Genomic DNA, 230,686 nt, shown 5'->3' with positions numbered 1-230,686 from the left:
AGGCGATCGAAATATTCCGGGTGCAGCGTAGCCGCAAGCGCGCCGATCATGCTGCTGACCGAATGACCTACAAATATGATATCGGTTGTATCCAGCGTTTCGATCACGTCCAGAAGATCCCGGGCATAGCCCTTTAGACTCGAATATTTGGCCGGATCGTATTGATCCAACTGGGATAGACCCGAGCCGACGTAATCAAACAAAACAACGCGGTAGCGATCGGCAAAACGCGGAGCGACAAGCCTCCACATTTCTTGGTCGCAGCCGAAGCCATGCCCGAATATAATCGTTTGGCTCCCGCTGCCCAATACGGTTACATGATTGCGTTTCAGAATATCCATCGCCATTCATCCCTTCTTTCGTTCCGTCTATCTTTGGAATCCATATCGCTTCCCATCCTGTAAGTGTCCCATAATTCTGTAGAAGGGTTAAGTGACTTTTTACTCATTATTATAATGAAAAATGTCGGATATTGGTGGGCGGATCAATAAAAAAGAAGACCGCGCGGCTGCGATCTTCAGGCTGTTGAGAAAGTCACTTCGGCTGGGGAAGCGAGAAGACTCCGAGAAAGATTCGTTTCGGTCGCGTGTTGAAATCGGGAAAAAGGATTGAATTTCTAGCTGAATTTTCCCGATTTCAAAGGCGAACGCTATCGCTCCTACACTGAACCTTTCTCTACGTCTCCTCGCTTCCTGGCACATTGGACTTTTTCGACACATCGAAGATCGCAAAGCTGCGATCTTCTTTTCTATTTGCTTTGTAGAGGAGGGAGTTTCAATTGCATTTCATCGGCGTATTCAGAGGCTACGGTTTCCAGGGGAGCGGTGGTGTCGTCTCGTAAGTGATGATCGAAGAACGCATTGAGCAGGTCGGTCGTGAGACGTGAAACGACGGGGCCGTCGATAGAGATGGTGGGTTCGACGGCTTTCAGCACTTCGTTCGCGACCACGGCCATATCGCAAAAGAACCAGTGGGTGCTGCCCGGGATGATGGCGTGGGTCAGGTTGGGGTCATCGGTTCGGAAATTACCGGGCAGATGGCTGTCCGAAGTCGAGATCACAAGACCGGGTACCGGGATGTGACGATCAAGCAGACCCGCGCCGTATTGCCAGCCGTCCAGGTTGACCGCCGCGAGAACTCTTGGGTCGAGCAATGCGGTATGAAGGGACGACGCTCCGCCAAGCGAATGGCCGAACAAACCGAACCCGTGCGTATGTAGTCGTTGATGTAGCCAAGATTGCGGATCGTCTGCGATTCGTTCGATTTCATCGAAGGCCGCTACCGTATGCCGAGCCCAGGCTTCGACGCATTCGCGCATCGTATGGGCTTCGCGCAAATAGCCGGAAATTTCGTCCAGCGTAAGCGAGCCGGGATCGGTTTTGCCGATTTTTTGCATGTAACGCACATTGTCTTCCGTGGCGCGGGCGATAGTCCCGTTGTTGATGCCGACCTTGCTGCCATCGCTGAGAATCGTACAGAACGCATCGCCGGGATGGGACAGCGCGAAAACGACATAACCCCGGCTGGCCAGTTCTTCGTGCTGGATCAGATTCGACAGGTGAAAAGACATATAGCCGTGCGAATAGACGACGACAGGGAAAGGCGCATCCTGCTCCGCGACCGGTGCGTTCGCGTAACTGTGCGTCGACATCTCGGCAACCGCGCCCAGCAGAGGCTCGAACGATTGGTATAAAGGCATGGCGAGCTGCATCTCCACCATTTGCGGATCGGGATAATACGGTGCCGGTGCGTCCGTTATATGCCGTGCCGGATAGAAGCAGCGAAAAGCAATCTCTTCCGAACCTTCAGGTCCGTCGCAGGCAAAGGTCCCGTCATAAAAACCAACAGCATAAGAGCCGGAAGGCTCCGGTAATTGAGGTACAAGCAAAGTCATGAAGTCCCTTCTTTCCGGTGGTATGAGCTTTATTATATCGAATTCCCACGCAACTTGCCCAACCGGAAAAACCGCTAGAATTTACTTTTCCATTATTCATACCCCCACTCACCGAAAACCCAAGCGGAGAGCGAAATTCAGTTCAAAACGCCTTTGAACCCGGAAAGTTGAGGATGGCATATATGCCATCCTCAACTTTCCGGGTGAGACAGCGTTTTGAACGGATTTCTCCCGCAGCGCCTTTTTCGCCATCCCCCTCTAACAAGTTAGCAGGATTCTGGCGATAAAAATAAAGGATGTCCAGACAACAGATAGGGGTGTACACATGCTAAAAAGAAAAAAATTCAAAAGCCTTGTCGGGATTTCTGCGTTGATTGCTCTGCTGTCGTTGACGGCTTGCGCAACTCGCGAAGAAGCCACGATGGCAAGCGCGCAAGAACGTCCGGAGATCGGAGTCGTGTTGTCCGATGTAGGGCTTGGAGACCAGTCGTATAGCGACGCCGCTTTCCGCGGACTGGCCAAAGCGCGCGACGAGGAAGGCATTTTATTCGACTATAGAGAAATCGCGCAGACAGATACCTACGACGAAGCGTTCAAGCAACTCGTTGAAGGAGATAACGATCTGATCATCGGCCTGGGTTACATGGTCAAAGACAGCCTGGAGAAGATCGCCAAAGAAAATCCCGACCAACAGTTTCTAATCGTAGACGACTCGTCGGAACTGCCGAACGTCGCTTCGATTACTTTTAAAGAAGAAGAAGGCAGTTATATGGCAGGCGTTGTCGCCGGACTGTCCACGAAAAGCGGTCATGTCGGCTTTCTCGGCGGCGTCGAATCCGATCTGCTGAAAAAGTTCCAGTTCGGCTACGAGCAGGGCGTCAAAGCGGCGAATCCGCAGGCTGACGTCAAATCCGTATACGCGGGCGACTTCGGCGATTCCGATCTGGGCACGTCGATCGCGACTTCGATGATCCAAGACGACGATATCGATGTGATCTACACGGCTGCCGGACTGACGGGGGTCGGGGCTCTTCAGGAAGCGCAAAAGCAGGGGACCTATGCGATCGGCGTCGATGCGGACCAATTTTTTATTGCCGAAAAAGCCGTAGTCACCTCGATGATCAAAAACGTGGATAACGCGATCTTCAGCGCGGTACGGACTTTTAATGAAAACGGCGGCAAATTCCCACAAAAGGATATGGTATTCGGTCTCAAGGAAGAGGGCGTAGGTCTGGCTCCGATTCGCGTGGTCGAGTTGACGCCGGAGCAGCAAAGCCTGATCGACAAGCTGACGCAGGACCTGATCTCGGGCAATATCACCATTCAGCTTCCCTAAAACCGGACAGAGGAGTTTTTAACGATGAAATTACAGGGTAAACTGCTTCTGAATGCCATGATCTCGCTGATCGCTTCGTTGGTGCTGGTCGGCTATATCATTTTTCAATTGCTGCAAATCAATTCGCAAAACCAGACGCTCGTGCCGGACATGATGAACGTGCAACAGTTGAACGCGGATCTGAGCGGCTTGGGCCAATCGCTCGACAGTTACTCGTTCTCGATGACGGAGAGCAACAAGGCCGATGTGACAAGTCAGATCGAGACGGTAAGCGCAACATTGGCTTTGCTGACGAGTTCGGAAGAAACCAGCCTGGATACGGAAGAGCAGCGCTATTGGTTGGCGTCTCTTTCGACGAAGTTTACCGAGCTGTCCGAAGGGGCGCTTCAGGCACTGAACAGTCAGGATAGTCCGGAAGCGAAGCGTCAAGCCACACGTATCCAGGGCATTCAAAACGATGCGTATCGCCTTGACCTTCTGACGAAGGAACGTTACGACATCTACACATCGAAGCTGACGGCGGATATCGAGCTGACCTGGCATATTGCATTGGGCGGAGCGGTGGTGCTGCTGATCGCGCTTGGCTGGTTTAACGCAAGTTTTGCGCGCAAACTGGCTCGTCGTACACGCACGATGAAAGACGCGGCGGTACGGCTTGCGGACGGGGATTTGAGTCTGCATCTGGCGAAGTCCAAAGGGCGCGACGAACTGGACGAACTGAACGATGCTTTTGCGACCATGATCGACAATCTGCGCGGCATCGTGCGTTCGATCGAGTCGAGCGGCGGCGTGCTGGATCGCGTAGCTAGCGAACTGGACGGTCAAAACGACAAGATGCAGGAGATCGTTTCCCAAGTGGCGACCTCGACGGAGGAGCTTGCGATCGGCAGTCAGCGCATTGCGGAAGATCTGGGCCAGACTGTGGAAACGGTGGACGGCATGCAGCGCAATTTTGAAGTGAACTTGTCCGAGACCGAGCAATCGTCGTCGGCAACGGAAGAAGCGCTGCGTTTTGTCGAGCATGGTGAATCCGTAATGCGCGAACAACTGCGAATCACCAGCGAGAACCGCGCTGCGATGTCCGAGGTGGAGCAGACCGTCAACGAATTGGAAGCCAGCGCGAAGCGGATTGCGGCGATGACCGAGCATGTGGCGCAGATCGCGAAGCAAACGACGCTGCTGTCACTCAATGCCTCTATTGAAGCGGCTCGCGCCGGGGACGCAGGCAAAGGCTTTGCCGTGGTGGCGGGCGAAGTGAACAAGTTGGCGGATCAATCCGATTCGGCAGCGCGTGAGATTTTTGCCACAGTAGAAGAAATCGCCGCCGCTATGACCCGCGTAAAAGGTTCCGTTGAACAGAGTCTCGGTCTGTTCCAGCGTCAGGAGGAGGCTTCGACGACGACCGAGCAATCTTTTGCCGCAATCAGCTCGCAGGTGCGCCGTATTTCCGGCAGCGTCGGCAAACTGTCGCAGGATATGGAAGAATCGCGCCGTCTGAATATGCAGGTGCAGGCCGCGATCGAGAATATCAGCGCCGTGACCGAGCAATCTGCGGCGGGCAGCGAAGAAATCACGGCTTCCACGGATGAGCAAAAACGTTCGTTCGAAGAAATCGGCGGCAAAGTTAAAGAATTGTTGCAAGTGCGCGAAGAGATGCAGCGTGAGCTGGCAAGATTTAAGTTGGACGCGTAATCAATCTTATAACCCTATACAAATGTATCTCAAAAAGACCCAAACCTTTTCCATCCCGAAAGCGTTTGGGTCTTTTACATACAAAAAATATTTTTCTATAAAAAAGTAAGCGAAAAGTGTTGCGCATCGAAAAAAGTCGTGCTATGATTCATTCATAACAAAAAGTTAGTAACATTTAAAAATTAACCTAAAGAGAAAAAGAATGCGAATGGTGAAGTCGACCTTTGCCCATGCGCTTTCCGATCTCACCCAAAAACAAATTACTGGAGGAATTAATCATGGAAAAGTTGAACATCGGTATCATTCTCGGAAGCACGCGCGAAGGTCGTCTGAGCCCGCAGGTAGGCGAATGGGTACAACGCATCGCAAACGAACGCGGCGACGCCAACTACCAAATCGTCGACATCGCCGACTACAAGCTGCCGCTGCTCGGCGAAGCCGATGCCACCGCACAAGCTACCGCTTGGAACACCAAGCTGGCCGAACTGGACGGATTCGTATTCATCGTTCAAGAATATAACCATAGCATCTCCGCTTCCCTGAAAAACGCTCTCGACTATGCGCGCGAAGCTTGGAACAACAAAGCAGCCGGCATTGTCAGCTACGGCTCCGTCGGCGGCGCCCGCGCAGCCGAACATCTTCGCGGCATCCTGGGCGAACTGTCCGTAGCCGACGTCCGCGTACATCCGGCTCTGTCTCTGTTCACCGACTTCGAAAACGGCGCGACTTTCAAACCGGCCGACCTGCACCTCGTGAACCTGAACGGCATGCTCGACCAAGTCCTCGCGTGGAGCGGCGCCCTGAAAACCCTTCGCGCATAAGCCTTTAAGCTGCCTTCGAAAGTCACGTGTGCGTGGGAAGCGAGAAGACTGCGAGAGAAATTGCCAGCATACGCTTCCGAAGTGCTTTTCTTCGAAATGCTTCACAATTCGCTGTCTCACTTGGAAAAGTCGATTGAAATTTTGAGTTGAAGTTTTCCAAGTTCAAAGGCGTCTCGAACTGAATTTCTCTCTCCGTCTTCTCGCTTCCAGCTACGTTGGACTTTCGAGAGACATTAAAGGCGTACACGCTCAAGCTTAGTCAGTTCTTTTAATAGTTTTAAATTTTGCAATACCGTAAAGCTAAACCCTCTGTTAGCTTGCGATTTGATAGATTGGACTCCGAACCTGCGAAATGCAGGGGCGGAGTCTTTTTTTGTTTGATGGGGAACCGAGCGAAGCTATGGAGCATGTTTTTGAAATCGTGTTTTAGTTTTGACAATCCAGCTAGGAATTATGGAGCACGGAGAGCTTTTGAATCGCAACAGATCAGGAAGCGTTGAAGTTCCAGAAGTACTCATATAACGTAGTGAAAGAGATGGGATATGAGACGACCGAGGAAGTATACGATAACGGTTTGTGGAAAGAGTACCGGGACAACTCAAAAGAAGAGATGAAGCGGGATTTGGGGATTGATTACGTAGGCAAGATCTACATTTTTGGATTCAGTTATGATTACGTAAGAAACGTACTTGTTCATTTAGAAGAAATCGAAGCAAAGCAGCTCGACTAATACATATGAAAGATAGAGGCTGTTCGAGATAATCGAGCAGCTTTTTTGTTTTAACTTAAAATTTTGTGAGTTTTACTTCTTGTAATAAAGTATTTTTTTATTCTATCGAGATAAAAATCAGACAGAGTAAAAGTAGGCAGAAAGAAAGATCTACATATAGTAAGATTTATACTTAGGATTAATATTGTATCAAAAAAACAGCCCTTCTCCAATTAAACGCAAATACGCGTTATCAAGAATAAGAGCTGTTTTGTGAGATTTAAATACTAATCTCATTGGTTTCTTGAGGCCTAATTTAAAATATCAATTTCTTTAGCAGCTGCCTGTGCAGGGAAAGAAGTATTTACTCCTCCACGTATCGTCACTTTGATTCTATCGCCAACGTTATAATCTTCAGTATTTAATGGAGTGTCTACACTAATCCAAGTTGCATTCGGATCTGCTTTTTCTAAAATTTGATTTTCAGTATATCTACTCGTATCCGCCTCTTCTTTTGAAAGATTTTCTACCACTAAGATTTTGCTATTTTTTATAGAAATGATGTAGCCTTCGATTAGCATTACGTCTGACGGAGTATCGTCTGCGCTATCATTGTTGGTTTGGGATTTATTTGTACAGCCCAACAGAAGCACAACCATAGATGCGATTAAAAATAAGGTAATTAGTTTATAGGAGCGAATAAGAATTCTCCTTTCTATTTAATTAGTAACGCTCTCAGGAAGTAATACTTTTATCAATACTCTATAGATTACTACCTTACCAACTCTTAATCATAGGATTATGTTCGCCTGGAATCCGCACGCTTCAGGTGGGTCCAGGCGGGCATAACCTTACTTTTAGTATTGATGAGGTACTACCAGGTTATTGGTGTTACATTTAACCTGGCCATTACATGTGTTACATGTGAATACGTTCCTAAGTTTCTACCATTGACTGTAGTGTTTCCTTTATTAACACCCTTTAAAATACCATCGGCAAAGACAGTTCCTCCGCTATCTCCAGGAGTAGATGTATAGCTTGCTGCTCGAAGGTTATTGAAATAAATATCAGCATAGTAGGCTGAATGTTGTTTAGCCATTAGTATGCCTGAAGTATTTATTTCTCCCCTATTTCTGCCTGACATCCATACCATTTCACCCAAAATATCATTTCCAGCCGTTTGTATGTTGTTTAAGCCATAAACTTCGCCATATACATAATTACTAACCCATGAACTAGAGTTTAACGCAATAGCAACTGCATCTACTTCGTTTCCACGATGATATAATGTAGAAGTAGATCCAATATTTTGATTTCCTTGGTAAATCGTTACTCCCGGTCCCCAACAATGTGCTGCCGTAATAAAGTAACGACTACCGTTTGAACCCAACGCTGCAAACCCCAAAGAACAATTCCCTGATGTGTTAGGGGAAGAATCAATTGTTAATCCGCCCTCCAAGGGACTGTGATTTGTGGTTCTTGAAGTATTAAAAGTTACAGCTTCATCCAAAGTTTCTATAGAAAATAACGAAGCGCTATGACCAGTTAATTTAGTTAAATACCCAATCAATTTCTCTTTATCGTTTGATCCGCCAACAATACCGATTTGAATTTTTTGGTTTATAAAATCATCTTGTACATAATCTAAATTTACAATAGATGAAATATCCTCATGATGGTTTGCGATTAATTCAGCTAAGCTTTCAATCTCTTTCTGTGAATACCTCACATTAACAAACTCAATAGGAATTTCTGAATACAAGTTTTCTATAGAGGCCATTGATTTTGAAATTGTATTATCAGTAACATTTTTCAATGTATTAATCTTTGGAGTTTCTTCTTTCAGTGCGATTACCGCAACGCCACCTTTGGATTGGTCAAGATATATTCCTTGAAATTCTTCTTTTAAAACCAAGTCTTGCTCAATATAAGATAGAATTTCAGGCATTATTTCCGTTTGCAAATCTAATCTTTCGTCTAATGCTTTTTCCTCTTCTTGAGTCATATAAAAGCCATATTTTTGAGAAAGACTATAACTATCTGTTAGTGAAGATGTTCTGGCTTGTGGTGTCTCAAGACCAAATTCTTCTCTTTTTGACATGCTTTCACCTAGTTTGTTAAAACTCTCAATAGGCTCCGAAGTCGATGCGCTTAATTCACTTACATTAGTTCCCATTAAAATAAACGATAAAAATAATGAGAAAATCCAAATTGTTTTCTTTTTCATGGGTAACCTTCTAATAGTTTTGTTATACTATATTAAAAATATGGTATATTGTAAATTTAAGGATAAGTATTTCTCTTAGTGGATACGTATATAGGCTTTAGAAGAGCATTTAGCCAACAAGTCATTAATTGAGTATTGGACTTATTAAGATTTCCATCATATCTATCAACTGTAGAGGGACTTAAAACTGAGTGGACGTTGCGGGAAAAAAATCGATTCTTCTTGGCTAAACTGTACCCTATTTTTCTGTCCAACTAAGTGTAGTCGATGCACCTCCCCATCCAACTTAACAACACAACTAAAAAAGCCCGCCTCCCTTTTTACAAGGAAAGCGGGCCGTACTTTCTTTTACTGCGCAGCATTCTTCCGAACGCGAATCCGGTTGATCAGGAAAGTAATTGCGAACACCGCAACCAGAATAACGAAGAACACTCCGTGTTCCATGTGATAAATATCGGCTGTTTCGAGAATCATCTTCAACCCGATGATGAAAATCAACACGAACGCCGCATTTTCCAGTTCCGGAATTTTGTCCATCAGCTTAAGAATAACGGTAGCGACGAGACGCATCATCAGGATACCGAGCAGGCCGCCTGTGATCAGAATCCACGGGTTCGGCGAGATCGCGAACGCCGCAAGGATCGAGTCGATCGAGAAGGCGATGTCCATCATTTCGACGGTAATGATTGTACGAACGAACAGGCTAAGTCCGGTTTTGGCCAGCAGTTTTTGCAGCCCCGATTCTTCTTCTCCTTCTTCGTCATCTCCGCCTTTTCTGGCTTTATCCCAGAAGTGCTTGATGGCGATCCAGAGCAGGTACGCGGCGCCGATGTACTTGACCCATGCGATCTGAACGAGATAGATCCCGACGCCGATCGCGATGATCCGGAAAATATAAGCTCCCCATAATCCGTAAAGCAAAGCTTTCTTTCTTTGTTTTTCCGGGAGCTTGTTGACGATTGCGGCGAGAACGAGTGCGTTGTCCGCCGACAACAGTCCTTCGATGATAATCAGCGACAAAATGAATCCCCAGCCCGCAGGCGTAGCAAACGCTTCGAGGAAGGTGCTCATTTCGAACAAATGGCTGTAGCCCATTTCCATTCCGTTACAATCCTTTCCTGGTTATATGTTTTTAGTTACAGTTGCACGTTTGTTATACGTGCGAAGTTGCATTGCGTTTCAAAGAATTTTAGAAAATTTTTGACTGGAAACTGACGTTGCAAGCTCCTTTCCCGTTAGAGGTTATGAATGAAAGTGTAGCATAATCGCCGCAGATGCGCAGGACAAAGTTCGATTCGCAGGGGAGCAAGGACGGGTAACGGGTAGAAAGACATTTATTAGGCGCAGAAGGGCGGCGTATTATTCATGAACCGAACGGCAATCCATACGATCGGCAACGCAAAATTCAACGTATCCGTGCAAGGTCAGGGAAGCCCGTTGGTTCTGCTGCACGGCGCGTACTGCAATCTCGATGTATGGAACGAACATGTCGAGCTGCTGGCGCGAAGCTTTACGGTCATTCGTTACGATCAACGGGGGTACGGCCGCAGCGACGCGATTACCGGTCCTTTTTCCCATCACGTCGACCTTAAACATATTCTCGATTACTTCAACCTGCCCCGCGTATCGATTATCGGCTCATGCACGGGCGGGGCGACAGCAATCGATTTCACGCTGGCTTATCCCGAATATGTCGAGCAACTGGTGTTGGTGGCGCCTTCGCTGAACGGAACGCCGCCGCCGCTGCGGCTGATCTGGGAACGGCTGCTTGATCATCGGCGGGTAAAAAGCGAGGGTATCGAGCGAGCGGCAGCCCGGTTCATGCGCAGTCGCTACTGGCGACACGTCGTCCCGAGAGAACGCAGAGGGCGCACGCGTCTCAAAGAGATGTATTTGGCAAACGGTGTCCACTATCGTTCGCGGCTGAGCATGCAGCGTCCGCTGATGCCGCTCGCCCGCAAACGTCTGCATAAGATCGAATGTCCGGTGCTGATCGTCGAAGGGGAATGGGATTCGCCTTTCAACCGGAAAGTGGGACGTTATCTGCGCGAGGAGATCATGCATGCTTCCTTGATCCGTATGGAAGGCTGCGGCCATTTTCCTCAATTGGAGCAACCGCTGGAGTTTTCGGCGATTGCGATGAGCGCGTTAAAAGCGGTTCCGGCGGGACGTTTTCGTTAATTCAGGACTATAGAACGGAATAAAGATTCATAGAAATTTGACAAACTCGATACAATTGTAATTTTTTGATTTGATCTCCTCTAAATGTTTCTTAACTTGTATAATGGTAAGTAAATGAGTATAAGAAACAGGAGGTCGGTTATGAAAAAAGGATCTTTCGTATCGCTTGTCTTGGTATTGATCATGCTTGTAGGAGGATTTGTTCCATTGACGGAAAAGGTAGCTTCGGCTACTAACGTATCGAACAAGCAATGGCTACAATTACCGTCCGGCGTCAAATACTACGGGGAAGTGGCTAATGGGAAGCCGCATGGACGCGGAACGTTGACGTGGAGCGAGAACAAAAAGTATTCGGGAGACTTCGTAAACGGGAAAAGAAGCGGCACCGGAACCTACACAAATACATATGTTGATTTCGATAGTTCTCGGTTGCACGAAATTATCTATACCGGAAGCTGGAAAAACGATAAAATGAACGGCGAAGGCACGCAAACGGAAAAAGTTAAAGAGAATGATTTTGATCAGACAGTTACATTGAACGAAATTAAAAAAGGTACCTTTAAAGATAATGTTTTCGTCAGTGGGTATGATGTAGCTCATGGGCTTTACGATCCTGATTTTAATTTTATTTATAAAGATCAGAAAAAGTATTTAGAAATCATGCATGGTAATAAAAATTTAATTTACAACTGGAAAAGCGGCGATCTTATGGGCGTAACCTATAAAAGAAATGCAGTCATTTATGATTATGGAGCCATACCTTATGAGAATAATGAAATTGCAGAAAAACAACGTCGTGTCACTCTCATGCACCTTCGTACTTTTACCAAAGAAGTTACACCTTATCTGAATCAATTTGAATACCTATCTAAACTGATTCCTCTTGAATAAATGTATTTCAGCTTTTCATACGAAAGGAATGTTGGGTCCATGAAAAAGAAATTCGCGTGCTCGCTGATGTTGGCGTTGATTCTTCCGTTCGGCGCGTTCGCTCCGGTCGGAGCCGGCACGTCTTCGGTTCAAGCCGCTTCGGCGAAGCAATGGCTGCAAATTTCTGCGCGCACGACGTATTACGGCGAAGTCGCGAACGGTCAGCCGCACGGGCGCGGAACGATCAAGTGGGGCGAGGGCAAGCAGTATTCCGGCACGTTCGTGAACGGCAAACGCAGCGGAACCGGCAAATACGTCAACACGTATACCGACGACCAAACAGGGCGCGAGCATACCGTCGTGTATAACGGGACATGGAGCGGCGACGCCATGCACGGACGCGGCACGAGAACGGAAAAGGTGACCGAACCGGGCGGCATGATTTTCTCGGACGGCATTCAGATCGGCGTATTTCAAAAAAACGCGTTAAGCAAAGGTTACGAGGTCATTCACGCGATGGCGGACCCCGATTACAGCTTCTCCTACCGCGCGGCGGATTATCGGCTCGATATTTTGGGCAGCAATATGAGCCTGGTGCAGGATTGGAAAACGGGAACGCTGTTCGACGTGCAATACCGCAAAGGTTCTGTCCGCAAAAGCTATTCGCTGTTCCAGGGACAGACGTCCGCGGAAGAAAAAGCGCGGTTGTCCTCGTTGAAATACCTGCAAAGCGTAACCGGCGAAGTGACTCCGATCCTGTGGCAGTTCAAAGCGCTGTCGGAGCGGGTCACGTTGAAAAAACCGCAGTAAACACATTGTGTCTCGCGGAAGTCGCGGTACCCCGTATCGCGCATCCGGCCGTTTTCCCCGCATATCGGCGGAAAACGGCTTTTTCGCGCGCAAAAAAATTCCCTGGACGCGGTCCGGGAACGCTTCTTGATCTTGCTATTCGCGCCGGGCGCCTTACTGGGCCAGCGCTTCTTCGGTAATGCGTTTGATATCGACCGGCGACAGCGACTCTTCGTTGACCATTTCCGGCAGGATATGTTCCAGGAAATAATCGACGCAGGCGAGCTTGATCCGCTTGATCTTGACGAGCGCGTTGCGGTACATCACGACGAACTCTTTTTCCGTATTGCCTTTTTGCAGCTCGGAGAACGCTTCGTACACCTGATCCATCTTGTCGGCGACTTCGAGAATCAAGCCTTCGATCGAATCGTCTTTGCCTTCGCGCAGTTGGTTGCGGAACGTCGGCTTGAACTCTTCCGGAATATTTTCCTCGATAAAATGCGCGATCATGCCTTCTTCGACCTGTTGGATCAAATGGCGCAGCTCGGGCGAAGAGTGTTTGACGGGCGTTTTGATGTCTCCGATAAAAATTTCCCCGTAATCGTGGCTGCTGGTGATCTCGTAAAGCTTTTTCCAATCAATGACGGCGCCGTGCTGTTCCTCGATATCGGCCAGCGTTTTGGCGTATTGCACGACTTTCCAGGAATGCGCGGCCACGCTGTGTTCTTCGAACTTGAATTTGCCCGGGCAGCGAATGATGCGTTCAAGCCCGGTGAGCGAGCTGAAATAACGGTGGATTCCCATGGCTGTTCCTTCTTTCCGTAGTGTGTGGAGTATGGCGTATAGAGGAAGACCTTTTCAGTATAAGCAGGCGATATTCGGAGAATATTAACGAGGGGTTAAAAAAAGGTCAAATTTCCGGAGTTGTCAGGTAAGGCGATAACGCGTATGATATATCTAATAGATACATATATTTTAGATATATGGAGGTGCGCATGGGGAAAATCAATACGACGCAGTATGCGGTACTGGGCGTGCTGACCCTGGGGGAAAGCTCGGGCTACGAGGTGCGCAAGCATTTCGAGACGGCGGTCAGTCATTTCTGGAGCGAAAGTTACGGGCAGATCTATCCGGCGCTCAAAAAGCTGACGGAAGAAGGGTACGCCGAAGAGGTAGAGGGCGGCGAGCGTTCGCGGGGACAAAAACGCTACCGCATCACGGACGAGGGAGAGCGGCGGTTTCGCGACTGGCTGGGCGGCCCGATCGACCCGGTGAGCTATCGGGACGAGTTGTTGCTGCGTACTTTTTTTGCCCGGAAAAAGGACATTCCCGCCGTGCGCTTTTTGTTCGAACGCGAGTTGGCCGGGATGCAGCAGGCGCGCGAAGCGTATTTGAAGCAGCAAACCGCGTTGGTACAGCATGAAGGCGGCGAGGAGCATCCATTTCTGGCGCTGACGTTGCGTTACGGAGAATTGTTCGTCGAAGCGCGCTACGCCTGGTGCACGGAAGCGCTGGCGCTGTTGGATCGGCTGGAAGGAGAGAACGAATCATGAAGGAATCATCATATATACAAAAGCTGCAACCGCATAACAATGCCTGGTATCTGGCGGAAAGCTTCCAAGTTCCGAAGAACCAAAGCAGAGACTTTAAAACCTATTACAAAAATACGCTGTCGCCACTGCTCGATTCCTACCAACGAACAGGCGATGTAGGCGCTCATGCCCTGCATCGTTTGCGATTCAAAGCAGAAAAGCATGGCGAATTCGAAGCCTGGAGCTTTTTGCTTCTCATCGAAGTACGAGACGCGGAAGTCGCGAAGACGTATTTGGCGAAAGCCCAAACCTTGCCCGCGTTCGAACAAGCATCCGTTGTCCGTCGCGAGCTTCTGGTGTCTACACCGGAATCCAACTACCCCAATCCTACGGCCCAGGTACGCGAGCGCAACAGAAAACCGTTCTTCGCCGTGGAATACGTAGACGTACAGCAGCCTTATTTAAACGAGTTCCGCGAGATCATGATCCGCCGCAACGGCCCGGCAATGCGTCATATCATGGAACACACCCGCTGGTGCCACAGCATGGTCGCATTAGAAACCGTCGAAGTCTGGGAAAGCGTCCCCCAAGCGCCTTCCTGGAACCAAATCCACGTTATCGGACTCTACCCCGAATCCTTCCTTCGCTATAAAAAAGACTTTGCCTCCGGCCTTGCAGCCAGCGGAAGCGACATCACTTTCGAAGAAAACTTCGGACAACTGAAAAAAATCCGCACCATGCTCTACAAAACCGTAGGCAGCCGGATCGGCGGGGATTGAGACGTATATGAATAAAAAGAAGCCTTCTTTATTAGATGAAGAAGGCTTCTTAGCATGTTGCGATCTGTTAAATCTTCATTTGAGCTGCTTTAACGAGCAGGATCTACCTGCCTTTTTTCTTCATATAATAAAACACCGGCAGCCCGACCAACGTGATTCCGATGCCGATCAACGAACGTCCCGGACTGTCCGTCAACGTGCTGCCCAAAATATACAATCCGCCCGCGATGCCGATGATCGGCGTGACCGGATATAGCGGCACGCGGTAACGGCCTGCCGACGGAGCTACGGTGCGACGCAGAATGAAGACCCCGAATACCCCGGCCGTGAAGAAGATCCATAGCACGAAAACGAGCAGATCGGTCAATGTATTGAACGTGCCGGAAAAAATATAGATGACGGCGAGCGCGGCCTGAAACATCAACGCGTTCGCAGGCGTGCCGAATCTCGGATGGATACGCCGCAAAAAGCCGGAGAACGGCGCAATGCCGCGTTCGCCCATTGCTTGCGGCACCCGCGCGGCGGTCATCAGATACCCGTTCAACGCGCCCAAGACCGAAACGATGATGCCCGCCGTAATAAACGCGCCGCCTCCGCTGCCGAGCAGAGCCTGAGCGGCGTCCGCTCCCGGCGTCGGCGACGAGACGATCTGCTCGAACGGCAGCGCGCGGAAAATAGCCAGATTGAATAGCACATACACCGCGATCACGAACGAAACGCCGATCAGAATGACTTTAGGCAACGTTTTGGCCGGGTTTTTCATCTCGCCCGCCATATTGGTTACGCCGATCCAACCGTCATAGGCCCATAGCGTACCGAGGATCGCCGCGCCGAAGCCTGCCGCTCCGGCGGTTAAGCCGGATACGCCGGCGAAGCCCGGCTGCGTGCCGGAGATCAGGCCGAATGCCACGATGCCGACGACCGGAATCAGTTTGCCCGCCGTGGCGACCAATTGAATGATGCCGCCGTACTTGGTCGAGATCACATTCATGAGCAAAATGAACAGCAGAATGCCGATCGCGAGCAACTTTTGCTGCAAGCCGTTCATCGGTAAAAAGTAGCCCGAGTACGAAGCGAAAGCGATCGCCAGCGCGGCTACGGATGCGGGATAGGAGATGACCGCTTGCACCCAGCCGAGCAGGAAGCCGACGACTTCGCCGTACAAATCTTCGAGGTAAGCGTACAAACCGCCTGCTTTCGGAATCGTGGCGGCGATTTCCGCGACCGACAAAGCGGAAGCCAGCGTAATGATGCCGCCCGCGACCCAGGCCAGAATGCTCATCCACGGCGAGCCTGCGCTGGCAAGCACGATGCCGGGTTTCAGAAAAATGCCGGAGCCGATAATCATGCCGACCACGATCGCCATGGCTTCGAGGAAGGTCACCGATTTTTTGAGTCCGTTGCCCGATGGGCGGGAAGAGGCTTTGGATAGGTTGGACAAGACGTTCACGTTTCCTTTCGGGTACTGCCGAGACGGCATCGTTGAAATAAACACTTTTTCGGATTGGTCCGTTAATGGAACAAAGCATAAGCAAAGTCTCATTTTAGCATGTTTTCCCGCAAACGAATATGACATCTTTGGTTTGCTTTTTCCGAAACGGTTCGACGGCCCTACCTCGAAAAAACAAACATCTTCCCTGAATAATTTCCATTGTATGCGTTTACAGTAAAAGCCATAATGACTCTAGTAAGAAGAACCAAACCATGAATCAAGGGGAGGAAATACAGTGACAAAGAGAAAAATGAAATGGTTCGGCATGGCGATGACAGGGGTGCTCGCATTCAGCCTTAGCGCGTGCGGCGGAGGCGGCTCGACCGCGAACAACGCGAGCGACGGCGGAGGCACGACGGATTCCGGCACCGCTGCCGGCACGACGGAACCCGCTGCGGAGAACATCACGATCACGTTCCAGAACATCTATCCGGACGCCAGCGATCCGAAAAACCAGATGATGAAAAAAATCGTCGACCAGTATGAAAAAGACAATCCGAACGTGACCATCGAATTGGATTCGCTGAATACCGACCAACAAAAGCTGAAGCTGAAAACGCAGGCTGCTTCGAAAGAAGTTCCGGATATTACGGTAGTAAACCCGGCCGCGCAAATGCAGCCGTTCGTGGACGCCGACCTGTTCGCGCCGCTGAACGACATGGTCGAAGAAAACGGTCTGAAAGACACGTTCCAATCGGGCATTCTGGATTACTACACGTTCGACAACAATCTTTACGCGCTGCCGGACGGCAACAATATCGGCGTCGTATTTTATAACAAAAAGCTGATGGAACAAGGCGGCGTGGAAGTGCCGACGACGTTCGAAGAAATGATCGAAGCGATCAAAACGCTGAAATCCAAAGGCATCCAGCCGATGGTTCTGGGCGAAAAAGACACGTGGACCGGTTCGTTCCTGTTCATGAATATCCTGCTTCGCACCAACGGCGGCCCTGGCTTCCTGCAAGACGTGCTGGACGGCAAAAAGACGTTCGAAGATCCGGCTTACGTCGACGCGATTACGGCGTTCCAACAACTGGTTGACGCGGGGGCGTTCCAGGACGGCGCGACTTCGTTCGACTACAACGCAGGCGAAAACCTGTTCAAAACAGGCACGGCAGCCATGTACTACATGGGTAGCTGGGCAACAGGCGGGATCGAGACGGCTGAAGTCAGCAAAGACGGCAACGTCGGCGTGTTCCAATTCCCGACCGTGAACGGCAAAGGCAATCCGGACGAATTCATGCTGGCGCCGGGCAGCGCGTTCGCGATCTCCAAAGACAGCAAGCACCTGGAAGAAACGAAAGCGTTCCTGAACTACTTCATGCTGAACTTCCCGAAAGAAGCGTTCGAAGCCAAAGGCGCAGTCGGCATCGCGCAGAACGTCGACGGCGACTTCAAAGCGGCGGGTTACTCGGAAATGGCGATGAACGTGCTGGATCTGTTCAAGAAAGTTCAAGGCGGCGACCTGGCGTTCGACAACACGATGAATCCGGCGGTCACGCAGGTTCACCTGTCGGGCACGCAAAGTCTGTTCGTCGAGAAGAAAGACCCTGCTGCGGTGGCGAAAGAACTGCAAACCGCATACGAAGAAAACAAATAATAACGTGAAGCCGGACGGAAACAAAAGAAGGGGACCACAGGTCCCCTTCTCTTCGTCGGCGGCTCACTGAAGGAGGCGGACTTTCGCGTGAACGTATTGAAAGTATCCCGTTGGACGATCGCGGCGTTTATTCTGCCCTGCCTGATCGTGTATGTCGGTCTCGTCTTTATCCCGATTCTCGTTTCCCTGTACAGCGGATTGCTCGATTGGAACGGGATTGGTCAATCCACCTTTGTCGGCCTTGATAACTACGTGAAAATGTTTACCCGCGACGCCGTGTTTTGGCCGGCCGTGCGCCGCACCTTTACGCTGGCCGGATTTTCGATGCTGGTGCAGGTTCCGATCGCTTTGCTGGTCGCGGTCCTGATCACACGGTTCGTTCGTCGGCCCAACTTCCTGGTATCGAGTTATTTCCTGCCGGTCATCTTGTCCGTCGCGATTATCGGGCAACTGTGGAAAACGATCTACAACCCGGCTTCGATGGGCGGAATGATTAACCAAATCCTTACCAGCGTCGGTTTGGAATCATGGACGCATTCCTGGCTGACCGAGCCGAAAATCGCGATCTACGCGATCATACTCGTCTCGCTCTGGCAATATCTCGGCTACCATATTCTGATCCAATTCACCGGCATCCAGAACATTCCGAGCGAAATCTACGAAGCGGCCAAGATCGACGGAGCCGACGGCTTCAAAGCCGACCGTTACATCACGCTGCCGATGGTTCTGCCGATCCTCAAAATCTCGATCGTGTTGTCTTTTATCGGTTCGCTGCAATCGTTCGACCTGATCATGGTCATGACGGGCGGCGGCCCGGCCCATGCGACCGAAGTGCTGGCAAGCCATATGTACAATATGTCGTTCCTCACCATGCAGTACGGCTACGGCAGCGCGATCGCCAACGTGCTGATCACGATCTGCCTGATCGCGACCGTATTGATCAACCTATTGTTCAACCGTCTGGAAAAAAGATATTCGTGATTATTGCCGCTTGACGCATCTTCTCATTATATAAGGAAAGGGGGCTCCGCCCATGAGTCAGTTCGCAAGTTCCGCGGGATCGAAGCCCGCGCTTAAAATTTTGGGCCGTCGCTTCTCGTTCAAAACGGCTATCGCTTTTGTGTTGTTCGGCATCCTGCTGCTTACCCAATTGTATCCGCTGGTATGGCTGCTGATCTACTCGCTCAAAACGAACGAGGAAATTTTGTCGGGCAGTTTTTTCGCCCTGCCTGCCGAGTGGCAGTGGAGCAATTATCAGGGAGCGATCGAAGGCGGGAACTATCTTCGTTATCTCGGGAACAGCTTGTTCGTCACCGCAACCACGATGGCGGGGGTTATTTTGCTAGCGTCGCTGGCGGCTTTCGCGATTGCCCGCTTCCGCTGGAAGTACGGCCAACTCGTGATGCTGCTGTTTTTGCTCGGCATGATGATTCCGATGCAGGGCACGCTGCTGCCGCTGATGATCATTTTCAAAAACCTGCATATCCTCAACACGCATCTGGCGTTGATTTTGCCTTACATGGCGTTTCAAATGCCGATCGCGGTCTTCATCCTCAGCGGATTCCTGCGTTCGATTCCGCACGAGATCGAAGAATCGGCGATCATGGACGGAGCCGGGCCGTTCCGCATTTTCCGCAGCGTGATCCTGCCCGTATCCATTCCGCCGATGATGACCGTATGTATCCTGACTTTTATCAATGTGTGGAACGAGTACATTTTGGCCGCGACGTTCATCTCGTCCGAAAAGCTCAAAACGTTGCCGTTCGGCGTGTACAGCTTCGTCAGTCAGTATTCGGTCAACTACGGCGCGATCGGGGCGTTCCTCGTGCTTGCCGCGCTGCCTGTTATCCTGGTGTACTTCCTGTTGGCAGAAAAAATTACCAAAGGCATGGTGGCGGGTGCCGTTAAAGGTTAAGATGAGTCTATGAGACGCTTAACGAAACGCCTAAACACGATTTACGGCCGGCTGTTTCCGGTGTTCCTGTTCAGCCTGCTCGGGCTTCTGCTGATCGTCAGTCTCGTCTATTATCAACGGGCGACCGAGCAGGTTCGGGATCAAGTGGGAGCCCTGGCCGAAAAAAACATGTCCCAGACGGTGGCGCTGTTCGGGCAACTGTTGGACGGTTACGACAGCGTGACCAAAACGTTGAACAGCAACGGCGAATTGATGCGGCTGCTCGGTCGTTCGTACCCGCCGGCCGGGACCAGCGCGCAAATTCAGGACGAGCGCCGGATCACCGATATTTTGGGCGCTATTTTTTATTCGAGAAGCGATATCGTGGGCATCCATATGCTGACGAACGGAGGCAAGGTGTACAGTTTCGTCCGGTCGACCGGAGCGGTAGTGCAGTCGTATCCGCAGCAACCGTGGTTCGCCGAGCTGAAACGGTCGGAAGGCGATATCCGCTGGCTCGGCGTGTATCCGGAATCGCTGATGAGCGGCTGGACCGGGCAGTCCGTTTTCGCGTTCGGCCGGCAGGTATTCGAATTGGAAGGGTTGAAATCGGTCGGTTATGTGCTGATCGAGGTCGAAGCCGACGCGATCATCTCCGCCGTATCGAACGTCAGTCTCGGGCAAAGCACGCAGATCGCGATCCGCGACGGTTCCGGCCGCGACATCGTTCGAACCGGGAGCGACGCCAGCGCCTGGGCGACCGTGCCGGACGGTTGGCCGGGCCAACTGCTTCCCGACGAGATCCGTTCGTACGAAGGCGGCGACTGGATGCTGACGGCCGCGCAGGTGGAAAAAAACGGCTGGACCATCCTGCGGGCTTCCCCGCAAAGCGATCTGAAGCTGGAGCTGCGCGAAACGCAACAGTTTTTGCTCACCGTCATCGTGGCGCTTATCGTCGCGGCGACGATTCTGTCGACGATCGTCTCGCGTTCGTTTTCCTTGCCGTTCAAGCGTCTGGTTCAGCAGATGAAGCAGGTCGAGACCGGCAACTTCAAAGGCCAGGTGCATATCCAGTCTTATCAGGAAATCAATGTGCTGGTCGGCTCGTTCAACCGCATGGTGCGCGAGATGGACGGACTGGTCGAAGGCATCAAGCAAGCTTCGATCAGCGAAAAAAACGCGCAACTGCAAGCTTTGCAATCGCAGATCAACCCGCATTTTTTGTTCAATACGCTGGATATGATCTACTGGATGCTGGACGAACGCGAAGACGACCGGCTCGAAGGCGTGATTTTGGCCTTGTCCAAAATGTTCCGGTACAGCAGCGATTGGGAAGAAGGCGCGAGGGTGCGTTTGCGGCTTGAATTGGAGCAGTTGAAGTCATATCTCACGATCATCGAGACGCGGCTCGGGCGACGCGTGCTGACGCGGATCGATGTCGAAGAACGCTGGCTGGACGCGCCCGTGCCGAAAATGATTTTGCAGCCGATCGTGGAAAACGCGGTCAAGTACGGACTGGAACCGTTGCGCGAAGGCGGCACGTTGCGGATTTATTCCGAAGCGGACGAGCGGTATTTGCATATCATCGTCGAAGATAACGGAGCCGGAATCGACGCGGTCACGCTTCGGCGGCTGGAGATTCTGCTGGATTATCCGCCGGCGGCCGCGAGACACGTCGAAGGCGGGCGGATCGGCATCGGCTTGCTGAACGTGCAGCGCCGCATCCGTCTGACGTACGGCGACGCTTACGGACTCACGATCCACAGCATACCGGGAACGGGGACGAAGGTAAGAGTGACGTTTCCGCTGCCCGAGGAGGAGGACTTTGCGTGAATATACTCGTCGTGGACGACGAACCGATTATTCGCAGCGGGATTCAACGTACAATTGAGCGAGCTTTTCCGCAGCATCGGGTGGTTCTCGCCGAAGGGCCGGAGGAAGCGGTGCAGCGGCTGAAGAACGAGCTGATCGATCTGGTGCTAACAGACGTTCTGATGCCCGGCATGAATGGACTCGAATTGATGGAAGTATCCCGAACCCTGCATCCGGAGGCCAAGTGGGTCGTGATCTCCGCGTATTCCGAATTCGAATATGCCAAAAAGGCCGTTCGACTCGGGGCCAGAGATTACCTGCTTAAGCCGATCGGCAAAGACATTTTGGTCGAACTTGTTAAAAAAATGAGCGATGAAATCGCCGAGCGCAACGTGCGGGCGAAGGAAAGCCTGTTACTCAAGCAAAATTTACGTTTTCTGCGCGAGGCTGTTTTTGCCAGATGGGCGTCAGGACTGGATCTCGGAGGAATCGATCTGGCATCTTTTACCGAATCGTACCCGGACTTTTATCTATTGATGGTCCATGTAGAGAGCGATACGGATACGAAGCTGGAGCATTTTATTGTAGAAAACGTCATGAACGAGCTGATCGCCTCTTTCGGTCGCGGCTTTGTCGCAAGCATCGACGCCAAAAGCCTGCTCGGGCTGGTCAAACTTGAGCGTGGAAGCATGGCGGGATTAAACGAGGAGCTGCGGAGCTGCTTGAAGCGCTATCTTAAAAAGCCGTTCCAATTGTTGATGTCGAGCCAGATCGAAGATCCTTCCCGAGTGCCCGAGGAGGTACGGCGTATGCGTGAATCGTCGGAATACCAAGTGTACGATCACTACGCCAGCGGAGGAGAGCAGGCTGTCGAAGTGGCGCTTCAGTACATCAAGGCTCGCTATGGCGCCGAGTTGTCGTTGGAAAAGGTGGCGTCCGTCGTTTATCTCAATCCAGCCTACTTCAGCCAGCTTTTCAAGCAGAAGACCGGACAAGGGTTCAAAGAGTATATCACTCAGCTTCGTCTGGAGCACGCCATGGAGATGCTGGGCGAATCCGAGTTGAAGGTCGGCGATATAGCGGAACGTGTGGGCTACCCGGATGTACGCCACTTTTCGCAGGTATTTCGGAAAAAGATCGGAAGCACGCCGTCGGAATATCGGGAGCAAGTGAGAAGCAAATGTTGAATTCGAAAAGGCCGAAAGGCCTTTTTTTGATAGGGAAGGAGTAAAAGCTATAACACCGATTTTTATATAGATTTTTTATTTATTTTTGGTTTTTTATGTTACATTTTGTCGGGGGATGGATAATGTAAAGGGTAGACCTAAAAATTACATAACCGGAAGGGGAAGTGAACGGGTGGAAAACAAAGTTCGGACTTCGCTGCTTCGTCGGATCTTCATGGTGGTATTGGGAGTGATTTTGGTAGCCTCGTCGGCGGTATGGCCGAGCGGGGTTAATCGTGCGTCTGCGGATATTCCTACGAAAGAATGGGCTGACCTGTCTTCGCTCGATTACGGCGATTTGCAAGACGTGGCTTACGGCAACGGCGTATGGATCGCAGTAGGAAGCGGCGGGACGATCTTAAGGTCGACCGATACCGAGAACTGGACTCGCATTCCGAATCCGGAAAGCGGAACGTTGTATGGCGTGAATTATTTGAACGGAACTTGGTTCGCTGTCGGCGACTCGTCCGTCATTTATACGTCGACGGACGGAGTGACTTGGCAGAATCGGCAATCGGTGATCGGAGGGTATTCGCTCTATTCGATCAGCACGGGAGTCGACGAACAAAGCAATCCGGTATACGTAGTCGCAGGCGAAGGGACGCATACTTTCACTTCAAGCGACGGAGCGATATGGACAGCGGGCAACGTGGCTTTGGCCGATAATTACCCGCTGGACGTCGCGTACGGCAACGGACGCTTTTTGGCGGCTTCGAAAACGGCGGGATCGGGTTCCGCTACCGTATCGGAATCGACATACGGAACTACTTGGACAACGATAACTTCCCCTTCTAATTCGGTAACGGGCATCGTGTACGGAGAAGACCGGTTTGTCGCCGGCAGTACCTATTACGGCGAAGTCTATTACTCGCCTGACGGAAGCTCCTGGAGTACAAGTCTTCTTGGCTCGGGCAAAGATACAGCGGTTGTGGATTTGTCTTATAACACGGAGTACCAAAATCTTAGCGTGCTCGTAAGAGACTATAATACGAATTCAATTTCCGCGTATATCGGCTATGCGGATTCGAACAATGAGTGGCTGAAAGAACCTATTCTCCAATCGTCTAACGTAGCGGCCTACTTCAGATCGATTGCCGTGCATGACCAAAACGGCGTGGCCGTAGGCGATAACGGCACGCTGTTCGCCAGAGGCATCGAACTCTCGACGGACAATACGTTGTCATCCCTATCCGTATCGGGAACTCAACTGAACGTGCCTTTCTCGCCGACGACTTTGAACTATACGGCGACGGTCGAAAGCAACGTTACCGAAGTCGAAGTAACGGCCGCCACCACGAGCGACAAAGCGAAATTGTCGATCAACGGTTCGCCTGCGACGAGCGGGCAGGCTTTCAAAGTGCCGTTGAAAGGACCGGGACAAGAAACGCTCGTAACGATCCAGGTCGTGCCTCAATCACCTTCGGCGTCTTCCCAATCCTATACGGTGACGATCAAGCAAAAAAGGGACACCGAACTCAGCTCCCTTGTGATCAGCGAAGGTACGCTTTATCCGGTTTTCGAGCCTCAGCGCTACGAATATTGGACGGAAGCGGCGACCCAGGCTCAAAGTATCAGCGTGACGCCTACGGCGATCAACGCGGGAACGAACGATATCGAGATCTGGATCAACGATTCGCAACCGGTCAAAGCGACTTCCGGCACGGCGACTACTTTGAATCTGCGCGAAGGCAGCAATCATATTCAAATCAAAGTCACGTCGACGTCGTCGTCGCAATCGGTTCCGACCACGTATTCGATTTATCTGTTCCGCGAATACAGCTCTTATTTGAATAATCTGACGGTCAGCGAAGGCACGCTGACGCCAGAGTTCAAACCGCTCGTCAACGACTATGAAGTGTATGTCGGCAATGCGACGCAGCAAATCGGCATCACGCCGACAGCCGCCAGCGAAAGCGCCTCGATCACCGTGAACGGACAACCGACCGTAAGCGGAAGCGTGTATACGGCGCCGCTGGCGGAAGGCTGGAACACGTTCAAGGTCGTAGTCACGAACCAAGGCTATTATCCGAAATCGACCGGCGATATTCAGATCATGGCGCCGATCCCTGTCAATACCGAAACGTATACCGTCTCGGTTTACCGTGCCGGAAAAGAACCGAATCCGTTCCTGGAAAGTTTGTCGATCAGCCCGGGCACGCTGACGCCGTCGTTTGCGCCGTCGCAAACGAATTACTCGGCTACGGTCAGCAATTCCGTATACAATCTGGACGTTTCGGCGATTCCGTTCGACGATAACGTCAAAGTGTCGATTCAAGGCAATCTGGTCAAAGCAGGTCAAACGCAAACCGTGCCGCTTGGAGTCGGTTTGAACGTCATTAATGTGGTCGTGCAAGCCAACAGCGAGATTTCCAAAACGTATACGATTAACGTGACCCGCCAATCCGCGCCGGGAACAACCAATCCCGATCCGGGAACGACAACACCTGTGACGCCGACTACTCCAACGCCAACCACGCCGACACCGACAACTCCCGCCAACGGCTTGGAAGTATTGGTGAACGGTCAACCGACGTTGGTAGTGGCTACAGGTGGTCCCGCGCAAGTCAACGGACAAACCGTCTTTACCGCCACGATCGACACGGCACGCCTGACTACGTTCCTTAACGGAACGACAGGCAGTCCAATCGTCACGATTCCGGTTCGCACGGAAGCCGACCGCGTTATTGCCGTGCTGACGGGAGAAGCCGCGAATCTGCTGAGTTCGCGCAACGCGACGCTTCGCATCGAATCGCTGCTCGGCAATTACACCATTCCGTCTTCGCAGATTCGTCTCGGAACGGCTGCGAATTCTCTGGGGGTGACGGCAGGTTCATCGAACCTGAACGTTAATGTCGTGATCGAGAAAAGCGGAACGAATGTGCAAAACCGCTTGTCCCAAGCCGCGGCAAACGGAGGATTTACCGCCGCGTCCGCGCCTATCGACTTTATGATCACCGCTTCGGCAGGCGACCGCACGGTCGAATTGAACAGCTTTACCGAATACGTGGAACGCGAGATTCCGCTGCCGACAGGCACGAATTCGAATCAGATCACGACCGCCGTCGTGATCGAAGCCGACGGAACCGTGCGTCATGTTCCGACAGCCGTTACGCGTACGGGAACCAACGATTACGCTCGCGTCAACAGTCTGACCAACAGCAGTTACGCGCTGATCTGGAATCCGAAGCAGTTCTCCGACGTGGCCGGCAAATGGTCGCAAGCTTCGGTCAACGATATGGCTTCCCGATTGGTCGTCAACGGGATCGGCAACGACCGTTACAATCCGGAAGGCGCCGTTACGCGCGCCGAGTTCGCAGCGATTCTGGTCCGTGCGCTAGGCCTTCCAACGACCGCTCAAACGACCGGATTCAGCGATGTCGCGTCCACGGAATGGTACGCCGGAGCTGCGTCTACGGCTAACGCTTACGGATTGATTACCGGTTATCCGAACGGTACGTTCCGTCCGAACGCCACGATCACCCGTCAGGAAGCATTCGCGATCCTCGATCGCGCAACGCAGATCGTGCCGCTTCAACCGGCGGACGCTTCCAGCGAACTGAGCAGCTACCGCGATCGCGCGGAGGTGGCAAGTTGGGCCAGAACGTCCACGCAAGCGATCCTCGCTTCGGGACTTGTGCAAGGTAGCGGCGGATGGCTCCGTCCGGAAGCTACATTGTCCCGTGCCGAGTCCGCAGCCGTCGCGCAGCGACTGCTTCAGCAAGGCGGATTGATCGACTAAAGCTAGAAGCTTCGATTCGTGATTATAGGTTCGACCGAAAACTCCGCTTCCTTTTTAAACCGAGGGAAGCGGAGTTTTTTCTGCTTTTGAAACAGAAAACTACCGAAATCAAGAACGAGTACCATGACCGCTTAAGAGGTTAGGTTACGCCCTTCGAACCCCCGCTTAACCCGTGCGTGTTTTCGATGAACGTAAACCTTAGATTTGATGCGGTCAAGCTATTGGATACTTGGATTACACTCAAACTTCAGTATGTTAAAATGGGGATATAAGGAGGAGATGGAATGAGAATCGAGCAAAAACGCGAGATGCTTTGGACGATTGGCGCTTATTTGTTTATAATAGTCTTCTTTATCCTTTTGGCACCCGCTCCGAAAGATATACTGGGAATCATCATTGCCGGCAACGTGATCGGGCTGATTATTTCCCTGCTCAAAATACGCGGGGAAGAAACGAGCAATGAGCGTTTTGTACGCAAACGTGAAGAAAACGGACCTCTGGGTTTTTGGAAGAGTAGTCTATCGGAAAGCATGCGAGCATTCGCTTACTTGTTTATGGGATTAATGATCCTTGCGGTTGTTGTGTATCTGACCGAAGGCGCGAATCTGTTACAAATGCTAATTGAACAGCCTTTGGATACAATAGGCATCCTGACGTTGATTCTGGTTATCGTATCTTTTTTGATGGGAATGGTTTTTCACGCCGGAAGCGAGGATCGTTACGAGAGGCTGAAGCGAAAATTAGAGCGCCAACAATAGGCGTTCTTTTTGTTTTCTCTTCATTTTCAACTCGTAAGAGCCGATGAATAGAACAAATACACTTGGAATAAAATGGAGGTTACCCTATGTCCGGAAATCGCAGAAAGTCGCCGTTTCGCTATGTATTGGAAGAGCCGATCGTATTCGAGCTGTACATCGTGAGTCTGAATTTTACGCCTGCTCCGCGCAAACCCGTCTCGGCGCACATGCATGACATCAGTCGCTCGGGCTGCTTGATCTCGCTGCCGCTTGAGATTCCTGTAGGGAAAAACCGAATCCGTGTGGCTTTGGATTTCGTGTTGAATGAAGATCCGATGCACTTCGAAGGACATTTGCGTTGGAACAAAGAAGAGAATAATCGGCATTACTACGGGGTCGAGATGGATGTACCGGAAGATCAGAAAGACCGTTTACAATTAGAGCTTCGGGGACTGGCAGGGGCAAATCGTATTCGCGTGATGTAAAGCAGAGGATAGAAACGCGGAAGTGAGGGAGAATCAGTCGTTTTCACCATAGAACTTACATTGCGTATTACATCGGACTCTCTCCTTTCTTTTTATTGATCAGGTTAATAGGTTAAAGAATTCGCATGAGCTTGCTTTCTGGCTGCGGCTTATTTGCGTTGCTTACGAAAGTTCGTTCGGTTCTACCGGTTGGCTGAGCCAATGATCGTCCGTTTGAACATGATTTTTACGTACGAATTTGGCTAAACTTTGCTTGAAGCCGTCATAGGCAAAAGGATCAACCAGACGCACCACGTAACCTTCCTGCTCCCCGCCATATTTCGATATACGGGTGTAGCAGTCTTTAACGGCTTGTTCGTCCCAGACTCCCCGATACAGTACCGGAACCGTCGGAATATGCAGCTCGCGCGCCAGACGCTCCGTCTCGTCCCATGACAGGCAGACATTGCGGTCGTCCCAGACCGAGAACAGCATGAAATACCCCGGCAAAGCCTCGTATTTGATCGAATGCTTCGCGTACACATTTTCCCCGCATAACCGCCAGCCTTCCGGAATCAGATAGCGAATGCCTCCGTGCAGCGTTTTGACGTAATGCCGAGAAATATGGTCTTTGCTGTCGAGCGATCGTGCATGGATATGGTCCGGGTACATCGTCGTGTTTTCCCCGTCCATTTTCTCCGTTACGACCACTTCTTTTCCGATAAAATGCGCCGTGTCCCGTAAAATCTTGTCGTCGTCCGTATAGCTTCTGGACCAGGGCAGGTGCATCGTTTTCGGATATTTGATTTTCATGGAATCACCTCTTGAATTCGTTCATGAATCGATACGGCTTGTCAGGCTCATTTTCCATAGGTGTCGGCTTCCGCAAAAAAGTACATTTTCGCCAGCAGTTCGCCGCCCAGCAGATGGTAGACGTTGGACGCTCCAGCGTCTCCGCCGTGCATAATCTCCATGTGCATTTCTGTCCGGCTTGCCACGTCCAGCACGAAATCGTCGTCGTAGCCCAGGCTTTTCAGCAGATTGCAAGACATCGAAGCCGAGACATGCTCGTGGCCGAAGTACGAATAGTAGCCCCGGTTTTCTTTCCACACTTTGCAGAACGGTTTGCCTATATCGTGCAGCAGCGCCGTCCATTGCATCGCGAGCCGGTCTTCCTCTTCGTAAAAAGCGTTCACGTATTCCAACACGGCGTACGTATGCAGAGACAGCGTGCGGCTGTGATGCGGATTGCCCTGGTCATACCCGGGCATCTGCGCGAACAAGGGATGGCGGGACAAATGCGCGAACAGCTCGTCGTGACTCGCTTGCCGAGCCAGCAGTTCTTCGATCTCCGCGCGGTCTAGCGCAAGCTTCGAGCCGTCGGATGCTTCGTCTGCTTGCTCATGCACCAGATGCACATTTTCAAATCCTTCGCCCAGCAGCGGGAACTGAAGATTTTTGGCGTATTTCGTCAAAATCTTGTCGTCCAGCTTGCGTTTGCGCGAAGCGATGCGTCGCTGCGCCGTTTCGTAAAACGTATCGAAAAAGTAGCACTCCACCGGCGTATCGGAGAAACGTTTCAAAAACTTCGCTCGCTTCGCCCGATCTACGTTCGTCGCGTCGAAAATCACGTTCCGTCCGTCCGCCAAAGCCTGCCCGATTTCCCGGAACGCTTCGTCGAAAATGATATAGGTGTTTTTTTGCTTGGATTCGCCGCCGAACAACCGCAGCCGGATACCATCCGTCGAGACGATCACGCCTCGCGTCGATTTTTCCAACTGCCGAGCATAGACGCTTTTGCCGCTGCCGGGAATGCCGACCAGCATATGAATCGTATTCATAAGGAATTCACCTCCTTTCGGCGGTGGTCCCGTCTTTTAGTATACCCCGAATCCAATCTGATGCGAATACCGCGATGGTCCCGGGACTATTGTGGCATTGGCATAGATACAGAATCTGCTTTACGGTCACGGCGACCGAATCGCGTCCGAACGTCTCAATCTCGCTATCGTGTTCGAAAAACCCGTCCTGAATGCCGTTGATCGCGATGGTTACCCGTCAAGCGAACGAAAGCGTTAACCTTGCCTGGTTACGTTCGCTTCGCGGATCAGTTGAAACAGATTGGCGGCGGCTGGCGATAGCGCTTCTCCGCGACGCGTACACATCGCGATGACGTTCTCCAGCGAAAAATCTTTGACGTGAACGCGGCATAACACGCCTCGCTGCACGTCGTCGCGAACGACGAGCGAGGAGACAAAATTGGCGCCGTAACCCGCAATAACGGCTCGGGTCGCTTCATGCAAACCGCTGAACTGTAAAGCCACGCGGGGAGCGGGAAGATTGTGCGTACGGCACAGCGCGAACAACCGCTCCCGGGTCGAGCTGCCTTCGGCGCGCATAACGAAAGGTTCGCGCATTATATCGGCCAAGTCGACACTTCGATTCGCATACGGATGTTCAGGAGCGACGACAAACCATAACTCGTCGCGAAACAACTCCTCGGCTTCGATATCGTCCGAATAGTGTTCGGGCGATCCTCCGTATATGGCGATGTCTGCTTGTAGATCAAGCAGTCGCCGGAGCGCGCCGCCCGAGTGGGTCGTCGTGATCGATAACTCGACTTGTTCGTATCGTTGCTTGAACGCCGCAATCCAGCCAGGAAGCAGAAAATGGGCAGGCAGATAGGTTGCCGCAATCGCTATGCTGCCGACATCGCCATGATTGTACTGCTCGGCGAATTGTTCGATGCGGTATTCAGCGGCAAATAGTCGATTCGCGAGTCGATACACTTCTTGCCCGGCTTCGGTTAACGCAATGCCTCTACCTTCGCGCCGCAGCAGAACCAGCGATAACTCTTGCTCGAACTTTTTGATCTGTGCGGTAATGGCGGGTTGGCTGATGCTTAACTTTTCCGAGGCTCGGGTGACGCTCCCCAGGGAAGCTGTCTCGTAAAACAAACGCAGCGCATGTAGATTCATAGAACCCCCTTTTTTAAGTCGGCATTGCAGACGATGATCTATTTATACATTTTATATATGAATATCGAATAAAGATATATTATATTTATTTCTTTTTCCCATCTACAATTAGGGTGTAAAGACAACCATTCCCGAAAGGAACGTGATTTTGATGAATATGCCAACTCAACCGCAAGACCGTTCGCACACCTGGGCCAAAGTGGATCGTTATCTGGAGCGGAAACTGCTTGTACATGACGCTACGCTAGAAGATGCTTTATATGCGAATGAAGTCGCCGGACTTCCGAATTACGATGTCTCTCCGCTTCAAGGAAAGCTGCTTCATCTGCTTATTCGGATGAGCGGCGCAAAACGTATACTGGAAATCGGCACATTGGGAGGATATAGCGCGATTTGGATCGCAAGAGCTTTGCCTGAAAACGGACATTTGACAACGCTGGAGTTGGACGCCCGACATGCAGAGGTGGCTCGAAATAATCTGCGCCATGCGGGTGTTCCTGATGAACAGGTTCAAATTCGGGTAGGGGATGCACGCGTGCATCTTGCGCAGTTGGAGGAAGAAGGCGCAGAAGCTTTTGACTTTATCTTCATTGACGCGGATAAGCCGAGCAATCCTGCCTACTTGGAAGCGGCGCTTCGATTGTCGAAGCCGGGAACGGTTATTTTGGCGGACAATGTGGTGCGAAACGGCGAGGTGATTGAAGAAACGAGTGCAGATGCGAGAGTGCAAGGGATTCGCGAGTTTTTCGAACGGCTGGAAGGAGACGGACGGATTCAATCGACAGCGTTGCAGACGGTAGGGGTCAAAGGATACGATGGCTTTATGATCGGGATCGTATGCTGAGAAAGCAAAAAGCAGCTGCTCCGTTTAAGGGATGCAGCTGCTTTTTGCCGAGGTCTAAGGCAAGATCGCGAACGACCGTACCGGGAATCCGGACGCTTTTTCCGCTTTCGGTACGATATTGAAGATCACGGCGCCTTTCGGCGGAAGCAGATCCAGGTTTGTGAGCAGCTCCACCTGGTAGGCATCCTGCTCCAATACATAATATTCCCCGATCAGCGCACCGTTTTTCGTATAATCGGCGGCGGAATCGGTATCGAACGTTTCATGGCCAACCGCCGCGATTTTGCGCTGACGGAACAAAAATTCCAACGCTTCTAGCGACCAGCCGGGCGCATGGTTGTTGCCGTCCGCGTCTTGGTTTTCGAACCGCTCCTGACTCGGCCAGCGTTTGCTCCAATCGGTGCGCAGCGCAACGAAGCTTCCGGCTTCGATCGCTCCATGCCGCGCTTCGAAGTCTTCGATGTCGGCTACGCTCAGGGAAAAGTCGGCATCGGCGGCAGCTTGTTCGGATTTGTCGATCACGACCAGCGGCAGTACCAATTCTTTTAACTCCAGCTCATCCAGATAACGCGTGTCGCGCACGAAATGGATCGGAGCGTCCAAATGCGTTCCGTATTGTCCGGCGAAGCTAAAGCGCTGGGCGAAAAATCCGTCATCGTGATTGAACAGCGTTTCGAACTCGGCAGGCGCGAACGCGGCAAAATGCGGGGAGTCCGGTCCGAAGGTGTGGGTCAGATCGATCCATTGTTTTTGTTTGAGTAGCTTAAGCGCGTCGAGCAGTTCGTTTGTCATGAATACCCACCTCTTTTTTCCTTTTTTAATCATTCATTATAGGTGAAAACGTTTCGTGAACACAAGTTTGAAAAGTTTGCGGCTCAGGGAGCAGCTTGACCAAGTTAAATGTAAGGTTACGCTCACCTGAAACTCACCTAAAGCATGTGTGTTTCAGCCGAACGTAAACCTTTAATTAAGTTTGGTTAAGCGTTAGTATAGAAATTAATGTACAGGAAGTAAGAAAGGAGGCATGGACAAATGGAATTCGACAAAACAACTCGCGCCGTTCTGGCTTTCGGCTTATTGGCGATTTTGATTTTTATTCCTTTGCGCGTCGAAATCGGATACCCGGCGATCTACTATACGATTGTCGCCTTGATCGGAATACGAGTCGCTTTTTTACTGATCAACGACAAGAAGAACGAAGAGCGTTTTTTCAGAAGCTGGGAACGCAAAAAGTCTTGGCCCAAGCTGTTGGTCGTATTGTTCGAAGCGCTGAAATCATTGATTTTGATACTGTCTATTGTGGCTTTCGGACAAATCGTCGTCGACGGCTATGATTTTATCGAATTGCTAAGCAACCAGCCGTTAGGCATTCGAATCGTTCTTCCCGCTATGGTGGTGGGGTTCAGCGTGATCCTGGGCTTCGTGAATTTGTATGAAAAAAACCGGAAATACGATCGATTGTATGCGCAGTACCGTCCGTAACCGAAAGCACAGGCAGCATAGCGGATTCCGCAAAGCTGCCCGTGCTTTTTGGTTTATCCGTTTTTCCAGTACGATCGGTAAACGCGCGGTGCATCCAACTCTGCATTCAACTCTTTTGCCGCTTCTGCGGTCCAGAACGGATTGCGCAGGAAAGGCCGTCCGATCGCGATCAGATCAGCCCGTCCGTTGCGCAAAATTTCCTCGGCTTGCTTGCCCGTCTCGATCAGGCCGACCGCTGCCGTAGGCATATTCGCGGCCAGGCGAATGCGTTCGGCGTAAGGAACCTGATAACCCGGATAGACAGGAGGCGCTTCCGGTAACAGGCCGCCGCTGCTGCAATGGATCAGGTCGACGCCTTGCGCTTTCATCCATCTTGCGTATTGCACATGGTCTTCGACGTGATTGCCTTCCGGATGGTATTCTTCAGCCGAGATGCGCACGAAAAGCGGCCCTGTCCACACTGCCTTAACCGCGTCAATGATCTCGCCCAGCAGCCGATAACGGTTGCGGCGTCCGCCGCCATACTGGTCTTCTCGCCGATTGGTGAGCGGGGACAAAAACTCGTTGATCAAAAAACCGTGTGCCGCATGGATTTCGATCACGTCGAAACCGGCATGTTTGGCTCGCTGCGCGGCTTCCCTGAATTGCGTGACGACCTCGGCGATCTGCTTCGTGTTCATGGCTTGCCGGGCTTTTCCTTCAAACGGCACGTCCGACGCGGACAAAGCCGGTTCTGCCGAAGTCTCGTTTTCTTTTTTTCGGCCGGCATGCCAAAGCTGGATTCCGATTTTGGAGCCGAGCCGGTGCAGCGTGTGATTCATGCGTCGAAGCCCTTCCGTTTGAGCTTCGTTCCATAGACCGAGATTGACAGGCACGCTTCGGCCGGAAGGCGATACGGCGGTCGATTCCAACATGATCAAGCCCGCTTGCCCCAATGCGCGGGAAGCGTAATGGATCAGATGCTCCGGTTGGACTATTCCGTCATCCTGTGCAAACGAGGTCGCCATAGGAGCCATCATGATTCGGTTTTTTAAACAAAGAGTTCCGAGATGCAGCGGCGAAAACAACATTGTGATTTCCTCCTTTTGTCAGCGGCTCGCGAGTCCGGTACAATCGATTATAAAGACACCGTTTCTCGGCGAACAGTATGCACTTTTTTGTAGGATACGCACCAAAAGGAGAGTAAAGGAGTGTCGAACGACGTGGAAAAAACTTCAGAACAAACGGCGGAGAACAACCCGTTCGAATATACGTTATCGCTGATCGGCGGCAAGTGGAAAATGAGGATCATCTACCGCCTGTCGCGTCAGCAGACCCAACGCTACGGCGAACTGAAGCAGCATATTACGGGCATCACGCACAAAATGTTGACCAGCCAACTCAAAGAACTGGAATGCTCCGGCATCGTGCACCGTAAATCGTTCAACGAGGTCCCGCCCCGGGTCGAATACACGCTGACGGAAAAAGGAAAAACGTTGATGCCGGTGCTGGATCTGATGTGCAACTGGGGCGTCGAACACCAAAACTGACTTGCCGCGTCATTTTGCGTTTTTGCAGCCTCGCTTGTATGATAAAAAGAAATTAATTCGCTCATTAACGCGTCACCAGAGCAATCCTGTACATTCATGCTTACCGAAAAAGCGGACATTGCCCGCGAACACTGCACCTCAATGAATATTGTTCAGGCCGAAACCCTTTCGCCGATAATCTTTTTAGCCCTTAGCACTTTACCGATTCCCACCCAGCTCGTAGTAAGCGGAGGACAAAGGGAGACGAAGAAGCGCCAGCGTTCGCCTTAAAGACTTTCGGAAGGAAAGTCACATCGAAAGCATATGCTAAAACCGATTCCCACCCTCCAGCCCTGTTTTATACAATCAGAGGGAATCGGTTTTCGACAGCGATCGAAGTCCCCTTTGTCCGCAGCGCCTCACGAGCTCAAACCAGGAGGCCCACATGATGCCCGATTCCCAAAAAACAGCCATATCCGAAGAAACCACGCAAGCTTTCGATACCCTGAAAAACCACGACGCCGTCCGCCGTGCTTTCGATTTCCTTCAAGCCGACAACGACCGTACGACCGAAGAACAGATCGAGCTGACCGAGGTTGAAGCGCCGACCTTCGAGGAAGCGGAAAAAGGCGAATTGTTCGCCCGTAAATTAGCGGCACTCGGTATCGAAGACATCCAGACCGACGAGGTCGGCAATGTGTTCGGCGTACGCCGGGGAAGCGGAAACGGCCCCAAGCTGGTCGTTTGCGCGCATCTCGACACGGTTTTCCCGCGCGGCACCGAAGTCAAAGCCCGCCGCGAAGGCAGCCGTGTCTATGCACCTGGGATTTCCGACGACGGCCGAGGCTTGGCTTCCGTACTCACGATCGTGCGGGCGCTGAACGAAGCCAAGATCGAAACGGTCGGCGATCTGATCATAGGCGCGACGGTCGGCGAGGAAGGGCTCGGCGATCTGCGCGGGGTCAAAACGTTGTTCGCCAACCGCAGCGATATCGACGGCTTTATCTCGATCGAGCCGGGGACGCCGGATCGGATCACTTATCTGGGAGCGGGAAGCAAGCGTTACAAAGTGACTTTCCGAGGACCGGGCGGACATAGCTTCGGCAACTTCGGCACGCCGAGCCCGATTCATGCGCTAGGGCGCGCGATTGCCAAAATTTCGGACCTCGAAGTCCCTCGCAATCCGAAAACCACCTTTAACGTAGGGTTGATCAGCGGAGGGACTTCCGTCAATACGATCTCGGAAACGGCGGAAGCCGTTATCGATATGCGCTCGACCTCGCAAGCCGAACTGGAGAGTTTGGAAACGAAAGTGCTCACCCTGATTCGCGAAGCGGCGGAGACGGAAAATCGTCGTTGGAGAAAACAGGGCGCGATCACGGTTATATTGGAGCGCGTCGGCGATCGTCCGGCAGGTTCGCAATCGCCGGATAGCGAGATCGTGCAGACCGCCGCCGCTGCGGGCCTTGCTATGGGGTTCCGGCCGATCTTGGAAGGGGCAAGCAGCACCGATTCCAATATCCCGATCCATCTGGGTATTCCGGCGGTTACGCTTGGAGGCGGCGGAGATTTCGGCGGCGCGCACACGCTGAATGAATATTATGATCCGACGGATGCCCATCTCGGCGTGCAGAAGATTTTGCTGACGATGCTGGGTTTGACGGGACTGACTGCTGCCACGAAGCCGCTGCTGCCCAAACGAATTTAATGCAAAGCCCGACCCCACACCTTTTTATGGCGTCGGTCGGGCTTTTTCAAAATCGAAAGGGGATAAGGATGATGCGCACCGTAGGCATTTTGATGTTCGACGAAGTGGAGGTGCTGGACTTTGCCGGCCCGTTCGAAGTGTTCGCGCTGGCTTCGATTCGGCAGCCGGACGCTACGGAAGAAAAAGCGTTCCGCGTCGTTACCCTTTCCGAAAAAAAGGGACAGGTCGCCGCTCGCAACGGACTCAAAGTTTCGACCGATTACGGCTTCGACGACCACCCGGCGCTTGACGTGCTGATCGTGCCGGGCGGTTACGGAGCCGAAGAAATCGCGATTCGCAGCGAGGCTACGCTGGCCTGGATCAAGCAGCAGGCCGAATTGTCCGAATTGACCGCATCCGTTTGCACCGGCGCGCTGTTGTTGGCGGAAGCCGGCTTGTTGAACGGGCTTGAAGCGACGACGCACTGGATGGATCTCGACCGTTTGGAGCACGACTATCCCGCAGTCCGCGTACGCCGCGAGATACGGTATGTCGACCAGGGACGTATCGTGACTTCGGGCGGGATTTCGGCCGGAATCGACATGTCGCTGCATCTGGTCGGGCGGCTGTGCGGAACGGACGTCGCGCGAAATACGGCCTTGCGAATGGAGTATGAATGGAGAGCCGTTCCCGAGCCAAATTGAGTTTAGCCTTATGAATCGTGTATAAGTAGAAAAAAGGCCGCGGCGGTGTATATCCACCTTTTCCGCGGCCTACAGGGCTTGACGCTTGAACAGCAACGCGGCTATGCAGATATTCAACGCGCTCCACAATAACGAAATCCCGATCGCGATCGCATATTCGGATAACCGTCCGGTTCCCTGAATCAGCGTCGAAGCCTCCAGCAAGCGTGTCGGCAGATATTTCGCAGCTTCGGGAAGCAAGCCGATGACATAGACGACCGCGAATAACCCGCCTACGCCCAACATAACCCCCGACCCGCTAGCCAAAAAGATCGACAGAGGAAGAATCAACGAAATCAACCAGACGCCCAACACATACACGCAAAAAGCAGAAAATAGCAGATGGGAAGCCGCGCCGTTATCCCAAAAGTATGCCGTGTATCCGTACGTGATCCCGTAACACACCCAGTAGCCGATACTCCAAGACGCGACAAGCACGATCCCTTTCGACGCGATAATCGCCCATCGGTTTAACCCTTTTGTCACGAGAGGGACCAGCGTTCCTTTCGAGCGTTCACGGGTCAAGATTCCGGCAAACAGCAGCAGGAAAACGATCAACACGAGCGGAGCGTTTTTGTAAAACTGCGCCCATGAAGTCAACGCATTTACTTCAATCGCCGAAGCGGACAATCCCATCCCGGCCATGCTCTCCGACATCAAAGCAAACATCCAGGGCGTTAGCTTGGCGATCGCGGGATTCAGGATGCCGAACAGGATGAACACCAGAGCCAGAATCGTCGCTTTCCCTGTACGAATGACTTCCAACCCTTCTTTGCCGATAAAAGCGGTCAATTGTCTCATTCGCGCACCAGCTCCGTAAACAAGTCTTCCAGACTGTGTTCGAGCTTTTCGATTCGCCGCACAGGCAGTTGATGCTCCGTCAGTACGCGCAGTATATCCAGCATGTCCGCCTCCATTCGTTGATCCAGACGGAGAGTTCGTGGCGCTGTGAACAGACTGTCGGGAAAAAGAGCTTTGAACCGGTCCCGATCGTTCTCGGAATCGAATTCAAGTTCAAGCTTCAAGCCGCTGTGTTGAGGCGATTCTTTGATTTGTCGCAGCGTGCCGCTACTTACGATTCGCCCTTTGTGCAGAAAAGCCAGCTCGTCGCATATTCGCTCTACGTCGGATAAAATATGCGTAGAAAAAACGACGGTTGTATGGTTTTTCACAAGTAGCAGCAGCTCTAACACTTCTTTCCGTCCTACAGGATCGAGTGCGGAAGTCGGTTCGTCGCAGATCAGGAGCAGAGGATCGTTGAGCAGAGCTTGTGCAATCCCGAGCCGCTGCTTCATCCCGCGAGAGAATCCCTGGATACGTTGGTCGATTTTCTTCAAACCGACCAACTCCAGCAGCTCGGCACTTTTTCGTTTATACGCCGCTGGTGTCATCCCGGTTATTTTGCCGCACAAGGCCAGATACTCGATCGCAGTCATAAAGCCGTAAAACTCGGGCACGTCCGACAGATAGCCGATATGCCGGTTGGTCGGCGTTTGCCCGAATAAAACACGCTCGCCGTTGACCTTGATTTCTCCTTGATCCGCCGGCAGCAAACCCAAAATCATTTTCATCGTGGTCGTTTTTCCTGCGCCGTTTTGCCCGATAAAACCGAAGATGCTACGTTCGCGCACGGAGAAGCTGAGATCGTGGACCACCGGATGCCCGCCGAACGATTTGGACACCTGGGAAAGGGTCAATATGCTCATCAGACGTCCTCCTTACCCAGCAGGAAATACAGAACGGGGCCGATAAAGTTGATGCCGATCACGATCACGACGATCCATAACGTTCGGCTGCCTCGCTGATACGTCTTGTGCGTGAGGATATGTCTGAGCGTAATTCCGAACAGAATCAGCTCCACTGCGATCAGAGGAACCAGAAAAGGAACAAAATCATGAAGACTCATCAGGTTCGCCCCTTTTCCGATAATGTCTGTTTCAGTCGTTCGTATCCCGCCATGCCCTGCAAATTCTGAAAAGCCGGATGGGCAAAGATCTGCATAGCACTTTCCAGAACCACTTTTTTGTCGCGCGGAGCCGCGCTGCCCAGATCAAGCTGTTCGAACCAAGGCTCGATCGTATCGAAATACCGGTCACCTTTCAACACCATTCCTTGTTCGAGCAGATTCGATATGCAGGACGCGTAGCGCTCCAGGCGTTTGATCGCTTCCTGATTTTTGCCGTGCATCGCATAGACGATCGCCGCTTGATAATGGAACAAAGCCGCCGTGTTCGCATGCAGGCTTTCCAAGCGATACGCGCCGAATACCTGATCCATCCGCTGCATCGTTTCCTCGCACACCGCGAAATCGGCGGCATGGATTCCCATATACTGAGCGGCGCTGCCGATCAACGAAAGCAGATGCGAGAACATGCTGATCTGCGTAAAGCTGTTTGCTTTTTGCGCTTCGTTCGTGATCCGATAGGCTTGGATCAGCAGCGAATCGCTTTGATTGGACAGCCGCATTGGATTCAGCACTTCTTCCAACGTTTCGATGACCTCCGTCATTTTGCCGAGCTGGAGATCGACCGAAGCTTTGAGAATGACGGCATCGTTGACCAATCGAACGTCCCGGCAATCGGCAACGATACGTCCGGCCAGCTCCGAAAGGTCAGTCAATATTTCCTGTTGGCGCGCTTGCCCGTCAGCCAGCATGAAATGATTCAACCAGAGCGTGCACATTTGGAACAGAAACGGATAACAGGAATAATATTTTTTGATCAACGCTTGGCTTTGCCGTATCACATCTTCGAACGGGCGCTCCGCAAAATCGGCTGCCAGGTCGCGATAAATCTTTTGAATCTGTTCTTTGCTCAACTGGGGTTCGTAGCCAAGCAAATCATCAATCGTAACGTCGAAAAAAGCAGCCAACACCGGCAAAATCAAAATATCGGGCATGCTTTGTTTGTTTTCCCATTTGGATACGGATGCTTTCGTCACCCCGATAAATTCGGCCAATTGCTCCTGGGTAATCTTTTTGCGGTGTCTCAGTCTGATGATATTGGTAGAAAAGTTCAGTGTGTCCATCGCGCTCGCCTCCTATATCCATTATCTCTGCGGGGCCACGTGCGCTCAATGGATTGTCGCGATACTTTACGGGAAAAAGTCAACTGCCGGGAAACTTCGTATGCCGCAAGAACGGTTCATTTTACCCGGCTCTGTTCCCGTAAACTGTCCGTATAGGTTGGGCTGACGGACGGGACGGCTGGTTAGAGGGAAGGAAAGAGAGGGAACGCACAGATGAATTCGACGAGCGAAAAAATGGAGCAAGTCGTTCGTGCATACAACGAGAACGAAAAGCATGGCGTGCCGTTTTCCGGCGTAATCGGAGTTAGCGGCGCGTATGCTCAATCGGCAGAAGCCGCGTACGGATATGCCAATCGCAGCGAAAAGATTCCGAATCAAGCAGCTACCCGATTCGGAATCGCGTCAGGCTGCAAAGTATTCACTGCCGTCGCGATTTGCCAATTGGTCGAGCAGGGCAAGCTGGATTTCGATACGAAGCTGAGCGAATGCACGGATACTGCTTTTCCGAATTTCGATCCGGGAATCAACGTGCATCATCTGCTGACGCACAGCTCGGGTGTACCCGATTATTTCGATGAAGAAGCAATGGACGATTTCGAAGAACTGTGGCGCGAGCGGCCGACGTACGGGATGACCGAAGTGTCGCATTTTTTGCCGCTGTTTGCGGAACAACCGATGAAGTTTGCGCCGGGGAAGCGGTTTGCCTACAATAACTCGGGCTATATCCTGCTGGGGCTGATCGTGGAAAAAGTATCGGGGATGAAATTTCGGGACTATGTGCAGACGCATATTTTCGATAGCTGCGGTATGAACGATTCGGGTTACTTCCGCATGGACCGATTGCCGGAACGCACGGCGCTGGGCTACATGGATAGCGAAAAGGATTGGAAAACGAACATTTTCTCCCTGCCCGCGATCGGCGGACCGGACGGCGGAGCGTTCACGACGACAGGCGATCTGGACAAGTTCTGGGACGCGCTGCTGAATTACAAGTTGCTGTCGGAAAAGGTAACGCAAAAGCTATTGTCGCCGCAGATCGCGGAAGACGAAGATACGGCTTACGGCTACGGCATTTGGATCGGAATGGACGGCAAGCAGGTACGCTGCCGCTACATCATGGGCTTCGATCCCGGCGTGTCGATGGTTTCCCGCATATATGCGCAGTCCGGACTGCGGGTGCATGTGCTGGCAAACGTTGACGGCGCGGCTTGGCAGGTAGCCGCGGACGTAGGAGCGAGCACGCGCGAATCAGAGTGTCGAAAAAGCCCAACGTAACTGGAAGCGAGAAGACGGAGAGAAAATTCAGTTCAATACAGGATTTCGAAGAAAACCTGCGGTAACATCCAGCGCTATGTTGACGCCTTTGAACTTGGAAAACTTCAACTAAAATTTTTAATCGACTTTTCCAAGTGAGACAGCGAATTGTGAAGCATTTCGAAGAAATGCACTTCGGAAGCCTATGCTGGCAATTTTTCTCGCAGTCTTCTCGCTTCCCGCACGTGCTTTAACCCTCTAACCCTCGACCTCCACAAACCGCGCTTCGTGCCGCAACAGCCACTCTTTGCGCCAAAGTCCCCCGGCATATCCGGTTAGCTTGCCGCTGGAACCGATGATCCGGTGACAAGGCAAAACGATGCTGAGCTTGTTGCGTCCGTTGGCCGAGCCGACCGCCCGGACAGCGCGTTCGCTGCCGACCGCAATCGCCAAGTCTTTATACGAGCTTGAAGCGGCGTAAGGAACAGCGGCAAGCTCGGTCCATACCGACTGCTGAAAGGTTGTGCCGTGGAAAGCGTAAGGAAAATCGAAGCTGCGACGCTCGCCGCGGAAATATTCGGCAAGCTGAAGCCGGCATGTGCGCAGCGCTTCGGGAATATCCGATGCCGATTCGCTGTTATCGTTCTCGAACGCAAACGCGTCGGGAAAAGGATTGACCGCAGGCCAGCCTTCCGGCATGGCCGTGTCGCTGAACAAGATGGATAACACAGTCGTTTCCGTTCCTTCGATCACAAGCTCGCCCAACGGAGACGGGTAGAGCAGGCGATAGAGCGCGGAGTCGTTCGGCGACGTCGTCGATAAGGCAGGTTGCGGGATGGATAAAGTGTTCATGGCGAAATTCCTCCTGTTAAGTCAAAATGGAAGCTTGCCGCTTTGGAGCCAATAGCGAATGCCACAAGTAAAAGGTTGCGTACGCTTCCCAGCCGTGCCAGCTTGCGGAAGCTTCAATCATCTCGGAAAGAAGCGGCTTGCGATCAAGCTGAAGCCCGCGTTTCAACGCCTGTTGCAACCCGGCATCGCCGACGGGGAACGCGGTAGAGTGCCTGAGGCATTTTAACCCTACGTAATCCGTTGTCCAGGCTCCGATGCCGCGAATCGCAAGCAACGTTTCGCGCGCTTCCGCCGGTTCCATATGCAGCAGCGTTTGTTTATCCAGTTTGCCTTGCTCCATTAGCTGCGCGATGCCGATGATATATTCCGCTTTGCGTCCGGAGAATTGCAGCGGCTTCAGATCGTCCGGCGAGAGGTCGGCAAGGCGTGCGGGTCGGGGGAACAGCAGAAAAGGCTTGTCCGCGGGAAGCGTTGCGTCGGTGGCTGCAAGCGGTTCGCCGTATTGCTCGACCAGCCGCTTTTTCATCGTGTAGGCGAAGCCCAAACTGATCTGCTGACCCGTAATCGACCAGACCAGCGCTTCGAACAGTTCCGGAATCCCGATCAGCCGCAAGCCCGCATGGGCGGATACGACCGGAGCGAGGATCGGATCTTGCTCGGCCAGTGCGTAGAACGGAAGCAGATCTTTGTCAAGACCGAACCATTCCCGCACGTAAACAGCCGCAGCGTCGCGTATTTCGGGGGCGACTTCCCCTTGCGGAAAGTTGATCTCAAGAGAAGCCGAAGCGGCTGCATAACTTAGCTCCAGCAGCACGGGATTTCCGCCAAGTTCGACCGGTTTATACACCCGATTTTCTTCGATCCGGTGCATGATTTCCACATCCGATCGACCCAGATAAGCCAGGCATTCGCTCCAGCTAAAAGGCTCGGACACACGAAGCAGCAGCGGCGATGAGTGGGAGTGTTCGGATGTTGCGTAAAAAGAATCGGATGGGTTCATGGTAAGGGAAGTTCTCCTTTCGTACGAAATGAAAATCGGTATTTGCAAAGGATCGGCGCATCGGTTATTTGCCGGCGGAAGATGAAGACGATTGGCGTTGCGCTGCGTGCGTTTGCTGTCTCGGAATTTTGCGTCGGGCCGCTTCCCGTACAATGGGCGCACCTTGCTCCCGGTATTCGCCCGGCGAACAGCCGTGGTGACGTTTGAACGCTTTATAGAAATTCGAAGGGGTATGGAAGCCCGATTCGTAACAGATATCGAGATTGGATTTGTCGCTGCATCGCAGTAAGTGTGCGGCACGGTCCACGCGGACTTTTTCCAAAACCATGCGCGGCGTCTCGTTCGTCTCCTGCTTGAACAGCCGTTCCAGATAATACGTGCTGAGTTTGACGTGATCCGCGATATCTTTGAGCAGCAGGTTTTCCCGATAATGTTCCACGATAAAGGAGCGGGCTTGGAGCACGAATCCATTCCACGGCGAATGCTCGAATTCCGGCTGGCATCTTTTGCACGGGCGATACCCTGCGGCTTCCGCTTCGTTCAGACGGACATAGAATTCCACGTTTTGCTTTTTCGGCTTGCGGGATCGGCAGGACGGGCGGCAGTAGATGCGGGTTGTTTTGACAGCGGTGAAAAAGAGTCCGTCATACCTCGCGTCGCAGGCCATGATGCGCTCCCACATTTCTTCGAAGGACAGTCGGATCGTTCCGATGGTTGTGTTCATGCGTGCGGCTCCTTTCCGGTTCGGCGGTGACTTCTGAGTTCATTGTAACAGGATGCGGGGGAAAAGGACTCCTCATTATTGCGGTTAAGGTCGGGAAGCTGCTTTTCGAAAACGTGGGGGAGGACGCCTTGAGAGGGCGTCTATAAAGAAGTCTAAGATCCTGTTCGTAAAAGAAGAATGGGCTGCGAGAGAAATTCAGTTCAATTCGCTGTCTCACTCGGAAAAGGGATAGGATTTGAATAAGGAGTTTTCCGAGTTCAAAGGCGTATTTCGCTGAATTTCTTTCTCCGCCTAAGGACATGTTTTAAAAGGCCAGGATCGTTTGAAAAGAGTATAGGGCAGCCTCAAGGGTGCTTGGGTAGAGCGGTTTTCGAAAAGAGCTTTTTGAGGTAGGGTAGATGGAGAGCTTGCTAAGAGGTTCTGATCTGAAGATTCGGTCGGATAACGTATCGTCATTGGGTACAGGGCCTTGAGTGGAAAAGATCGAGTTGCGCGGTGGATCTGGCGGAATAAGGAAAAGGGAATGCGCGCGGGCGCATTCCCTTTTTCTATTGCGTATATGCAGCTTCGTTAGATCTATGTGTCAATGGGTTTTTAAGTATTCTTTGATTCCCGCTACGATCGCGACGGCTACTTTTTGTTGAAAAGCATCCTGCATCATCAGCTTTTCTTCGTTGGCGTTGGTCAGGAAGCCGATTTCGAGCAGGGCGGCGGGCATGGTGGTTTTGCGGATGACTAAGTAGTTGGCCTGCTTCGAACCGCGGTCGCGGAAGCCGGTGGCGGCCAGGACGTGCTTTTGAATGATATCCGACAACGCTTTGCTGCGTTTGGCGTCGGCGTAGAATGTCTCGGTGCCGCCCGCGTTGGACGATGCGGCATTGCCGTGGATCGACAGGAACACGTCGGCTTTGGCGTCTTGGGCGATTTTTACCCGTCCGTCCAGCGGGATAAAGGTGTCGTCGGTTCGCGTCATAATCAGGTCGATATTCGGTTCTTGCTTGAGCAGCGCGGCGACTTTCAAGCTGACGCTCAGCACCATGTGTTTTTCCAGTTTGCCCGTGATTCCGACGCCGCCGGAGTCTTGGTCGCCGTGTCCGGGGTCGATCACGACGACTTTTTTGCCGTCCGTGCCGATCGGCGCGGCTGCGCCGTCGTCATTCAGATCGACGATCACCAGATTGCCTTGCGTGTACAGGTTGTGACCCGTCGCGCGGTTCAGGTCAATCACGACCCGTACCGTAGATGGGCTTTGGCTGAACAGCGAGTACCGGATTTGCTTGACTGTTGAAGAATCCGTTACAGGCAGAGTCACGATTTGTCCGGCCGATGCCGTTTGATTTTGAAGCAGTCCCGGTCCGAACGAGCTGCTCGGAAGATCGACGACGATTCGGTCCGGGCTTTTGAGTACCGAACCTTGAGGTTTCACGGCGCCGTCCGCCGAGAGGGTCAGACGGTTGTCGCTAAAGCTGATGCTGTTGATCGCGGTGACTGTCGAATCTGTAGGCGGTGCGACCGGTACGGTTGGAAGGGAAGGCTCTTCAAGCTCGGATTGCAGATACACCGTACCTGAAGACTGTTCCCATCGAACCGCTACGCCCATTTGCGAGCTGACCAGACGAAGCGGCACATAAGTCGTATTCGAACGAACAAAAGGCGCCTGTTGCATGGCAATACGGGTTGAGCCTGAAGTTGCCGTCAGACTGCCCAGCGTCAGGATCAGCGAACTCGGCGCACTTCCGATTTCGATCCGTCCTGTTGCCTGGTTCCAGTTCACCGAATATCCGAGTTGTTCGGATACGGTTCGAATCGGTACCATCGTTGTTCCTTTGATCGTCATCGCCTGGGCATTGTCCAATTTTTTGCCATTCAGCATGATGCCGGGTTCCGCCGTTGCCGCCAAAGCCTGTCCGGTTGTACCGGGCAATGCTAACGTAACCGCAAGCACAAAGGCCAGAATAATAGCGGCAGCTTTCTTGCATACTTTTCGCTCGAATCTCATGATCACTGCTCCCTTCATGTTAATAGACGTCATTACGATTAAAAAGTTTCTCTGGGGAAAAATAAATTCATGCGGGAAAAATAAGTTGCCGAGTAAAAAATAATGGCGGGGGAGACAAAAAAAGAACCCGCAATTGTGGGTTCTCAGGTTGCCGATGAAGTTACGTAGGCGCGGGGAGACAGAAGGCTCCGAGAAAAATTCGTTCCGGTCGCGTGTTGAAATCGGGAAAACAGATTGAATTTTTAGCGGAATTTTCCCGATTTCAAAGGCGAACACTATCGTTCCTTCACTGAATTTTTCTCTCCGTCTTCTGTCTTCCAGCTACGTTGAACTTTTCGGCATCTGGGAACATGCAATTGAGGGTTCTGTTTTTAGAAAGAAAAGAAGAGAAGAAAGAAAAAAGGATTGGTTCACACGCCTAAATATTCTTTCAAGCCCGCAACGATCGCCAGGGCTACTTTTTGTTGGAAGTCTTCTTGCATCATCAAGGTTTCTTCTTCGCTGTTGCTCAAAAACCCGATTTCGACAAGAGCACCCGGCATGGTCGTTTTGCGGATGACTACATAGTTGGCCTGTTTGGAGCCGCGGTCGCGGAAGCCTGTGGCGGCCTGAACATGCTTTTGAATCGTATCGGACAAGGTCTTGCTGCGTGAGGCATCGGCATAATAGGTTTCGGTGCCGACGGCGCTACTCGTATTGGCTTTGTTGCCGTGGATCGACAAGAATACATCGGCTCCGGCATCGTTGGCGATCTTGGCTCTGTCGTCCAGCGCCACAAAGGTATCGTCGCTGCGCGTCATGATCACATCAATGTTCGGCTCTTGCTTAAGCAGCGCCGCTACTTTCAAACCGACTTGAAGGACCATGTCTTTTTCTTTGACGCCTGTAATCCCGACGCCGCCGGAGTCATGGTCGCCGTGTCCCGGATCGATAACGACGACCTTTTTGCCGTCTGTGCCAACAGGCGGAGCGGTTCCGTCGTCGTTCAGATCAACGAAGATCAGATTCCCTTCCGTGTACAGGTTGTATCCGACAGCTCGATTCAAGTCGATGACGACTCGAATGGTCGAGGGGCTTTCGCTGAACAGCGAGTACCGAACCTGCTTGACCAGCGAAGAGTTTTCCACGGCCAGCGTGCCGACTTTTCCCAGTCCGAGGCTACCGTTAGCCAGCAGGCCGGGGCCGAAAGCGCTGTTTGGCAGATCGACAACGATTCGGTCTGGACCGGCCAGCGTTGAGCTTTTTGGCGTAACCGCGGCTCCGGCCGAGATGGTCAGGCGGTTATCGCTGAAGCTGATTGCATCGATCGACGCGTTGTTCGAAGGAGCGACAGGCGTTGGCGTTGTCGTGCCTGGCGTCTCCGGAACCGTCGGAACGGAAGGCGCGGGCACGGGGGATTGCAGATACACGGTGCGGGACGCCTGCTCCCATTTCACGCCGAGTCCCATTTGCGAACCGACAAAGCGCAGCGGCACATACGTGGTGCTTGAACGGACAAACGGCGCTTGTTCAAGCTGGACGTTGCCGGAAGCGGAACCTGCCGTCGCGCTTCCGATGGTCAACACAAGAGGGGAGGCTTCTCCTCCAATGGTTACGCGTCCTTCGGACTGGTTCCAGTTAACCGAATAACCCAGTTGCTCGGACACGACACGGATCGGCACCATGGTGGTCTGGTTGACGATAACCGGCTCCGCGCCGTTGATCGTTTGGCCATCCAACACGATGCTCGCCTCGGCCGTAGCGGCTGCGGACGCATGCCGTACTGTACCCGGCAGTGCGAAAAGAGCCAGAAGCAGGACGGCGGCAAAGAGGAGAGCTGTTTTTTTCCAGGCAAGATTTCCGAATTTCATTCTCACTTCTCCTTTGGGTTATGTATGAACGCGATGGCACGACGATGAACCTCTAGGAATTTGGACGCCCAAGGCGGAACTAAAGTTTCACTTGTGCAAAAATACAACTTCTACAACCAAAATAGAGCATGATCCGGCAAAATTCAAGAGGTTTTGATTTGACAGAAAAGCAGGAACGCCGTATGCTCTGGTTAAATCGTAATTATTACTATTAAAGTTTTGAGGTGAACAAAGTGGAAGAGTTCGATTGTCTGGTCGTGGGCGCAGGTGCCGCAGGGCTTGGTATAGGATGTGTGTTGCAAGATTTGAAAATCGACCGTTTCGCCGTGTTGGATCGGGGCGGAATCGGCTCTTCTTTTCGACTTTGGCCGAAAGAAACGCGCATGATTACGCCTTCGTTTACGGGCAACGCGTATGGCCTGCTTGATTTGAATTCGATATCGCTGCGCACGTCTCCTGCTTTTACGCTGGGCACGGAGCATCCTTCCGGTGACGAGTATGCGGATTATCTGGAGGCATTGGCCGCTTATCGCAAACTGCCTGTTTATCCAAACACGGATGTTGCGGCTATTCGTCCGTTGGACGGAGGCGGATTTGAGCTGGATACGAGCCGTGGCCCTATGCGAAGCCGTTATGTGATCTGGGCAGCCGGTGAATTCCAATATCCGAATACCGACGCTTTTCCCGGATCTGAGTATGCGACGCACAGCAGTCTTGTTCGTGAGTGGACAGAGCTTCCCGGTGACGAATATATCGTAATCGGCGGGTATGAGAGCGGCGCGGACGCGGCCATTCATTTGGCTCGGCAGGGGAAAAGGGTCACCGTCATCGACCATAGCGGCCGTTGGACAGCAAAAGGGAGCAGCGATCCCAGCTTGACGCTATCGCCGTTTACGAAGGACCGTCTGAAAGATGTTGAAGACGGAAAAATCAAGCTGTTGGCCGGTCACGAGGTACATTGGATCGAGCCCAAGGAGGATGGAGGCTACTTGCTCTACAGCGAGAACGCCAATGGAGAGGAAAGCTTTTTACATACGCCTTATCCCCCGATTTTGGCAAATGGCTTTGCAGGCAGCTTGCGGATGGTGGACGAGCATTTTGCGAAAAAAGAAGACGGCGCCGTGCTGCTGAACGAATACGACGAATCCACGGTTACACCGGGTTTCTTTTTGGCCGGGCCTGGCGTGGTGCATGACGATCTGATTTTTTGCTTCATTTACAAGTTCCGGCAGCGCTTCGGGGTCGTCGGTGGAGAGATCGCCAGACGCCTGGGGCTCGACCTGTCTCCGCTGAACGAATATCGGCGCGAAGGGATGCTGCTGATCGACCTGTCCTGCTGCGAAGAAGATTGCACGTGTTAGGGCGTGTACGCCAATCGGACCCGGATACCGCTTTGCGTTCGACCGTGCCGGTCGGCTTCGAATCGGCAGGCAAGCAGGAGGCGACGTCGCTCGCGACCACAGCGGGGCTTGTATGGTTGTTCTTTTTTTAAAAACGAAAACGATAAAGGTAGGGATCGAATATGGATGCGCTCGATGCGAAAAGATTGGAAGCTTTGCTTCGCGGTTATATTTCGGAAAAAATTCCGCCGAGCATGCGCAGGGCGGTACGAATCGTTTACCGGATGGAGGAGGATTGCGTCACTTTGACCGAAGAACGCCCGGAGCCGCCGCGTTACGGTTGGCAAGGCAAAGACCTGGCGCAGTTCCGTTTGGAACAGGGTGCCTGGAGCCTGTATGCCAAAACGGAAGACGGAAAATGGGCCGAGGCGCCATCGCTGACGCCGCAGCCGCATTTTGAGGATCAGCTTGAGCAGTTCGAGCTTGATCCGGAGGGATTGTTTTGGAAGTGAAGACACGCAGCGTATTGCTCACGGAAACAAGATTTGTCCGGATTGCGGCCGACGATAACGAATTCGCTGATCTTGGCTATTCCTTCAAACGTGCAAGCCGGAAGTCGGAAAAGGAGGAATCGTTACGTCCGTACGCAGAGGAATAACCCGTTTGGTAAATCTGCTGGTTGTACTGTTGGGCGTGTCTTTGATTACGTTCAGCCTGATGCATCTGGCTCCGGGCGATCCGGCCGAAATCATGCTGCGTGCGGACGGCGTGCAGCCGACGCGCGAAGCCGTTGAAGCCCTCAGGCAATCGCTAGGTCTGGACGCGCCGCTGCATATCCAGTACGTCGAATGGCTGGGACGGGTGCTGCGACTGGATCTCGGCTTATCGCTGACCACAGGCAAACCTGTAGCCCAAGAGTTATTAAGCCGCTTGCCCGCTACGGCTTGGCTTGCCTTATGTGCCGTCGTGTTCGCGGCGCTGCTGTCGCTGCCGCTCGGAATCGCGGCGGCCCTTTTCCAGGCGAGCTGGTGGGACCGGATCAGCAAGCTGATCTCGTTGGCGAGCGTGTCCGTGCCGGCCTACTGGTTGGGTCTGCTGTTGTTATTTTACGGGGCGGTTCGGTTGAAAATGTTCCCTGTCGCCGGGATGGATAGTCCTGTTAGCGTCGTGCTGCCTGCATTGACTTTAGGCTTCGGCATTGCCGGCGTATATATCAGGTTGATCCGGACAGGCATGCTGGAAGTGCTTGAACGGCCTTATGTCCGGGCGGCCCGGGCAAGAGGATTACGCGAAGGCGCGGTGATCGCGGGTCATGCGCTGCGCAACGCCCTGCTGCCGAGCATTACGCTGCTCGGCATGCAGATCGGCGCGCTGCTCGGAGGGGCGGTCATTGTAGAGACGCTGTTCGCCTGGCCGGGAATCGGCAAATTCGCGGTCGAAGCGATCTATGCCAAAGACTATGTCGTCATTCAAGGGTATGTGCTGCTGACAGCGCTGATTGTCGTCTTGACTAACAGGGCAGTGGACGGCTTCTACAAGCTGCTTGATCCCAGAATGAAGTGAAAAGGGAAGGATGAACGGCTTGATTATGCCAAAAAATGTTCCGGCCTATCTCGGCGGCTTTATCGTGCTGGGAGTTCTGAGCGTGGGCCTGCTTGCGCCTCTGATAGCTCCTTCGAATCCGCTGGACGTGCATATGACGCATCGATTGGCCGGACCGTCGATGGATTATCCGCTCGGAACCGATCATCTGGGTCGCTGCGTATTGTCCCGTTTGATCTACGGCACCCGGCAGTCTTTGTTCTGCGCGCTGGCCGTCTTGGTCACCGTGCTGGCAATCAGTGTGCCGGTCGGCGTTTTGTCCGGCTATGTCGGAGGGACAATTGATCGTTTTGTGATGCGGATTGTCGATATTTTGCTTGCTTTTCCAAGTCTGATTCTGGCTCTGGCTATTGCCGCGATGCTCGGTCCGGGCCAAGCCCATCTGCTGCTGGCGTTCGCTTCGGTCTGGTGGGCAGGCTACGCCAGATTGATCCGGGGCATGGTTTTGCAGCTGAAAGCGAATGATTATGTGCTCGCTGCCCGCGCTTCCGGTTCTTCGCATTTGCGAATCGCGTTCGACCATGTTTTGCGCGGCGCGGCACGTCCGATTCTGGTACTGGCTTCGATGGAGGTGGGAACGATCATGCTGGCACTGGCCGGTTTGTCGTTTCTCGGTCTGGGATCGCAGCCGCCTGCTCCGGAATGGGGCGTGATGCTGAGCGACAGTAGGCCTTATATCCAGACGGTGCCGAATTTGATGATATTTCCGGGCTTGGCTATTGCGCTATGCGTGTTGGGCTTCAATTTGCTGGCGGAAGGACTGCGCGAACAAAGGAGGGTCGCCAAATGAGCGCTTCTGCTGAAGCTTCTACCGAATTGCTTTGTATCCGGCATTTGACCTTGCGTTACGGCTTCGGGCCTACGGCTGTAACGGCCGCGAACGATGTCAGCTTGTCGGTTAAAGCTGGCCGCATTACGGCGCTGGTCGGCGAAAGCGGCAGCGGCAAAAGCGCCATAGCTTTGGCGGCGATGGGATTGCTGGGTTCGTCCGGACATGTGGAACAGGGCGAAATCCGGTTGAACGGCATCGAGCTTCAAAGCCTTCCGCCGCACAAGCGGAAAGCGTTTCGCGGTCGCGATATAGCGATGGTTTTTCAAGATCCCGCGAACGCGCTCAATCCGGTCCTGCCGATCGGGCGGCAGTTGATTGAGACGATCCGCCGTCATCGACCTGTGGGCCGGACCGAAGCCAGACGGATCGCCGTCGCCCAACTGAAGCGCGCCGGTCTGCCGAATGCCGAATCGCTATTGTCTAAACACGCGTTTCAGCTTAGCGGCGGCATGTGCCAACGGATTATGATCGCGCTGGCGCTTGTGTCGGGAGCCAAGCTGTTGATCGCCGACGAACCGACGACCGCGCTCGACGTCAGCGTGCAGTCGCAAATTTTGCGCGAGCTGCGCCGGGTGAGCCGGGAAGAAGATGTAGGTATTTTGCTTATTACACACGATTTGGGCGTTGTCGCCGAGCTGGCGGAAGATATGTATGTGATGCAGGCGGGGCGGATCGTGGAGTATGGCGACGTTTATTCGGTGTTTGATCATCCTCGGCATGCGTATACACGTGAACTGCTGAATAGCCGGTTATAGCGAAAAGGAGTGAGGTCTTGAAGCTGCTGGAAGCGGTCGAACTGACGAAAATATACGACGGGCAAAAAGGCGGTCTGTTTGCGAAGCGCAATCCGCGACAGTCGCTCCCTGCCGTGAATAGCGTGTCTTTTGAACTCCGGCAAAACGAAACGCTTGGATTGGTCGGCGAAAGCGGCTGCGGGAAAAGCACGCTGGCACGCATGCTGCTGCGCCTGGAACAGCCGAGCGCCGGCCGTGTACGGTACCGGGGAACGGATATCACGGATTGGAGCTTCGGCCGGATGCGAGAAGTGCGAAGTCGGATGCAGCTTGTTTTTCAAAACAGTCTGTCTTCGTTCAATCCTGCTTTTACCGTTGAGCGAATCATAGCCGAACCGCTGCGTAACGCGGGCATCCGCAACGCGGCAGAAAGGCGTGCACGTATTTTGCATACGCTGGAGTCTGTCGGGCTTGGCGCTTCGCATCTCGGCCGTCTCCCAGCCGAATTGAGCGGAGGCCAGCAGCAGCGGGTCGGTATCGCGCGGGCGCTCGTGCGGAAGCCGGAGATTCTGATTTTGGACGAACCTTTTTCCAGCCTGGATTTCGGTCTGCGCCGACAGGCAATGGATTTGCTTGACGAATTGAAAAAAAGTCTCGGCTTGTCCTACTTGTTCATCACGCATGATCTATCGATCGTGGGCCGTTTTTGCGATCGAGCGATCGTCATGCGTCACGGCGGGATCGTAGAGGAGCTGCCTTATGCCGATTCGCTAGAGCAAGCGACTCACGCCTACACGCGGATGCTGCTGGATTCGATTCCGGCGCGACATCCCCGAGAACGCAAAATCGACAGTCGCCTATCCAATCCATCCTTTTAATAGACATAGAGAAGAGGGCTTATCCATGCAAAAATCAACTTTTTGGAAAAAAGCAATAACGGCGGCGACCCTGCTGTCCGTATTGCTGGCAGGATGCTCGGGAGCCGGAAGTTCGTCGCCGGGCGATCCGACAGCCAATACGGATACCGATAAGGTTCAACCTGCCGCGCAGCAGGAAATCACGGTGGCCGTGTCGGGCGACGTGGGGCTGGACCGTCTGGATGCGGGCGCCTACGACGGTTCGATGAACGTACATGCGATGATCTACGATGGTTTGGTGCAATACGGTGAAAAAGGACAAATCGAGCCGGCGTTGGCAGAGTCTTGGGAGATCTCGGAAGACGGCAAAACGTACACCTTTCATTTGCGGCAAGGGGTAAAGTTTTCGGACGGATCGGATTTTAACGCGGAAGCCGTAAAATTCTCATTCGAACGCTGGATACATGATCCTTCCAATTCGCTGACTGTCGCTACCGCGATGCAATCGCTGGAGATTGTAGACGATCATACGGTGCAGATGACGTTCGACCGCGCTTATTATCCGCTATTGACCGAGCTGACCTTCGCGCGTCCGGTACGGATCATCAGTCCGAACGCGGTCGAACCGGCAGGCGATAGCCAAGGAACATTCGTTAAACCGATCGGCACCGGCGCATGGATGGCGGACAGCTATAAGACCGATCAGGAAGCGGTGCTGGTGCGAAATCCGAATTATTGGGGCGATGCGCCTAAGCTGTCGAAGATCACGTTAAAAGTCATTCCCGATCCGCAATCCCGCGTATTGGCTTTGCAAAGCGGGGAAGTCGATTTGGCCGGAGGACAGATGAGCCGCTTGCCGCTGGAAAGCCTGCCGGTGATCGAAAACGAAGCTTCGTTGGAAAGGCTGAGATCGCCGGGCACCAGCTCGCATTTTCTCGTCTACAACGGCAGCAATCCCGATCTGCAAGACGTGAACGTGCGAAAAGCGATTAATCTGGCGATCGACAAGTCAAGCATCGTGAACGATCTGATGGGCGGTATCGGCAGCGAAGCCAAAGGGCTGTTCCCGTCGACCGTGCCTTACGTGACGGAGTCGAACAGCAAAGGTTACGGTTATGATCCGGAAGCTGCCCGATCGCGGCTCGCCGAGAGCGGCTACACCGATACGGACGGAGACGGCCTCGTCGAAAAAAACGGCACGCCGCTTAAGCTGAGTCTGGTGTTGCAGCAGGTCGATTTTCCCGAATGGAAGCCGATGGCGGAACTGATTCAGGCCGAGCTGCAAAACGTAGGCATTAGCGTCGAGTTGCAGGTGCTGGAACCCAATGCCTATTACGACGCGCTGTGGACGACCAAAGCGTACGACATGATCGTGTATCGCACCTATGACGACGCCTACAATCCGCATTCGTTTCTAAGCTCGTTGTTCCATCGGACCGGAGATACTGCGGCCGTGGCTTGGTCGGACGCCGAATTGGAGCAGCTTATCGATACGGCGCTGGCCTCGACGGAGGAAAAGAAGCGTCAGGGCACGTACGATCAGATTTTTGCCCGGATGGACGGGCAGGCGATGTTCGCGTCGCTTTATTACCCGGATGATTTGTTCGTTTTCAATAAAAGGCTGCGAGGCGTGGAAGCCGGCTATACGACATTCGAGCCGATCTTATGGAACCGTCTGGAGGTCATGGAATGAGCAAGCTGGAAGATGTATCGAATTATTGGAATTCGGGTGCGGACGGCTATGACAAAGTGATCCATACCCAGTTTCGCAGCCGGACGGAAGTCTCTTTTTGGGAAAAAAGATTAACGGAAGGGTTGGGCGACGCTCCTTCCCAACAGGTTCTCGACGTAGGCACGGGGCCGGGTTTCTTTTCTATTTTGCTGTCACGGCTCGGTCACCGTCCCGAGGCGGTGGACGCTTCGCCCGGGATGGTCGAACGTGCCGGGAAAAATGTGCGGGAGTTCGGTTTTCCCGATGTTCCGGTGAGTCTGGCGGATGCTTCGGATTTGCGAATATTCCAAAACAATCGCTTCGATGCGATCGTGTGCCGGGATGTGGTATGGACGCTGCCCGATCCGGTTCGCGCTTATGCGGAGTGGCATCGCGTATTGAAGCCGGGCGGTCGGCTGATCGTGTTCGACGGGAATTATTTATATGAAGAAAATCGATCGTTCGCGAACCGGATTCGTTACGGGTTCTCTTGGCTGTTGATTTTGCTGACCGAGCGCCGGATGCGTAAAAAGGAAAGCCGCAAGCTCGGCGTGTTGGATGATTTGCCGTTCGTCCAGGTGCCGCGGCCGGAGGAAGACGAGCGGGTATTGAAAGAAGTCGGGTTTGAAAAGCTTGAGGTACGGCGGGACCATATGTCCGCGAAGGAGCTACCGATGCATCATTTGAAGTACGGGTTTATGAATGGAGCGCGGTTCATGATCGTGGCGGAGAAACCCTTCTCGGGCATGCAAAAAGCGGATAACGAATAGTTTCGTCATCCGTGTTTTTGGATTACGTTGTGCTGCGCTGAACCAGATGGAACTTCAGCGGGCGCAGCGGCAGTTCGATCTCTTCGATGCGGCTGCGGATGATCGAGAACGCGTTGCCGGCCTGCTCGTTGACGGGATAATGAATCGTCGTCAAGTCGAGCATATCCGCGAAGTCCAGATTGTCGAAGCCGCAGACGGCGAAATCTTCGGGAATCCGCAAACCGAGCCTGCGCGCTTCCGCGACCATGCCTGCCGCGACGCGGTCGTTGGTCGTGGCAAACGCGTCGGGAATCTGTCCGTTTTCCAGCCACCAACGGACCATCTGCTCTCCGTGCGAAGGGTTGCCCATATCGTCAAAAGACGGACAGGCAAGGGGGTCGAGTTCATATTTGGCGCAAAAATCCCGAAACGCGTCGATACGGCTTTGTGTGTTCAATCGCGTCGGTGATCCATAAATGTTGCAAATCCGACGATAGCCACGCGCGTACAAATGTTCAAGGGCGATCGTATAGCCGTCGTACTGATTCATGAATACAGATGGAATGTTAGGATGGATAATCCGCTGCCATGACACGATCGGACCGTATTTCGTATAGCTTGCAATCAGCGACAAATCGCTTTTGAACATAACGAACACAAGCGCGTCCACCTGTTTGCGTCGAAGCGCTTCGAGCGCTTCGACCTCTTTGGATACATCGCTGCCTGTCATAAATAAGGTCACGGTATATCCGTTCTCCTCGGCGGCCCGCACGAATCCGCCCGTGAACAGGCTGACGGATTCGATAAAAGCAGGCGCCACGAGCCCGAGCCTGCGCGTTATTCCCGTTTTGAGCGAAAGAGCGTTCAGGTTGGGCGCGTAATCGAATTCTTCGGCTACGGCCAGCACCCTTCGTTTCTTTTCTTCGCTGACATAGCCTTTTCCGCTGAGCGCGCGAGAAACCGTGGAGGGCGATACGCCAGCACGTTTTGCAATTTCTTTGATATTCGTCATCCCCGTCGCCCCCTTTGCCCAAAAGTATATCAAAAAACCGCTTTTTTCGCTGCGAACGAAAAAAGGGGTTGACCTGAAATCGATGTCACAAATTATGCTGGTATCAACGGGAGAGAACGAAAGGGAGGCGACAAGAATGAGAATCACGCAAATCATTAACGAACATATGGTAATCGCGGAAGAAGAACAGATGAACGAAGCGATCTATTGGCAGAAACAGGCGACGGGCGGAGAAGGTGAGCTTTTGTTTGCCACACTCGAAAACGCATTCGACATCATCGAACGACGTTTTGGCATAGCAAGCTCTGACGTATCGGTTTTGACTTATCGGCGGTTTGCCGAGCATATGCGCACTTCGGTGCGCCGTGCACTGCGTACGGAAGACCGCAGCGCCGCGACCGACGGCACGCTCGGTCGGCTGATCCGCGAACATATGCCGGAATGTTACGCATGCGCCGGAGAAATCCGGACCGATCTGGAACGCCGTTGCGGCACGCGTTTGCCGGAAGACGAATTGCTCGACCTGATGCTGCATGTGCATAAAGTGGTTTCGGGCAGCGTGAAAAAAGGAGCTTGATTGTTATAGCGGAATAAGCTTCAACGTTCGCTTGCCGTACGGTTTTCGGGCAGCTTTTTCAATCGGCGGATATCGGCAAGCGGCGGCCGCCCGAACAAGCGGACGTATTCGCGGTTGAACTGCGAAGGGCTTTCGTAGCCGACGCGAAAAGCGGCTTCGGCAGCCTGGACAGGCTCGCTGAGCAGCATCCGCCGCGCTTCTTGAAGCCGGATTTGCTTTTGGAATTGCAGCGGGCTCATCGCCGTCACTTCGCGGAAGCGCCGATGCAGCGAAGACGGGCTCATGCCGACGTTTTCCGCCAATTCGTCGATCCGAAGATTCTCGTTGTAGCGCTCGCGAATCCGGCGAATCGCTTCGGCGACGGAAGCGGCATGTCCGGCGCCCGGCGCCATCTGCCGGATCGCTTGTCCCTGGCTGTCGCGTAGCGCGCGGTACACAATTTCGCGGGCGGCCATCGGGGCTAGCACGTCAAGATCGTCCGGCGTTTCAAGCAAACGTACCAATCGCAAAAAAGCGTCGAGCATGCCCGAAGCGGCTTCGCTGACATAAAGGCCGCGGGAAGTCGCGCCGCGAGGCGTCGGACCGCTTTCGCGGATCAACTCCAGCACCTGCTGCGGGTCGATCCGCAAACGCACCGCCAGATACGGGAGTTCGTTCGACGCTTCCGTCACTTCGCCGGAGATCGGCAGCTCGACCGACACGGCGAAATATTGCGAAGGCCCGTAACGGTAAGTTTCGTCGCCGAGCAGCACCCGTTTGCTTCCCTGGGCGACGAGGCAGATCGACGGTTCGTACACGGTGTACACCGGAACGGCGTCCTCTGCGCTCCGAATGAGCGACAAGGGAGGGAAGTCGGTCGGGTGCGTGCCGTCGCTCGTGGAGAATCGGGCAATAGAAGCGGCAAGCTGGCGAAGCTTTTCTTTTTGGCCGGTATCGGGAAAAGAAGTTGAATACAAGGGGAATCCTCCTCTGCTTGCTTGCGGATGAGTATTCTTCGATTATACATTGCCGGTTTGCGCAAACGAAAGACATTGCGCGGATTAGGCAATTTTTTGCGTCGATCGTTCTATCTCCCCGCGTTCCGCATCCTTCATACTGAACACGAGCACCAGCCAAAGGAGGGATAAACATGAACACGGGCAGTCTCGATAACAGTCTCCATAACGGAAGCGAAAAGCCGCATTCCTACGCCGGGATGTGGGTAACGGCGGACGGGGTGATCCGTCAGGAACTGCTGCCGAACGGACGGTACGACGAAGCGCGCGGCAGCCGGATCAGTGCGTACACCGGCCGTTATACGATTCAAGGCCGGCATATCGATTACGTCGACGACACCGGTTTTACCGCGGACGGCGAATTCCGCGACGGCGTGCTGTATCACGGAGGCATGGTTTTTTACCGCGAAAAATAAAATAAGCGTTCGGCGATAGCCGGACATGACAGGGAGGAATCACTATGAACGCGGATAAAAAGACGACCAACGAACAGCAAACGCACGGCGTGGCAGGCAAGGTCATTCTGATCACGGGCGCGAGCAGCGGGATCGGCGAAGCGGCGGCAACGCTGCTGGCCGAACGCGGAGCCAAAGTCGTGCTCGGCGCGCGTCGCGTCGAACGGCTGGAACGGTTGACGCGGCAGATTCGTTCGGCGGGCGGCACGGCGGAGTACCGCAAGCTCGACGTGACCGATCACGAAGACATGGAAAAGTTCGTGCGGCACGCCGCAGAAACATTCGGGCGCGTCGACGTGATCGTGAACAATGCAGGCGTGATGCCGCTGTCCAATCTGCAAGAACGCAAAATCGACGAATGGAACCGCATGATCGACGTCAATATCCGCGGCGTGCTGCACGGGATTGCGGCGGGACTTCCGATCATGCAGCGTCAGCGTGGGGGACACTTCGTGAACGTCGCGTCGATCGGCGCTTACGAAGTGACGCCGACCGCGTCCGTGTACTGCGCGACCAAATACGCGGTGCGGGCGATTTCGGACGGGCTGCGAATGGAAACGGACCGCGAGATCCGCGTGACGTTGATTTCGCCGGGCGTCACGGAATCGGAGCTGGCGGACAGCATCTCCGACGAGCACGCCCGCGCGGCAATGCGCGAATTCCGGCGCGTGGCGCTGCCCGCGCAGGCGATCGCCGAAGCGATCGCGTACGCCGTCGCCCAGCCGGAAGGCGTGGACGTGAACGAACTGCTCGTCCGGCCGTCGAAAAACGCGGGCTGATCGGCCTGGAGCCGCAGGCACGAACAAAGCAGACACATGCGGCGGCGAGTCCGGCAAGCGTCAGGAGCCGAAACGTCAAAAGCCGACTTCCCGAAAAGGAGGTCGGCTTTTTGCGGATTGAAACTGTGATTTCGAAGAGATTCCGGATGCGGTTCCGAGCGCGGTTCAATCTTCCGATGAAACGCTTTGATCCTGATCGTTCCCGTTCTGCGCATGTTGGTCTTGCCGGGTGCGAAACTGCCGCGCCACGGTTTGCATGCCGTCGGCCACTTCGGACAGCCGCCGCGCGATAGTGTCCAGTTCGAGCGCGGAACGCTGTTGTTCTTCGGCGCTCGCGGAGACTTGTTCGGTCATGGCCGACGTCTGTTCGGTCGCCGCGGCGATATCGTTCATATGCTGCTCGACTTCGCGGCGCGCGCTTTGCATATCGCCCGCTCTGCCGTCGAGCCGCTCGGCCAGCGTTTCGATCTGTTTGGACAAATCGGAGACTTCGCCGAACGTCCGCAGGCATTGGGCGATCTGCATTTCTTGCTCTTGCGCGCTGACGCGATTCGCTTCGAAATGTTCGTTCATCCGGTCGACCTGCTCGACGAAAGAACCGAGAATGGTTTCGATCTCCCGAATCGAGTCTTTCGACTGCTGGGCAAGCAAACCCATCTCCCCGGCGACGACCGCGAAGCCTTTGCCCGCTTCGCCGGCCCGCGACGCTTCGATCGTGGCGTTCAGCGACAAAATCTGCGTTTGCTTGACGATCGTGTTCAGACGTTCGCTGACCGAAGCGGCCAACTTGGATTTGCGGTCCAGTTCGGCGGACATCCCGGTCAGATCGGCGGTGCGCCGCATATTGTCGCGGCTTTTGCCGAGCAGCGCTTCATGCTCGCGGCTGACTTCCGCCTGCACGGAGCCGAGTTTCTCCGAGACGTCGGTGAAATGCCGGACGTAAGACGCGACTTCGTCCATCATGCCGCCGAGCCGATCGGTCAGCTGCGCGGCGCGTTCCGTTTCTTCGGCTTGCTGCATCGAGCCGGAAGCGATCTCGCGGATCGCTCTTGCCAGTTCTTCGGCTTGCTGATTGTTGGTACCCGCCGTCTTTCCGACATGTCCGGCCGACAAGACCAGCGTGTCGGAGCCGCTTTTGATCTGCCCGATCATGTCCGTGATCCGCGCGGTCATATGTCCGGTCAGCACGGCGATATCGCCAAGCTGGTCGCCGGTGATTTTTTCGACGGACGCGTCCAGATTGCCTTCGGCTACGCGTTCCAGTCCTTTTTTGATCCCGTCCACCTGTTTGAGCAGACGGTTCACCACCAGCAGCATAATCAGCATCGACAGCAGCAAGGTCGCGGCGAACAGCGGAACGATAAGCCGGTACGAATCGGCCAGCGTATTCGCCGCGACTTGCCGAAGCGTATTCGCGTCGACGTCGATGCCCAGATAACCGATCACGCTGCCGCTTTCGTCGCGGATCGGCGTGAAGGAAGAGAACAGATCGCCATATTCGGCGCTGTGCACGACAGGCGTATTGACCGTTTCGCCTTGCAGCAGACCCGTATCGACGTCCGCGTCGAACGACGCTTCCGAGCCGAACGGGCTGTAGTCGTCATCGCCCCAGTCGGCTCCGTCCACGGTATAGGTCCAACCTGCCTCCGTATGATTCAGCATATATACGTACAGAACCCCGGCCTGTTGACGGAGCGTACTCAATTCGTCCCGGAGCGTGCGGTAAGCAGGAGCTTTTTCGCCGTCCGCGTACACGCTTTGAATCGCGCTTGCTTGTTGGCCGAGATGGATCGCCGTATTTTCCGCTAAACGGCGCGTATCCTCCTGCATCGTCGTCAACGCGGCCTGCTTAATGGCCGAACGTGTCGTTAGCATGACAAGTATGCCGATCACCACAAGCGGAACCAAGATGATCAGATACAGCTTTGTTCGCAAGCCCAATGTTTTCCGTTTACCTGCTTTCAATCCGATACACCTCCTTGATGAATACCCGTTGTTCATTATCGTCGAAAAAACGCGAAACTTGAAGAGGTTTCATGCTCCGGCCGTACAAAATGTTTACGTCACGGATACAATTCATTGGCTTTTTCGAGATATTGCTTCGGTATATTTAGGGCATCGCAACAGCAAAGGCTTCAAAAAAACGATACCCCAGGGAGGCAATCAATCATGAAATCGAAAAAATGGATCGCAGCAGCAATGGTAGCGGGCATGACCCTTTCCGCTTCGGTAGGCGCGTACGCCGCGTCGAATGTCGAAAGCATCAAAGCGCAGCTGAATCACGAATTGGGCTTCGTCGTCAACGGACAGGCGTATACGCCGAAAGACGCGGCAGGCAAAAGTCTCGATCCGATCGTGTACAACAATACGACGTATCTGCCCGTACGCGCATTGGGCGAAGCGTTGAACGTTCCGGTCACGTACGACGCGGCCGGGAAAAAAGTGGTTGTCGGAACCCAAAGCGCCGGAAACCATTCGGGCACGCCGACAGGGCAAACGCAATCCGGCTTGACGGCTATCACGTATACGGCCGCTCAAAAAGCGGCGGCGAAACAAGCTTTTGCCGCTTTCGAAGGCTTCGAAACGGCGTACGCGCCGATGCAGGCCGCGACCGGAGACACATTCCGCAGCGTAGGCGCCGGGGGCGACTCGGTCACGTACGTTTTCGATAACATGAAGGTAGCGATCGCGCCGCGCGACGATTCGTTCGGTTACGACTTCACCCCGGTCACGCTGTCCAACGGCGTCAAAGGCAACTGGTACAAACCGTCCGACCGCGACATGCTTACATTCCCGGTCGGCGACCGTTTCGTGACGATCTGGTCCGACAACGGCAGCTTGAGCAAAGCCCAAATCCAGGCGGTAGCCGTGCATGTGGAAAAAGCTTCGTTCTGATTCCGGCGGTGGGATAACAAAACGAGAAGCGTAAAACGAACACCCGAAACCAAAACAAAGGCGAAAAATGCACACGACAAAGCAGCTCAAAAGCTTGAATTCGGGCTTTTGGGCTGCTTTTTTTGTGCGGAGTATCGAGTATGGAGTGCGGAGTCCGGTGTTCGGCACGGAGAGCAAAATGATCCAATCCGATGCCGAGGTATTCGCTTATCCGTCCAAAAAGCGCGTCAACGCGGCAGATGCGAATATAGCGATTCCGTGTTTTGATCGTGCAGCAATTCGTTCGCGGCTTTTTGGATAAAAGCGAGCGACAGATCGGCCAGCGCGTTGCCGAAGCTGAAGCGCCGGACGCCGAGTTTTTGCAAATGCCGCGTCGAGGTCAAACCCGGCAGCGACATAACGTTCAACGGGATCGCCGAAGCCGAAGCGACGGCGGCGATATCGGCGTCTGCCGACAAGCCGGGAACGAAAATGCCGTCCGCGCCGCTCGAAGCATAGGCTTGCGCGCGAAGCAGCGTTTCGGCCAACGGGTCGCTTACGCTCGGCGTCAGGTACGTATCGGTACGCGCGTTAACGAAAAAGCCTTCGAAGCCGCGCGCGTCCAGCGCGCTGCGCAGCTTCGATAGCAACCGGGCTTGTTCGGCGGCGTCCCGCAACGTTTTCAGATTTTTGGGCGAATCTTCGATATTGAGCCCGGCCGCGCCCGCGTCCGCGATCCGCAGCGCGTTGTCCACGATATCCGCGTCGCTCGAAGCATACCCCGCTTCGATATCGGCCGATACCGGAATGCCGACGCGCGCGACGATATCGCGAACGATCGAGACATGGCGTTCGAACGGCACGTTCTCGCCGTCGCGCATGCCGAGCGCTTCGGCGATGCCGTAGCTGGTCGTGCCGATCGCCGCAAAGCCGGCTTGTTCCAACGCGATCGCCGAAGCGACATCCCAGGCGTTGCCGAGAAACAGCAGCCCGCCTGCGCGATGCAGATTGCGAAACTCGGCTATGGATTCGGCGGAGCGGTTGTCGTTTGGAGAGAAAGCGGCGGCCGGGTTTGCACAATTGTCGGTATTCATAAAAATGCCTCCTGTTGGATAAGGTAGTCCCGTCCGGCGGACGGAATAAAATGCCGATTCGCGCAATCGGCTGGCGAATTTGACGCTACCGACGCGATCGAACGTTGTAAGTGTACCCGCAGACCGAAGCGTGCCGCATCCTGATTCTTGCGCTCAGTATCGGTATCTTTCGCCTCTTTGCGGGATCGTGTACACTTTGGCTATGCGGTTCGAGGAGGATGGAAGATGAAATCGGATGATCGCAACAAAGCTTCGGAGGGTGCCGGCCCCGTTTTTTATTTGCCGAAAAAAATCACGGCGCTCGAACGCGAGCGTCTGTTATTCGCGGTTCGCGGCACCACGCTGTCCAGCGCGATCTTGGTGGTCACGGAAGGCGTAGGCCGTCTTCGATTCGAAGGCGCGGAACGGAACGTCAGTCGCGGCAGCGTGATTTTATGCGAAAAAGAAGCACGGATTCGTCTGAGCGGCTTTATACGCGGATTGGTGATCGAATATGCCGCTTACGGGGAAGCTGCGGAAACAAACCCAAAACTGCCGGCGCTGTTCGAAACCCGGTATATGGATATCGGGTCTTCGCGGATCGTTCGGGTCGCGGAAGAATTGGCCGGAAGCTGGCATTCGCGATTGGCCCAAACGTTTTTTCGGACGCAGCGATTGTTTTTGGAACTGGTCGAACTGCTGAACGCGGAATGCCGCTTGTCGGAAGGCGCGGACGCCGAAGACTGGATGCCGCGCGTTCTGGATATTTTGCACGACCGATATGCCGAAGAATGGACCAGGCAGCGGATCGCCGAACTTGCCGGAGTCAGCGAAGAACATTTTTCCCGCAGTTTCCGTCGCCGAACCGGCTATACGTTCGTCGGATATTTGACGTTGCTGCGTATCCGGTCCGTTCAGCGTTCGTTGCTGTTGCAGGAAGGAAGCGTTCAGGATCTGGCGACCCGCTCGGGCTATCGGGATGGCAGCGACTTAAGTCGCGCGTTCAAACGCCTGGTCGGCCAGTCTCCGCTGTCGTACAAGCAAAGCGAGAAACGTATCGTTTCCTACAATTTCAACTACACGGCCTGTCTGCTCGCGCTCGGTATCCGTCCCGTGCTGGGCGCCTATTCCGGCTGGATGTTCCGTACACATGACGGTCTTCCGCCGGACCAGCGCTCCGAGCTTAGCGTATACGGGATCGAAGAATGCCGGCGCATGGTGCAAGCGTTGGAGCCGGACGTCGTGTTGGGGTACGACCATCTCGATGAGGAAAGGGAATGGTTGAGCGTCGCGCCCGTGGTCGGCATTCCCTTCATGGATATGGATTGGCGCGAGCAGTTTCGTCAGGTCGCCAAGGTGGCGGGGCGCGCGGAAGAAGCGGAAAAGCTGTTGTCCATATACGAGCGAAAAGTCCGTCAGGCCAACAAAAAGCTGGATACCGTTTATGCGGAACGCGGAACGGCGATCATCTGGGAAGTGGGGCGGAACTGCGCCTATACGTTCGGCACCCGTTTCGGCCGGGCCGGGCATGTTTTGTACGGAGACTTGGGTTTTCGTTTCCCGCACCATTTTCCCGAAAACGAGATCGTGCAGTATGGCTATGCCGAGATGCCGTTCGAGCGTTTGCAAGAATTCGCCGCGGATCGGATCTTCGTGATCGCGGACAGCAAAACCGATCGCGAAAACGTGCGCAACCTGTTTGTTCGAACGGATGGATCGTTATGCGGGGAAGTCCATATCGTCGGTTCGTCGGATTTGTTTTACGGTTTCGATCCGTTATCCACGCTGCGGCAGTTGGAAGCGATTCAAGAGTCCCTTGCTCATAAAATGTAAGACGAAAGATCATTTTGTGCTATGGATTTCCTGCAAACGAACCCGTAAAGTTATTGATTGAGAATGATAATCAGTAACAGAAACAAGGGGGAGTATTTATGTTTAACCGTTCGGAACGTCCGGCATGGGGACGGCTGACAGGATGGATCGGGCTGGCGTTGATTCTGTTGATGCTGGCCGCTTGCGGATCGCCAAGCAACGACGAAGCGGCGGCCGATCCGGCTCCGGCTTCCACTACAGAACAAACGGCGACTGCCGATACCGCTTCGGAAACGGCGACCGAGCCGACCGAACAAGCGGAGTCGGCGACACGCATTGTCAAAACGGATAACGGCGATATCGAGATACCGTCTTCGCCGCAACGCCTGGTCGTAGACGAATATTATCCGTCGCTTTTGGCGCTCGGCGTGCAGCCGATCGGCGCGCCGGGATTGTTGACCAAAAATCCGTATACGGAAGGTCTGGCCGGAACCGTCGAAGATATCGGCGATTACGGCAGCGTATCGTTGGAAAAGGTGCTCTCGCTGAAACCGGATATGATCGTGACGAGCAATCAGGATAACTACGAAGCGTTCAGCAAAATCGCGCCGACCGTGGTTATCCCTTACGGCGAGTTGAAAAACGCGCACGAAGAGTTGACGTATCTGGGCGAGCTGTTCGGCATCGAAGAAAAAGCCGCGGCATGGCTGGACGAGTACGACAAGCGTATCGCCGCAGCCAAAGCGAAAGTGGATGCGGCGATTCCGGCAGACGCCACATTCTCGATCATAGAAGACATCGACAAGATTCCGTACGCTTACGGCGATAACTTCGGCCGGGGCGGACAGCCGGTGTACCAGGCGCTCGGTCGCAAACCGCCCGAAGACATCGCCGAGCAGATCATGGATAAGCAGTGGATGGAACTGAGCGCGGAACTGCTGCCGGATTACGCGGGCGATTACATCATTCTCACGTCGAACAAACGAACGCTGGAAGACTTGAAAGCCGATCCGATCTGGAACTCGCTGGATGCGGTGAAAAACGATCATGTGTATGTATGGAAAGAAGAAAGATCCTGGTATTACGATCCGCTGGCGGTGCTATCGCAGACCGAAGAATTGGCGGATTGGTTGGTCAAAACGGCAAAGTAAAGTGTAAACGGGCCGTAACGTTATCGTTTCGATCGGCAGATTGGCCGCTGCCGAATCGAAACGAAACGGAGCTTGCCGCTTTGACGATATGAAGCCCGTATATTTACGCCAAACGAAATCCCGCTGCGCTCAGGAAACAGTTTCCGAAGCAGCGGGATTTTTTGCATGCGGCTGCTGTTATTTTTCGGTTTCGGAATCAGGAATGCGGCTGTCCGCCAGCAGATGCTTCAGCGCGCGGCGATGGCGCTTCAGCAGTTCGGTCTGAATCGCGAACGGTTCGATAACCGTCACGTCTCCGCCGAACGACATCAGAAACGAATAGATCCGTTCATCGACTTCCAAGTGCAGCGTTACTCTCAGACGTCCGTCTTCTTCGTATTGAATCAGCGACGGATCGGCAAAGTCTCGAACCCGGTAAGCGACCGCCTCTGAAAAAAGAACGACCAGCCGAGGCGGCTTGGGCGCGTCATGGTGATGATCGTCGGCGGCGGGAATCGCCGGATCGTTGTCGAAAAAGCCGGGAATAAAATCGAGCTGCGAAATGCGTTTGATTTTGAACGTTTTGAAGCCGTGCTGCTCAGGCTCGTTTTTTTGCCAGCCTTTGAAGTACCAGGTGTTGTTTTTGAAAATCAGTTTGACCGGCTGCGTCGTTTCCGTGCTGGCTTCCCCGTTGGAATTCACGTAATGAAAAGAAAGAGGATGCCGCGCGAAGATCGCTTGCTTCACCTGATTGAACATTTCCATCTCTTGCGCCGGGATGCTTTCCCAGGGGGAATGCTCGAATTCGATCCAGTCCAGTTTGTGATCGAACAGCGTGGTCAGCCGCGTCAGCATCCGGTTGCCGTTCAGATGGGGAATCGAGCTAACGCTGTACAAGCCGAGCAAAATCTCGTTTTGTTCTTCTTCGCTGAGCAGCGATTTGTCCATGACATAGTTGTCCATCAGATGAATGCCGCCGTATTTTCCGGTCGTGGTATAGACCGGAATGCCTGCCGAACTAAGCCGATCGATATCCCGATAAACGGTGCGTACCGAGACTTCGAACAGCTTGGCGAGTTCCGGGGCGGTCGTTTTCTTTTTCTCCAACAGCAGCAGCAAAATCTTGAATAATCGATTATGTTCCATGTTGGAATTATACCATGACAAGTCCTGTCAGGGTATGGATGATAAACTACGGTTACAGACTTCACCCAATCATGGAGGAGGAACAAAAGAATGAAAATGAGAGACGGATTTTTCTGGGGTGGCGCTACGGCAGCCAACCAATTTGAAGGCGGCTGGAATCAGGGCGGCAAAGGCCCAAGCACGTCTGATATGATGACCGGAGGCACACATACGACACCGCGCCGGATTACGCCGGTACTGGAAGAAGGCACTTACTATCCAAGCCACGAGGCTGTTGATTTCTATGGTCATTATAAGGAAGACATCACGTTGATGGCCGAAATGGGCTTCAAAATGTTCCGTATGTCGATCAACTGGTCGCGGATCTACCCAAGCGGTTACGATCAGGAGCCGAACGAAGAAGGGTTGAAATTCTATGACGACGTATTCGCGGAATTGAAAAAGCATAACATCGAGCCGCTCGTCACGATCTCCCACTACGAAACGCCGTTCGGCCTGACCGAGAAATACAACGGCTGGGCTTCGCGCGACGTGATCGACCATTTCCTGCGGTATTGCGACACGATCTTCAACCGGTATAAAAACCAGGTCAAATACTGGCTGACTTTCAACGAAATTAACTGTTTGACGATGCCGCTTGGCGCTTATATGGCGGCAGGTATCCTGTTCGAAGGCAAAACGGAACTGACGGACGGCGTGGATAGCCCGCAAACCCGCTTCCAGGCACTGCACCATCAATTCGTAGCCAGCGCCAAAGCCGTTAAGCTGGGCCATTCGATCAACCCGGACTTCCAAATCGGCTGTATGATCGCGTTCATGACGACTTACCCGAATACCTGTAACCCGAACGATATCGTTCTGGCGCAGAAGAAAGACCAAATCTCCAACATGATCTGCGGCGACGTACAGGTTCGCGGCGCATACCCGGGATTTGCGAAGCGCTTCTTCGAAGAGCAGGGCATCAAGCTTGAACTGCACCCGGAAGACGAGCAAACACTCAAAGAAGGCACGGTTGACTTCTATTCGTTCAGCTACTACATGTCGATCGTGGAAAGTGCCGATCCGGCAGTCGAAAAAGTCGGAGGCAATCTGCTCGGCGGCGTGAAGAATCCTTATCTGGAAGCATCCGACTGGGGTTGGCAGATCGACCCGCAGGGTCTGCGCTACACGCTGAACCACTTGTATGACCGTTACCAACTTCCGCTTATGGTCGTAGAGAACGGCCTTGGAGCAGTCGACGTTGTAGAAGAAGACGGCTCGATCAACGACGATTACCGCATCAATTACCTGCGCGACCATATCGTTCAGATGAAAGAAGCGGTCGCCGACGGCGTCGATCTGATTGCCTACACCATGTGGGGCTGTATCGACTTGGTCAGCGCTTCGACCGGCGAAATGAAAAAACGTTACGGCTTTATTCACGTCAATAAAGACAACGACGGCAACGGCGACCTGAGCCGTACGCCGAAAAAAAGCTTCTATTGGTACAAAGACGTGATCGCTTCGAACGGCGAGCAACTCTAAATCCATCTAACGGAACGCATCCGGCGATAACGCCGGGTGCGTTTTTTCGGTGCGCGACCTCATGCCGGGGCGAATGTTTGCCGGAGTGTTCATTTTGCGGGCAGCTTGGCTGCCGCCGATTTGATCGCGGCCGAAATCTGCTTTTCCCAACCGTAAATTTTTTGTTGGGAAGCGTGGATTTTGCCGAGCTGGGTATACATCATCGTGATTTCGGCGGCCGCCGTGATCGCATTGCCGGATTTGATCGCGGCGCGGTAGCGTTTGTAGGAAGCGGCACGCGTTTTGTTGAATGCGGTGATAGACTTATTTTCGGCCGTCACCTGTTTTTTGAGCGAAGACACCGGGAGCAGCGCGTCTTTGACGATCTGGGCTTTGGTTTTGGCTTGTTTTTTGGCGGCTACCAATGCTTCGTTAGCCTGCTTGATCTCCAGCTTGGCCGCCTCGACCGACGGCTTCAGCTTATTGCGTTGCAGATCGAGCAGATCGGCGTTCTTTTTGTCTTTGCGTTTACGGGCATCGCCGGCTTGTTTGCCCAGATCGCTGTATTGCTGAAGCAACGGCGCATAGCGGGTTTTGAGAGCGGCCGCCGTAGCGGTCAACGTGTCGATTTTGGATTTGTCGATTGCTTTGATCGCCGAATTAACGTTTTGCAAGCGGGCAGAGCTGTCTTTGCGCAGCAGTTGAATCTCTTGTTTTTCGAGTTTGTTGGCGGTCTCAAGCGCGGTATACCCGTCGTACAAAGAGTCTACAGCGGATAGAGATACCGCCCAATTGTTGCCCGAAGCTTCGGCTTGAGCGGGAAGCGAGACCGTGCAGATCAATACGGCAACCAGACAAACAGACGCTAGGCGCAACCCATATTCTTTTGCGGATTTCAAAAACATACATTCAGCTCCTTTTTTTGGCGAACGACAAAAAGCACCCTGCGGAAAAGGTTGAATCAACCTGATCCGCAGGGTGCTTCCCTGCGCCGTCCGTATGCGATTGGTTTGACTATACCATCGGAACAAGACGCTGTCAATAAAAAGGCGAACGAACGTTTGTGTGGAAAAGCGGAAATGCCGACATTCAGGTTTTATCGTTTCAGCCCAAATATCCGGCGGGTACAAAACAGACAGTGAGCAGGGAGGAAAAAAGATGAGTGACAACAGAATGATTTCGGACGAAAACCAATCAGCCTACCGGGAAGGCGAACCGAACTCCGAACCTTCCGTAAGAATCGTGCCGCTGACGTTTTGTTTCGTGCTTGCGGCCGCGGCGCTGGTCGGCCTGGGAGCGGCGGTTTATCTGGGAGTGCGCGGGCTTTGGCTTTCGGTGTACCTGGTGCTGCTGGGCGCGGCGCTTGCGGCGTTTTTCGCAAAGATGCTATGGAATTCAGCGTTCTTTTTCGTACGCATGTACAGAAACGCCCAGCATGACCGTCAAGCGCAGCCGCATTTGGATTTTGTACTGCACGAAGAGCTGCTGAACCGCTGGTCGGTCGACGATCGCATAAGCGAAGCGCTGGTCAGTCTGGACGGCTGGACGACTTCAAATCCGCAGACGCCGGGATTTTCGTATTGGCTCGGCGCGAACCTGGTGTTGCGCCGGCTCGACGAACACGGGCGGCTTCTGTATATTCGAACGTTTCCGTTTCGGCGCGAGGAAGACGCTGCTTTGCTGAGCGAAGTACTGCTTCGGCTTCAATCTTCCGGCGCTGCCGTTTACCGGACCGATCTGAACCTGAACGAATTGAACGTGCGCGATCTTGCGGAAGCGTACGAATCGTTGCCCAAATCGGCCTACGATTTTCAACAGCCGTTCGAGATCGGCAAGCAGGTTCGGGAACCCCAATTTTCTTATCCGTATCGAACGCCGGAGATGTTGGCACGCAAGCAAAATCAGCGTCGGCGCAACGATACCCGGTTTTTCCGTCCGGTATATATCGTCGGTCTTGTCGTCAATTTGCTGCTTGCGCTGATCTGGATTCCATTTTGGATACCTCAAAATCAAGGAAAAGGTTTCGTCTGGGAAACCGATTGGCATTCGGGTGCGCTTGCGCTGCAACTGTTGAATATTACGGTGTTTATCGTAGCGGGACGGTACTGGCGCGATACATCGAAGCGGGCTTGGCGGCCGTTGCGGGACGCGGCATGCGTGTTGGCGATACATATGGCCGGCTTGATGCTGGCAGGATCTTATCAAGCAGGCACCTGGGGGAAAATGAAGCCTTTGGCGATACTCGATTTGCTGCTGGCGGTATGCTTGATAATCGCGTATGCGTTCATTCGCACGATCACGCGCAAACAGCGTTTGCATGCGACGTCCGCTTCCGTGGACGCGAACGGGCAAAAAGCGAAAGCGCCGCAGCCTCGCAAATATTCGAGCGACCGCGTGCTGCGGCCTTTGTTCGTGGCGGTGCTCGCCGCGAATTTCCTGATGGCCTGGTTGCTGATGCCGAATTGGCGCTACGACGCCGATGCGGGCGGGTACGAGCCGCTTGGCATGTATATGCTGGCGACGGCCGCGTTGCTTACGATCGCAGGCGCTTACTGGCGTAAAGAAACCAAAGGCCTGACCCCGTTTTACGCGGCGGCTTCGGTATTTATCGTCCAGTTCATCGGCGCGATGCTGGGATTGCCGCAGGAAGTGGTATGGGGACAAGCGCGCGACTCCCTGTTCATGAACCTATTGTCGCTGTTGATCGTGCTGTACGTTATATTCGCCGTATTAAAAGGCATCGGCTTCCTGGTTCGCAAATCCAAAGCGGACGGCCGGGACTGAGTTTCGTTTTCGCGAACGAACCGGTTAACCGAAAGACGCAAGCTATGGTACACTGGCTGTTGGAGAACGCGCAGACGTTCGTCCGACAGCTTTTTTTATAGAGGAGAAATGTATGTTGAAACTGATTTCATGGAACGTGAACGGCCTGCGGGCCGCTGTCAATAAAGGGTTTCTCGATTATTTCGAACGCGAAAACGCCGATATCTTCTGTTTGCAGGAAACCAAGCTTCAGGAAGGGCAGATCACGGTCGAGCCGACTCGCGAGTACTACCAATATTGGAATTACGCGTTGAAAAAAGGCTACTCCGGAACCGCCGTTTTCACTAAAATCCGTCCGTTGTCCGTGCGTTACGGCATGGAAACCGATTCGGAAGACGAAGGCCGGATTTTGACGCTGGAATACGAAAGTTTTTATCTGGTCAACGTGTATACGCCGAACGCCAAACGCGATCTTACCCGTTTGCCGTACCGCTTGGAATGGGAAGACCGTTTTCGCGAATATTTGACGGGGCTCGACGCCGTGAAGCCGGTTATCGCGTGCGGGGATCTCAACGTGGCGCACCAGGAGATCGATCTGAAAAACGCGCGCCCGAATATCGGCAACTCCGGCTTCACGGACGAAGAGCGCGGCAAAATGACCGAACTGCTGAACTCCGGTTTTGTCGACACGTTCCGCTACTTTTACCCGGATACGGAAGGCGTCTATAGCTGGTGGTCGTACATGGCAAAAGTGAGAGAACGGAATATCGGGTGGCGGATCGACTATTTCCTGGCTTCCGAGCGTCTGGCGCCCAAGTTGCAAAACGCGCGGATCGACAGCGGGATTATGGGGAGCGATCATTGTCCGGTGGTGCTGGAGACGGAAGGATTATAATTTTCTTTAATAAAATGATCTATTTTGCAAACTTTCTTTAAAAAAATCGTCTCTTGATGTAAAATCGTGATGGATAACAATCGACGAGGAGGTTTACGGGAATGGATTACGTTTTGAGTGCAGAATTAAATAAGCATTTGGTTCGAGGGATCGAAAGCGGTTATAATCTTTACGCGTTGGAAAGAAGCGAAAAGCGACAAACGATGCGTGTAAGTGCCGCTTATGCTTGGGTAAAAGGAAATCATATCGATGACCAAGTCTCCAGGGAACTTGAGAATCTAGGAGTCAATTATCAGGACGATAAAGCCGGATATACTTGGTCTTACTTGCAATTTTCTATTCCTGAATCCAAATCGCTTTTGCTGATCAAAAACGCAACCATCATCAAAAGTTCAAGCAAACAGCCTGAACTGGATGTCAAAAATCCTGATAATTATTTGGTCGAGTTGTCCCGGATCAATTCCAAAGTCGATTTTGAAGAATTGAAACCCGAATATCAAGGCACCATGAAATTTAACGAACTTATGCAAGATTCGCTGAAAGAAGTGCAAAACCAAATTGCCGTTTCGGAATTCGACCGTTTTTATATCGTGACTTATGCGATCGAACCGAATAGCCGCATGTTGTCGAACGTCTCTTTATGGATGCCGGAGTTTAAGCAAGGAAGTAAAGTCGAGATGGTTCGCATCGACGACCTTTCACCTTACCTCGGCAATACAGGCATTGAGATGAACATGGAAGCCATCGGTGCGCTTGCCAATACGCCGGATAGCGAATTTTCCGGCGAAGCCGAAGAGTATGGGTATTCCGTCGCTGCCAAAAAGGCCGAAGAAAACGCGTAAATACATTCAGTTAACGTTTTGAGAAAGAGGGCTGCATATGTTTATTGGGGAAAAACTGAAAGATATTCGTTTTTTGCACGGATATTCTCGCAGCGATCTGGCCCAAATTCTTGGTGTAACCGAACAGTCGATCTGGCAATATGAAAATGATTATAACGGGCCCGGTTTGGATGTCGTGAATAAAATGAAAGAATTATTCAACGTCAAAGCCAAATATTTTTATGATCCCAAATCGATAAAAAAACCGATTCATGCAAGTCTGATCGCTTATCGTTCCAAAGAAATTAACAGCGTGACCCGTACGAACTATGAAGCTGCGCATATTGCGCATATCGAAGGGGTGCTTGACCTGTTCGAGAACTATATCGAGCATCCCGAAAATAAGCTTTTGAGCATTCGCAATTACGCGATCGATTTCATGTTCCGGAATGAGCATCGTTTGACGCGTACGGAAATCATTGATGATCTGGCCGATTATGCGCGAACAGCGCTCGGCCTGGAGCATCAAAACGACCGGTTGCTTTTCATTCTCGAAAAAAACGGAGCTTTCGTATTCGAAAAATCGTTGGGCAATTCTATTGGCGCTTACAGTGTATGGAGCGAGCAGCAGCGACCGATCATCATGTTAGGGACCGAAAAAAAATCGGCTGTACGCAGAAATTTCGATCTGGCGCATGAGTTAGGTCATCTGCTTCTGCATAATCAGATCGACATGAGCGAATTGAATAAAGCCAAGCATCAAAGTATCGAGCAAGAAGCGAACGAGTTTGCTGCCGCTTTTTTGCTGCCTGCCCATGAATTCGCGAGTGATTTGCTTTCGATCCGCAAAGTTTCGAATCCCAACTCTTATATCGAATTGAAGCAAAAATGGCAGGTTTCGATTCAGGTTATGGTCAATCGCGCGTATCGGTTAAATCATATTACGTACGACCAACAGCGTTATTTTTATGCTTCCATGAACCGAATGAAGTACACGCATAGCGAACCGTTGGACAATGAACTGAAATTGATCAGACCCGGTAAAATCAGAAGCTGTCTACAATTTTTGTTTGAACAACATTTGATTTCTTTTGAAGAACTGTCGGATGCGACATGGTTCAACGAACATCTATTGTCGAAAATTTTAGGATTGGAAGAAGGTTTTTTTGTACCCTATAAAAAACAAAACGATTTCTGCTTCAATGTAACGCCTTTACGAATACGCTCGAACAGCAACTGATTTCGCAAAAATTCATATATCGTTCTGAACGAATATCCGCTGAGCGACTGCCCCTTCCCCGGAGCGGCCGCTTCTTTAATTTGAACCCTACTTCTTTATTTTCACCTCTTATTGAAAGGGGTTACATCCGCTAAGGTAAAAAGATAAGCTTAAACACGCATGGGAGATTGATGTCCGGTACGAATGGACAGATGTCGCAGGGAGTGCGAAAATATCGTCAAGACGGTCGGGAAGGAGCGAAGTATGGATATCCTGGGGTTTTACCGAAGAACCGTGAAAAATAATTTGTTTACCAAGGCTGTGCTGCTTTTCTCCTTCATTACCATCGTGACGATTATCGCTTTTTCCTACTTCATGTTCACCTCGATGTCCCAATCGGCCGTACGCCGCGAGCTGGACAATCAAAAAGCGGCCATGTCGGCGATCGATCGCTATATCAATCTGCGCGTCGCGGAAGCGGATTCCATCATGCCGGACATTTACCGGGACGACGCATTGTCGATGGATTTGTCTTATTTCATGTTAAACCCGTACTCCGACTATATTCGTTACCGGCTCGACCGTTACGCGGAGACGGGGATCGACTCGGCCAACGCCAAAGCGCATATGGAAAACGTGCTGAATACGCGGCCGGACATTCAAGCGCTTATTCTGTATAGCAGCGAGCAGCAGGTGTTGTATTCGTACGGCAACGACGGGGAATTCCGCGCGGTCGCCGTCAACGCTTCGCAGTCGTACGTACCGGACGCGATGGCGATCGAGAACGCGAACGTATCTCAGCCGAATGCCTGGGTCAGCCGCGCGCTGGGCAAAGCCGATCAAGCGATGTATTCGGTCACGACGCCGGTTAACGACAAACAAACGCTCAAAAATCTCGGGCAACTGACCGTCTGGTTCGACTCTTCCCGGTTATGGAACGCGTTGACGGCTTACGAAAAAGAATTCAAAGGCGATATTTTCGTGCTGTCGGCGGACGGCCGGGTGCTGTTTGATACGTCGGGCCATTATTATGGGGAGCGCTTTCCTTACGCGGAGCGGCTGGATTCGGTGTATGACGTCAATACGTCGGGACCTTCCGAAGAAGACGGCATGTACCTCAACAAGCTGGCTTCGACGTCCGGCGGATATACGGTAGCGGGGCTGATGAGCCGGGCCGACGCGGCGGAATCGTATCGCAGTTTGCAGCGGACGATCGTGACGATCAGCATCGTATGTATCGCGTTCGCGATTCTCGTGCCGTCGCTGTTCATTTTCAGTTTCGCCAAACGGACGAACCGCATCATCCGTTTGACCCAGCAGGTAAAGCGCGGCGATCTGACCACGCGTTTGCGGGATCAAAAAGAAGACGAGTTGGGCCAGATCTCCAGCGGTTTCGACGATATGCTGGACGAACTGAATTTATATATCGACCGGGTGTACAAAGCGGACATCAAGCAAAAACATACCGAGCTGGCCGCGCTGCAAGCGAGGGTCAATCCGCATTTTCTGTACAATACGCTGGAAGTGATCCGCATGCGCGCCGTGTCGCAAGGAGCGAAAGACGTGGGCGAGATGATCTACAGTCTGTCCATGCTGTTCAAAAGCTTCGTGCAGCAAAAAGAACGGCATACGCTGAAAGAAGAACTGGAAGCGTGCCGGTTGTATCTGGAATTGTTCCGTATCCGGTACAAAGACCGTTTGGCTTATGATATTCAAGCGGACCCGGAGCTGTTGGATACGGAAGTGCCGCGTCTGTCCGTTCAGCCGATCGTGGAGAACTATATCGTGCACGGGATACGCAACCGCGATGCCGATAACCGGATCGTGATTTTCGCGGACCGCGAGCACGGCGATATTGCGGTGCGGGTACGCGATAACGGCCGGGGCATTCCGACGGAAAAGCTGCGGGAACTTCAGATTGCGCTGCACAACGCGGGCGAAGAAGCGGACAGCGAAGGCGGGTTCGGAATGCGCAGCGTGCATGAGCGGTTGCGGTTATTGTACGGACCGGATTACGGCATTTCGCTGCATAGCGGAGGAACCGGTCAAGGAACGCTGGTGGAAATCCGGTATCCGGTTTCGGAAAAGGGGGAGCGGCATGTACAAAGTATTTCTGGTGGATGACGAACCGTTCATTACTGAAGGTTTGGCCGATATTATCGATTGGGCTTCTTTCGACTTGGAGATCGTCGGCAGCGCGCAGGATGGCCGCGAAGCGTTGGAAGCGTTGCGGGAACAACAAGTCGATTTGCTGATCACGGACATTTCCATGCCGGAGATGAACGGGCTGCAGTTGATCGGCCGTATTCGCGAATCCCGGCCCGAACTGAAAGTCATGATCTTGAGCGGCTTCAACGAATTCGATTATCTCAAAGAAGGCATGAAGCTGGGAATCGAAAATTATTTGCTGAAACCGATCAACGTCGAGGAGCTGGAAGCGTCGCTCGTTAACGTAACGGAGAAGCTGCGCCGCGCCGAGCGCGAAGAAAAGTTTGGGGCGTTCGGGGCGCGAATCATTCGCGACAATGTTCTCCATCGTTGGTTGACGGGAGAAATTTCGCAGGCTGAGTTTGCCGAACGGGCCGGCTTGATGGGCATCTCATTGCGGCATCCGCAACTCGGCGTGTTGATTTTGCGTGCGGTCGAAGAAAACCAGGCGCTGTCTTTGCAAGCGGAAGAAGCGCTGCATGACGAACCGGAATGCGTCGTGTTTCGGGATATGGACGGCGACGCAGCGGTGATCGTGCCTGTAACGGCGAACGAGTGCAAAGAACGGTTGCTTGCGGCGTCTTCGAAGCTTGCACAGCGACTCGGGGGCGAAGGATTGCGGATCGGCGTGGGCAGCGTCGGTCCGATGCCTCAGCATGGTTCGGTCAGCCGGGCCGAAGCGAAAAAGGCGCTGGAGTACGCGCTCGTCGATTCCCAGCGTCAAATCTTCGAATACGCGCCGCCGACCGCCGTGGGAGCCGGATCGGGCGACGAAGCCTTGGGCGCATTGAAAGCGGATCTGGGCCGGGAGTACACCCGTCTTGTGCTGGCGCGTGACCACGAGGAGCTGAAACGCAGAATCGGCAAGGATTTTGTCGCGCTTAGCAAAACGGAAGGCATGACTCCGGAAGAGCTGCAAAATATCGCGCTCGGCGTCTGTACGGATTTTCGCGCTACATTGCGTGAGGTGAAGCGCGAGGAGGATGGTGAGCCGTTTCTTCAGGTACTTGAACGGATTCGCGGCGCTTCTCATATGGAGGAACTGATCGAAGCTGTTCGGCGCGCGGCTGAGGAGACGGTCGGCCTGCTGACGCGCGATACGCGAAGTCCGGTGGTGCAGCAGGTGCTTGGGCATGTGGTCGCTCATTACGGCGAAGAATTGTCTTTGAAAATGCTTGGCTCGCAGTATCATATTCACCCGGTCTATCTGGGACAGCTTTTCCATAAAGAAACGGGCGAGACGTTTACCGACTATCTGAACAAATACCGGATCGAGCGAGCCAAAGAAAAACTGCGCACCACGACGCATAAAGTGCAGGATATTTCCCGCAGCGTCGGCTATTGGGAAACGGGCTACTTTTACAAACAGTTTCGCAAATACGTAGGAATTTCCCCAACGGAGTATAAAGCGCTTCAGTAGGCGTATGAAAGCGGCGAATACGCGTAATGAAGCAATAACAGATTCGATTTTTGCCTGCTCCGAACTTACATTGCCGAAAAATCAATGTACGGCGCTTAAATCTTTTTATTTTTATACTACGTTGCCAATTATGCAAGGTGGAACTCATTTCTATACGAATTAGATAGAAAATCTGTTTTTACGTTGTCGTTTTAACAATGAAGCTTTCGAAAAGGCTTGAAATAAAGCTGTACATTGCTTAAAAAGCAACCTGGCATACTATTTTGATCCGCTTGACTCCAACAGATCGCTAAAGTACCGAATGCCCGACCAACTCGTTTGGGAAGCCATCTTTACCGCATAAAAACATTCAAACCGAAATTCATGAAAATCAAAGTCACGTTCATGTTATTTTCATGTAAATAAATCTTTCTAATTCATGGAAGAGATCGCCCTTTAGGCGGTCTTTTTCTTTATTTTGTACCCTGACATCTTAGTTTTCACTTCTTTTTGAAAGTGCTTTCATCATTTAGAGTGAAGATAGTTCTTATCGCAAGACACAAACAGACAGCAATTCAAAAGAGGAGGTCTATTTCATGCAAAAAGGCAAGAAGAGATTTTCGCTCGCAATTACCGCACTGACGGCGCTTAGCGTCGCACTCTCTGGGTGTGGCGGAGGCGGAAGCGCGGCTTCGGGCGGCGAAGGCACTTCGGAGAAACCCGTTGAGTTGATCTGGTATACCATCGGTACTCCGCAAAAAGACGTCGACACGGTTATGGCCGAAGTCAGCAAGTACACAACGGAGAAGATCGGTGCAACGGTAACGATGAAAATGATCGACTGGGGCGATTACCAGCAGAAGATGCAGGTTATGGTCGCTTCCGGCGAGCCGATGGACATTATCTTTACCTCGTCCGGCGGTTTCGATTATGTACAAAATGCCCGCAAAGGCGCGTTCATGGAACTGGATTCGCTGATCGAAGAATACGGTCAGGATCTGAAAAACACCATCGATCCGGCCTTCCTGGAAGGTTCGAAGGTTGACGGACACAACTACGCGATTCCGGCAAATAAAGAGCTTCCGCAACAGGAAGTCTGGCGTTTCAACCAAAACCTGATCGACGAATACAAAATGGACACAAGCGGCGTTCGTACCCTGGACAGCCTGGAGCCACTGCTGAAAACGATCAAGGAAAACGCGCCTGACGTGACGCCTTTTGCGATGGATAAAAACTATATTCCTTACGTGCCTTACGACTATGTGATCCAGAATCTGCCGATGGCCGTGAAGCTGGATACAACAGACTACAAAGTCGTGAACATTCTGGAAACGCCTGAAATGAAAGAAGCACTGACGACGATGCGCAAGTATTATCAAGCCGGTTATATCGCTCCGGAAGCGGCAACGACAGGCTCCACTTCGGACTTGGGTACTTCGGGCAAATGGCTGCTGGACCGTGCGCAAACGCAACCTTTCGCGGATAACGTCTGGTCGACAAGCAACGGTTACCCCATCACGTCGACACCAGCCAGCGATGCAATCATCACGAACAATTCCGTACAAGGTTCCATGATGGCGATCTCCGCCAACTCGGAATACCCGGAAAAAGCGATGCAATTCCTGAACCTTCTGAATACCGATGCGACGCTGCGCAATATGGTGGACTCCGGTATCGAAGGCACGCATTACAAAAAAACAGCCGACAACCGGATGGAAAACCTGCCGGAGTCGAAAAACTACGATATGCCGTCGTACTCGCTGGGCAACAACATGCTGCTCAACTTGAACCCGAACGACCCGGACAACAAATGGGACGAGTTCAAAACGTTCAACGAATCGGGCGTGGATTCCCCGATCCTGAGCTTCAACTTCGATCCGAAAAACGTATCGAGCGAACTGGCTGCGGTACAAAACGTGAAGGAGCAATTCTGGTCCTCGCTGATGACCGGTACCGTCGATCCTGAAACGTATCTGCCGCAAGCGATCGAGAAGTTCAACCAAGCCGGCCTGGAAAAAGTCATGGCTGAAGCGCAAACTCAGCTCGACGCCTGGAAAGCGGAAAACGGCAAGTAACAGCTGACCGAAACATAGTAGGGAGGAGGTCGGGCGGTGAAGGATCGCCCGGCCTTTTTTTAAAAGGAGGAGAGCATACGCATGGCAAACTTTTTGAAAAATTTGAGTCGAAATAAAGCACTGCTCTTCATGGTGCTGCCGGGGACGATTTGGTTTTTCTTCTTCTCGTATCTGCCTCTGGCGGGCACGATCGTAGCATTCAAAGAATACCGCTTCAGCCGTGACGGGTTCTGGGCCAGCATTTTCCGGAGCGAATGGGTCGGCTGGGACAACTTCAAATTTCTGTTCAGTACCGACGATGCTTTTACGATTACGCGGAATACGCTGCTGTACAATCTCGCGTTTATCCTTTTAGGCTTGGTGTTCTCGGTATTGTTGGCGATTATTTTGTCCGAGCTGGTCAACCGTAAGCTGTCGAAAATTTATCAAACCGGGATGTTCCTGCCTTACTTCCTGTCCTGGGTTATCGTCGGTTACTTCGTATTCAGCTTCCTGAGCATGGACCGCGGCTTGCTGAATCAGATTCTGGGTTGGTTCGGAGTAGGTCCGATCCAGTGGTATTCGGAAGCTGCTTACTGGCCGTATATTCTGATTATCGTCAATCTGTGGAAATCGATCGGGTACAGCAGCGTCGTCTATCTGGCGGCTATCCTGGGCATCGACAAATCGCTGTACGAAGCGGCAATGATCGACGGAGCCAACAAATGGCAGCAGATCCGCCGAATCACGATTCCGATGCTGACGCCGATCATCACCATCATGACGCTGCTTGCCGTCGGCAAAATTTTCTACGCGGACTTCGGTCTGTTCTATCAGGTGCCAAGAGATTCCGGTACGTTGTACGCGGTGACGAACGTAATCGACACCTATGTTTATCGCGGTCTGATGACGACAGGCGAAATCGGAATGAGCGCGGCCGCAGGTCTGTACCAGTCGGTCGTGGGCTTCGTGCTTGTTATTCTTTCCAACTATGTCGTTCGCCGCATGGATAAAGACAGCGCCTTGTTCTAGGACTCGAAACAAGCAGCCAAACCTTGTCGTTATCCGTTAACCCAGAAAGGAAGGTGCCGTTATGCAACTGGCGCGTAAAGCCGAGAAAACCGGCAAAGCCGAAAGAACCCGTAAACCCCGCGACTTCCACCGGATCACGCCGGGCTGGAATATCGTGTTCAATTTAATCGCCGGACTGTTTGCTCTGGCTTGTGTTTTTCCGTTCGTTTTCGTAGTCATCATCTCTTTGACGGACGAAAGCGTATTGGCCAGCGAAGGCTACCGCTTGATTCCGTCACAATGGAGCCTGGACGCTTACCGTTACATTTTCGAAAGCGGCGATACGCTGCTGAGAGCGTACGGCGTAACAATTGCGGTAACGCTGATCGGTACCGTGGTCAGCCTGATCATGATCTCGCTCTATGCGTATGCCGTATCGAGAAAAAGTTTCCGTTACCGTCGCTTCTTTTCGATCTTCGCGATCTTGACGATGCTGTTCAACGGCGGCATGATCCCGACCTATATGATCGTGGCGCAATTGCTCGGCCTTAAAAACAGCATCTGGGCGCTGATTCTGCCGCTGGCGATGAACGCGTTCTACGTCATGATCCTGCGTACGTTCTATAGCACCAGCGTGCCGGACGCCCTGGTCGAGTCCGGCAAGATCGACGGCGCAGGCGAGTTCCGAATTTTCCTGAAAATCATCGTCCCCCTGTCGCTACCGGGCCTAGCCACCATCGGATTATTCAGCACATTGGGCTACTGGAACGACTGGTTCAATGCCCTGCTGTACATCGACAACCCGAATCTCGTTCCGCTCCAGTCCATGCTCATGCGGATCGAATCCAGTATGCAATTTATCCAACAAAACTCCGCCAACGCCAATATCAGCATGGCCGCTCTCCAATCGCTGCCACAAGATACCGCCCGTATGGCCATGGTCGTTCTGGCAACCCTGCCAATTATTTTTGCTTATCCGTTCTTCCAACGCTATTTCGTGCAGGGCTTGACCGTAGGCGCGGTGAAAGAATAAAGGGAGCCGAAAACGGGTTCGAAAAAAGATATACCCTTTAAAATAAAAAAATGCCTGTCTAGGGTACTCAAAGTGTCAAAAAAGTCCAACGTAGCTGGAAGCGAGAAGACGGAGAGAGAAATTCAGTGAAGGAATGAAATGTTCGCCTTTGAAATCGGGAAAATTCCACTAAAAATTCAATCCTTTTTCCCGATTTCAACACGCGACCTAAAGCATTTCGAAGAAATGCACTTCGGAAGCATATGCTGGCAATTTCTCTCGGAGTCTTTTCGTTTCCATCACCTACGTAACTTTCTCGACAGACTGTCTACCTTAAAACAAGGCGAAGGAGGAAGCCCGTAATGACGGAACGGACAACGACGACGAATACAAACACGGCAAAACCTTGGCTGGACGCGGCGCTGCCCGCCGAAGAGCGGGCGAAGCTCCTGCTCGCGGCGATGACGCCGCGCGAAAAAGTGGGACAGTTGGTTCAGCCGTTCGGCTGGATGACATACTCGCGTCACGAAGGGAAAGCCGAACTGACGGAGAACTTTAAAGAGCAGGTGCGTCAGGGCGACGTCGGTTCGCTGTACGGAACCCTGCGCGCCGATCCGTGGACAGGCGTGACGCTGGAAACCGGATTGTCTCCGGCGGAAGGCGCCGAAGCGGTCAACGAAATCCAGCGTTACGCGGTCGAACATTCGCGGCTTGGCATTCCGCTGCTGGTCGGCGAAGAATGCTCCCACGGGCACATGGCGATCGGGGCGACGGTGTACCCGGTGCCGCTGGCGATCGGCAGCACCTGGAACGTCGATCTGTACCGGGAGATGTGCCGGGCGGTCGCTGCGGAGACGCGGGCGCAAGGCGGAGCGGCGACGTATTCGCCGGTGCTGGACGTGGTGCGCGATCCGCGCTGGGGCCGGACCGAAGAATGCTTCGGCGAAGATCCGTTCCTGATCGGGGAAATGGCGGTTGCTTCGGTCGAAGGATTGCAAGGCGAGAGTCTGAACTCGGCAGACAGCGTAGCCGCGACGCTGAAGCACTTTGTCGGCTACGGCAGTTCCGAAGGCGGCCGCAACGCGGGGCCGGTATCGATGGGCTGGCGCGAACTGATCGAAACGGACCTGTATCCGTTCGAACGGGCGGTCAAAGCCGGGGCCGCCTCCGTCATGCCGGCTTACAACGAGATCGACGGCGTGCCGTGCACGACGAACGAACGCCTGCTCGGCGGCATCCTGCGTAACGAATGGGGCTTTGACGGTCCGGTCATCACGGACTGCGGCGCGATCGATATGCTCGCCAGCGGCCATGATACGGCAGACGGCGGCGAAGATGCCGCGCTGCAATCGCTGCGCGCGGGCATCGACATGGAGATGTCGGGCGTCATGTTCGGCCAGCATTTGCTGGCGGCGTTCGAGGGCGGACGGTTGGAGCCGGACGTGCTGGATCTGGCGGCTTTGCGCGTGCTTAAGCTGAAATTCCGGCTCGGGCTGTTCGAACGCCCGTACGCGGACGCGCAGCGGGCAGCCGAGATCATCGGCTGCGACAAGCATGTGCGGCTTACCCGGCAGCTCGCTGCCGAAAGCGTCGTTCTGTTGAAGAACGACGGGGGTGTGCTGCCGCTGCCGGACACGGTCGGCAAGGTGGCCGTGATCGGTCCGAACGCGGACCGGGGGTATAACCAGCTCGGCGATTATACGTCGCCGCAGCCGGAAGGCAGCGTGACGACGGTGCTGCGGGGATTGAGCGAGCGGCTGGGGCAAGAGCGCGTGTTATACGCGCCGGGCTGCCGGATACGCGGCGAATCGCGCGAAGGGTTCGCGCGAGCGACGGAAATCGCGGCGCAGGCCGATGCCGTGGTGCTGGTCATGGGCGGATCGAGCGCCCGGGACTTCGGCGAAGGCACGATCGACTTGCGGACCGGAGCTTCGATGGTCACGGGCGAAGCGGTCAGCGATATGGATTGCGGCGAAGGGATTGACCGTATTACGCTGGAGCTGTCCGGCGTACAGCTCGATCTGATCCGCGAAGTTCATGCCGCCGCCGTCGGCAAACCGGTGATCGTGGTCTACATCGGCGGGCGTCCGGTCGCCGAGCCGTGGGTGGAAGAACATATTCCGGGGCTGCTGCAAGCCTGGTATCCGGGTCAGGAAGGCGGTCATGCCATCGCCGATATTCTGCTTGGCGACGTGAATCCTTCCGGACGCTTGACGATCTCGATTCCGAAGCATGTCGGCCAGTTGCCGGTACATTATCGGGGCAAGCGTTCGCGCGGTAAACGGTATTTGGAAGACAATTCGAAGCCGCGATACCCGTTCGGGTATGGGCTGAGTTATACGTCTTTCGATTACTCGGAACTGACGCTGTCGGCAACCGAATTATCGCTGGAAAAAGTGACGGCAGGAGAAAACGTTACGGTATCGGTGAACGTCACGAATTCGGGGCAGTACGCCGGAGCGGAAACGGTGCAATTGTATATCTCTGACGTCGTCAGCGCAGCGACTCGCCCGGCGAGCGAACTCAAAGGCTTCCAAAAGATAGCTTTGGAGCCCGGAGAAACGAAGACTGTTGAGTTTCAGATTGGCGCGGAGCAGCTCCGCTATATCGGACCGGACTATACGCCGGTCGTGGAACCTGGATTATTCAGGGTGAAGGTTGGACGGAACGTTGAGGATACGCACAGTACAGATTTGATTGTTGGAGAGGAATGAGACAACGATGCAACGTTTGAGACGTTTTATCCGGGAGTTGTCCCAGCAGCAGTGGCTGAAGCAGATGGAGTGGAAGAACTGGGACATTACCCGTTCCACCTACGGGCTTCCCGGCGAGTACACCGATATCGAGCCTTATCCGCAAGGCAAGGAACTGAACCCTTTTCCGAGCAAAAACGGCACGACGTACTTCTTCCGTTCGAAGCTTGAGGTTCCGGCGGATTGGAACGCGGATTCGGTAGGCCTGATCTTCGACTGCGGCGGCGAAGGGCTGCTGCGGGTGAACGGCAATTCCTATCAAGGTATCGACGACAACCATACGTACGCCACGCTTGATCTGGAGCGGGTCGGCCGCGAGCCGGAGCTTGAGATCGAGATGTTCGATATTATTCCCGAGCCTTACGATCCGCTGAACGAGCAGGCGACGATCAAGCCTCCGATCCGCGCCGTACGCAGCTTGATCGTACTGCCGAACAAGCCGGTACGCAGCCTGATGTATACGGTGACGGTCGTACGCGATTCGCTGGCGCTGCTGCCGGAGACGGATTTCCGCCGCGTCCGTTTGCTGGAGGCCTTACATAGCGCGATGGATGCTTTTACCGGACTTGGCCCGGACGAAGTTCAGGAAGCTTCTGCCGTAGCCGCGATCGAACAGCAATTGCGGGACCGCGTGCGGAAGATCGGCGGCAACAACGCGGAAGGGCAAGAGATCATGGTCGGCCAATCGCATATCGATATCGCCTGGCTGTGGCCGGTGCGGGAAACCGTGCGCAAAACGAGCCGTACGTTCTCCAGCGTCGACACGCTCATGAACGAATATCCGGGCTACCTCTATACGCAAAGCCAGCCGATCCTGTTCGATTTCCTGAAGCAAAACGATCCCGAGCTGTACGAGCGCGTCAAGGCACGGATCAAAGAAGGACGTTGGGAACTGGTCGGCGGGATGTGGGTCGAGCCCGACCTGAATATTCCGAGCGGCGAATCGCTGATGCGGCAGATGCTGTACGGACAACGCTTTTACCAAGAAGAGTTCGGCAAAATCTCGCATATCGAATGGCTGCCGGACACGTTCGGGTACTGCGCTTCGCTGCCGCAAATCCTGAAGCATGGCGGCGTGGACTACTTCATGACGACCAAGCTGAACTGGAACGATACGAACACTTTCCCGTACGATCTGTTCCATTGGGTCGGCATCGACGGCACGCCGATTCTGTCGTACCTGAACCATGGGGTCAACGAACATACGCATCCGAAAGACATTCACGAACACTGGCAGTCTTACCGTCAAAAAGACAAGCACACCGAGCAAATGCTGCTGTACGGACACGGCGACGGCGGAGGCGGCGTGACGCGGGAAATGCTGGAGTATATCGACCGCGCCGATCTAATGGTCGGACAACCGGTCAGCCGTTACGGCACGGCGGCGGAGTTTTTCGACGGTATCACCCAGGCGGACCCGGATCTTCCGATCTGGCGCGGCGACCTGTATCTGGAACTGCATCGCGGCACGTATACGACGCATGCCTACAACAAGCGCGCCAACCGCAAAGCGGAAATTCTGTACCGCGAAGCGGAACTGTGGAACGTGCTGGCCGCCGGGGCGGCAGGTTCGGCCTCGCCGTCCGGCGCGCAGCCGCATGAAAAATACAGCGAAGCGCTGGAATCGCTGCACAAAGGCTGGAAGCTGATCTTGCTCAACCAGTTCCACGATATCATTCCGGGCTCGGCGATTACGGAAACGTATCAAACTTCGGATGCGGAATATGCGGAAGTGTTTGTAGAGGGAGAACGCGGGCTGACGATCGGCGCAGAAGCGCTTGCCGGGCAGATCGATACGCAAGGCGAAGGTACGCCTTACGTCATTTTCAACAGTCAGGGTTGGAGTCATTCGGCAGTCGTACGGATCGAGGGAGCAGCCGGACAAGCCGCCTACGATTCGGAAGGCAAGTCACTGGAAGCCGATACGGAAGCCGGCGACCTGTTCGTTCACGTGAATGATATTCCGGCACTGGGGTACGTAACCGTTTGGCTGCGTCCGATCGCAGACACTCCGGCAAAGACAGTGTCTGCGGACGCGTTACCGGATGTTTGGGAAACGGCGCATTATACGGTTCGTTTCAATGAAAACGGAGAAATCGGTTCGTTGCTCGACAAAGCCGCAAATCGCGAGATCGTTCAGGCGGGCGAAGCGGCGAACGCATTCCAATTCTTCCACGACCGTCCGACCGAATGGGATGCTTGGGACATCGATCCTCGCTTCGAGCAACAACCTGCGGGCAAAGCGGAACTGTTGGAAAAAACGATCGTGACTTCAGGCGGCGTGCGCGACGTATTGCGTTTCCGTTGGAAGCTGAACGAATCGACGATCGAACAGGACGTTATTTTTTACAAGCATGATCGTCGCATCGACTTCAAAACGCATGTCTCGTGGCATGAAGCGCACAAGCTGCTGAAGGTTGCGTTCCCGGTCGACGTGCTGGCGGAAAAAGCGACGTACGAAATTCCGTTCGGTTCGCTGGAGCGTCCGACGCATCGCAATACGAGCTGGGAGCAGGCGCAGTTCGAAGTGTGCGGACATCGGTTTGCCGACGTGTCCGAGCGCGGTTACGGCGTGAGCCTATTGAACGATTGCAAATACGGCTACGACATTCAAGGCAGCAATATCCGGTTGTCCCTGCTGAGAGCGCCGAAGTGGCCGGATACGCAAGCGGATCTGGGCGAGCACGACTTCACGTATTCGCTGTATCCGCATGAAGGAGACTGGAGAAACGCAAACACGGTAAAAGCTGCGGCTGCACTGAACCAAGAGCTTCCGGTAATCCGCACCGAAGCTCGCGCTGGCAGCCTGCCGTCGAATTCCTCGCTCATCGGTTTCGATGGCGTGCATGTGATTCTCGATACGGTCAAACCGGCCGAGGACGGAAGCGGCGTCATCGTGCGTTTGTACGAATCGGCAGGAGGTCGCGAGACCGTCAAGCTTGGCTGGAAAACGCCGATCGAACGTGTCGTATCGTCCGGCGCGCTTGAAGAAGACGGCGAAGCACTCGAACTTATCGAAGGGTCTGCGGTGTCGCTTGTTTTCAAACCCTACGAGATCAAAACGATCAAATTGATTCTGGCCTAACGGTTTCTGATTAACGATTCCGATCCGCTTTTCGCGCCGACGTCTTTCGCTCAACCATCCAAACGACGGCTTTCGCTGCCGAGACGGTGATTGGCGGGGCGTCGGCTTTTCTTTTCAGCGTTACGCATCAAGGTACATCCACTTACAAAGGAGCGATCCACTTGGAACAATTCCGCCTTCCAAAAATCCCGATGCCCAAATTCGAACTTCCGCAAGCCGTACAGGACGTGCTGGCCGAAGCTGACGTCGCGCTCGCGCATCGCCCCAAGCTGCTGAAGCTGTTCAAAAACTGTTTTCCCAACACGCTGGAAACGACGACCAAGCTGATGGACGACGGCACGACTTTCGTGATTACGGGCGATATTCCGGCAAGCTGGCTGCGCGATTCGGTCGAGCAAGTGATCCATTATGTGCCTTTCGCCAAAGAAGATAAAGACCTGCAACGCATTATCGGCGGATTGGTCAAGCGTCACGTCAAATACGTCCTGATCGACCCTTACGCCAACGCGTTTAACGAAACGGCCAACGATTGGCACTGGAACAAAGGCGACGGCACCGACATGTCCCCGTGGGTGTGGGAGCGCAAATTCGAGATCGACTCGCTGTGCTTCGTGGTGCGTTTGGCGTATCTGTATTGGAAAGAAACGGAGCAGACCGATATTTTCGACGAAAGTTTCCGCGAAGCGATGGAAGCGATCGTGAACGTGTTCCGCACCGAGCAATACCATTTCGAACAATCGCCGTACCGTTTCACCCGCGACAACGGCATCGAGCACGATTCTTTGCAAAACAAAGGGATGGGCATGCCGGTCAACTATACGGGGATGGTCTGGTCGGGCTTCCGCTCCAGCGACGACGCGTGCGATTTCCATTACAATATTCCGGGCAATATGTTCGCGGTCGTGGCTTTGCGCCAGATGGGCGAGTTTTTCGAATGGATTTTCCGGGATCAGGATTACGTGCGCGAGCTGAAAAAGCTGGAGCAGGAAATTGATCGAGGCATCCGCTTGTACGGCACTTACCGCCACCCGGAATTCGGCCCGATCTACGCGTACGAAACAGACGGCTTCGGCAATTACTGTCTGATGGACGACGCCGGCACGCCGGGTCTGATGTCGATTCCTTATCTGGGCTACGTCGGCGCGGACGATCCGGTGTACCAAAATACGAGACGCTTCGCGCTTAGCAAAGAAAATCCGTTCTATTACGAAGGCACCGCGGCAAAAGGCATCGGCAGCCCGCACACTCCGCCGGATTACGTTTGGCATATGGCACTTTCCATGCAAGGCTTGACGGCTTCGTCGAAAGAGGAGAAGCTGGAGTTGATTCAGATGCTGGAGAACACGGACGCGGACACCGGCTTTATGCACGAAGGGTTCCATGTGGACGACCCGACGATTTTTACGCGAAAATGGTTTGCCTGGTCCAACAGCCTGTTCTCGCAGCTTGTGTATAAGGCGATGAAGGAGGATATTTTGTGAGCGAGACTTATTTGAAAAAAGCGATAGAGCCGACTAATCAAAAGGTGATCTTTTTCCGCGACCCGAGCTTTCCGGCTTCAGGTCCGCTGCCGGGCCTGAAAGAACTGGGTGCTTACGGTTTGGTGACCAGCGCGGCCGATCTGGGAGATGCGTTAAACGATCGCTTCGGCGACGGGGAAGGGGTATTGGTCAATCTGCATGCGCCGTATTTCCCGGAGAGCGCATGGACAGCCATTCTGAACTTTTTGAAAAAAGGCGGCGGATTGCTTAGCGTGGGCGGCGCGCCGTTTAAACGTCCGGTGCGTCAGGAAGGCGGGCGCTGGCGGATCGGGCCGGAGCAAACGGGGTACCACCAACAGCTCTTTATCCACGAAACGCTATCGGTCGAAGCCAAACAGGCGGTTCGTTTGGAAGCTTCGCCGGAGCTGCCGTTGCTCGGCGGCGACGAAGCCTTATTCGCGGCAGCCGACGAAAGCGACGGAGCGGCGGGCGGCATGACGGTCGGCGCGACGTGGAACCTGGTTCCGCATACGACCCGCGACGCCGACTTGCCGGAACAAATGGGTTCGGCCGGAACGATGAGCACCAAGATCACGCCGCTTTTGCGCGCCTACGATGCGGCGGATCGCCCGATTGCGGCGCCCGTCGTGCTGTGGGAGCAGGTGCGGGGTCCGTTTGCGGGTTCGCGCTGGGTGTTCGTGAACCGGCCGCTAACGTCCGCACTGGCGGAAGGTCAAGGGCTTGAAGCGTTGGCGCGTTGGGCGGCGTTTGCCGCGCGCGAAGCCGTCGAACTGTCGCTGGCGCCGGATAGCGCCGTATACGAACCGGGCGAACGCGCACGTTTGAAGTTGCGCGTGCAGCGGATTCGGCGCGCGGGAGTTCCGGCCAATCTGCCTGCATTCGTCGGGCAGCAAGACGCCGATTCGCTGATTTCCGGCGGCAAAGTTTCGCGTATTGCGAAAAGCAACAGCGGACAAAGCGAAGGAAGCGGAGCAAGCAAAAACGGAAAAGCTTCGCAGACTGCTGCGGGCGGCGGGAACGAAGCCCAGCAGCCTGACGCAGCCGGAGCCTGGACGTTCCGGTTGTTGGTGACTGCGCCCGACGGCTCCGAAGCCTACGCTCAGACCATCGAGACAGCGGTAGCTTACGATTGGAACGTGTCCAATATCGTGCTGCCTTTCGATATTCATCCGGGCCTGCATAACGTCACTTGCTATGCGCAATCGCCCGAAGGCGAAGTCCGCGTGCTGAGCCAGGGCTTCTGGGGACAAGATCAGGAATTGCTGGCTTCCGGCAGCCCGATCTCGTCGAACCGCGATTATTTTGTCCAGGACGGACGGCCTCTGCCGATCGTCGGCATGACGTATATGACGTCCGACGTGGCGCGCAAATTCCTGTTCCTGCCTAACGCGGCGGTGTGGGACCGCGATATGGCGGCGATGGCGAAAGCCGGGATCAATTGGATTCGTACCGGAATCTGGACGGCTTATCGCAATATTATGCAGGTGGACGGCCATGCGTCGGAAGAAGTATTACGCGCGATCGACGCGTTCTTCCTGACTGCTGCCAAGCATAAGCTGCATGTAACCTTCACCTTCTTCTCCTTTACTCCGGAGACATGGGAAGGGCAAAATCCGTATCTCGACCCGCAAAGCGTCGAAGCACAGAAACGCTTTATCCGCTCGATCGTCAGCCGTCATACGCAAACGACGCATGTCGATTGGGATCTGATCAACGAGCCGTCGATGTTCGATCCGGCGAAAATCTTCTCGGCCGGACCGCGTTCGCTGCGCGATCAGTTCGAACGTGCGGCTTTCGTAACCTGGCTCAAAAAACGCCATGCTTCGATCCACGAGCTGCGCGAACACTGGAACATGACGCCGGCCGAGCTGCCTTCGTTCGAAGCGGCCGCGATTCCGGAACCGGAAGAGATCAACTTCGACGTGCAGGATATGCACAGGGGCAAAAAAGGCACCCGCTGGCTGGATTACAGCCTGTTCTCGGTCGAAATGCACAGCGCTTGGGCGGCCGAACTGATTTCTTCGATCAAGCAGCTTGTTCCGCATCACCTGGTTACGGTCGGCCAGGACGAAGCACAGGGCGCGCAGCGTCCGTCGCCGCTGTTCTATGAAGACGCCGTTGATTACACCACCGTGCATTCGTGGTGGCTGAACGACAGCTTGGTCTGGGACGGCGTTTTCGCGAAAACGCCGGATAAGCCGAACGTCATTCAGGAGACGGGCATCATGTACGTCGAGACGCCGGACGGCCGGGCCAAACGCAGCGAGTACGAGCTGCGCAACTTCCTGGAACGCAAATACGCGTATGCGTTCTCCACAGGCGGAGCGGGCGCGATCCAATGGATCTGGAACACCAACTTCTATATGGACAACGCCAACGAATCGCATATCGGGGCTTTGCGCGCCGACGGCACGGAAAAGCCGGAAGCGGACGTCTCGTACGACTTCGGCCGTTTTATGGCGGAGATCCGCGATCTGTTCACAGGGCGCAAGTTGGAAGAAGTGGCGGCGGTCTATCCGTATTCCAACGACTTCTCGAACCGTTCGTTCGCGGTCGAGACGACGAATCGACTGACGCGCGTGCTGACATACGATCTGAAGCTGCCGTTCCGCGCCGTGTCCGAATACCGTCTGGATTCGCTTAAATCAAACCCGGCCAAGCTGATCTTCGTGCCGAGTCCGCATAATATGGACGACGATTCCATGAAGACGCTGCTGCGGATCGCCAAATCGACGCAAGCGACGTTGGTCATCACCGGTCCGGTCGGGCTCGATGCGTACTGGCACGAATCGGATCGCGCCGACAAACTGCTCGGCATTCGCACGCTGAACAACGTTCGCCGCGAAGAAATGCTGGAGCTGGACGGCAAACGGTTGCCTGTCTCGTTCGGCGGGCGCCGGATCGCGGAGACGCTCAAAGAAACCCCAGCCGACGCAGAAGGCCGCGCGGATCAGGTATTGGATGTGCCGAACGGCAAAGGACGCCTGGTCTGGAGTCCGCTGCCGATCGAATTGGGCATGGGCGACGCGCCGATCGCCGAATTGTATCGGTATGCCGCGGAAAAAGCGGGTGTCGTCGACGATCTGGAATGGTTGGCGGGCGGCGAGCTGGCGGGTATTTACGGCCGCAAGCTGAAGTTTGCCGAAGGCAGCCTGTATGTATTCGTATCCGAATACGCATGGGATACGGAAGTGAAGGTTCGCGACCGGGCGACCGGTCAGGTCTATGGCTTCACGCTGGAAAGCGAGCGTTCGGTGCTGTTCGCGACAGATTCGCAAGGTAAAATCACGGCGGTCTATCGGCCGGAAGAAGTGGAGATCGAGATCGGCGAATAAACTGCCGAATCAGGATCTACGCCAAGAAAATACGCAGCGGGAGAGACTTTTTCTCTTCCGCTTTTTGCGTTGAATTTAGCTATGCCCGATGCTTCTTAATGCTACCGAATGATTTGCTTCCTGAGTCACATCGCGGCGTAAGGGTTAAAAGGAGACAGTGCAAAGATGAGGCTTTTTGTCGAAAGCTTTCGATAAAAAGCTATACATATTTGCCTTTATTTCTTTTACACTCAACAGGAGGTGCATTTCCATGAAACCTTACAATCGTGCAGCCAGTATTCTTGGCGTGCTGCTGCTGAGCAGTGCTCTGGCAGCTTGCGGAAGCGAATCGAACTCCGCATCTCAGAGCGAGCCGAACACATCGACAACGACAACAGACAATACGAGCATCGAGGAGCCTGCAACGGCGACGCCGGACGAGGAAGCAGCCACCGATCAGGAAAACGGTGGAGATAACGCTAGCGATTCGACAGACTCGGCTACCGAAGATCCAGCAGCAAGCGAGACTGACAAGCCGAATGATTCTGCTACCGACGATACGGACGCAACGGACGACGCTTCTTCCGCAAGTGCGACCATTGCCCAAGAAGACCCGGCCGATGCCTCCAAGCAAGGAGACAAAGGCGCAGGCGCAGACCGTCCGAAAACGGAAAAGTTCCAGATCGCTACAGCCGACTCTACCGATTCCGTAACCGGCAAGCTTCAAGAAGGCTACGGCTATGCCCTTTACGCCATGGAAGGATTGGAATTCGACGCCGAAACCAACCGTCTGTCGATGACCTCCAATCCCGACTACTACGCCATCATTACGCCGCTTGAAAAAGGCTACGCACTGGCAACATTACGCAACGAAGCCAAAACTGCGCTGAAAGCCTACGGAACGCCATCCGAACTCAAAGGCGACAAAATTCCGGCAGCTCTATCCAGCGCGCGTCTGTTCCTTTCCGCCGAAAACGAAGCCGGAACCGGACAATTCGCCCTCTGGGAAACCCCATCCAAAGGCTATGACCTAAAAATCAATATCCCGACCGGAGAAGACGCCGAAACCTTCACGACCCTGGCCTATGCCTCCCTCTCCACGCTGGCAGACTAACAAAAGCTAAAAATACGTTAGTTCGAACATGTATCAAAGAGACTTTTTCAAACGAAAAACCATATCCCTAAAAAGAACTTATGTTTAAAGGTCTTTGACCCCATCCCAACACCATAGTGACTGGGCGAAGGGAGAAATTCAGCGAGAGACGCCTTTGAACCCGGAAAATTCCAATAAAAACTTCAATCGATTTTCCGGGCGAGACAGCGTCGCGAACTGAATTTCTCCCGCAGCCTTCATCCACTATGCCAAACCGTGCCCATTCGTGCACGGTTTTTGCTTGCCGCCAGATCGGGTATGATAATGATATAGATGCGCGAAGAAATTCAGAAGCAAAAGGAGGCGAACCATTTTGCCAGACCGAAAACTGCTGGACGAACTGTACCGCATGCGCGATTTTACCGGAGATGAAGATGACCTGGAAAGGTTTTCCGATATTTTAAATGAACTTGGCGAAAAGGCTTCGGCAGAAGTGATTACCGATCTATGCCGAATGCTGGAGGACGATATCATCGAACCCAGCGCCGCAGGAGATTTGCTGGAGACGATCTTTTACATTGCCGATCGCTGCGGCATTGAGCAAAGTATGCACTATTTGGCGCTCGGGGTCCCCGGTCTGTTTCCGCGCGCGGAAGGATGGGCCGTGCGTCTGCATCGCATGTTGCTCAACGCGGATCGATCGGGTTACCCTTATATCGAAGCCTACAGCGGCGCGCTTAAAAAAATTCCCGCGCGTGCCGCCCGGCGTGTCGTGAATACCTTGCTGGATATCAAACGAACCCAGCCGCAGCTGTATACGGAAAAGGTGGATTGTTTCACGGAAGCGCTGACTCGCGGCGAAGAGACAGGGGAAAATCGTACCTTCGCACCGAATTAGTACAGGGTTAACGCTAGTAGAAAGACGGAGGTGGAAGACGTGCCGATGATGCCCGAACAATTTATAGCTGCCTGGAATACGGCCGTGGACGGTCCGCTGCTGCGCTTCGACTGCGAGGCGTTGGAGTCCGTGCCGATCGCGGACGAGGCCAGGCGCTTTTTATGCCAAGCCGGGCTTCCCGCCGATTCGGCCCCGTATCTCGAATTTCGTTCTGGTGAAGGTCGGTTGTCCGATTTGAAAAGCGCTTTTGGCATGCCAAAGGAATACTCTGCTTACTGGCTGCTCGGAACGACAGGATATGGCGACCCCGTTTGCCTGAAAGCGGGCGGATCGGAAGTGGTCTGCATACGTATGGATCAGGGAGGAACGGAATGGTTTATCAACTCGTCCGTGCCGCGCTTTGCGGAGTTTCTGTTGATCTATGCGGAGATGGTGCAGCGAACGATCCGCGAGAACGGACCGGACGCTTTTTTGGAAAATAAAATCCCGCAGGATACGCTCAAATGGGTGGTGCAAGAATTCGGACGCATCGACCCGGCTGCTTTTGCTCAAGGTACGTTTTGGCGGGAAGAGGTCGAAGAGCGGCTTCAGTCGTAAAACGTCAAGCAAGAAACGGTCGCTTCGCCTTAAACGGCCTGGGCGAACGACGGTTATACATAAAAAAGCGGAAAAAGAACGCGGCGACTGTCGATTGTCCGGATATCGCCGTGCAACTAACCTGAAGCCTTATGCGTCTATAGCTTGAGCGAAATCGCCGAGCCGGATACGTCCGACGTTTAAGACAGGAGGGTTTTACCTATGAAAAGCAATCCAAAAAACGAAAAAAATATCCGACTTATACGGGGTAGCAAATCGCGTTCCCTGCTTGCGGCATTCGTCGCGGTCGGCGCGCTTCTAGCCGGATGCGCTTCGAATGCTTCGGCGCCTGCATCGAATCCCGAGCCGCAAGCGAGCGCCCAAACGGACGCTTCGCCGAAAGCCGCGGACACGACCACCGTTACGATCGCCGATCAAGCCGCCGAGAATCAAACGGAGTATCTCAAACCGGAATATTACGAAGGCAGCCTGATCCAGCCGGAGCAGATCGCGTTGTTCAACGAACTATTCCGCGCGCAACAAGCAGGCGACGCGGAAGCTTACGCTTCGTTGTTCACCCAGGAAGCTTCCGAAGCGGACAAAACGATCTCGTTCAAGGTAGACAAAGTCGAATGGCTGAACCTATACGGTCAAGATCAGGAAAAAAGCGGGATGTACCCGATCGGCGGAGTGGTTCAGGATCAAGAATCCGGCCAACAGCGTTCGATTCTGTATGTGCTCAAGCAGGAAAACGGAGATTGGAAAATCGACAGCATCCAGCAAGCAAGCGAAAGCTCGCAGATCGACGAAAGCGGTTATGCCGGAGATGCGCTGAAGATCGCGAAACTGATCAATGCCAGCGTAGCGTATCAAAATGAACAGGATGCCGAAGGATATGCCAGCTTGTACCCGCCGGATTCCGAAGCGGGCAAACTGGCGGCGGACGCTCCGAAAATCGGACACATCCAGGTCTTCGATATTCCCGACGCCGCGTCGGATACGATCATCGCGAACGTGGCGTACAAGATCGAAGGAGACAGCAAAGTTCAGGTCAATGCCTATATTTTCACGTATCAAGATGGAAAATGGTTCCTGTACGGGATCGACTGAGTATCGGCGATAGCTGTTTTGAAAAAGACGAAATCCTTCACCGACGGACAGTTTGCGTCCGTTCGGTGATTTTTTTCGCCATCTGATGCGGATTTGCGTTTTTTGTTGTAGGATAGAGTATGCGTCCCGCAAACGCGGGTGTGCATTACTGTGCAAAAGAATCGGAGGAAACAAAGTGGAAAGCGCAAACAAGCCGGGTGGCGAAAAGCTTCAAAAGAAACTGCTGCCGCGGCATATCAGCTTTATGGCAATGGGTGGCGTCATCGGAACCGGCATCTTCAAAGGGAGTGCCGAGACGATAGGACTTGCAGGGCCAGCCGTTGTACTCACCTACCTGTTCGGCGGCTTGCTGCTGCTGGTGGTGATGGGAGCGATCGCGGAATTGGCGAGCGTGTATCCCAACCGCAATATGAAAGAATTTATCCGTCAGGCATTTGGCCCGCGCCCGGCTTTTATCGTGGGTTGGCTGTATGCTTTTCTGATGCTCAGCGTCTGTGTCATCGAAGTTACGGCGGCAGGTTCGTTTTTGCAATATTGGATGCCGGGCGTTCCGCTGTGGGTGCTGAGTCTCGCCAGCGCGGCGCTGATTCTCGGCATCAACCGGATGAGCGTCGAAAGTTTCGGGGAAACGGAGTTCTGGTTGGCCGGCATCAAGATCGCGATGATCGTGGTGTTTATTATTTTGGGCGCCGGTCTGTTGTTCGGTCTGATTCCGGGCACAAGCGGCGAAGCTCCGGGGCTTACGAATTATTCCGCGCACGGCGGCTTTATGCCGAACGGCTGGCTGTCTATTTTCTCGGCGCTGCTGGTCGTGATGTTTTCCTACGGCGGTTCGGAGCTGATCGGGATGACGTTGACGGAAGCGAAAGACGCAGAGAAGGTCATGCCTAGAGTGGTTAAAAGTTTCATTTTGCGCGTCGTGCTCTTTTACACGTTGCCGATCCTGATCATTTGCGGACTTATTCCTTGGAATCAGCTGGCGGGGCAATCGAGTCCGTTCGTGCAGGTGTTGGAAGCGACAGGGCTGGGCGGCGCCGCTCATATCATCAACTTCATTCTGGTCATCGCCGTGCTGTCGGCAGCCAACTCCAGCATTTACGGCGCGACGCGGATGCTGCATTCGATGGCGGCCGTCGGAGAAGCGCCGAAAGCATTGGGCGTGACGACAGCCAAAGGCGTACCGGTCGGCAGTCTGCGTTTGTGCGCCGCGGTGCTGGTGCTGGGAGCGGTGATCGCTTTCGTCGCCCAAGATAATCTGTTCGCGATCTTGCTGGCGGTTCCGGGTTTTGTCGTGCTCGTCGTTTGGCTGTCGATCTGTTTGGCGCAGCTCAAGCTGCGGCCGCAGTATCCGACCCGTCCGACGTTCCGCATCTGGGGGTATCCGTACATCACGGCAATAACGGCGATCGTTTTGGCGGTCATCGCGGTGGGCTTCGTGATCGATCCGCAAAACCGTTTCAGTATCGGCATCTGTATCGGCGTGTTGGCGCTGCTTACGGTCTGGTCGATCTTGAAGTTCAAAAAGCCGGAACGATCGTAATGGGTTTGAAAAAGGTTGAAAAAACCGAAAAAGCCGATCCGTTTTTTTGTCCGGATCGGCTTTTAAGCGAGAGTTGTTGAAATAAGTGCGCAAATACACTTATTGGATTCGATTCGTTCCGGGATGTTCAAACAAATGCGAATCTGCACCTATTTCCAAAAGCCCGATCGGAGCCTGCTGCGATCCGGGCTTTTCGGGCTGCGCTTTCTGCGCCTATCTGTCTATCCGTGTATGTAGCAGGGTATACGGTACCGTCGCGCAATCCTTTACAGATACGATCCGAACCATTTTTTCGCCGCATCCCAATCGACGCCGAGATGTCCGCGCCAACCGGCGTACGGCATATCCAGATCGGAGCGTCCTTGCGTCGTGTCCAGATTCATGCCGGCTTCGACCATCGTTTCATGCTCGATCCAGCGATCGGTCACGATCGGTAGCGCGAGATTCGGCAGCACGCCTACCTGAGCCAGCGCATCAAGCAGGGCGCGCCGCGTGCCAGAATTACCTTTGACGACCTTTTCGGCGCTCAAACGCTTTTCCAATTTTCCCGGCGTTTCTTCGGCGTCCGCGCGATCGACGGCTTCCAACAAAAGCTTCAGCGCCGCCGCGTCTTCTTGCGTCGGATAAATCTCCGGCAGCTCCATCCGTTCGCTCAGGTCCGCATAGATGCCTAACGGAGAAGACCAATGATGTCCGATCCATAGCGATTCGCGGATATCCGACAGATTGGAACAGGTGCGAGCATCCAATTCGGAAAAACCGCATATTCCGCAAGAAGACAGTTTGCGCGCGGGACGGTACCCGTGTTCGGGTGCCAAATCCGCGAAACGCAAGCTCGTCAAGCCATTTACCCCGCGCCGATAGCGCCCGCTTGCCGCAGCCACGAATTCGCCGATCAGCCGATCCGGAGTGATCCGCTCGTTTTTCATCAGTCCGGCGATCGCGGGGATCAACTCGTCGTGTTTCAGCTCCGAGATATCGTTCGCTTTCCATTTGAGTTCATTCATGAAAGCATATTCGTCGGCAGACAGGATTTGATCATCGTACACCGTGACGCCGCGCTGACCATCATAAGTGCCGTTGTCGTACCGGTAAAGTTTTTTGAACAGGGCGATCCGTTTTTTGTAAGTTCCAAGGATATCGGTCATGAAAAAAACTCCTTTCGATTAGGACGTCCATTGCGCCGATGCGCGCTTCACCCATTGATCCGCTTGGCGCGTCGTTTCCGGCAATCGGTAGCGCGGCGCAAGCTTCAAGATCCAGTGGCAAGCATCTTCCTGCGATATCCGATGACCGGCAGACACGTAGACCGGTTTGACGCCGTTTTGCGTACGCAGGCAGTAGCCGATCGTTTCGCCGCGGTCAAGCAAAAGCGAAGTGCTGCCTCGTTCGTCACCGGGTTCTTCGTATTCGCCGATCAGCCGCGTTTTGCCGCAGCCGATCGTCGGCGTATCGAGCAGCAACCCCAGATGGCTCGCCAGTCCGAACCTTCGCGGATGCGCAACGCCTTGCCCGTCGCACACGATCAGGTCCGGCATCGCTTCAAGACGCTCGAACGCTTCAAGCACCGGAGGCAGTTCGCGAAACGAAAACAACCCCGGAATATACGGAAAAGAAGGCTTGCCTGACGCGGAAGCCGTTTCCGTCACTTCGAGCGTGTCCGCGTCCAGCACGACGACGGCGGCGATCAGCCGATCGTCATTTTTGTCGTACGCCACGTCCACGCCCGCCACCCTGCGTACCGCGAAGCGCTCCGGCGTTTCCAGCGACACTTTGCCCGCCCATTCCTGTTGCAGCGTGATCGCTTCTTGTTCGCTCAAATCCCAAGCGTGCTTCATTGCCGATCGTATGACGTTCTCCTCCCTTGATTCAAGTAGATCAACAAAAACAAAAATGCCGCCGCGAACGAACCCGTAATGATCCAGATCGGTATCCGGGGATCGAGCGTATATGCCCAGCCTCCCACAATACCCGCCGGAGACGTCAGCAGCAAGATCACAACCGACAGCATCGAGAATACTTTGGCTCTTTTTTCGTCGTCGATCGAATTCTGCACCGCCGCTTCCAGATACGGCGAGCTGATCATCAATCCGACAGCCGCAAGCACCGTACTCAGACCGATCCAAGCCAGATTCGACGTGGGCCAGACGACCAGCATCACGTTCGACAATACCGACAACGCGAACCCCGCCATCATCGAACGCGTTTCGCCTTCGGCGGGAATCTTCGGCATGATGAACCAGAGCGCAAGCAGCATGACGATCGAAGAGACGGCGGGCACGAGCGAGATCAGTCCGCTGTCCACCTTCAGATAATCGGCCAGATAGAGCGAAAGATACGTCGTTTTGAGCGTCATCTGGAAGTTGAACAAGATATACACGACGAAGATCAGCATGAGGCTACGGCTGGCGAACAGATCGCGGATCGCGCCGCTGTAATCGATCATGCTCTTTTTGAGTCCGAGCTGTTTCGTTTCCTGCATTTTCCGATAACCCATTTCCGTTTCTTTTGTGGTGATATGCCGTCCGATAAACTGGAAGGTCATCAGCACCGAACACATCACGTACATGATCCGGGTTCCGCCTACCAGACCGTAATGATCGACGAGCAAACCGCCGAGCGGAGCGAACAGCCCGCCGATCACGCCGATGATCTGAAGCAGCGTAAAGACATAGGTTCGGTCTTTCTTCGGCGTGTCCTCAACGATCAGACAATAGAAAGCGACGTGCGGAACCCGCTGAAGTCCGTTGATGAATGTCGCAATTACGAAGAACCAGATATTTTGCGAAAAAGCGAAGATCAACATCGCCACGCTCCAACTGAGCACGTCGAAGGTGAGAATGGCGCGTTTGCGTCCCATTCGGTCGGTCAGGTATCCGCTCATAAAAGCCGACATTACCTGCACCATCAGCCCAAGCGTCGTGATCCAGCCGATATTCGTTTCGCTTACGCCAAGCTCGTACATGTACAGCGTGGCGTAGGTCGCCATCATGCTGTACGGAATCAGGAAAAAAGGCTCGAAAGCGAGACAGCCCCGGCTATTGCCGCGAAGTCTCGGGAAAAGCGTTCTTGCCATGCGGGATTTCCTCCGGTGTCGTCATATTGAAATTAAAGCGTTCCCAAAAAAACACCCAGTCTCTAAAAGGAAGGGTGTTTGCCAATTCTATGTAAGCTCGTATCCCCATTGTTGCAGCTCTTCAGCTACTTCGTCGATCGTTCGGTTGCCTTGGGCAGCCTCCATAACGACGCGCTCATATAAAAACTCGGGCATCGTTATCGACCAGCCGTTACGTAGTAAGAATACGTGACAGGCAAAGCCTCAGTTCGTTTATTAGCATCGAAGAACATATGGGAGCGGGCAATCAACACCAGATAAGCAGCTGCTTTAGAAAAAAGATCCGGATACGTTTCCTGACCGAATACGACTTCGAATGGCTGTTGGGCTATGAAGTCAAGACAGCCGGGATCTTTCGTACCCCGAACTCCTCCGTGCTCAGCAATCATATCGTCGTGTAATTGCTGAATGTCTTCGGTTGTCAGTTCAATCATGCTTTGGAGAGACGCTCATAAGTCTTGCCGTACTGCTTTTTCGACAAATCCATAGCCTCTTTCAGCGTCAGCGGCTTTTTATTCTTCGTATCATGCTTGATTTGTGCCATTTGAATTTCTCCTTTGCTGGTAGTTTACCACGCTCCCGATGGGTTAAACAAGAAACTATGGCTGAACGAACCTGATCTATAGAAGTTGCTTTCTGATCGTCCAGCTTGGCCCGAGTCGTTCGATAAGATCAACGCAGCGTTAAATAAGCGGGTTCGTGTTATCGACCACAAAAGGCTGCTTCGCTTCGAGAAAAGCTTGTACCAGCAGTTTTTCCCGATCCAGATAAACGAAGCGGTTGATATAATCCCGATCTTGCGAAAAGACAGGCGTGTCCAGATCGGCTTCCCATCTGCGACGCACAGCCGTGCCTTTTAAGAAGGTGTGGAAGTGGCAAAGAACCGACGATTCGAATATCGTCGGTTCAAGTTGCTCTCGAAAGTTACGTGGGCGTGGGAAGCGAGAAGGCTCCGAGAAAAATTGCCAGCATATGCTTCCGAAGTGCATTTCTTCGAAATGCTTTAGGTCGCGTGTTGAAATCGAGAAAAAGGATTAAATTTTAGCGGAATTTTCTCGATTTCAAAGGCGAACATTTCATTCCTCCACTGAATTTTTCTCTCCGCCTTCTCGCTTCCAGCGACGTCGAAGTTTCTCGATACATCGAACCGACGATTCGATATCGTCGATTTTCTGATCGGTAAGTAATAGATAAGACAAAGAATAAAGAATGATCAGGCTTCAGTCAGCAGTTTGTCCGCCGCGATCGCCAGGAAAGCTTTGGCGGCGACCAGCAGGGCGCGTTCGTCGATATCGAAACGCGGGTGGTGGTGCGGGAACGCGGTGTCTTCGCTTTCGTTTTGCGAGCCGACGTTGAAGAAGTTGCCCGGGCGATGCTGGAGGTAATAGGCGAAGTCTTCCGCGCCCATCGAAGCGTCGACGCCGAACAGTGCTTCTTCGCCGAACTGGCGAGTGAAGATGTCGCGGACTTCTTCGGCTTGTTGCGGCGGATTGACGAGTGCCGGATAGCCGTTTACGTAGTCCAGCTCATACGTCGCGTGTTCGGCCAGCGTGATGCCGTGGATCATGTCGCGGATATCGCGTTCGAGCTGTTTGCGTACGTCCGGATCGAAGCTGCGCACGGTGCCTTCGATTTTGGCTTTATCGGCGATGACGTTGAATGCCGCGCCCGCCTGGAATACGCCTACGGTCACGACGGCCGAATGCAGCGGGTTGATATGGCGCGCCACGATATGCTGAAGCGAAGTGACGAGCTGGCTGCCGACGACGATCGCGTCGACGGTCTGATGCGGCTTCGCGCCGTGTCCGCCTTTGCCTTGCACGACGATGGAGAACGAATCGACCGCCGCCATCGACGGGCCGGACGAGACGGACAGCTTGCCCAGCGGCATATAGCTCGCCAGATGCGCGCCGTACACTTCATCGATGCCTTCGAGCGCTCCGGCTTCGATCATGGCGATCGCGCCGCCTGGCAGCTTTTCTTCGGCATGTTGGAAAATAAAGCGCAGGTTGCCTTTGAGATCGCTTTGGCGATCGGCCAGAACTTTAGCGACGCCGAGCAGCGTGGACGTATGGCCGTCGTGTCCGCAAGCGTGCATCACGCCGGGATTGTTCGATTTATAAGGAACGTCGTTTTCTTCGTCGATCGGCAGCGCGTCGAAATCGGCGCGGAACGCGATCGCGGGGCCGGGATGCGCGCCTTTGAGATCGGCGAGAATGCCGTTGCCGCCTACGCCCGTACGTACGTCGTAACCGAATCCGGTCAACGTTTCCGCGATAAAGCGGGCCGTGTTCGTTTCCTGAAACGACAATTCCGGGTTGGCGTGCATATGGCGGCGCCATTCCACGATTTGTTCGTATTCGCCTTCAAGGCGTTCGATCCATTGGTCTTTGGTCTGTGTGGTCATGTGATCGGTCCTCCCGCGGTATGTAATGAAATGATGGGCTGGCAAGCTTCTACATATGGTTTTCAAAATATCACTTTCCCAATCAAGCGTCAAATGCAGAAAAGAGTCCGAAAAGCGCGAAAACGAAGCATACCGGATGTTTGAAGGTGTTAAATTTTATTTTTCCGAGTTAAAAACTATGATTTAGATAGAAAAGAAAAAATGATCATGTGACTTTTTTCGACAATATCCTTTAAAAAACCGGGACGAAAGACCGATAATAAAACATAGAAACCGAAAAGGTAGGCGAGTTGCCGAATTCGATTCGTAACAGAAGATCATCCAAATTTATTCGGGGAGCAAAAAACCATGAGAGTCAGAACCAAACTATTTGCCGTTATTTTAATGCTGATTGTCGTGTTGATCGGCAGCGGCGTACTGTCGTTGGTCGCGATCAACAGCAGCTTGCGCAACGCGTCGCTTTTGGAGCACAAACTGGAAACGCAAAAATTCCTGAAACAGCTGCAATACCGATTGACCGGGCTGGCTAACGACGAGCGCGGCTATTTGCTGACCGGCGATACCGAGTTTGCCGACGGTATGGGAAAAAAGACGACGGAGATTCGCGGTCTTTTGGAATCGGAAGCGCTCCTGTTGCAAGGAGACGATCTGGATTCGCTGCAAAAAATCGGAACCGAGTTGGATGAAATGATCGAACTGAACGGTCAGGTTCTTCAGCTTGTCGGGGGCGGGCAGCTGCAGCAGGCAGAGGATCTGCATTTCGGCGAAGAGCGCACGCTGCGCAAAGAACAGGTCGATCCGGCCGTCAACGAATTCGTCGATCGGCTCGATCAGGAAGTGACCGCCATGAAAACCGAGAACGAAAGCCAGGCGAAACTGAATCAAAGCATTTTGCTCGGCGTCGTGCTTACAGCCGTGGTTGCCGGGCTTGCTTTGGGCTTATGGCTGCTGCGTTCCATCATGCGGCCGCTGACGCTGCTCGAACGCAGAATGAGCGAGATCGCGGAAGGCGATGCCGATCTGACTAGCCGGATCGAGTGGGATAAAAAAGACGAATTCGGTCGCCTGGCAGGCAGTTTCAATCGTTTTGTCGGCTCGCTGCGGGATATGATGGCCAGAGTCGGCGAAGCGTCGGAACATCTGGCTTCGGCGTCCGAGCAGTTTTCCGCCAGTGCGGAGCAGTCCAAATCGACTTCGCATCAGGTAGCGGCTGCCATGCAGCAAATCGCGGAGCGCGCAGGGGAGCAGACGCAGACGGTTGGACAAAGCACGGAGTCGGCAAAAGAAACCCTGGAAAAAATTACGCAGATTGCCGCTTCGACGGCAGAAGTCGCGGCCTTTTCACGGGATATGAGCCGCCAGGCAGCCGAAGGCGAGCAAGCGATCGTACAGATCGACGAGCAGATGAGCGATATCAAAACGGCCGTGGTCGAAGCGGACGAGCGGATCGCGAAGCTTGCCGTTCACGCGGAACAGATCGACGCGATCACTTCGCTGATCAACGAGATTTCGGCGCAGACGAATTTGCTTTCGCTGAATGCTTCTATTGAAGCGGCTCGCGCAGGCGAGGCTGGACGCGGTTTTACAATCGTAGCCGGCGAGGTGAAAAAGCTTGCCGAGCAATCGGCCGATTCGACGCGCGAGATCCGGGAGTTGGTCGCCAGCATTAAGGGCGAGACGCAGGCGGCGATGGAAAAAATGCACGATGTCAAGACTCGCGTCGAGGAAGGCGCGGGCGTGACCCATCATGGCGCGCAGCAGTTCGGCGGCATTTTGCACGCGATCGGCGAAGTGTCGGATCGGACGGAAGCGATGGCGGCTTCGACCGCGCAGGTGCATGACGGCTTCGCCGATGTCTCGCGTTCGATGGAGGACGTCAGCTCGGGCACGCAAGAGATTTCCGGCGGCACGCAGGAGATCGCGGCCGCGACGGAGGAGCAGTTGGCGGCAGGGGAAGAGATGCTGCACGGAGCGTCGTCGTTGAATCGGTTGGCGGACGAATTACGCTTGCTTGTGGGGCGGTTTAAGGTTTAGGTCAAAAGCAACGCAAAAGCGGCGATGGCTTGGCTGATCGCCGCTTTTTCTTTTCGCAACACGGCGGAAGCGTGCAGGGGGTTGAGCAGGCGCAGCAGTTCGGCGCGCTCCGCGTGGCCGTTCGGACTAGTAAGTAAGGCTGAAATTTGATCTTCATACAGCATGCCGATTGCGGATACGGCGGTCATTTGGAGAGCGTCGGCGCTTTGCAGCCAGCGGATATCCCTTTCCCGGTAGAGTGCTAAATTTGGAATTGTAAATTAAATTGCTCTAAATAAAATTTTAAAAAATTTGTGAAGAGGTGTTTAAATACTTACTAACTGGGCTATAATAGCTAGTAGATAGTAAGAACTAGATCTAAAGACCTTTTTCGAACATAGAGCTGTCGGAATAGAGAGAAAGACGGCTTGTTTTTAACTGCTATGCAGGTCTAAAGTTCCTTTTTACTCTCAATCACGATAAAAGAGGTGCGAATTAATGAAAAACCGATTTAAAATGCTGGTCGGAAGTTTATTCACCCGGATTCTGGCTGCTGCCGTGCTCGGTATGCTGCTTCCTACCGTTTTGAATTTCGTATTGATGAGCGATTTCGTTCAGCAGGCCAATGTATGGCGAATCGGACCGTTGGTCGTGTCGGTGTTCGGATTCGTTGTGTCTTTCGTTTTGTTATTCTTTATTGTAAAAGGGATCGTTCGTCCTATTCAAGCGGCTACGGCCCAGTTGGATAAAATGGCGGACGGCGACTATACGCAAAAATTGCCCGAAAAGTATTTGAAGCGCAATGACGAAACAGGAACGCTCAACCGTGCGGTAGATCGGATGCACAAAGCGGCGCGGATGCTGCTCGGCAGCGTGTCCCGCGAAGCAACCGAATTGAAAGACGCTACCGCGATCGCCCAAAGTAAGTTTATCGGGATGGAACAGTCGCTGGCAGGCGTGTCCTCGACGACCGAACAGATGTCGGCAGGGATGCAGCAAACGGCAGCTTCCGCGGAAGAGATCGACGCGTCGACGCAGGAGTTCGAACGCGCGGTCGGCTCGATCGCCAAGCGTGCCGAAGAAGGCGCCGAGCAGGCAGGGCAAGTCAGCATGCGCGCGATGGAAGCTCAAGAGAATCTAACGGAGTCGGTTGAAGTGACCACCAAAGTCTACACGGACGTCAAAACGCAATTGGAACGCGCATTGGAAGAATCGCATTCCGTGAACATGATCCGCGAGCTGGCCGATTCGATCCTCCAGATCGCGCAACAGACCAATCTGCTCGCGCTCAATGCTTCGATCGAAGCGGCAAGAGCCGGAGAAGCGGGCAAAGGCTTTGCGGTCGTCGCCGACGAAATCCGCAAGCTGGCCGATGCTTCGAAGCAATCGGTCGGACAGATCCATACCGTCACCGAAAAAGTGGTCGGTTCGGTCGACAACCTTCAGCACCAGACCGGCCGCCTGCTGGAATTGATGACGAAAGAGATCGCGAACGATTACCAAATGATGCAAAGCAACGCCGACTCTTATTTGCAGGACGCGCTCTACATCGAAAACATGGTTTCCGACTTCAGCGCGACGAGCGAGCAGCTTAGTGCCTCGATACAAAATCTGTCCAAAGCGATCAGCGAAATCGCGGCAGCCAACGGCGAAGCGGCCAACGGCACGGAAACGATTTTCGAACAGGCTTCCCATGTGCTGGCCATGTCCGGCGAAGTCGCCGTTCAAGCGCGCCGTACAGGCGAAAGCTCGAAGCGTCTGGACGAACTTGCCGCTCTGTTCCGGTTCGATGATCCGCGAGACGGAGCATTCGTCGAAACGGCCCAATCGGCCGCGCAGCGCGAAACCGAGAAAAAGCCGGTTCGCAAACCGAGCCTTGTCTGAAGACATCGGAAAGCCGTCAAAGCCAGGAAATTAGCGAGGTCCTTAGGGACTTCGCTTTTTTGTTGGGTTTTGGCTGTTCATCCAAGCCCGTGTTGGCGTGCGTTTGATCTGCGAGATGTGCCTAATTGTGAAATAATTGTTACAATACTACGGATAGGCGTTGCATCGATCCGTCGATCGCGCCCAAGAATCGAAAAAGCGAGGTACACAATCATGATTATCAAACCAAGAACGCGCGGATTCATTTGCACGACAGCCCATCCGGACGGTTGCGCCGCGCAGGTTCAGCAGCAGATCGACTATATCGCGGCCAAGCCGCGTCTCGAAGGACCCCGAAACGTGCTTGTGATCGGAGCTTCGACAGGCTACGGCTTGGCTGCACGGATCGCGGCGGCTTTCGGCTCGGGAGCCGCAACCGTTGGCGTATACCGCCCGAGTAAAAGCAGTGAGACGCGCACCGCGTCCGCAGGTTGGTACAATTCGGCCGCATTCGAACAAAAAGCGGCCGAAGCCGGACTCCGTTCGTTCAGCGTAACGGGCGATGCTTTTTCGGACGAAACCAAAGCCAAAACGGTAGAAACGATCAAATCGGAGCTGGGACAAGTTGATTTGGTCGTGTACAGCGTCGCTTCTGCGCGCCGTACGAATCCGAAAACGGGCGAAACGGTCAATTCCGTGCTCAAGCCGATCGGTGCGTCCTACACGAACAAAACCGTCGATTTCCACACCGGCGAAGTGAGTGAAGTGACGCTCGATCCGGCAACGGACGAGGAAGTTGCGGCGACCGTGGAAGTGATGGGCGGCGACGATTGGCAGCTGTGGATCGAAGCGCTGCGTGACGGCGGCGTATTGGCGGACGGCGCCACCACGATCGCATACTCGTACATCGGCCCCGATCTGACGCAGCCGATTTACCGCGAAGGCTCGATCGGACGGGCGAAAGACGATCTGGAGGCGACGGCGCACCGGATCGGCGGTCAACTGGCAGCAAACGGCGGACGTGCTTTCGTATCGGTCAGCAAGGCATTGGTCACGCAATCCAGCTCGGCCATTCCGGTCGTTCCGCTGTATGTATCGGTTCTTTATAAGATTATGAAGGAAAAAGGACTCCACGAAGGCTGCATCGAGCAGACGTATCGATTGTTCGCGGAGCGCCTTTACGCAGCAGGGGACGTTCCCGTGGACGATGCAGGCCGTATCCGTATCGACGATTGGGAAATGCGCAGCGATGTGCAGGCGGAAGTCGAACAGATCTGGGCACGCATTTCATCGGAAAACATCGAAGAGCTGAGCGACCTGTCGGGCTATCGCAAAGAGTTCTTCCAGCTATTCGGCTTTGAAACGGAAGGTATTGATTACGAAGTCGATACAAACCCGGTGGTGGACATGCCCGCAGGTAGTGAACGTCAACAATAAAACAGTCGGTCTGAACCGGATCGATAGTCGGGAAAAGAATAACGGACAGTCCGCGTGAAAGCGGCTGTCCGTTTTTGCGTTGGGTCGGCTTCAGTTAGTGAACGGGTTACGCGCAACAATAGCCTTTCATAAATGAAGCATCCGATCAGGACTCGTACACTTTTTTCAACAATCCAGCCAGCAGGGCTTCTTCTTCCATACTCAGGTTGCGGGTGATGGCAGCGTTATGTTCTTCCATCAATCGCAGCAGGGTAGGGAGGAAATCGAGTCCTTTTTGCGTGGGATAAAGCAGATAAGCTCGGCGATCCTGTTCATCGGCGACTCGCTCGATATATCCTTCCTGCTCCAGATGCTGCACTGCGCGTGCGGTCGTGGCTTTATCGAACTTGAGGTCAAGCGTGAGCTGATCCTGACGAATGCCGGGATGAAGCAGTACATTTTTGAGAAACGCATGTTGGCCGCCGCCGCCCAGCCCGTAAGGCTTGAGGACTTGCGACAGCTGTTTCTGATTTTGCCGGTAAAGGATCGAAATCCATCGGCCGATCGGATGTTGTTCGGACATGCCGGGGTAGACTCCTTTCTTGAAACGCAGCGGATCAGCAGCAGGCTGTCCGCTTGGATACCGTACGTTTGATAAACGCTATATCAAAAAGTGTAACGAATATTGGTTGCGTTCGCAACCTTTTTGGCGTACACTGTACGAGTCAACTCGTTGCGTGCGCAACCAATAAGCGGAGGTGTAAACGTGAACCCGGCCATTTCTTCGTATCAGGACGATCCGCAGGTGCAGCAGCGCCGCTGGCGTATCCTGATTATTTTGAATTTATTTACGTTCATGGCGACGCTCGACGGAAGTATCGTCAATGTGGCGCTGCCTACCATCACCGCCGACCTCGGCTTGCAGCTCGGACATGCGCAGTGGGTGTCCAGCATCTACTTGATGGCGATCTGTTCGTTTATTTTGCTGTTCGGTCGGCTGGGCGATATTTTCGGCAAGATTCGCATTTTCCGTATCGGCACGATCGTTTTCGTCGCCGGCTCGCTGCTGTGCGGCCTTAGCGGATCGTTGGCGACGTTGATCGCGGCGCGCATCATTCAGGCGATCGGCGCGTCTATGACGATGGCGAACAGCCAGGGCATCGTCACCGACATCTTCCCGGCCAACGAACGCGGCAAGGCGCTCGGATTGGTCGGTACGTTCGTCTCGCTGGGCAGTATCGCGGGACCGGGAATCGGCGGGATCATGGTCAGTTCGCTCGGATGGGAGTCGATCTTCTGGATCAACGTGCCGATCGGCGCGATCGCGATTTTGCTCGGAGCGAAGCTGCTGCCCGGCGATATCCGTACTTCGAAAAAAAGTATCGACGGCGGCGGAAGTCTGTTGTTTGCCGGATTCATCGTCTCGCTGATCGCGGCTATTCTGCTCGGTCAGGAGATCGGCTATGGCGACTGGCGCATTATCGGATTGTTGGTGTTCGCGGTTGCCGCGTTCCTGGTATTCTTGCGCGTGGAATCGCGAATGAGGGAGCCGATGCTGGATTTGAGCTTGTTCCGTAATCCGTTGTTCACCTTGAGCATTCTATGCGGCTTCCTCGTGTTCGTGAGCATGTTCTGTTATAACATCATCGCGCCGTTCTACCTGCAATCGATCGTCGGCTTATCGCCAAGAAATGCAGGCTGGATGATGATGATTTATCCGCTGATCATGGTCGTCGTGGCTCCGCTCAGCGGCGCGATGTCGGATCGGTTCGGCTCGGAATGGCTGACGTTTATCGGCCTGCTGCTGATGGTCGGCGCGCAGGCGGGTTTGGCTTCGCTCCATGAAGGCAGCACGCTGGTCGCGGTCGGCGGCTTTATCGCGCTGCTCGGTCTGGGCGGCGGTATGTTCCAGTCGCCGAACAACTCGCTTGTGATGTCGACCGTTCCGCGTCCGCGCCTCGGCGTAGCGGGCAGCGTCAATTCGCTGATCCGTAACCTCGGCATGGTGGTCGGGATCGCGGTCGCGACGACTACGCTGTTCGGCGTCATGAGCAATCAGGCGGGATACCGCGTAACCGGCCTTATTCCGGATCGCCCGGACATTTTCCTTACGGGTATGCATATCGTCTTTACCGTTTCCGCATCGATTTGCGTGGTCGGCGCATTGCTGACCGGATGGCGGTTGCTGACGCGCAAACGGCGGAGAGACGAAGACGGGGAAGAGCGGAGTCAGGGAAAAGGAGCAGTAGCGAAAGCTTGAAAACACTTCTGATGCTAAGATTCATAGTTAAAGGCGACTTACATTGACGAAGAAGCAACGTAGAATCCGAAATTCAACCTTTTGAATAGTTACATTGCCTTTTCATCAATCTGGAACTTGTTCGATTAGCGTTTAGAGGTAAGAATGATTTCTACATGTACAAAAAAGCAACGTAGCGTGAGAAATCGAATTTTCACGGGCTTCACGCTGCTTTTTAGTCAATGTAGAGACAGTAAAAGAACAAGCGGTATGCCATAAGCCGTTTTCTTCGCTAAAAGCAAAAAACTTTCCGACTCTCCTCTTTAATAAGAAGAAGAATCGGGAAGTTTTTTGCTTTTGACGCTTATTTCAGTAAATAGGAAGGAAACTTCGCGTTTGTATCCAACTCGTAACCGCGAATTTGTTTGCCGTTTGCGCGAGGAGTCATTAATCCTGATTCGACAAGTTGTTTCAATACATTTCTTGCCGGTCGGAAACTGAGATCGTACACCTCCATCACGTCTTTCGGCCGAATCGCTCTGCTCAACCGCCAAGCCAGCTTCAGCACGTCTTTCTGCATCGGGGTGAGTAGGGGTTGCGCACAAGTTCCCGCCATCATCGGCATCACGCTCATTTGCAGCAACATTCGGCATACTTCCGGGCGGTGCCGAATATCGTCGAAAGCGAAGTGCAGCATTTTCCAACCCATTCCCGTTAGAAAATTATCGCGGTTGAGCGCATAGCTAAACTTTTCGCGGTCCATGTCTTTGATATGGCTTTGGAAGCCGTCGCATTCAATCCCGATTTGATCGCCGCGCGCCGTAATCAAAGCAAAATCAAGAAATTGTGAACGGCGGTTCCAATCGTAGATTTCGTATTCGGGATGCAGATGCTCGAAGTTGCCGAACAGCGGCCACCATACCTTTTCCAAAAACAGCTTCTCCGCATACTGATGTCCCCGCTCCAGTCGGCCACGCCGCTCGCCGGAGCGAAGATCCAAGTGCTGCCGGACAAATACGGCATGCGCCGATTCGAAGCCGGAACGTCGTTCGAACTCGGATCGTGTTGACCGTTTCTCCGCATGTTCTGTTTCTTTTTCCGGCTGCGCCGTTTTATTTTTCAACCTTTTCACGCTGTCCGCCAACTCGCTCATCCTCCTCAAATCTGCCCGAACGCCAAAAAACGCCCTCTCGGCCGAATAGCCGGGAGGACGTTCTTCGTCGCTCGATCGCTTATTATGAATAAAAGTATACCATACGCTGCTTCCCGATAGAAAATCTGTTACCCGATCGCTCCTTTTTCCCGACTAGGGCGTGTCTTCAAACCTCGATGGAAGCAGATTTTGCCGAATTTTCGTTCTCAACAAGGAACTTTTCCGAAGGCGTGCCGGGGCACGTCAAGGGAAAGTGACGTAGGAGAGGGCGAAAAGGCGGCAAAAGATGCACATTGGCAGGTTTGAAGACACGCCCTAGGCACTCCGTCAGTTTATCTTTTGTTAAAATCCCGTTTAGCCCTTCGTTATCCCGGCATGCTATCATTCAGAGGACGACGACGCGCGCGGCGGACCGAGGCGACTTTAGGGTCGGGACCGGGATTTCGCGAGACCTGTTCCTGACTTCGCCCAACCCGTCCGCGCCAACCCTAACCGGAAGCGGGAGATTGCCCATGACGATAAAACGAAGACTTTTCATATCCAACATCCTGATGATTGTCATTCCGATCGTACTGGCGATCATGTTATCTATTTTGCTGGCGTTGCTGCTGTGGAGGGAGTTCGATTTCGAGTTCAGCAGCGATAAGGATTACTACGACGCGCGCGATTCCGTGATGGAGGCCGCTCATGCTTTTTTGGAGAACCCGGATATCGACGCAGGCAGACTTGAGTTTATGATGAATCGTGTCGATGAGCTGCTGGTGAACAACGACATGTCGCTGCGCGTGTATGAAACGGATACGTCAACGGACGCGAAAACGGAACTGGGTAGCGGCACGCTGCGTTATTCGTTGGGCGACGAGCCTTTCGACGCGACGACGCTGGAACAGGCGCTCGCTTCGCTCGGCGGCACCGGTCTTGTCGGTCGGGACGGCCGCGAGCTGTACGTGACGGATGCGGAAGGCTCGGGTAACACGTACCGGATCGAGCTGTACAGCACACGGATCGTCGACGAGGAAGAAAGCGTGCACGGCGGAGGAGACGGCTGGATTCCGGTCGGGATCATGCTGGGCATGCTGGCCGTATTCTTTTTCACCAGCCAATTCCTGACCCGCTTCGTTTTCCAAAAGATCCGCGAACCGCTGCAAATACTGTCCGACGGGGTCAATCAGATCCGCGACGGCAATCTCGACTACCGCATTCAGTACAAACGCAAAGACGAATTCAGACCGGTCTGCGAAGCGTTCAACGAAATGGCGGGGCGCTTGAAGGAGTCGGTCTGGGCGGTGCAGAAGCAGGAAATGAACCGCAAAGAACTGCTGGCCGGCATCTCGCACGATCTGCGCTCTCCGCTGACTTCGATCAAAGCGTATGCGGAAGGATTGCTGGACGGCGTAGCGGCGACCCCGGAATCCCGGCACCGTTACGTCAGCATGATCAAGACCAAAGCGGAAGACATCGACCATATGGTCTCGCGCCTGTTCCTTTTTTCGAAAATGGATCTGGGCGATTACCCGAATTACCCCGAGGAGCTGGACGTGCGCGAAGAACTGGAGAGCTTTTTCCGGGCGGCTGCCGAAGAGCATGGGCATGAAGGATTGAAGATCCATATCGGCAAATTGGAACAAGGACTGACGCTGCATGCCGATCCGGTTCAGTTCCGGCGGGTGTTGGCGAACATCGTGGAAAACAGCTTGAAGTACAAAGAACAGCCGGAAGTCACCGTATCGGTAGAAGCGACCAGGCATAACGATACCTTGCGGATTGCCATCGAGGACGACGGGCCGGGGGTGACGGACGAGGCGCTGCCGAAGCTGTTTGACGTTTTTTACCGAAGCGATGCTTCACGCAACAGTCCGAATCGCGGCAGCGGTCTGGGGCTGGCAATCTCGGAAAAAGCGATTACCTTTATGGACGGCAGTATTCATGCGGAGCATGCGACCAACGGCGGACTGCGGATGATGATCGAACTGCCGATTCGCGAGTAGTCCCTTGTCCGAGAGAATAAAAGGAGGAATGCGACGTGTCTAACGGAAAAAAGATTCTGATCGTCGAGGACGATAGCGCTATTGCGGAGATTGAACGGGATTATCTGGAGATCGACGGTTTTCAGGTGGAGATTGTGGATAACGGTCCGGCAGGGATAGAACGGGGCGGCAGCGGCGAGTTCAATCTGATCCTGCTCGACGTCATGCTGCCGGGCGCGGACGGGTTCGCCGTATGCCGGAAGCTGCGGGAAACGGTGGACGTGCCCATTCTGATGGTAACGGCAAGGCAGGAAGACATCGACAAGATTCGAGGACTTGGACTGGGCGCGGACGATTATATCGTAAAACCTTTTTCCCCCGGTGAGTTGGTCGCGCGCGTGAAAGCCAATCTGGCTCAATACGAGCGGCTGCGGGGCCGAGGCGGAGCACCTACAGACGGCGGCGAGCTGAAGGTCGGGCAGATCACGATCCGGCCCCAGTCGCGGCGGGTGTATGTACGGGGTGAAGAGCTGACGCTGAAAAACAAAGAGTATGAGCTGCTGCTGTTTCTGGTCGAGCATGTCGATATGGTGCTGAGCAAAGAAACGCTGTATGAGCGGATCTGGGGCTACGACGCCATCGGCGACAGCGCGACGGTGGCGGTACATATCAATCGGCTGCGCGACAAGATCGAAGAAAACCCGGGCGATCCCAAAGTGATCCAGACCGTCTGGGGAGCGGGCTATCGTTTGAAGGCTTGAGCGAATATTTACGGATGGTTTAACTTTTGTTTAGAAACAGTGAAAAGTCCGTTTATCCCTCCGCTGTAGGATGTGAATAGGCAAACGAAGCCAACCACTATCTTTAAGAGGAGAGATTGAGATGAAAAAAAGCGTACGCAACAAAACAATCGGCGTGATGGCGGCAGGCATGATCGTAACGGCAAGTCTTGGAGCAGCGGCATACGCGAACGGCAGCGCTTACGACAACTTCCGCACGGCAGTCGTGAAAACGGCGGCTATCGACAACTCGACACTGACTTCCAATATCCAGATTAAGCAAAACGGTACGGTCACCGCGAGCGGACAGTTGGAAGTTCAGTCGGCGGGCGAAGACATCTACTCATCGGGACAGTTTGAAATCGGCGGCAAAACGCTTGCGGTCGAGCAGTCTACAGACGGCGATAAGCTGATTCTGCGCAAAGGCGACCAATACTATTCCGTAGACGCTTCGGGTAAGGATATGGGCGAAAAGCCAGACTTCGAAGCTTCGCCAAGCGCGGTTCGGCTGGCGGAAGCAGCGAGCGACCTTTTGCTGGGCGATATCAAAAACCGCTTTACGGAAAATGGGGATACCATCACGCTCAGTTTGACGGATGCGCAAATTCCGGAGCTTGCGAACCTTGCGATGAATGCGGTCTTGGAAGCGGGCGCGCAGCATGGAAGTGATCGGCTGAGCGAAGAAGCACAGTGGCAGTCGGAATGGTCGGATTTTGACGGAGCTGCGCTGTTCCCGATCACATCGAACGGCCGCGTGGAAAGCGTGCGTCTCGACGCGAAAGTAACAGACGGTGCAATTACGTCTTTGAAAACGACGATCGGCGTATCGGGTCTGGACAAGGACGGTCAAAAAGTCGAACTGGAAGCTTACGTCGACAGTGCTTTCAGCAACATCGGCACCACCGTTCCGCAGGACATCGACGTAACCGGCAAAAATGTGGAGGCGGTCGATCTGGAGTCGGGCCACGGTAAATTCGGTCACGGGCCTTTCGGCAGCGACCGATCCGAATAAGAATAAGAGAGGAGCTTTAAGATGACCATCGTTCGCATCGAAAACCTGACGAAGAAGTATGCCAATCGGCGCGGTGTAGATCGGTTGTCGTTCGAGGTTGAAGCCGGCCAGGTACTCGGCCTGCTTGGCCCGAACGGCAGCGGCAAAACGACTGCGATGAAAGCCATGACGGGGCTGCTTACGCCGGACGCGGGAACGCTCTCTCTGCTCGGCATGGACCCTGCGGAAGACCTTCCCGCCATTTTGGAACGGACGGGCTGCATGATCGAGACGCCCGGCCTTTATCCCTATTTGACGGCGGAGCAGAATCTCCGGCTGACCGGCCGCTTCTATTCGGGCTTTCGTGCGGAGAGGGTCGAACCGTTGCTGGAACGCGTGGGACTGCTGCCTTACCGCAAAGAAAAGGTACGCAAGTTCTCGGTCGGCATGAAGCAGCGTCTGGCGTTGGCGACGGCGCTGCTGCCGCAGCCGGATCTGCTGGTATTGGATGAACCGACAAGCGGGATGGATATCGAAGGCGCCGCGATGTTCCGCGAATTGCTGTTGCAAGAACGCGAACGGGGCTGCGCGGTTGTCTTATCCAGCCACCTGGCGCATGAGATGGAGCAGTTATGCACGCATGTGGCGGTGCTGCGCGAAGGGATATTGGTGGATAGCGCAGCCGTATCGCAAGTGTTGGAGCGGTACGGAAGTATCGAGCGTTATTACTTGAGCGTAACGAATGCGGACGGGAGGGAAGTCATATGAGTCGAACAGGCAACGAAGCGATGAAGGCCAATTCTAGGGTGGGCGCCGATGCAAGCATGATGAAAAAGGCTTCAACACGTTCAGAGCCATCGGCAAGTTTCGGTGCTCCGGCAGGAATCAGACAGGGAAATGGCCCTGCACTTGGCGGAATGATCCGGCGAACGGCAGAAGTGGAGCTGTACAAGATTTTGGCCCAATTCAAATATCGCGCCGTTCCTGTACTGGTGGCGTTTGTTCCGCTGGCGATGCTGTGGCTAAACGGCAATACGGGCAGCTTTATCCGCTTCTCGCCGGACAACCTCCCGTATACGCTGCTCTCGCTCGCAGCTTCTATCATCTTGCCGCTGGTAGCCTGTATGCTGGCCGCCGATCTGTTCGCCGGAGAACGCGAACGCGGCGAATTGAAGATTCCGTTGACCCGCCCCGTTAGCCGTCCTGCACTTGCGATCGGCAAAATAACCGCGATGCTTCTGTACCAAGCTGGGCTGCTAGCGATTCTACTGGTTCTATCCCTGACCGCAGCCCTGTTATCCGGCGCAAGTCTGGGAGACTTGAACCTACTCATCATACTCGGCGCCTACATCGTAACTCTGCTGCCTATAGCCGCAATCAGCACAGCCGCGGCTTTCGCTTCAACCCTGGCACGCAGCGCAACCTCGGGCTTCCTGCTTGGCATCATCCTGCTGGTCGCATTCAACGGTCTTGGCTTGGTATTCCCGACAATAGCTCCTATGCTTCTGACCGAATACGCAGCCCTTTACAAAAGCATCATCGGATCAGAGATCGCTACCGGCCAACTCGCTATCGGCGCCGGCATCCTAATCGGCAGCGCCACCGTTCTGACGACTGCGCAAATCCTGGTGTTCGACAGAAAAGAAGTCTGATTTTTTATACCCATCCTCCCCCCGCATAGCCCAGCCGGGAGCCGGTTTCGAACCGGAGCGCCTTTGCCCTTTCCCCTCACCTCTAATCTCTTATTCAATCAAAAGGGGAAAGGACAACGAAGCGCAGGTCGAAACCGGCTCCCGGCGCCACCTATCCGCCCCCTCAATTAAACCGACGAATATGCGGCGAACACAACGCCACCAACAGGATCAGAATCCCCGCGCAAGCAAAAATCGCAATCGTCGGAATCCCGCCGATCGTATCCGCCAGCCGCCCGACGATCAGATACCCTACCGGAAGCAGTGCGAACGATCCCAACATATCAAGGCTCGCCACGCGTCCGAAGCTTTCGGCAGGCACCAGCTCCTGCAAGCTGATCTCCCATATAATCATAAACATCATCATGCCGAAGCCTTCCAGCACCATCGCCATCACAAGCCCCGGTACCCAAGTCACGACCGACAGCAGCAGCAACGCCACCCCGCCAAGCAGCGCTCCGCCGTAAGCGACCAATCCGCGGCGTTTCCAGTCTTTTTTCGAGCCGAACAGCACAGCCGCCAGGATCGCCCCGACCGCCGTACCAGCCATCGCGATTCCGTATACGAACGTATCCAGCCCGTGATGGACTTTGAACAGCCACGGCACAAGCACCGCGATAATGCCGGTATAGCAAATATTCAGCAACGAAAAAGCGAGAATCGTAATCCATAGCCACGGCAGCTTGCTCAGCACGCGAACGCCTTCCATAAACTCCGTGCCGAAGCCGGACAGAACGGAGGAGCTTGCGGTTTTTCCCGCTGCCGGATCGGCAACAGATTGCGCAAGGTCGGCTGCGCCAGAAGGCGAAGCCGTAACGGTGCCGGGCGCAATCGAAGCGGACAAGTCCGTATCCGACGCGGCCGAACCGGAAAAGTCGGCGTTCGCCGAACGTTTCTTCTGCGCGGCTTCGGTTGGCACGAACGCTCCCCGCCGCCCTTTTTGCGCAGCGAGCACACGGCCCAACATCGCGAAGCAGATCAGCGAAATCAGGTACGTCACCGAGTCCAATGCAAAGCCTGCCCCCGGCGACGCCGCGGTGACTAACACACCGCCGAGCGCCGGACCGAGCAGCCGAACGCCTTGAATACTGATCTGGCTCAGCGCGTTGGCCGCATTGCGGATATCCGGCGTAAACACTTCGGCGCGCAAAGCGGAGTAGGCCGGATTGAACACGCCTTCCATCATGCCGTAAAACACCAATCCGATATACAGCCGCTCCAGCGTCAGACCGCCGTTAAAGATCGACACCGCCGCAAGCAACATGATGCACAGCCGCGCTCCGTTGCTTAGCATCACAAGCCGCAAGCGGTCGGTTTTATCCACAATCCATCCGGCAAAAGGCAGCGCCAAAACATTCGGTACCATATAACACGTCATCGCAAGCCCGAGCGCCGTGGACGAATCGGTCAGCGAGTAGACGACAAGCGGCAAAATAAGCACGGATACGGAGCTGCCCAGCATCGCGATCCATTGCCCGAGCCATAGATACGTGAACGCTTTGGAGCGGCGGATCGGAGAAAGGAAAACAGAGAGCCGCGAAGCGTTGCCGTCCTCAGCCGGATTTTTTTCAAGTTCGGATAACATGTTTAAGGCTCCTTTTTCTCGTCGATCCGTCCAAGCCGGATACTGACTCCGTATTCTTGGCCGCCTTCGGTGTTCTGCTCCCATTTTTCCAGCAACGTCTTCAATTCATCCGAAAAGCGAACCGCTTCTTCTTCCGACAAATCCAGCCGCGTGGCATGGTATTCGGAAAAAGGACTGCCGCCTGTCCACGCATCGTCGTCCGCCTGCCAACTTTCGCCTTCGGCCCGTCCGGGAAAATGGAACTGCGCGGCTTTCGCGGTATAATACTTTTCCACGATGCCGGCTACGCTGCGCGTATCGCTCAACTCCAGCAGCCCGCCTTCGTACAAGCGTTGAATATGGTAATGCACGTTGCCCGGCGTTTTGCGCAAACGGTCCGCCACCTGCTTGGACGTCATCGCTTCACGCGACAACGCGTGCATGATTTTGATCCGCAAAGCATTTTGCAGCAGCTTGTTTTGTTTTTCGTCGATAATCAGGGGATGTTCCTTGGATTGTTCGGATGTCACGGTAAACCCTCCGCTTCGTCTATTCTGGATTTTCGATCATTCTGGAAATAGATCAATCTGGAATCCAGATCATAGAGTGAATATAACATCGTTAATGCGAGGAGTAAACAAGGGTTTGGCATAAAAGTTTTGAATGACGGGTTACGTTGTATAAAAAGCAATGTAGACAAGCGCAAGTTCAACATCCAATCGGCTACATGCGCAAAAAAGCAACGTAGCGTTGTCGATCAGGCAAAAATGCGCCTAATCGAGTGTCTACGTTGCTTTTTAGGATGTGTAAGCGGTGAATGAAAGAAATACGGCAAGCTACAAGGACTAAAAGACAACGTAGCTCATCTGGTCCTAGGTGTTTTTTAAGTTAAGAAAAAGCATCCAGCAGTATCGCCGTCAACAATCCCATCGACGCGATAAATCCGACCAGCGGACCGCCTTCCTCGAACGCTTCCGGCATCATGGTCGAGCACAGCATCGCGATGATGCCGCCGCCCGCGAAAGCGCCGATCGCCGCTTTCATTTCCGGAGACAATTGTTCGAGGAACAAGTAGCCGCCCATCGAAGCCAAAGCCGACACCAGCAGCACCGCCGCCCACATAATGAAGATTTTTTTACGCGAGTAGCCGTTTTTTTGCAGGCCGACGGTACTCGACAGACCTTCCGGAATATTGCTGACGAAGATCGACACGACCAGCACCACGCTGATTCCTTTGCCTGCCAGTAGACTGGCCCCAAGCATGATCGATTCCGGGATCGCGTCCATTACCGTACCCGCGAAAATGCCCAGCCCGCTCTGATCCGCTTCGCCTGCCGCTTGCGAACCGGATTCGTCACCGCCCGAACGCTTGCGATTGGAACCGCCGCGTTTGGATACGATAACGTCGAACACGGTGTACACGAGCGCGCCAGCCGTAAATCCGATCGCGGTCGCGGTCAATCCGCCGTCTTCGAGCGCGTCGCCCAGCAGCTCGAACGCGGCGGCCCCGATCAGCGTACCGACGCCGAAAGCCATGATCCAGCCGATCGTTTTTTTGCCGATGCGCAGGAACAAGGCAGCCAACGCCCCGAGCACCACCGCCGAAGCCGAAATACCGCCCCACATCAATGCACTCCACATGAATATTCCTCCTTCGTTGTTGCTTGTCCATTGCGTCTAAGCTGACATAGTGAAGTGCTTCTGAATGTTCATTAAACAGAGAAACAGGCATGCCAAACGGGAATGGGTGTTCCGGGCGTTTTTCGCAATTGCCGTCACCGGATGCTATAATGCTGCGTAGATGGATACGGAACGCTTGAGCCGTAAAAAAGCTATGTTGAGCAAGCAACGATATTTTTCGGGAGGCGATCAGATGGCAATACCTCAAACCGTTTTAACGACAGGCGCGAACGCGCCGATCGGACAGACGTCAGAGCTTCGCGTGCATGTAAAATGGGATAGCGCGCCGGCCGATTTGGACGTGAGCTGCTTTATGGTGGGAGAGAACGGCAAAGTTCCTTCCGACGATTACTTTATTTTTTACAATCAGGATGCCAGCCCCGGCGGTCATGTGCGGTATGAGCGAACCGGGCCCAACGGCGTCGTGTTTACGATCCGAACGAACGAGCTGGACCCGGCCACGATCGCCAAATGCGTGTTCTCGGCTACATTGGACGGAACAGGAACCTTTGCCGATATTCAAGGATGCCGCATCGTGGCGGAGACGGGCTCCGGCGAGATATTGTACGAGATCAAGGAAGCGACGCAAGAGCGTTCGTTGGTTTTTATGGAGCTGTACCGCCATTCGTCGGGATTGAAGTTGCGCGCGATCGGCCGGGGCTTCAACGGTGGGCTTAAGCCGCTTGCCGAAGCGCACGGCGTGGAGATTGAAGACGAAGTGCAGCCGACGGCGGCGCCGGCATCGACTGTTGCGCCGACTCCCCAAGTCTCGCCGACTCCTCAAACCCCGCCGCCGACTCCTGCCCGAGCGCCGGAACCTTCCGTTCCGCTCGGCAAGATCGACCTGCTCAAGCGCAAAGTCGGCATCTCGCTGGAAAAGAAAAACATCGCGCATGAAAAAGCCAGAGTGGCCGTCGTGTTCGACGCTTCCGGTTCGATGAGCCATCTATATAAAAAAGGAACGGTTCAAAGCGCCTTCGAGCGCATTCTCGCCGTCTCGGCGCAAATGGACGATGACGGCATTCTGGACGTATGGTTCTTCGCGACCAAGATGATGCGCGCGCCGAGCGTGACGGAGCATCAATACGAAGATTACGTCAAAAAGACGTACGCGGGGCCAAGTATGAAAAGCAAGCTGGGCTTCGGCAACAATGAGCCTGTCGTCATGGAAGATATCATTAAGAAGTATACGCAGGAAGACCCCGATGACCGCACACCGACTTACATTGTCTTTTTCAGCGACGGAGGGATCTATGAGACGAAAAAAATCTCCAAGCTGCTGATCAAGCATGCCGATAAGCCGATCTTTTGGCAGTTCGTGGGTCTCGGCAATGCGAACTACGGCGTGTTGGAGCAGCTTGACGATCTCAAAGGAAGAATCGTCGACAATGCCGACTTTTTCGCGTTGGATGACTTGGATCGGGTCAGCGACGAAGAGTTGTACGATCGGCTGCTGAACGAATTTCCGGGTTGGTTAAAAGAAGTACGGGCTAAAGGGATTTTGAGATAAGAGATTATAATAAGGAGAACTCATCATGAATAGACATCCAGAAGTTTCTTCAAGTTCATCGGATTCGCAGGTACTGACGCTCGGGCAATGCTTGAATATGCTGCACAAAGACCTCGTTCTCGTCGACATGGCAAGTCCGGGCAAACCCACCCATCCGGTAGCCAAGTGGAAAAAGCTGCTGCCGCTGGACTCGCCGGGCTACGAACTGCGCACGATGAGCTTCAATCATGGTCGTACGCAGAAGAAGTCGATTGTTCAGATCGACGGACCGAGAGTTTGGCACGAGTGGTGAAAAGCAGCGGAGAGCACCGAGAGTGAGCAATCAAGCAGCAAGCGGATCGCCGATAGGCGGTTCGCTTTTTTGGTCGTTGTGATTGACCGATTGATGCGCCGATGCTGGCCGCAAGTCCCGAATATGCGCCAAGATATTGAATCGTAAAAGCGTGTTGCGGTCGCGAAAAGGGTAATGAAGCGTGTATCCTTTTTTATCAAGCTTTTGCGAAAAGCCATGTCCATAAATAAGGAGGCGATTGAGCATGAGACAAGATATCGGAGAAAAACAGGATTTCTATATCGTTCGTGTATCCGACGCCCCGCAATCCGAAACGTTCGGACCCGAAGATCCGCCGGGCGTCCAGCCCGGACCCGATCCGGAGATCGAGCCGCAAAGACCGCCGGGCGTCGAGCCGCAGCAGCCGCCCGAGATCACGCCGAAAGAACCGCCCGGCGTGCAGCCCGGTCAGGAACCGGAGATCGTTCCGGCCGATCCGCCCGGCGTTCAGCCGGGTTCGCCGCCGGAATTCGATCCCGACGATATGCCGGGCGTGCGGCCTCGCAACCCGGAGATTCAGCCGAATGAACCGCCGGGCGTCCAGCCGGGTCAAGCGCCCGAGATCCAACCGGTAGACCCACCCGACGTGCAACCCGTCAGCCCGCCGGAGATCGAACCGATCAATCCGCCCGACGTGCAACCGAGCCAGCCGAGGGAGTTTTGAGTCGGAGGGAAAACGGCAAGGAACAGGCGAATAAGCAATAGGCGAACCAGGCGGTATAGACTGAGGCCGGTATTCGCTTCGAAACAAGTTTTAAGTTGAGGTATAGCCGTGGAAGGGTAAGGACATAAGGAGCCGATAAAGTCGCCGAAGCGGCTTTGTCGGCTTTTTGCGGATTGCGGGATTGCGCATCAAGCGAATAAAAAACGGCCGGGCGAGCGTGAAATAAGTGCGTATATGCAATTATTTTTCAATCTTTTTACCCGAATACGAAAATAAGTGCTCAAGTGCAACTATTTCAAGCGAGAAGGCGAATCTAGGAGTGAGAATCAGGAATTAATTGCATTTGAGCATCTATTTTCGGAAAACGATCCGATTCGGACGAAATAAGTGCATATACGCACTTATTCGCCAAAAAGCCGCTTCCACGAAGGAGCGGCTTTTTGACTTTTCAACTTTTCAACGTGTCGAGAATGTCTAACGCAGTTGCTTCAAAGCTTAAAACCCGTAGCCAAACGGCCGCCACCTTCGCGTCAAAACGGTTCGTTATTCATCATTCGTCATTCATTTTTCACATAAAACGTTTCCCCGCTCTCGATCGCAAGCGCGTTGAGCTGACCTTCGAACACCGCGCCGCCGTCAATACCGATAATGCGGTTGCGCCCGTAATAAGGATCGTTATTGTCCGGATCGCCGTGCAGTCCCCGGGTGGGCGTATGGCCGAAGATGACTTTTTTCGCTCCGTTGTAGCCTTTATGAAAGTCTTCGCGTATCCAGATCAGATCGGACGGGTCCGATTGTTCAGCGCTCTTGCCCGGCGGAATGCCCGCATGAACGCAAACAAACTCATCGGTTTCGTAATAAGATGGCAGACTCCGAACAAAGTTCAAGTGGCGCTCCAACGTATCCGATTCCAGCCCGGGCTGCCGAAAAGCTTCGCCGGTCTCGATCCGGAGCTGCCGTTCGGTGAAGCCATAGCTTTGCAGCGTGACATAACCGCCGTTGCGTACGATCCAGCGTTTCCAATCATCTTCTCCGCCGCCGTCGAGCGCGCGCAGCATCAGGTCTTCGTGATTGCCTTTGAGCACGATCGCGCCTGCGGCATGCAGCTCCATCACGCGCTCCAGCGTCTGCATGGACTTGGGACCGCGGTCGATGTAATCGCCGAGCAGCACAAGCTGATCGACGGCGGGATCGTATCCGGTTTGCTTCAGTAGGCGATCCAGCAGATCCAGTTCACCGTGAATATCGCTGATCGCCAATGTTCGTTTGGACATGGGAGAGGCCTCTCTTTCGGGGAAGGATTAGCCCAACAGGGCTGTCCATAGCTGGGATAGGGGCATAACGAAGACAAGCGCCGGAAGCATGTTCGCCACCGGAAAAGCTTTGATCCCGCAAATCCGAAAACCGGTAACCAGCATGATGATACCGCCTGCGGCCGAGAAGTCGGCGATCATCTCAGGCGTGGTGAGCGGCAAAATCAATCCTGCTGCGAAAAACAATCCCAAAAGAACCGCGGCTTGCGGCAACGCGATCGTCGGCACGATAAACCCAAGCGACGTAGCAAAAATGAGCGCCGTGCAAAAATCGAGGAACGACTTGGACAGCAATACCGTATAATCGCCGGTCATCCCTTCGTTCAGCGCGCCGAAGATTCCCGTACCGCTGGCACAGAATAAAACGACGATCCCCACAAACTGCTGCATAAACACATCGGGATCGGGGCCTGTAGCTTTTGCGGAAAAAAGACGATCGACGGGTCCACGGACTTTTCCGGCCAACCATTCGATTCCTTTTTCCAAACGAATCAGTTCGCCGACCACGCTGCCGAGAAGCAGGGCGAGCACGACGGGCGGCAGCGTATGGACTTTGACGATAAGCGCAACGCCCATTCCCATCGAAGCGGCGCCGAACGTCAAAGGAAGATTGACGCGCAACCGCTCGGGAATCCGATTCCCCAGCAATGCGCCAAGCACGCCGCCCAACAGAACGGCGAGAGCGTTAATAAGAGGCCCGACGGGCATGTTCGATCTCCACCTTCGCATAAAAATAAGGATTATCGAGTATCCCGGCATTCTTCTTATTCTAATCCGCCTTGCATGTCCCGACAACAAAAGAAAGCGAATCGGCAAAAATACTTTCCTAACGAGAGAGTATCGCTTCTGCTTATTACCCAGTAAAAGGAAAAATCGTTTTAACCGTTCAACAAAAGGTATGTATATATTGTATTAATATTTCAAAAAGAAGGTTTTCTGATGAAGAATATTCATTTTGGTATTGACGATTCCTTGTAAAACTATAGACAATGCTGCGTTGATTCGTTACCATGAAAAAATGCAAAACGGAGCTTCAACAGCTCGCAACGCATTATATCATTGAACGCGGAAAGGTCGGAGGGGCATGGCAGGTTTAGACAAAAAATCGGCAAAAGCAGGCGAAAGACTCGGAGAGGGCAACGCAGGCTTTTCCAAAAACGGATTTATCCTGGCGGCGATCGGAAGCTCGGTCGGCCTGGGCAATATGTGGAAGTTTCCGTACATCACAGGCGAAAACGGCGGAGCGGCATTCTTCCTGCTGTTCATCGTGTGTCTGGTCGTGGTCGGGTTACCGATCCTGCTGGCGGAAATGACGATCGGGCGCGGCGGCCGAGGGAATGCGTCTTCCTCGCTGTTCAACCTGACCAACAAAAAGCATTGGAAATGGTTCGGCCTGATCTCGATCATCACCGCTTTCCTGATTATGTCGTATTACAGTGTCGTGGCCGGTTGGACGCTGCATTACATGATTCAATCGTTCGCAGGCGCGCTGTCGGACGTCAATATGGACTACGCGGCGACTTTCCTCGGCTTCGCAGGCGGTTATATGCCGATCTTCTGGAGCGCGGTCGTGATGGTCATCACAGGCTATGTCATCGCAAAAGGCGTATCGGGCGGGATCGAGAAATTCAACAAAATTCTGATTCCCGGCTTCCTGATCCTGCTGCTCATCATGATGGTGCGCGCGTTGACGCTGCCGGGAGCGCTTGCCGGAGCCGAGTTCTTCCTGAAACCGGACTTCTCCAAGCTGAACGAAGAATCGGTCCTGATCGCGCTCGGCCATTCGTTCTTCTCGCTGTCGCTTGGCATGGGCTGCATGTTGACGTACGGTTCTTATGTGCAAAAAGACCAATCGCTCGGCAAAGCCACACTAGCGATCGGCGCGGGCGACCTGCTGTACGCCTTCATCGCCGGACTCGTGATCTTCCCGACCGTTTTCGCTTATGGCATGGAGCCGTCCAGCGGCGTGGGCTTGGCGTTTATCGCTTTGCCGGCCGCGTTCGCGCAGATGCCGCTCGGTTTCCTGTTCGGCGGCATTTTCTTCCTGCTTCTGGCGATCGCGGCGCTCACTTCGGCCGTATCCATCCTTGAAGTTCCGGTCGCTTACGCGATGGAGCAATGGAAATGGACGCGCAAAAAAGCGGCGATCGTACTGGCGGGCGTCGCTTTCCTGCTCGGCGTTCCTTCGGCATTATCCGTCGAAGGCGCCGACGGCCCGTTGAGCAACCTGGTCGTGTTCGGCAAAACGATCTTCGACCTGTTCGACTTCTCCACGTCGTATATCCTGATGCCGATCGGCGGTTTGATCATCACCTTGTTCACCGGCTACGCCTGGAAACGCGCAGGCGAAGAAGCCGGATTGACAGGCGGCATCTATACCACTTGGATGTTCCTGCTCCGCTACGTTTGCCCGCTTCTGATTATTTTGATCTTCCTGTATTCCGTAGGCGTTCTGAAGTTCTAGTCGCTGCTCCAAAATTAAGACTCTTGTTTTGAAATAGACCTTTTTCGGTCTTCTACAGGCTTTATTTTTTCTATTCCTATCCCCATAAAAAAAGCGCTCCGCCCGGCTCCGCATCCTCGTGCGGAGCCTTTTTGTGTTCCAAGCGAAGCGAGGGTGCGGAGGGAGAAATTCAGTGAAAGACGCCTTTGAACTCGGAAACAACCTTATAAAATTTTAATCGTTCTTTCCGAGTGAGACAGCGCCTTGAACGAATTTCTCCCGCAGCACCGCCCTTCAGCTTCCCTACCGAACAGGAACTCCCTCTCCCTTGAAGCTCCCACCCAAGGAGCGCTTTTTTCACCCCTCCCCCTTAAAAGTCAGATTTTTATAAAAAACCTTCGCTTCCGTATAAAGACCGCCCCAACTTCCCGATGCTATGCTAAAACGCGTACGGAACACCAACGGCACCACGGAATTGAAAGCGTTATCCAAAAAGCAATACGGGAGGAGTCCGGTGATGAAAAAAATAGCGGCGCTTCTGCTGACGCTGATGCTGACGGCGATGCTGGCCGGCTGCAATCTGGCGGAAAGCAGCGCGGGAAGCGCGGAAAAAGGCTATATCGGGTTGTCGATGCCAACCAAATCGTCCGAACGATGGGTAGCCGACGGCAGCAATATGCGGAAGCTGTTCGAAGAAAAAGGCTACAAGACCGATCTGCAATACGCCGAAGACGTGGTCGAAAACCAGATCTCGCAGATCGAGAACATGATTACCAAAGGCGTCGACGTGATCGTCATCGCGGCGGTCGACGGCAACACGCTGACCGACGTGATCGGCAAAGCGCACGACCAGGGTATCAAAGTCATCGCCTACGACCGCCTGATCCGCAACACGCCTTACCTCAGTTATTACTCGACGTTCGACAACTTCAAAGTCGGCGTGCTGCAAGCTTCTTATATCGAAGAGAAACTCGGCTTGAAAGAAGGCAAAGGGCCGTTCAATATCGAGCTGTTCGGCGGTTCGCCGGACGACAACAACGCCTACTTCTTCTACGACGGCGCCATATCGGTGCTTCAGCCTTATCTCGATTCCGGCAAACTCGTCGTGCGCAGCAAACAAACGACGATGGCCCAGATCGCGACGCTGCGCTGGGACGGTTCGTTGGCGCAGTCGCGGATGGACAATCTGTTGAGCGCGTACTACTCGTCGGACAATCTGGACGCGGTGCTGTCGCCGTATGACGGCATCAGTATCGGCATCCTGTCTTCGCTCAAAGGCATCGGATACGGATCGTCGTCCAAGCCGCTGCCGGTCATCACCGGGCAAGACGCCGAGTTGGCTTCGATCAAGTCGATCGTCGCGGGCCAGCAAACGCAAACGGTATTCAAAGACACCCGCAAGCTGGCGCAGCAAACGGTATCCATGACCGAAAGCGTGCTCAAAGGCGAACAAGCGGAAGTCAACGATACGAAGTCGTACGATAACGGCGTCATGGTCGTTCCGGCTTACCTGCTCGATCCCGTTTCCGTCGATATCGACAACGTGCAGGAAGAAATCGTCGACCAGGATTATTACACCAAAGAAGAAATCGGATTGAAATAAAGCCGGAGGAGGGACCGATCATGTCGGAGTACATTTTGGAAATGCGCGGCATCGTCAAAAGTTTTCCCGGCGTCAAAGCGCTGGACGACGTCAATATCCGCGTGGCAAAAGGCGAGATCCAATCGCTGTGCGGCGAAAACGGGGCAGGCAAATCGACGCTGATGAAAGTGTTGAGCGGCGTCTATCCGCACGGCAGTTACGAAGGCGATATTTTGTTCGAAGGGCAGACCTGCGAGTTCAAAGACATCAAGCAAAGCGAAGAAAAAGGCATCGTCATCATCCATCAGGAACTGGCGCTGATCCCGTATCTGTCGATCGCGGAAAATATCTTTTTGGGCAACGAGCGCGCGAAAAAAGGCATCATCGACTGGAACGAAACGATCGTCAAAACAAGCGAATTGCTGCAAAAAGTCGGCCTGAACGAAAATCCCAACACGCTCGTCGGCGATATCGGCGTCGGCAAGCAGCAGCTTGTCGAAATCGCCAAAGCGCTGTCCAAAAAGGTCAAACTGCTGATCTTGGACGAACCGACGGCGGCCCTGAACGAAAACGACAGCGAAAACCTGCTTCGGTTGATGCTGGAATTCAAACGCGAAGGCATGACCTGCATCCTCATTTCCCACAAGCTGAACGAAGTGTCCAAAGTGTCCGATTCGATCACCATTTTGCGCGACGGTCATACGATCGAGACGTTGGATATGCGAAAAGACCAGGTGACCGAAGACCGGATCATCAGCGGCATGGTCGGACGCGACATGACCAGCCGTTATCCCGAGCGCAACCCGAAGATCGGCGGCGTGGCGCTCGAAATCCGCGACTGGAACGTTTACCACGAGCATCATCCCGACCGCAAAGCGCTGGATCATATCAACATGACGATTCGCCACGGCGAAATCGTCGGGATCGCCGGACTGATGGGCGCGGGGCGCACCGAACTTGCGATGAGCATTTTCGGCAAATCGTACGGACGCAACATCAGCGGCACGCTGGTCAAAGACGGCAAAGAAGTGCGCAACAACACGGTCAATCAAGCGATCGACAACGGCTTCGCCTACGTGACCGAAGACCGCAAAGAATACGGGCTGATCCTGATGGACGATATCAAACGCAATATTTCGCTGACCGGACTGCGCAAATTGACCAAGCGGGCGGTCGTCAACGAAAGCGAAGAAGTGCTGGTCGCCGAAGACATGCGCAAACGGATGAATATCAAATCGCCGAGCATCCTGCAAAAAACAGGCAATCTGAGCGGCGGCAACCAGCAAAAAGTGGTGCTTGGCAAATGGATTTTCGCCGAACCGGACATTCTGATCCTCGACGAACCGACGCGGGGGATCGACGTCGGCGCCAAATACGAGATATACACGATCATCCACCAGCTTGCCGCGCAAGGCAAAGCCGTGATCGTGATCTCGTCCGAACTGCCGGAAGTGATCGGGCTGAGCGACCGCATCTACGTGATGAACGCGGGCAAAATCACCGGCGAAGTGGACCGCGCGAACGCGTCTCAAGAAACGTTGATGAAATACATGACCAATACTGGAGGGGTTAAGCGTGGAAGCGATCACCAAACTGTTTAAAAGCAACGTTCGCCAGTACGGCATGATTATCGCGTTGATCGTCATCATGATTTTGTTCACGGTGCTGACCGGAGGACTGCTGGTCAAGCCAATCAATATCACCAACCTGATTTTGCAAAACAGTTACATTCTCGTACTCGCGATCGGGATGGTACTCGTTATCATCACCGGGCATATCGACTTGTCCGTCGGCTCGATCGCCGCGTTCGTCGGCGCCATGTCGGCGATCATGATGGTCGATTGGGGACTTCCGGCGTGGGTCGCGGTCGTCGCTTCGCTGGTCATCGGCGGATTGATCGGCGCGTGGCAAGGCTTCTGGGTCGCTTACGTCAAAATCCCGGCGTTTATCGTCACGTTGGCGGGCATGCTGCTGTTCCGGGGTTTGACGATGATCGTGCTGGAAGGCCAGTCGATCTCGCCGTTCCCGGCGGGCTTCACCAAGATCAGTTCCGGCTTCGTGCCGAACCTGGCCGATACGGCGACCAACCTGGTCGCGATTTTGGCGGGGATCGCGTTTACCGTGCTGTACGTATTCAACGAACTTAGAGCGCGGCGCGAGCAACTCAAATACAAATTCGACGTGTCTTCGTCCGGATTGTTCATTTTTAAACTCGTGGCGATCGCGGTCGTGCTGAACCTGTTCACGTTCATGCTGGCAAGCTACGCGGGCATTCCGAATATTCTCGTGCTGCTGTTCGTGCTGATTCTCGCCTACTCGTTCATGATGAACAAAACGGTGATGGGCCGTCATATTTACGCGCTGGGCGGCAACGAGAAAGCGGCAGGGTTGTCAGGCGTCAAAACGAAAAAAGTCACGTTCTGGGTCTTCGTCAACATGGGTGTGCTCGCAGCCGTCAGCGGTCTGATCTTCGCGGCCCGTCTGGACGCGGCGACGCCGAGAGCGGGAACCAACTTCGAGCTGGACGCCATCGCGGCGTGCTTTATCGGCGGCGCTTCGGCTTCCGGCGGGATCGGCACGGTGTTCGGCGCGATCATCGGCGGTCTGGTCATGGGCGTGCTCAACAACGGCATGTCGCTGATCGGCCTCGGCATCGACTGGCAGCAAGGGATCAAAGGGCTGGTGCTGCTGCTCGCGGTCGCGTTCGATATTTACAACAAAAACAAACGGGTCGCGTAAGCTTGAGCGTGATCGCGTTCGGCCGTATCCGCAGGCAGGCTTTCGCCGACTTGCGGGTGCGGCTTTGGCGCGTTCGGAGCGTAAGCGCTTTTTTTTGACACGCGCATCCGCTAAAATCAACATGAACGGCCTACGGCACTTCGGGTCGGTCTTCGCGCTTTTGCAGCGGAGCAAGCCGTTATGAAGAAAACGAAAAAGGAGGAAGCGGTCCCGTGAAAAAAACGACGCTGCTCTACATGGTGCTGATCGCGGCTTTTTTGGCTTACGCGGCCCGGCATGTGTACACGAATCAGGTCGGCGAAGGATCGTTCCGATCTGAAGAACTGCGGGGAGAACTCGGCGAAAACTACGTGATGGTCACTTTTTTGTCGGGCATCGAATATTGGAAAAGCTGTCTCAAAGGGTTCGAAGACGCGGCGGAAGCGCTGAACGTCTCGATCGAATACCGCGGAGCCACGCAGTACGACGCCCGGGAGCAAATCACCGTGCTGGAACAGATCATTGCCAAAAAGCCCGCCGGGATCGCGATTTCCGCGATCGATCCGGATTCGCTGAAAGGCGCGATCGACAAAGCGGTGGACGCCGGCATCCCCGTGGTGCTGTTCGATTCCGGCGCGCCGGGCAGCAAAGCCTATTCGTTTCTCGGTACGGACAACGCGGCGGCGGGAACGGCGGCGGCGGAACAGATGGCCGGACTGCTCGGCGGGCAGGGACAGGTCGCCGTGATCACGTTGCCCAACCAGCAAAACCACGACGAGCGCACGCGAGGTTTTCAAGACGCGATCGCGCAGCGCTATCCGGGCATGGAAGTCGTGGCGGTGGAAGACGACAAAGGCGACGCGATGGTCGCGAAAGAATTGACGAAGTCGCTGCTGAAGCGTTATCCGAAGCTTGCGGGCGTGTTCGTGACCGAAGCGGCCGGCGGCAAAGGAGCGGGCGAAGCGGCGGCGGAACTGGATCGGACGGGCGAGTTACATGTGATCGCGTTCGATACGGACAAAGACACGCTGGACATGATCCGCGAAGGCCGCATTTCGGCGACGATCGCGCAGGGCACATGGAATATGGGTTACTGGTCGCTGCAATATCTGTTCCATCTGCATCATGACCTGACGATTCCTTCGCCTACGGCTTCCGGCGACGTTGCGCCGCTCCCGGTCAACGTGAATACAGGGATTTCGGTCGTGACGCCTCAGAACGTGGACGATTATTATGCGAAATGAACGAAACTTTTCAGACAAGCGTTCGAACAACGGAAATCGGCATCGGTTCTGGGAAAAAGCCAAAACCTTTCGCCTGCACGACCTGCGGCTGCGTTACCAGCTTATGATCCTGTTTTTGCTGATCAGCCTGCTGCCGTCGATCGGTCTGGGTTATCTGGTCAACTGGACGGTCAGCCGCGTGCTGGAACGTCAAGCCGTCGACCATACGCTGCAATTGATCACGAAGGTCAACCAGACGCTCGACAGCGATATGGAAAATCTGCAAAACATGACGTATCTGATCGGCTTCGACGATCGCGTGCGGCAATTCATGGCCGACGGCGCGGCGAGCGAGCAGGAATCGTATCGATTGAAGCAGTATTTGCAGCGGTATACGACGTTGTATCCCGAGATCGCCGGACTGCTGATCGCGGGAGCGGACGGGCAATACATCAGCAACGAACTGTATGCCCGCGATTCCGGCCGCTCGTTGACGCAGGAAGACTGGTACAAGCAAGCCGTGGATAGCGAAGGGCTGTTCACCGTTCTGGGTCAGCCGTCGGGCCGTAATTTAACTTCGCACGTCAGTTACCAGGATAACGAAGTGGTCACGGTCGCCCGCGCGGTCGTTAATCCGGATACGGAAAAAACGATCGGCGTCGTCTTGATCGATCTCAAGCTGTGGACGATCTCCAAAGCGGCGCGCGACGTCAAACTGGGCCGAACCGGTTATCTGACCGTCGTCGATCGGGAAGGACGCCGGATCTACGCGCCGGACGAGCCGTATATCGACCGGTTGCCTTCGGCCTGGTTCGCGGACGGCGCGACGGGCGCGGTCACGCGGCAGGTGGACGGGCGGGAACTTCAACTGATCTACGGAGAGTCGTCGTTTACCGGATGGCGGACCGTCGGCGTTTTTTTGACGCGGGAATCGTTGTTCGAAGTCGGCCAGATCCATTTTTACGTCATCTGCTTCCTGTTCGTGGTCTGCATGTTGGGCTTGACCGCTTCGCTGCGGCTGTCGCGTTCGATCTCCGAACCGATCCGGTTGCTGCAAGACGATATGCGCCGCACGGAATCGGGCGATCTGACCGTCCGGCATACCGCCGCAAGGCAAGACGAGATCGGCATGCTGGGGCGCAGCTTCAACCGCATGCTGGTCGAGCTTCGGCGGCTGATCCAACTGAACGAACGCAAAGAACGGCAAAAAAGGGAAGCCGAGCTAAGAAGTTTGCAAGACAATATCAAGCCGCATTTTTTGTACAACACGCTCGATACGATTCATTGGATGGCCCGCAAAAAAGGCGCCGACGAAGTCTCCGACATGGTCGAATCGTTATCCAAACTGTTCCGGATCGGATTGAGCAAAGGCAGCGACATGATCCATCTGGCGGACGAGTTGGAGCATATCCGCAGTTATATCTTGATCCAGCAAACGCGCTATCAAGGCCGGTTGAACGTGAAGATCGAAACGGACGAGGAAGCGGACGAGCCGCTCGGCGACTTTTTCGTGCTCAAGCTGCTGCTTCAGCCTTTGGTGGAAAACGCGATTTACCACGGGATCAAAGCGCGCCGGGGACCGGGAAGCATCGTGATTAAAGTCGCTTCGGAACGAAATACGCTGCTGCTGGAAGTGTCGGACGACGGGGCGGGCATGGAGCCGGAGCGTTTGGCTGAACTTGCGCGCAAGCTTGAGCATCCGCTCGAAGCGATCGAACGTCAAGCTTCGGAATCGGAAAAAAGCGGACGCAGCTACGGGATGCTGAACGTGCAATCGCGGTTGCGGCTGGCGTTCGGAGACGCATACGGCATACGCATCGCAAGCGCGGCGGGCGAAGGCACCGTCGTCACCGTGCGTCATCCGCTGCTGCGCGAGCCGCCTGCTTTCGCGAGCGAAAACGAGAAGGAGGAACAAGCATGAACGACACGCCGTATCGGGTATTGATCGCCGACGACGAACCGATTATCCGCGAAGGGCTGCGGGAGTCGATACACTGGGAAGCGCTGGGCATGGCCGTCGTCGGCGAAGCGGAAGACGGGGAAGAAGCGCTGGAACTGGCGTTGGAGCTGCATGTGCAGTTGGCGCTGGTCGATATGAATATGCCGTTCCTGAACGGAATTTCGCTTATGCGCAAACTGCGGGAAAAACTGCCGGATTGCCGCTTCGTTATCATCACGGGACACGACGAATTCGATTACGCCCGCGAAGGCATCCGGCTCGGCGTCGAAGATTATATTCTCAAGCCGGTGAACCCGGAAGCATTGCGCGGCGTACTTCTGCGGGTCAAAGACAGCCTCGACGGCGAAGCCAAGCAGGCGGGATACCTGAAGCTTGCATCCGAGCAGATCCGGCGCAATATCCCGATGCTCAAAGCCCGTTTCGGACAAGAATGGGCGGAAGGGAAATTGGATCGCGAAGAGATCGAAGAACGGTTGGCTTTTCTCGGGCTGCCGGCAAGTCCTCTCGTGCAACTATGCGTGATCCGTTGGCCCGAACCGGAAGCGGCGCAGCCGATTTTAAAAGAAAGCGATCGCCAGTTGTATTGGTTCGCCGCGGAAAATATCGTGTCCGAATTGGCCGGGGAACGTCGACATATGCTGATCCGGGATTCTTCGGGCTTGCTGCTGCTGTTTTTGTGGGATACGGCCGAGCAGGAGATCGCCGAGCAGATCGAACGCCACGTGCGCCGCTTTTTGAAACTGGGCGTGCAGGCGCATATCGAGTCGGTGCCGCCCGGCAGCGACGCCGAAGAATTGCCGGGCGTATACGCACGCTGCCGCGAAGCGGTCTACAAAGACGCGCAATTGTCGCCGCTCGTGCGCCGGGCCAGAGAATATATCCGCGATTATTACGGGAATCCCGAGTTGTCGTTGGAATCTTTTGCCCGGAATTTGCAGGTGTCTCCCGTTTATTTGAGCCGCGTGCTCAAAAAAGAACTGGGTGATTCGTTCGTCGCGCTGCTGACCCATACGCGGATACGCAAAGCGATCGAGCTGCTCAATACGACCGACCTGCCGATCTACGAGATCGCCGAGCAAAGCGGATACGACAGCCAGCATTATTTCAGTACCGCTTTCAAAAAAGTGATGGGCGTGTCGCCGAACCAGTATCGCCGGGGAGCGGCTTTTCCCGAACGGCCGTCCGGCCAGTGAAGCCGCTTTGCGCCGATCGCGGCAACGTTTCTTTTTTTCGATAAGGCGCCCGCATGGTTGCGAACGGGGCGGGGCGTGTAATAGAACGTAGCGGCCGGATTCTGTTTGTGCTGTGAGACAGATCGGCCGGACGAGAACGTCGAAGAAAAGAGGGGAAAGCATGCAACAATCCGACAATTTCAAAGTGCGCTTCGATTGGCCGCATCATTTCCTGGCGCTTCCGCTGTCTTTGATCGTGCTGGTGGCTTCGATCGTTCATCTGATCGGCGAGCTGCGGCAGGATCAAGGATCGCTGGACGACTGGATATTGGTCGGTCTTGCTTTTGTCCTGCTGCTTACGCTGCTGCGTCTGCGGGTATACGCGACCAAAACGCAGGACCGCATCGTACGGGTGGAAGAAAACTTCCGCTATTACCGCCTGACGGGCCGCGAGCCGGACCGACGCCTGAGCGTCGCCCAGATCATTGCGCTGCGCAATGCCGGCGATACGGAGTTCCCGGCGCTATGCGCCCGCGCCGCCGAGGAAAATTGGGACACCGAACGGATTCGTTCGGAGATCAAACAGTTCCGGCCGGATACGATGCGGATCTGATTCCGTCGTTCGTTGCGCCGATCGGCGATAAGCACGCAAAAAGCGCGGCACCGATTTCGATCGGCTGCCGCGTTTTGGGTATTTGGGGAGTTCGTCAGACTTAGCAAGCGAGAAGAGAAAACGCTGAGATTAATCCGCAGGGATTCAGAACAAGATCGGTTGAAATAAATGCTCAAATGCATTTATTTTGCTCGATTTGATCCCAAATCTTCAAATAGGTGCAAATCTGCAACTATTTGAAGAAAAAAAGGGTGAAAGAGCGTAAGGTCGAGAAAATAAGTGCATATTCGCATCTATTTTCTCGAAATCGCAAAATATGAAGCAAATAAGTGCATATCCGTACTTATTTGCAACAAGTTAAGCGCAGCACCGATTTGGATCGGCTGCCGCGCTTTGGTTTTGGTATGGGCGATTCGCATTATTGTGTGTTTAAAAAAGCAACGCCTTACACGACGCCTTGAGCGATCATCGCATCGGCAACCTTCAGGAAGCCTGCGATGTTGGCGCCTACGACCAGGTTACCGGCTTGACCGTATTCTTCAGCGGCTTTTGTGGATTCCGTGTAGATGTTCTTCATGATTTGGTGCAGCTTCGCATCGACTTCTTCAAATGTCCACGACAGACGTGCGCTGTTTTGCGCCATTTCCAGCGCGGAGACGGCTACGCCGCCGGCATTGGCCGCTTTGGCAGGGCCGAACAGAACGCCAGCCTTGAGGAAGTTCTCGATTGCGCCCAGCGTGGATGGCATGTTGGCACCTTCGCCGATCGCTTTGACACCGCGGCTAATCAGACCGGCAGCCGCTTCGGCGTCGATTTCGTTTTGCGTCGCGCATGGCAGTGCGATATCGCAAGCGATGCTCCAGATGCCTTCGCAGCCTTCGGTGTACGTGGCATGCGGATGCTCAGCGACGTATTCGAAAATACGGCCGCGTCCCGCTTCCTTGATCCGTTTCACCGTCGCGAGATTGATGCCTTGCGGATCATGGACATAACCGGAGGAGTCGCTACACGCAATAACGTTCGCGCCAAGCTCTTGCGCTTTTTCTATCGCATAGATCGAGACGTTGCCCGAACCGGATACCGTTACGCGGCTGCCTTTGAAATCCAGTCCGGCGCCGTTCAGCATTTCCTGTACAAAGTATACACAACCATAACCGGTCGCTTCCGTACGAGCCAGGCTGCCGCCGTAAAGCGGGTTTTTACCCGTAAGGACGCCGGCTTCGCTTGCCCCGCGGATACGCTTGTATTGACCGTACATATAACCGATCTCGCGTGCGCCCACGCCGATATCGCCTGCCGGAACATCCACGTCCGAACCGATATGGCGATACAGTTCCGTCATGAAGCTTTGCGTGAAGCGCATCACTTCCAGATCGGATTTGCCTTTCGGATCAAAGTCAGATCCGCCTTTACCGCCGCCGATTGGCTGGCCTGTAAGCGAGTTTTTGAGCACTTGCTCAAAGCCCAGGAACTTGATGATGCTGGCATTGACCGAAGGGTGGAAGCGCAATCCGCCTTTGTACGGTCCGATAGCGCTGTTGAACTGAACGCGGAACCCACGGTTCACCTGCACCCGACCGGAATCATCAACCCAAGGCACTCGGAAGGAAATCAGACGCTCCGGCTCGGACAAGCGCTCCAGCAGACCTTGCTCGCGGTAACGAGGATGTTTGGCAAACACAGGAACGAGCGAATCGAAAATTTCACGTACAGCCTGATGGAACTCGTCTTCATAAGGATTGCGACGTACTACAGTAGCAAACACGGATTCAACATAAGCTTTGGCTTCAGCATAGGCAGTTTCGTTTTGAGTCTCGATCATAAATACACGCTCCTTCGAAATGGGTTTCGGTAATAGTACTCTGTACCAAATAAATGTAAGGTTACGCTTGTCCGAAACGCACTAGACCCGTGCGCGTTTCGGACAAACGTAAACCCACTATCTGACCTGGTACAGAGTGATAGATGCTTTGATAAAATACCGGGTTCTAGCGTTAATCGGATAAAGGGAAAAACTAAATAGAAACACCGGAGAATAAACGAGAATGCCGCCCTACTCTTAATGCCTGGATCTTAATAGCAAGTAGGCTCTTTGCATTTGAGGAAAAGAGCTGCAAAACCCGGCAGCCCTTCATGTCTTAAAATCCCGCTATGCCCAAGGCGTAGCGAATCCTTTAATCTTTTCCTTTTTCCGCAAAAAAAGAATTCCGAATATCGTGAAAGCCCTATTCCGGCGAAGCGCTAGGCGGAGGGAGAAATTCAGTTCAAGAAGCCTTTGAACCCGGAAAATCCCTTACTTCAATCCAATTCAACTTTTCCGAGTGAGACAGCGCGTTGAACTGAATTTCTCCCGCAGCCGCCCCAGCTTCACCCCACGAATAGGACTTTCAATTCGATCTACAGCAATTCTTTGCGCAGCTCGGCCGCGCTTTTCGGCGACAAATGACCCAGCGGAATATCGAACACCGTCCGCGCCCCGGTCTGTCCTTCAGCCGCCAGCTTGAACGCCGCACGCGCATAAGCGATCAATACGCTGGCCGTGAACTCCGGATTGCTTTCCAGCTCCAGGCCGAATTCGATCCGTTGCTTCGTTCCGGCTCCCGTAACCCCGCTGCGCATTACGAATCCGCCGTGAGGCATACCCGAATGCTCGCGTTCCAATTCCTCGGCCGTGATGAACGTTACGCTTGTGTTGTAATCGGAGAAGTAGTTGGGCATCGATACGATCGCTTCGCGAATCGCGTTCTCGTCCGCACCGTCTTCGGCAACCACGTAACAGTCACGCATATGCTTATCGCGAGTTTTCAATTCCGGTGTTTCGCCTGAACGAATCAAGTCGATAGCGGTTTGTACGGGCACCGTGTATTGAACGCCTGCTTGGACACCCGGAACGCGACGAATCGCATCGGAGTGTCCTTGGCTGACGCCTTTGCCCCAGAATGTATATTCCTTGCCTTCAGGCAAGATGGATTCTGCAAGCAGTCGGTTCATCGAGAACAAGCCCGGGTCCCACCCCGTCGAAATAACGCTGACTCGTTCACCTTCGAGAGCCGCTGTATTTACCGTCTCGAAAAAGGCTGGAATCTTGGCATGCGTATCGAAGCTGTCCACCGTATGGAACAGCGAAGCAAGCTGAGGGGTTTGTTCAGGCAGATCCGTAGCGGAACCCCCGCACAGGATCATCACGTCGACATCGTTACGAAATTGCTCGACGTCTGCGATATGTACAAAACGGACAGATTCTCCGCGCTGTTCCAGCGACTTTGGATCGCGACGGCTGAATACCGCCACAAGCTCCATGTCAGGATTTTGCGCAATTGCGCTGCGCACGCCCCGGCCGAGGTTGCCATAGCCGACGATGCCGATTCTGATTTTTTGTTGCATGAAAGAATCCTCCCTTTGCAAACGTTTGACTGTAAAACGCCGAATATCCGTTAAGTATAGTGATAGTTGACACGGTGTGTAAACTGCTTAATTGATTTTTTGTTGAAAAATGCCCCTAAAGTCCTAGATTACATGGATGGTTAGTTAACACTTTGACAAAAGGGAACGATTGCGTTTGTGGCATCCAAGCGCCGTTTCGCTTAAAATATGGGCAAGACGTCGAGAGCGATAAGCTTTTGAACATAAGGAGGGCCGAACGTGGCTGGAACGGTATTGATTATCGAAGACGAAGACAAGATTGCCCGTCTATTGGAGCTTGAATTGGGCTATGAAGGATATCGGACAGGACGCGCAGGTTCGGGAACGGACGGGTTGGAACTGTACAGGGAAGGAGGGTGGGATCTGATTTTGCTGGACGTGATGCTGCCGGGACTGAGCGGGATCGAAGTGCTGCGACGGATTCGGGCAACCGATCCGTTGACTCCGGTCATCCTGCTGACGGCAAAAGATTCGGTTGAAGACAAAGTATCCGGTCTGGATCTGGGGGCAAGCGATTATGTGACCAAGCCTTTTGAAATCGAGGAACTGCTGGCCCGTATTCGCTCCTCGCTGCGAGTCAGCGCCGCCAGAACAGCTCGCAAGGAAGGGTCAAATGATGTAGCGGAAGAGTTTCTTGCGATCGGCGATTTGCGCTTGAACGAACAGACGAGAGAAGTGTACCGGGGAGAACGGCGGATCGACCTTACCCCTCGCGAATTTGATTTGCTGGTGTTCCTGCTTCGCAACCAGCGCCAGGTTTTGAGCCGGGAACAGATGATTCGTGAAGTGTGGGGATACGATTACGCGGGCGATACGAATGTCGTCGACGTGTATATCCGTTATGTGCGAAAAAAGATCGACGAGACCGGACTCCCCGAGTTGATTCATACCGTGCGCGGCGTAGGTTACGTTTTGAAGGAGTCTTCCTGAGATGCGGCTCAAAAGTAAAATCTATCTCTATACCTCCGTGCTTTTTGCGGCGCTGCTGGCTGTAGTCTGCATATCGGTCTATGTATTGTTTCAGCGAATGTCGGTAGAGGACGAGACGCAGCGCATCCAAGCCGAAGCTTTTCTTATCGCAGAGCGGGTCGCCGGATCTTCTGCTCAAGTTGCTCCGGATGATCTGCTGCGTGCTTATGTACCGGCGGACGGCATGCTGCGGGTTGTCCGTCCTGAAGGGACAAGTCTCTCTGCTGTGACGAATGGCATAGGCGATGCGTTTATCTCTGAAACCTATGCGTATCACGAAGAGGTTACCAGCGAGCGATTAAGTGCAGGCGGAAGCGGCTATATCCGCGTATCGGTGCCCGTCATCTGGTCGGACGGCGAAGTGCGCAGCGTACAAGTGAGTCGGAGCATCGCGGATACGGAAGGGCGCCTTGCCGTACTGCGCACCGTATTGGCAGTGGTTTCTCTGCTTGCGCTGATTCCTGCTATTCTGGCCAGCCGTGTGCTATCGAATCGGATCGTGAAGCCGATCTCTGCGCTTACGGGAACGATGGGGGACATCCAGCAGAGCGGGAAGTTTCGGCAGATTGAGACAGGGCAAAAGCCTGGTGACGAGCTGGCCGACATGGAGCGTGCGTTCAATGAGATGATCACACTGCTTGAAGCCAACTTTGCCAAGCAGGAGCGCTTTGTTTCAGATGCTTCGCATGAACTCAAGACCCCGCTGACGATCATCGAGAGCTATGCGAATCTGTTGCGCCGGCGAGGCAAAGAACGCCCGGAAGTATTCGACGAGGCTGTGGGCGCGATCTTGTCGGAATCGGTACGGATGAGGGAGTTGACCGAACGGTTGCTGCAATCAGCCCGTCGCCCTGAGGCGGACACTCTGGAATGGGTCGAGACCGATTTGATTGAATCGGTTCAGGAGTCGGCTACGGCATTTTCCAAAGCGTATGGACGAAGTGTAACGGTGCGCGCGGATGATTTTGTGACAGTCACCACAGACACGGCCAAAGTCCGCCAACTGCTCTTTATCTTGCTGGACAATGCGCGCAAGTACAGCGAAGATGGAATCGAAGTCGAAGTTTCCGGCGGAAGCGGGATTGCGGCCAATATACGGGTCATAGACCGGGGTGTAGGGATTCCCGAAGCCGAATTGCCGAAGGTATTTGACCGCTTCTACCGGGTCGACTCTTCCCGTACCCGCCAGACAGGCGGCTCGGGTCTGGGCTTGTCCTTGGCTCGGGATATCGCGGAGGTATTAGGCATTCAGATCGGAATCGAAAGTCAGGTGGGCAAAGGAACCATCGTGAACTTGGCGTTTCCGACTTTAAATCCACCGGGTCCTACCTTGGAAACCCGAAGCGGCAGAACCGGTCTTGGACGAAGAAGCAAACGTACGGATGAACGCCAATCGGAGCGAAAGGAGAGATCGTGATGAAACGCATGTCAGCAAAACTAGTCGGATCGGCGGCTGTGGTAGCAGTCGCGGTGACAGGGATCATTCTGTGGAGTCCTTGGGGAGCAGCCGAACCTGCACTTACGCGCGAGCAAGCCGAGCAGGAATTGCTCGCGCGTTACAGCGGACAGATTGAATCGGCCAATCTCGCAAACGGTCGCTACGATATGCTACTGCGGACCGACGCTGGCCTATACGCCGTAGCACTCTCCGCTTCCAGCGGACAGGTCCAATCGATCAGCCGTCTGGAAGTCGCCGAACAGAACCCACCTGAAATCCTTGGACGCACACGGGTCAAAGATCTGCTGGAAAAACGTTCGACAGGCACAGAAGTCACGCGCCTGGAATTGGAAACCCCAACAGACGCCGACAACCCGATCTATGTGGCGGAATTAACGGAAGACACAGGCCGCATAATCAAGCTTACCATCGACGCTTACAGCGGCGATATCCAGTCCGAACAAGAGGTTTCCGCGCCATCGGCAAATGGAACCGATTCACCCCAACCGCCCGACGAGCCTTCATCGGCTCCTGACACCGGCCAAGATCCTACGCCGAGCGAAAATCCCGACGATTCAACCAAGCCTGATGACAAAGGCAATCAACCGCCAAAACCGGGTACAGACGAACCGGTTCGTTTGCTTACCGAAAAAGAAGCCGAAAAGATCGCCGCAAAATCTCTGGCAGGCGCAGGCTCCAAAGTCGAAGACACCGACGCCGACCTCCGAACCGAAGACGACGGCCAAGCCTACTATCTGGTCGAAGTCGAACTCGAAGACGGCAGAGAAGCCTCCGTCCAAGTCAACGCCGTCTCCGGCAAAATCCTCTCCACAACCTGGGACGAGGACAAAGAGAACGAAGACGACAACAATGATGAAAATACCTAAGAATCGCCTTTCCCAGGCGATTCTTTTTCTATCTCTTAATCTTTTATTTCTTATCTTTTGCCACTCAGCTCTTGCCTTTCCTCCCTTAAGAAGATTTTATGTTTTAAAGTGAACAGCGGAGGGAGAAATTCAGTGGAAGACGTCTTTGAACCCGCAGCGCCCCAGCTTTACCCCCAATTAAACTCTTCTTATCCTTTTCTCATTGTTTTCTAATGTCCCTCTCGCCGCCTTCTCAGACAACCGGGTTAATCTAATATTGCAGCAGGGCAGCACGCCTTGCAAAACCTACAGAGAACCAATAGCCTGTCAACACCAAAGGTAAGGTTGCGCTCGCCTGAAACATACCTAAAGCGTGTGTGTTTCAGACGAACGTAAGCCTCTGATTAAGAGTTGACGAGGTACTAAGAGGAGGAGATCGACATGGTAAAACGTAAAATGATGATCGGTATGGCTGCGGCGGCATTGACGCTCGGAGGAACGGCGGCGCTGGCAAGCGCTTCGGGAACGGGAAACTCTCCGACACTAACAGTAGCGACAACCAGCACGACCAACCAAACGCAAAACGTGGCGGCATCTTCAATCATTACGCCTGAACGTGCGAAACAGGTAGCACTCAAAGCGCAAGCCGGAACGGTAGACGATATCGAACTGGAAACCAAAAACGGCAAAACGTACTACGAAGTCGATATCGATCGCGCAACGGGCGGAGACGTCGATGTCTGGGTGGATGCGTATACCGCTTCCGTATTGAAGGTCGTAAATGACGATGACGATCAAAAAAGCTCTTCCAGCACTAAACAGAATAAAAGCACCGCAGCTGCTGCCTCTGTGAAAATAACTTCGGCACAGGCTGAAGAAATCGCTCTGAAACAAACGGGCGGGGGTACGGTAACGGATATCGATCTGGATAAAGACGACGGCCGTTTCATCTACGAAATCGAAATCCGTACGGCACAAGGCGAAGCGGATGTAGACGTCGACGCCAATACAGGCAAAGTGCTTTCGTATGACGAAGACTTCGACGACGATGGTGACGACGACTGAGTCCGGGTTTAATCATAAATAGTTGTATGTAAAAAAAGGAAGATGCCACAGCGGCATCTTCCTTTTTGTTATGTTGCGAGGTCGTTTGGATTATTCGGCTTCGATCACATGGCCTTTTACCGCGATCTTATACAAAATGTCTGCTGCCTGAGCACGGGTTAACGGTTCATTTGGATGAATATTTCCTGCCGAATCAAGTTCCAAAATACCAAAAGCAAGAGCTTCCTGCATCAGGCCGCTGCTTCCGTCGGGAATCGAAGCTTCGTCCGTAATCTCGACGGGAATCAATCGGAACACAGGCAGTGCGCCTTCTTTTTGTCCGGCATTGATTAAAAGAGAAGCGAACGAGGCGCGAGTAGCAGGAGCATTCGGATCAAGATCGCGCGGCAAGTTCAGATCGCTATACGCTGCAATGACCAACGCGTCGGAGTACCAGGCGTTATCGGATGCTTTTGGGAAGGAGTCCGAAGCTTCGGGTTTCTTGAAAAAGTCCAAATCGTCAATATTCAATCCGAATGTATCCACTGCGAGTTGAATCGCTTGAGCATTTGTTAGTGTGCCCTGCGGGTTGAACTTGCCGTCTTTTGAACCTTTAACGATGCCTGCTTCTTGAAGGGCTGAAATTTGCGAGGCTTGAGGTACGCCTTGCAGATCGCCAAAAGCGGATGCAGCGTATGCGGAACCGCCGGCCAAGCCAGATAGCAGAATGGCCGCAGCGGCCGGAATCGCGACGAATTTTTTGCCGAAAGTGGTTTTCATCAATAACACGCTCCTTGATTAAGCTTGGATATCCTTCAGACGCGAAGATTCCGGCGAATGTTGCAACCCGGCATAAAAAAGCGACGGTTCTGTCGCGAGATGGGTAAAAACATAGCAAGCTTTCGGCCCGAATGAATCACGATGGAAAATCGTTTGTTTTTCATTTTAGAGAGGAGTTGAAAATATGGGATATTTCGATATGATCGATTTGCCGCTGGAGTTCGAACATTTGCTGCGGATTTTGATTGCGGGTATGTGCGGAGCCATGATCGGTTACGAACGGAAAAGCAGAAGAAAAGAAGCCGGGACGCGGACGCATTTTATCGTAGCCGTAGGCGCGGCACTCATTATGGTGATCTCGAAGTACGGATTTATGGATTTGGAAGGGCGAACGGGCGTGCAGATCGATCCGACGAAAGTCGCGTCCGAGATTGTCAGCGGCGTCGGATTTCTCGGCGCGGGTATGATCTTCATGCGAAAATATACAATTAACGGACTGACCACCGCTGCCGGAATGTGGGCAACTGCGGGAGTCGGCATGGCGATGGGAGCGGGCTTGTATATTTTGGGGATTGCGGCGACGTTGTTGATTTATATGACCCACATCATTATGCACGGTAATTTTAAAGGTCGTTTGGTGGCTTCAACACATCGTCTGCTGGTTACGGTTCGGCAAGAAAAAGGCGCGGCGGAGCAATTCAAAAGCCTGCTTGAGGAGCGGGGAATGACCGTCGTCGACTTCAAAGCCGGGGGAAAGGACGAGGAAAAAAAGCAATTGACTCTCGATTTGGTGGTGCGATTGCCGAAAGGGAAGACTGCGGAAGAGCTGATGCCGCTGCTTGAGGAGCATGACCGGATTAGGGGGATCGAGATAAAATGAAAAATGAAGATTAAGAAAGTTCTATCTCCATGCGGGAGACGCTGCGGGAGAAATTCGTTCAAGACGCTGTCTCACTCATAAAGCCTGCGGCTTTACGAGTTCAAAGGCGTCTTTCACTGAATTTCTCCCTCCGCTCCGTTTGTGCATAGATAGAGCTTTCTTAGTGGCGAGGACAAAATAGAAAGTGCAAAGTGCAAAGTACATAAGGATAAGGGCGCAAAGAAAAGAGCGAAGGCGTTAGCCTCGCTCTTTTAGGAGTTCTTTTCCATATTGGGTGTAGTAGGTATTGGCGTTGCGGGTGTCCAGGGCTTGGGCTGTGGTGAAGGCTTCTTCCTCCAGTTTTTGGCGCAGCTCGTCGTGGTTGTCGGCCAAGGCGTAGAAGCGCGAAGACGGAGGGAGGTTTAGCACGAAAGCTTCTTCGGTACGGATCAGTTTTTGCAGTAGGGCAGCGGCGTTCCAGTAGAACATCATGCGGCTTAACGGATCTTCGTGTCCTTCGACCTGCGGCAGATGGCGTTCCAGCAGGGGAAGGGCTTTTTGAGGATCGACGATGGACAGGTAACCGATATGCTCGCCGAACTCGTGTACGAAGGTCAGATTGTCGCGAATCAGTTTATAGCTTTTGGGCTGAAGTTCTTCAGCTTCTTCGGTGCGTCCGAGCCGGTGTAGCGGGAGCAGCAGGAACGGCAAGGTGGCATGCGGTACATGAGCGCAGCGCTGGCGGCCTTTGACGATCGGTTGGGCTTTTTTGATCGCCGCTTCGTCCTGTCCCGTAAGCAGCAGGTAGCGAACTTGCTCATCCAGCTCGCAGGCGGAGCAGTCGCTCATGGAGTCTCTTTTCAGCTTGCGGAATTCACTCAGGTATTCGCCGGCTTTTTCCAGGTCGCCCATATACATCGAGATACGGAAACGGTAATACCAGTAGGTGCGATCGCTGACTCCGTACTCTTGATACCGCCGACGTAGGTCTTCGAGCAGCGACTCGATCTGTTGCGTGGGAACATCGGGGAATGAAGGGACGTCGTCGATGACCCATTTGTAATTCCAATGCAAGGTGTGGTCGTCAAAAGCTTCCGGGTTGCGGTCATACTGACCGAGCTGCCAGGAGTACGCCACGATCGCTTTTAACGGAAATCCCCCGAAACTGCCGACTTCCACAATCTCCTCGCGTGCCTCGTAACCGGCTTCGATATTGCCTGCGAGATCGGCAAGTTCGGCTGCTCGCTCCAATAACGCCATTTTGGCTGCGCCGTTCGGCAGGCCGTAGGCTTCCGTCATCAAGTCTTCGAATTCCGTTTCAAAATGGTCCATCGCTAGTTATTCCCCTTTCTCCGGCTCTATGCTCCAATCGATCAAAGACAAAATCCCTTTATTCAGCAGCGCTAGCTCCGAACGGCTCATCGGATAGTGTCCCATCATCAAAGCATTCGCGTATAACATCTCGATCAACGTGCTCAAACGACTTGTGGATTGGCCCGTAAACATGCGTTCCACCACAGGGTTACTCAGGTTCAGATATAAAAGGGAATACGAGCTTGCATCTCCTTGAAGCGAACCGCCCAGACTGCCGAGTATAGAAGCAAAGGCTTGAGGACTTTCTTCGCTGGCCCGTTCGATCGAACGCAGCGTGGCGGCTTCTTCCGGCAAGGTGAACAAAGCAGGCAATTCCTCCGGCTTAAAGCGTTTCAACAAGATACGACAGCGGAAACGTTGGAGTGCAAGATCCGCGGCGCGAGCAGCTTGAAGGGTTAAGGAGCGTTCTTCTGCATTCAAGTCGGTAAAAGCAAGCGATACGTCTTCGGGCAATAAACGGCGAACGTCGATTCCCGGCAAGATGCGAGTGAGCGATTCCAGCAATTCCGCTTCGTAAATATAACCCCCGTTGACGACCAGCATCGATTGCGCGGAAGCGACATGGCGAAGTTGGCGATAATGGTCCAGCGTAGGGGTATAGTAGAGGGTTTGTTTTTCATCGATCAGCTCGCCCAACGATTTATGTCCGTAAGTGCTTTCGAACGGCAGCCAGCGGTGGATCATCCGATAGAACTCGTCGTCTTCCGCCGCCAGGTTTTTCATCGATAACGCGTGCAGTTCGACGATACGCCGCAGCCGCGTCTGATCCTGTTCGCTCATCTGGATCAGTTCGTCCCGAATGGCTTCGCCCAGCTCACCGCGTACCCGCTCCAACTGTTCATTTTCATAAAAATGTTCGCGCGAAGCTGTAGGTTGAAGCTCGTCGGTCCAGATCAAGCATTTAACGAAAAACGCCCATTCCGGCAAAATATTATCGGCTTGCTCCGAGATCAACATCCGTTTCAAATAGACTTTATGCGAGCGCTTGGCGTTCAGATTGACGGCGTGCGGAAGAATGTAGGCGATTCCGCCCGTGCGTCCCGTCGACGTCCGCAGCGGAATAAAGTCCCGGAAGCGCTCGCCCAGCATATTTTCGCCAAAACGCAGCACTTCGTCCCGACTGCCGCGTGCGAGATCCGGGCGAACGATCCAGTCAGGGACTTCCGGGTTAATCCGGTGTTCGCTTCCTTGCGCGGACAAACGGATCGGATACGGCAGCAGTGCTCCATAATGCAGAAGATCCAGTTCCACCGTTTCCGCTTCGAAATAAAAGTCCGTCTCCGGCTTGCAGCGCAAATAGACCTTGGTGCCCGGCGTCAGCGAAGTTTCCAGTTTGCGAATCGTATAGGTACCGTCGGGCTTGCCTCGCCATTCGATCGAAGGACCGCCGCTTGCCGATTGGGTAAGCATGACGATCTCGTCGCTGACCATGAAGCAGGAAAGCAGACCGATCCCGAAACGTCCGATAAAAGAAGTCTCGCCGAGCAGCTCGGTTCCGTTTCGTTTGGACGAGTGGCCGATCATGGCTAGAAATTCGTGTACGTCTTCTTCTGTCAGTCCGATCCCATTATCTTGCATCAATAACGTGGCGTCTGCGCCTTGTCCTGCCAGTTCGACGAAGACTTCGCCGCGATGGGAAGGATCGAGATCGATTCGTGCCGTAATCGCGTCGGTCGCATTTTGCAGCAATTCGCGCAGGAATACACGAGGGCTACTATACAAGTGATTCGATAAAATATCGATCATTCCGCTCAGGTTGACCTGAAAGCGATACTCCTGTGAATCAGGCATTTTTCTTCCTCCTCTAATTTCCGTTTTCCATAAAACCCCTGCCTCTATTTTAGCTTGCTTCATCTTCATTTCCAAATGAGGCAAGGATTTTGCGACTTTCGGCATAGAAAAAAGGCGTCTTTCCCGACTGGATGTGGGAAAGACGCCCTGTATGCCCGGCGTATCGCTTATTCGGTAATCGTGCCGTAGATCAGCGTTGGCGCTTCGGCGCTGTCCGCGATCGAGATTGCGGCAAGGATCTTCTCGGTCACGTTAGCAACATCTTCGCTGTTTGCGTGAATGGTAACAAGAGATTCGCCGGCTTCGACCGCTTCGCCGACTTTTTTGTTCAGCATCAGGCCGACCGCCAGGTCGATCTCTGATTCCTTCGTCGCGCGTCCCGCGCCGAGCCACATCGCCGCCACGCCGATCTCGTCGGCGATGATCTCGGACACGACGCCGCTGCGCGGAGCCGGAACTTCGATCCGGTACGCGGCTTGCGGCAAGCGTTCCGGGTGGTCGACGACGGAAGCGTCGCCGCCCTGATTCGCGAGGAAGTCGCGGAACTTGTCCAACGCTTTGCCGTTGGCGATCACTTCGCGCAGCTTGGCTTCGGCGTCTTCCAGCGAAGACGCTTTGCCCGCCAAGAAGACCATCTGGCTGCCCAGCGCCATGCACAGGTCTTCCAGATCTTTCGGGCCTTGTCCTTTGAGCGTGTTGATCGCTTCCTGCACTTCCAGGGAGTTGCCGATCGCTTCGCCGAGCGGTTGGCTCATATCGGAAATGACGGCCATCGTGCGGCGGCCGACGTTGTTGCCGATCGACACCATCGCGTGAGCGAGGTCTTTGGAGCCTTCGAGCGTTTTCATGAACGCGCCCGCGCCCGTTTTGACGTCAAGCACGATCGCGTCCGCGCCTGCCGCGATCTTTTTGCTCATGATCGAGCTTGCGATCATCGGGATCGAGTTGACCGTCGCGGTCACGTCGCGCAGCGCGTACAGCTTTTTGTCGGCTGGAGTCAGGTTGCCGCTTTGGCCGATAACCGCGATCTTGTGCTCGTTGACAAGCTTCACGAACTCTTCGTTCGTAATTTCGACATGGAAACCTTTGACGGCTTCCAATTTATCCACGGTACCGCCGGTATGTCCGAGACCGCGTCCCGACATTTTCGCCACCGGTACGTCCAATGCCGCTACGAGCGGTGCGAGAACGAGCGTCGTCGTGTCGCCTACGCCGCCGGTGGAGTGCTTGTCGACTTTGACGCCTTCGATCGCCGACAGGTCGATCGTGTCGCCGGAGTGAACCATCGCCATCGTCAGGTCGGCACGTTCCCGATCGTTCATGTCCTGGAAAAAGACAGCCATAGCGAATGCGCTCACCTGATAATCCGGAATATCTCCCTGGGTGTAACCTTCAATAATGAAGTTGATTTCTTCGGTGCTGAGTTCTTTCCCATCCCGTTTTTTCTCGATCAAGTCTACCATTCTCATGTTTGTCTGCCTCGCTTTCGTAAGATGGATACGGCTATTTACAGAGTGAGTGCTGTTTCCAGAGCGACTTCCATCATGTCATTGAAGGTCGATTGGCGTTCGGCCGAAGTCGTTTCTTCGCCAGTCAACAGGTGATCGCTGACGGTAAGGATGGTCAGGGCATTAACGCCGAATTTAGCTGCAAGCGAGTAGAGGGCTGTGGTTTCCATTTCGACGCCCAGCACGCCGTACTCCATCAGCTTCGTCGTTACCGTCTTGTCGTCACGGTAGAAAATGTCGGAGCTGAGGATGTTGCCGACATGGACATTCAGTCCTTTATCCACGGCGCGCTCGTAAGCTTCTTTGAGCAAGCCGAAGCTTGCGATCGGAGCAAAGTCGAAGCCCGGGAAGGTGTTGCGGTTCATGCTGGAATCGGTACAAGCCGCTTGTGCCAGAATGACGTCGCGAACGCGGACGCTTTCCTGCATGCCGCCGCAAGTGCCGACGCGAATCAGGTTTTTGACGCCGTATTGGCTGATTAGCTCGTTCGCGTAGATTGCGAACGAAGGGATACCCATGCCGGAGCCTTGAACGGAGATACGCTTGCCTTTGTACGTGCCGGTGAAGCCGAGCATGCCGCGAACCTGGTTGTATTGAACAACGTCTTCGAGGTAGGTGTCGGCGATGAATTTCGCTCTTAACGGGTCGCCCGGGAGCAGGATGGTTTCGGCGATGTCGCCGACGTTAGCTTCGATATGAACACTCATTGTAAAACCTCCAGTTTTGGTGTGGGAGGCGCTGCGAAGCGGTAGGGCCTGCGATCGCCGTTGTTTTCCGATTTTTCTATTTGAACTTTAAAGGTGAAAATCGGAAAACAAATGCGAGCACTTCGTTTCTCCGGCTCCTACCGCTTCTCCGCTAGTACGAGGTGTACAAGCATGTTTTGCAGTCGCGTTCCTTATTTTGGGTTAAGGGAAGATCCTATTCGTTAGACCTGATTGGTGGCCAGGCGAATAGGGGCTTCGGGTTTTGTTTGTCGTTTACTTCAGGTCGCTCAGGAAGCTGGTGCCGTATTCCGGGGCTTTGACGCCGAAGTTTTCGGCTACGGTAGCGGCGATGTCGGCGAAAGTGGTGCGGACAGGGAGCTTGGTGCCGCCGTTTTTGAAGCTTGGCGAGTAGGCAAGGAGCGGGACATATTCGCGCGTGTGGTCGGTGCCGCGGTAGGTCGGGTCATTGCCGTGGTCCGCGGTGATGAGCAGCAGATCGTCTTCGTTCATTTTCGCGAATACTTCCGGCAAGCGGGCATCGTATTCTTCGAGCGCTTGACCGTAGCCTTGCGGATCGCGGCGGTGGCCGAACAGGGCGTCGAAATCGACCAGGTTCAGGAAGCTCAGACCGTTGAACGGATTGTCCAGTTCTTCGACCAGCTTGTCCATGCCGTCCATGTTGGAAACGGTGCGCACCGATTTCGTGACGCCTTCGCCGTCGTAGATATCGGAAATTTTGCCGAGGGCGATGACGTCGAAGCCGCCGTCTTGAAGTTCGTTCATAGTGGTGCGGCCGAACGGTTTCAGCGCGTAGTCATGGCGACCTGCGGTGCGTTTGAACGCGCCCGGTTCGCCGACGAACGGACGGGCGATGATGCGGCCGAGCATGTACGGATCTTCAAGCGTGATTTCGCGGCAGAACTCGCAGATCTCGTACAGTTCTTTTAAAGGAACGATCTCTTCGTGCGCGGCAACCTGAAGCACGGAGTCGGCGGATGTGTAGACGATCAGCGCGCCGGTCTTCATATGTTCTTCGCCCAGTTCGTCGAGGATTTCCGTCCCGCTGGCCGGCTTGTTGCCGATCACTTTGCGTCCGGTCTTTTCTTCGATGCGCTGGATCAGCTCGTCCGGGAAGCCGTCCGGGAACACGCGGAACGGCGTGTCGATATACAGGCCCATGATCTCCCAGTGTCCGGTCATGGTGTCTTTGCCGCGCGAAGCTTCCTGCATTTTGGTGTGGTAGGCGAGAGGGCGGTCGGCTTTGGCTACGCCTTGAACCTCTTCGATATTGGACAGGCCCAGTTTGGCCATGTTCGGCATGTTCAGCCCGCCCATTTCGCGAGCGATATGGCCGAAGGTGTCGACTCCGAAATCATCGAACTCCGCCGCATCCGGCGCTTCGCCGATTCCGACCGAGTCCATCACGATCAAGTGGATACGTTTGAATGTAGACATGGTTCATGCTCCTTTCAGATCAGAAAATCCTATTCTACACCTTTTTTCTTGCTTTTTCACGATTAAATGAACAGTCCGACGATGATCGCCGACAGCATGCTGACGAGCGTTGCGCCGTACAGCAATTTCAGGCCGAATCTGGCGACGACGTTGCCTTGCTTTTCATGCAGACCCTTCACCGCGCCGGCGATGATGCCGATCGAGGAGAAGTTGGCGAACGAGACGAGGAAGACGGACACAATGCCGATGGTGCGCTCGCTTAACGTGCCGGCTTCGATCAGGCTTTGCAGGCTAACCATCGCGGCGAATTCGTTCGTCATCAGCTTGGTCGCCATGATTCCGCCCGCCGTAACGGCTTCGTTCCACGGGATGCCCATGATGAACGCGAACGGCGAGAAGACGTAACCGAGCATTTCCTGGAACGAGATGCCGAAGATCGTAGCGAAAATGCCGTTCAGCATCGCGATCAACGCGACGAAACCGATCAGCATGGCCGCGACGATGATCGCGACTTTGAAGCCGTCCATGATGTACTCGCCGAGCATTTCGAAGAACGATTGTTTTTCTTCTTCCTGCACTTCCAGTATATCTTCTTCCGGCTCGACTTTATAAGGATTGATAATGGAAGCGATAATGAATCCGCCGAACAAGTTCAGCACGAGAGCGGTCACGACGTATTTCGGCGGGATCAGTCCCATATAGGCGCCGACGATCGACATGGAGACGGTGGACATCGCTGAAGCGCAAAGCGTGTAGAGCCGGTGCTTCGGCAGCAGGCCGATTTGCTTTTTGACGGAAATGAACACTTCGGACTGACCGAGAACGGCGGAAGCTACCGCGTTGTAGGATTCCAGCTTGCCCATGCCGTTGATCTTGCTCAATACGAGCCCGATATAACGGATGATAAAAGGCAAAACGCGAATATACTGGAGAATGCCGATCAGCGCCGAGATGAACACGATCGGCATCAGTACGTTCAGGAAGAAGATCGCAGCCCGGCCTTCGGCCAATATGCCGCCGAACACGAAACCGATCCCTTCGTAGGCGTATTCGAGCAAGGTTTCGAACGTTTTGGAGAAAATCCCGATCAACGTTGTACCCACTACCGTGTTAAGCAGTAAAAACGCCAGCAGCGCCTGAAGCACGACCATCACGATCAACGGACGGTAACGAATCTTTTTCCGACCGTTACTGGCAACGAAAGCAAGACCGAACACGACGGCCAGTCCAAGCAAAGCAATCAAAATATTCATGGGCGAAAATCTCCTGGAAGGTATTTTTGGGCTATCGGCGAATGCCGGATTGATCAGAAAGCTAACTTTTGAATGATGTTGAAGCGTTTACAAAAACAGACCGTTAAAATATCGACTCTCGCGATTGCGCCGGATAGGTCTGCTTCGACATGGCTGCCGTCAACAGACGCATCCGTGCATTCGTGAATTTGGTTCAGTTCGACTTATCCATATCCTTGGCCTGGAAGTAGCCGGGAAGCAGCGTAGCCATCGTCCATTCCTCGGTGTTGCCGTGAAGATTGGTCAGATAGATCCGCGTGTTCTCGTCGGCAAACTCGGCAATGACTTGGCGACAGGCGCCACATGGAGACACCGGACCTTCCGTGTCGGCCACAACCGCGATCGCTTCGATTCGACGTACGCCTTCGGAAGCAGCCTTGAAGATCGCGGTGCGTTCCGCGCAATTGGTCAGGCCAAACGAAGCATTTTCAATATTGCAGCCGGAGTAAATCTTACCGTCGGCAAGCAGCGCGGCTCCGACTTCGAAATGCGAATACGGAACGTAAGCGGCAGTGCGGGCTTCGATTGCGGCTGCAATCAATTGCTCTTTCATAGGGTGACTCATAGGAAGGCCTCCTGGAATCCAAAATGGGTTAGTGCAGGTATCAATACGAAGAGTCGGACTTTTCGCCCTGCATGATCTTCACGCCGGAGCTTGCGCCGATACGCGTTGCGCCTGCTTCGATCATTTTCTCCATATCTTCGCGGCTGCGCACGCCGCCGGAAGCTTTGACACCGATCTCAGGACCTACCGTTTTGCGCATCAGCGCTACGTCTTCGGCGGTTGCGCCGCCTGTGGAGAATCCGGTGGATGTCTTCACGAAGTTAGCGCCTGCACGAACGGACAGCTCGGAAGCGAGAACTTTCTCTTCGTCGGTCAGCAGGCAAGTCTCGATGATGACCTTGACGATCGCTTTGCCCGACGCTGCTTCGACGACGGCGCGAACGTCGCGTTCGACCTGTTCGGCATTGCCGCTTTTCAATGCGCCGATGTTCAGCACCATATCGATCTCTTGAGCGCCTTTTTCGATAGCGTCACGAGTTTCAAACGCTTTGGTTTCCGGCGTGGATGCTCCCAGCGGGAAGCCGATTACGGTGCAGACTTTCACTTCGGTACCTGCCAGGCGTTCAGCTGCAAAAGCAACCCAGGTAGGATTTACGCAGACGGAAGCAAAGACGTAGGTTTTGGCTTCTTCGATCAGCTTGGCGACCTCGGCTTCTGTCGCGTCTGCGCGCAGCAAGGTGTGGTCGATCATGGATGCAAGATTCATCTTGGATCTCTCCTTCAAGTGTGGAATTACCCCTATCATAACATCGACGTGAACAAGTGTAAAACAGTTATTGAAATTTTGTTCACGTTTACTGAACGTATGCTGCTCAACCAGTAGCTTACCCTTATCCCTATGAAAAGGAGCAATGCAAAAAGCCCGCTCTCCGCCTGTTCGTCCTGATTGGAACGAACGGGCAGAAAGCGGACGCATGATGACCGCTCCGGTCGGTACAAGCTTTAATTTTTGCGTCCTGCTTTTTCCTGGATTTTTTTCCATCCTGCGTAGTCATGCACGGCAAATCCGGCGAAAGAAGGACTGTTACCGAGCTTTTGCCGAACGAACTCAAGCTGACTGTTCAAAAATGCGGTTCCTTCTTCGGCAAACGTGATTCGCGGCGTTTCCGCCGAAGGGTTGGTTTCTACGGCGATACGAAGCGGCTTGCCCAGCTTTTCCGCTTCAGCCAGCTCATTTTTGGCGACTTCGGCAATCTGTTCCCCGGAATCGCGGTACGCCATGATCGTAACTCCGTCGAACCGGTCGATCATCCAGGCGCTAAGCGTTCCTTTTTCGCCAGGCATCCGATGTTCGTCGAACCAGAAAGGCATATCGGCTTCCGCTCGCAGTTGCAGCCGTTTCGCGCCTTTGAGCAGCGTATTGATCGATTCTTTCCACTTGATCAGCAAAGGTTCCCGATCGCTTTCCCATTCGGCGAGCAGATAAGGTTCGACGTCAATATGGATTCCGGAAAATCGTTCATCCGCACGGACCGAAGACTGATATGCGCTCAGCCAATTCAGGAAAGATTGCGGCAGGCTGCGATCAAGCGCCCAGCTTGGAGCACCGTCGAGCGCGTATATCCGAATATTTTGCGCGGATGCGCGGCGGATAAAATAGGCGTAATCCGTCGCAGCCATCTCGGCGTCAATCTGTACATAAAGCGTCGAGACATTGTTCGCAGCCGCGAATTGCAGCAGGTCGTCGGATGAAGTCCGCAGCAGCCCAGGGTTCCAGACCCAGGTCGAGAAGCTGCTTTGTTCGCGTGCTTCGGCCGTTTGCGTTTCGAATGATCCGGCAGTCCAAGCGAACAACAGGCATACAACCAGTAGCTTGTCTCGCATAAATGTAGGTTTCGGCAAGCGCAAGCCCCGGATGAAAGCAAGACAAGCTACTAGGCAACGGGAAAACGTGGAGCGTGTATTCATGATGTTTCGTCACCTTTCGGCGGATTTTGTCGCTTTTTCACCGCGTACTCTTTGTATCGGCGGGCGAGCAGGCAAACTTAATCCGCGAGCAGGGCAAGCGCCGTAAACTGGTCCGTCACTAATGTATTGGCATAACGTCCAGCCAGTGCTGCGCGGATCGCCCGAATTTTACGTGGCCCCCCCGCCACGAGAATCGAACGTTCCTTCCGACGCAGCTCCGGCAGATCGATCCCGACGGTGCGCGCATTGATCTCTTCGCTGCATATGTTGCCGTCGTCGTCGAAAAAACGTGAACAGATATCGCCGGCGCCAGCCTTCTGGAGACTGTGCCGCTGCTGCTCATCGAAATAGCCAAGCCGGAACAACAGCGCATCCTCCTCAACGGTTCCGACCGTGAACACGGCGACGTTGGCTTGACGCCCCAGTTCGATGATGCGCTGGATATGGCGGTCTTCCTCGACCATCCTTTTCAACTCCACGCTATCGAAAATTACCGGAAGCGGGAGATAGCGCGCGACGGTGCCGTAAGCTTCCGCGAACAGATTCGCCGTTTCGGCCGCGTAAGTGGGCACCTGCGAATGGCTGACGCCGCCTTTGAGTTGGACCACTTCGACGCCGCGTACCGGCTTATGCTTCAATCCGAGCGAGAGCGCGTGCATCGTCGTTCCCCACGTAATGCCGATAATATCGCCGTCTTGAATATTTTCGTCCAAATATTCCGCAGCCGCGGCAGCGACGCGGGATCGGATTTCCCGATAGTCGTTCAGGGGAGAATAGCAGACGCGAGCGGCTTGCAGGCCGAACCGGCGCGTCAGTTCCGCGCCGAGCGCATCCAAATCTTCCAGCGGATCGGAAATGGTGATACGGACGAACCCGTTTTCTTTGGCATGCTGAAGCAAGCGCGATACGGTCGGGCGCGAGACGCCGAGCCTGACCGCGATATCCTGTTGGCTATAGTCGGACAGATAGTAGAGCCGCGCAGCTTCAATGCTGAGGCGCTGTCTGTCCAGGTCGATTTTATCCGTCATGATCGTTCCCTCGATTTTTTAGGTTCATTATACGTGTCTGCCGCATGCTTTGCACGGAAGAAAGAAAACCACCTAAAGGTGTGAATCCAAAAAAATGGGACTTAAGGATGAAATGAGACTTTTTTCTTAAAAGTATTTCATTTTTCACCCAATGTTCCGATATTCTTTGTATGAGTTTTTTTGGTATCATAGGGATAAAGAACGAATTTAGCAGGCTTATGTATCTGATTTTGTCATACTCGCGTCGCATACTCGAATCTTCGGAAGGAGTCTGGCCCATCGACGTTTCAGCAGCTTTCCTTCAGCCGTTCCCCATGGAAAAGGATTGGTCCAGCCTGATTTCCGCCTTCGATCCCGCGGAACAGGCACGTATTTCGCGCTTCGCGCGTGAAGAGGACCGATTGCGCAAAGCAGCCTCGCATATGCTCGTATCGGTCCGGCTCGGAGAACGGCTGGGCGTAGGTTACCGTGAACTCATTTTTCGACGCGGAGGTTACGGAAAGCCGTATCTCTATCGTGATCGAGCACCTAGGTTCAATATATCGACCTCAGGTGCTCTTGTCGTATGTGCAATTGCCCGGACCGAGGTCGGAATTGACGTGGAGCTTGTGGCTCCTCTTGAAGCGTCCACGATCGGTCTGCTGCTCGGGCATTCGCAAGCCGCGTCGCAAGCAGGCTCTTCTGAAAAGGAGCTTGATGCTTTCTATGAGCGCTGGACGATGTTGGAGAGTTGGTTGAAGGCCGAAGGAACAGGGTTGCACGACGGGCATCCGCTTGCGGAATTTGCTCCGAAGTCTGTCGATTCCAAACGTTTTTACATGGAGGCCCGGCAGCCGGGAATGACTCCGTGGATTTTGACGTCGTTGAATTTTGCTCCGCCTGTGCCCGAACGTTATGCACTGGCCATTTGTCGAAGACCGGAAGAGGACTGGACGGAAGAAGTTGCGCTGCTTGACGGGATTGAGCTGGCCAAGCGATTTCGGACGTTGTTATAACGAGATGCACGATACGCGGAAGGGGAAAACGATAAGCGATGAATGCTGAGTTAAAGAATAACCCGGAAACCCGATGGTTGGAAAGATTGCAGGCTGTGGAGGAGAAGACGTTTTTATCCGGTGAAACGCAGCTTGCTTCAAGCGAAATCGGGCAGGTTGAATGCGAGCTGGCGGCGCTTGACCCGTCTCTTTTGCGCGGTGGATATGCTCATGCTGCATGGGCGATTCTGCTTCAACGTTATTTGCGGAGTGACGAGCCGTCATTTGCCGTATATTCGTCGGACACGGGTGAAATGTTCCCTTTGCTGTTAAAAGCAAGCGAAGAAGAAACATTCCGTATGCGTCTGGAGACTACGGTAGAGCTTCTGCTTCAGGCGGCTGATATGGCTTTGAAGCCTGAACATGTTGCGGAATTGTATGCTTCGGGTTCTGTGGACCGGCCTTATAATACGGGGATCGGATTCGATCTTTCGATTCAGGCTGCGGAAGCGTTGGAGTCTTCGGATTGCGATCTATTCCTCGTATTCTCGGGTACGGAATCGACTCATGTCCGTGCGGCTTTCCGAAAATCCGTGTTCGGCGAAGTCTTTGTACAGAAAGCGCTGGAACATCTGCAAGGAATTCTGGTTCGGATGACTGCGGCACCAGACTCGCGGATCGGGGAAGAGGATCTGCTTGGCGAGCAGGAACGAGAACTTCTTTTACGGGAGTGGAGCGGCAAACAGTCTTCATTTGTCGCGTATCGTCCGATTCATCAAATGATCAAGGCGCGCGCGGCGCTTGTGCCGAACCTGGATGCGGTTGTCTATGAAGGCGGATCGCTGAGCTATGCGGAGCTGGACCGGCGTTCGGATGTACTGGCGCATGAATTGCGCCAAATGGGGCTCGGAAGCGGACAGATTGCCGGAATCATGGCGCGCCCGTCGGCAGAAATGATCTTGTCTGTGCTGGCTGTGCTCAAGACCGGAGCGGCCTATCTGCCTATCGACCCGGAGTATCCGCAGGAACGCGTACGCTTCATGCTGCAAGACAGCGGAGCCGAGTTACTGCTGCTAACGCCTGGGCTCGAAGCGCCGGGAAGTTACGCAGGTCGCGTACGGCCTATCGATAACGATCGGGATTGGGCGGTTGCGGTAGAGGAAGGAACGTTCGGCGAACCGGATTCCGCTGCTTATGTGATCTATACATCAGGCTCTACGGGTACGCCGAAGGGTGTGGTGATCGAGCATCGGTCGCTGATCAATCTGGCGGAGTGGCATATCGAGCATTTCCGAATCACTTCGGAAGACCGTACCGTCAAATATGCAGGCTTCGGATTCGACGCATCGGTGTGGGAGATCTTCCCTTACCTGCTGTCGGGTGCTTCCATTCATATGATTCCGGAGGATTTGCGTCTTGACCCTTCCGGTTTGAACCAGCATTTTAACGAAAAAGGAATCACGATCGCTTTTCTTCCCACCCAGCTATGCGAACAGTTCATGGAGCACGACAACGATTCGCTCCGGATTTTGCTGACAGGCGGAGACAAGCTGAAAACGTTCCGCCCGCGTCCGTACGAGCTGCACAACTGCTACGGTCCGACCGAGAATACGATTGTGACCAGCTCGCACCTCGTAACCGAAATGGAAGACAACATTCCGATCGGCAAGCCGGTTCGGGGTTCGCAAATGATGATTCTGGATGCCTACGGGCACTTGCAGCCGGTTGGCGTTGCAGGCGAGCTTTGCGTGGCGGGTGACGGATTGGCCCGTGGTTATTTGAATCGTCCCGAGCTGACTGCGGAGAAATTCACGTCGCATCCGTATATAGAAGGAACGCGCATGTATCGCACAGGCGATCTGGCGCGTTGGAAGCAGGACGGTACGGTCGAATTCCTCGGCCGATTGGATCATCAAGTCAAAATTCGCGGCTTCCGTATCGAGATCGGCGAGATCGAACAGCGTATTCTGGAAAGCGAAGGCGTGCTTGACTGCGTCGTCGTTGCGCTGAAAGACGCTTCGGGCGATGCTTTTCTTTGTGCTTATGTCGAATCCGATTCGGAGCGCAGCCATGCGGATTGGACACGTGAGCTTTCGCTGACGCTGCCGGATTATATGGTGCCTGCTCATTTTGTCACGTTGGATAAGCTCCCGGTCAATGCCAACGGCAAAATTGACCGCCGTGCGCTACCCGAGCCTCAACTCCGCGAAGGCGCAGCCTATGTATCGCCATCGGGCGAAACCGAGGAACGGTTGCATTCGTTATGGAGCGGCATTCTCGGTCATGACCGTTTTGGCGTGCTGGATCGGTTTTTCGATATTGGAGGCCATTCTCTTCAAGCGGCGGTACTGCGTGCACAGATTGAGCGTCAGTTTGGAGCAAAGTTGTCGATCCGCGAGCTGTTTGAATACACGACGATTCGTACACAGGCCGCCGAGATTGCGCAGCGCGCTGGCGAAGTCAATCTGTCGGCTGCCGAACTGCCGTCGATTTCCGCCGCGCTGCCAGCTGAGCATTATCCGACCTACCCGGCCCAAGCCCGTTTGTTCCTGATCGAGCAGATGGAGGGCGCGGACACGGCCTATAATGCGCCTGTATTGTTGCGCATCGACGGCAAGCTGGATGTGCAGCGTTTGCAAAACTCGTTACAGCAGCTTGTGCAGCGGCACGAGGCATTGCGTACGACTTTTGAACTTCGAGGCGAGCAGATTGTCCAGCATGTACACGCACAGGCCGAGCTTCGTCTGGCCGTATCGCGTGCGGGAGAACAAAATATTCGCGCCATGATGGATGCTTTCGTGCGCCCGTTTGATCTGAATCGTGCTCCTTTGATGCGGGCCGGGCTCGTATCCTGCGAAGACGATCTGCATTTCATTATGCTCGATTTCCATCATATCGCGGTAGACGGCGTATCCATGCATGTCTTTTTCGAGGAATGGTCGCTATTGTACCGAGGCGAGTCGCCGGAGCTGCCACATATTCAGTTCAAAGATTTCTCGGTCTGGTATGCGCAAGGCGCTGCGGCGAGCATCAGGGAATCACAGTTGGGCTATTGGCAGGAGCGTCTCGCAGGCGAGCTGCCGATGCTTCAGCTTCCGACGGACAAGCCGCGCCCGGACAAACAGAGCTTCCGGGGAGCAACTTTGCATGGCGGAATCGATCTGGAATTGCAAGCCGGGTTGAAAAAGTTGGCTGACCGTACAGGTACGACGCTGTTTATGGTCATGCTCGCGGCTTACGGTACGCTGTTATCCCGTTATGCGGGGCAGGAGGACGTGATTGTCGGGGTTCCCGTAGCAAACCGCAACCGCGAAGACGTACACCGTGTAATGGGGATGTTCGTGAATACACTTCCACTGCGCACGTATCCGGATAAGAAAAAGACTTTTGCAGCCTACCTGGACCATGTGAAAACAGAGCTGCTGGGCGCATTCGATCATCAGGAGCTTGAATTGGGCGAACTGGTCAACGAGTTGAACGTTCCCCGGATCGCCGGACGCAGTCCATTGTTCGATACGATGTTCGTTATGCAGAATACCGGTAGCTTGTCCCCTAATCTTACCGACGCGAAAACGACATTGGAGCGGTATGCACCGGCTATTGCCAAGTACGATTTGACGGTCGACGTCACGGAACGGGAGGACGGCATTCGTATCGACTTCCAATATTGCAGCGACCTGTTCGAAGACGCTACCGTTCGCGGGATAGCCGATCATTATGTGCAGTTGTTGCGGTCTGCGGTGGCCAATGAGCATCTTACGTTGCTTGCCCTTCCGATGCTGCAAGAGCAAGAACAGCGTTCACTCGTTTTCGATCTGAATGATACATCGTCGCTGTATGAGCGCCATTTGACCATTCAAGAATCTTTCGAGCGTCGCGCTGCGCAATCACCCGATCGTGCGGCTATTACCTTCGAGGGTACGTCGCTGACCTACGCAGAATTAAACGAACGCTCCAATCGTCTTGCGCACACGCTTATTGAAAAGGGCGTTGCAGCCGATAAATTGGTAGGCCTTATGCTTGATCGCTCACCGGAAATGATTATCGGTCTGCTTGGTATTTTGAAAGCAGGCGGAGCTTACGTTCCAATCGACCCGGAATATCCGGAAGACCGTATCTTGTACATGATGGAGAACAGCGGATCGGATCTGTTGTTGACGCAACGCCATCTGGCCGGAAAACTGCAATTTAGCGGAACTTCCCTGTATTTGGATGAGGCCGATGCCTATTCGCCGCGTACGGATAATCCGGAAGCCCGTTCGACAGCCAGTGATTTGCTCTACGTGATCTACACGTCGGGTACGACGGGCCGTCCCAAAGGCGTGATGCTGGAGCATCGCAATATGATGAACCTGATGCACTACGAATACACACAGACGAATATCGATTACACGGCGCGAGTGCTGCAATTCACGACGCTCAGCTTCGATGTCTGCTCCCAGGAAATCTGGTCCACTTTGCTTGCCGGAGGCACCTTGTGCATGATCCGCAGCGAGATGAGACGCGAGGTTGGCCGACTGCTGGATCTAATCGAGCGGCAGCAGATCAGCGTATTGTTTATGCCTGTGTCGTTCCTGAAATTTATTTTGAGCGAAAAAGAATACGAAGAACGCTTCCCAAGCTGCATTCGTCATATCGTTACGGCAGGCGAGCAGTTGGTGGTACCGGAGAAGTTCCAGGAGCATCTGCGCCGTAACGGGATTTTCCTGCATAACCATTATGGCCCTTCGGAAACGCATGTTGCGACCGCACATACCCTTGATCCTGCGGGCGCGATTCCCGAGCTGCCTCCGATCGGCAAGCCGATTACCAATACGCGCATTTATATCCTGAACGATGCGCTGCACCTCCAGCCCAAAGGCGTGGCGGGCGAGCTGTATATTGCCGGGGAATGCGTAGGCCGCGGCTATTACAATCAACCGGAGTTGACTGTCGAGCGTTACTTGGCCGATCCGTTCGAAGCCGGCGATCGTATGTACAAAACAGGCGATCTGGCGCGTTGGAACGAAGCCGGGGAATTGGAATTCCTCGGCCGATTGGATCACCAGGTCAAGATTCGCGGGTTCCGGATCGAGTTGGGTGAGATCGAGACCGCACTGCTGGAACATGTTTCGGTCAAAGAAACGATCGTGCTGGCCAAAGAAGACGAAGCGGGCGGCAAATATTTGTGCGCATACGTGGCTTCGCCTGCTCATACGACCCAGCGTGAGCTGCGGGACCATCTGGCAGACCGTTTGCCGGATTATATGATTCCGTCTTATTTCGTACAGCTCGATGCTATGCCGTTGACGCCGAACGGCAAAATCGATCGTCGGTCTTTGCCCGAGCCGCAGCCGGGCGAGTTGATGGCAGGAGCGGAATATACGGCGCCGCAAAGCGAGACCGAGCAGAAGATTGCAGAGGTGTGGCAGAGCGTATTGGGTGTAGGCCGCGTGGGATTGCATGACAACTTTTTCGAGCTGGGCGGTCATTCATTGAAGGCCGCTGTAATGGTGGCTCGTTTGCAAGAACAGTTTGAACTTAGTATTAACGATGTTTTTGAGCATCAGACCTTGGCGGAATTGGCAGCGGTGGTCAAGCCGGCGTCTAATCGCATGATCGAAAAGCTTGCCGAACTGAAGGAAGCTAGCCGGAAGCAGGGCGGGGATACGTTGGTAGAAGCTCGCGAAACGTATCGACGCCAAGCCGAAGCAGACGCAGCCACCGTCGATCTGACCCGGAACCGTAAATATAAGGGGGTGCTGCTGACCGGAGCCACGGGCTATGTCGGCGTGCATGTTCTGCATGATATGCTCACACGGACCGATTGGACAGTCTACGCGATTGTACGTGGAGACGATGACGCCCAAGCGTTCCGCCGGGTTCGAAGCAAGCTGGATTTCTACTTTGGTGCAGGTACGTTGGAAAAAACGATGCCGCGGCTTCATGTGTTGTGTGGAGATTTGTCCGAGGAAAATATGGGACTGTCCGAAGTCGCGTATAGCCAATTGCAGCAGAAAACGGATGCGATTGTGCATGCAGCGGCTACGGTGAAACATTATGGCAGTTACGAAGACTTTAAACGGCACAATGTCGAGGCTACCGAGCGCTTGTTGCAACTGGCCGATTCAGATCGCAAAAAAGACTTCCATCATATTTCTACGCTGGGCGTAGCCACAGGAGTCATTCCCCATAAGGAAGAAGCATTCTTCGGAGAATACGATCTGAATATTGGGCAAGAGTACGAGAACTATTATGCCAAAACGAAATTTGAAGCGGAAGAACGGGTGGTTGAAGCGAGAAAGCTTGGCTTGCGAACGAGCATTTATCGCCTCGGCAACGTCGTATTCCATTCGGAAACGGGCCGATTCCAGGAGAACATTGGTGAAAACGCCTTTTACACGATGATGCAGTCCTTTATTAATCTGGGCATGGTGCCTGAGCTTGCGCCGGATACGGACTTCTCTTACGTAGATGGAATCAGCCAATCGATCCTGCTGCTCATGCAACCGGAGAATCTTCAGAACGAGACGTTCCACCTGTTGAATCCAAACCTGGAAAGCATGCATCGAATTTTGACGGCAGAAGCGGTCGATTACAGCGTCCAGCCATTAGAATTTGCAAAATTTGTCGACGAACTTACGGAAAAATTCGCGTCCGGGGAATCCCGTGCCGAGATCGACAAGATTATGCTGCATTATGGTTGGTTGGAAAGCGCACAGATTCAAACGACATTCGAAATTGCTTCAGACCGTACGGTTGCCTATTTGGAGCGGCTCGGCTTCAAATGGAAAGCGATGGATAGCGTCCTTGTTTCGAAGATGATTCGGTACGCCCGAGAAACGGGATTCCTGAAGTGACATTTGAATGAAAAGAAAGAATTTAAATGAAAAAATGCAATTTTTTGCTTTGAATTCGACAATTTTTTTAGTACACTAGAGCTTGAGGCCACATATCTGAATCGAGGGGGATTTTCCATGTTTAAAGTTGAATATCTGCCAGCCCAAAATCGTCTTGTTTGCACGGTGGAAAGCATCACGATGGACGAAGTCGAAGCGTACAATCAGGAGTACAAAACCCAACTTGCCAAAGTAAAACCGGGCTTTACCGGCCTGACGGATCTCAGCAAAGGCAAACTGTTCACCCAAGAAGTCGCGGTAGCGCTGGCTCCACTGGGCGAGTTGTCTGTGCAAAAAGGCCTGACGAAATGGGCATACTACACAGGTTCCGCAGTATCGAAAATGCAAATGAAGCGCATGTTCGGTGATATCGTAGTGTCGTTCGAGAAACTTGATGAAGCGGAAGCTTATCTGAACAGCTAATCGGTTGCTTTTCAGCTCTTCTGTTTATCAAAGAAGCGTCAAATTGTCGCTTGGAAAGAAGCCGTTTAGTGGCTGGAACGGACTTTCCTGCGTGCCTAAGCCCGGTATACCCGGGCTTTTTTTGTAGACATTCTGAGGGGAATGGTGGGGGAAGAATGAATAGACAGGCTAACAAACGTATGATTTTAACGGGTGCGGCAGCCGTTGCACTGTTGGAAGTTGTAATTGCTTTTCTGTTTATGATGCCCGGCCGGGGTTGGGGAAGCTTTGTGCCGGGAATTATTTTGGCTGCGATTGCGGGCGGCGGCGCCTTCGTATCCGGAGTGTGGCTGTTACTGCGCGAGATGGATCGCAGAGCAGCAGAGATGAACAAGCATTTTGCGGCGGCCGGGGCGGCAGGAGTCGATTCGTCGGAAGCGGAAGCTGATGAACCGGGCCACGCTTCGCAAAAAACGATGGAACGGATGCAAAACTATTTGCTGGAGATCGATCAAAATGTCGAGCAGGTCAAAGCTAACGCAGATGTCAGTGTATTCGTATCGGATCTGATCACCGAATCGGCTCGCAGTGCCGCAACGCGTTCGGATGAGCAAACAGCCAAAATGAAAGAAATTTCGCGTACGACCCATGAAATGTCTGCGGCTGTTCAACAGGTGGCTGGAAGCGCGGATGAAGTAGCCAGTGCGACGTTGATCACTTCCGAACAGGCTTCCTCGGGTTATCAGCAGTTGATTAGCGCCATGAATCAGGTTCGCAAAACGGACAACAGCATTCAGACGTTGCTTGAGCAGGTGAATCGTCTCGACGAAAAGTCGGGAGAGATCGAATACTTCGTAAGTATTATTACAGAGATTGCTTCGCAAACGCATTTGCTGGCCTTGAACGCAGCGATCGAAGCGGCACGTGCGGGCGAATACGGACAAGGTTTCTCTGTGATCGCTTCGGAAGTTCGCAAGCTTGCGGAGCAATCTTCCGAGTCCGCGAAGCGGGTATCTACCATCAATGCCAGCATTCAGAAGGATACCAATGAAGTCGTCGATACTTCGTCTCAAGTAGCGGGCGATATGAAAGAAGGAATCGGCTCGCTGGAAGAAGTCGGACGTTCCTTCCAGTTTATTCAGGCCGCCGTTGACGAAGTCAATATGCAGATGCAGGATGTATCGGCTGCCGTGGAACAGATTGCCGCACACACGGAGCAGGTCAGCGATACGATTACCCATGCGGAAGAGATGGTTGCCAGCACTTCGGAAGAAGTCGCGACGGTGCGCCAGGCTGCGGAAGAGCAACTGGCAAGCATGCAGCAGTTGTCCCAGACGGTGAGCGGATTGTCCGAATTGACAGGCGGGGTCAAACAGGCTGTCGAGCATTTCCGGGAGCTGCAAACCGTCAATTAGGGCATAGATGCAAACCCCGGCGGCAGCAAAAGATGCACGTTGGCAGGTTTGAAGACATGCAAAAAGAGCGCACTCCGTAAAGATTACGGGATGCGCTCTTTTTGTGCAGTACGCGGGCGATTTTTATTGAAAATCGTTTAGGCGTTCTGGCTTATGTTTTTAAAGTTCGTTACGGTTAGGCTCTGTTTTTACGACCTACCGAACGCATGATCAGGCTCACAACCGCTACCAGAACGATCGCACCGATTAATGCAGGAATGATGTAGAAACCGCCTGTTTCCGGACCCATAGGTCCAAGGATTACTCCGCCAAGCCAACCGCCGATGAAACCGGCGATAATGTTCCCGATGATGCCGCCAGGAATGTCTCTGCCCACGATGAGTCCGGCCAACCAACCGATAACCCCGCCGATAATTAAAGACCAGATAATACCCATTTTGTATCGCCTCCGCTGATGTTTTTGTTTGCTTCAAATACAACTTAACCTTATAGCAAGCATTTGAATAAGAAGTTGAAAATTTAATTTTGAAACAGTTGAGAAGGTTACATTTTTGAAACTCGTGGCGATCTCGTGGCGATAGGGAGACGCTGCGGGAGAAATTCGCTAAAGACGCTGTCTCACTCGGAAAGTGGCTTTGAAGAGAATTCAAGGGGACTTTCCGAGTTCAAAGGCGTCTTGAGCTGAATTTCTCCCTCCGCTACTGCCGTGTTTCATAATAGGGGAGAGGAGGTAGGTAGGAAGGAACAAAAAAGAAAAGAGATCTTCGCTTTTGGCGAAGATCTCTAGCGTGTCGAGAAAGCCCAACGTAACTGGAGTCTTCTCGCTTCCCGCGCATACGTAACTTTCTCGGTAGATGGATCAGTTCAAGGTATATTTGACCAAAGAACCGGACTCGGCGGCGTATAGGACGTTTCCGGCGTAGGCGAAGGCGTAGTCGGAACGCAGGGGAAGATTGGATACGGCGCGGGTGATGTCCAAGGTGTCGGGATCAAGGATGTAGAGAGTTTCGGCCATATCCACTTGCAGTTCGCCGTCGTCGGAGCGTTCGAGCACGACGATCTGGCCGGGTTCGTCGGTGAGGGTGCGTTCGGCTTTTTTTCCGTCCAGTTCAAAAGAAGTGAGTTTGCGGTTCGAATAAGTCACGTATCCGGTTCCTGTTGACAGGATGACGGCATCGGCTGGGATTACGCGGCCCCATAGCAACCGACCCTCGGGCGAAAAGGCAAATAGTTTGTTGACTGTGCCTGTGACCGAGCCGCGGAAAAGAATCGTGCCGTCGTCTTGTACCAAGATCGGTTGACCGCCGCCGTCGCCAAGAAGATTGACGCTTGCAGGGAATTTGTACGTATAGATGCGTTTAAGATCAGGGGTATAGACCTCAACGGAAGGGCTTGGCGAGCGGTCCCAGTTTTGGTTGCTCATTTTGAGCAGGCGGCTGGTGTCGACCACGATTCGTTCGCCTTCAGCCGTTAAGACGCTTCCTGTTAGCCTTTTGGACGCCAGTGTCTGACCTGTCGAATCGCAGTGTACAGCCGTCGTTTTGACGACCCCGCGTTTATCCGGCCCTTGGGGAGAAGCGATTAATAGGCTTTCGTCGCCTAACATATAGACTTGGCTTCCGAACGGAATCGAACGACTCCACGCTTCTTTGCCATCGGCGCGAATCGCGTAGATTTTCTGAGTCTTGTCCGAAAAGGTTCCTGTAAAATAAACCGTACCATTCTCCGCATAAAGAAGGGAACTGGCAATGGTATAAGGACCGTTCTTTTCATGGAAAGTCCGGGACCATTTTTGGGCTCCGGTAGCGGCATCAAAAGCTGTAACGCTTTCCAGATACCAGTCGTACGACGTTTTGGAACTGTTCTTTTTGATATTTTGCACCGTGTGCGCGTAGACGAGACTGCGGGATTTGATGAAGCGGATATCGTGAGCTGAGGCAGACGATGTATCGTATACAGCTGCCGAGGTCCAGGAAGGCTGGGGCAGTTCATTACCCGTGAGATTTCCTGCAGCATCTGCATAGCCGGGGGCGCTTAGCAGCACGGCTGCGCTAAGTACGAATGCTCCCCATTTTTCAGTCGATTTCATGAACAATTTTCCATTCCTCTCTATAAACTTAACGTTCGGTGGAACTTGACTACGCTGATTATACACGTTGGATGCCATGTTTACCAGAAGTTTACGCTTTAGCATACATGATTTTACGATCTGGTCCGCTGGGCCGGGTTTTTTCTTGATTTATCCCTTCATTAGGCTTGTAAACAGCTTTTATTTAGAGTAATTCCCAAAAAAAGAGGCTTTTAATGGAGCTAGTCATACAGTCTTAGAAGCTATGGCTTCAGTAGCGATTTGCGCTTAAAGACTCCACCTTTGTCCCTGAATACGGTAAAAGCGGTTTATTTTTAACTATCCCGGGTTATATAGTCGTACATAGAAGAGAGCGACCTAATATTCTGTGCCAAGTTAAATAGTGCGTTGCGGCCGAGCGTAACCTTACCTTCTTTTGGTACAGAGTACTAACGATGTGTCTTCACACGAAGTTCGGCGAAACTTGAAGGCATGTCCTTAAAAGCGCGAGTGTAAGCGAACCGATTTTACATTTGCGTCCTATATTACTTGGGAGGGACATCTACTTATGAATATGAGCGTACATAACCTAATGGCTTTTCACTCGCAATATACCAGACCGCAACCGGCAGCAGCACCTCAGAAAAACACGAACAGCGACCAGGAGCGGAGCTTCCACGAGATCCTGAAGGAAAAAATGGCTCGTTCAACAATGAATCTGAACATCAAGTAAGCGAACTGTCTTTTGACTTACGTTTTTTTCGAACATACATATCAAACATAGAATCGGCTTTCCAAACCTATACGTGTATAATAAAAGCAAACAAACTTGAATTAACGGAAGTGCACTTCATTTTTTAAAAAAAGGAAGGCATGCAAGCCCGAATGCCGAGAATCTTTCGATTTTAAACCCAGCTTGAAGCGGAGGGAGAAATTCAGTGAAAGACGCCTCTGAGCTCGTAAAGCCGAAGGCTTTATGAAGCGAGACAGCGTCTTGAACGAATTTTCCCCGTAGCCGCCCAAGCTGCTCTCTGAAATAGAAATTCCTCGGCATCCAGCGAGGCATGCTTTCAAAGGAGGCATCGTACATGGAGTTCGACTTCACAACCATCGTGTTGGCGATTATTGTTTTTTCGCTGATGTTGATGGTTATTGGCCTGCGCTTCGAGGTAAGAAGTTTACGTGAAGAGATGAATCGACTCGCCGAGTCGCCGCGTTATCCTCGTCCTTCACCAATGATCGCATCAAGCGACGGCGAGCAAGGGCCAAGACCTTCCTCAGCGGGGGATGATCATCTGCGCTCACTCGTCGCCAAAGGGCGTAAGATCGAAGCCATCAAAGAAGCGCGGGAAATGTACAACTTTTCGCTGAAAGAAGCCAAGAACTACGTGGAATCGCTATAATAACCGTACAATGATCAAGTCAGGCAGGAAGCCGCGGCATATGCCTGCGGCTTTTGCTGCACTTGCAAAGTCTACTGAAGTGGGTAGGGCTGGGGACCGAGCGTAACTTCAATCGCTCGGTGGAGCCGGTTTGGCGAGAGACGCGTTACAATGAACGGGAAGACGGAAATCGGCTTTAGAATGTTCAAAAAAAGTCGGGAGGAACGCTTATGTTCGATTCAACGCGGATTTCGGACTACACGCACCCGGAGTCTTATCCACTGCCGCGTACCGAAGACGGATTTATACATGCCGTGCGGCCGCAAGGCATGGAACTGACCAACGCTAGAGCTATGGCATTGGCCGACAAGCTGGCGCGTTTCTATGCGTTTGCGCATCGATGGTATATCCGGCTACGTTTTGGAGGAGAGATTCAGTATCGCTGGACCTTTTTGTCTGAACTGAATATTCAGCGCGGCGATCGGGTGTTGGAGATTTCGGTGGGCACCGGAGCCAACTTGCCGATACTGCCTGCGGGCGCGCAATTGTACGGTCTGGATTTGTCTCAAGCGATGTTGCGTGAAGCGTCCAGACACTTGAAGGAATGGGGAACGGAAGCGGAGCTGATCCATGGCGAGGCGGAGCATTTGCCTTTTCATACCGAATCGTTCGATTGTGTGTATCACGTTGGCGGACTTGGAGATTTCAGCGATCCCCCGGAAGCCTTGCGCGAGATGATTCGCGTGGCGAAGAGTGGCACCAAAATCTTGATCGCTGATGAGGTAGACCGTCGTGGGCATGAGCGAAGGTCTCGAATTTCGCTTGCTAAAAAAACAGGTCCTTCGTCCCCCGAAATTTTGCGTATGCTTCCGGCAGGGATGCTCGATGTTCAGTATGAAGAGGTCTGCAAAGGAGTCATGTACCGATTGACGTTTCGCAAACCCTGAACGCCTACATATTTCACCTATCGTTAACCAGACTCCAAGATCAAGGGGAATAAAAAGCGCTTTTCGGTAATGAGCGATCCTTCCGTAAGGAAGCGATGTTCATACCGAAAAGCGCTTTTTGCGTTACAACGTTTTATCGAACCCTTGCGGACTTAAAGGTCTTTGGGTTCCGGAGGCTCTTGATGTCCGCTTTGACCTTTACCCGACGCTTGCGGAGACGGCTCTCCGGGCATGTCATCGGGTTTGGAGCCGGAAGACATCATCGGTCCGGATGTGCCCGCATCGGGTACTCCTGCTGCTTTTGCGGCTTCCGCCAACTCATCTTGAATCGTTCCTGTCCATAATGGCACTCCGCTCCGATGAGCAGCTCGCCCGTTCAAATGTCCGGCAACCGGAGCGGTAATGAAGAAAAAGACAATGCCGAGCAGAATGTTCATGCTGGCAGTCTGCATACTGGACGCGAAATACAGGAATACGCCGGTCAACACGCAGAGTACGCCGAGCGTCGCGCTTTTGGTAGCCGCATGTGAGCGCAAGTAGACATCGGGCAAGCGGATCAGGCCGTAGGCGCTGAATACGCTGAGCAGGGCGCCCAGAAGGATCAGCAGCACCGATAACCATTCAATCGCCAGTTGTATCGTCTGGAGCATCCAGCACCCGCCCCCTTTCCATATAACGAGCTAACGCTACGGTACCGATAAACGCCAGAATACCCATCAGCAGCACCAATTCGAAATAAGCGGTAGAGCGCGTGTAGGCACCGGCTACGGCGACTTCCGCCGCAACATTGACGCCGATCGTGTCAAGCGCGGCAATCCGGTCCGCGATCGAAGGGCCTTTAAGCACCCGATAAAGGCATCCGCCGATCGCTAGAGCAAGCAGCATCATCGAAATCAACAAAACGGTTTGCATCAGCTTCGGGTCACCTCCATGATCGCTTTCTCGAATGTTTCGCGAATATGCTTTTCCACGCTGTTTGCTTCCTGCATATCCATAGCATGGATGTACAGCGTTTTTTCGTCTGGACTGACTTCCAGCAGCAAGGTGCCGGGAGTCAGATTCATCAGTCCGCATAAAAGGGTCAGCTCCCAACCGGGTTTCAGATCCGTCTCGTATGCGAAAATGCCCGGCGACAGCGTCAGTTTAGGCTTGATGATCTGACGGATGACGGCGAATGAAGAAACAACGAGTTCTTTCAACAGCAGTCCGAGCAGCTTGACGCAAGCCCACACTTTTCGCGGATAAAAAGGTTGAGGGAAAAAGCGTCGCATCAGCGTCATCAGCAGCAATCCGATCAATAGCCCGACCAGGAAGCCGGATATCGTCATGTCGCGCATCAGCAGCATCCAGACGAAGGCGATGACCAGATTGAGCAGTAGTTGAAAAGCCAAAGGCATCTACTCCTTAAATACGGCTTGAATATAGATCGAAGGATCGGTTAACACGTTCGAAGCGCTCGTGATATACGGCATGACCGATTCGGCAAAGACCCCGAGCAGAATGATCAACATCATCAGTGGAGCCGAAGCCAGAAGCAGCTTGCGGGATTGTTTCCAATGGGCTTCCCGCGGTCTGCGTGCTTTGCCCCAGAATCCGAGGATGAAAATCTTGATTAGCGAATACAGCAGCATCAACGTCAGCAGTACGCCTGCCGCGGCAATGACATACTGACCGTTTTCCAGACTGCCCTGAATGATCAGAAGCTTGCCCGGGAACCCGCTGAGCGGCGGAATGCCTACTACCGCCAGCGAAGCGATCAGGAACATCCAGCCCAGCAGCGGAGAATGGCTTAGTACGCCGCCCATCCGATTAATCCGCTCCGTTCCCGTTTCCGCAACCAAGATGCCGGCTAACAGGAACAGCAGCGCTTTGACGATCATGTCGTGGACCAGATAGAAGACGGCACCTTGCAAAGCATCGACATTGGAGACGGCAAGGGCGAGCGAGATAAATCCGATACTGGCAATCACGTTATAGCCGAGAATCCGGTTGACGTTGGTCTGGGAAACGGCGCCGAATCCTCCGAGTATAATCGTGGCGACCGCCATCGTCCCGATCAGCATATGCGTGACTTCGACTTCGTGGTAGAAGATCAGAGTGAACGTTCGAATCAGCGCGTACATGCCGACTTTGGTCAATAAAGCGCCGAATAAAGCCGAGATTGCAGCGGGTGGAGCGCCGTACGAGCCGGGCAGCCAGAAGAACAGGAACAGCCCGGCTTTGACACTGAAAACGACAAGCAGAAGCGCGGAGACAACCGTGATCGGTCCGGTTTGTCCGCTCTCGGCAATCCGCATAGATAGATGTGCCAAATTCAATGTACCCGTCGCGCCGTACAGATAAGCGACGGAAGCGACAAAGAGTGTCGAAGACAACACGTTGATCAGAATGTAGTGCAGAGTCTCGCGGAATTGGCGCTTGGTTCCGCCCAGTACGATCAAGGAATAGGACGACATCAGCATCAACTCGAAGCAGACAAATAGGTTGAACAGGTCGCCGGTCAGGAACGAACCGTTAACCCCGGCGATCATAAAGTGAACGAGTGAATAGAAATAATGCCGTTCCCGTTCTTCGTCGATGCCGCGGAACGAGTACCATAGACAACATGCGGTAACGATCGAAGCCGCCAGTACCAACAGGACGGCGAACATATCCGCGACCAGCACGATGCCGTAAGGAGGCGCCCAACCGCTCATATTAAGCGTCTGAATGCCGTTGTTGCGGACTTGAACGATCAGGAAGATCGCGACTGCGACGTTCAACAGAGAACTCAGAAGGCTTATCCAGCGTTGCAACTTGAGTTTGTTATGCAAAAAAATGAGCAAAACGGCTGTGAAAAGCGGAATCAAGAGTGGAGCGACTACCCAGTTGTTCATCGGCGACGCCCCCTATGTTTGGAAGATTCGCTGCGCATCCGATCCATGTCGGTCGTATCCAACTTCTGGTAAGCACGATAGGACAAAACAAGGAAAAAGGCGGTGATTCCAAAGTTGATCACGATCGAAGTCAGAATCAAAGCTTGCGGCAGCGGGTCGACAAATTCTTCTTGGCCGCGACCCAGCAGCGGAGCTGCACCGGTCTTAAGCATGGACATGGCCATCAAAAGTAAATGCACGGCGTGAGTCAGCAGCGAGGTGCCAAGCACGATCCGCAATAAATCCTGGGTCAAAATGAGGTAGATCCCGACGGCGAACAGCACGCCGACGATGACGGCTACGATGATTTCCATCAGTTATCCTCTCCGATCGTGAGCAGAATCGTCATGGTCACGCCCACGACTGCCAGATACACGCCCAGATCGAAAATCAAGGCCGTATGCAGCTCGGTCTTGCCGAGCAGAGGAAGATCGAAATAACCGAAAGCATGTTTCAGGAAAGGCTCGCCGAACAGCAGCGCACCGGTTCCGCCGCAAAGCGCGATAAGCAAGCCGACCGCCGTTACGATTTTGAAGTCGATCGGGATGACCTTGCGCACCGTTTCGATATCGTACGCGAGCGCGAGCAGCAGCAAAGCCCCCGCACTCATCAGTCCCGCGATAAAACCGCCGCCGGGACTGCCGTGACCGGTGAAAAACAAATACAGGGCAAATGCCAAAATGATAAAGACGACGATCTTGGAGATGTTTTGCAGAAAAATATCGCTGCCTCTAGGCATCCTGATCTCCTCCTTTCTTACGGCTGTTATCAGCTTCGGAGTCCGAATCCGACAAGCCACAATCGGATTCGGGTTCAGGCTCAAACTCAGAATCGGAATTCTTCTCTTGTTCAGGAGCTTTGTCGTTCAGATCGCTCACGCAGTTGATCCAAGGCTCTTTTTTGCGCGGGACTTCAATCGGGCCGTCGTGCCCGTATTGCGCTTTGCGGAAACGATCGGCGACGTCGTCGGATTCGTCGTCTTCATGCGACACGTGGCGCGATCCTACGTCCGTTGCTTTGCGGCGCAGCTTGATCATGTTGTAGATGCCGAGCGAGGCAACGCCGAGCACCATGATTTCGAGCATCGTATCGAATCCGCGGAAATCGACCAGAATGACGTTTACGATATTTTTGCCGCCAGCCGATTCATAGCTTTCCCGAACGTAATAGTCGGATACCGGCTCGAACGGATTCGTGCCCAACACGGCGAGCGCGACGAGCGTCATCAATACGCCGACCGCAACGGCCACCAGGAAATTCGGCAGACGGAAACGGACAGCCTGTCTTTCCGTGCGCAGCTTGGGAAGATGGTAGAAACAAAGCAGATACAACGTTACCGAGATGGATTCGACGACCATCTGCGTGAGCGCCAAGTCAGGCGCGCGCAGAAACACGAACATCAGCGTCATCAGATAGCCGACCGATCCGGTCAAAATAATCGCGACGGGACGGGATTTGGCGAACGGAACCGCGAGAGCCGCAGCCGCCAGGCCCAGCAGGATCACCCACTCGTAAGGAGCAATTTGCGCGTAAGCGCCGACCCGGTAGCTGATATCGGTTGAACGGTACAGGATGAATCCAAGAACGAGCATCATGAATCCCAGAATGTATTTGACATAGCTGCGCGATGAACCGTTCATGTACAGCGAAGTCACCCGCACCGTAATATGTTCGAAGAATCGCAAGCTGATATCGTAAAATCGGTTGATCGATACCCGGCGCGGGATAAACGCATACAACTTCATCCAGCGTCGCACAGTCAGGGCAAGAAGAATTCCGACCCCGACTACGGCTATGGTCATCCATAGCGCAGGCGTGAATCCATGCCAGAGCTTGATATCCATCGGAAGCCGTTCGCCGGAAGCCGTAACGATTGGCATCATGGCTTCAGCGGCGGGACGAATCAATGAATAAGCCACCGTACCTGGGAAAAGACCAAGTACAAGCGCCATCACAGCCAATAACGCGGGAGGAAGCACCATAAGAAGCGGAGCTTCGTGAATCTTTTTGTTGATCAACGGTTTTTTACGCGGCCCAAGGAACGTTCGGAATACGAACAGGACCGAATATACGAACGTGAATACACTGGCAATCCAGGCTACGATAGGGAATAGTGCTGCCCACGTCGAAAGTCCGAACACGCCGGCGTGCAAAGGTTCGATGACCGAATCCAGAAACATCTCTTTACTGATGAATCCGCCAAAAGGAGGAATGCCTGCCATCGAAAATGTACCGAACAACGAGATGGTAAACGTAATAGGCATAACCTGGGCGAGTCCACCCAGTTTGCGGATATCCCGTGTACCGGTTTCGTGGTCGATAATGCCGGCGGCCATGAATAACGCACCTTTGAACACGGCATGATTGAGCAGATGGAACATCGCGGCGGTCCCGGCAGCGGCATACAGCATTTGCTCTTCGCCGTCGAAAATGCCCGATAAAGAGGAGAGGCCGAGCAAAGACATGATCAAGCCCAATTGGCTGATCGTCGAGTAAGCGAGAATACCTTTGAGGTCCGTCTGCTTGAGTGAAGCAACCGAGCCATACAGCAAAGTGACCAATCCGCCAAGCGAGACAATCCAGAACCATTCCGCCGTTCCGGCGAAAATCGGGCTCATGCGTGCAACCAGATACAGACCGGCTTTGACCATGGTTGCCGAATGCAGGTAAGCACTGACTGGGGTAGGAGCTTCCATCGCGTCAGGCAGCCAGATATGAAACGGATACTGGGCCGATTTGGTGAAAGCGCCGAGCAGAATCAAGATCATAGCCGGTAAAAAGAGAGGGTGTGACACCAACGGCGCTCCGGCTTCGAAAAGCTCCCGAATCCGGTATGTTCCGCTCATCACATACAGCAGGATAAAACCGCTAAGCAGACCGAGTCCGCCTGCCATCGTGATCAACAGTGACTTGAGCGCGCCATAACGCGATCGGTGCTTCTCGTTTTTGTAGCCGATCAGCAAGAAAGAAGTGATACTGGTGAGTTCCCAGAATCCATACAGCGTCAGCAGATTGTCCGAAAGAACAAGCCCAAGCATGGCGCCCATGAAGACCAAAAGAAAAACATAAAAGCGCGTTAACGATTCCTTAGCAGCATTCATATACGCTATCGAATAAAGGGCAACAAGAACCCCCATTCCGGTAATCATCAAAGCAAACAACAGAGACAATCCATCGAGATAAACAGTGAACGAGATTCCGAGTGAAGGAATCCAGTCGAACGATTCGATAATCGGGGAGCCGTCGCGAACATCGGCCAGGTAGCCGAGTAAAGTCGCGAAGACGAAAGCCGACAGTGCGGCTGCGAACCATCCTTTGTGTAGACGGGGAACCGCTTTTCCCAAAAAAGGGATCAAAACGGCAAGCAAGAACGGCGACAGCGTCAAGAGATGGAGTAGGGACAAACGGCTTCTCCTTTCCGCTTCATATAGTTTCGGCTTGGTAGCTTTCAACCAAGCTTTACTTTTTAATATTACCCGAATTAAGGTAACCAAAGCTAGTAAATTGGATTTTTATGCGAAAAAGATCCTAATCCGTCTGCTTGAAGAGGTTATGGTATGGACAGAAAAGGGAGATATTGCTGTTACCTATCCTAACGAAAGGTCTACGGGCCTAAGGAGTGATGAGGATGAGCCGATATTCAGGCGGATCGGAAGCTGGGGAACTGCGTTGGACGTGAGAAATTCCAGCGGCTTTTGATTTATATGAGCTTTACGAAGCGTTGGATCGGAATGCTTTTTTGCGGTTGGAGTCTGAGCGACTTCGTTTGGCTGCTTAAAGTGAGCCCACTTAAAAAAGAGCCGCTCTCAAGCCAAATACGGCGTTGAGGCAGCTCTTTTTTTAAATATAAGGCTTCCGATCGTTTTACGTTTATTTTTCCGGCACGCTCACCTGAGCAGCACCGTAAGTCTCGAACCATCCTTTAACCGTGTCGAAGTCATTGGAGAACGACAGCGACAGCAGCAACATAAGACGAGCATGAACGGCGTTCAGATTATCTCCCGCAATGATATTGTCGCCGCTGGAATAGTTGCTGCCCGATCCGGTACGGGTCGTCGTAACGAAGATCGTATCATGGTCGGCGATTGCCGCTGTGCGTTCTGCGCTCATTGCACGCGAGATGCCGCCTGCTCCGGTTCCTGCGGTGACAATACCGTCTGCACCGTTTGCGACAAAGGACGAGATAGCTCCCGCTCCCGCATCTTGGTACGAGTAAGCAATTTCAACCTTGGCCAGATTGGATTTGTTGAGTTTCGAGAGATCGAAAGGAGTGTTCCAATCGGTAGCGCTCAACAGTGCACGGGCAGGTGCGCGATAGATACGGACTCCAGCTTCATCGATATAACCCAGTGCGCCAAGCTCCGGAGTGATGAAGGTGTCGGTGCGGTAGGAGTTGGATTTTGTGACTTCACGTGCGGCATGGAACTCGTCGTTAAGCATCAGCACGGTGCCGAAGTATTTCGTTTTTCCGCTTGCTGCCAATTTGATCGCATTGTATAGATTGGCTTGAGCGTCGCTGCCGATAACCGTCCAAGGTCGCATCGATCCGGTAACGATCACGGGCTTCGAACTGCGAACCGTCAGATCGAGGAAGTAAGCAATCTCTTCCATCGTATCGGTTCCACTGGTTACTACGACGGCATCCTGTGTTTTGAGGGCTTGGTCCACGCGAAGGGAGAGATCGTACAAGTCGGCGATACTGTAAGCGCTGGAGCCTGAATTGCCGAATTGATATGTACTTACCTGTGCGATCTTGTCCTTGTCGGGAAGCTCTGCAACCATGTCGGCGATCAGCAAGGTGCCGGCGCGATAATTGCCAAAGCTTGTTGCGTCAGCAGACTGACCTGCAATCGTGCCCCCTGTAGCAATAACCTCTACCTTTGGCAGTGCGCTTACGACTGTACTTGTTCCTGCTGTGGCCGGTGTGCTGGCGACAACTGTTCCTGTAACTTCCGCTGCATAAGCACCCGGAATGCGAACGACTGGAGCCACCGCAGCAGCAGTAACACCAAGGGCAAGCACGGCTTTCAGAACTTTCGTAGACATCGTGGACATTGAATTCCTCCTTAAAAAGGTTTGGGAAGGAACTTTAAGTGACATAACTTGCTTCCCGATGTCTATAAATATAAATTCATGTTAAGTAAATTAACAAATTCAATAAATGATCAATAAAGCGTTTAATTCGATAATATACGCCATATTTCGTGCTTTTACTTGGTTTGACGAATAGATTTAATCAGATTGTTCAAAAGAGAAGGAAACGATTAAAAAGTTTGTTATGTGAATAAATATAACTTTAACAAAAAAGCTTAAATGCAATGGTTTGTATCAAATATTTTTTGGGAAAAAGACAAAGAAAGCATAGAAATGAATTTATATTTAAATTTAAGAATAAATATTCATATTAAATCGGTTAACGCGCTTTTTTGTGGAAAAGGGATTTCCCAGCACTCCACGTCAAACTTCATTCCATAATACGAAATACTAGGGCGATCGCACATATTGAACCCGTAACGGATAAGCAACCTTTGAAGTCGGGTTTGGTCTCTGACCGTCCAAAGAGTCAGTTGCCGGCAACCGCTCTGTCGAGCGAAGCGGATCGCTTCGTCCAGAAGGCTTCCGCCAATTCCCAGCCCGCGACGTTTCGATTCGACCATAAATAGCTTGATATGCAAGCGTTTTTCATCTAAAGGCTCGACGATGATCGATCCGGCGTTTTCGCCGTTCATCTCGGCGATCCAGCAACGCGCTCTTGTCGTGCATGTCGGGTCAAACAATCTCTGATTGGTATCGGCCATTACGGCGCGGAATTCTTTTGCAGAGCCGAACGTTTGCTCGAATAAGTTTTCGTAAGCTTTGGTTAATCGCTCGGCATCGGAAGGCTCGGCTTCACGCAGGAAATAGCGGCTATCAAGCACATAGTCCGCGCGGGAATCATTGATTTCCTCGATCGTACGTATGGCTTCCATCAGCCGGGCCTGGTCGAGCTCGGACAAGCCAGCCAAGTATTCGGCAACGTCATCATCGACTCGACGATTAAGCAATTGTGCAATTCGTTGGCCGTCTTCAGTCAATTTGAGGAACCGTCGTCTACCATCGCGTTCGCTTCGGGGACGTTCGATCACGCTCCCGGATTCCAGTCTGCCCAGTAACCGACTAAGATACCCGGGATCAAGTCCTAAATTCCGGCTTAGATCGGTGGCGGTTAATTTGGATTGGCGGGAAATCTCGAGAATGACTCGTGATTCAGTCAAAGAGTAGGAACTATGCAACAAGCGCTCGCGCAGTACGCCAGCCTGCATGGTGTCACTGTAATTGAAGGCGCGAAGGGTTCTGATTCTCTGTTTCCAGAGTGAGGGATCAGGCATCGATTCACTTCCTTTCCGGTCTGTACAAGCCGGCAGCCATCTATTGAAGTCAGGTAATTTGAAAGGCTTCTTCCGAATTATAACAAGAAAGAGAGTTGGTAGCTTGTCTTGTTTTAATCTGAGGTTTGCGTTTGCCTAAAACGTGCTCAGATTTTCAGGCAAATACACCTGAAAATTTGCTCCCTGTATCAGATTTTCAGGTAAATTACACCTGAAAATTTGATACCTGTATCAGATTTTCAGGCAAATTACACCTGAAAATTTGATACCTAACCCCGAAATTTGAAGCCTTACTTCGATTGTTTTCACAGGCTACAATGAATCCATGGAATGTAAGCACTTACAAAAAAGCCGGCTACAGGGTCGGAGGGGGCTGGAAGATGGAGAGAAAAATAGAGACGCGCGTCTCGGAATTGCCGTCGGAGCGGGACGGTAAGGCACGCAAATGGTGGAGAAAGCTGCTCGGACAGCGGCATTTGCAAACGATGGCGCTGCTCGGCGTGGCCTGGATGTTCATTTTTAATTACATTCCGATGTACGGAATCATCATTGCTTTCAAAGAATACAATATCGTTGATACGATCGCCAACGCGCCGTGGGTCGGGCTGGATCATTTCCGGGAATTTTTGCAAGACGACGAATTGGGCGGGGTGATCCGCAATACGCTCGGCATCAGTCTGATCAAGCTGGTGATCGGATTTCCGCTGCCGATCATATTCGCTTTGTTCCTGAACGAACTGCGCTCGGTTAAATTCAAAAAAACCGTGCAGACCATTTCTTATTTGCCTCACTTCCTGTCATGGGTCATTCTCGGCGGCATTCTGGCGACCTGGCTCGCCGATGTGGGCATTATCAACAATATGCTGATAGGGCTGGGGCTGATTACCGAACCGATCTCGTATTTGGCGGAGCCGAAATACTTCTGGGGCATCGTCATCACGTCGGATATCTGGAAAGAGTTAGGCTGGTCGGCGATTATTTATCTGGCCGCCATGGCAAGCGTATCGCCTGAACAGTACGAAGCAGCAACGATGGACGGGGCCGGACGTTTTCAAAAAATGTTCTACGTCACCTTGCCCAATATTCGTCCGACGATCGCGATCTTGTTTATTCTTGCGGTCAGTGGCGTGCTAAACTCCAACTTTGATCAGATTCTCGTTTTGCGTAACTCGCTGAACGAAAGCGCAAGCAACGTGATTGACATTTACGTCTACCAGACCGGGATTCAGCAGGGCCGCTTCTCCTATTCGACCGCGGTCGGCCTGCTCAAATCGGTGATCGCGCTGATCCTGTTGCTGATCGCCAACGGCGTGACCAAAAAATTGAACAACACCTCGCTGTTTTAGGCTGGGCGGAAGGAGGAACCTGCAATGTGGACATTAAAACGCAAAACGAGAGGCGAGGCGCTGTTTGATTTTCTCAATACGCTTGGCATGGTACTGATCTGCTTCGTCACGGTCTATCCAATCTGGTACGTGCTGGTCAATTCGTTCAACGACGGTACCGACGCGATGAGCGGAGGGATTTACTGGTGGCCGAGACAGTTCAGTCTGGAGAACTTCGGAGCGGTATTCCGCAGCGAAGGAATCATGATCGCGATGGGCATAACGGTCGCCAAAACACTCGTCGGCACGGTCGCCCACGTCTTTTTCACCGCGATGGTGGCTTATGCGTTCTCGCGTAAAGGATTGATCGGCGGCAAGTTTTATATCCTGATGGGGACGGTGACGCTGTTCTTCGGCGGCGGACTGATTCCGACCTATCTGCTGATTCGAGACTTGCATCTGCTGGATAACTTCCTGGTTTATATCATCCCTGTTTTGTTCAGCTTTTTCGATCTTATTATCTTCATGACTTTCTTCCGCGAAATTCCTGAAGGATTGGAAGAAGCGGCTCGAATCGACGGGGCGAATGATTGGTCGATCTTTCTGCGAGTGGTGCTGCCCGTGTCTATGCCCGTACTTGCGACGATCGCTTTGTTCCATGGGGTGTATCAATGGAACGACTACTTTACGGGCATGATTTATATCAACAATACGGATTTGCAGCCGATTCAGACTTATCTATACCGCGTTGTCGCAGAGTCGAGCTCGAATCAGATGATGGCGGCTGTTCCGGGAGGCGTGACGCGCTCGGTGACCTCGCAGTCGATCAAGTTGGCTACGATGGTGGTGACGACGGCGCCGATCGTATTCGCTTACCCGTTCCTGCAAAAGTATTTTGTCAAAGGCATGATGATCGGCTCGATCAAAGGCTGATTCCCAGACCGGCTTTACGCTCCATGTTTCCATATAAGCAAGACCGGAGTCATATCGTACATCCATTACACAGAAGAGGGGTACTCACATGAGAAAAAGAGGGAAAAAGTTCTCTATCCTCCTGGCTGCGATGCTGATGATTTTCAGCACGGCGTGTTCGTCAGGCGGTCAAAGTAAAGAAGCGGCAACCGAAAAAGAAGCAGCGGCGCAAGCGGCAGTTGATCCAAGCAAGCCGTCCTGGCAAAACGATACTTCACCTATTACCTTCGATTGGTACATCAACTTCGCCTGGTACACCGGAACGGATTGGGGCAAAGACCTGACGAGTCAATATGTAACGAAAAAGACCGGCGTCGATCTGAACTTTATCGTACCGGCCGGCAACGAAGCGGAAAAAATGAACACGATGATCGCATCCGGCAAACTGCCTGATTTCGTGACGATTGCCTGGAGCGACGACGCGGTGAAAAAAATGATCGAAGGCAAACTGGTGCTGCCGCTCAACGAGCTGGCCGAGCAATACGATCCGTACTTCATCTCCAACGTGGCCGATCCGGCCAAACTGTCGTGGTATACGCAGGAAGACGGCAATGTGTACGGGTATCCGAACGCGTCCTCGTCTCCGGCCGACTTTGAGAAATACGGCAAAGACTACGTCTCGAACCAGGTGTTCGTCGTGCGCAAAGACATGTACGAAGCGCTCGGTTCGCCCGATATGAGCACGCCGGAAGGCTTCCTGGCGGCGCTGCAAGCAGCCAAAGAAAAATATCCGCAAGTGAACGGACAGCCATTGATCCCGATCGGGCTGCACGAATTCACCGACAACGGCAACTATTCGCTGGAAGGCTATCTGCAAAACTTCCTGGCGATCCCGCAGGAAGAAGCAGGCAAGCTGTACGACCGTCAGACCGATCTCGAGTATATCAAATGGTTGAAAACATTCCGTCAAGCCAACGAAAACGGTCTGCTCGCCAAAGACATCTTTATCGACAAACGCGCGCAAATGGAAGAAAAGATCGCGCAAGGCCGTTACTTTGCTATGATGTACCAACGCAGCGACTTCGGCGTGCAGCAGAACGCGTTGTTCGCGAACGACCCGAACTCCGTCTATATTGCAGTCGACGGTCCTGCAAACGCGGCGAAAGACCAACCGAAACTGTCGGGACCTGGCATCTCGGGCTGGACGCTGACGCTCATTTCCAAAGACGTCAAAGACAAAGCGCGCGCGATCGGTTTCCTGGAATACCTGACAAGCGAAGAAGGTCAGCGCGATCTCTACATGGGTGAAGAAGGCGTGACTTATGACATGGAAGGCGATAAGCCCGTGTTCAAGCCGGAAGTACTGGAGATGCTCAATACCGACCGGGCGGCGTTCGATACGAAGTACGGAGCCTCCCATAAATATTGGATGATGATGGATACCAATATTACGGATCAATGGGCGCCTGCCCCGGTCGATCCGTTTAAGCAAATGATGGATTGGACGCGCGGCAAAACGGTCAGCGCTTCCGAATTCGATCAGATCAACCCGACGGGCAACTCCAAAGAAGGCATTGCGAATACGAAACTCGGACAGCTATGGGGCAAAACGCTTCCGAAACTGCTGCTTGCTTCCACGGAAGCGGAGTTCGATCAGATCTGGAGCGATTATCAACAAAAACGTGAATCGACGGGACTGGCCGACGTACAAGCGTATCAACAAACGGAATACGAGAAAAACCTGGAGAAATTGGGCGGAGCGAAATAAAGCAGACTTAAATAAAGCGCAGTTCCCCCGCATCCCTTTTCAACAAATCCCAAGCCCCGGAGCAATCTGCCGGGGCTTGTGGGTTGTTCGGCGATTTTAGGTCTTGTCATCATGCGGAAAGGCTTTGTATGATAGGAGGGCTTCTTTTATGAAAACGGATACAGGAGGAGCCGATGAGGACAAAATGGAGGGATGGAGCGTACGCGGTACGCCGTTGGCTTCAGACCCGATCGTTGCAAAGTCGGTTGGTGGCCGCGTACGCCTTGTTGATATTGATACCCAGCACGTTGATTTCTGCCTATTTATATAACGATATCCGAGATAGTTATATAGAAGATGCGCGGGTGAAAAGCGAGTATTTGGTGCAAAGCGAGAAGCAGGTCATCGAGAATCAGATCGAGACGATGGAACGTTCCGCTCAACTGCCGCTGTCTGACCAAAATGTACGCCGCTATTTGACCGAGCAGACAGACCCGACAGCCGCAGAGCTAGTTGATTTCAATAATACGGCCTACGCCAATCTGGCCCGTATCCAAATCAGCAATCCGGCGATTTTGCATTTGCGTCTTTATACCGCCAACGAACGGAACTATGAGATTTGGCCGATCATTTTTCGGGAAAGCCGGGTACGCGAAAAGCCGTGGTTTGCATTGACCGAAGGGTTGGGGGAACGTCAGGCTTGGTACTTTCAACCGGAATCAACTGTTCAGGACGTCGGAGGTACTGAAGAAGACCCGCCCAAAGTATCGCTGCTGCGCGAGATCAATTTACCGAAAGACGAGCATATCGGCGTCGTTCAGGTCGATATGCGTCTGGACCAATTTTCGCCGCGAACCTTCGGAGAACTTCAGGAAGAAGGCTCGCAGATGCTGCTGGTCACATCGGGTGAGGTTTATGCACGCGCAGGCGGATCTGAACCTTCCACCGATTCGCCTGCGGTTCAATATGCGGTATCGCAACTGCGGAGTTTGGGCGATCCCGGTGAAGTGCCGAATATCTCCGATGGATTTTTTCGATATGAAGAAGGCGGAGAAGCTTATATGATGCTGTACACGCCGGTTGAGCGAATGGATGCTTACGTGCTCAATGCCGTTTCTTTGGAAAAGGTGCTTAAAGATCTCAACCGGACGCGCGGTATGCTTATTTGCGCCAATATCGGGTTTGTGTTGATTCTGGCCTTGCTGACCTACATCATGAATTCGTTTATTTTGAAAAACCTCAAGCAGCTCGCCGACGCGATGAAAAAAGTACGCAAAGGCGAGCTTCAACCTGCGCTCAGCATCAGCGGTGGCGGCGAGATCGGCGATCTGGCGTATCATTTTAACAAAATGACCCAGACGATTAACGAATTGATTGCCGAAGCCGTACGCAAGCAGGCCCTGATGAAGGAAGCTGAATTGCGGACGCTGTACAATCAGATCGACTCGCACTTTCTGTATAACACGTTGGAAAATATCAAAATGCTGGCCGAGATCGAAGATCAACGCAAAATCTCGGATGCTTTGACCTCGCTCGGCGGCATGATGCGTTATAACTTCAAGTGGACCGGGGAATACGTCAAACTCAAGGATGAAATCCGGCATATCGAGAACTACATTGAAGTCATGAATATTCGCTTCGACGAACCGGTTGCTTTGATCTGCGAGATTCCGAAGTCTTTTATGGAACTGGAAATTTTGAAAATGTCACTCCAGCCGATCGTCGAGAACTCAGTCAAGCATGCCTGGCAGACGCTTGGGGACGGAGCGCGGCGTGAATTTGGAATCGAAGTCCGCGAAGCGGAATTGTCGAAGATCCAGATTGTCATGACCGACAACGGCGCGGGGATGGATGCCGGCCGATTGGCCGAGTTGAACTCGGAAATTCAGAGTGCCGGAGAAGAAGGGACAGGCTCTGCCTATACGGGCGTCAAGCTCGGAGGAATCGGTCTGCGCAACGTGCATCAGCGTATCACCTTGTTTTACGGGCATGAATACGGGTTGTTTCTGGAGAGCGAGGAAAGGGCATACACGCGCATTGTGCTGACGATCCCCAAAGTGTTGCTTACCGGAGGAGGATGGGAAGAATGATCGATCTGTTGATCGTCGATGATGAAAAAAATATACGCCAAGGGCTGAAAGTGATGATCGAGCGGGAGTTTGGCGATACCTGTCGGATTCGGCTCGCAGCCCACGGGCAAGAAGCTTTGGAGCTGCACGCACAGCATCCGGCGAATGTGGTGATCACGGATATTCGAATGCCCGTCATGGATGGCATGGAATTATTGGAGCGGCTTCGCCAGCAGCGCCGGGCGGCGGAAGGTCCTATTGTGCTGGTACTCAGCGGCTACGACGAGTTCGAATATGCCAAAACGGCGATTCGTTTTCAAGTACGGGATTATCTGCTTAAGCCGATACGGCGCGAGGATCTGTTCGAAGCGCTGGGACGGGCTTTGGAAGAACTGGAGCAGCGCAAAAACGAATCGGAGCGAATCGATCTGGCTCAGGATTACAAAAAGCGATTGCGCGTCGCCCGTCTTACCCAACTGCTTGAGGCGGATGGTACGGAATTCCGGGCGGCATTGGATGATTTGTCCTCCGGCGAAGCGGGGTTAACGATTCCTTTTTCCGTGGCTACGGTCGCTTATCGCGATGAACAGGGTGGACATATGAGCCGTGAAGAGCTGGCTGCCGTGGTCGAACGTCTGGAAGGACCGCTGGATCGCGCTTTTGAAGCCGTATTGTGGGATCGGGAGGGCCATTTGGTGATAATCGATCCTTCGCCTGAACGCTTCGCGCGTCTAGCCGAGCTGGCCGAGAAAAGGGAGTTGGGCGGACTGCTGGTTGGTCTTGGATTGCAGGGAAGCCGACTGGAAGACCTGCCAGGTAGCTACCGAGAAGCGTGCCTGGCGCTGAAATATACCTTTTTACATCCCGGCATTCATCTGGTGGACGCCCGAGCAATCAAAGAAGGCCGACAGTTGTTCCCCGCTCCGAAAGAAGAGATTCGGCTGCTCGGCAATCTGCTGGGGACCGATCGCAAGCGCGAAGTGAATGAGCTGCTATATCGCATTTTCCATATCGACCAGCTGGCCCGAATAGACATTTCCTACATCGAACATACGGCTCGGCTGATCAACGAACATGTACTCGACGAAGTGTTCCGCCGTTACGGCGAAGCTTCGATCGAAGTGCTTAAGCTGTATCGCAAAGTCGGAGATTGGAACAGTTTTCGTTATTTTCACGATTATTTCCGGGCTTTGGAGAATCTGCTTGTCAGCCTGAACGATTACATCAAACAAGTGCGTCTGGCTTATACGGAAAACGAGAACCTGAAAGAAGCCGTCGCATTCATCGAACAAAACTATGCCAGACCGCTCAATATGGCCAGTGTCAGCAACCATGTTTCTTTGAACTATTCGTATTTTAGCGAGGCGTTCAAAACATATACCGGAGAAAGCTTCGTCGTGTACTTGAAAAAGGTCCGGATCGAAAAAGCAAAAGAGCTGTTGGCGGAGCGGGAGTTGAAAATGGCCAGTGTCGGCGAAGCGGTAGGGTTTGAAAACGTCAAGCAGTTTGCACGCGTTTTCAAAGAGCTGGAAGGCATTTCCCCGCACGAATACCGCAGCAAAGCCCATGCTTCCGAGCCGGGATAAATGCCAAACCTCGCGTAGGCGATTAAAGGTCAGAGGCGGCGGTTAAAAAACGGTATACGAGGGAGGAATTTATAAGATGAGCATACTTTTGAAAAACATGCCTGAAAAGGTCAAGAAGATGCTGCTAGTGGTGGCGGCAGCTCTGTTGATCGCGCCGCTGGCGCTTTCAGTGGGTGGAAAAAGCGCGCTGGCCGCTGCGACGACGGTGTACATAAATGGAAGAGTCGCGCAGGGCGAAGTATTGGTTCGGAATGGTCTGACCTATCTGACGCTGACCGATTTGAAAGCCTTTGGAGACTACAGTTTCCGATATAACAAAACTTGGCGCACGGTTACGATCACGGGCGGCGACAATGGGGAACGATTCGTTTTGACCCTTGGAAGCCGGGAGGCCAAGCGCAATGGGCAGAATATCACTTTGGAAGCTGCGCCATTATCGTACGAGAACAAAACGATGGTTCCCGTACGCGTTGCGGCTGATCTATTCGGCGCGGATCTGCAATGGGATCAAAATGGCAGTCGGGTATTGTTGACAAAAGAAGTAGAATCGAACGGGACTACCACTGCGCCTTCTACACCTTCGCGTCCGCCGGTCTCGCCATCAGGGCCATCGGGACCGAGCGTACCCAAGCCGCCTACCGTGCCTTCGATTTAAGCGGGAGCGAATAGGCAGAAATCCAATACGATAAAATGCGGCGAAAGACCTTCGGCTGGTTGTGAAGGTCTTTTTGTATCCGCATAAAAAAGCCATCTCCAAGGTCGGAGACGGCTTGTGTTCATGTGGATATAAAAAAGGCTCCCGAACAGGGAGCCTTCTACTCAAACGTCCCAGGAGGGATTCGAACCCCCGACCGTGCGCTTAGAAGGCGCATGCTCTATCCAACTGAGCTACTGGGACAAAAAGTGAAAAACAGAACAGAAATTAATATACCATGTAGCTAGCATTTAGGCAAGCACAATCTTCAAAAACTTGTCTTGCAGCAAAGAACGGATGTTACCGTTGATCTGTTCTTACATCTAATAGAAGGACATCCGACAGCTTGACCTATCTTAACCGTAGGGCGTTGCAGGAAGCAAACGTGATTCGCTTATGCTATAATTGACCCTCATCATTCATTACGAGAATTGCGAACGGAAGTTGGCCTGCGGGAAAGGGGGAATGACATATCGATCAGACGCGAAAGGCGGGCGTTGTGTTGCTTCCGAAAACGCTCGATCATTATCAGGAGCAGATTACCCGGATGTTGGAAAGCGAGCGTTACGGAGAAGCAATAGAGACATTGGAGTTTCTTTTGGGCTGCGAAGGGCAAGACGAGCAGCGGAGGCAGGAATGGAGCACTTTGCTTGAATGGTTGCGTGTCGCTTTTCCCGGCGGCGCTCAAGACGCCTATGGCAATGAGGCGGCACTGGCCGGAGAAGAACCGGAGAGCGAAGCGCAAGCCTTACAGCGCCGAACGCTTGAGAAGCAGCGGGAAAATCCCGGCTATGCTTTTGAATTGGTTCGCAGAGTGACAGAAGAACCGCTTACGGAACGTGGGCAAATCGCATTGGAGCAACTGGCTTATTTGGAAGGTGCGGAAACGGATCGGTTGCTGGTCGAATGGTTGCAGGCAGGAGAGCTGCATCCCTTGCTTCAGTTCCGTGGGCTACAGACGCTGAAGCGCCGCGGAGCTCAAGGTTCGGTCCGGCTTCCGCGCGAAGGCATTTCACTCGAGCTGGAAATCGAACGGACGCCGCTTACCCCCGGAGATTTTCCCCACGCCGTCGATGAAGTGTTGGAGCGTGTATCCGATCAGACGGATAATGAGTCGCCTTCCATGTTCTATTTCGCCCGTGAGTTGTGGATGCAGTTCATGATGGCGACGTATGGAACCCATGATTATGCCGTATTGATCCGCGGGGAAGAAGGAGAGTTGGACGCTTGGGCCGCAGCGCTGCACGCGCAGGCATCCGAGTCGTTGGGCAGTGACGGAAATGCGGATCGAATCCGGGAAGCCTATGGCATTACCGGAGAGCTGCGCTTCCGTTGTGAGCGCGCGGAACGGGCGCTTCGTGCATTCACGCAAGGCTCTTTGATTCGATAATCTGCGGGAAACGGTTACTTTTTTTGCGTTAAGTCTATGGATTTGGCTGTGCAGTGGCGTTGACGCTTGAAATCCGCTGCAAATTTAGTTATGATGGTATGGTTGTTGCGAGCGTGAACGTAGTGCCTTGTCAACGCTGAAAGTAAGGTTACGTTCGAATAAACTTAATCCTGCAAGTAAGAGTTGACAAGATAGTAGTGTGTTAAATTAACTTAATTGATAGCTAATTGTTGGAGGGGAATACTCAATATGACAGCAAGTTGGGAAAAAACGGAGAAAAACCTTGGCGTTCTCGAAGTTGAAGTATCGGTAGAACGCGTTGAAGCCGCACTTGATAAAGCATTCCAAAAAGTCGTAAAGAAAGCCAACGTTCCGGGCTTCCGCAAAGGCAAAGTGCCGCGGTCGATCTTCGAAGCGCGTTTTGGCGTGGAAAGCTTGTACAATGACGCCATCGACATTCTGCTGCCAGAAGCTTACAGCGAAGCTGTAGAAGAAGCGGGAATCTTCCCTGTCGACCGTCCTGAAATCGACATCGACCAATTTGGCAAAGGCCAAACGATGAAATTCAAAGCAAAAGTTACCGTTAAACCAGAAGTTAAACTGGGCGACTACAAAGGCGTAGAAGTACCGGTATCCGAAGTTGACGTAACGGACGCGGAAATTGCAGAAGAGCTGGAGCGTCTGCAAACTCGTTACGCCGAGCTGATCGTCGTTGACGAAGAAGCGGCAGCAAACGGCGACACCGTGTCCATCGACTTCGACGGATACGTAGGCGACGAAGCATTCGAAGGCGGCAAAGCTGAGAACTATGCACTTGAACTTGGATCGGGTTCGTTTATCCCAGGTTTCGAAGAGCAAGTCGTAGGCATGTCGACTGGCGATTCGAAGGACGTTAACGTAACGTTCCCGGAAACTTACCATGCAGCTGAACTGGCTGGCAAAGAAGCAGTCTTCAAAGTTAAACTGCATGAAATCAAGCGCAAACAGCTTCCTGAGCTGGATGACGAGTTCGCGAAAGACGTAAGTGAATTCGACACGCTCGACGAATACAAAACAGACCTGAAGACTCAAATCGCAGATCGCAAAAAACGCGAAAACGACGCAGCCCGCGAAAACGCGGTTGTTGAAGCCGTAGCGGCAAAAGCAGAAGTTGAAATTCCGGAAGCCATGATCGAAGGCGAAGTCGAAAACATGATGCGTGATTTCGACAACCGTCTGCGCCAACAAGGCATGAACCTGGAAATGTACACAAGCTTCTCCGGTCAAACGGTTGAAGATCTGCGTACACAAATGAAGTCCGACGCCGAGAAGCGCGTACTGAACAACCTGGTTCTGGAAGCAATCGCAAAAGAAGAAAACATTTCGGCATCTGAAGAAGATATCGAAAAAGAACTTCAAACGATGGCTGACATGTACAAACGCAGCATTGACGAAATCCGCAGCATTCTGGGTGCGAACGGTTCGCTCTCCAGCCTGAATGACGAAATCACTCTGCGCAAAACAATCGAATTCCTGCTTGAAAACAGCAAGGAAATCGCAGCATCGGCTGAGTAAGCAATAGCTTGACTTGCGCCTTGTCAACTTTGGATTCGAGGTCTAACCTTACCTTTGACGTTGACAAGGTGGTCGCATAGGCAAGGCACGTATGATCTTATGCGTGCCTTGCCTTTTTATCTCTTTCGATGTGGGAATTCATATTCTTGCGCCGAAAAATGACATTGGCATTTGAAAATGGTAAACTAGAGGCGTAGGATAGAAGCAAGTACCTTGTTAACTCTCGATAGCTTGCTTCACCTCCAGACACTGTCCCAATGAAAGCGAGGTTGATCGCATGAATTTAGTCCCTACAGTTGTTGAATCAACAAGCCGCGGCGAGCGCTCTTACGATATCTATTCGAGGCTCCTGAAGGATCGGATCATTCTGCTTGGCGATGCGATCGACGATCACGTAGCCAATCTAATTATTGCACAATTGCTGTTCTTGGCAGCCGAAGATCCCGAGAAAGACATCTACTTGTACATTAATTCCCCCGGTGGTTCTGTGACTGCGGGCATGGGTATATATGATACAATGCAATACATTAAGCCCGATGTATCTACGATTTGCGTTGGCATGGCAGCGAGCATGGGATCTCTTTTGCTGACGGCCGGAGCGCCGGGCAAGCGGTTTGCGCTTCCGAACAGCGAAGTCATGATTCACCAGCCACTCGGCGGTGTCAGCGGCCAAGCTTCGGATATTTGGATCCATACGGATTGGATCATCAAGACGAAGCAGAAGCTGAACAAAATCTATGTGGATACGACAGGTCAGCCCCTTGAGAAAATCGAGCGGGACACGGACCGCGACTTCTTCATGAGCGCCGAAGAAGCCAAGTCTTACGGACTGATCGACAAAATTCTTGAGCGACCGATTAATTCTTAATCCTCGAAGGGGTGGTTAGATGTTTAAATTCAACGAAGAAAAGGGTCAGCTGAAGTGCTCTTTCTGCGGTAAAACGCAAGAACAAGTACGGAAGCTCGTTGCCGGACCCGGCGTATATATCTGCGACGAGTGCATCGAGTTGTGCACGGAGATTGTAGAGGAAGAACTGGGTCATGAAGAGGAAGTGGATCTGAAGGATATTCCGAAGCCACAGGAAATCCGCGCAATCCTCGACCAATACGTAATCGGACAAGACCAAGCGAAAAAATCGCTGGCTGTTGCCGTTTACAACCATTACAAACGCGTTAACGCGCAAAGCAAATCGGAAGACGTGGAACTGCAAAAGAGTAACATCATGCTGATCGGTCCTACCGGTTCGGGTAAAACGCTGCTTGCGCAGACAATGGCCCGCATCCTGAACGTTCCGTTCGCGATTGCAGACGCAACTTCCTTGACGGAAGCCGGCTATGTCGGTGAAGACGTGGAAAACATTCTGCTGAAGTTGATTCAAGCAGCCGATTACGATGTGGAAAAAGCAGAACGCGGCATTATCTACATCGACGAAATCGATAAAGTTGCCCGTAAGTCGGAGAACCCTTCGATTACGCGCGATGTATCCGGCGAAGGCGTACAACAAGCCTTGCTGAAAATTCTTGAAGGCACAGTAGCTTCCGTTCCTCCGCAAGGCGGACGTAAGCATCCTCATCAGGAATTTATCCAAATCGACACTACGAACATTCTGTTCATTTGCGGCGGTGCATTCGACGGCCTCGAACAGATGATCAAGCGTCGTATCGGCAAAAAAGTCATCGGCTTCAATGCGGACGGCGAAGGCCAACGCGAATTGAAAGCTGGCGAATACCTGATGATGGCATTGCCGGAAGACTTGCTCAAATTCGGTCTGATTCCGGAGTTCGTTGGACGTCTGCCGGTTATCTCGACCCTGGCTCCGTTGGACGAAGAGACCCTGGTACGTATTTTGTCCGAGCCGAAAAACGCCCTGACCAAGCAGTACAAAAAGCTGCTTGAGATGGATAACGTGAATCTGGTATTCGAAGATGCGGCTCTGCTTGCGATTGCGGAAGAAGCAATCAAGCGCAAAACGGGTGCACGCGGTCTGAGAGCAATTATCGAAGGACTGATGCTTGACGTGATGTACGAAGTGCCTTCGCGCGACGATGTCACGGAGTGTGTCATTACCGAGAAAGTCGTCAAGGAGAAGGTTGTGCCTGAACTTGGCGAAGGTAAAGATAAAAAACGGGAAGAGAGCGCCTAAGGCGCCCTCTTTTATCACATAGGCCTCATGCCGAGCCGGTCAACCCTACATGGTTTGGCCGGTTTGCTATGAGTGTGTTAAACGGGTAAACGATCCAACGCCGCGTCATGCGTCCGGAATGGACGACATCTTGCTTTTTCCGATTTGGAGGTCGAATGAAATGTATTTAAGACATCAGACACGGCCCGTAAAGGTGGGCAACCTGGTTATTGGCGGCAGCGATGAAGTGATTATACAAAGCATGTGTACAACCAAGACGGCCGATGTCGAAGCGACAGTGGCCGAAATTCTTCGTTTGGAAGAGGCTGGATGCCAGGTTGTGCGGGTTACCGTCAATAATGACGAAGCGGCTGACGCAATCAAAGAAATCAAGAAAAAAATCAATATTCCGTTGGTTGCCGATATTCACTTCAATTACAAATTGGCATTGAAAGCAATCGAGAACGGCATCGATAAAGTTCGGATTAACCCAGGTAATATCGGGAAGCGCGAAAAAGTCGAAGCCGTCGTTAAAGCCTGCAAAGAAAAAGGAATTCCGATCCGTATTGGCGTAAATGCTGGCTCGCTGGAAAACCACCTGCTTGAAAAATACGGCTATCCGACCGCGGATGCCATGGTGGAAAGCGCACTGTTCCATATCGGTATTCTCGAAGAGCTGGATTTCCACGATATTATCGTTTCGCTGAAAGCTTCCGACGTGCCGATGGCTATCGAAGCTTACGGCAAGGCTGCACAGGTTATCCCTTATCCGTTGCATCTGGGCATTACCGAAGCCGGTACGCTTAATGCGGGAACGATCAAAAGCTCTGCCGGTATCGGTGCGCTGCTTTCGATGGGAATCGGTTCAACCGTGCGAATCTCGCTTAGCGCCGATCCTGTAGAAGAAGTGAAGGTAGCCCGCGAGCTGTTGAAAACGTTCGGTCTGATCACGAATGCGGCAACGCTGGTCTCCTGCCCGACTTGCGGCCGACTCGATATCGATCTGTTCTCGATCGCGAACGAAGTCGAAGAATATATCTCGCAGATCAAAGTCCCGATCAAAGTCTCGGTACTCGGCTGCGCGGTTAACGGCCCCGGCGAGGCACGCGAAGCGGATATCGGCATCGCGGGCGCCCGCGGCGAAGGCTTGTTGTTCCGCTATGGCAAGATGATCCGTAAAGTTCCCGAAGCCGATATGGTCGAGGAATTGAAGAAGGAGATCGACGCGATCGTCGTCGCGTACGAAGCGACAGGCAAGATTCCGGGTCGCGAAGAGCGGCATCAACCGAAAGCCGCGCAAGTCGAAGCGGAAACGACGCAGTAAGCGCATAATCGAAAACGAATGTACAGGCGGCATGCGGGGTTAGCCCGGCAAGCCGCCTTTTTTCGCAATATACGTCTGACGGTTTTGGTAGTCGCAGTAGCGATATGCTACACTTAACACACGCATAAAGATTGCAGATTGCATATGCACGATAAGCCTTTTGGGGGTGTGAAAACGATGGGATTGAGTAAACAGAAAAACCGCCGTTTTCCGTTGCTGCCTTTGCGGGGACTTCTCGTCTATCCGAGTATGGTGCTTCATTTGGATGTCGGACGGGAACGCTCGGTCAAGGCGCTGGAAAAGGCGATGGTCGACGATCACTTGATTCTTCTCTGCTCGCAGTCCGAGGTGAATATCGAGGAACCGGCGCAGGATGATATATTCCGAATCGGAACGGTTGCCAAAGTGAGACAAATGCTGAAGCTGCCGAACGGCACGATTCGTGTGTTGGTCGAAGGGCTGGAGCGTGCAGAGGTTCTGGAGTTTATTGAGGACAATACAGAGTTTTATGAAGTGTATGCCCGTGAATTGGCTGAACCCACGACCGAAGATCCGGAAGTCGATGCGCTGATGCGCACGGTATTGACCCAGTTCGAGCATTATATCAATCTGTCGAAAAAGGTAACGCCGGAGACTTTGGCTGCCGTATCCGACATTGATGAGCCTGGACGACTGGCGGATGTGATTACCAGCCATCTTCCGCTCAAGATCAAGGATAAGCAAGCCATTTTGGAAACGGTCGAATTCCGTCCGCGTCTGGAAAAGCTGCTCGATCTGCTCAACAACGAACGCGAAGTCTTGGAGCTGGAACGCAAGATCGGCCAGCGCGTGAAGAAGCAGATGGAGAAGACGCAAAAGGAGTATTACCTGCGCGAACAAATGAAGGCGATTCAAAAAGAATTGGGCGAAAAAGACGGACGGGCCGGAGAAGTCGAAGAACTGCGCGAGCAGCTTGAAAACGGCGAATTCCCGGAGAAAGTCCATGAGCGAATCAAAAAAGAAATCGATCGACTGGAGCGCATGCCGACCAGCGCGGCGGAAGGCGGAATCATTCGCGGCTATGTCGATTGGCTGCTGGCTTTGCCGTGGAGCAAAGAGACCGAAGACGTGCTCGATATCGTTCGAGCCGAAGATATTTTAAATGAAGACCACTATGGTCTCGAAAAACCGAAAGAGCGCGTACTGGAGTATCTGGCCGTACAGCAGCTCGTCAAAAAGCTAAAAGGCCCGATCCTTTGCCTTGTCGGTCCTCCAGGGGTCGGCAAGACGTCGCTGGCGCGCTCTATTGCCCGGTCGTTGGGACGGGAGTTCGTTCGCGTATCGCTCGGTGGGGTACGTGACGAAGCAGAAATCCGCGGCCATCGCCGCACCTATGTAGGCGCAATGCCGGGCCGCATTCTGCAAGGTATGCGCACGGCAGGTAGCTCCAATCCCGTGTTCCTGCTTGATGAGATCGACAAGATGGCTTCCGATTTCCGGGGCGATCCGTCTGCGGCATTGCTTGAGGTGCTTGATCCTGAGCAAAACAACACCTTCAGCGACCACTTCGTTGAAATTCCGTATGATCTGTCCAAGGTGATGTTCGTGACGACAGCGAATATGCTTCAGGGTATCCCCCGTCCACTGTTGGACCGGATGGAGATTCTGAACATCCCGGGTTATACGGAACTTGAGAAATTGGAGATTGCGAACCGTTACCTGCTTCCAAAGCAAAAACGCGAGCATGGCTTGAATGAAGAACAACTGGACTTGCCGCGGGAAGGCTTGCTGCAAATCATTCGGGAATATACGCGTGAATCCGGTGTGCGGAATCTGGAACAACAGATTGCTGCGATTTGCCGTAAGGCAGCCAAGCATCTGGTTTCGGGTCAAAGCGAACGGATCGAAGTCACCAAGGATTCGCTCAAAGAATACTTGGGCAATCCAAGATTCCGTTACGGATTGGCTGAGGCCGAAGATCAGGTCGGCAGCGCAACGGGCTTGGCTTGGACCGAAGTCGGCGGAGAGACGTTGACGATCGAAGTCAGTGTTCTGCCGGGGAGCGGAAAGCTTACGCTGACGGGTAAACTGGGCGATGTAATGAAGGAATCCGCACAGGCGGCCTTTAGCTATACGCGTTCCCGTTCAGAGCAGCTTGGGATTGACGGGCAGTTCCACGAGAAAAACGATGTGCATATTCATATTCCGGAAGGCGCGGTACCGAAAGACGGTCCGTCTGCGGGGATTACATTGGCAACGGCGTTGATCTCGGCGCTTACAGGTCGTGCAGTATCGAAAGATGTTGCGATGACCGGAGAAGTTACGTTGCGCGGACGGGTCTTGCCGATCGGCGGTCTCAAAGAAAAATCGCTTGCGGCGCATCGTGCAGGTTATAAAAAAGTGCTGTTGCCTGCCGATAATGAACGCGATCTACGCGATATTCCGGACAGCGTAAAAGAAGCGATCCAGTTTGTTCCCGTATCCCATATGGATCAGGTTCTGGAACATGCCTTGACCGATCAAGTGCTTGTGCCGCCTATGGCAGAAGCTTCCGAAATCCAGATCGAAACGCATTGAATCCAGGCTCGATTCCAAGCGGATCGAATATTGAAGTTGTGAGGACGGAAAAGCGATCGGTTTGCGCGTCGCTTTTCCACGTCCAAGAGAGGAATTTTCAAACATGAATGTAACAAGCTCCGAATTTAAGATCAGTGCTGTTGGACCCGCGCAATATCCGGTAGACGGTTTGCAGGAAATCGCGTTGGCCGGACGTTCCAATGTCGGTAAATCTTCGTTGATTAACCGTCTTTTGCGTCGTAAAAACCTGGCTCGAACGAGTTCGGTTCCGGGCAAAACGCAGCATATGAACTATTACCTGATCAATCAGTCCTTTTTCTTCGTCGATTTCCCGGGCTATGGCTTCGCAAAAGTATCGAAACAGCAGCGCGAAGTCTGGGGACAGATGATCGAGCGCTACATGCTGGAACGCGAGCCCTTGAAGCTTGTGCTGATGGTCGTCGATCTTCGCCATCCGCCGAGCAAGGACGATGTTATGATGTATGAATGGCTGACTCACTATGATCGTCCGATCTGTGTCGTGACAACCAAGGCGGACAAAGTTCCGAAAACCCGTTGGCAAAAACATGCGAAAGTGATCAAGCAGGACCTGGGTATGCGTCCCGGCGATCCGTTTGTCATGTTCTCGTCCGAGACCGACATGGGCAAGGAAGAGCTGTGGAAAATCATCGAAGACCATCTGGGCGAATTGAAGACGCTGGATCAGCGCGCGGCCGAAGCGGAAGCCGAGTCTGAAGCGACTGCATATGCCCAAGAAGATGCAATCGAAGAAGAAACGGCAGAATAAAGAGCAATAAGAAGAATAAGTTATAAAACGCTTACAATATGACTGCCCACAGTCGTATAAGCGCGAATTCAAAGCGAAGGCGGCTCCGGAGACGGGGCCGTCTTTCTATGTAAAGCGGGTATAATACAAGTAAACAATCCGATCCACCCCATCCTGAAGAATCGAGGGGATACGCTATGGCGCAGCGATTAGCTACGGAATTCGTAAAGGCCCGTTTACTGCTGCCGGAAAGCCAGATGTCGAGGTTCATGCAGCATATTCAAGATCCGCGCATTCATTGCCACGTGCGGGTGCTTGACGGCGGAAGCCGGGAGATCGTGCTTGAAGATGAAAGTGGCGAGGAAGTCAGGCTTCCTTTTGACCGCCGGCGCAATCTGTTCGTTTGCGAGCTGTCTTTTCGTCTCGTCAATCCGCGCTTGACGCATCTTATTCGCCAATTGTTTGTTGCGTTCAAAGGGGATGGGATGGTGCGCAGAATTTATCCGGGATTTGTCATGCTGGACTTTTATGCGGAAGGCTCGGTGCGTCGGATTATCGAACTTACGCCGGGAGCGAGCCGCCTGGTGTTCGAGCACCGTGATCAGATTCCGGAACTCGAATATCGCTTTGCTTCAACCGATATTGAATATGAGATTGCCTGTATCCGCGTGCAGGTAGACCGGTTGCTGGACTGGCGTCTTGCCACCCGAAGCGCCGAGGAAATCAAGCAAATTGACGCGCTGCTGTGCGAAGAGGCTTTCCGTTTGTTCAGCTTGGAAGCGTAGGATTGTTAACAAACATCGAATATTCATAAACATTTCATTTAATTTGCCAAAATGCAGGAAGGCGTTGTGATATACTTTATATAGTTTGTAGGAATGTTTATGTGGCAGCAATCCCAGATCAGGCGGTGAACTAGTTATGCACATCATGGTAGTCGGATTGAATTACCGAACGGCTCCAGTCGACATCAGAGAACGGTTTGCCATTGCGCAAGAGGACCTTTCGGAGGCGCTCGATCGGCTGAAAGAAACGAAAAGCGTCCTTGAAGGCGTAATTGTGGGCACCTGCAACCGGACCGAATTGTACGTCGTGGTGGACCGGCTGCACATGTGCGCTTTTTATATCCGCAATTTTATGGAGCAATGGTTCGGTATTCCGAAAGCCGAATTTACGCAACATCTTTATATTTACGAAGACGAGCGCGCAGTCGAGCATTTGATGAAAGTCGTTTGCGGACTGGATTCGATGGTACTCGGCGAGACTCAGATTCTTGGCCAGGTGAAGCAATCGTTCCTGACCGCGCAAGCGGAGAAGGCGACTGGAACCTGGTTTAATATGTTATTCAAGCAGGCCGTAACGCTCGGCAAGCGCGCGCATTCGGAGACTTCGATCGGCGAGAACGCCGTGTCCGTAAGCTACGCGGCGATCGAGCTGGGCAAGCGCATTTTTGGTATGTTTACCGACAAGAAGGTGCTGATCCTCGGCGCGGGCAAAATGAGCGAGCTGACCGTGAAGCATCTGTATGCCAGCGGAGCGGCGCAGGTTATCGTAGCGAACCGTACATTGGAAAAGGCCCGAGAGTTGGCTGGCCGGTTCAACGGGTTGCCTTGCACGCTTGAAGAAGGCGTAGCGATGCTTGGCGAAGTGGATATTGTGATCAGTTCCACCGGTTCTTCCGATTATGTGCTCACGCGCGAGCAGGTGAAGACTTTGGCAGCGGCGCGCCGTTCGCGCCCGCTCTTTATGATCGATATCGCGGTTCCGCGCAATATTGATCCGACGATTGCCGAACTTCCGGGCGTCTTTTTGTACGATATTGACGATCTTGAAGGCATCGTGGAGAGTAATATGGAACTCCGCCGCGCCGAAGCACTCAAGATCGAGCGCATGATCCGGCAGGAATCCGACAACTTCTATGGCTGGTTGAAGACGCTTGGCGTTCGTCCGGTTATCCGCGCCCTTCAGGAGAAGGCAACGGATATTCACCAGGAAACGCTGGAAAGTCTGTTCAACAAGCTTCCGGAGCTGGATGAGCGCCAACGCAAGGTCATCGGCCGATTGATGAAAAGCGTCGCCAACCAGATGATGCACGATCCGATCAATCGGGTCAAAGAGATGGCGGCGGATAAGAACGGTGCTGAAGCTGTCGATATGTTCACCCAAATTTTTGCACTTGAATCGAGACTGGAACAGGCGGAAGAAGCCGTGACCCGAGAGTCGGAAAAAAAGACTTTGGACACTCCGGTTTTTGCTCTGCGTCCGGCAGTCCTCTAGGTAGGTGAACGGCATGCTGCTGCTTGCGAGTTTGATCGAGTTGATGATTTACATTTATGCCCTGAGCCTTCTGTTCTATTTCTCCGATTGCGTAAGCCGCAGCGTGAGATCCCGGCGGATCGGCACGGGGCTTCTTGGCGTCACGGGATTACTGCAATTTTCGGTCATCGGCGTACGGATCGTATTGGAAAACCGAGTGCCGATGTTTTCGGTCTACGATTTTCTGTTCTTGTTCATCTTCGTACTCACCTTAGCCGGTTTCGGCCTGGCCTTGACTCAAAAAGCCGAATTCGTTGTGCTGCTACTCGGCATCGTCGGGTTTACAGCCAGCGTGCTTAACGAGTTTTGGTTTTCGGTCGGCGAACACGCGGAGCATATCGGGTATACCCAGCAGTTGTTGTTGATTCTTCATGTGGCGCTAGCGAATTTGAGCCTTGTGGCTCTGACGATCGCGGCGGTATTCGGCATCTTGTACCTTTTTTTGTATGCGATGTTAAAAAAGAAAAAATGGAACGATACGATCCGGCGGCTGCCGAGTCTTGAACAGACAGAGCGCTGGGCGCATCTCGCCGTACTGACAGGAACGCCGCTGCTTATCGTATCGCTATTGGTCGCTTTTATCATGATTGTGGCGCAAAAACGATGGGAGATGCTGCTCGATATCAAAGGCATTACGACATTCGCGGCGCTTGCCGTGTACGGGTTGTATTTCGTGTTGAAACGCACGCACAAGTATTCCGGCTTTTCGATCGCCAAGTGGACATTGGTCGGTTACGCGCTCGTGATCGTCAACCTGTTGAGCAACGCGTTTTCCGAGTATCATAAATGGAACGGGGGCTGAGCGGGTAATGACCGAGTATATGCCGATCATGATGGATCTAAGCGGGATGCGGGTTCTGCTAGTCGGCGGCGGGAAGATCGCAGGGCGCAAAGCCTCCCAATTGCTTGCGGCAGGAGCGGAATTGACGGTAATCAGCCCGGAGATCGGCGAGGAGGTCCGGGCATTGAAGCAAGACGCGGCGCTCAACTGGATCGCCCGCGAAGCCCAAACGGACGACGTGGAAAACTATAGGATCGTATATGCGGCCAGCGGCGACGAACAATTGAACGAGCGGATTGCCGAAGCGGCACGTCGCGGCGGAGCGCTCGTCAACGTCTCCAGCCGCGCCCGGTCGGGCAATTTTATTCATCCGGCCGTATTGAGACGGGGCAGGCTAATCGTAGCCGCTTCGACGTCAGGAGCCGGGCCATCCGCGGCGTCTGCGCTGATTCGGGAACTCGACGAACGTTTCGGCAACGAATACGAAACGTACGCCGAGTTTCTTTATATGATGCGGCAGACGATCAGGGCGAGTGTAAGCGAGCCGGAGGTTCGGCACCGTCTGATGCGAAAGTTGGCGGAAACAGATATACTGGACCATATCAGACAAGACACATTCGTGCCGTGGAGCGAGTCGCAAATGGCCGAATGGATCGAGACAGAGCGGGAGGAATAAAGGGAATGCGTACAATCGTAGTAGGGACAAGACAAAGCGCGCTGGCTTTAACGCAGACGAACCAGGTGATCGGGGCGCTGGAAAAGCTGGCGGCCGAGCTGCGCCTTGAGGTTTGTTTCGAAGTGAAGAAAATCGTGACCAAAGGGGATCAGATTCTGGATGTGACCCTATCGAAGGTTGGCGGAAAAGGTCTTTTCGTTAAGGAAATCGAGCAAGCGCTACTGAACGGCGAGATCGATATGGCGGTACATAGTATGAAAGACATGCCCGCGTTACTGCCGGAAGGGCTGGTTAACGGGGCTGTGCCGCTGCGTCAAGACCCTCGCGATTGCCTGATCTCCCGGGAAGGCGTCGATCTGGACGGTCTGCCGCACGGAGCGAAGGTCGGAACCAGCAGTCTGCGGCGTTCCAGTCAATTGCTCGCGTATCGCCCTGACCTGAAGCTGGAATGGATTCGCGGCAATATCGATTCGCGTCTGCGCAAACTGGAGACGGAAGGGTTCGATGCGATCCTGCTGGCGGCCGCGGGACTCAAGCGTATGGGCTGGGAAGATCGCATCACTTCGTATCTGCCGGTCGAGATTTGTTTGCCAGCGGTCGGACAAGGGGCATTGGGCATTGAATGTCGCGAAAATGACGCCGAGCTGCTGGAGCTGCTGGGTCATTATCAAGATGGCGATACCGCCCGTACCGTGGCGGCGGAGCGTTCGTTGCTTTCTGCGCTTAACGGAGGCTGCCAGGTGCCGATCGGTGCTTATGCGGTATTGGACGAAGACGGCGCAACCGTTCATCTAACCGGACTGGTCGGCAAGCCGGACGGAAGTCTGCTGCTCAAAGAATCCGCAACCGGTACCGATCCACAAGCATTGGGGCATGAAGTCGCTCGCTTGCTGGCAGACAGAGGTGCAGACGAGATTCTCGAACAGGCAAGGGGTTGAACCTATGGCAAACGAACCCAAACGTGTAGGGAAAGTGTATCTGGTCGGAGCGGGTCCGGGCGATGCCAAGCTGATTACGATCAAAGGGCTGGAGTGCATCAAAAAAGCCGATGTGGTCGTTTATGACCGTTTGGCGAGTCCGAGACTGCTGCGTCAAATGAAGCCGGGCGCGCGTAAAATCTATGTAGGCAAACGCACCGAGCGCCATACGATGAAGCAGGAGGATATCAATAAACTGCTGGTCGAATTGGCTCTGGAAGGACATGTCGTCGTTCGTCTCAAAGGAGGCGATCCGACCGTGTTTGGCCGTGTGGGCGAGGAAGCCGAAGAACTGCGCCAACACGGGATCGGCTACGAGATCGTGCCAGGCATCACGTCTTCGATCGCGGTTCCGGCTTATGCGGGCATTCCGGTTACGCATCGCAATCTGGCATCGTCTTTTTCCGTAGTGACGGGACACGAGAACCCGGAAAAGCTGGACAAGATGATCAAATGGGACAAAGTCACGAACGCGACCGGCACGCTCGTGTTCATGATGGGCGTGGCACAGATCGGGCATATTACCGCTCAGTTGCTTAAGCATGGCCGCCCGGCATCGACTCCTGTAGCCTTGGTTCGGTGGGGCACAAGAGCAGAACAGGAGACGCTGATCGGCACGCTGGAAAATATCGCGGAGAAGGTAGCGGCGCACGACTTTAAGCCGCCGGCCGTTATCGTGGTTGGCGATGTCGTCAGCCAGCGCGAACGCCTGCATTGGGCGGAGCAGATGCCGTTGTTCGGACGAAGGATTCTCGTGACGCGTTCGCGCAGTCAGGCAAGCGAGCTGGTCGACCGGATCGAGGAGCTTGGCGGCGAGCCGTACGAGTTCCCGGTCATCGAGACCGTTATGCCGGAAGGCGAAGAGAAGCTCCAGCCGATCCGGGAAGCTTTTGCGGAGATCGAGCGCTATGACTGGGTATTTTTTACCAGCGTCAACGGCGTCGAATACTTCTTCCGCCATCTGGACGAGCAGGGGCTGGATATTCGCGCGTTATACCGTGCGCGTATCGCGGCAGTGGGTCCGGCGACCATCGAAGCGCTGCGCATACGCGGTATTCGTAGCGAAGCGCCGCCGGAGACGTTTGATGCAGAGGGCATGGTCGAGGCCTACGGAGAGAAGCTGCTTGCCGGTCAACGCGTTCTGCTGCCTCGCGGAGATCTGGCGCGTTCCTGGTTGCCGCAGGCGCTGAGCGAACGCGGCCTTGAAGTGACCGAGCTTGATACGTACGAGACTGTATTGACCGGCGAAGACGATGAGGAATTGCTGGATCTGCTGCAAGACGGCAAAGTTCATGCGATTACGTTTACCAGCTCGTCGACGGTTCGCAATTTGGTAGCCGTGCTGAAACGTATGGGGCAGGAAAATGCCGTAGAGCTGCTGAATGCGTCGACGCTGGCCTGCATCGGTCCGCAAACGGCCAAAACGGCCGAAGAACTCGGTCTGCGCGTGGATCTGCTGGCTAAAGAAGCGACGATCGAAGGTCTGTTGGAAGCACTGTGTGCATGGAAAGCCTCGGCAGACGGAAAAGAAACGGGTATGTAACGTTAAGAGCGGCTTTTTGTATCAAACGAGAAGAAACCGTTCACCTTCCTGCAAGAGTTACGCGTATCGAACATCATCGACCCCGAATGTACGAAACGGCCGGCCGCCTTCGCTTGAAACCCGAAGGACCCGGCCGGACTGCTGTTCGGGCGAACCTCTACATTCATTTTTTATATAAAAGGAGTCCTGTTATCATGTCATTTCCAACCGTTAGACATCGTCGTTTGCGTCGCAGCGCGGCGCTTCGCAGCATGGTACGCGAAACCGCGATCAGCGCAGACGACTTTATCATGCCGATCTTCGTCACTTACGGCGAAGGCGTGAAGACCGAAATCAGCTCGATGCCGGGCGTGTACAACTTTTCTCTCGATACGATGAAAGCGGAAGTGGACGAGATCGTCGAACTGGGCATCAAAGCGGTAATCCTGTTCGGCATTCCGGAAACGAAAGACAGCGTCGGTACAGGCGCTTACGCACAGGACGGGATCGTGCAGCAAGCAACTCGCCAAATCAAGGAATGGTATCCGGATTTGCTTGTTGTCGCGGATACTTGCCTATGCGAGTTCACCGATCACGGCCACTGCGGCATGGTGCATACCTTTGAACGCGACGGTCATATCCACGGCGACGTGTTGAACGACGAATCGCTGGAACTGCTCGTGCAGACCGCCGTTTCGCAAGCCGAAGCAGGAGCCGATATCATTGCGCCTTCGAACATGATGGACGGTTACGTGCAAGCGATCCGCGAAGGGCTGGACGCTGCGGGTTACGATCAAATCCCGATCATGGCGTATTCCGTTAAATACGCTTCGGCGTTCTACGGGCCGTTCCGCGAAGCTGCCGATTCGGCGCCGCAATTCGGTGATCGCAAAACGTACCAGATGGACCCGGCCAACGCGCTGGAAGCGATCCGCGAAGCGGAAAGCGACGTGCTGGAAGGCGCGGACATGCTGATGGTCAAACCGGCGATGGCGTACATGGACATCATCCGTACGATCAAGAACGAATTCGATCTCCCGCTTGTGGCCTACAACGTCAGCGGCGAATACGCGATGGTCAAAGCAGCGGCAGGCAACGGATGGATCAATGAAAAAGGCATCGTGATGGAATTGCTGACAGGTCTCAAACGTGCAGGAGCCGATATCATCATTACGTATCACTCCAAAGACGCCGCCCGCTGGATTCGCGAAGACCGCAATTAGGCCGCTTGCGATCCGGCATACCCATCGCAAGCGGCTCGTACGTTGACCGCGTGCCAGATGAGTCTTGCGTGCGAATCGAAACCTTCACCCTCTAGCAAGGATTCGCCGCGTCAAAGCTCCGATTCAATTCCGTCAGGGTAGCGGTTTCGGATTGTTGATCTTTTGCACACATTTTTATCGTTTGAATCCCGTTTTTTTGAAGATGCTGACGTAAAGTCAACATTTTGGCGATCTTTACGCTTTTTCGGCGGGAATTTGCTCGAAATGTTGACGAAACATCGGCATTCGGACAAAAAAGCAGGGTAGCGTACCGATTTTTTTGACTTTTTGCACACATTTTTCGAAGGAGTGATCCTATGAGCGAATCCGTAACCAAACGTATCGACGCCAAGTCGAGCGCGGCTTTCGAAGAAGCCAAACAATATATCCCCGGCGGTGTGAACAGCCCGGTTCGGGCCTTCAAGTCGGTCGGTTTGACGCCGGTTTATATCGAACGCGGCGAAGGGTCCCTCGTGTACGATATTGACGGCAACGTTTTTATCGACTACGTCGGCTCCTGGGGACCGCTGATCATGGGGCATGCCCATCCGGAAGTCGTTCGCGCCCTGCAAGAAACGGCGACCAAAGGCACGAGTTTCGGCGCTCCGACGTTGCTGGAGACCGAAATGGCGAAACTGGTCGTCGAGCGCGTGCCTTCCGTCGATATCGTACGCATGGTCAATTCCGGCACGGAAGCGACGCTGAGCGCGATTCGTTTGGCGCGCGGCGCAACCAAACGCGACAAAATCCTGAAGTTCGAAGGTTCTTACCACGGGCATAGCGACAGCTTGCTGATCAAGGCGGGATCGGGTGTGGCGACATTGGGACTGCCTGACAGCCCCGGCGTGCCGGAATCGGTAGCGTCCAATACGATTACCGTTCCTTACAACGATCTGGATTCGGTCAAGCTTGCTTTCGACAAATTCGGCGAGCAGATCGCTTGTATCATCGTGGAGCCGATCGCGGGCAATATGGGCGTCGTGCCTCCGCAAGCGGGATTCCTGGAAGGGCTGCGCGAAGTGACCGAGCGTCACGGAAGCCTCTTAATCTTCGACGAAGTGATGACGGGGTTCCGCGTACACATCGGTTCGGCGCAAAGCCGCTTCGGCGTCACGCCCGATCTAACCTGCTTCGGCAAGGTGATCGGCGGCGGACTTCCTGTCGGCGCTTACGGCGGTAAGCGCGAGATCATGGAGCAGATCGCGCCAAGCGGGCCGATTTACCAAGCGGGTACGTTGAGCGGCAATCCGCTGGCGATGGCTGCGGGTTACACGACATTGAAGCTGCTGACTCCGGCGGTTTATGACCGTTTGGAAGAAGCGGGTGCGCGATTGCAAGCCGGATTTGAAAAGAACGCGCAGGAAGTTGGCATTCCGGTCACGATCAACCGCGTAGGTTCGATGGTTTGCCCGTTCTTCACAGAAGGACCGGTCGTGGACTACGATACGGCAAAAGCCAGCGATTTGAACTTGTTCCGTCGCTATTTCGCGGCGATGATCGATCGCGGAATCAGCGTCGCGCCTTCGCAATTCGAAGGGATGTTCGTGTCGGGCGTGCATAGCGACGCCGATATCGATGCCACCATCGAAGCGCACCGCAGCGCGCTGTTGTCGCTCTGATGACGCGTTCCTGGACACGTCGGGGCGAGTGGATCGAAACGGATTTGCCCAAGAAAGCGGCCGGGCCAAAAGGCACGCCGGAAATTGGCGCGGTGAGTTCGCCCGTGCTCGGCTCGCCCGACGAAAGCATCGCCGACGATAAACTTGGCAGCGACGAGACAAAATCAACGGCGGAAAACGCAAATGCAGCGCCTTCCGCAGCTGCTTCTTTCCTGCCGAGCGCGGAAGCACTGGCCGCCGCAGCGATTGGCGTGCCGGTCAAGCTTGCCCGCCGCCTGCTGCATGCGGGAGAAGTGCAAATCCGGGGCAACCGCGCGCGGCTGCGGCTTCGCCCGGACGAACCGCTCGGCTTCGAGCCCGTCTGGACTGAAGACGGGCTCGAAGCCTTGTACGAGGACGACTTCTGCCTCGTCGTCCGCAAGCCTGCCGGGATGCCGGTTCATCCCGACGGAGGCGCTGCGCGCCCCACGCTGGCGAACCTCGTCGCCGCGCATTACCAAATGAACGGCGAAGCCTGCGCCGTCCACCATGTGCACCGCCTGGACGAATACACGTCCGGGCCCGTGCTTTACGCCAAAGGCGAGTTCGCCCGGCTGGCGCTGGACGCGCAGATGCGCGGCAAAAACATCGGCCGCGTCTATCTCGCGCTGGCCGAAGGCCAAGTCCCTCGCAACCTGCGCGTCATCGACGCGCCGATCGGTCGGGACCGCCACCACAACAGCCGCCGCCGGGTATCCCCCGGCGGCCAGGAAGCGCTCACCCGCGTCGAGCTGGTTCGGACGCTTCGCGCAGGCCGGGCCAGCCTGGTCCGCTTGACGCTTGAAACCGGCCGCACGCACCAGATCCGCGTGCATATGGCCCACGCCGGCTACCCGCTGATCGGCGATACGCTGTACGGCGGTTCCGCCGACTTGTTGCAGCGTCAAGCTTTGCATGGGGAAAGCCTTGGATTTGAGCATCCTTTTACAGGAGAAAACATCGAGGTGGCCGACCCTCTTCCGACAGATTTTCAATCGTTATTGGACCGCTTGAGATAACCGGGTAACTCTAGCACGGAATCATTGACGCGCGAAGCTATGCACGGTATGATAAAAGATATTCATGAAATTTTTCAAAATTACAGACAGTGAACGGGAAGAGTAGGCAGCAGACCCTTCAGAGAGCGGAATCCACAGGCTGGAAGATTCCGTGGGATAGATGTTGACCGAAGTCGCCCGGGAGTCGTTTTCCTGAACGTTAAGCTAGGGAAAGCCGGTTTACGGCCGTTATCCGTACGAGTGCCGCAGTCAGGATGCCGATTTTCTTTTGGAAAAGCAATCGGGTCCGAAAGAACAGCGATTTTCCTACGGAAAATGCCCGCTGCGGAACAAAGGTGGTACCGCGAAAGCAAGTCCTTTCGTCCTTTGCGACGAAAGGCTTTTTTTATTGCCTTTTTTCACCCACCAAACGAATGTAAACCCAAATAACGGGAGGGCTGTCCGATGTCGGATATTCAAAACAACGAAAATCAAACGTCTTTGCCAACGACTTACGATCCGAAGTCCGCGGAGCAGAAATGGTACAAATACTGGATGGAGAACGACTTCTTCAAAGCTGGCCGCGTGCCGGAAGCGAAGCCTTACAGTATCGTGATTCCGCCGCCGAACGTAACAGGCGTCCTGCATATCGGTCACGCACTGGATTTCACGCTTCAGGATATTCTGGTTCGCGCAAAGCGTATGCAAGGCTACGACGCGCTCTGGCTTCCGGGCTCCGACCACGCAGGGATCGCGACGCAGGCCAAAGTGGAACAGAAGCTGCGCGAGCAGGGACTGAGCCGCCACGATCTGGGACGCGAGAAATTCCTGGAACAGACTTGGGAATGGAAAGAAACGTACGCGGCCAACATCAAAGCCCAATGGGCCAAGATCGGATTGTCGCTCGATTACTCGCGTGAACGTTTTACCCTGGATGAAGGTCTGTCCGACGCGGTTAAGGAAGTCTTCGTTAAGTTGTATGACAAAGGGCTGATCTACCGCGGTAAGCGTATCATCAACTGGGACCCGGCTGCCCGTACGGCGCTGTCGGATATCGAAGTTGAATACAAAGAAACGCAAGGCCATCTGTACCATCTGCAATATCCGCTCAAGGACGGAAGCGGCTCGATTACGGTAGCCACGACACGTCCGGAGACGATGTTGGGCGACTCCGCCGTAGCCGTTCACCCGGAAGACGAACGCTATGCCGACATGATCGGAAAAACGCTTCTTCTGCCGATCATCGGCCGCGAAATTCCGGTTATCGCAGACGAATACGTAGAAAAAGACTTCGGCAGCGGCGCGGTCAAGATTACGCCTGCGCACGATCCGAACGACTTCGAAGTCGGTCTGCGCCACGATCTCCTACAGATCACGGTAATGGACGAAGGCGGCATCATGAACAGCGAAGCGGGGCCGTACGAAGGTCTGGATCGTGCGGATTGCCGCAAAAAAATCGTGGCCGACCTGCAAGAACAAGGCGTGCTGATCAAGATCGAAGACCACTTGCATCAGGTAGGCCACAGCGAGCGTACCGACGCCGTTGTCGAGCCGTATCTGTCCACGCAATGGTTTGTTAAAATGCAGCCGCTGGCCGAGCCGGTTGTCGCTGCGCAAAAGGAAGGCACAGGCGTAAACTTCGTACCTGACCGCTTCGAGCGCACCTACCTGCATTGGATGGAAAATGTTCGCGACTGGTGCATTTCCCGTCAGCTGTGGTGGGGACACCGCATTCCGGCTTGGTACTCCCAGGAAACGGGCGAGATGGTTGTTGCCAAAAACGAAGAAGAAGCCCGCGAAAAGCTGGGCCGCGATGATCTGGTTCAAGACAACGACGTTCTCGATACCTGGTTCAGCTCCGCGCTGTGGCCGTTCTCGACGATGGGTTGGCCGGACGAAAACAGCGAAGACTTCAAGCGTTACTATCCGGTCGACGTACTCGTAACCGGCTACGATATCATTCCGTTCTGGGTATCGCGCATGATCTTCCAGGGTTACGAATTCACAGGCAAAATGCCTTTCAAAGATACACTGATCCACGGCCTCGTTCGCGACAGCGAAGGACGCAAAATGTCCAAGTCGCTCGGCAACGGCGTCGATCCGCTGGAAGTGATCGAGAAATACGGCGCGGACGCGATGCGCTTCATGCTGTCGACGGGCATCACTCCGGGACAGGATCTGCGTTTCCGTTGGGAACGCGTCGAGCAGATCCGCAACTTCGCGAACAAGATCTGGAACGCGTCGCGCTTTGCTTTGATGAATCTCGAAGGCTTCACGTACGACCAGATCGATATCACGGGCGACCTGACGACGGCGGACCGCTGGATTCTGCACCGCTTGAACGAGACGTCCCGCGATATTACGCGTCTGATCGACTCGTACGAGTTCGGCGAAACCGGACGTCTGCTGTACAACTTCATCTGGGACGACCTGTGCGATTGGTACATCGAGTTCGCGAAGTTGTCGTTGTATGGAGAAGACGCAGCGGCAAAAGCCAAAACGCAATCCGTGCTCGCTTACGTGCTCGACCGCACCATGCGCATGATCCATCCGTTTATGCCGTTTATCTCCGAAGAAATTTGGCAGCATTTGCCGCATGAAGGCGAGACGGTCACATTGGCGGCTTGGCCGACATACGACGAAGCGTTGGAAAATGCGGAGTCCGCGCGCGAAATGGAACTGCTGATGGAAATCATCCGTTCGGTTCGCAACATCCGCGCCGAAGTGAACGTGCCGATGAGCAAAAAGATCGAACTGAACGTCAAAGCGACTTCGCCGGAAATGTTGAGCATCCTGACTGCCAACGAAGGCTATATCCGCCGCTTCTGCAACACATCCGAGTATGCGAGCGGATTGGATCTGCAAGCCCCGGACAAAGCCGTGACATCGGTGATTACGGGAGTCGAACTGTATCTGCCGTTGGCCGGGTTGATCGACATCGCGCAAGAAATCGCCCGTCTTGAAAAAGAAGTGAAGACATTGAATTCGGAAGTGGAGCGCGTAGACAAAAAGCTGTCCAATCCTGGTTTCACGTCGAAGGCTCCGGCACATGTGATCGAGGAGGAGCGCGCCAAACAGGCCGACTACTCCGAGAAGCGTGACAAGGTGTTGGCCCGTATTGCCGAGCTGAAAGGGTAAGGGGAGTCAGCGATGGACAACAATGATCGGGGCGTTTCGGCGCCCCTGACTTCTTATGCGGAAGCGGTGGAATGGATTAACGGACTGATTCCTTTTGGTATCCGTCCGGGGTTGGAACGCATTGAGGCGCTGATGGATCGTTTCGGACATCCGCATCGCCGTCTCAAGTTTGTTCACGTTGCGGGAACGAACGGCAAAGGATCAACCTGTGCTTTTCTGACCAGCGTGCTTATTCATAACGGCTATGACGTGGGGACGTTTACGTCTCCGTACATCACGAAATTCACGAACCGTTTTCAGTATAACGGACGGGATATTCCGGACGAGACGCTGCTTGCGCTTTCGAACCGGCTGCATCCTGTCGTCGAAGAGCTGGCAGAAACGGAACTCGGTTCGCCGACCATGTTCGAAGTGTCGACAGCGCTGGCGATTTTATACTATGCCGACGTTTGCTTCCCGGACGTCGTCATTTGGGAAACCGGACTCGGCGGACGGATGGACGTGACGAACATCGTCAATCCCATCCTTTCGATCATCACCAATGTGGGACACGACCATATGGATATCCTGGGCGATACGTTGGAGAAAATCGCGGCCGAGAAAGCGGGAATCATCAAGCCCGGCGTTCCGGTCGTGACCAGCGTGAGCCAACCGGAAGCGTTGCAGGTCATCCAGCATACGGCGAAGCTTCGCAGCAGCACTTGCTATACGGCGGGCGAGCAGTTCTTTTATGAAAAAACAGCAGTTGGCGAAGAAGGTCAAAGTCTGCATTTCAAAGGTCCGTTCCGGGAATTCGATCTTTCTCTTTCACTGCGCGGGGAATACCAATTGGAGAATGCCGCAGGAGCTTTTATGGCGCTTGAGGTGCTGCGTCAGTATATGGCGTTCCAACTGGAGGATGAGCAGACGACAGCAGGGTTCGAAGAGGCTTTTTGGGCAGGACGGATGGAGCTTGTACAAAAAAATCCGCGTATTCTGATGGACGGCGCGCACAATCCCGAAGGGGCTGCCGCATTGGCGCAAAGTTTGCAAAACGGCTGGACGTATAACAAACTCGTACTGATGATGGGCATGTTGTCCACTAAAAGCCATGAAGATTATTTGAAATCCATTTTGCCGTTGGTCGATGAACTGATCTTGACAGAACCGGATTTTCGTAAAAAAATGGAGGCTTCGGCGCTGGCTGATATTGCGGAGGGACTGCGGGCGGAATACGCCAAGCCGAACCTTCGCATCGTCGTGCAGCCTGATTGGCAAACGGCGCTGGCTGGGTTTAAAGCTTCAATCGGACCGGAGGACCTTGGAGTCGTTTCCGGTACGCTGTACTTAATTTCCGACGTGCGTGCGCAACTGCTGCACCAGGCCGATTCTGAGAAAGGTTGGTGAAACGTAGTATGAAAAAAACAGAACACATCCATTTCATCGGCATCGGCGGTTACGGCATGAGCGCGATCGCCCGGGTACTGCTGGAAATGGGCTACAAAATCACAGGTTCCGACGTGGCTGAACAAAGCCTCACCAAAAGATTGGTTGAAGGAGGCGCGGTGATCCACTACGGGCACAAAGCCGAATACGTAGAGGGGGCCGATACCGTCGTGTATTCGACGGCGTTGCCCGAAGATAACGTGGAGCGCGTCGAAGCGTTGCGTCTCGGCATTCCGACTATTCACCGCTCGCAAATGCTGGCGCGCCTGCTCAACGAACGTCAAGGCATCGCGGTAGCGGGAGCGCACGGCAAGACGACCACTTCGTCTATGACGGCACTGGCGATGGAAGAATGCGGAACCGATCCGACGTATATCATCGGCGGCGAGATCGTCGGTTTCGGCACCAATGCCAAAGCGGGCAAAAGCGATTTTGTCGTAGCGGAAGCCGATGAGAGCGACGGTACGTTTTTACAGTATCATCCTTATATCAGCATCGTGACCAATATCGAAGCCGACCATTTGGAAAACTACGACGGCAGCTTCGAAAAGATCAAGGAAGCGTATGTGCAGTTCCTGAATCAGACCCGCGAGGACGGTCTTGCGATCGTATGCGGCGACGACGAAAACCTGCGTGAATTGATGCCGAAACTGAGCTGCAAACTGGTAACTTACGGAATGGGCGAAGACGCGGATTACCGCATTTCGGATATCGAACTCGGAGACCGTCGTGCCTCGTTTACGGTAAGCACGGAAGGCCAAGAACTGGGACGCGTGAACCTGTTCGTTCCGGGGAAATATAACGTCTACAATGCAACGGCCGCACTGATTGCTTGTTTGAAAAGCGGCATTCCGTTCGAAGAAGCGGCGATCGGCCTGTCGAAGTTCCATGGCGCGAAGCGTCGCTTCCAGGTGTTGGCCGATGTCGCCGGCGTGCTCGTCGTAGATGATTACGCACACCATCCGACCGAGATCGAAGCCACGTTGCGTGCAGCGAAATCGACGGGTAAACGCATCGTTGCCGTTTTCCAGCCGCAGCGCTACACGCGGACTTTCTTCCTGCTGGACGCGTTCAGCCGGGCGTTCTCGGACGCCGATGAAGCGATCATCATTGATATTTATTCGCCGGCCGGGGAGCAGCCGATCGAAGGCGTTCATTCCTCGTCGCTGACAGAACTGATCAAGCAGAACAGTAATCCCAACGCGCAATATCTGGCGACCAAGGAAGAAGTGCTGGAAAATCTATCCAGACGTATTCAAGATGGCGATCTAGTCATTACGATGGGTGCGGGCGATATCTGGAAAGTCTCGCATAAGCTCGCGGAGGACTGGAAGAATCGCAATCTCTGATCTAGCGAAATCGGCAGCTTCGATCTTTGGTCGATTCTTCCGAACAGATACGCCGAGAAGAGTTGCCGCTTTAAATAGGGTTTACAAGTCGTTCCCCGCCGCAGCGCGAAGGAGCGGCTTTTTTTGTACAGGAGAACGGGCTTGAGACAGCGGTATCGTTCAATTATAATGATGAAGTGCTATTTTGAAGGAGGAACAATAGGGATGAATCAACTAGACAAGCCACTGATCCTCGCTTCGGGCTCTCCCAGAAGACGGGAGCTGCTGTCGCTTTTGAATTTGCCTTTTGAAGTCAAGGTGAGCGATGCGGATGAGAGTGTGCCGGAAAAGTGGTCGCCGGAACGCATCGTGCAAGAACTGGCATTGCGTAAGGCTCGGGCCGTTATTGCTGAAGGCGTTCCCGAGGACGCTGTTATCATCGGCAGCGATACCATTGTGGTATTGGAAGGTATTGTGCTGGGTAAGCCAACAGATGAGGCAGATGCCAAGCGAATGCTGAATGCCTTATCGGGACATACTCATCAGGTCTATACGGGATTAGCCTGCATTCAAGGGTCTGGTGAACATGAATTGTCTAACTTCAGTCAGGCCAGCGTGACGATGCGCAACATTACGGAATCGGAGATTGAAGCTTACGTTGCCGGAGGCGAACCGATGGATAAGGCAGGTTCTTATGCCGTACAGGGGCTGGGAGCGGTCTTCGTTGAGCGAATCGAGGGCGACTATCATACGATCGTCGGTCTGCCGATCGCCGCTTTGTACCGTATGCTCGGGCAGTTCGGCATTCATGCGCTGGCTTAGCTTAACGCCTTGGTCAACGTGGAAAATAGGCCGACTCGATTGCGGGCGAAGGCCGTGGTATAATAGCAAGGTTACATAGCTGTCGACCTACTACCTTGTCAATTCTTAATCAGAGGAGTACTGGGAGAACGGGCGACGGCGGCTGCACGATGCGGCGCGCAGGCTTCAGGTTGACAAGCCGCTTTTAGCTGGTATTGTTTAAAAGGGGCAAATCGGTGCTGCCGTTTTTGGGTTGAACAAGCGCATGTCCCGATCCTGCCATGATCGAATACACAAGTTGAACACGGAAGCGGCGTTCCATTTCGAAGGGACGACTGCAAAAATGGAATTGTTGAATATTATGCTTCGTGATCTTCCTCGTGAAGAACGACCTAGAGAACGCATGCTGCAATACGGAGGAGAGGCACTTAGCCATGCGGAACTGCTGGCGATCCTGCTCCGAACCGGAACGCGCAGCGAATCGGCGATTATGATCGCTCAACGTATACTGGCGCAGTCGGGAGGCCTTCGCGGCCTTGCAGAATCGGGAGTCGAAGAACTGGTAGAAATCAAGGGCGTGGGCCCGGCAAAGGCCGTTCAACTCAGGGCGGCAATCGAATTGGGGCGGCGTATGGTGGCCTCGCGTCTGAGTGAATCGGTCGTGATTCGCAGTCCGCGCGATGCGGCGGAACTGTTGACCGAACAGCTTAGATACCTTCAAAAAGAACATTTCGTTTGCCTTTTTTTAAATACAAAAAATGTTGTCATTGCGCAGGAAACGTTGTCGATTGGGAGTCTTAATGCTTCGATCGTCCATCCGCGTGAAGTTTTTCGCGCCGCGATCAAATATAGCAGCGCGTCTATCGTCTGTGCCCACAATCATCCAAGCGGCGATCCGGCTCCAAGTCCGGAAGATATTGCGATTACCAAGCGTTTGGTGGAATCCGGGCAAATTGTAGGAATCGACGTGCTTGACCATATTGTCGTAGGCGATGGTCGCTTTGTCAGCCTTAAAGAGCAGGGATTTATGTGAAAATTGAACTCGAATGAGAAAAGGAGTTAATTGAAAATGATGGGCAATAAAGATCTGGGTATCGATTTGGGAACAGCAAACACACTGGTATACGTACGAGGAAAAGGTATCGTAGTAAGAGAACCGTCCGTTGTCGCGCTTCGTACCGACACGAAAACGATCGAAGCCGTAGGTGAAGACGCGAAAAAAATGATCGGCCGTACGCCGGGGAACATCCGCGCTATTCGTCCAATGAAGGACGGCGTTATCGCAGACTTCGATACGACGGCAACGATGATCAAATATTTCATCAATCAGGCACAGAAAAAACGCTCGTTCTTCCAACGCCATCCGAACGTCATGGTGTGCGTGCCATCGGGAATCACTGCGGTTGAACAGCGTGCGGTCGAAGATGCAACCAAACAAGCCGGTGCACGCGAAGCGTACACGATTGAAGAACCTTTTGCAGCCGCAATCGGCGCAGACCTTCCGGTATGGGAACCAACAGGCAGCATGGTTGTGGATATCGGCGGCGGTACAACCGAAGTCGCAGTCATCTCGCTTGGCGGGATCGTTACGGCACGTTCGGTGCGTGTAGCAGGCGACGAGATGGACGAGTCCATCATTCAATATGTAAAACGCCAATATAACCTCATGATCGGCGAGCGTACGTCCGAGATGCTGAAGATGGAGATCGGATCGGCGATCCAACTGGAAACGCCGGAAACGATCGAAATTCGCGGCCGCGACCTGGTAAGCGGCTTGCCTAAGACGATCTCGATCACTTCGCATGAAATTACAGAAGCTTTGGCCGATACGGTAAGCTCCATCGTTGAAGCCGTGAAAGTCACGCTGGAAAAATGCCCGCCGGAACTGGCAGCCGACATCATGGACCGTGGCATTGTACTGACAGGCGGCGGCGCGTTGCTGCGTAACCTGGACAAGCTACTTGCAGGTGAAACGGGAATGCCTGTGATCGTAGCCGAAAACCCATTGGACTGCGTCGCAATCGGCACAGGACGCGCGCTCGACAATATCCACCTGTTCAAGTCCCGTTCGAAACGCGGCTAAACGAAGGGTGTCCGTACTTATGAACAATTCAGCAATGTTAGAGGGTGTTGTAACTGTTTAGACTGCTAGGGAATCGAAAACTATTCATCCTGCTGATTGTGATCGTTCTTTTCGTTGCCTTGATGGGCGTAACGCTCGGCGACCGGATCGGGTTGACCTGGCCGGAGAAATTCGTTAAGGATACGGTCGCATTTACGCAGCGCGTAGTCAATAAGCCTGCGACTGCAGTGTCGGGATTTTTTGAAGATATTTCGGAATTGGATAGCGTGTATAAGGAAAACGAAAGTTACCGGATGGAAGTTGCCGAGCTTAAACGGCAACTGATCGACTACAGGGAACTGACCACGAAGAATAAGCAGTTGCAACAAGATTTGAACTTTACGGACCTGCAAAAAAGAAACTCGAATAAGTATTACCGTTTCGCGCATGTCATTTCGGTCAACGAAGATGTGAACAATCCGACCGTCAATATTGACGTAGGTTCCAAAGACGGCGTGGAAGTCGGACAAGCCGTAACGAGCATCGACGGCATGGTCGGCGTCATCAGCACCGCTACTGATTATACTTCCACTATTCAATTGATTACTTCTTTAAGTCTGACCTCGCCGGACGGATATGCGATTTCGGCTACGGTAACCGGCAAAGAAGGAAGTTTCGGAATCGTTGAAAGTTACGACAAAAACAAAAAGCGGCTTTTGATGACGGGAATCGATCCGAACAAACCCAAACTTGAACCTTACGACGTGGTTGTCACTTCGGGAAGCGGCGGCGTATTCCCTGCAGGAATCGTATTGGGTGAAGTCATGCAGGTCACTCCGAGCGAATTCGGTCTGACGGAAACCGCGTTGATTAAGCCTACCGCGAGCTTCGTCGAATGGAAAGATCTCTTCGTCGTGATTCCGGGTGTAGATCCTAACGCGGGAGACGATACGCCATGACGTGGCGCAAACAGTTCCTCGTCTTGCTGCTTTTCGTGATTTTCCTGATCGAAGGCAGCGTTCTTCCCTGGTTCCTGCCGGACGCCTGGATGCCGCATCTTATGCCGAACCTGGTATTCGTCTGCGTTTTGTTCGTATCCGTATACCGCCACCGCTATGCGGGGATGGTGCTCGGCGCCGTGTTCGGCATGCTGCACGACGTCGTATATTACGGTGCGATGCTGGGTCCGTATTCCTTTACGATGGGGTTTACCGCCTACGTGCTGGGATTGATTTTTCAACTTCCCAAAGCACCGTTACCCGTCATGCTTACGGTCGTCATGCTCGGAAGTTTCATTTTGGACAGCATGTTGTTTGGCATTTACACGGTATTTAATTTTAATGAGCAAACGTACGACTGGGCATTGATCCAGTACATCATTCCTGACTTGTTGTTCCGACTCGTATTTGCGTTGATCATCTACGTGCCGATTCGTCGGCAATTCGACAAGATGCCGCTTCGTCCGAAAAAGGATGAGAAAGAGTAAGATCCGTCGCTTTGAAAAGCGGGCGATTCGCTCAAAGTAACGGATTCGCGGTAACTTTTATGCAATTCGTGCAGGAGAAAGGAACCTTCGTCTCGAAACATTCAAGTCGAAGGGGAGCGGGGGAGATGTCCATCAAGCGCAATCTCATTACAATCAAAGGAATCAAAGATGGTCTCGTGTTCCGGTTAGATGAACGATGTGAATTCGATGAATTGCTGACCGGATTGCGGGAAATGTTGGACAATAGCGAGACGTTTCTTAGCGGTCCGCTCGTTTCGATTGATGTGCGGTTCGGGGATCGGGACCTGTCGGACGAGCAGAAGCTGCAAATTTTGGATATACTGCGAAGCAAGCGTAATTTACTTGTGCGTTCGATCGAAGGCTCCAAATCGGCTGAACTTCGGGAGAATGCGGTACTGCGCATACCGATCACGACAATAAGCGGCATGGTCCGTTCCGGGCAGGTGCTCCAACATGATGGAAACCTGCTGTTTTTGGGTGATGTTAATCCAGGAGGTTCGATTGTGTGTACCGGAGATATCTATATCCTCGGAGCGCTGCGCGGAATGGCTCATGCCGGCTCTGAAGGTAGCGAGCATGCGATCATTGGAGCTTCGTATCTGGCACCGACGCAGCTGCGAATTGCTGAAGTCATCAGTCGTCCGCCTGACAGTGCCGAAGAGAGCAGCGCCCATCCGCATGAGACGCAGATGGAGTTCGCCTATCTGAAGGACGGGCAGATGCAGATCGACAAGATGGCGAATATCGCCCGGCTGCGCCGGGATCTGAATGTGTTCAAAGGAGTGTAGAAGATGGGAGAGGCTATAGTCGTCACTTCGGGAAAAGGCGGCGTCGGCAAAACGACGACCACAGCCAATATCGGAACGGCGCTGGCGCTGCTCGGCAAAAAGGTATGTCTGGTCGATACGGATATCGGCCTTCGTAACCTGGATGTCGTGATGGGACTGGAAAACCGGATCATTTACGATATTTGCGACGTGGCCGACGGGCGTTGCCGCTTGCATCAGGCGCTGGTAAAAGACAAACGCTTCGAAGAGTTGTACATGCTTCCGGCTGCGCAAACCAAAGATAAAAACGCGGTATCGCCGGAGCAAATCCGCGATATCATTATTGAATTGAAAGCCGAATTCCAATATGTGCTGATCGATTGCCCGGCGGGCATCGAACAAGGCTTCAAAAACGCGATTGCGGGTGCCGATCAGGCGATTGTCGTCACGACGCCGGAGAATGCGGCTGTGCGCGATGCCGACCGGGTCATCGGATTGCTGGAAAGTTCGCATATCGGATCGCCTAAACTGGTCGTCAACCGGATTCGTCCGAACATGGTCAAAGCCGGCGAGATGTTGGATGTGGATGAAGTGCTTCAGGTGCTCAATATCGATCTGCTTGGCATCGTGCCGGACGACGAGATGGTGATCAAGGCAGCCAATACCGGCGAGCCGACCGTCATGAACCCGGATTCCAAAGCTTCGATCGCGTACCGTAATATTTCGCGTCGGATTCAAGGAGATACGGTTCCATTGATGCAATTGGATGAGAAAAAAGGCCGTTTCAATCTGTTTCGCAGACTTTTTGGCGGCGGTAAGTCGTAACGTCATCCTATCAAGTCCCCTTCACTTTTCGTGAAAGGGGCTTTTTGATGTAGTCGTACAAGCCGGCGAAACTTTTTTAAGCCTTATCGCGTCTAGTGGAATAGAGGCAACCTGCGCATCCGAAAGCGTAGAAAGCCAACAAAATGCAGGGCTAGAGGTGACGCATGAAACAATTGGTTGTGCATAACGAAACGGAATGGACACAGGCGGCGCTGCTGGAAAACGGACGTCTAATCGAGTTTGCCGCCGAACGCGTTCAGGAGCATGGGACAGCCGGAAGCTTTTACAAAGGACGGATTGTGAACGTGCTACCGGGCATGCAGGCTGCTTTTGTAGATATCGGACTGAAAAAGAATGCCTTTTTATATATCGACGATATGCTGCCCGCCCATTTGGACAGGCAGCCCAAGTCAAAGCCTTCTATCGAACAAATTGCGCGTAAAGGTCAACAGTTGCTGGTGCAGATCACCAAGGAGCCACTAGGCGGAAAAGGAGCACGAGTGACGACCCATTACTCGCTGCCTGGGCGTCATATCGTCTACATGCCCGAAGCCGATTATGTAGCCGTGTCCAAAAAAATAGAGCCGGAGTCCGAGCGTGCGAGACTCAAATCCTTGGGAGAGCATATGCGGCGTCCTGGCGAGGGAATGATTTTGCGCACGGTGGCCGGCGGTGAACCGGACGAGACATTGCTTGAAGATCTGCTTCAGCTTCGTAGCCAATGGGACAAAATTTACTCGGCTTCCAAAGGAGCGGAGGCGCCGAGCGAATTGTATCGTGACCTGGATCTGGCACAGCGTATGATTCGGGATGTATTTGATCCTGGCTCCGATGAATTGATTGTAGACAACGCTGCGCAGCAAGAACGAATTCATGCTTATTTGGAGCAAATACTGCCAGGGGCCGAGACCCGGGTTCTTTTGCACCGTGAGTCAACTTCTTTGTTTGAGGCTTATCCGGTTGAACATCAGCTTCATCGGGACTTCGGCCGCAAGATTAGGTTGCCCGGAGGCGGAACGCTGATCTGGGATCAGACCGAGGCGTTGACTGTTGTAGATGTCAATACAGGGAAATTTACAGGAGCGGACGATAGTCTGGAAACCACAGTGACCGAGACCAATCTTGAGGCCGCCGAGGAAATTGCAAGATTGCTGCGGCTTCGTGATGTTGGCGGTATCGTGATCGTGGACTTTATCGATATGCAGGAAGAACAGAATCAAACCCGTGTATGGAACCGTCTTGAGGAAAGGCTCGCCAAAGACCGTACCCAGTCGCATATCGTGGGCTGGACCAAGCTTGGACTGTTGGAAATGACCCGTAAAAAGGTACGAGAAAGCGGCGCGGTGCTTTTTTACGAAACGTGTACCGTATGCGGCGGAACGGGACAAATTATGATTCGCTGACCTGTTGACTTTTCATGCAAGCCATGCTAAGATACGTTGGTATGTGTGCCGGTGTACTTCACTTTGCACAACATGCTGTAACCGCACAGGCCGGGTCTAAGCGATCGCTGCTTGCAGAAGATCCACCCGAACCAGGCGAGTCTGAGACATGAGGAGGTGCAAGAAGATGTACGCAATTATCGAAACAGGTGGTAAACAGTACAAAGTCCAAGAGGGCGACGTTCTGTTCATCGAGAAGCTGGAAGCCGCAGACGGCGAAAGCGTAACGTTTGACCGTGTCCTGGCCGTTTCCCAAGAAAACGGACTGACAATCGGAGCTCCATTGGTATCCGGAGCAACCGTAACGGCGACTGTTGAAAAACACGGTAAAGGCCAAAAGGTTGTTGTATACAAATACAAGCCTAAAAAGAACTATCACAAGAAACAAGGCCATCGCCAACCGTACACTAAAGTAACGATCGGCAAAATTCAAGCATAACTGAAGGTGATAACTTGGTTATCGTCCAGATTTTAAGATCGCCGGACGGCAAGATCACGGGCTTCAAAGTCGAGGGTCATGCGGGTTACGCCGATCGCGGCGAGGATATCGTCTGTTCCGCCATCTCGGCCATTACGGTCGGTACGGTGAACTCAGTCGAAGTGCTCGCGGGAACGGAAATGAAAACCCGGATGAAGAACGGTTTTCTCAGCGGAACTCTTCCGCCGATGGAATCGGACGAACTGAAGACCAAAGCTCAGGTGATTCTTGAATCGATGGTGGTCATGCTGAAAACGATCGAGACTTCTTACCGTGAATATATTCGCCTCGACGAGGCAAAAAAATAAGCAAAGAAGGAGGTAGACCACTATGTTGAAATTGGATCTCCAGTTATTCGCTTCCAAAAAGGGTGTAGGTTCGACGAAAAACGGACGTGACAGCCACTCGAAGCGCCTCGGCGCTAAACGTGCGGACGGTCAAGCCGTACGCGGCGGCGGAATCATCTTCCGTCAGCGCGGAACGAAGATTCACCCGGGAACGAACGTAGGTATTGGCAAAGACGACACTTTGTTTGCTCTGATCGATGGCGTTGTGAAATTCGAACGTCTCGGCCGTGACCGCAAAAAAGTCAGCGTCTACCCGGTACAAGTTGCTGACGTAGCAGCTTCCGTAGAGGCCTAAGACCTAACGGGTAATCAAGAAGCCTTCGGTATTCGTACCGAAGGTCTTTTTTTGTTGAAAGGTTTTGCTCGGCAATTGGATGTTCTTGGCTTGTGCTGGCTTGGATTTTTGCCGAATTCTGGGTATACTCAGACTAACTACGTATCAGAAACGGAGAGAGCCGATGAGAAGGTGGAGGGACTTATCCTTAATACTGCCGCTATCTACCGCAGTTCCCTTGGTTCTGGCCTGGATTTTCCCAAGAGTGATCACGTTTATCCTGCTGGGAGCATGGCTTGCTGCCGTGTTCTTTCTTTTGTCTGAACGGGAGAAACGTCGCAAGGATCGGGAGCTTCAGGAATTGAGACAATCTATGCAAAAGTTCTTCCTCAACGTCCTCAGTCACCAACGGCATGATTGGATGAATGATCTTCAACTGATCTTCGGATACGCAAGAATGGGCAAGCCAGAGCGGGTCGAAGAGATCGTAAGCAGAGTGAGCGAAGAAATGCACAAAGAAGGCCGCATTGCGAAGTTTGGACTTCCTGAACTTGTTTTTTACCTGATGACGATCAAAGGAGAAAATCGGGAAGTTGCGCTGCACATCCAGGCAGACCAGGAGCTTCGGTATGTAGGGAGCCTGACACCGGAAGAGGAAGAAGGGCTTATTCGTGCGGTGAGAGCAGGAATGGCGGCTTATCGCTATTCGGGACTTGCGGCGCAAGCTGCGGAACCTGCGCTGCGTATCGTGTTCGGCGAAGAGGGCGGGGAAGCGACTTTGTTCATCGAACCGGAAAATGATCCGCAGGCGGCATCTGTTTTACATCACGCGGTTGAAGAAGCTCTGGAATCCTGTGCCTTATCAGCGGAAGCTTCGGATCACGGAACGTTGATTCGTTGGAAGCTTCCTGTTTAATTTGAAACGCGTACGCAGCCATTAAGCTTTTGTGCATGGGATGCGTACACCATCTAGAAGAGGTGAAACCATGTTTGTAGATAAAGCGAAGATTTATGTAAAAGCCGGCGACGGTGGAGACGGTATGGTTGCGTTCCGACGCGAGAAGTATGTGCCGAACGGCGGTCCTGCCGGCGGCGACGGCGGTCGAGGCGGCGACATCATTTTCCGCGTGGACGAAGGTTTGCGTACGTTGATGGATTTCCGGTATCAGCGCCATTTCAAAGCTCAACGCGGAGAAAAAGGACGCAACAAAAACCAGTATGGAGCGAACGCCGAAAACATGGTGGTTCGTATTCCTCCCGGTACGCTGGTGATCGATGACGATACTCAGGAAGTGCTGGCGGATATGACCCGTAACGGTCAGGAGATCGTCGTGGCTCGCGGAGGACGCGGAGGACGCGGCAATGTCCGGATGGCTACGCAAACCAATACGGCTCCGGAACTTGCGGAACACGGCGAAGAAGGCAAAGAGCGTTATATCGTGCTTGAGCTTAAAGTTATGGCGGATGTCGGCTTGGTCGGTTTCCCGAGCGTGGGCAAATCGACGCTGTTGTCGGTCGTATCCGCGGCGACGCCGAAGATCGGCGCTTACCACTTTACGACGATTACGCCGAACCTCGGCGTAGTCGGGATCGACGACGGCCGCAGCTTCGTTATGGCAGATTTACCCGGATTGATCGAAGGCGCGCATGAAGGCATCGGTCTTGGCCATGAGTTCCTGCGTCACGTCGAGCGGACTCGGGTCATTATCCACGTCGTGGATATGTCCGGCTCCGAAGGACGCGACCCGTTCGACGACTGGGTAAAAATCAACGAAGAGATCAAGCTGTACAACGCGGAGCTGGAAAAGCGTCCGCAGATTGTCGCAGCCAACAAAATGGATATGCCCGATTCGGAAGAAAACCTGCGTATCTTCAAAGAAAAAGTAGCGGAAATCAATCCGGATATCGAGATCATGGCGATTTCTTCGCTGACCCGTCAGGGCGTGAAAGAACTGATGTATCGGGCGGTTGATGTGTTAGATTCGATCGCGGACATTCCGGCAATCGAAGAAGCTGCCGAGCAGGTTGAGCGTAAAGTTTATCGTGTCGAAGAAGCCAAAGAAGAAGGCTTCACGATTCGCCGCGAGAACGAGATGTTCGTCGTGGAAAGCGTTCAAATCGAACGTATGATGAAACGGATGCAGTTGACTACGCATGATGCGATTCTTAAATTGGCGCGTACGCTGCGCCATATGGGCGTCGACGAAGAGTTGCGTAAACGCGGGGCGAAGGACGGCACGATTGTGCGCATTGCGGACTTTGAATTTGAGTTTGTTGAGGGTAGTAGTTACTATTGAGCGGGCGAGCGGTTTGCGCTTGTCGCTCGGGCTTGTTTTCCTCTCGGGCCCTTTTTACGGGCCGCGAGTAGAAGGAAAGCCAAAAGTCGCTCCAATCGCAAACCGCTCGCTGGGGGTAGAGGGAATACCCTCGCCGCTTTTAGGCTCGGGTTGGGGTAGGACTTAAGATCAAAAGCTTAAAGTCAAAGGCGTAAGATCAAAGGCTTAAGATCAAAAGCAAAAGAGGATCGCAGGCGCCCGTTGTTGACGGGCTATGCGATCGAAGGGCAGTTCATATATTTTGGATAAGCGGGGCGTCTATCAGGGGCGCTTCGCTTTTTTTTGTGGGGAAATGGAGGAGCAATTTGAGATAAGATTAACGCGGCATGTAACTTTTTTGCGGTAAAGGGTTGACGCTAGGTCGGTTTATTGGTTATAATGTCCGCTATATGAAAACAGTGGTCTTTAAGGAGAGGACGTTATATGAAAGAGCGTTATTATCTGGCTAGAGAAGATATTTTACCGGAAGCAATCTTGAAGACGTTGCATGTGAAAGAGCTGTTGGCTGGAGGGCAGGCGAAGACGGTTAATGAAGCTGTCGCGATTGCGGGGATCAGTCGGAGTGCTTTTTACAAGTACAAAGACGGGATTCATCAGGTCAATCAGTTGGATCGGGAAAGATTGGTGACGTTGTCGTTGTTGCTTGAACACCGGGCGGGGATTTTGTTTAAGGTCCTCGGGTTGATTGCCGAAAGCGGCGGGAACGTGTTGACCATCAATCAGAGCATTCCGCTGCAAGGTACGGCGAATGTGGTATTATCGGTAGAAACGTCGAGACTGCACGAGGAGCTGGGGCGCCTAACCGCGTCGTTGGAATCGGTCGTAGGCGTCAGCCGGGTCGTTGTGATCGGGCAAGGATAAGTCGACGTAAACGGAACACATTTTTGAAATCGGAACGAGCAGCGTGTGCGGCAATATCATTGCTATAGCAAGGACTGCATAGGGACGGGGAGGAAATTGTACGTGAGTAACAAGCCGGTAAAAGTTGGATTGCTCGGTCTGGGTACGGTAGGAACGGGTGTCGTGCGGATCGTGGATATGCACCAGGAGGATCTGAGCAGTCAGGTGGGCTCGCCGATCGTGATCGAAAAGATTTCGGTCAAAGATCGGGAAAAGTCGCGCAATATTCCGATCGATCCCTCCAAATTGACCGATGATCCGTGGGAAGTCATTCATGATCCCGAGATCGACGTGATCGTGGAAGTGATGGGCGGCGTCGAGCAGACCCGTACTTATATTCTTGAAGCTCTGTCACAGGGCAAACATATCGTTACGGCGAACAAAGACCTGATGGCGCTCTACGGCACGGAGATTTTGGCCAAAGCCCAACAAATGAAATGCGACGTCTTTTACGAAGCCAGCGTAGCCGGAGGCATTCCGATTATTCGCACCTTAATCGAAGGATTCTCGTCGGACCGCATTACGAAGATTATGGGGATCGTGAACGGTACGACCAACTATATGCTGACCAAAATGAGCAAAGAAGGCGTGTCCTACGAGGACGTACTCAAAGAAGCCCAGCAGCTCGGTTACGCAGAATCCGATCCGACTTCCGACGTAGAAGGACTGGACGCCGCGCGCAAGATGACGATTCTGGGTACGCTCGGTTTCCGAACCAATGTCGAGCTTGCCGATGTGCAGGTAAAAGGAATCTCTGGCGTCAGCCAATCGGATATCGCGTATGCGAGAAACTTGGGGTACGAGATCAAGCTGCTTGGAATCGCGGATCGCGATGACGATGCCATCTCGATCAGCGTCCAGCCGACGATGGTCAAAGCTTCGCATCCGATCGCTTCGGTAAACGGTGTGTTCAACGCGGTCTACGTCTACGGTGAAGCAGTGGGCGAAACGATGTTCTACGGAGCGGGCGCGGGCGAGATGCCTACTGCGACATCGGTCGTAGCGGATCTGGTATCGGTAATCAAAAACCTGCGTCTCGGCGTGAACGGACTCAAGCAGATCGCGCCACACAAACCCAAAAAGCTCAAAACCGATGCAGAAATCGAATTCAAAAACTTCATTTTGCTGCATGTGGACGATAAAGCGGGCGTGTTGGCGCGCATTACACAAATTTTTACCGAATATGAAGTCAGTCTGGCCTCTGTGGTTCAACAACCGAATGAACTGAACCCGAATGCGGAGATTGTGATTGTCACACATAAAGCAAGCAAAGAAAGTATCGATAAAGTTCTGAAACGGTTTGACGAGTTGGAAGTCGTTCGTCGGATCATGAGTGTGTATCGGGTAGAAGGCTGAAGTCGGAAGGAGCAGGACATCATGATGAACGAAAACGCTGGATCGGTACGCGTCAGAGTCCCGGCCAGCACGGCCAATCTTGGACCGGGATTCGATACGCTCGGCATGTCGCTTTCCCTGTATATTTGGGTAGAGATGCGCAAGTCTGAACGTACGGTTGTACACTTTTCGGGTGATGGCTTTGAAGGAATCCCAGCGGATAAAAGTAATTTGATCTACAAAGTGGCTCAACTCGTATTCAAAGAAGCCGGCGTCGACGTTCCGGACCTGGAGATCGGGATGCGTTCGGATATTCCGTTGACGCGGGGACTCGGCAGCAGCGCATCGGCGATTATCGCCGGGATGGCTGCTGCAAACGCGCTGATTGGTTCGCCGTTGTCTAAAGATCGACTGTTCGATTTGGCGACAGGGTTAGAACGTCATCCGGACAACGTTGGCGCATCGTTATTCGGCGGTATCATCGCAGCTGCATGGGACGGGGAGCATGCGGACTATGTTCGAATCGATCCTCCTCAAAACCTGAAAGTGCTGGCCCTGATCCCCGAGTTTGAGTTGGCGACATCGGCAGCGCGTGCAGTTTTGCCGGAGCAGCTCACTATTCAGGATGCCGTTTATAATATCAGTCGTTCTTCATTGCTGACTGCTGCCTTGGCGTCAGGTCGATTAGACCTGTTGTCTTCTGCGATGAAGGACCGATTGCATCAGCCTTACCGTGCCGCACTTGTTCCGGGCATGGAAAAGATTTTGGAACAAGCGACTCAATACGGAGCGCTTGGTGCTGCGCTCAGTGGAGCCGGACCGACCTTGCTCGCCCTTGTTGACCGTACGTCATCTGAATACCGTCAACTTGAAGATTTTATGCAGAGTGTCATGTCGGAAAACGGAATCCAGGCTCGTACACTCTGGTTGGAGCCCGACTTGGATGGAGCTGTTTGCGAAATAGGGATTCATCCGGATCTTTTTCTGGAATCGATTAAAGGAGAAATTTCGTCATGAAACGTATTGCGTTGCTTCCGGCCGGTTCCGTATCCCATGAAGCCGTCGATTATCTGTTGGGAGACGAGCCGGTTGAACTGATTCATTATAAGTTGATTTCCGACGTTTTTATGGCTGTGGTTCAGGGAAAAGCCGATTATGCGGTTATTCCGGTCGAAAACACGATCGAGGGCTCGGTCAGTCTGCATATGGATTGGCTGGTCAATGAAGTCGATATTCCGATGCGCGCCGAATGGGTGTATCCATCTATTCAAAATCTTGTCGGCCGCCGAGAGGAATTCACCGGAGAAGACGGGAGTCTCGATTTTTCAAAAGTGCTCAAAGTGTTATCCCACCCTGTTGCGATCGCGCAGTGTCGAACCTTTATTAGCGAACATCTGCCTAATGCGGAGCTTGAAAACGCAAGCAGCACGGCGGAAGGCGCGGCTCAAGCAGCGGCGCATCCGGGAAACGGTTGGGCGGCTTTTTCAACTCGGCTCGGTGCGGAACGTTACGGTCTGGATATACTTGCCGAGCGGGTGACGGATCACGACAACAACTACACTCGCTTTGTATTGATTGGCCCGGAGCAAATTAACCTGGGCAAACCTAGCGAGCATGAGAAAACGAGTATGCAAGTCATTTTGCCGGAAGATTATGCGGGTGCGCTGCATCAGGTACTGTCTGCTTTTGCCTGGAGAAGATTGAACCTGTCTCGGATCGAATCGCGTCCAACAAAAAAGAAGCTGGGCAACTATTACTTCTATATCGATGTGCTTGAAGCCGGAGATTCTGTTCTTTTAAAAGCGGCCGTCGAAGAAATCGCAGCGCTTGGTTGTCAGGTGAGAGTGCTTGGTTCTTATCCTTGTTTTGAATATGAGAGTGAGAAGTCCAGAGTATAAAGCTTGCTGGAATTTGGAAGTTTGGTACGTTGATGATATTTGATGAGAAGGGGCGCATAGTGCTCCTTTTTTTAATTCCAAAGCTGATAGAGTGAAGAAATGTTGCATTGCGTAAAGAAAATTGGATTAGGGCTTGAAATGTAATCGGCAGCATGTTAAACTAAAAGTCCAGTCGAGCGATTGCGAGATTGGATGTTTGTTTTTCGGATGTAGGTTTTAGAAATTCGGGTTTAGTATTACATAAAGTAAGCTAAAAAAGAATTTCAAAAAAAGACTTGCAAAACGAAAAATAACATGCTAATATATAAGAGTTGCTGCTGCGAGCGAAACATTGAGCGGCAGAAACGAGAAACACAGTTTGCTCCTTGAAAACTGAACAGTAAGTGAGTCGCGATGATGAAGATCATCGTGAGAATAAAGGTTCTTGAGCAATCAAGAATCGCCACGTTTTAAACGAGCACATGGTGCTTTCTTTTAAAGCGAAGACCGAAGTGATCGCTTCGTTCAATACTCTTGCCCAGATTGTGAATGTTAAAGTAGCTTGCTACTTCAGCAATCACAAGGTGGGTCAGGCATTGAAGCCGCGGTTGCGAAAGTGTTCGCAACTTTAATGGAGAGTTTGATCCTGGCTCAGGACGAACGCTGGCGGCATGCCTAATACATGCAAGT

Annotated in this window: 197 protein-coding genes, 1 tRNA gene, 1 rRNA gene and 2 other annotated features (1 of these 201 cut by a window edge); of the genes, 132 read left to right on the top strand and 67 right to left on the bottom strand. The window is 53.4% G+C overall.

Annotated features, from left to right (window positions below; genetic code table 11):
* A protein-coding gene (locus tag WKI47_RS05245) for an alpha/beta hydrolase (protein WP_340226108.1) crosses the window boundary here: on the bottom strand, window positions 1-347 show its 5' end (the start). Its footprint begins 460 nt before the window's first position; only the first 347 of its 807 coding nucleotides appear in the window; its start codon is at window positions 345-347; its stop codon lies beyond the left edge, outside the window.
* Window positions 348-748: 401 nt separating this feature from the next.
* The gene (locus tag WKI47_RS05240) at window positions 749-1,894 is read right to left on the bottom strand and encodes a hypothetical protein (protein WP_340226107.1); all 1,146 of its coding nucleotides are present in this window, start codon (window positions 1,892-1,894) and stop codon (window positions 749-751) included.
* 325 nt (window positions 1,895-2,219) lie between these two features.
* On the opposite strand from WKI47_RS05240, the gene WKI47_RS05235 reads away from it, so the two are divergent.
* The 3 genes from WKI47_RS05235 (at window position 2,220) to WKI47_RS05225 (ending at window position 5,743) form a co-directional block, all read left to right on the top strand.
* Window positions 2,220-3,230 (top strand): BMP family lipoprotein, encoded by a 1,011-nt coding sequence (locus tag WKI47_RS05235; protein ID WP_425355431.1) that lies wholly within the window; start codon window positions 2,220-2,222, stop codon window positions 3,228-3,230.
* 24 nt (window positions 3,231-3,254) lie between these two features.
* On the top strand, window positions 3,255-4,922 hold the full coding sequence (locus tag WKI47_RS05230; RefSeq protein ID WP_340226106.1) for a methyl-accepting chemotaxis protein: 1,668 nt from the start codon (window positions 3,255-3,257) through the stop codon (window positions 4,920-4,922).
* 278 nt (window positions 4,923-5,200) lie between these two features.
* Window positions 5,201-5,743, top strand: coding sequence for an NADPH-dependent FMN reductase (locus WKI47_RS05225; RefSeq protein WP_340226105.1), 543 nt, complete (start codon window positions 5,201-5,203; stop codon window positions 5,741-5,743).
* A gap of 1,020 nt (window positions 5,744-6,763) precedes the next feature.
* Here the strand turns inward: WKI47_RS05225 and WKI47_RS05220 are convergent.
* The 3 genes from WKI47_RS05220 to WKI47_RS05210 all read right to left on the bottom strand — a co-directional run bounded on the left by WKI47_RS05220 (window position 6,764) and on the right by WKI47_RS05210 (window position 9,780).
* A complete protein-coding gene (locus tag WKI47_RS05220; protein WP_340226104.1) occupies window positions 6,764-7,096 on the bottom strand; it encodes a YobA family protein in 333 nt (110 codons plus the stop codon).
* Between the two features lie 230 nt (window positions 7,097-7,326).
* Window positions 7,327-8,679 carry a S1 family peptidase gene (locus WKI47_RS05215; protein ID WP_340226103.1) on the bottom strand — a complete coding sequence of 451 codons (1,353 nt, stop codon included), beginning with the start codon at window positions 8,677-8,679 and terminating at the stop codon, window positions 7,327-7,329.
* Between the two features lie 348 nt (window positions 8,680-9,027).
* Complete coding sequence (locus WKI47_RS05210) at window positions 9,028-9,780, bottom strand: TerC family protein (RefSeq protein ID WP_425355430.1); 753 nt, start codon at window positions 9,778-9,780, stop codon at window positions 9,028-9,030.
* 264 nt (window positions 9,781-10,044) lie between these two features.
* Between WKI47_RS05210 and WKI47_RS05205 the strand changes: the two genes are divergently transcribed.
* The 3 genes from WKI47_RS05205 (at window position 10,045) to WKI47_RS05195 (ending at window position 12,540) form a co-directional block, all read left to right on the top strand.
* Window positions 10,045-10,860 carry an alpha/beta hydrolase gene (locus WKI47_RS05205; RefSeq protein WP_340226102.1) on the top strand — a complete coding sequence of 272 codons (816 nt, stop codon included), beginning with the start codon at window positions 10,045-10,047 and terminating at the stop codon, window positions 10,858-10,860.
* 141 nt (window positions 10,861-11,001) lie between these two features.
* Window positions 11,002-11,751 carry a hypothetical protein gene (locus WKI47_RS05200; protein WP_340226101.1) on the top strand — a complete coding sequence of 250 codons (750 nt, stop codon included), beginning with the start codon at window positions 11,002-11,004 and terminating at the stop codon, window positions 11,749-11,751.
* Between the two features lie 39 nt (window positions 11,752-11,790).
* Window positions 11,791-12,540, top strand: a complete 750-nt coding sequence (locus tag WKI47_RS05195) for a hypothetical protein (RefSeq protein WP_340226100.1) — start codon at window positions 11,791-11,793, stop codon at window positions 12,538-12,540.
* Between the two features lie 153 nt (window positions 12,541-12,693).
* On the opposite strand, the gene WKI47_RS05190 is transcribed toward WKI47_RS05195, so the two are convergent.
* Window positions 12,694-13,323 (bottom strand): YfbR-like 5'-deoxynucleotidase, encoded by a 630-nt coding sequence (locus tag WKI47_RS05190; RefSeq protein ID WP_340226099.1) that lies wholly within the window; start codon window positions 13,321-13,323, stop codon window positions 12,694-12,696.
* Between the two features lie 191 nt (window positions 13,324-13,514).
* Between WKI47_RS05190 and WKI47_RS05185 the strand changes: the two genes are divergently transcribed.
* Together WKI47_RS05185 and WKI47_RS05180 are read left to right on the top strand one after the other, a co-directional pair.
* On the top strand, window positions 13,515-14,072 hold the full coding sequence (locus WKI47_RS05185) for a PadR family transcriptional regulator (protein WP_340226098.1): 558 nt from the start codon (window positions 13,515-13,517) through the stop codon (window positions 14,070-14,072).
* The gene (locus WKI47_RS05180) at window positions 14,069-14,830 is read left to right on the top strand and encodes a hypothetical protein (protein WP_340226097.1); all 762 of its coding nucleotides are present in this window, start codon (window positions 14,069-14,071) and stop codon (window positions 14,828-14,830) included. The genes WKI47_RS05185 and WKI47_RS05180 overlap by 4 nt, the downstream gene beginning before the upstream one ends.
* 103 nt (window positions 14,831-14,933) lie before the next feature.
* Here the strand turns inward: WKI47_RS05180 and WKI47_RS05175 are convergent, their stop codons facing one another.
* Entirely contained in the window at window positions 14,934-16,271 is a 1,338-nt protein-coding gene (locus WKI47_RS05175) for an APC family permease (protein ID WP_340226096.1), read from the bottom strand.
* A gap of 286 nt (window positions 16,272-16,557) precedes the next feature.
* Here WKI47_RS05175 and WKI47_RS05170 point away from each other — a divergent pair, with 286 nt between their 5' ends.
* The 8 genes from WKI47_RS05170 to WKI47_RS05135 all read left to right on the top strand — a co-directional run bounded on the left by WKI47_RS05170 (window position 16,558) and on the right by WKI47_RS05135 (window position 27,815).
* Window positions 16,558-17,922, top strand: a complete 1,365-nt coding sequence (locus WKI47_RS05170) for an extracellular solute-binding protein (protein WP_425355429.1) — start codon at window positions 16,558-16,560, stop codon at window positions 17,920-17,922.
* A gap of 87 nt (window positions 17,923-18,009) precedes the next feature.
* Window positions 18,010-18,903 (top strand): sugar ABC transporter permease, encoded by an 894-nt coding sequence (locus tag WKI47_RS05165; RefSeq protein ID WP_340226095.1) that lies wholly within the window; start codon window positions 18,010-18,012, stop codon window positions 18,901-18,903.
* Window positions 18,904-18,955: 52 nt separating this feature from the next.
* Window positions 18,956-19,837, top strand: a complete 882-nt coding sequence (locus WKI47_RS05160; RefSeq protein WP_340226094.1) for a carbohydrate ABC transporter permease — start codon at window positions 18,956-18,958, stop codon at window positions 19,835-19,837.
* Window positions 19,838-19,846: 9 nt separating this feature from the next.
* The gene (locus WKI47_RS05155) at window positions 19,847-21,649 is read left to right on the top strand and encodes a sensor histidine kinase (RefSeq protein WP_340226093.1); all 1,803 of its coding nucleotides are present in this window, start codon (window positions 19,847-19,849) and stop codon (window positions 21,647-21,649) included.
* Window positions 21,646-22,815, top strand: a complete 1,170-nt coding sequence (locus WKI47_RS05150; protein ID WP_340226092.1) for a response regulator transcription factor — start codon at window positions 21,646-21,648, stop codon at window positions 22,813-22,815. The genes WKI47_RS05155 and WKI47_RS05150 overlap by 4 nt, the downstream gene beginning before the upstream one ends.
* Before the next feature lie 172 nt (window positions 22,816-22,987).
* Entirely contained in the window at window positions 22,988-26,593 is a 3,606-nt protein-coding gene (locus WKI47_RS05145) for a cadherin-like beta sandwich domain-containing protein (protein WP_340226091.1), read from the top strand.
* Between the two features lie 284 nt (window positions 26,594-26,877).
* Entirely contained in the window at window positions 26,878-27,351 is a 474-nt protein-coding gene (locus tag WKI47_RS05140; protein WP_340226090.1) for a hypothetical protein, read from the top strand.
* An 86-nt stretch (window positions 27,352-27,437) separates the two neighbouring features.
* Window positions 27,438-27,815: a PilZ domain-containing protein gene (locus WKI47_RS05135; RefSeq protein ID WP_340226089.1), complete on the top strand. Its 378-nt coding sequence runs from the start codon at window positions 27,438-27,440 to the stop codon at window positions 27,813-27,815.
* 162 nt (window positions 27,816-27,977) lie between these two features.
* On the opposite strand, the gene WKI47_RS05130 is transcribed toward WKI47_RS05135, so the two are convergent.
* The 4 genes from WKI47_RS05130 to WKI47_RS05115 are packed head-to-tail and all read right to left on the bottom strand — an operon-like array spanning window position 27,978 to window position 30,772.
* Window positions 27,978-28,607: an RNA ligase family protein gene (locus tag WKI47_RS05130; protein WP_340226088.1), complete on the bottom strand. Its 630-nt coding sequence runs from the start codon at window positions 28,605-28,607 to the stop codon at window positions 27,978-27,980.
* A 47-nt stretch (window positions 28,608-28,654) separates the two neighbouring features.
* Window positions 28,655-29,635 (bottom strand): AAA family ATPase, encoded by a 981-nt coding sequence (locus tag WKI47_RS05125; RefSeq protein WP_340226087.1) that lies wholly within the window; start codon window positions 29,633-29,635, stop codon window positions 28,655-28,657.
* A gap of 7 nt (window positions 29,636-29,642) precedes the next feature.
* Window positions 29,643-29,837, bottom strand: coding sequence for a hypothetical protein (locus WKI47_RS05120; RefSeq protein ID WP_340226210.1), 195 nt, complete (start codon window positions 29,835-29,837; stop codon window positions 29,643-29,645).
* Between the two features lie 32 nt (window positions 29,838-29,869).
* The gene (locus WKI47_RS05115) at window positions 29,870-30,772 is read right to left on the bottom strand and encodes a LysR family transcriptional regulator (protein ID WP_340226086.1); all 903 of its coding nucleotides are present in this window, start codon (window positions 30,770-30,772) and stop codon (window positions 29,870-29,872) included.
* A gap of 151 nt (window positions 30,773-30,923) precedes the next feature.
* On the opposite strand from WKI47_RS05115, the gene WKI47_RS05110 reads away from it, so the two are divergent.
* Complete coding sequence (locus tag WKI47_RS05110; protein WP_340226085.1) at window positions 30,924-31,616, top strand: O-methyltransferase; 693 nt, start codon at window positions 30,924-30,926, stop codon at window positions 31,614-31,616.
* Between the two features lie 54 nt (window positions 31,617-31,670).
* On the opposite strand, the gene WKI47_RS05105 is transcribed toward WKI47_RS05110, so the two are convergent.
* A complete protein-coding gene (locus WKI47_RS05105; RefSeq protein ID WP_340226084.1) occupies window positions 31,671-32,408 on the bottom strand; it encodes a cyclase family protein in 738 nt (245 codons plus the stop codon).
* Between the two features lie 240 nt (window positions 32,409-32,648).
* On the opposite strand from WKI47_RS05105, the gene WKI47_RS05100 reads away from it, so the two are divergent.
* The gene (locus tag WKI47_RS05100; RefSeq protein ID WP_340226083.1) at window positions 32,649-33,098 is read left to right on the top strand and encodes a hypothetical protein; all 450 of its coding nucleotides are present in this window, start codon (window positions 32,649-32,651) and stop codon (window positions 33,096-33,098) included.
* A 53-nt stretch (window positions 33,099-33,151) separates the two neighbouring features.
* Here WKI47_RS05100 and namA read toward each other — a convergent pair whose 3' ends face one another.
* Window positions 33,152-34,168: an NADPH dehydrogenase NamA gene (namA, locus tag WKI47_RS05095; protein WP_340226082.1), complete on the bottom strand. Its 1,017-nt coding sequence runs from the start codon at window positions 34,166-34,168 to the stop codon at window positions 33,152-33,154.
* A gap of 132 nt (window positions 34,169-34,300) precedes the next feature.
* Here namA and WKI47_RS05090 point away from each other — a divergent pair, with 132 nt between their 5' ends.
* The 3 genes from WKI47_RS05090 (at window position 34,301) to WKI47_RS05080 (ending at window position 36,997) form a co-directional block, all read left to right on the top strand.
* Window positions 34,301-34,627, top strand: a complete 327-nt coding sequence (locus WKI47_RS05090) for a helix-turn-helix domain-containing protein (protein ID WP_340226081.1) — start codon at window positions 34,301-34,303, stop codon at window positions 34,625-34,627.
* A 427-nt stretch (window positions 34,628-35,054) separates the two neighbouring features.
* A complete protein-coding gene (locus tag WKI47_RS05085; protein WP_425355435.1) occupies window positions 35,055-36,314 on the top strand; it encodes a M20/M25/M40 family metallo-hydrolase in 1,260 nt (419 codons plus the stop codon).
* A gap of 68 nt (window positions 36,315-36,382) precedes the next feature.
* Complete coding sequence (locus WKI47_RS05080; RefSeq protein WP_340226079.1) at window positions 36,383-36,997, top strand: DJ-1/PfpI family protein; 615 nt, start codon at window positions 36,383-36,385, stop codon at window positions 36,995-36,997.
* Window positions 36,998-37,066: 69 nt separating this feature from the next.
* Here WKI47_RS05080 and WKI47_RS05075 read toward each other — a convergent pair whose 3' ends face one another.
* The 4 genes from WKI47_RS05075 to WKI47_RS05060 are packed head-to-tail and all read right to left on the bottom strand — an operon-like array spanning window position 37,067 to window position 40,063.
* Window positions 37,067-37,837 (bottom strand): ABC transporter permease subunit, encoded by a 771-nt coding sequence (locus WKI47_RS05075; RefSeq protein ID WP_340226078.1) that lies wholly within the window; start codon window positions 37,835-37,837, stop codon window positions 37,067-37,069.
* Window positions 37,834-38,742 (bottom strand): ABC transporter ATP-binding protein, encoded by a 909-nt coding sequence (locus WKI47_RS05070; protein ID WP_340226077.1) that lies wholly within the window; start codon window positions 38,740-38,742, stop codon window positions 37,834-37,836. The genes WKI47_RS05075 and WKI47_RS05070 overlap by 4 nt, the downstream gene beginning before the upstream one ends.
* Window positions 38,742-38,942, bottom strand: a complete 201-nt coding sequence (locus tag WKI47_RS05065) for a PLDc N-terminal domain-containing protein (protein ID WP_340226076.1) — start codon at window positions 38,940-38,942, stop codon at window positions 38,742-38,744. The genes WKI47_RS05070 and WKI47_RS05065 overlap by 1 nt, the downstream gene beginning before the upstream one ends.
* Window positions 38,942-40,063: a helix-turn-helix transcriptional regulator gene (locus WKI47_RS05060; RefSeq protein WP_340226075.1), complete on the bottom strand. Its 1,122-nt coding sequence runs from the start codon at window positions 40,061-40,063 to the stop codon at window positions 38,942-38,944. The genes WKI47_RS05065 and WKI47_RS05060 overlap by 1 nt, the downstream gene beginning before the upstream one ends.
* Window positions 40,064-40,297: 234 nt before the next feature.
* On the opposite strand from WKI47_RS05060, the gene WKI47_RS05055 reads away from it, so the two are divergent.
* Entirely contained in the window at window positions 40,298-41,338 is a 1,041-nt protein-coding gene (locus WKI47_RS05055) for a serine hydrolase domain-containing protein (RefSeq protein WP_425355434.1), read from the top strand.
* A gap of 237 nt (window positions 41,339-41,575) precedes the next feature.
* On the opposite strand, the gene WKI47_RS05050 is transcribed toward WKI47_RS05055, so the two are convergent.
* The 5 genes from WKI47_RS05050 to WKI47_RS05030 form a co-directional block, all read right to left on the bottom strand.
* On the bottom strand, window positions 41,576-42,169 hold the full coding sequence (locus WKI47_RS05050; protein ID WP_340226073.1) for a methylated-DNA--[protein]-cysteine S-methyltransferase: 594 nt from the start codon (window positions 42,167-42,169) through the stop codon (window positions 41,576-41,578).
* Between the two features lie 16 nt (window positions 42,170-42,185).
* Entirely contained in the window at window positions 42,186-43,169 is a 984-nt protein-coding gene (locus tag WKI47_RS05045; RefSeq protein ID WP_340226072.1) for a DNA-3-methyladenine glycosylase, read from the bottom strand.
* A 64-nt stretch (window positions 43,170-43,233) separates the two neighbouring features.
* On the bottom strand, window positions 43,234-43,893 hold the full coding sequence (locus WKI47_RS05040; RefSeq protein WP_340226071.1) for a bifunctional transcriptional activator/DNA repair enzyme AdaA: 660 nt from the start codon (window positions 43,891-43,893) through the stop codon (window positions 43,234-43,236).
* Between the two features lie 583 nt (window positions 43,894-44,476).
* Window positions 44,477-45,892: an N-acetylmuramoyl-L-alanine amidase family protein gene (locus tag WKI47_RS05035; protein ID WP_340226070.1), complete on the bottom strand. Its 1,416-nt coding sequence runs from the start codon at window positions 45,890-45,892 to the stop codon at window positions 44,477-44,479.
* A gap of 410 nt (window positions 45,893-46,302) precedes the next feature.
* Window positions 46,303-47,742, bottom strand: a complete 1,440-nt coding sequence (locus WKI47_RS05030; protein WP_340226069.1) for an N-acetylmuramoyl-L-alanine amidase family protein — start codon at window positions 47,740-47,742, stop codon at window positions 46,303-46,305.
* Window positions 47,743-47,975: 233 nt separating this feature from the next.
* Between WKI47_RS05030 and WKI47_RS05025 the strand changes: the two genes are divergently transcribed.
* The 9 genes from WKI47_RS05025 to WKI47_RS04985 all read left to right on the top strand — a co-directional run bounded on the left by WKI47_RS05025 (window position 47,976) and on the right by WKI47_RS04985 (window position 55,588).
* The gene (locus WKI47_RS05025) at window positions 47,976-49,103 is read left to right on the top strand and encodes an NAD(P)/FAD-dependent oxidoreductase (RefSeq protein ID WP_340226068.1); all 1,128 of its coding nucleotides are present in this window, start codon (window positions 47,976-47,978) and stop codon (window positions 49,101-49,103) included.
* Complete coding sequence (locus WKI47_RS05020) at window positions 49,097-49,234, top strand: hypothetical protein (protein WP_340226067.1); 138 nt, start codon at window positions 49,097-49,099, stop codon at window positions 49,232-49,234. Before WKI47_RS05025 ends, WKI47_RS05020 begins: the two co-directional genes overlap by 7 nt.
* Before the next feature lie 30 nt (window positions 49,235-49,264).
* The gene (locus tag WKI47_RS05015; RefSeq protein ID WP_340226066.1) at window positions 49,265-49,594 is read left to right on the top strand and encodes a DUF3024 domain-containing protein; all 330 of its coding nucleotides are present in this window, start codon (window positions 49,265-49,267) and stop codon (window positions 49,592-49,594) included.
* A gap of 151 nt (window positions 49,595-49,745) precedes the next feature.
* Window positions 49,746-50,645, top strand: a complete 900-nt coding sequence (gene nikB, locus WKI47_RS05010; RefSeq protein ID WP_340226065.1) for a nickel ABC transporter permease — start codon at window positions 49,746-49,748, stop codon at window positions 50,643-50,645.
* A 25-nt stretch (window positions 50,646-50,670) separates the two neighbouring features.
* The gene (nikC, locus tag WKI47_RS05005; RefSeq protein ID WP_340226209.1) at window positions 50,671-51,474 is read left to right on the top strand and encodes a nickel transporter permease; all 804 of its coding nucleotides are present in this window, start codon (window positions 50,671-50,673) and stop codon (window positions 51,472-51,474) included.
* Window positions 51,471-52,271: an ABC transporter ATP-binding protein gene (locus WKI47_RS05000; protein WP_340226064.1), complete on the top strand. Its 801-nt coding sequence runs from the start codon at window positions 51,471-51,473 to the stop codon at window positions 52,269-52,271. The genes nikC and WKI47_RS05000 overlap by 4 nt, the downstream gene beginning before the upstream one ends.
* Window positions 52,272-52,288: 17 nt before the next feature.
* Window positions 52,289-53,128, top strand: a complete 840-nt coding sequence (locus tag WKI47_RS04995) for an ABC transporter ATP-binding protein (protein ID WP_340226063.1) — start codon at window positions 52,289-52,291, stop codon at window positions 53,126-53,128.
* 25 nt (window positions 53,129-53,153) lie between these two features.
* Window positions 53,154-54,800 carry a nickel ABC transporter substrate-binding protein gene (nikA, locus tag WKI47_RS04990; RefSeq protein WP_340226062.1) on the top strand — a complete coding sequence of 549 codons (1,647 nt, stop codon included), beginning with the start codon at window positions 53,154-53,156 and terminating at the stop codon, window positions 54,798-54,800.
* Complete coding sequence (locus WKI47_RS04985; protein WP_340226061.1) at window positions 54,797-55,588, top strand: class I SAM-dependent methyltransferase; 792 nt, start codon at window positions 54,797-54,799, stop codon at window positions 55,586-55,588. The genes nikA and WKI47_RS04985 overlap by 4 nt, the downstream gene beginning before the upstream one ends.
* Window positions 55,589-55,610: 22 nt before the next feature.
* On the opposite strand, the gene WKI47_RS04980 is transcribed toward WKI47_RS04985, so the two are convergent.
* Window positions 55,611-56,579 carry a LacI family DNA-binding transcriptional regulator gene (locus tag WKI47_RS04980; protein WP_340226060.1) on the bottom strand — a complete coding sequence of 323 codons (969 nt, stop codon included), beginning with the start codon at window positions 56,577-56,579 and terminating at the stop codon, window positions 55,611-55,613.
* A 136-nt stretch (window positions 56,580-56,715) separates the two neighbouring features.
* Between WKI47_RS04980 and WKI47_RS04975 the strand changes: the two genes are divergently transcribed.
* Window positions 56,716-57,156, top strand: a complete 441-nt coding sequence (locus WKI47_RS04975; protein WP_340226059.1) for a PRD domain-containing protein — start codon at window positions 56,716-56,718, stop codon at window positions 57,154-57,156.
* A gap of 20 nt (window positions 57,157-57,176) precedes the next feature.
* Here the strand turns inward: WKI47_RS04975 and WKI47_RS04970 are convergent, their stop codons facing one another.
* Window positions 57,177-58,112 (bottom strand): AraC family transcriptional regulator, encoded by a 936-nt coding sequence (locus WKI47_RS04970; protein WP_340226058.1) that lies wholly within the window; start codon window positions 58,110-58,112, stop codon window positions 57,177-57,179.
* Window positions 58,113-58,285: 173 nt separating this feature from the next.
* Between WKI47_RS04970 and WKI47_RS04965 the strand changes: the two genes are divergently transcribed.
* Both WKI47_RS04965 and WKI47_RS04960 read left to right on the top strand, forming a co-directional pair.
* The gene (locus WKI47_RS04965; protein ID WP_340226057.1) at window positions 58,286-58,567 is read left to right on the top strand and encodes an Atu4866 domain-containing protein; all 282 of its coding nucleotides are present in this window, start codon (window positions 58,286-58,288) and stop codon (window positions 58,565-58,567) included.
* Window positions 58,568-58,611: 44 nt separating this feature from the next.
* The gene (locus tag WKI47_RS04960; protein ID WP_340226056.1) at window positions 58,612-59,385 is read left to right on the top strand and encodes an SDR family oxidoreductase; all 774 of its coding nucleotides are present in this window, start codon (window positions 58,612-58,614) and stop codon (window positions 59,383-59,385) included.
* Between the two features lie 165 nt (window positions 59,386-59,550).
* Here WKI47_RS04960 and WKI47_RS04955 read toward each other — a convergent pair whose 3' ends face one another.
* Complete coding sequence (locus WKI47_RS04955; protein ID WP_340226055.1) at window positions 59,551-61,350, bottom strand: methyl-accepting chemotaxis protein; 1,800 nt, start codon at window positions 61,348-61,350, stop codon at window positions 59,551-59,553.
* Between the two features lie 204 nt (window positions 61,351-61,554).
* Between WKI47_RS04955 and WKI47_RS04950 the strand changes: the two genes are divergently transcribed.
* Complete coding sequence (locus tag WKI47_RS04950) at window positions 61,555-62,280, top strand: stalk domain-containing protein (protein WP_340226054.1); 726 nt, start codon at window positions 61,555-61,557, stop codon at window positions 62,278-62,280.
* Window positions 62,281-62,507: 227 nt separating this feature from the next.
* Here the strand turns inward: WKI47_RS04950 and WKI47_RS04945 are convergent, their stop codons facing one another.
* Window positions 62,508-63,353 (bottom strand): isocitrate lyase/phosphoenolpyruvate mutase family protein, encoded by an 846-nt coding sequence (locus tag WKI47_RS04945; RefSeq protein ID WP_340226053.1) that lies wholly within the window; start codon window positions 63,351-63,353, stop codon window positions 62,508-62,510.
* Between the two features lie 225 nt (window positions 63,354-63,578).
* Between WKI47_RS04945 and WKI47_RS04940 the strand changes: the two genes are divergently transcribed.
* Window positions 63,579-65,165: a helix-turn-helix domain-containing protein gene (locus WKI47_RS04940; protein WP_340226052.1), complete on the top strand. Its 1,587-nt coding sequence runs from the start codon at window positions 63,579-63,581 to the stop codon at window positions 65,163-65,165.
* 98 nt (window positions 65,166-65,263) lie between these two features.
* On the top strand, window positions 65,264-66,295 hold the full coding sequence (locus WKI47_RS04935; protein ID WP_340226051.1) for an ABC transporter substrate-binding protein: 1,032 nt from the start codon (window positions 65,264-65,266) through the stop codon (window positions 66,293-66,295).
* A 177-nt stretch (window positions 66,296-66,472) separates the two neighbouring features.
* On the opposite strand, the gene WKI47_RS04930 is transcribed toward WKI47_RS04935, so the two are convergent.
* Window positions 66,473-67,420, bottom strand: a complete 948-nt coding sequence (locus tag WKI47_RS04930) for a YafY family protein (RefSeq protein WP_340226050.1) — start codon at window positions 67,418-67,420, stop codon at window positions 66,473-66,475.
* A 90-nt stretch (window positions 67,421-67,510) separates the two neighbouring features.
* Here WKI47_RS04930 and WKI47_RS04925 point away from each other — a divergent pair, with 90 nt between their 5' ends.
* On the top strand, window positions 67,511-68,944 hold the full coding sequence (locus WKI47_RS04925; protein ID WP_340226049.1) for a glycoside hydrolase family 1 protein: 1,434 nt from the start codon (window positions 67,511-67,513) through the stop codon (window positions 68,942-68,944).
* Window positions 68,945-69,033: 89 nt separating this feature from the next.
* On the opposite strand, the gene WKI47_RS04920 is transcribed toward WKI47_RS04925, so the two are convergent.
* The gene (locus WKI47_RS04920) at window positions 69,034-69,828 is read right to left on the bottom strand and encodes a hypothetical protein (RefSeq protein ID WP_340226048.1); all 795 of its coding nucleotides are present in this window, start codon (window positions 69,826-69,828) and stop codon (window positions 69,034-69,036) included.
* A 253-nt stretch (window positions 69,829-70,081) separates the two neighbouring features.
* Between WKI47_RS04920 and WKI47_RS04915 the strand changes: the two genes are divergently transcribed.
* From WKI47_RS04915 to WKI47_RS04830, 18 genes are all read left to right on the top strand, one after another.
* Window positions 70,082-71,707, top strand: coding sequence for a hypothetical protein (locus WKI47_RS04915; RefSeq protein ID WP_340226047.1), 1,626 nt, complete (start codon window positions 70,082-70,084; stop codon window positions 71,705-71,707).
* A gap of 115 nt (window positions 71,708-71,822) precedes the next feature.
* Window positions 71,823-72,581 (top strand): exodeoxyribonuclease III, encoded by a 759-nt coding sequence (locus WKI47_RS04910; protein WP_340226208.1) that lies wholly within the window; start codon window positions 71,823-71,825, stop codon window positions 72,579-72,581.
* Window positions 72,582-72,682: 101 nt separating this feature from the next.
* Entirely contained in the window at window positions 72,683-73,423 is a 741-nt protein-coding gene (locus tag WKI47_RS04905; RefSeq protein WP_340226046.1) for a hypothetical protein, read from the top strand.
* A 37-nt stretch (window positions 73,424-73,460) separates the two neighbouring features.
* The gene (locus tag WKI47_RS04900; protein WP_340226045.1) at window positions 73,461-74,642 is read left to right on the top strand and encodes an XRE family transcriptional regulator; all 1,182 of its coding nucleotides are present in this window, start codon (window positions 73,461-73,463) and stop codon (window positions 74,640-74,642) included.
* Window positions 74,643-74,885: 243 nt separating this feature from the next.
* Entirely contained in the window at window positions 74,886-76,745 is a 1,860-nt protein-coding gene (locus WKI47_RS04895) for a cache domain-containing sensor histidine kinase (RefSeq protein ID WP_340226044.1), read from the top strand.
* Window positions 76,720-78,249 (top strand): response regulator transcription factor, encoded by a 1,530-nt coding sequence (locus WKI47_RS04890; protein WP_340226043.1) that lies wholly within the window; start codon window positions 76,720-76,722, stop codon window positions 78,247-78,249. Before WKI47_RS04895 ends, WKI47_RS04890 begins: the two co-directional genes overlap by 26 nt.
* A 575-nt stretch (window positions 78,250-78,824) precedes the next feature.
* Window positions 78,825-80,303, top strand: a complete 1,479-nt coding sequence (locus WKI47_RS04885) for an ABC transporter substrate-binding protein (protein WP_340226042.1) — start codon at window positions 78,825-78,827, stop codon at window positions 80,301-80,303.
* Between the two features lie 81 nt (window positions 80,304-80,384).
* Window positions 80,385-81,314 (top strand): ABC transporter permease, encoded by a 930-nt coding sequence (locus WKI47_RS04880; protein ID WP_340226041.1) that lies wholly within the window; start codon window positions 80,385-80,387, stop codon window positions 81,312-81,314.
* Window positions 81,315-81,375: 61 nt separating this feature from the next.
* The gene (locus WKI47_RS04875; protein WP_340226040.1) at window positions 81,376-82,326 is read left to right on the top strand and encodes a carbohydrate ABC transporter permease; all 951 of its coding nucleotides are present in this window, start codon (window positions 81,376-81,378) and stop codon (window positions 82,324-82,326) included.
* Window positions 82,327-82,667: 341 nt separating this feature from the next.
* Window positions 82,668-85,019 (top strand): glycoside hydrolase family 3 N-terminal domain-containing protein, encoded by a 2,352-nt coding sequence (locus WKI47_RS04870; protein ID WP_340226039.1) that lies wholly within the window; start codon window positions 82,668-82,670, stop codon window positions 85,017-85,019.
* 7 nt (window positions 85,020-85,026) lie between these two features.
* Window positions 85,027-88,143 carry an alpha-mannosidase gene (locus WKI47_RS04865; protein ID WP_340226038.1) on the top strand — a complete coding sequence of 1,039 codons (3,117 nt, stop codon included), beginning with the start codon at window positions 85,027-85,029 and terminating at the stop codon, window positions 88,141-88,143.
* A 161-nt stretch (window positions 88,144-88,304) separates the two neighbouring features.
* A complete protein-coding gene (locus tag WKI47_RS04860) occupies window positions 88,305-89,624 on the top strand; it encodes a glycoside hydrolase family 125 protein (protein WP_340226037.1) in 1,320 nt (439 codons plus the stop codon).
* Complete coding sequence (locus WKI47_RS04855; RefSeq protein ID WP_340226036.1) at window positions 89,621-92,980, top strand: glycoside hydrolase; 3,360 nt, start codon at window positions 89,621-89,623, stop codon at window positions 92,978-92,980. Before WKI47_RS04860 ends, WKI47_RS04855 begins: the two co-directional genes overlap by 4 nt.
* A gap of 250 nt (window positions 92,981-93,230) precedes the next feature.
* Window positions 93,231-94,073, top strand: coding sequence for a hypothetical protein (locus WKI47_RS04850; protein ID WP_340226035.1), 843 nt, complete (start codon window positions 93,231-93,233; stop codon window positions 94,071-94,073).
* 352 nt (window positions 94,074-94,425) lie between these two features.
* Window positions 94,426-94,950, top strand: coding sequence for a hypothetical protein (locus tag WKI47_RS04845; protein ID WP_340226034.1), 525 nt, complete (start codon window positions 94,426-94,428; stop codon window positions 94,948-94,950).
* Between the two features lie 45 nt (window positions 94,951-94,995).
* On the top strand, window positions 94,996-95,547 hold the full coding sequence (locus tag WKI47_RS04840) for an SUKH-4 family immunity protein (protein WP_340226207.1): 552 nt from the start codon (window positions 94,996-94,998) through the stop codon (window positions 95,545-95,547).
* Between the two features lie 201 nt (window positions 95,548-95,748).
* The gene (locus WKI47_RS04835) at window positions 95,749-96,636 is read left to right on the top strand and encodes a hypothetical protein (protein ID WP_340226033.1); all 888 of its coding nucleotides are present in this window, start codon (window positions 95,749-95,751) and stop codon (window positions 96,634-96,636) included.
* 244 nt (window positions 96,637-96,880) lie between these two features.
* Window positions 96,881-98,176, top strand: coding sequence for an amino acid permease (locus WKI47_RS04830; protein ID WP_340226206.1), 1,296 nt, complete (start codon window positions 96,881-96,883; stop codon window positions 98,174-98,176).
* A 266-nt stretch (window positions 98,177-98,442) separates the two neighbouring features.
* Here the strand turns inward: WKI47_RS04830 and WKI47_RS04825 are convergent, their stop codons facing one another.
* The 6 genes from WKI47_RS04825 to WKI47_RS04800 all read right to left on the bottom strand — a co-directional run bounded on the left by WKI47_RS04825 (window position 98,443) and on the right by WKI47_RS04800 (window position 103,698).
* A complete protein-coding gene (locus WKI47_RS04825; protein ID WP_340226032.1) occupies window positions 98,443-99,324 on the bottom strand; it encodes a hypothetical protein in 882 nt (293 codons plus the stop codon).
* 18 nt (window positions 99,325-99,342) lie between these two features.
* On the bottom strand, window positions 99,343-100,026 hold the full coding sequence (nfi, locus tag WKI47_RS04820; protein ID WP_425355433.1) for a deoxyribonuclease V: 684 nt from the start codon (window positions 100,024-100,026) through the stop codon (window positions 99,343-99,345).
* Complete coding sequence (locus WKI47_RS04815; RefSeq protein ID WP_340226030.1) at window positions 100,011-101,252, bottom strand: MFS transporter; 1,242 nt, start codon at window positions 101,250-101,252, stop codon at window positions 100,011-100,013. The genes nfi and WKI47_RS04815 overlap by 16 nt, the downstream gene beginning before the upstream one ends.
* 197 nt (window positions 101,253-101,449) lie before the next feature.
* On the bottom strand, window positions 101,450-101,725 hold the full coding sequence (locus WKI47_RS04810; protein WP_340226029.1) for a type II toxin-antitoxin system death-on-curing family toxin: 276 nt from the start codon (window positions 101,723-101,725) through the stop codon (window positions 101,450-101,452).
* Between the two features lie 249 nt (window positions 101,726-101,974).
* Window positions 101,975-102,136: a hypothetical protein gene (locus WKI47_RS04805; RefSeq protein ID WP_340226028.1), complete on the bottom strand. Its 162-nt coding sequence runs from the start codon at window positions 102,134-102,136 to the stop codon at window positions 101,975-101,977.
* 368 nt (window positions 102,137-102,504) lie between these two features.
* Window positions 102,505-103,698 carry an amidohydrolase gene (locus WKI47_RS04800; protein WP_340226027.1) on the bottom strand — a complete coding sequence of 398 codons (1,194 nt, stop codon included), beginning with the start codon at window positions 103,696-103,698 and terminating at the stop codon, window positions 102,505-102,507.
* A 348-nt stretch (window positions 103,699-104,046) separates the two neighbouring features.
* Between WKI47_RS04800 and WKI47_RS04795 the strand changes: the two genes are divergently transcribed.
* Entirely contained in the window at window positions 104,047-105,732 is a 1,686-nt protein-coding gene (locus WKI47_RS04795) for a methyl-accepting chemotaxis protein (protein WP_340226026.1), read from the top strand.
* On the opposite strand, the gene WKI47_RS04790 is transcribed toward WKI47_RS04795, so the two are convergent.
* Entirely contained in the window at window positions 105,729-105,920 is a 192-nt protein-coding gene (locus WKI47_RS04790; protein ID WP_340226025.1) for a hypothetical protein, read from the bottom strand. The genes WKI47_RS04795 and WKI47_RS04790 overlap by 4 nt on opposite strands.
* A 289-nt stretch (window positions 105,921-106,209) precedes the next feature.
* Between WKI47_RS04790 and WKI47_RS04785 the strand changes: the two genes are divergently transcribed.
* Window positions 106,210-107,595 carry a methyl-accepting chemotaxis protein gene (locus WKI47_RS04785; protein ID WP_340226024.1) on the top strand — a complete coding sequence of 462 codons (1,386 nt, stop codon included), beginning with the start codon at window positions 106,210-106,212 and terminating at the stop codon, window positions 107,593-107,595.
* A gap of 213 nt (window positions 107,596-107,808) precedes the next feature.
* Window positions 107,809-109,011, top strand: a complete 1,203-nt coding sequence (gene fabV, locus WKI47_RS04780) for an enoyl-ACP reductase FabV (protein ID WP_340226023.1) — start codon at window positions 107,809-107,811, stop codon at window positions 109,009-109,011.
* Between the two features lie 145 nt (window positions 109,012-109,156).
* Here fabV and WKI47_RS04775 read toward each other — a convergent pair whose 3' ends face one another.
* Window positions 109,157-109,573, bottom strand: a complete 417-nt coding sequence (locus tag WKI47_RS04775) for a MarR family winged helix-turn-helix transcriptional regulator (RefSeq protein WP_340226022.1) — start codon at window positions 109,571-109,573, stop codon at window positions 109,157-109,159.
* A 183-nt stretch (window positions 109,574-109,756) separates the two neighbouring features.
* Here WKI47_RS04775 and WKI47_RS04770 point away from each other — a divergent pair, with 183 nt between their 5' ends.
* The gene (locus tag WKI47_RS04770; protein ID WP_340226021.1) at window positions 109,757-111,250 is read left to right on the top strand and encodes an MFS transporter; all 1,494 of its coding nucleotides are present in this window, start codon (window positions 109,757-109,759) and stop codon (window positions 111,248-111,250) included.
* A 343-nt stretch (window positions 111,251-111,593) separates the two neighbouring features.
* Here WKI47_RS04770 and WKI47_RS04765 read toward each other — a convergent pair whose 3' ends face one another.
* A complete protein-coding gene (locus tag WKI47_RS04765; RefSeq protein WP_340226020.1) occupies window positions 111,594-112,382 on the bottom strand; it encodes a hypothetical protein in 789 nt (262 codons plus the stop codon).
* Between the two features lie 512 nt (window positions 112,383-112,894).
* Between WKI47_RS04765 and WKI47_RS04760 the strand changes: the two genes are divergently transcribed.
* From WKI47_RS04760 to WKI47_RS04740, 5 genes are all read left to right on the top strand, one after another.
* On the top strand, window positions 112,895-114,370 hold the full coding sequence (locus tag WKI47_RS04760) for a HAMP domain-containing sensor histidine kinase (RefSeq protein WP_340226019.1): 1,476 nt from the start codon (window positions 112,895-112,897) through the stop codon (window positions 114,368-114,370).
* Window positions 114,371-114,405: 35 nt separating this feature from the next.
* A complete protein-coding gene (locus tag WKI47_RS04755) occupies window positions 114,406-115,110 on the top strand; it encodes a response regulator transcription factor (RefSeq protein ID WP_340226018.1) in 705 nt (234 codons plus the stop codon).
* Window positions 115,111-115,231: 121 nt separating this feature from the next.
* Window positions 115,232-116,140, top strand: coding sequence for a hypothetical protein (locus WKI47_RS04750; RefSeq protein WP_340226017.1), 909 nt, complete (start codon window positions 115,232-115,234; stop codon window positions 116,138-116,140).
* A gap of 21 nt (window positions 116,141-116,161) precedes the next feature.
* Window positions 116,162-116,887 carry an ABC transporter ATP-binding protein gene (locus WKI47_RS04745; RefSeq protein WP_340226016.1) on the top strand — a complete coding sequence of 242 codons (726 nt, stop codon included), beginning with the start codon at window positions 116,162-116,164 and terminating at the stop codon, window positions 116,885-116,887.
* Window positions 116,884-117,771 carry an ABC transporter permease gene (locus WKI47_RS04740; protein WP_340226015.1) on the top strand — a complete coding sequence of 296 codons (888 nt, stop codon included), beginning with the start codon at window positions 116,884-116,886 and terminating at the stop codon, window positions 117,769-117,771. Before WKI47_RS04745 ends, WKI47_RS04740 begins: the two co-directional genes overlap by 4 nt.
* A gap of 163 nt (window positions 117,772-117,934) precedes the next feature.
* Here the strand turns inward: WKI47_RS04740 and WKI47_RS04735 are convergent, their stop codons facing one another.
* The 3 genes from WKI47_RS04735 to WKI47_RS04725 all read right to left on the bottom strand — a co-directional run bounded on the left by WKI47_RS04735 (window position 117,935) and on the right by WKI47_RS04725 (window position 121,015).
* Complete coding sequence (locus tag WKI47_RS04735) at window positions 117,935-119,395, bottom strand: MFS transporter (protein ID WP_340226014.1); 1,461 nt, start codon at window positions 119,393-119,395, stop codon at window positions 117,935-117,937.
* Between the two features lie 2 nt (window positions 119,396-119,397).
* Entirely contained in the window at window positions 119,398-119,904 is a 507-nt protein-coding gene (locus WKI47_RS04730) for a winged helix-turn-helix domain-containing protein (RefSeq protein WP_340226013.1), read from the bottom strand.
* A gap of 358 nt (window positions 119,905-120,262) precedes the next feature.
* Window positions 120,263-121,015: a ZIP family metal transporter gene (locus WKI47_RS04725; protein WP_340226012.1), complete on the bottom strand. Its 753-nt coding sequence runs from the start codon at window positions 121,013-121,015 to the stop codon at window positions 120,263-120,265.
* Window positions 121,016-121,247: 232 nt separating this feature from the next.
* Between WKI47_RS04725 and WKI47_RS04720 the strand changes: the two genes are divergently transcribed.
* The 3 genes from WKI47_RS04720 (at window position 121,248) to WKI47_RS04710 (ending at window position 123,559) form a co-directional block, all read left to right on the top strand.
* The gene (locus tag WKI47_RS04720; protein WP_340226011.1) at window positions 121,248-122,564 is read left to right on the top strand and encodes a VWA domain-containing protein; all 1,317 of its coding nucleotides are present in this window, start codon (window positions 121,248-121,250) and stop codon (window positions 122,562-122,564) included.
* 25 nt (window positions 122,565-122,589) lie between these two features.
* Entirely contained in the window at window positions 122,590-122,856 is a 267-nt protein-coding gene (locus tag WKI47_RS04715) for a hypothetical protein (protein ID WP_340226010.1), read from the top strand.
* A 244-nt stretch (window positions 122,857-123,100) separates the two neighbouring features.
* Window positions 123,101-123,559: a hypothetical protein gene (locus tag WKI47_RS04710; RefSeq protein WP_340226009.1), complete on the top strand. Its 459-nt coding sequence runs from the start codon at window positions 123,101-123,103 to the stop codon at window positions 123,557-123,559.
* Between the two features lie 557 nt (window positions 123,560-124,116).
* Here WKI47_RS04710 and WKI47_RS04705 read toward each other — a convergent pair.
* A complete protein-coding gene (locus tag WKI47_RS04705; protein WP_340226008.1) occupies window positions 124,117-124,833 on the bottom strand; it encodes a metallophosphoesterase family protein in 717 nt (238 codons plus the stop codon).
* A gap of 27 nt (window positions 124,834-124,860) precedes the next feature.
* Window positions 124,861-125,580 (bottom strand): DUF554 domain-containing protein, encoded by a 720-nt coding sequence (locus WKI47_RS04700; protein ID WP_340226007.1) that lies wholly within the window; start codon window positions 125,578-125,580, stop codon window positions 124,861-124,863.
* 376 nt (window positions 125,581-125,956) lie between these two features.
* Between WKI47_RS04700 and WKI47_RS04695 the strand changes: the two genes are divergently transcribed.
* The 8 genes from WKI47_RS04695 to WKI47_RS04660 all read left to right on the top strand — a co-directional run bounded on the left by WKI47_RS04695 (window position 125,957) and on the right by WKI47_RS04660 (window position 136,583).
* A complete protein-coding gene (locus WKI47_RS04695) occupies window positions 125,957-127,336 on the top strand; it encodes a sodium-dependent transporter (protein ID WP_340226006.1) in 1,380 nt (459 codons plus the stop codon).
* Between the two features lie 496 nt (window positions 127,337-127,832).
* Window positions 127,833-128,918, top strand: coding sequence for a multiple monosaccharide ABC transporter substrate-binding protein (gene chvE / locus WKI47_RS04690; RefSeq protein ID WP_340226005.1), 1,086 nt, complete (start codon window positions 127,833-127,835; stop codon window positions 128,916-128,918).
* A 20-nt stretch (window positions 128,919-128,938) separates the two neighbouring features.
* On the top strand, window positions 128,939-130,498 hold the full coding sequence (gene mmsA, locus WKI47_RS04685; RefSeq protein WP_340226004.1) for a multiple monosaccharide ABC transporter ATP-binding protein: 1,560 nt from the start codon (window positions 128,939-128,941) through the stop codon (window positions 130,496-130,498).
* On the top strand, window positions 130,473-131,636 hold the full coding sequence (gene mmsB / locus WKI47_RS04680; RefSeq protein ID WP_340226003.1) for a multiple monosaccharide ABC transporter permease: 1,164 nt from the start codon (window positions 130,473-130,475) through the stop codon (window positions 131,634-131,636). The genes mmsA and mmsB overlap by 26 nt, the downstream gene beginning before the upstream one ends.
* Before the next feature lie 212 nt (window positions 131,637-131,848).
* Entirely contained in the window at window positions 131,849-132,859 is a 1,011-nt protein-coding gene (locus tag WKI47_RS04675) for a substrate-binding domain-containing protein (RefSeq protein ID WP_340226002.1), read from the top strand.
* Window positions 132,849-134,759, top strand: a complete 1,911-nt coding sequence (locus WKI47_RS04670; protein ID WP_340226001.1) for a sensor histidine kinase — start codon at window positions 132,849-132,851, stop codon at window positions 134,757-134,759. The genes WKI47_RS04675 and WKI47_RS04670 overlap by 11 nt, the downstream gene beginning before the upstream one ends.
* Entirely contained in the window at window positions 134,756-135,991 is a 1,236-nt protein-coding gene (locus WKI47_RS04665) for a response regulator (protein WP_340226000.1), read from the top strand. The genes WKI47_RS04670 and WKI47_RS04665 overlap by 4 nt, the downstream gene beginning before the upstream one ends.
* Before the next feature lie 160 nt (window positions 135,992-136,151).
* Complete coding sequence (locus WKI47_RS04660; RefSeq protein ID WP_340225999.1) at window positions 136,152-136,583, top strand: DUF6526 family protein; 432 nt, start codon at window positions 136,152-136,154, stop codon at window positions 136,581-136,583.
* Between the two features lie 445 nt (window positions 136,584-137,028).
* Here the strand turns inward: WKI47_RS04660 and gdhA are convergent, their stop codons facing one another.
* Both gdhA and WKI47_RS04650 read right to left on the bottom strand, forming a co-directional pair.
* Window positions 137,029-138,405 carry an NADP-specific glutamate dehydrogenase gene (gdhA, locus tag WKI47_RS04655; RefSeq protein ID WP_340225998.1) on the bottom strand — a complete coding sequence of 459 codons (1,377 nt, stop codon included), beginning with the start codon at window positions 138,403-138,405 and terminating at the stop codon, window positions 137,029-137,031.
* Window positions 138,406-138,980: 575 nt separating this feature from the next.
* Complete coding sequence (locus tag WKI47_RS04650; protein WP_340225997.1) at window positions 138,981-139,967, bottom strand: diaminopimelate dehydrogenase; 987 nt, start codon at window positions 139,965-139,967, stop codon at window positions 138,981-138,983.
* Window positions 139,968-140,225: 258 nt separating this feature from the next.
* Here WKI47_RS04650 and WKI47_RS04645 point away from each other — a divergent pair, with 258 nt between their 5' ends.
* The 4 genes from WKI47_RS04645 to WKI47_RS04630 all read left to right on the top strand — a co-directional run bounded on the left by WKI47_RS04645 (window position 140,226) and on the right by WKI47_RS04630 (window position 144,344).
* Entirely contained in the window at window positions 140,226-140,936 is a 711-nt protein-coding gene (locus WKI47_RS04645; protein WP_340225996.1) for a response regulator transcription factor, read from the top strand.
* A gap of 1 nt (window position 140,937) precedes the next feature.
* Entirely contained in the window at window positions 140,938-142,392 is a 1,455-nt protein-coding gene (locus WKI47_RS04640; protein ID WP_340225995.1) for a sensor histidine kinase, read from the top strand.
* Complete coding sequence (locus tag WKI47_RS04635) at window positions 142,392-143,300, top strand: PepSY domain-containing protein (RefSeq protein ID WP_340225994.1); 909 nt, start codon at window positions 142,392-142,394, stop codon at window positions 143,298-143,300. The genes WKI47_RS04640 and WKI47_RS04635 overlap by 1 nt, the downstream gene beginning before the upstream one ends.
* 420 nt (window positions 143,301-143,720) lie before the next feature.
* Window positions 143,721-144,344, top strand: a complete 624-nt coding sequence (locus WKI47_RS04630; RefSeq protein WP_340225993.1) for a PepSY domain-containing protein — start codon at window positions 143,721-143,723, stop codon at window positions 144,342-144,344.
* Window positions 144,345-144,434: 90 nt separating this feature from the next.
* Here WKI47_RS04630 and WKI47_RS04625 read toward each other — a convergent pair whose 3' ends face one another.
* Window positions 144,435-145,103, bottom strand: coding sequence for an S-layer homology domain-containing protein (locus tag WKI47_RS04625; RefSeq protein WP_340225992.1), 669 nt, complete (start codon window positions 145,101-145,103; stop codon window positions 144,435-144,437).
* A 184-nt stretch (window positions 145,104-145,287) separates the two neighbouring features.
* Between WKI47_RS04625 and WKI47_RS04620 the strand changes: the two genes are divergently transcribed.
* A complete protein-coding gene (locus WKI47_RS04620; protein ID WP_340225991.1) occupies window positions 145,288-145,983 on the top strand; it encodes an MgtC/SapB family protein in 696 nt (231 codons plus the stop codon).
* A 237-nt stretch (window positions 145,984-146,220) separates the two neighbouring features.
* Here the strand turns inward: WKI47_RS04620 and WKI47_RS04615 are convergent, their stop codons facing one another.
* The 10 genes from WKI47_RS04615 to WKI47_RS04570 form a co-directional block, all read right to left on the bottom strand.
* The gene (locus WKI47_RS04615) at window positions 146,221-147,294 is read right to left on the bottom strand and encodes a hypothetical protein (RefSeq protein WP_340225990.1); all 1,074 of its coding nucleotides are present in this window, start codon (window positions 147,292-147,294) and stop codon (window positions 146,221-146,223) included.
* Between the two features lie 6 nt (window positions 147,295-147,300).
* Window positions 147,301-149,127, bottom strand: a complete 1,827-nt coding sequence (locus WKI47_RS04610; RefSeq protein WP_340225989.1) for an HSP90 family protein — start codon at window positions 149,125-149,127, stop codon at window positions 147,301-147,303.
* Between the two features lie 167 nt (window positions 149,128-149,294).
* Entirely contained in the window at window positions 149,295-150,596 is a 1,302-nt protein-coding gene (locus tag WKI47_RS04605; protein WP_340225988.1) for a pyrimidine-nucleoside phosphorylase, read from the bottom strand.
* Between the two features lie 38 nt (window positions 150,597-150,634).
* A complete protein-coding gene (gene deoD, locus WKI47_RS04600; protein WP_340225987.1) occupies window positions 150,635-151,342 on the bottom strand; it encodes a purine-nucleoside phosphorylase in 708 nt (235 codons plus the stop codon).
* Window positions 151,343-151,615: 273 nt separating this feature from the next.
* On the bottom strand, window positions 151,616-152,797 hold the full coding sequence (gene deoB, locus WKI47_RS04595; RefSeq protein ID WP_340225986.1) for a phosphopentomutase: 1,182 nt from the start codon (window positions 152,795-152,797) through the stop codon (window positions 151,616-151,618).
* Window positions 152,798-152,859: 62 nt separating this feature from the next.
* Window positions 152,860-154,050 (bottom strand): NupC/NupG family nucleoside CNT transporter, encoded by a 1,191-nt coding sequence (locus WKI47_RS04590; protein ID WP_340225985.1) that lies wholly within the window; start codon window positions 154,048-154,050, stop codon window positions 152,860-152,862.
* Window positions 154,051-154,243: 193 nt separating this feature from the next.
* Window positions 154,244-154,642 (bottom strand): cytidine deaminase, encoded by a 399-nt coding sequence (locus WKI47_RS04585; RefSeq protein ID WP_340226205.1) that lies wholly within the window; start codon window positions 154,640-154,642, stop codon window positions 154,244-154,246.
* 52 nt (window positions 154,643-154,694) lie between these two features.
* Window positions 154,695-155,360, bottom strand: coding sequence for a deoxyribose-phosphate aldolase (gene deoC, locus WKI47_RS04580; RefSeq protein WP_340225984.1), 666 nt, complete (start codon window positions 155,358-155,360; stop codon window positions 154,695-154,697).
* A gap of 236 nt (window positions 155,361-155,596) precedes the next feature.
* A complete protein-coding gene (locus WKI47_RS04575) occupies window positions 155,597-156,496 on the bottom strand; it encodes a hypothetical protein (protein WP_340225983.1) in 900 nt (299 codons plus the stop codon).
* A gap of 143 nt (window positions 156,497-156,639) precedes the next feature.
* On the bottom strand, window positions 156,640-157,578 hold the full coding sequence (locus WKI47_RS04570; protein ID WP_340226204.1) for a sugar-binding transcriptional regulator: 939 nt from the start codon (window positions 157,576-157,578) through the stop codon (window positions 156,640-156,642).
* A 326-nt stretch (window positions 157,579-157,904) separates the two neighbouring features.
* On the opposite strand from WKI47_RS04570, the gene WKI47_RS04565 reads away from it, so the two are divergent.
* The 4 genes from WKI47_RS04565 (at window position 157,905) to WKI47_RS04550 (ending at window position 167,259) form a co-directional block, all read left to right on the top strand.
* Window positions 157,905-158,585 carry a 4'-phosphopantetheinyl transferase family protein gene (locus WKI47_RS04565; protein ID WP_340225982.1) on the top strand — a complete coding sequence of 227 codons (681 nt, stop codon included), beginning with the start codon at window positions 157,905-157,907 and terminating at the stop codon, window positions 158,583-158,585.
* 38 nt (window positions 158,586-158,623) lie between these two features.
* Window positions 158,624-165,403, top strand: a complete 6,780-nt coding sequence (locus WKI47_RS04560; protein ID WP_340225981.1) for an amino acid adenylation domain-containing protein — start codon at window positions 158,624-158,626, stop codon at window positions 165,401-165,403.
* Between the two features lie 117 nt (window positions 165,404-165,520).
* Window positions 165,521-165,865: a hypothetical protein gene (locus WKI47_RS04555; protein WP_340225980.1), complete on the top strand. Its 345-nt coding sequence runs from the start codon at window positions 165,521-165,523 to the stop codon at window positions 165,863-165,865.
* Window positions 165,866-166,020: 155 nt separating this feature from the next.
* A complete protein-coding gene (locus tag WKI47_RS04550; protein WP_340225979.1) occupies window positions 166,021-167,259 on the top strand; it encodes a methyl-accepting chemotaxis protein in 1,239 nt (412 codons plus the stop codon).
* Between the two features lie 175 nt (window positions 167,260-167,434).
* Here the strand turns inward: WKI47_RS04550 and WKI47_RS04545 are convergent, their stop codons facing one another.
* Window positions 167,435-167,695 carry a GlsB/YeaQ/YmgE family stress response membrane protein gene (locus tag WKI47_RS04545; RefSeq protein ID WP_340225978.1) on the bottom strand — a complete coding sequence of 87 codons (261 nt, stop codon included), beginning with the start codon at window positions 167,693-167,695 and terminating at the stop codon, window positions 167,435-167,437.
* A gap of 423 nt (window positions 167,696-168,118) precedes the next feature.
* Entirely contained in the window at window positions 168,119-169,348 is a 1,230-nt protein-coding gene (locus WKI47_RS04540) for a PQQ-binding-like beta-propeller repeat protein (RefSeq protein ID WP_340225977.1), read from the bottom strand.
* 547 nt (window positions 169,349-169,895) lie between these two features.
* On the opposite strand from WKI47_RS04540, the gene WKI47_RS04535 reads away from it, so the two are divergent.
* The 3 genes from WKI47_RS04535 (at window position 169,896) to WKI47_RS04525 (ending at window position 171,656) form a co-directional block, all read left to right on the top strand.
* Window positions 169,896-170,060, top strand: a complete 165-nt coding sequence (locus WKI47_RS04535) for a hypothetical protein (RefSeq protein WP_340225976.1) — start codon at window positions 169,896-169,898, stop codon at window positions 170,058-170,060.
* 355 nt (window positions 170,061-170,415) lie between these two features.
* Window positions 170,416-170,730, top strand: a complete 315-nt coding sequence (locus WKI47_RS04530) for a hypothetical protein (RefSeq protein ID WP_340225975.1) — start codon at window positions 170,416-170,418, stop codon at window positions 170,728-170,730.
* Window positions 170,731-170,939: 209 nt separating this feature from the next.
* The gene (locus tag WKI47_RS04525; RefSeq protein ID WP_340225974.1) at window positions 170,940-171,656 is read left to right on the top strand and encodes a class I SAM-dependent methyltransferase; all 717 of its coding nucleotides are present in this window, start codon (window positions 170,940-170,942) and stop codon (window positions 171,654-171,656) included.
* Window positions 171,657-171,808: 152 nt separating this feature from the next.
* Here the strand turns inward: WKI47_RS04525 and mnhG are convergent, their stop codons facing one another.
* The 9 genes from mnhG to WKI47_RS04480 form a co-directional block, all read right to left on the bottom strand.
* Window positions 171,809-172,306 (bottom strand): monovalent cation/H(+) antiporter subunit G, encoded by a 498-nt coding sequence (gene mnhG, locus WKI47_RS04520; protein ID WP_340225973.1) that lies wholly within the window; start codon window positions 172,304-172,306, stop codon window positions 171,809-171,811.
* On the bottom strand, window positions 172,278-172,571 hold the full coding sequence (locus tag WKI47_RS04515; RefSeq protein ID WP_340226203.1) for a Na(+)/H(+) antiporter subunit F1: 294 nt from the start codon (window positions 172,569-172,571) through the stop codon (window positions 172,278-172,280). The genes mnhG and WKI47_RS04515 overlap by 29 nt, the downstream gene beginning before the upstream one ends.
* Window positions 172,568-173,047, bottom strand: coding sequence for a Na+/H+ antiporter subunit E (locus tag WKI47_RS04510; RefSeq protein WP_340225972.1), 480 nt, complete (start codon window positions 173,045-173,047; stop codon window positions 172,568-172,570). Before WKI47_RS04510 ends, WKI47_RS04515 begins: the two co-directional genes overlap by 4 nt.
* Before the next feature lie 6 nt (window positions 173,048-173,053).
* Complete coding sequence (locus tag WKI47_RS04505; RefSeq protein ID WP_340225971.1) at window positions 173,054-174,532, bottom strand: Na+/H+ antiporter subunit D; 1,479 nt, start codon at window positions 174,530-174,532, stop codon at window positions 173,054-173,056.
* Window positions 174,529-174,885 (bottom strand): Na(+)/H(+) antiporter subunit C, encoded by a 357-nt coding sequence (locus WKI47_RS04500; protein WP_340225970.1) that lies wholly within the window; start codon window positions 174,883-174,885, stop codon window positions 174,529-174,531. Before WKI47_RS04500 ends, WKI47_RS04505 begins: the two co-directional genes overlap by 4 nt.
* The gene (locus tag WKI47_RS04495; protein ID WP_340225969.1) at window positions 174,885-175,310 is read right to left on the bottom strand and encodes a Na(+)/H(+) antiporter subunit B; all 426 of its coding nucleotides are present in this window, start codon (window positions 175,308-175,310) and stop codon (window positions 174,885-174,887) included. The genes WKI47_RS04500 and WKI47_RS04495 overlap by 1 nt, the downstream gene beginning before the upstream one ends.
* A complete protein-coding gene (locus WKI47_RS04490; RefSeq protein ID WP_340225968.1) occupies window positions 175,303-177,975 on the bottom strand; it encodes a Na+/H+ antiporter subunit A in 2,673 nt (890 codons plus the stop codon). The genes WKI47_RS04495 and WKI47_RS04490 overlap by 8 nt, the downstream gene beginning before the upstream one ends.
* Before the next feature lie 466 nt (window positions 177,976-178,441).
* Window positions 178,442-179,626 carry an asparaginase gene (locus WKI47_RS04485; protein WP_340225967.1) on the bottom strand — a complete coding sequence of 395 codons (1,185 nt, stop codon included), beginning with the start codon at window positions 179,624-179,626 and terminating at the stop codon, window positions 178,442-178,444.
* A gap of 344 nt (window positions 179,627-179,970) precedes the next feature.
* On the bottom strand, window positions 179,971-180,939 hold the full coding sequence (locus WKI47_RS04480; RefSeq protein WP_340225966.1) for a bifunctional helix-turn-helix transcriptional regulator/GNAT family N-acetyltransferase: 969 nt from the start codon (window positions 180,937-180,939) through the stop codon (window positions 179,971-179,973).
* Window positions 180,940-181,319: 380 nt separating this feature from the next.
* On the opposite strand from WKI47_RS04480, the gene WKI47_RS04475 reads away from it, so the two are divergent.
* The 7 genes from WKI47_RS04475 to WKI47_RS04445 all read left to right on the top strand — a co-directional run bounded on the left by WKI47_RS04475 (window position 181,320) and on the right by WKI47_RS04445 (window position 189,233).
* A complete protein-coding gene (locus tag WKI47_RS04475; RefSeq protein WP_340225965.1) occupies window positions 181,320-182,285 on the top strand; it encodes an ABC transporter permease in 966 nt (321 codons plus the stop codon).
* Window positions 182,286-182,309: 24 nt separating this feature from the next.
* Entirely contained in the window at window positions 182,310-183,197 is an 888-nt protein-coding gene (locus tag WKI47_RS04470) for a carbohydrate ABC transporter permease (protein WP_340225964.1), read from the top strand.
* 88 nt (window positions 183,198-183,285) lie between these two features.
* Window positions 183,286-184,944 carry an extracellular solute-binding protein gene (locus WKI47_RS04465; RefSeq protein ID WP_340225963.1) on the top strand — a complete coding sequence of 553 codons (1,659 nt, stop codon included), beginning with the start codon at window positions 183,286-183,288 and terminating at the stop codon, window positions 184,942-184,944.
* A gap of 148 nt (window positions 184,945-185,092) precedes the next feature.
* Window positions 185,093-185,254, top strand: a complete 162-nt coding sequence (locus WKI47_RS04460; protein WP_340225962.1) for a hypothetical protein — start codon at window positions 185,093-185,095, stop codon at window positions 185,252-185,254.
* Between the two features lie 34 nt (window positions 185,255-185,288).
* Entirely contained in the window at window positions 185,289-187,013 is a 1,725-nt protein-coding gene (locus tag WKI47_RS04455) for a sensor histidine kinase (RefSeq protein ID WP_340225961.1), read from the top strand.
* Window positions 187,010-188,578: a response regulator gene (locus WKI47_RS04450; protein ID WP_340225960.1), complete on the top strand. Its 1,569-nt coding sequence runs from the start codon at window positions 187,010-187,012 to the stop codon at window positions 188,576-188,578. Before WKI47_RS04455 ends, WKI47_RS04450 begins: the two co-directional genes overlap by 4 nt.
* Window positions 188,579-188,654: 76 nt before the next feature.
* The gene (locus WKI47_RS04445; protein WP_340225959.1) at window positions 188,655-189,233 is read left to right on the top strand and encodes a copper amine oxidase N-terminal domain-containing protein; all 579 of its coding nucleotides are present in this window, start codon (window positions 188,655-188,657) and stop codon (window positions 189,231-189,233) included.
* A 169-nt stretch (window positions 189,234-189,402) separates the two neighbouring features.
* On the opposite strand, the gene WKI47_RS04440 is transcribed toward WKI47_RS04445, so the two are convergent.
* Window positions 189,403-189,476, bottom strand: a tRNA-Arg gene (locus WKI47_RS04440).
* Between the two features lie 298 nt (window positions 189,477-189,774).
* Here WKI47_RS04440 and WKI47_RS04435 point away from each other — a divergent pair.
* The 37 genes from WKI47_RS04435 to WKI47_RS04255 form a co-directional block, all read left to right on the top strand.
* Window positions 189,775-190,662 (top strand): hypothetical protein, encoded by an 888-nt coding sequence (locus WKI47_RS04435; RefSeq protein WP_340225958.1) that lies wholly within the window; start codon window positions 189,775-189,777, stop codon window positions 190,660-190,662.
* 249 nt (window positions 190,663-190,911) lie between these two features.
* Window positions 190,912-192,216: a trigger factor gene (gene tig / locus WKI47_RS04430; RefSeq protein ID WP_340225957.1), complete on the top strand. Its 1,305-nt coding sequence runs from the start codon at window positions 190,912-190,914 to the stop codon at window positions 192,214-192,216.
* A gap of 277 nt (window positions 192,217-192,493) precedes the next feature.
* Complete coding sequence (clpP, locus tag WKI47_RS04425) at window positions 192,494-193,084, top strand: ATP-dependent Clp endopeptidase proteolytic subunit ClpP (protein ID WP_037290439.1); 591 nt, start codon at window positions 192,494-192,496, stop codon at window positions 193,082-193,084.
* A 19-nt stretch (window positions 193,085-193,103) separates the two neighbouring features.
* Window positions 193,104-194,360: an ATP-dependent protease ATP-binding subunit ClpX gene (gene clpX, locus WKI47_RS04420; RefSeq protein ID WP_340225956.1), complete on the top strand. Its 1,257-nt coding sequence runs from the start codon at window positions 193,104-193,106 to the stop codon at window positions 194,358-194,360.
* 160 nt (window positions 194,361-194,520) lie between these two features.
* On the top strand, window positions 194,521-195,663 hold the full coding sequence (ispG, locus tag WKI47_RS04415) for a flavodoxin-dependent (E)-4-hydroxy-3-methylbut-2-enyl-diphosphate synthase (RefSeq protein WP_340225955.1): 1,143 nt from the start codon (window positions 194,521-194,523) through the stop codon (window positions 195,661-195,663).
* 177 nt (window positions 195,664-195,840) lie between these two features.
* Window positions 195,841-198,219 carry an endopeptidase La gene (gene lon / locus WKI47_RS04410; protein WP_340225954.1) on the top strand — a complete coding sequence of 793 codons (2,379 nt, stop codon included), beginning with the start codon at window positions 195,841-195,843 and terminating at the stop codon, window positions 198,217-198,219.
* Window positions 198,220-198,322: 103 nt separating this feature from the next.
* Window positions 198,323-199,006, top strand: coding sequence for a ribosome biogenesis GTP-binding protein YihA/YsxC (gene yihA, locus WKI47_RS04405; protein WP_340225953.1), 684 nt, complete (start codon window positions 198,323-198,325; stop codon window positions 199,004-199,006).
* Between the two features lie 176 nt (window positions 199,007-199,182).
* Entirely contained in the window at window positions 199,183-199,770 is a 588-nt protein-coding gene (locus WKI47_RS04400; RefSeq protein ID WP_340225952.1) for a non-ribosomal peptide synthetase module, read from the top strand.
* Window positions 199,771-199,906: 136 nt separating this feature from the next.
* Window positions 199,907-201,262, top strand: a complete 1,356-nt coding sequence (gene hemA, locus WKI47_RS04395; RefSeq protein WP_340225951.1) for a glutamyl-tRNA reductase — start codon at window positions 199,907-199,909, stop codon at window positions 201,260-201,262.
* 13 nt (window positions 201,263-201,275) lie between these two features.
* Window positions 201,276-202,103 carry a cytochrome c biogenesis protein CcsA gene (gene ccsA, locus WKI47_RS04390; protein ID WP_340225950.1) on the top strand — a complete coding sequence of 276 codons (828 nt, stop codon included), beginning with the start codon at window positions 201,276-201,278 and terminating at the stop codon, window positions 202,101-202,103.
* A 7-nt stretch (window positions 202,104-202,110) separates the two neighbouring features.
* Entirely contained in the window at window positions 202,111-202,758 is a 648-nt protein-coding gene (locus WKI47_RS04385; RefSeq protein ID WP_340225949.1) for a precorrin-2 dehydrogenase/sirohydrochlorin ferrochelatase family protein, read from the top strand.
* A 5-nt stretch (window positions 202,759-202,763) separates the two neighbouring features.
* The gene (gene hemC / locus WKI47_RS04380; RefSeq protein ID WP_340225948.1) at window positions 202,764-203,696 is read left to right on the top strand and encodes a hydroxymethylbilane synthase; all 933 of its coding nucleotides are present in this window, start codon (window positions 202,764-202,766) and stop codon (window positions 203,694-203,696) included.
* A gap of 4 nt (window positions 203,697-203,700) precedes the next feature.
* Window positions 203,701-205,278, top strand: coding sequence for a uroporphyrinogen-III C-methyltransferase (gene cobA, locus WKI47_RS04375; RefSeq protein ID WP_340225947.1), 1,578 nt, complete (start codon window positions 203,701-203,703; stop codon window positions 205,276-205,278).
* 194 nt (window positions 205,279-205,472) lie between these two features.
* A complete protein-coding gene (gene hemB, locus WKI47_RS04370; RefSeq protein ID WP_340225946.1) occupies window positions 205,473-206,480 on the top strand; it encodes a porphobilinogen synthase in 1,008 nt (335 codons plus the stop codon).
* Window positions 206,481-206,836: 356 nt separating this feature from the next.
* Window positions 206,837-208,138, top strand: coding sequence for a glutamate-1-semialdehyde 2,1-aminomutase (hemL, locus tag WKI47_RS04365; RefSeq protein WP_340225945.1), 1,302 nt, complete (start codon window positions 206,837-206,839; stop codon window positions 208,136-208,138).
* Window positions 208,138-209,175, top strand: a complete 1,038-nt coding sequence (locus WKI47_RS04360; RefSeq protein ID WP_340225944.1) for an RluA family pseudouridine synthase — start codon at window positions 208,138-208,140, stop codon at window positions 209,173-209,175. Before hemL ends, WKI47_RS04360 begins: the two co-directional genes overlap by 1 nt.
* Before the next feature lie 80 nt (window positions 209,176-209,255).
* Window positions 209,256-209,545: a binding site (T-box leader), on the top strand.
* 74 nt (window positions 209,546-209,619) lie between these two features.
* Window positions 209,620-212,292, top strand: a complete 2,673-nt coding sequence (locus tag WKI47_RS04355) for a valine--tRNA ligase (protein ID WP_340225943.1) — start codon at window positions 209,620-209,622, stop codon at window positions 212,290-212,292.
* Between the two features lie 12 nt (window positions 212,293-212,304).
* On the top strand, window positions 212,305-213,678 hold the full coding sequence (locus WKI47_RS04350) for a folylpolyglutamate synthase/dihydrofolate synthase family protein (RefSeq protein ID WP_340225942.1): 1,374 nt from the start codon (window positions 212,305-212,307) through the stop codon (window positions 213,676-213,678).
* Between the two features lie 8 nt (window positions 213,679-213,686).
* Window positions 213,687-215,066 carry a UDP-N-acetylmuramate--L-alanine ligase gene (gene murC, locus WKI47_RS04345; RefSeq protein ID WP_340225941.1) on the top strand — a complete coding sequence of 460 codons (1,380 nt, stop codon included), beginning with the start codon at window positions 213,687-213,689 and terminating at the stop codon, window positions 215,064-215,066.
* Window positions 215,067-215,270: 204 nt separating this feature from the next.
* A complete protein-coding gene (locus tag WKI47_RS04340) occupies window positions 215,271-215,867 on the top strand; it encodes a Maf family protein (protein ID WP_340225940.1) in 597 nt (198 codons plus the stop codon).
* Window positions 215,868-216,189: 322 nt separating this feature from the next.
* Window positions 216,190-216,879 (top strand): RadC family protein, encoded by a 690-nt coding sequence (gene radC, locus WKI47_RS04335; RefSeq protein WP_340225939.1) that lies wholly within the window; start codon window positions 216,190-216,192, stop codon window positions 216,877-216,879.
* Between the two features lie 36 nt (window positions 216,880-216,915).
* On the top strand, window positions 216,916-217,929 hold the full coding sequence (locus WKI47_RS04330) for a rod shape-determining protein (RefSeq protein WP_172244980.1): 1,014 nt from the start codon (window positions 216,916-216,918) through the stop codon (window positions 217,927-217,929).
* A gap of 53 nt (window positions 217,930-217,982) precedes the next feature.
* Complete coding sequence (gene mreC / locus WKI47_RS04325; RefSeq protein WP_340226202.1) at window positions 217,983-218,867, top strand: rod shape-determining protein MreC; 885 nt, start codon at window positions 217,983-217,985, stop codon at window positions 218,865-218,867.
* A complete protein-coding gene (gene mreD, locus WKI47_RS04320) occupies window positions 218,864-219,394 on the top strand; it encodes a rod shape-determining protein MreD (RefSeq protein ID WP_340225938.1) in 531 nt (176 codons plus the stop codon). The genes mreC and mreD overlap by 4 nt, the downstream gene beginning before the upstream one ends.
* 125 nt (window positions 219,395-219,519) lie before the next feature.
* Complete coding sequence (minC, locus tag WKI47_RS04315; protein ID WP_340225937.1) at window positions 219,520-220,203, top strand: septum site-determining protein MinC; 684 nt, start codon at window positions 219,520-219,522, stop codon at window positions 220,201-220,203.
* 3 nt (window positions 220,204-220,206) lie between these two features.
* Window positions 220,207-221,007: a septum site-determining protein MinD gene (gene minD, locus WKI47_RS04310; RefSeq protein ID WP_340225936.1), complete on the top strand. Its 801-nt coding sequence runs from the start codon at window positions 220,207-220,209 to the stop codon at window positions 221,005-221,007.
* A gap of 164 nt (window positions 221,008-221,171) precedes the next feature.
* Window positions 221,172-222,410 carry an Rne/Rng family ribonuclease gene (locus tag WKI47_RS04305; protein WP_340225935.1) on the top strand — a complete coding sequence of 413 codons (1,239 nt, stop codon included), beginning with the start codon at window positions 221,172-221,174 and terminating at the stop codon, window positions 222,408-222,410.
* Window positions 222,411-222,479: 69 nt separating this feature from the next.
* Window positions 222,480-222,563 (top strand) — a sequence feature (ribosomal protein L21 leader region).
* A gap of 13 nt (window positions 222,564-222,576) precedes the next feature.
* A complete protein-coding gene (gene rplU / locus WKI47_RS04300) occupies window positions 222,577-222,888 on the top strand; it encodes a 50S ribosomal protein L21 (protein ID WP_340225934.1) in 312 nt (103 codons plus the stop codon).
* 14 nt (window positions 222,889-222,902) lie between these two features.
* Window positions 222,903-223,235 carry a ribosomal-processing cysteine protease Prp gene (locus WKI47_RS04295; RefSeq protein WP_340225933.1) on the top strand — a complete coding sequence of 111 codons (333 nt, stop codon included), beginning with the start codon at window positions 222,903-222,905 and terminating at the stop codon, window positions 223,233-223,235.
* Window positions 223,236-223,257: 22 nt separating this feature from the next.
* Window positions 223,258-223,569 carry a 50S ribosomal protein L27 gene (gene rpmA / locus WKI47_RS04290; RefSeq protein ID WP_018977229.1) on the top strand — a complete coding sequence of 104 codons (312 nt, stop codon included), beginning with the start codon at window positions 223,258-223,260 and terminating at the stop codon, window positions 223,567-223,569.
* Window positions 223,570-223,909: 340 nt separating this feature from the next.
* Window positions 223,910-224,464: a Spo0B domain-containing protein gene (locus WKI47_RS04285; protein ID WP_340225932.1), complete on the top strand. Its 555-nt coding sequence runs from the start codon at window positions 223,910-223,912 to the stop codon at window positions 224,462-224,464.
* A 70-nt stretch (window positions 224,465-224,534) separates the two neighbouring features.
* Window positions 224,535-225,845 (top strand): GTPase ObgE, encoded by a 1,311-nt coding sequence (gene obgE / locus WKI47_RS04280; protein ID WP_340225931.1) that lies wholly within the window; start codon window positions 224,535-224,537, stop codon window positions 225,843-225,845.
* Window positions 225,846-226,307: 462 nt separating this feature from the next.
* Entirely contained in the window at window positions 226,308-226,745 is a 438-nt protein-coding gene (locus WKI47_RS04275) for an ACT domain-containing protein (protein ID WP_172245000.1), read from the top strand.
* A 102-nt stretch (window positions 226,746-226,847) separates the two neighbouring features.
* On the top strand, window positions 226,848-228,140 hold the full coding sequence (locus WKI47_RS04270; RefSeq protein WP_340225930.1) for a homoserine dehydrogenase: 1,293 nt from the start codon (window positions 226,848-226,850) through the stop codon (window positions 228,138-228,140).
* Between the two features lie 21 nt (window positions 228,141-228,161).
* A complete protein-coding gene (thrB, locus tag WKI47_RS04265) occupies window positions 228,162-229,136 on the top strand; it encodes a homoserine kinase (protein ID WP_425355428.1) in 975 nt (324 codons plus the stop codon).
* A complete protein-coding gene (pheA, locus tag WKI47_RS04260; protein WP_340225929.1) occupies window positions 229,133-230,017 on the top strand; it encodes a prephenate dehydratase in 885 nt (294 codons plus the stop codon). Before thrB ends, pheA begins: the two co-directional genes overlap by 4 nt.
* 607 nt (window positions 230,018-230,624) lie before the next feature.
* Window positions 230,625-230,686 (top strand): 16S ribosomal RNA (locus tag WKI47_RS04255); the annotation flags it as partial.

It is taken from the genome of Saccharibacillus sacchari (genome assembly GCF_037722395.1).
Taxonomy (GTDB): Bacteria; Bacillota; Bacilli; order Paenibacillales; family Paenibacillaceae; genus Saccharibacillus; species Saccharibacillus sacchari_A.
The sequence above is the reverse complement of the archived record's forward strand: the minus strand, read 5'-3'. Positions and strand labels throughout refer to the sequence as shown.

Coding starts and splice junctions, on each gene's coding strand:
- WKI47_RS05240 (WP_340226107.1), bottom strand. CDS start 1,894: ATGACTTTGCTTGTACCTCAATTACCGGAGCCTTCCGGCTCTTATGCT.
- WKI47_RS05235 (WP_425355431.1), top strand. CDS start 2,220: ATGCTAAAAAGAAAAAAATTCAAAAGCCTTGTCGGGATTTCTGCGTTG.
- WKI47_RS05230 (WP_340226106.1), top strand. CDS start 3,255: ATGAAATTACAGGGTAAACTGCTTCTGAATGCCATGATCTCGCTGATC.
- WKI47_RS05225 (WP_340226105.1), top strand. CDS start 5,201: ATGGAAAAGTTGAACATCGGTATCATTCTCGGAAGCACGCGCGAAGGT.
- WKI47_RS05215 (WP_340226103.1), bottom strand. CDS start 8,679: ATGAAAAAGAAAACAATTTGGATTTTCTCATTATTTTTATCGTTTATT.
- WKI47_RS05210 (WP_425355430.1), bottom strand. CDS start 9,780: ATGGAAATGGGCTACAGCCATTTGTTCGAAATGAGCACCTTCCTCGAA.
- WKI47_RS05205 (WP_340226102.1), top strand. CDS start 10,045: ATGAACCGAACGGCAATCCATACGATCGGCAACGCAAAATTCAACGTA.
- WKI47_RS05200 (WP_340226101.1), top strand. CDS start 11,002: ATGAAAAAAGGATCTTTCGTATCGCTTGTCTTGGTATTGATCATGCTT.
- WKI47_RS05195 (WP_340226100.1), top strand. CDS start 11,791: ATGAAAAAGAAATTCGCGTGCTCGCTGATGTTGGCGTTGATTCTTCCG.
- WKI47_RS05190 (WP_340226099.1), bottom strand. CDS start 13,323: ATGGGAATCCACCGTTATTTCAGCTCGCTCACCGGGCTTGAACGCATC.
- WKI47_RS05185 (WP_340226098.1), top strand. CDS start 13,515: ATGGGGAAAATCAATACGACGCAGTATGCGGTACTGGGCGTGCTGACC.
- WKI47_RS05180 (WP_340226097.1), top strand. CDS start 14,069: ATGAAGGAATCATCATATATACAAAAGCTGCAACCGCATAACAATGCC.
- WKI47_RS05160 (WP_340226094.1), top strand. CDS start 18,956: ATGAGTCAGTTCGCAAGTTCCGCGGGATCGAAGCCCGCGCTTAAAATT.
- WKI47_RS05155 (WP_340226093.1), top strand. CDS start 19,847: ATGAGACGCTTAACGAAACGCCTAAACACGATTTACGGCCGGCTGTTT.
- WKI47_RS05140 (WP_340226090.1), top strand. CDS start 26,878: ATGAGAATCGAGCAAAAACGCGAGATGCTTTGGACGATTGGCGCTTAT.
- WKI47_RS05135 (WP_340226089.1), top strand. CDS start 27,438: ATGTCCGGAAATCGCAGAAAGTCGCCGTTTCGCTATGTATTGGAAGAG.
- WKI47_RS05130 (WP_340226088.1), bottom strand. CDS start 28,607: ATGAAAATCAAATATCCGAAAACGATGCACCTGCCCTGGTCCAGAAGC.
- WKI47_RS05125 (WP_340226087.1), bottom strand. CDS start 29,635: ATGAATACGATTCATATGCTGGTCGGCATTCCCGGCAGCGGCAAAAGC.
- WKI47_RS05115 (WP_340226086.1), bottom strand. CDS start 30,772: ATGAATCTACATGCGCTGCGTTTGTTTTACGAGACAGCTTCCCTGGGG.
- WKI47_RS05110 (WP_340226085.1), top strand. CDS start 30,924: ATGAATATGCCAACTCAACCGCAAGACCGTTCGCACACCTGGGCCAAA.
- WKI47_RS05105 (WP_340226084.1), bottom strand. CDS start 32,408: ATGACAAACGAACTGCTCGACGCGCTTAAGCTACTCAAACAAAAACAA.
- WKI47_RS05100 (WP_340226083.1), top strand. CDS start 32,649: ATGGAATTCGACAAAACAACTCGCGCCGTTCTGGCTTTCGGCTTATTG.
- namA (WP_340226082.1), bottom strand. CDS start 34,168: ATGTTGTTTTCGCCGCTGCATCTCGGAACTCTTTGTTTAAAAAACCGA.
- WKI47_RS05085 (WP_425355435.1), top strand. CDS start 35,055: ATGCCCGATTCCCAAAAAACAGCCATATCCGAAGAAACCACGCAAGCT.
- WKI47_RS05080 (WP_340226079.1), top strand. CDS start 36,383: ATGATGCGCACCGTAGGCATTTTGATGTTCGACGAAGTGGAGGTGCTG.
- WKI47_RS05075 (WP_340226078.1), bottom strand. CDS start 37,837: ATGAGACAATTGACCGCTTTTATCGGCAAAGAAGGGTTGGAAGTCATT.
- WKI47_RS05070 (WP_340226077.1), bottom strand. CDS start 38,742: ATGAGCATATTGACCCTTTCCCAGGTGTCCAAATCGTTCGGCGGGCAT.
- WKI47_RS05065 (WP_340226076.1), bottom strand. CDS start 38,942: ATGAGTCTTCATGATTTTGTTCCTTTTCTGGTTCCTCTGATCGCAGTG.
- WKI47_RS05060 (WP_340226075.1), bottom strand. CDS start 40,063: ATGGACACACTGAACTTTTCTACCAATATCATCAGACTGAGACACCGC.
- WKI47_RS05055 (WP_425355434.1), top strand. CDS start 40,298: ATGGAGCAAGTCGTTCGTGCATACAACGAGAACGAAAAGCATGGCGTG.
- WKI47_RS05050 (WP_340226073.1), bottom strand. CDS start 42,169: ATGAACACTTTATCCATCCCGCAACCTGCCTTATCGACGACGTCGCCG.
- WKI47_RS05045 (WP_340226072.1), bottom strand. CDS start 43,169: ATGAACCCATCCGATTCTTTTTACGCAACATCCGAACACTCCCACTCA.
- WKI47_RS05040 (WP_340226071.1), bottom strand. CDS start 43,893: ATGAACACAACCATCGGAACGATCCGACTGTCCTTCGAAGAAATGTGG.
- WKI47_RS05035 (WP_340226070.1), bottom strand. CDS start 45,892: ATGAGATTCGAGCGAAAAGTATGCAAGAAAGCTGCCGCTATTATTCTG.
- WKI47_RS05030 (WP_340226069.1), bottom strand. CDS start 47,742: ATGAAATTCGGAAATCTTGCCTGGAAAAAAACAGCTCTCCTCTTTGCC.
- WKI47_RS05015 (WP_340226066.1), top strand. CDS start 49,265: ATGGATGCGCTCGATGCGAAAAGATTGGAAGCTTTGCTTCGCGGTTAT.
- nikC (WP_340226209.1), top strand. CDS start 50,671: ATGCCAAAAAATGTTCCGGCCTATCTCGGCGGCTTTATCGTGCTGGGA.
- WKI47_RS05000 (WP_340226064.1), top strand. CDS start 51,471: ATGAGCGCTTCTGCTGAAGCTTCTACCGAATTGCTTTGTATCCGGCAT.
- nikA (WP_340226062.1), top strand. CDS start 53,154: ATGCAAAAATCAACTTTTTGGAAAAAAGCAATAACGGCGGCGACCCTG.
- WKI47_RS04985 (WP_340226061.1), top strand. CDS start 54,797: ATGAGCAAGCTGGAAGATGTATCGAATTATTGGAATTCGGGTGCGGAC.
- WKI47_RS04980 (WP_340226060.1), bottom strand. CDS start 56,579: ATGACGAATATCAAAGAAATTGCAAAACGTGCTGGCGTATCGCCCTCC.
- WKI47_RS04975 (WP_340226059.1), top strand. CDS start 56,716: ATGAGAATCACGCAAATCATTAACGAACATATGGTAATCGCGGAAGAA.
- WKI47_RS04965 (WP_340226057.1), top strand. CDS start 58,286: ATGAACACGGGCAGTCTCGATAACAGTCTCCATAACGGAAGCGAAAAG.
- WKI47_RS04960 (WP_340226056.1), top strand. CDS start 58,612: ATGAACGCGGATAAAAAGACGACCAACGAACAGCAAACGCACGGCGTG.
- WKI47_RS04950 (WP_340226054.1), top strand. CDS start 61,555: ATGAAATCGAAAAAATGGATCGCAGCAGCAATGGTAGCGGGCATGACC.
- WKI47_RS04945 (WP_340226053.1), bottom strand. CDS start 63,353: ATGAATACCGACAATTGTGCAAACCCGGCCGCCGCTTTCTCTCCAAAC.
- WKI47_RS04940 (WP_340226052.1), top strand. CDS start 63,579: ATGAAATCGGATGATCGCAACAAAGCTTCGGAGGGTGCCGGCCCCGTT.
- WKI47_RS04935 (WP_340226051.1), top strand. CDS start 65,264: ATGTTTAACCGTTCGGAACGTCCGGCATGGGGACGGCTGACAGGATGG.
- WKI47_RS04930 (WP_340226050.1), bottom strand. CDS start 67,420: ATGGAACATAATCGATTATTCAAGATTTTGCTGCTGCTGTTGGAGAAA.
- WKI47_RS04925 (WP_340226049.1), top strand. CDS start 67,511: ATGAAAATGAGAGACGGATTTTTCTGGGGTGGCGCTACGGCAGCCAAC.
- WKI47_RS04920 (WP_340226048.1), bottom strand. CDS start 69,828: ATGTTTTTGAAATCCGCAAAAGAATATGGGTTGCGCCTAGCGTCTGTT.
- WKI47_RS04915 (WP_340226047.1), top strand. CDS start 70,082: ATGAGTGACAACAGAATGATTTCGGACGAAAACCAATCAGCCTACCGG.
- WKI47_RS04905 (WP_340226046.1), top strand. CDS start 72,683: ATGGATTACGTTTTGAGTGCAGAATTAAATAAGCATTTGGTTCGAGGG.
- WKI47_RS04900 (WP_340226045.1), top strand. CDS start 73,461: ATGTTTATTGGGGAAAAACTGAAAGATATTCGTTTTTTGCACGGATAT.
- WKI47_RS04895 (WP_340226044.1), top strand. CDS start 74,886: ATGGATATCCTGGGGTTTTACCGAAGAACCGTGAAAAATAATTTGTTT.
- WKI47_RS04890 (WP_340226043.1), top strand. CDS start 76,720: ATGTACAAAGTATTTCTGGTGGATGACGAACCGTTCATTACTGAAGGT.
- WKI47_RS04885 (WP_340226042.1), top strand. CDS start 78,825: ATGCAAAAAGGCAAGAAGAGATTTTCGCTCGCAATTACCGCACTGACG.
- WKI47_RS04880 (WP_340226041.1), top strand. CDS start 80,385: ATGGCAAACTTTTTGAAAAATTTGAGTCGAAATAAAGCACTGCTCTTC.
- WKI47_RS04875 (WP_340226040.1), top strand. CDS start 81,376: ATGCAACTGGCGCGTAAAGCCGAGAAAACCGGCAAAGCCGAAAGAACC.
- WKI47_RS04870 (WP_340226039.1), top strand. CDS start 82,668: ATGACGGAACGGACAACGACGACGAATACAAACACGGCAAAACCTTGG.
- WKI47_RS04865 (WP_340226038.1), top strand. CDS start 85,027: ATGCAACGTTTGAGACGTTTTATCCGGGAGTTGTCCCAGCAGCAGTGG.
- WKI47_RS04850 (WP_340226035.1), top strand. CDS start 93,231: ATGAAACCTTACAATCGTGCAGCCAGTATTCTTGGCGTGCTGCTGCTG.
- WKI47_RS04840 (WP_340226207.1), top strand. CDS start 94,996: ATGATGCCCGAACAATTTATAGCTGCCTGGAATACGGCCGTGGACGGT.
- WKI47_RS04835 (WP_340226033.1), top strand. CDS start 95,749: ATGAAAAGCAATCCAAAAAACGAAAAAAATATCCGACTTATACGGGGT.
- WKI47_RS04830 (WP_340226206.1), top strand. CDS start 96,881: ATGGCAATGGGTGGCGTCATCGGAACCGGCATCTTCAAAGGGAGTGCC.
- WKI47_RS04825 (WP_340226032.1), bottom strand. CDS start 99,324: ATGACCGATATCCTTGGAACTTACAAAAAACGGATCGCCCTGTTCAAA.
- WKI47_RS04815 (WP_340226030.1), bottom strand. CDS start 101,252: ATGGCAAGAACGCTTTTCCCGAGACTTCGCGGCAATAGCCGGGGCTGT.
- WKI47_RS04810 (WP_340226029.1), bottom strand. CDS start 101,725: ATGATTGAACTGACAACCGAAGACATTCAGCAATTACACGACGATATG.
- WKI47_RS04800 (WP_340226027.1), bottom strand. CDS start 103,698: ATGACCACACAGACCAAAGACCAATGGATCGAACGCCTTGAAGGCGAA.
- WKI47_RS04795 (WP_340226026.1), top strand. CDS start 104,047: ATGAGAGTCAGAACCAAACTATTTGCCGTTATTTTAATGCTGATTGTC.
- WKI47_RS04790 (WP_340226025.1), bottom strand. CDS start 105,920: ATGACCGCCGTATCCGCAATCGGCATGCTGTATGAAGATCAAATTTCA.
- WKI47_RS04785 (WP_340226024.1), top strand. CDS start 106,210: ATGAAAAACCGATTTAAAATGCTGGTCGGAAGTTTATTCACCCGGATT.
- fabV (WP_340226023.1), top strand. CDS start 107,809: ATGATTATCAAACCAAGAACGCGCGGATTCATTTGCACGACAGCCCAT.
- WKI47_RS04775 (WP_340226022.1), bottom strand. CDS start 109,573: ATGTCCGAACAACATCCGATCGGCCGATGGATTTCGATCCTTTACCGG.
- WKI47_RS04765 (WP_340226020.1), bottom strand. CDS start 112,382: ATGAGCGAGTTGGCGGACAGCGTGAAAAGGTTGAAAAATAAAACGGCG.
- WKI47_RS04760 (WP_340226019.1), top strand. CDS start 112,895: ATGACGATAAAACGAAGACTTTTCATATCCAACATCCTGATGATTGTC.
- WKI47_RS04750 (WP_340226017.1), top strand. CDS start 115,232: ATGAAAAAAAGCGTACGCAACAAAACAATCGGCGTGATGGCGGCAGGC.
- WKI47_RS04745 (WP_340226016.1), top strand. CDS start 116,162: ATGACCATCGTTCGCATCGAAAACCTGACGAAGAAGTATGCCAATCGG.
- WKI47_RS04740 (WP_340226015.1), top strand. CDS start 116,884: ATGAGTCGAACAGGCAACGAAGCGATGAAGGCCAATTCTAGGGTGGGC.
- WKI47_RS04735 (WP_340226014.1), bottom strand. CDS start 119,395: ATGTTATCCGAACTTGAAAAAAATCCGGCTGAGGACGGCAACGCTTCG.
- WKI47_RS04725 (WP_340226012.1), bottom strand. CDS start 121,015: ATGTGGAGTGCATTGATGTGGGGCGGTATTTCGGCTTCGGCGGTGGTG.
- WKI47_RS04720 (WP_340226011.1), top strand. CDS start 121,248: ATGGCAATACCTCAAACCGTTTTAACGACAGGCGCGAACGCGCCGATC.
- WKI47_RS04715 (WP_340226010.1), top strand. CDS start 122,590: ATGAATAGACATCCAGAAGTTTCTTCAAGTTCATCGGATTCGCAGGTA.
- WKI47_RS04710 (WP_340226009.1), top strand. CDS start 123,101: ATGAGACAAGATATCGGAGAAAAACAGGATTTCTATATCGTTCGTGTA.
- WKI47_RS04705 (WP_340226008.1), bottom strand. CDS start 124,833: ATGTCCAAACGAACATTGGCGATCAGCGATATTCACGGTGAACTGGAT.
- WKI47_RS04700 (WP_340226007.1), bottom strand. CDS start 125,580: ATGCCCGTCGGGCCTCTTATTAACGCTCTCGCCGTTCTGTTGGGCGGC.
- WKI47_RS04695 (WP_340226006.1), top strand. CDS start 125,957: ATGGCAGGTTTAGACAAAAAATCGGCAAAAGCAGGCGAAAGACTCGGA.
- chvE (WP_340226005.1), top strand. CDS start 127,833: ATGAAAAAAATAGCGGCGCTTCTGCTGACGCTGATGCTGACGGCGATG.
- mmsA (WP_340226004.1), top strand. CDS start 128,939: ATGTCGGAGTACATTTTGGAAATGCGCGGCATCGTCAAAAGTTTTCCC.
- WKI47_RS04670 (WP_340226001.1), top strand. CDS start 132,849: ATGCGAAATGAACGAAACTTTTCAGACAAGCGTTCGAACAACGGAAAT.
- WKI47_RS04665 (WP_340226000.1), top strand. CDS start 134,756: ATGAACGACACGCCGTATCGGGTATTGATCGCCGACGACGAACCGATT.
- WKI47_RS04660 (WP_340225999.1), top strand. CDS start 136,152: ATGCAACAATCCGACAATTTCAAAGTGCGCTTCGATTGGCCGCATCAT.
- gdhA (WP_340225998.1), bottom strand. CDS start 138,405: ATGATCGAGACTCAAAACGAAACTGCCTATGCTGAAGCCAAAGCTTAT.
- WKI47_RS04650 (WP_340225997.1), bottom strand. CDS start 139,967: ATGCAACAAAAAATCAGAATCGGCATCGTCGGCTATGGCAACCTCGGC.
- WKI47_RS04640 (WP_340225995.1), top strand. CDS start 140,938: ATGCGGCTCAAAAGTAAAATCTATCTCTATACCTCCGTGCTTTTTGCG.
- WKI47_RS04635 (WP_340225994.1), top strand. CDS start 142,392: ATGAAACGCATGTCAGCAAAACTAGTCGGATCGGCGGCTGTGGTAGCA.
- WKI47_RS04630 (WP_340225993.1), top strand. CDS start 143,721: ATGGTAAAACGTAAAATGATGATCGGTATGGCTGCGGCGGCATTGACG.
- WKI47_RS04625 (WP_340225992.1), bottom strand. CDS start 145,103: ATGAAAACCACTTTCGGCAAAAAATTCGTCGCGATTCCGGCCGCTGCG.
- WKI47_RS04620 (WP_340225991.1), top strand. CDS start 145,288: ATGGGATATTTCGATATGATCGATTTGCCGCTGGAGTTCGAACATTTG.
- WKI47_RS04615 (WP_340225990.1), bottom strand. CDS start 147,294: ATGGACCATTTTGAAACGGAATTCGAAGACTTGATGACGGAAGCCTAC.
- WKI47_RS04610 (WP_340225989.1), bottom strand. CDS start 149,127: ATGCCTGATTCACAGGAGTATCGCTTTCAGGTCAACCTGAGCGGAATG.
- WKI47_RS04605 (WP_340225988.1), bottom strand. CDS start 150,596: ATGAGAATGGTAGACTTGATCGAGAAAAAACGGGATGGGAAAGAACTC.
- deoD (WP_340225987.1), bottom strand. CDS start 151,342: ATGAGTGTTCATATCGAAGCTAACGTCGGCGACATCGCCGAAACCATC.
- deoB (WP_340225986.1), bottom strand. CDS start 152,797: ATGTCTACATTCAAACGTATCCACTTGATCGTGATGGACTCGGTCGGA.
- WKI47_RS04590 (WP_340225985.1), bottom strand. CDS start 154,050: ATGAATATTTTGATTGCTTTGCTTGGACTGGCCGTCGTGTTCGGTCTT.
- WKI47_RS04585 (WP_340226205.1), bottom strand. CDS start 154,642: ATGAAAGAGCAATTGATTGCAGCCGCAATCGAAGCCCGCACTGCCGCT.
- deoC (WP_340225984.1), bottom strand. CDS start 155,360: ATGAATCTTGCATCCATGATCGACCACACCTTGCTGCGCGCAGACGCG.
- WKI47_RS04565 (WP_340225982.1), top strand. CDS start 157,905: ATGGAAAAGGATTGGTCCAGCCTGATTTCCGCCTTCGATCCCGCGGAA.
- WKI47_RS04560 (WP_340225981.1), top strand. CDS start 158,624: ATGAATGCTGAGTTAAAGAATAACCCGGAAACCCGATGGTTGGAAAGA.
- WKI47_RS04555 (WP_340225980.1), top strand. CDS start 165,521: ATGTTTAAAGTTGAATATCTGCCAGCCCAAAATCGTCTTGTTTGCACG.
- WKI47_RS04550 (WP_340225979.1), top strand. CDS start 166,021: ATGAATAGACAGGCTAACAAACGTATGATTTTAACGGGTGCGGCAGCC.
- WKI47_RS04545 (WP_340225978.1), bottom strand. CDS start 167,695: ATGGGTATTATCTGGTCTTTAATTATCGGCGGGGTTATCGGTTGGTTG.
- WKI47_RS04540 (WP_340225977.1), bottom strand. CDS start 169,348: ATGAAATCGACTGAAAAATGGGGAGCATTCGTACTTAGCGCAGCCGTG.
- WKI47_RS04535 (WP_340225976.1), top strand. CDS start 169,896: ATGAATATGAGCGTACATAACCTAATGGCTTTTCACTCGCAATATACC.
- WKI47_RS04530 (WP_340225975.1), top strand. CDS start 170,416: ATGGAGTTCGACTTCACAACCATCGTGTTGGCGATTATTGTTTTTTCG.
- WKI47_RS04525 (WP_340225974.1), top strand. CDS start 170,940: ATGTTCGATTCAACGCGGATTTCGGACTACACGCACCCGGAGTCTTAT.
- mnhG (WP_340225973.1), bottom strand. CDS start 172,306: ATGCTCCAGACGATACAACTGGCGATTGAATGGTTATCGGTGCTGCTG.
- WKI47_RS04505 (WP_340225971.1), bottom strand. CDS start 174,532: ATGAACAACTGGGTAGTCGCTCCACTCTTGATTCCGCTTTTCACAGCC.
- WKI47_RS04500 (WP_340225970.1), bottom strand. CDS start 174,885: ATGGAAATCATCGTAGCCGTCATCGTCGGCGTGCTGTTCGCCGTCGGG.
- WKI47_RS04495 (WP_340225969.1), bottom strand. CDS start 175,310: ATGCCTAGAGGCAGCGATATTTTTCTGCAAAACATCTCCAAGATCGTC.
- WKI47_RS04485 (WP_340225967.1), bottom strand. CDS start 179,626: ATGTCCACGATGTCTACGAAAGTTCTGAAAGCCGTGCTTGCCCTTGGT.
- WKI47_RS04480 (WP_340225966.1), bottom strand. CDS start 180,939: ATGCCTGATCCCTCACTCTGGAAACAGAGAATCAGAACCCTTCGCGCC.
- WKI47_RS04475 (WP_340225965.1), top strand. CDS start 181,320: ATGGAGAGAAAAATAGAGACGCGCGTCTCGGAATTGCCGTCGGAGCGG.
- WKI47_RS04470 (WP_340225964.1), top strand. CDS start 182,310: ATGTGGACATTAAAACGCAAAACGAGAGGCGAGGCGCTGTTTGATTTT.
- WKI47_RS04465 (WP_340225963.1), top strand. CDS start 183,286: ATGAGAAAAAGAGGGAAAAAGTTCTCTATCCTCCTGGCTGCGATGCTG.
- WKI47_RS04460 (WP_340225962.1), top strand. CDS start 185,093: ATGAAAACGGATACAGGAGGAGCCGATGAGGACAAAATGGAGGGATGG.
- WKI47_RS04450 (WP_340225960.1), top strand. CDS start 187,010: ATGATCGATCTGTTGATCGTCGATGATGAAAAAAATATACGCCAAGGG.
- WKI47_RS04445 (WP_340225959.1), top strand. CDS start 188,655: ATGAGCATACTTTTGAAAAACATGCCTGAAAAGGTCAAGAAGATGCTG.
- tig (WP_340225957.1), top strand. CDS start 190,912: ATGACAGCAAGTTGGGAAAAAACGGAGAAAAACCTTGGCGTTCTCGAA.
- clpP (WP_037290439.1), top strand. CDS start 192,494: ATGAATTTAGTCCCTACAGTTGTTGAATCAACAAGCCGCGGCGAGCGC.
- clpX (WP_340225956.1), top strand. CDS start 193,104: ATGTTTAAATTCAACGAAGAAAAGGGTCAGCTGAAGTGCTCTTTCTGC.
- ispG (WP_340225955.1), top strand. CDS start 194,521: ATGTATTTAAGACATCAGACACGGCCCGTAAAGGTGGGCAACCTGGTT.
- lon (WP_340225954.1), top strand. CDS start 195,841: ATGGGATTGAGTAAACAGAAAAACCGCCGTTTTCCGTTGCTGCCTTTG.
- yihA (WP_340225953.1), top strand. CDS start 198,323: ATGAATGTAACAAGCTCCGAATTTAAGATCAGTGCTGTTGGACCCGCG.
- WKI47_RS04400 (WP_340225952.1), top strand. CDS start 199,183: ATGGCGCAGCGATTAGCTACGGAATTCGTAAAGGCCCGTTTACTGCTG.
- hemA (WP_340225951.1), top strand. CDS start 199,907: ATGCACATCATGGTAGTCGGATTGAATTACCGAACGGCTCCAGTCGAC.
- ccsA (WP_340225950.1), top strand. CDS start 201,276: ATGCTGCTGCTTGCGAGTTTGATCGAGTTGATGATTTACATTTATGCC.
- WKI47_RS04385 (WP_340225949.1), top strand. CDS start 202,111: ATGACCGAGTATATGCCGATCATGATGGATCTAAGCGGGATGCGGGTT.
- hemC (WP_340225948.1), top strand. CDS start 202,764: ATGCGTACAATCGTAGTAGGGACAAGACAAAGCGCGCTGGCTTTAACG.
- cobA (WP_340225947.1), top strand. CDS start 203,701: ATGGCAAACGAACCCAAACGTGTAGGGAAAGTGTATCTGGTCGGAGCG.
- hemB (WP_340225946.1), top strand. CDS start 205,473: ATGTCATTTCCAACCGTTAGACATCGTCGTTTGCGTCGCAGCGCGGCG.
- hemL (WP_340225945.1), top strand. CDS start 206,837: ATGAGCGAATCCGTAACCAAACGTATCGACGCCAAGTCGAGCGCGGCT.
- WKI47_RS04360 (WP_340225944.1), top strand. CDS start 208,138: ATGACGCGTTCCTGGACACGTCGGGGCGAGTGGATCGAAACGGATTTG.
- WKI47_RS04355 (WP_340225943.1), top strand. CDS start 209,620: ATGTCGGATATTCAAAACAACGAAAATCAAACGTCTTTGCCAACGACT.
- WKI47_RS04350 (WP_340225942.1), top strand. CDS start 212,305: ATGGACAACAATGATCGGGGCGTTTCGGCGCCCCTGACTTCTTATGCG.
- murC (WP_340225941.1), top strand. CDS start 213,687: ATGAAAAAAACAGAACACATCCATTTCATCGGCATCGGCGGTTACGGC.
- WKI47_RS04340 (WP_340225940.1), top strand. CDS start 215,271: ATGAATCAACTAGACAAGCCACTGATCCTCGCTTCGGGCTCTCCCAGA.
- radC (WP_340225939.1), top strand. CDS start 216,190: ATGGAATTGTTGAATATTATGCTTCGTGATCTTCCTCGTGAAGAACGA.
- WKI47_RS04330 (WP_172244980.1), top strand. CDS start 216,916: ATGATGGGCAATAAAGATCTGGGTATCGATTTGGGAACAGCAAACACA.
- mreD (WP_340225938.1), top strand. CDS start 218,864: ATGACGTGGCGCAAACAGTTCCTCGTCTTGCTGCTTTTCGTGATTTTC.
- minC (WP_340225937.1), top strand. CDS start 219,520: ATGTCCATCAAGCGCAATCTCATTACAATCAAAGGAATCAAAGATGGT.
- minD (WP_340225936.1), top strand. CDS start 220,207: ATGGGAGAGGCTATAGTCGTCACTTCGGGAAAAGGCGGCGTCGGCAAA.
- WKI47_RS04305 (WP_340225935.1), top strand. CDS start 221,172: ATGAAACAATTGGTTGTGCATAACGAAACGGAATGGACACAGGCGGCG.
- rplU (WP_340225934.1), top strand. CDS start 222,577: ATGTACGCAATTATCGAAACAGGTGGTAAACAGTACAAAGTCCAAGAG.
- rpmA (WP_018977229.1), top strand. CDS start 223,258: ATGTTGAAATTGGATCTCCAGTTATTCGCTTCCAAAAAGGGTGTAGGT.
- obgE (WP_340225931.1), top strand. CDS start 224,535: ATGTTTGTAGATAAAGCGAAGATTTATGTAAAAGCCGGCGACGGTGGA.
- WKI47_RS04275 (WP_172245000.1), top strand. CDS start 226,308: ATGAAAGAGCGTTATTATCTGGCTAGAGAAGATATTTTACCGGAAGCA.
- thrB (WP_425355428.1), top strand. CDS start 228,162: ATGATGAACGAAAACGCTGGATCGGTACGCGTCAGAGTCCCGGCCAGC.
- pheA (WP_340225929.1), top strand. CDS start 229,133: ATGAAACGTATTGCGTTGCTTCCGGCCGGTTCCGTATCCCATGAAGCC.